This is a genomic window from Iodobacter fluviatilis (assembly GCF_900451195.1).
In the GTDB taxonomy this organism is placed as follows: domain Bacteria; phylum Pseudomonadota; class Gammaproteobacteria; order Burkholderiales; family Chitinibacteraceae; genus Iodobacter; species Iodobacter fluviatilis.
Window position 1 is genome coordinate 56,658 of record NZ_UGHR01000003.1, and the last position, 230,686, is coordinate 287,343.

Genomic DNA, 230,686 nt, shown 5'->3' on the forward strand with positions numbered 1-230,686 from the left:
GAGCAATTAGCGCAGATCAGCGCAATTAAAACGCAGGCAGACCTTATTCAGGTATTAGCGCAGCTACATAAAGAAGGCATTAATCCGCTGTTTGATTTTAATGTTAGCCAAGATGCAAAGAATTCACTGCGCTATATCATGGATTTATCTCAAGGCGGCTTAGGTTTACCCGATAGAGATTACTATTTAAAAACCGATAGCAAGCACCAAACACTACGCCGGCAATATAAGGCACATTTGGTGCAAATATTTAGTTTGTTAGGGGATAGCCCGCAGGCTGCTGAAAAAAATGCCATTCGTGTGCTTCGCTTAGAAACAGGTCTTGCCCGTGCATCAATGACAAAAGTTGAGCAGCGTAACCCTGAAGCCACTTACCATTTGCTTAATTTAAATGGCCTGCAAAAAATAAGCCCGCACTTTGCATGGCAAGCTTATTTTGAAGCAATGGGTGTTAGCAAGCCCTCTGATATAAATGTTTCACAGCCAAAATTTTTTAGCCATATCAGTAAGGCAATGGGCTCAATACCATTAGATGATTTAAAAACCTATTTGCGCTGGCACTTAGCGCATGCTCAGGCCAAATACCTTTCTTCTGATTTTGTAAACGCCGATTTTTCTTTTTACAGCCAAGCACTGACGGGTACAAAAGCATTGAGGCCTCGTTGGAAACGAGTATTAAAAAGCTTAGATCAGAATCTGGGCGAAGCACTGGGCGAGCTCTATGTTGCAGAATACTTTAGCCCTGCAGCCAAAACCGAAGCGCTGGAAATGGTGGCAAACATTAAGCTGGCCATGGCAGAGCGAATTAAAAATTCAGAATGGATGAGTGCAGTAACTAAAGAGCAGGCATTAAAAAAACTGGATAAGGTTGTGGTCAAAATTGGCTACCCGGATATCTGGCGCGATTACAGCAGCCTGCAAATTACCAAAGAATCGTACGCGGCTAATATCCGCCGCGGCCATGAGTTTGAATTTAAACGGCAGCTGGCTAAACTGGGCAAAGAAATTGACAGAAATGAATGGGGAATGACACCCTCTACAGTGAATGCCTATTACAACCCAAGCATGAATGAAATGGTTTTCCCTGCGGGTATATTGCAAGCACCGCTATTTCACGTTAATGCCGATACCGCCAGCAATTATGGCAATACCGGCGCCACGATCGGCCATGAACTCATTCATGCTTTTGACGATGAAGGCAGCCAGTTTGATGGTGATGGCAATTTAAAAAGCTGGTGGACCAAGGAAGACAGAAAGAACTTTACCCAGCGAGTTACACGAATAGAAAAACAATTTGATGAGTTTAATCCGCTTGATAAGCTGCATATCAACGGCAAGCTCACTGCGGGTGAAAATATTGCCGATCTGGGCGGATTAACAATTGCCTTTCAGGCCTTAAAGAAATCTTTGGCCGGCAAGCCACAGGCGGAGAAAATAGATGGTCTTAGCCAGGAGCAACGCTTCTTTATTGCCAATGCACAAAGCTTCAGAAGTAATACCCGGCCAGAAGAATTACGCCTGCAAATACTCACCGACCCGCATGCACCAGAAAAATACCGTGTGATTGCGCCAATTGCCAATATGCCAGAATTTGCCGCGGCTTTTTCATGCGATAAATCAGCATTAAGAAGTGAAGATAAGCGGGTTAATATTTGGTAGATTAATTTCAGGATGGGCATAAAAGTTGCCCATCCTGAGAATACCGTTCTAAGCTTTCAAGTTCTGCGCAACAAACCCATTCAGGCTGTTTAATTCACTTTTATTTAAAGATGGCAATTGCGCAATAATATGTGCCAGTGCAGAGTGATCATTCAGGCCAAATTCTGAAGATTGAATCAACACCGTGCCCTGGCCACTGAAATCAATCTGCTTTTCTTCGCCTGATAAAGTAATGCTTGTCATTGCGCCCACCGCCGACAATACATTGGTGACATGCTCGTAATCATAGCGGTATGAAGGGCTGGGGCAATCTGCCCAGCCTAAAATGGCCTGCTCATCCACGCGGCATGGCAAATCTAAAAAGTGTACCGGGCCATTACTTGAGGCGATTAATTTACCATTGCCCATCAAGGTTAAAAAACCTGGCATGGTGGATTCCTGGCAAATAATATTTTTGCTGAAACCCAGCAAATGGCTGGCCTTAATCGTCATATTCGCGTCTTCAAGATCATAGCAGGCGATATCATTGCCATTATCTCCAAGAATCAATTGCCCCTGCCCTTTGGCAACGACAAAATGATTGATATAAAGCGGAGAATTAAATGATTGCTTAACTAAAATATCCAGCAGGCTGGAACCCAGTGCATTAAATTGCAGCTGTCCATAAAATGCAATCATTTTACCCTTACGGATAAATATTTCATCGGCCACATCCACCACAAAGGCAAAACGATTCAGATTATCGTTTTTAGGTAAATTACCGGGATTATAAATAGTCATTATCTTTCACTCGCCTGAATATAAACCGTGCCCTGCCCCATAAACTTCACTTGGTAGGATTCGCCCGAAGCCTGTCCGACAAAAGTTTTCCAATTTAAATCGGTCACAATGGCAGAAGTCAGATTTCCTTTGTGGCCAATATAGGCATTAGGATCGACAAACACCGGCTGCTCGGCGGTAACAGGCAAGGCAATCGCATTTCCATCCGATAAAATCGCCATTTCGCCCGTGCCTTGCAAGGTGGTGGTAAACAAACCCTGCCCACTCACCGCGCCGCGCACCATGCTCTGCACGCCGCCCTGATTGCCCAGAAACATGGTGCCAACGGTGAGCCGTGCATCGTAGGCAAGCAGGGTTTCGCTCTCTACATACACCATCTCATTATTGACCTGAATAATGCTGACAAATAATCCATCATGCCCGTAATAAACTTTGCCACTCCCCTTGGCCACCATCACGGCATTGCTTTCGCTGGTTACCGTGCGCATCGCCAGGTCTTGCACTCCGCCACCGGCCAGAAAAGAGCGGGCGAAATTAAGCTTGCCCTGATAAGCAATCATTGAGCCTTTTTTGGCAAAGACTTCTTCATTATTCAGGGTGATTTCAATCAGTTTTTCATTGATTTGCGTGTAAGAAGGCATGGCTTAATCCTTAAATGGCAGGCAAGTTTTAACGCTCAGCAGGCTGGATATACACCACGCCCTGGCCGGTAAACTTAAATTGATAAGATTCACCCGATGCCTCGCCCACCATCGTCCGCCAGTTCACATCAAATACAAACTCTTGAGAGATATTGCCCTTGTAGCCAATAAAGGCATCCGGATCCACAAACAAGGGGGAATTTGGCCCTACTTCCAACGTAATCAGATTGCCCCGCGAAATCACCGCGATATTGCCGCTGCCCTCTACCGTGGTGGTGAATAAGCCCTGACCCGATGCCGCCCCGCGCAGGCCAGCAAAGGAGGTGTTGGTTTTAAGGCCCATGTCGTAAGCCAAGAGGCTGCTGCTTTCAATAAACAGCTTTTCATTTGCCAGCGGAATCACAGCAATTTCGGCCGCATTATGGGCAAAAAACACTTTGCCCGTGCCGCTGGTTTGCATCAGCGACATGCCTTCGTTGCTCACCTTACGTTTGAGTGCACCAAACAAACCTTCACCGCCCAGAATAGCTTTTTCAAACTTCATCGAGCCGGTGTAGGCCACCATCGCACCAGCAATCGCCAGTACTTTTTCATTCTGCAAATCCACCTCTAGCAGGCGATCTGTGTTGATTCTGAAACTGCTCACAACGCCTCTCCTCATGATGCATGATGACTGGCAGATGGATGCCAGCGGCTATTTATCTGACATAATACTGGATAACAGTAGTGGATTTAGCAAGGGTAATGCGGGGATATAAACAGAATATATTTTGTGTTTCTTACATAAATGCCACAATATAACTAGGCTTACAGCGATCTCTCATCATTTGAGGCAAAAAAAAACCTGCCTGAGCAGGTTTCAATTCAATCAACATTAATTTAAACCGAACTCCGCTTCGTTCAGCGCCAGCTCATGGCAAATGGCAATCACCATTTTCTTTTCGCTGGCATCAAAATCACCATCGGCAATACCAATAGCACAACAAACACGAACCATTAATTTGCCTGCATCTGTATTGCTTTTAATTTTAGCGATTGTTTTAAGCGCTTCTGCCTTGCCAATTTCATAATCAAAATCAAATTTCAGCGCTACTTTATTAAAAGAGTCGATCACATCGGCCTGATCAAATACTTTTAATTCATCCGAATTATTAATATAGCCCAGCATTTTCTGCTTTTCATCTGCACTAATCTTACCGTCACTACTTGCAACTAAAGTACAGCCTGCAATCACTGCATTTAAAAAATCTTTATTTTTAAATTTAGTTACTTCATTAGCCAGCATTGTGCTGGCATCCTGACCCATCTTTTTGATCGAATCTAATAAAGCCATGGTCTGTCTCCTGCTGAGTTTAAGCAAACGATGAAGATCTAAAATAGATGATACTCATGTTTAGGTCTGCGGCAGAAGAAATAGTTCATTTATACCCAATAATGATACAAATCTGATTGGGTATAAATAATTATTCAGAAATTTAAATCAATTCAATAAAGTTGCAATGCAACAAATACATTGGCATTCTTTTATTGATTTTCTTGTTCTGCGCGTGCAGCCGCAGCACGTAATTTATCTTTTTTACTCATTCGCACGCCTTTCACTCCGCCCGTATTGGCCGCCACAGGCATGCTGATCAGCTTGGCTTCAAAGCCTGCAATCACTTCACGGCTAAGGCGGATATTTTGCCGAGTTTCGATCAGACGAAAATGCGCTTCGGTGGCAGCACTCACTAGGCTGATCGCCGTGCCACTCGCACCATTTCTACCCGTGCGGCCAATACGATGGGTGTAATCCACCGGCGAGCGCGGCAAATCGTAATTCACGACCAAGGGCAGGCCGTCGATGTCGATACCACGACCAGCCAGATCGGTCGCCACCACCACTTGCAGGCTGCCCGATTTAAATTCGGCCAGCACCTGATTACGGCGACCCTGGCTAAATTCGCCATGGAAAGGCGCGGCGTTAATGCCTTTAGCGTAAAGCGTATTAGCCAGTTGCTCGCTGCCATGCTTGCTGGACACAAACACCAGCATCCGCTGGCCTGCATTTTCTTTAATCAGATGCGCAAGTACATCAGCGCGACGCTCGGCATCCACAAAAATCGCCCGCTGCAAGATATCCGGCTGGCTTGTTTCGGTGGCTGCAATCATCACCCGCGTTGGCATATTTAATATGCCAGTCGCTAGGGCATTTACATCTTCAGGAAAAGTCGCAGAGAAAAACAGGCTTTGGCGCTTGGCAGGTAACAGTGCCAGGATGCGGTTAATTTCGGCAGCAAAACCCATGTCCAGCAGGCGATCGGCTTCGTCCAGTACTAGGGTATTAAAAAACTCAGGCCGAACAGCATTCTTGTCGATTAAATCCAGCAAGCGGCCAGGCGTTGCCACCAGCACATCGGCCCCACCACGCAGCAGCATCATTTGCGGATTAATCGCCACACCACCAAATACCGTCGCCAGCTTGATAGGCCGAGTCATTTTGCCTAAAGCCGCCAACAAGCCCTTGATCTCCTCACCCACCTGCACTGCCAGCTCACGCGTTGGCACTAAAATCAGCGCCTTGCTGCTGCCCGTTGTCATCAGATGCAGCAGAGGCAAAACATAAGCAGCCGTTTTGCCCGAGCCGGTCTGAGCCTGCGCCAGAATATCTTCTCCCCACAGCACAGCAGGAATCACCTCCGCCTGAACCGGCGTTGGGGTGATATAGGATTTTTTGCTGGCAGCAAGTAAAACGGCGGGTGACAGACCCAGAGCGGAAAAGGACATGATGGGCCTTAGATAATATTTCTGACGGGTGCGAAGTATAAGCGAGATGACGGAAGCTGTCCTTGTGGATAGGACAGGATGCAAAACTGAGCGGGCTTGTTATTTACCCAAGTCAGCTCTCGTTTGGCAGGTCGTGCTCAGCCAGCGGCTAGGCGCGGGATAAGCATAGCAGTAGCAAGCAGCGTCAGCTAAAACGATAAGATGCGATATGACTGAGGATTTAAAGGTGAAACTGCAATACTTGCTGGCAACGCTCCTAACAAGCTGGCTGCTGCCTGCCACGGCTGCAGATCTCAGCCTGTGCTATGAGGATGTCGATGTCTATCCATGGGTGTACGGCAAGAATGAAGGGCTGGATCGCTATCTGCTCCAGACTGTTGCCAACCGGCTGAAAATTGATATTGAATATCGCCCCCGGCCTTGGAAGCGCTGTCAATATGAAGTCCGCAATGGCATCAGTGATGGCATGTTTTCAGCCTCCTACACGGTGGAGCGGCAACAATACGCAGTTTATCCGACGCTACCCAACGGAGAGCCCGACCCCAGCTACCGCATGGCCAAGGATGACTACCGCATCTATCGCCGCATTGGCTCCGCCATGGACGGGCAGAATATGCACATGAGCCATATCAAGATGATTGGTATCCAAGCGGGCTATAGCATTTATTCTGAGCTTCTCGCAGCAGGTTATGGCCTAGAAGACAGCTCGAAAAATGTCAGTGATCTGATGCGTAAACTGGATGCGGGTATTGTCGATGTCGTCATTACGTTGCAAGGCCCGGCCCAGCATACTCTGCAAACTTTGCCTCAGCTGGCCAGCCGCATCGAGATGCTGCCGATTCCGTACAAAATTAACAACTTGTATCTGCCCCTCAGTAAAGGCTACTGCCAAAAGCAAGCAGAACGCTGCCAAGCACTCTGGCAGGAAATCCGCAATGTCCGAGAAACTGCGCAATACCAGAGCATGTTAAAAGCACACGGCTTTTGATCCTATCAAATTTATAGCGCTCACATTCACGCCTCAGTGCCATCTTGGGGCATAAAAAACGCCGCCCCCTTAGGGTGGCGGCGTAACACATTGCAATCAAACGATCCTCAGTCTTTACATCAAACCGTAATTTCTTCCACCCGATGACAAGCCACCAAGCGGCCTTCTACCGGGCGCAGTTGGGGGACTTCTTTGCGGCAGTGGTCGGTAGCAAAAGGGCAGCGGGTGTTGAAGGCGCAGCCTGTTGGCGGCTTGAGCGGGGATGGCAGCTCGCCGATTAACTTTACTTTGGCACCACGATCTTCGGCACGGATGGCGGGCGTGGCCGACATCAGGGCACGGGTATAGGGGTGCAGCGGGCGATCAAACAGAACGTCTTTGCTGCCGTGCTCTACCGCGCGGCCAAAGTACATCACCATCACATCGTCGGCGACGTGCTCAACCACTGACAAATTGTGGCTGATAAAGATGTAGGCAATGCCCAGCTCGTCTTGCAGATCCATAAACAGATTCAAAATCTGCGCCTGAATCGATACATCCAATGCCGAAGTCGGCTCGTCGGCTACCACCACGCTTGGGTTAAGCATCATGGCTCGCGCCACGGCGATACGCTGGCGCTGGCCGCCGGAAAACATATGCGGGTAGCGATGATAATGCTCAGGGCGCAAGCCAACGCGCGTCATCATGGCGCGTACTTTTTCTTCCCGCTCAGCGGCGTTTAAAGAGGTATTTAACAGCAGCGGCTCGGCCAGCATGGTGCCAATTTGCTTGCGCGGATTGAGCGATGCATAGGGGTTTTGAAACACCATCTGCACTTTAGGGCGCAGCGCCTTCAGATCTGCTGCGCTTGCCCCCACCGTATTGATACCAGCAATTTGCAGCTGGCCGCTGGTCAGCTCTTCAATCAGCGTCAGCTGGCGGGCTAAGGTTGATTTACCACAGCCCGATTCGCCCACAACGGCCAGTGTTTTCTTGGCTTCCAGGCTAAAGCTCACGCCATTTAAGGCTTTTACCATGGCAACAGGCTTCATAAAGCCGCGTGAAACGGGGTAATGGCGAGTGATCTCACTCGCGACTAGGATAGGATTCTTACTCATGCTTGGGGTCTCCCAGCCGTATCAAGCGGCGTAATGCAACGCACGCTGCTCGTGTCTCTTGTCATCAGTGCTGGACGATGGGTTTTACAGGACTCTTGTACATAGGGGCAGCGTGGCGACAGCAGACACCCCACTGGCCTGTCGTATTGCCCAGGCACCACGCCAGGTAAAGTGGCCAGACGGTGTGCACCCTTGCTGTGTTCAGGAATAGAGCTGAGCAAAGCTTGGGTATAAGGGTGACGCGGGGTATCAAAAATAGCCGGCACGGGGCTGGTTTCGGCCACCTGCCCTGCATACATCACCACCACACGCTGCGCTACTTCGGCAATCACGGCCAGATCATGGGTAATCAGGATCAGCGCCATATCGTGTTGTTTTTGCAAGCTAACCAGCAGCTCCATAATCTGCGCCTGCACGGTAACATCCAGCGCGGTAGTTGGCTCGTCGGCGATCAGTAAGCGTGGCTTGCAGGCAATCGCCATGGCAATCATCACGCGCTGGCTCATGCCGCCGGATAATTGATGCGGATAGGCATCGAAGCGTGATTTGGCGTCAGGAATTTCAACCATTTCCAGCAGCGCAATGGCCCGCGCTTTTGCTGCAGCACCACGCAGGCCTTCATGCTCGCGCAGTGTTTCCATCAGCTGATAGCCCACGGTATAAGCGGGGTTCAGGCTGGAGAGTGCGTCCTGAAAAATCATGGCGATATCTTTGCCGATAATCTTACGCTTCTCACTATCTTTCATATTCAGCAGGTCTTTGCCTTCAAAAGACAATTCATCTGCAGTAACGCGGCCCGGGGCATCGATCAAACCCATCAGTGCCAGCATGGTCACGCTTTTACCCGAGCCCGATTCGCCCACAATCCCGACGATCTCGCCACGGTTAATCGAGAAATCAACGCTTTCTACCGCCCGAAATGGCTTATCAACCGAGCCAAACGCTACGGAGAGGTTTTTTATATCTAATAAACTCATCGTTTTCTCTTTATTAGAATCATTACACAAGCTAGCTGCCTGCAATCCCAAGTAAACCCAAATCTTGAATCACGGAGAACACAGCGTTTCACGGAGAAAACCAAGGAACTTGTGTTTTCGGTTTTTCCCCGTGTACTCCGCGTCAAAAGCTTATGGTTTTTTAAGCCAGCTTTTTCAGTTTTGGATCCAACGCGTCGCGCAGGCCGTCGCCCATCAGGTTGAGTGCCAGTACGGTGATCAGAATCGTGACCCCCGGCATAGTCACTACCCACCAAGCGCGCTCGATATAGTCACGGGCGGAAGCCAGCATAGTGCCCCATTCAGGCAGCGGCGGCTGAGCGCCAAGGCCCAAGAAGCCCAATGCGGCCGCGTCCAAAATCGCAGCAGAAAAGCCCATCGTCGCTTGTACGATCAGCGGAGCCATGCAATTGGGCAGTACGGTGTTAAACATCAAACGCAGCTGGCCCGCACCCGATAATCTAGAGGCAATCACATAGTCTTTTGATAGCTCGCCCATGGCCGATGCCCGCGCAAGGCGCACATAGGAAGGCAAGCTCACCACCGCAATGGCCAAAATCGTATTCAGTAAGCCCGGCCCAAGTACGGCCACAATCGCCACCGCCAGCAGCAGGGAAGGCAGCGCCATCATCACATCCATCGCCCGCATAATCGAGGTGCCGATAAAGTTGGGATAAAAAGCAGCGATCATGCCCAGCACAATGCCCGGCAACAGCGACATCAGTACTGAGATCAGACCAATCATCAAACTCAGACGAGCGCCGTGTAAGAGCCGACTCAGGATATCCCGGCCTACTTCATCGGTGCCCAGCAGAAACTGCATGGAGCCACCGGTTTGCCAGGAAGGGGGTGCCAGAAAAAACTCGCGGAATTGCTCGGTTGGCGAATGCGGAGCCAGCCATGGAGCAAGCAGAGCAGCAAGCACCAGAAGCAAAAAGAAAATAAATGAAACCAGAGCCCCACGATTGCTACTAAAACTTTGCCAAAATTCTTTAAGGGGGGATGGATAGCTGTAAAGCGGCTCAGCAGCGGCCAGAGTTGTAGCGTTTGTCATACTTACCTCGCGTGGCGAATACGTGGATTGATAACGCCGTACAGCACATCAACCAGCAGGTTCACAATAATAATCAGTGTGGCAATCAATAAAATACCGCCCTGCACCACCGGATAATCACGACGCGAAATCGAATCGATCAACCATTTACCAATGCCAGGCCAGGAGAAAATACTCTCCGTGAGCACTGCACCGGCCAGCATCGTGCCCACTTGCAAACCAATCACCGTCACCACGGTCATCAGGGCATTACGCAGTGCATGCACCAGTACGATGCGGGTTTTAGACAGGCCCTTGGCACGCGCAGTGCGGATATATTCCTCACGCAGCACTTCCAGCATGGATGAACGAGTCATCCGTGCAATCACCGCCATCGGGATGGTGCCCAGCACAATGGTCGGTAAGATCAGATGCATAAAGGCGGATTTAAACGCGCCTGCCTCGCCCGAGATCAACGTATCAATCAGCATCAGCCCTGTAACACGGGTGATGTCATATTCCAGATCGATACGACCAGAAACCGGTGTCCAGCCCAGCTGCACTGAGAACAGCATAATCAACTGCAAACCCAGCCAGAACACCGGCATGGAATAACCTGTTAACGCAGCCCCCATCACGGTGTGATCAATCCAGCTGCCACGGCGGATCGCGGCAATCATGCCGATAATCAAGCCAAACACCGAAGCCAGCAGCATGGCACAGATCGATAACTCCAATGTGGCTGGAAACAGCGCCCAAAAGTCTTTAATCACCGGCTCATGCGAGACCAGCGACTGCCCCAGATCGCCTTGTAATACTTTCAGCAGATAATTCCAGTACTGCATATAAAGCGGCTGATCCAAACCTAGGCGAACGAGTGCCTGGCGATAAAATTCAGGGTCTAAACGGCGCTCACCCACCATCACCAAAACCGGATCGCCCGGAATCATATGGATCAGGGCGAACGCTAAAACAGTGATGCCTAAGAAAGTAGGAATCGTGACGCTTAAGCGGCGCAAAATAAAACTAAACATGGATATTTCCCCATACGGCTACTGCCGTTTGCATATCAACACCGCACAGAGCAAAAACACGCCCTGCAAATGCAATTTTCATAAGTTCACTACAAAACGCTTACGCAAAAACGGCCGCCCGAATCGCAGCGGCCGCTCTTCTCAGACCAGAAAAATTACTTCAGGCTCACACCCGCAAAAGAGTTCAGACCAAACGGGCTGATCTTATAGCCCAGAACTTCTTTACGCATCGGCTGATAAACCGTTGAGTGAGCAATGGTGGTCCATGGCAATTGACGTTTAAAGATATCTTGCGCTTTTTCGTACAGCTTGGTGCGCTCGCCCTGGTTATTTAATGAACGTGCTTTTACAACCAAGCCATCAAACTCTTTATCGCACCACTTAGCGTAGTTATTCCCTTCTACAGAGCCGCAAGCCAGATTCACGCCCAGCCAGTTATCAGGATCACCATTGTCGCCTGTCCAACCCACCAGCATGGCGTCGTGCTCACCTGCTTTACCACGCTTCAGGTATTCGCCCCACTCGTAAGTGGTGATCTTGCCCTTGATGCCGATTTTTTCCCAATCAGACTGAATCATTTCAGCCATGAGTTTGGCATTCGGGTTGTACGGACGTTGTACTGGCATCGCCCACAGGGTGATCTCCGTACCTTCGGCAATGCCGGCTTTTTTCAGCAAGGCTTTGGCTTTAACCGGATCATAAGCCGCATCTTTCAGCTTTTTATTGTAAGACCACTGGGTAGGTGGCATTGGGTTGGTCGCCGCTTGGCCCGCACCTTGGTAAACCGCTTCGATAATGGCTTTTTTGTTAATCGCCATATCAAGTGCTTGGCGAACTTCCAGCTTATCTAACGGCTTATGTTGTACGTTGTAAGCTAGGTAGCCCAAATTGAAACCTGCCTGTGATGGCACGGTCAGCTCGGCATTTGCACTCATGGCTTTCAAATCGGCCGGACGTGGGTAAACCATCACATGGCATTCACCCTTTTGCAATTTTTGGTAGCGCACAGATGCATCTGGCGTAATGGCAAAAATCAGCTTGCCCAGTTTTACATCGCCTTTCTTCCAATATTGCTCATTGGCATCAAAGCGGATATTGCTGTCTTTTTGATAGCTTTTGAAAATAAACGGGCCCGTACCAATTGGCATGGTATTCAATTGCGAAGTCTTGCCGCTCTTTAACAGGCTGTCGGCGTATTCAGCGGAATAGATTGAAGCAAATGACATGGCGATATTTTGCAGAAAGGCTGCATCAACCGTTTTAAGCTTTAAGCGAATGGTATACGCATCCACTTTTTCAATACCCACGATATTGGTATCAAGACCCATATCGGCAACGTATGGGAAATCAGATGGCGCGGCCTTATTAAATGGCAGGTTTTTATCTGTCATACGCTGAAATGTGAATGCCACATCATCGGCATTAAAATCACGCGTTGGCTTAAAGAAAGGAGTGGTGTGGAATTTAACGCCTTTACGCAGATTAAAGGTGTAAGTCAGGCCATCAGGTGACACTTCCCACTTTTCAGCAAGGCCTGGCTCAATCTGAGTAGAGCCTTGTTTGAATTGAACCAAACGATTGAAAACAGTTTCGGCAGAAGCATCGAAATCAGTACCAGAGGTATAGCGTACCGGATCAAAACCGGCGGGGCTGCCTTCAGAGCAGAAAATCAGAGTTTTGCCTGCGGCCATCGCCGTACCAGCATTCAGTGCACACGCCGTAGCGAGAATATATCCGAGCTGTTTTAATCGCATTAGTGATTCCCCACCTTACTAAGTTAATAGAGAAAACTCATACAGAGTCTAAAAGTGCTGCCCATCAGTAAACATCACGTTAGGGTCAAGTCCTACTAGAGATATCCCCAACACATTACTGCTCGTATTTTTTAATCAGGCGCACATTTCAGCCACATTCCTCTGCTGAGCCTTAGCAAAAAAATGATATAAATCATACATCAAAGCAATTAAATATCACCTCCACCCCAAGCACCGCGTTTCACTTGTGGCTTAAGCTCAAACTAAATAATTATTTAGCATAAAACACTTAAATATTTGTAAGCCGCGCATTTACCGCAAAGTTTGTCAGTTTGGCCGAAAGAATAAATAAGCATATTTTCTTAAAATAAGAAGGAAAATAAGTGCTTCATACTGAGTAAGCGCAATATTTACTTACGAATTCATACAAAATACTAAAAATTTTAATTTCATATTTACAACATAATCGTAATTATTCTGCTAAATCCTCAAAAAAAAAGCGACCCCAGCCGGGATCGCCTCTTTAACCTGAGCCGTTAACTTAAACGGTATAAATGCGTTTACGACGCAAAGCCAAAGCTAAAACCCCCAGCCCCATCAGTGCATAGGTTTCTGGCTCCGGCACAGGAGTAATCGTAGCTAAGTGGGTGTTCGCTTTAAAATCCAGCGCAGCCCCGGGAATAAAATCAGCTTGGGCAACAATGCCATATGGATCATTGCCTAGGATGCCAGCGTAGTTTTTATCCAGCACAGCAAAAGTAAAACTGGTACCAGAGCCAAATTCATCCCGGCTATCCGTCAACTCCACGTCAAACTGCAGCTGTTTGCCAAAAATCAGCCCCTGAGTAAACTGGTTTAGCGAGCGGTTATCAAACTTGAGCGATGTATTTAAATCGCCCTGCACATTAAAAGTATTCTCTGCATCAATCAGCCCTAAGCTGCTGCCACGATACTGGCTCAATAATGCACTCACCCATGGAGAATCGCTCAAGCCATTTAATCCAAACGCAATATAACCATCTTGCCCGTCAATACTGCTGGTATCTAGGCTCACGTGATAGGCAGCGGCCGAAGCTAGGCTGCTGCAAGCGAGGAAAAGCCCGGCCAGTGCCAGTTTAAGAGTGTTTTTCATTATTTGAAGTCCTTAGTCGCCAGAATCTGTGCGTTAAAACGAATCGCCACGCGTGCGGGATTATTGAATTTAAGTGGCAAGACCAGTGCCGTACCTGGGGTGATATTGGCCGTGATTACGCCATCTTCAGCACCATTTAGGCTCACACCAAGAGGCAGGTCTTTGATTTGCACCCGAACAGGGCCGCTCACCACGCTTTGCGCGGCCAGAGTCAGGCTGCCATTAAAGGTTTTGCTGGCAGCGCTATAAACCAAACCCGATTTTTGCTGGGTAAAGCGCTCGCTCACATCAAACCATGGCTGTGGCAGCTTGATTCTTGCGACTTCCGGCTCATGATCAGATGCCTGATCTGCAAACTCAGAATTCACATGCACCACGTCATATTCTGTGCGGGCGGCCAGAGCCGGGGAGGCAAAAATATGATCTAGGACTTGGCTGTTACCTTCGAACACATAGGTGTAGCGCTCGTTTTCTGCCAGCGTTTCTACCAGATCGACCAGGCCCACCGCTTTTAAACGCGCCACGCTGGTAGAGAACTGGTAATCATTGATATCACCCAGCACCACAACGTTGGCATTGCGATCCAGCGCATTAATGCTGCTGACAAAATCGGCCACGATTTGCGCCTGCTTGTTGCGCTGAACTTCTGAAGTGCGGTTTGCAGGCTGGAAACGGCCGCTTAATGGCTGATCACCGCCTTTAGAATTAAAGTGGTTAGCAATCACAAACAGCTTCTGGCCATTAAAGGAAAACTCACCAGCCAGCGGTTTACGGCTGGCATTAAAAGCCGGATCAAGGGGCAGAATGCGGCCCGGGCTGGCTGTCAGGCATGCTTGCTCCGGGCAGGCCACCACATCAACGGCCTTGGTGGATGTGCCACCAGCGCGGTCTATAAAGCTGACTCGGGCGGGATTAAATAAGAACACCTGACGAATATTGCCGCCTGGCTCGCCACCATCCTGGCCATCGACCGGATTAATCTGGCGATACTGATAAGCTGGGCCGCCCGCGCTTTGAATTGCGGCGATCAGCTTTGCCAGTGTCTGGGCAGGATCAACCGTGCCATCACTCGTCGCGCCGTTATTGTCCTGGATTTCCATCAGGCCAAGAATATCGGGCGATTGCAGGTTTTGCACAATCTGTGCCGCAAGACGGGCAAACTTGGCATCCCCCTCTTTGGCATCCAGGTTTTCTACATTGAACGATGCAATGGCCAGCTCGTCGGCTGCCTGTTTGCGCGTCACTTCGGGCTGCAGATTACTGCTTACCACTGCCGACAAATCGCTCAGTACAAGATTGAAATTAGCAAAATTGTAATCAACAACGCCCACAGCCTTGGTGAACAAATCGCCCACATTCACTACCGGCGGCTTCACTGAGCCCGTCACCAGCATAATGCGCTCAGGGTTGAAATCGGTTTCTGTCACCACCACACCACCACGTGGCGAACGCGGGCCAGCATCACGGCCATAATTGGGCACGACAAAAGCTTCGCCGTATTGATTAGTCGGTCCTGTTACCACCGCACCATCAATCTGTACGCGCATCCCTTCTAGGCTTTCATAAAAATCAATACCATTGGCCAAATCCAGCTGAGCAGCCAGCTCTACATCGCTGACATTGCCCTGCCACATGCGCTGATTAGGCACATTTGCGGCCAGAAGCACCGGCTCAGGTAAGGCATTGCCCGAAGACACTTTACTCACACCACCTGCGGCCACTTTGATTTGCGTAGTTGTCAGATTATTCGTGCCGCCTGTGCCGCCCGGACGGAACTCACTGACCACACCCGAAACCAATACCGCATCACCCACTACAACACTGGGCGCGCTGCCAACAAATACAAAGATCCCTTCAGACGTCAAAGGATCATTATCTGGCTGGGTATCTTGAAGATAAAAACCATTACTACGCACAAGAGTGACCACGCCTGGCACACTGTTTACCTGGCGGTTTTCCATTGCCGAACGATGAGCACGGCCTTGAATATCATGGATACGCTGTGCGCTTGGTGTTGGTGTTGGCGTTGGCGTTGGCGTTGGCGTTGGCGAAACACCCCCACAAGTCTTAATTAGCGTTGCCGTATTGCGTGGCGCAGGCGTTGTAACAATAAAGTCAGCGCTATTATCATTACTATCAGTACAACCTTCATTTTTACGCAATGCTGCCGTTGTGTTGCTCAAAACGGCGGTCGGGCTGGTCTCTGCATTATTTGCCCCGCCAAAACCCACAAAATCGACCACATCTGCAAAGCTGCTGCATGCGGTTCCGCACCCTAATGCCGTATTATTTTTAACCAGCGCCACTTTGCCCGTTGAGCCACTCATGGCGAGCGTTCCGATCGCATCAGGCGTTGGTAAGCTTACGCTCCCCCCCGTGCCTGCGGCTTGCTGGATCAAATAGTACTGCCCTGCAAGCAAAACGCCATTGATGGGCGTTTTCTGCCATGTGCCACCCGAGGCAGAAGTGTATTGCACACTCCATCCAGACAAATCTGCGGGCTGATCCCCTGCATTAAAAAGCTCAATAAAATCATTTTTTAAAGTGGCACCATTATTTCCGCCACCGCCGTACACCTGGCTAATAACCACCGCAGAATGAGCGGGAGCAGCCATGCCCCAGGCCATCAGGCACAGCGCCATCAATTTTTTCAGCTTGCAGCTCTCTTTAAGCTTATTGTTCATTGCAACCCCTGCTTATAAATATGGTTTAGCCGGTGTTTCCGGCGTGGGATTAGACCATATAGATAAACAGTGAATGCATAGTGTCAGTTAAGTGACAGATTTAATACAGTAGATAATGCTAATGCTCGAAAGAAAAACTGCGAATCCTATTCATTTACCCCGCTAAGCATTTCCTACATGCAAAGCAAAAAAAAGCGCAAGCCATAGCCTGCGCTGATCCGAACAGGCGCTGTTTCTTAATAACGCCTTCTCCATTACCGCCCCGGCATTAAACGGCGGCGGGCATCGCAAAACCAAATGCAGCTTCAAAACGAGCGGCCAGCTCTTCACGGCTGATGGCATGATTTTGCCCGCCCTTAGTGGCGATCTTAATGGTGCCTAATAAAGAAGCAAGCCGCCCCGTAGCGGGCCAATCCCAGCCCTGGCTGATTCCATACAACAGCCCTGCGCGATAAGCATCACCACAACCTGTTGGATCTAAGACCTCTTTGGCGGCAACAGCAGGAATATCATGGCACACCCCATCGGCATAGATTCTGGAGCCATCCCCTCCAAGCGTAACAATCAAAACGGTCACCGCCTTTTGCAGTGCCTCAAGGCTTAAGCCCGTGGTATTGAGCACCATTTCTAGCTCGTAATCATTCAGCGTCAGAAAGTCTGCCAGTGAAATCATGCGCAATAGCTCATCCCTGCCAAACATCGGCAGCCCTTGGCCTGGGTCAAAGATAAAGGGGATGCCCGCCTCTGCCAATTGTTCACAATGCTCCTGCATGCCCTGCTTACCATCAGGCGAGATAATGGCCAGGCTGACCGGCACTTGCGCATCGCTCACCCGGTTTAAATGTGAAAAACTCATGGCACCCGGATGAAATGCATTGATCTGGTTATCATCTAAATCCGTGGTTAAAAAGCACTGGCCGGTAAAGGTGTTTTCAACTTCACGAATATTGCTGCGGCGAATGCCAAGCGTATCGAGACGCTCTGCATAGAGAGCAAAATCGCAGCCAGCGGTGGCCATAATCTGCGGATCTCCCCCCAGCATTTTCAGGCTATAGGCGATATTACCCGCACACCCGCCAAATTCACGGCGCATTTCCGGCACCATAAAGGATACCGAAAGCATATGAATTTTTTCAGGCAGGATATGATTTTTAAAACGATCGGGAAAAACCATGATGGTGTCGTAAGCCATAGAACCGCAGATCAATACAGACATCGTTTCATACCTCGCCCAGGGTTAAGCTGGCAATTATAGATTGAAGAAAGTCATTAAAAAGTCCATGCATTATGAATACAACATATTTATATAAAATAAATAATAGATTCGTTGGACAGGAAATATCCGCCGGATAAAAACAACACAGAAACAAGCCTTGCAACAGGCTTATATTCCGCAGCAAAAATTATGACGACCACCTACACCCTTACAGCAAAAGAAGTAAGGCATTTTCGTACATAAATAAACTATATTTGTTCACACTGTAAAAATGGGCCAAAGTTTCACAATATCAGTGTTGGTCAGCCATCCCGACCCTTATTTGGAGAAATAGCGATGAGAAAGAAACTGATTACCAGTGCAATGATAATCGCTGGTGTATTAAGCACTTCGCCCGTTTTTGCTGCAGAAAAAGTAAAACTGGAATTTTGGACCATGAATATGGCACCCAAATTCAACCGCTATTTTACGGACCTCACCACACAATTTAATCAAAAAAACCCCACTTTAGAAGCCGTGTGGGTTGATATGAACTGGGATCAAATCCAGCCCAAACTGATCGCTGCCATTGCCGCGGGCAACCCGCCTGCATTAGTTAATTTTAATGTGCCATGGGTACATGATTTTGCACGTCAGGGTAATATCCTTGCGTTGGATGAATATTTAGGCGCAGATAAAAATCTTTATCAGACCAATGCCCTGAAAGATGTCACATATAAAGGGAAAATCTACGCGTTCCCTTGGTATAACTCTGTTTCTGTCATTGCATATAATAAAGACCTATTTAATAAAGCAGGCATTAAAGCCCCTCCAAAAAGCTTTGATGAATTGCTGGCTCAGGCAAAAACAATTAGTGAGAAAACAAAAACACCTGCTTTTGCACCCAAATTATCCGCAGAAAGTGGTGGCAGTTTTATTAACTGGTTTTACTATGCGGGCCTGCCCGTGATTGAAAATGGCCAGGCTGTTTTTAACTCGCCAAAACACATTGCTTTATTACAGAAGTTTGCTGATTTATATAAAGCAGGCGCAATGCCTAAAGATGTATTCAAAATGGAATTCGAACAAGAAATTGCTTCGTATAATACGCAAAGAATTGCCATGATGACGACAGCCCCACAGGCTTTGAAACGCACCCAAACCGATAGCAAGGCCATCTACGCCAAAACGGATATCGCCGCCTTCCCGATTGCCGAAGGCAAAATGGCTTTTGGTGGCTGGATGATGGATTACGTGATTCCAACAGGGGCGAAATCGCCAGCCGATGCCGCTAAACTAGGTAAGTTTGTAACCAGCGATGCAGCACAACTGGCTTTCTCTAAAGAAACAGGCACAACGTTCCCTTCTACCAAGCTTGCGGCAACGGATGGCTACTTTATGTCGGGAGCAAAAAGCAATGATCCCGTGGAAAAATCACGCGCTATTGCAGCGCTCTCCATCGGCAACGCAAAAACGCTGACACTGGAGCCCGGCATTTTGCCAGATGAAACCACCATGCAGCGTACATTGCAAAATGAAATACAAGCCGCTATTACTGGCCGCAAATCAGCCAAGGCCGCGCTGGATGCTACAGTCAAAAACTGGAATGAGCGTTTAAAAAAATAAGCATTTAAGCACGATGGGGCTTACGCCCGGCTAATGCTTCTAAAATCGCCAGTTCGTCGTCGCTATGATTACGAAATGGCGATTTTTTTATACCACCGCTGGCATCCAGCAGATGTGCCTGATGGTGGCTGGCCTTTACCCGAAAACGTTTCTTGTGCTGGTGCATCGGGCTTAAATCGACTTCGCCATAGCAGAGGCAAAAGTAGGTGCTCTGCTCGCTGGCCTCAGCATAAAGCCCCGTACCGCGTATCCCCGCCGTTACCGTTGGAGTAATAATCTGCTTATGCCCTTTAGAAAACACCGCCAGTAAAGCGCCGCTCAGCAAGCGTAATCCACTTAGCACCGCCCCTTTTTGCTCCAGCTGCAAGGTAGTATTAGCGCGCAGCAAATACACATCGCCCTCTGCCCTCACCACCAGCTTTGAATCTGCACCGGTACGTAAATGATCCCCTGCGGCAATCGGGTCGCCCACTTTTAATGGCTGATCATTACGCCAAGCCTGCCCCTCAAGCAGCTTCACTTCACCTGAGGACCCCGCCGCCCACGCAGGCATAGCCACCGTGGCAAGTAAGCCGCTCACCAACATTAAAAACTGCCTGCGCTGTAAACAGATATGCTTCATTCGCTTACCCCTTGAGTATGGCTTTAACCATAGTCAACCAGACTGAATGTGATAATGAGTTTTCTTGCGTACAATAAAAAAGCCGCAGCTTTCTCCTGATTTAGGAAAAAGACTGCGGCCTGATGCATCACGGCTTAGCGCCGTAAACCATGGCTTAATTCAATACAGTGATCCGCTCTGCGTTAGGCACAGCAAGCAAAGGGTTTTTCTTCAGATAGTTTTCCAAGGCATCCACATCTTGTGGGCCGCCCAGCACGTTTTTACCATTTACAAACTCTAGATAACCATCACCGCCCGTAGCCATAAAGTTGTTTACAGTCACGCGGTAGCTGGCTTTAGGATCGATAGCCACGCCATTGAGCTTAATACTGGCAATATCCACCTTGCTGCCATCAGGCTTGCTCTTATCCCATGTGTAGCTGAAGCCTGCAGAAACTTGCATGATTTTGACCGCTGCACCATTCCATTGCTGCTCTAGCACTTTATCAATTTGCTCGCCCGTCAGCGTCATCGTGACCAGCGTATTACCAAAAGGCTGCACGGTAAACAGCTGACCATAAGTCACCTTGCCAGCTGCATCAGGTGTTAACTCGGCACGCACACCACCTGGGTTCATAAAGGAGATTTGCGATGCGCCAGTGCTCTTATCGGCCGTTGCATTAAGCTGGGCATCAGCAATCACCCGGCCCAGTGGCATCTCACCTGCTTTGGTCGCCGTTTTAGTCAGCGCGCCTGCGATGGTTCCGGCAACACGGTCTTTAAGCGGGGAAACCAGCTTCTGGAATTTCTCGATCAGAGAGGTTTGGGTTGCGTCTTTTGGCACATCACGCGTTACAGCCAGATTATTGGCGCTCATCTTGGTGACATTGCGGGTTTTTGAATCAATCGTCAGATCAATATCTGTCACCATGCCGCCGTATTGGTAGGCGCTGGTCACCAGCTTATCGTTGATTTTGCAATTGTAGGGCTGATGGGTGTGACCAGAAATCACCACATCAATGGCCTTATCCAGCTTGTTCACGATATCGACAATCGGGCCGGAAATGCCATTACATTCATTGTATTTTTTATCAGCTGTTATACCGCCTTCATGCAGCAAGACCACGATAGTTTCAACGCCCTGCTTTTGCAGCTCAGGCACCAGTTTATTGGCGGTTTCTACTTCATCTTTAAAATCTAAACCCGCGATACCAGACGGCGTAACAATGCCCGGCGTGCCTTTTAAAGTCATGCCAATAAAGCCGACTTTTACGCCGTTAAATTCTTTGATTAAGTAAGCAGGGAAGAGTGTCTTGCCAGTTTTGCTATCTTGCACATTAGCAGCCAAAAACTTAAATTTAGCCCCGTCAAACTTACCACCCGCGCAGCTGGTGCTGGTATCTGAATGGCAGCCACCATTTTGCATGCGCAGTAATTCTGCGCTGCCATCGTCAAACTCGTGATTACCTACCGCATTAAATTCCAGACCCAGCGCATTCATCGATTCAATGGTTGGCTCGTCGTGGTAAAGCGCCGAAATCATCGGGCTGGCGCCGATCAGATCACCGGCAGAAACCACCACATTATTTGGATTTTTAGCTTTAAGATTTTTAACCCAGGTCGCCAGATATTCAGCACCACCCACCGCTGTTTTGATGGTTTTGCTAGGGTCTTTAGGATCGGGAGAAGTGAGGGTAATGCCCTCTGCCGCTTCGATATTGCCATGAAAATCATTAATAGCAATCAGCTTAACGTCAACCGGAGCAGCGACGGCTTCAGGAGCCGCCACATCTGAGTCATTACATGCAGTAAGCGCCAGCGCAATGCTGGCCGCAAGCAGGCCATTACGTAAATTCATGGGGATACCCTCGGGCAAGAAGCAAAAAGTCAGTAAGGCTAAAGCTATTTAATGACAAAGCCATAACAGATATATGACCAAGTAATGACATCAACAGCCTTACTCTACTCTTTCCCCAAGGGTTTTACTGCGCAGGCACCAACAGCGCCATTTGCGCCTCGGTTAAATAACACCACTGCCCTTCAGCTAAATCCATTTCAGCCAGCTTTAAACCGCCAATTTCGGAGCGGCGCAAACTGGCGCAATGATTACCTGCGGCGGCCAGCATGCGTTTTACCTGATGATATTTGCCCTGCTCCAGCACGATTTCCAGCTCGTTTTCACCCAGCTTTTTGCAATGCACAGCAGCAAGCGGCGCAGGCTCGTCGTTCAGCTGCACACCTGCCATTAAGAGTGTAATCAGCTCTTCTGTTACAGGCTCGGCGGTAATCGCCACATACACCTTAGGCACATGGCGCTTGGGGGACGATTGCGCGTGGATAAACGAGCCGTCATCCGACATCAGTAAGAGGCCGGTGGTGTCGTGATCCAAACGCCCAACTGGCTGCACTTCGCGCCAGTTAAATTGCTCAGGCAAAAGGGTAAGCACACCGGGGTGGTGGCTGGGTTTGCGTGAACATTCAAAATTGGCCGGTTTATTCAGCGCAATATACACATGCTCACGATAGGGCCAGCTTTCACCAAAGATAGTCAGCTCAAGGCCCGTAGTTTCAAAAGCGAGCTTAAAGTTGCTCACGATTTCGCCGTTTACGGCGACTTCACCGTCGGCAATCATCTCGCGACAACCCTTGCGCGTACCAAAGCCCTGCGATTGCAGGATGCGATCTAATGTTAATTTGCTCATGGGCGAATTTTACCGGATACACAGCGCCCAAGCGATAGCAGCAAATTAAAGGCAATAAAAAACCGCGCTTAAGCCCAAGGCCAAGCGCGGTTTTTTGTGGATAAAACTTACTTCACAAAACCTGAAGCCATTGCGGTACCTGCCGCTGTTTTACCTAAAATAGTATGCCCCGCAATAGTAGGGTGCACACCATCTGCAAACAGATAATTCGTATCTGCATTAGCTGCTACCAAGGTTTTTCCGGTACAAGTCAGAGCAGATACTTTTGTTGGATCATTTGTTGGTGGCAGAGCGCTCAGTGATGGCGTGGTGTCGTTATTACACGCCATATTGCTGGTATTCACCAAACCAAAACTCACTGGGCTGGCAATCGCTTTAGCCACAAGGCCTGCGGTATCTACAATCACCACCTGTTTCGCCGCCACTTCAGCGGCTAAGCCAGCAGCAACTGCTTTGTTATATTCAACTGAAAGCGTTGTTGCTAAGTCTTTTAAAGCTGTTGGTGCAAACTGTGGGGTAACGCCTAAATCTGGCATATTGGCATAGACCACTTTGCTAGCACCCATGGCAACCAAGGTTTTCACTTGCGTAACCATCGACGTTGCATTTTTGCCAATCGCAGCTTGAATCGCAGATGGTGTTGCGCTGCTTGGTGCGGCTGCAACCCCCGCTAAAAAGGCAAAGAAGTCATTGGGGCCACCTTGAATCAGCACCAATTGGCTGGCATTAAAACTAGTGCGTGCCGCTTTATACTTGGCAATTTGGCCTTTGATCGACAGCGCCGTTGCCGATTGGTAAGTCATACCGGGGGCGACCGTTACCAGACCATTGCTAATCGTTTGGCCTTTCGCATTTACCGTGAGCTCAGTGTCAATTCTTGAGCCACCTTCTGCATAAGCGTTGCCGCCCAGATCATAAATTTTGCCCATGGTGCTAGGTGTACCCACCGGAGCGCCAGTGACAGGATTGAGTCCGCTAAAGTTGACCAAGCGATTAGGAGTTAAATTTAAGCCATATTCAGCAGCAAAAAACTCAGTCCATACAGCCCCCGTCGGAGCGGTCGCTGGCTTAGTGGTAAAGCGCAAACCAACAGGAATATCGTTTGTCAGATCTGCATCTGCCGTAGTCGGGTTATACGTGCCGATATCGCTCAAGCTATCGCCAAAAGAAATCACTTCTTTAATATTGCGGGTGTCCGCTGGGGTACTTGCATCTCCGCCACCGCCACACGCAGCGAGCAAGGAGGTCAGTAGCAGAACAGCAAAGGGGCGGCTTGCCCGTGGCAGTGAAGAATTCATGTAAATCTCCCGTCTTGTTTTGATTAGCACAAGCCAAAGCCCGATGCTTTTTGTAGTAAACCCACTTGATGCTACGAATCAAACATGTGTTTGACAAGCCAAACTAGCCTAGGACTATCCCTAAGTCAGACCAAGTCTGCTTAAATTACTGCATAACTAGGGGCAATTGTAAGAAAACAGCAATATCATTGTGCATCAGCACAATATTCACAGAATGGTCTCCGGCTGCCACTTGATGCTGAATAAAAAGACTTATTTTTCTCCTTGATCATTTACTGACCCGGCTTAAAAACTTGCGTATCCTGACAAAAATCTACAAAAAGATTCAGCTCTCCTCTGTCCCTGCTAGGCAGTATTGATGTTTTTAAACGACAAACAAGCAAAACTCGTCTACTCAAAGTAGCCGCAGATTAAATAAATACAATTTTTATACTGATTTAAATCGATATACGCCCACCAGCCTAAGTAAACGCCAATGATTGAATTGCTCGCCTTATTTATTGTTTCTTTAATCGCCAATACGCTTTCTGCGCTGGCAGGCGGTGGCGCGGGGCTGCTGCAACTGCCTATTCTCTTGTTTTTAGGCCTAGCATTTCCTGTGGCACTGGCAACGCATAAAGTAGCCAGTGTGGCGCTGGGGCTAGGGGCCACTTTCAAACATTTAAAAGCAGGCACACTAAACTGGCGTTTTTCTGCCTTAGTACTAGCCAGCGGCTTACCAGGCGTACTGATTGGCACCCTCTTGGTCTTGCATATTCCTGAACAATTAACGCTATTCATCTTGGCGATTCTGACCAGTGGCTTAGGCCTGTACTCACTGTTTTCCCCAGCTCTTGGCCAGCAGCAGCAAAGCCGCCATCGCAGCGGCTCAAAACTATGGCTGGGCGTGGCCGGTTTATTTTTTATTGGCGTGCTGAATGGCTCTTTTACTTCGGGCACGGGCCTGTTTGTCACGCTGTGGCTAGTGCACTGGTTTGGCATGGATTACAAACAAGCCGTGGCTTACACCATGGTATTGGTGGGACTATTCTGGAATAGCGCCGGAGCCATTTCGCTGGCCCTGCAAGCTGGCGTTTACTGGCCGTGGATTCCAGTCTTACTGCTGGCCTCTGCCCTAGGCGGCTATCTGGGGGCACATTGGGGTTTAAAGCAGGGTAATCAGATGATTAAACGCTGCTTTGAAAGTGTCACTATTCTGACAGGAATATCACTACTGATTAAAGCTGTGCATTAAGATACGGGCATTGCAGAACCGCCCGACTCACTTTAAAGAATTGGCCATGCTTCCCACAGCGTTTATTCCCGAATACAAACATCTGCCAGCCAGCGCAAACAGTCTTTGCCTGGCTTTTATCGGCGATCAGCTTCTGGTTTTTTCCGATGGCCGCTTGCCAGAGCATTACGATTTACCAGCGCATGATTGCGCAGAAATTTCAGTACAAATTGGTAGTGTGGCGAGCCAGTCATGTGTGCTGATGGCCTGGCATAAAGACACACCCTATGCAGCGGATCTGCAAGCCATTGGCCTGCGAGCGGCTTGGGGTTTAATTGAAGACAGCCATTATTGGATTGCAGCAAGGGCACAGCAATTACTGACCTTTGACCGGCAGCATCGCTTTTGTGGCTGCTGCGGCACAGCAACCACTAGGATGAATAAAGAAACCGCCAGAGAGTGTCCGGCCTGCCTGCACCGTGCTTATCCCAGAGTTTCACCTGCAATTATGGTGCTGATTAAGAAAGACCGGCAGCTGCTGCTAGCCCGCTCGCCCCATTTTCGCCCTGGCGTTTACAGCGCACTTGCCGGCTTTGTAGAGGCAGGTGAAAGCTGCGAAGAGGCTGTTTTTCGCGAAATTTATGAAGAGGTAGGGGTAAAAGTCTCCAACCTGAGCTGGTTTGGCAGCCAAAGTCATCCTTTTCCGCACTCTTTGATGCTGGCTTTTATTGCTGATTATGTTTCGGGAGAGATCACACCGCAGGAAGGAGAGATCGAAGATGCGCAGTGGTTTGGCCTTGAAAACCTGCCCGAGCTGCCTGGGAAATCCAGCATCGCCTATCACCTGATCCAGGCGGGTTTAGCAAAAATAGCCCAAAAATAACAAACCAAGCTCAGGCAAACTCACAACTTAAACCACAGGATAAAGTGTTTAAAGGCGGAAAGCTGTTTCCAAAAGCACAAATAGCCAGAAGGGCAATCTCAGAATGCATAGTAACGCAAGCAGCTCCTCATTTCGCCTTGGCGTTATTCTGGCCATTTTTGCCGCTACGGGCTTTTCGTGCAAAGCCATTTTTGCCAAATTGGCTTACCGCCACGGCACAGACGCCATTACCTTAGTCTGCTTACGCATGTTATTTGTGCTGCTGATTTTAGCCAGCTACAGCCTGTGGCGCAGCAAAGCACGCTTGGCAGGGCGCGATTATTTGGCGCTGATTGGCTTAGGGCTTTTAGGCTATTACCTATCCAGCGTGCTCGACTTTATTGGCCTGACTACAGTCAGCGCCAGCTTAGAGCGGCTGATCCTCAGTCTCTATCCCACACTCACGGTGCTGTTTTCGGTGCTACTTACCGGCACGGTGATGACAAGGCGGATGAAACAAGCGCTGCCACTCACCTATCTCGGCATCGCGCTTGTGATTGCACCTGGCTTAGCTGAGGCCAATGCAGATTGGGTGGGCATCGGTTTCATTATGGCCAGCACCACCTGCTATGCCTTATATATGAGCCTAAGCCCAACGATGATTTCCCGAGTAGGAGCAATGCGCTTTACCGAGCTGGGGCTTACCGTTTCGAGCATTGCCGTGCTCTGCCATTTTTTAATCACTCATCCCATCAATGCCCTCGTTCAACCCCTACCGGTTTACGGCCTTGCTGCCGCAATGGCCGTTTTTGCAACCGTACTGCCGATTTATGCCACAGCCGCCGCCATGAGCCGTATCGGTGCCAGCCGCACTGCCATCATCGGCAGCCTTGGCCCCATGCTGTCTATTTTAATGAGCATAAGTATTCTGGATGAACGCTTGACGGCCATTCAATGGCTAGGCGCAGCCCTTGTAATGCTGGGGGTGTGGGTTGTAAGCAAAAAATCTTAAACGCAAACAAGCAAGGGAACGCCTGCTATGCCTGAAACGATTTACTATCATTTTAGCGACTTAGAAAACATTGACCCTGCCCCATTTATTAAAGAACAAGTGCTGCTTAAACAATTTAACAACAGCACGCCAGATGAGCGCCGCGAGCTGATCCCGGCACTCTTTGCAAAGGCAAAAGACGTCAATATTTATCCACCACTGTATTTATCACGCGGCTGGGAAGTTGAACTTGGCCCTAAAGTAATGATCAATCTGGGAGTTAGTCTCTTAGGTGGCGCCCCCATTACGATAGGGGAGCACAGTTTAATTGGTCCTCATGTTCAGATTATCACTGTTAACCACCCCGTCGATCCCACCGAACGCCAAAGGTATGCCTTTACTGCAAAACCTGTCCACATTGGCGCTAATGTCTGGATAGGCGCAGGGGCTATTATTTGCCCCGGAGTCAGTATTGGTGATCACAGCGTGGTGGGAGCAGGAGCGGTAGTTACACATGATGTGCCGCGCTGCACTTTAGTAGCAGGGAACCCTGCACGTGAAATCCGCAAGCTGGAAGAGCCCGACCTCAGTACACTTTATTTGGATAGCCCATGAAACTCTGGAATGCGCTCCGCGCTGTTTTTACCCGTGAACCCGCTGCGCCTGCCTGTGATCCAGCCCTGCTGACAGCATTAGCAGACAGCGCCAATCCGCGCATTAAACTAGCCAGCCGTTATCTGGCTCGCCTGCAAAATGCCTATGCCATTGCCCACTCATGGAGCGGGCGCATCGTGATGCAGTTGCCCGCGCCGGTAGAGCTGTCAAGCCGAAGCTGGAGCCAGGAAGCCCATACCCATGCGGCCTTTGGCACTGCCGAAAGCGTGCAAGAAACCATCAGCTATTCCGAAGAAGTCAGAAACTGGTTTGCACAAAATCCGCTAGCCGATCACGCTTATGCTGTTTTGATTATGCAAAGCCAGTTACAGCAACGCTATGGCATGGAAATCTGCGGCGACAACATCAGGCAGGATGTGGCCCAGCAAGTGCTGGTTTGCCGTGGCCAGCAAATCAGCCAGGTGGCGGGCAGCATTGCAGAATTGCAAGAAAAACTCATCAGTCGCCTGCTCAGGCTGCTGGCTAGCAACGCAGCCTGGCATATCGAAGCCAGAGAGCAATTTAAGCGCCAGCTGGAAACCGAGCTGAATGAAGTCCGCATGAGCTGGCGTTATTGCAAACCCACCGAGCCGCGCTATGCCGGACTCACACAAGAAGTAGAAAAACTCTCTGCAGAATTTAGCGCCTGCCGCAGCGCACTGGAGCCAGATGCCCTGCTCGCCCTGCTGGAAACCTCGCTAACCGATGCCAACAGCCATCTTAAACTGGAAATCCAATCCTTAAAGCTCGATAAAATGGGCGTACAAAGCCAGGCTGAAGATGCCGCAGAAATCACACTCTGCCATGTATTGGCAGAGCGCGGCCAATGGCTGGACCGCTGCATCCTGCCGGTTAAAATCTTACGCAGCGATGTGATCCAGCCCAAAGACTTCAGCCAGCGGCTGGATGAGGTGCTGTTTTAAGCGGCAGCCGCTGCAGCAAAAAATGCGGCAGACACAGAGCCCAATCTGGACACAGAGCACAGAGAGCCAAACAACAGATCTTGCACTTTGCAGCTCAATGCGTTGCCTGCTGATTGTGTGCAAACCAATCAGAGAGAAAATCGATCAGCACCCGCAGCTTGGCCGGCTGGGGCAGGCGCTGCGGATAGACTAGATATAACGATTGCGCAGGCAGGCTGTATTCGGGCAAAAGCGCCTGCAACTGCCCGCTGGCTAAGTCTCCGGCAATTAAGTAATAAGGCAAACAAACGGCCCCAGCGCCATCTAAGGCCAGATTTCTAAGCAAACCATAATCGCTGATTCTGAGCTCTGCCCTAATATCCACCGCGTGTAATTCATTGCCACGATTAAAAACCCAGTGACAAGGATCACGAAAGTGAGAGTTGGTAAGACAGGGCCAAGCCAGCAAATCGCTGGGTGAGGCCAGCTCTGGCGAGCGGGCAATACAAGCCGGGGATGCAACAAGGCAAAGCTGCGCCGATACCAAGGGCTTAGACACCAGCCGCTCGTGCCCCAAATAGCCGGATCGCACCGCCAAATCATAGCCATCGGCTTCTAAATCCCGCGGCTCGCGGCTGACATCCAGCTCGACTTCCAGCATTGGATATCGCTCACGCAGCGCTATTAATATCTGCGACATAAACACCCCACCAAAACTAGTCGGCACAGTGATACGCAATAAGCCTGCCACCTCTTCACGCAAAGCCTGCACAGCCTGCTGAGCGGCCGAAACCTGCGCCTGCCACGATTGGCAATGTGCCAAATAAACCTTCCCCGCCTCGGTGAGATTGAGTTTGCGTGTAGTGCGAAAAAATAGCGCGACTTTCAGCAGATTTTCCAGTTGCGATACCTGCTTGCTGGCATAGGATTTAGAACAGCCCAAGATTTCTGCCGCCCGTGTAAAGCTCCCTTGCTCTGCCACACAGGCAAAAGTATTGGCCCAAATCACTTGCTGATTGATTGTTTCCATCATGGCAACACTCGTTTGATTATTGAGCTAATTATCTTCGACAAAAGATTGTTTATGCTAGTGGCTGTACACAATCAAAGCTAATCAAAGGCATAGGGCCTGTTTAGCAAACCCAACTTCAGAGAAAGAAAACAATGAAAATCCTCGTTATCGGTGCCAATGGCACAATCGGCAAAGCTGTTGTTGCAGAACTAGTAGCACGCCATGAAATCATCACCGCCGGTAGAAGCAGCGGCGAATACAGAGTCGATCTAAAAGACGCAGCCAGCATCACCGCGCTGTTTAAAGAAGTAGGCAAAGTGGACGCGGTGATCTCTGCGGCAGGGAATGTACACTTCGCTCCGCTAGCCGAATTTAGCGCCGACCATTACGCCATTGGGATCAACGATAAACTGATGGGGCAGGTGAATCTGGCGCTGGCCGCGCAAAACGCATTAAATGACGGTGGCTCGATCACCTTAACCAGCGGCATTTTAAGCAGCGATCCGATTCGCTTTGGCAGCAGCGCCAGCATGGTCAACGCCGCCATCGATGGCTTTGTCAGAGCCGCTGCCATCGAATTACCACGCGGCCTACGCATCAACAGCATCAGCCCAACCGTATTACAAGAAGCCCTTGAAAGCTACGGCCCCTACTTCCGAGGCTTTGACGCCGTACCCGCCGCCAAAGTAGCGCTGGCCTACAGCAAAAGCGTAGAAGGCGCACAGACCGGGCAGGTTTATACAGTGAATAACTAACACCACGAATGTCCCGCAGAACACGGAGTTGCACAGAGAAAAAATGGGTTTGAAATAAGTTGTTTTGTAGGTTTTTAGTCTTTTAAAAACCCAGTAGTCTGCATTCATGCAGCAGCTCCTAGCACGGGGCTTCAATCCCCCTTGAAACACGCCGGAGCGAGGAACAAGCGGGGTGGGGTTTCGGCCAGGGGCAGCGAGGCATGAGCGAGTCCCGCCCGCCGCCGCCTCGATTGTCCGCAGAGAAGGGGCCTTCGTGTTTCGTGGGGCGGCCTTCTTTCGCTTCCTTTCTTGGCCGTTCAAGAAAGGAAGGCCCCCGCGGTGGCTACCGCTCCTAAATCAACGTGCCGAAGGCACTAAAAAGGTCTTTTTGATTTTGGTGAGCGCACATGGTGCTTCACCCGCCCTTCAAAAGATGAAACTCACACCTCTTCCACACTATATCGCTCGCCGCCCTGAATCTCAGAAGCCACCAGCCTTGCAATCGCCGCCGCCACATCTGCAGGCTGGCGCAATAGGCCCTGCTCTTTGCGGGCAATAAAGCGGCCAACATCGGGGAATTCTTCTGTTGTACGCGAGCGGATTTCGGCTTGCATGGCGGTATCCATTACGCCTGGGTCAAAATTAATACAGACCACAGGGTGAGCCGCCGTGCTTTGCTCCACCGCCAGCGCTCGAATAAAGTGCTCCAAGCCTGCTTTGCTGGCGCAATATAAAGACCAGCTGCCATAACCGCGAATTGCTGCGCCGGATGAAACCTGCAGCACGGTTTTACGTGCGGGCAGATCGCCAAAATGGCGGATAAACGCAGCAATAATGCGGATCGCCGCATTGAAATTCACACTCAGATTGGTGGCAATGGCCTCATCACTGAGCGTGGCAACCGGGGCCAGCGGGCTGAGCATGCCGGCATTATTAATCAGCAGCACTTCTTTCCATTCTTGGCTGGCCAGCTGGGAAAAATGCCTGTCAACCAGACTTGCCGCATTGCCTGCCGCCAGATCAACACTGATATGCCCTGCAAGCTGCCCACTGCGCGAAAACTCACACACCTGCCAGCCTTGAGCCTGGTACAGCTTGACCAGCGCCGCGCCCAAACCCGCAGATCCGCCGGTGATACAGAGTAATTTCATGTTTTTCCTTAGGTCTGTTGAAAATAATGCGGCCTCTCCCTTTATGCAGTAGGGCTGAAGCCTGCATATTTATTCAATATTGCTGATGGGTTTATCCCACAAGTCTGGGCGAGATGATTGAAATAATTCCTCACTCCCCCCTCTGCATTCAAGCGGGCCAATTTCCTGCCCTGCCTGAACAAGCAGCGGTGCTTTTACACTGGCTGCCGTATAGATTCCTTTAGCGGCTTGTCTGGCTTCAATCACCGTTTCACCTGCTTTTAGCAGCGTAACCCAGCCGGTTCTTTCATCCACAGCAGCAACCTCTGGCTGGCTACTGTAATAGCGGATCATCCCTTTGCTATTACTGGCAGGCGCTGGGATATAAAACGGTTCATCATCCAGGGTTTTGTTGGTCATCGTCAGCGCAGCCAGATCTGGCATAGGCAAAACGGCCTGTTGCTGAGGGCTGAACACAACATCATCTGCATTTAAAGCACCAAGCTGGGGCCGTGATAGCGAGCCCAGTTGCTCAGGGCTCATGTCGATCAAGCGCTGGGGAGGCAGAGCGCCCAGTTGTTGCGGGCTCAATACCGGCAGTAATTTTAATACGGCCAGCTGAGCTGCCGTTATGGCCGCAATCGCCCCGGGGGGTAATGAGCGCAATTGCTCAGCATTAAACAGCGCCAGCTCTGCCACGGGCATACGGGCAAACTGTGCTGGCAATACACTCTGCAGGCCTAAAAGCGTAGGGAAATTCATACGCTTTACCGAAACCAGCTTTGCATCTCCCCCCAGCTCTGCGGCGGCTTTGCTCACTTCCACCTCAATTTGCAGTATCGCGCCATCACTTTGCTGCACATCCAGAATATAGCTGCCTGCCTGCTGAAAACGTGTCAGCATCGCCCTGATTGTGCCTGCCTCAAGCACAAATAACTCCGCCCCACGCTCGCGAATTACGGCTTTATCTGCGCTCTGCAGTGCAATAATCGCCTTTACAGGCTGCAACAGTAAAATAGTCTGGCGGTTGCTGATATCAATACTCACCCCGCCTGCATCCGCATTTTTTTCAGGCACAACGCCGCTCAAGCCACTATAAACCAGTGCCGATTTAGGGGATGGCCGTTGAATAGCCTCGCTTAATACAGGAGTATAGGATTTGGGAGTAGGCAGATACTGCGCACAACTCCGGCTTTTCGTACCGCCCCCATACAAGGGAAGCGCATAACGCAGCACAACATTGCCTTGGGCAAAGTCCTGCTCCAGAGAGCGGGTAGCCGTCAGACTCCATTCATCCTTGGCAATCCCTAGGTTATACAGACGGCTGGATTCACTGCCGTTATAGCCCCCGCTAAGGCGCATGCAGTTGGCAAAATATTGGCTGTATTGCACTAAAGATTGCCGCTCATTTTCCCCCCACTGAGCCCCTGCTACATCCTGGGTACGCTGATAGCCCAGTCCAAAATCAAGCTTGGAAAAATAACTGGGTGCAAGGCTGATATTGTAAACAGCCCCCTGACGCCGGGTACTGGACATACGCGGATCAAAATACAGCTCGCTGCTGCTCTCCTGCGCGAGACCTTTGTTTTTAAGGCTTGGATCGGCGGCATAGACCGTGACACCCAGCTCTGATAAAACACGGCCCCTTTCCCAGCTCTTTTTTAGGTTCAACAGATAATTATTCTGCCGCATCTCCAGCTCATCACTGCCATATGTAAACTGAAACTGCTTCTGTGCCTGCTGCTGCCCTGCAGAAAGCCTTAAACACAAATGATCAGGGGTACTGAAAACACCCGTAAGCAGCGCCTCCTGAAAACCCTCACTCACCGCCAGATTAGCGCCCAAAGCAAAATAATCGCTCAACGCAAAGCCCGCATCCAGATTCAAAGCCGTTTGATTTGATTCCGAATAGGCAATGCTTGCAGTAAGACGCTCTGTTGCCGTCTTAAACCCTAGGCTTGCCCCATCGGCTTCCCAATTAATTTTACCCAAGCCGCTACCCTGAGCGTCGGGTAAATCAGGCAAATTTGCGGCGTGCAAAGCCGTGCAGCTCAGAAAACTAAGGAGATATATTTTTTGATACGATAGAAACGAAGTCACAGGCTTCCAGAATCAGTCTGCAGAAAGGCAAGCAAGAAATCTAATGAAAGCCACCCTCATTGTCTTGGTAAAAATACGCTCATCTCCGATGAAGCTGGCCCCTCTTTAAGAAAAAGCCCCCATGCAAGGTAATGCCGTTCACTTAAGGTATTGGTTTTGCTTCCCCCTTTTTCAAAGGGGGGAAATTAAGCAAAATCGCTTAAGTAAACGGTTTTACCCATGCAAGGGGGCTTTAGCCGCTGGACCTCAGCCTAAAACACCGCCAGCATTTTTTCCACAGCGCTGACATCCACTTGATGATCGCTTTGCAAATGCTTTACCACTCTGGCTGGATTGCCCGTTACCACGCAAAAAGGTGGTACATCTTCACTGACAACTGCCTGAGTACCAATCACTGCGCCCTCGCCGATTGTTACGCCTTTCAGAATGGTTGCACCGGCGCCAATCCAAACGCCGTTACCAATCCGCACCGGAGCCGAGCGGATTCTTGCCGCCTCGCCAGCCTGCCCACGTCCAAGCAAGGGATGACCACTGCTATCCATAATGGTAACCATAGGGCCAAAAATAACATCATTGCCAATCTCTACGCGCTGATAAGCCAAAATTGCAGCGCCCTGCAATACCACCCGGTCACCAATTTTTATTTGCCCAACCGGGCCGTCATTAATTTGCACCGTGCTAAGTTTAACCGGCAAATTATGAAATGCAGGAATATGGCCAGATTCGATATAACACTGACTGCCAATCGTAATACTGCCCGCAAACAGAGCCTCATCTATTTCCCGCTCTGCCAAATCTGCATCCAGCAGCTCTTTATCAATCACCCTTGTATACGCTAAACGAGGCGTGCCTGAAAAATGCGTATTTGAACCAATATTAACCTGATACCTGATGAGTTTTTCCGGCACATTCTCGGCTGGGCTGCCAGCTAATTCAGGCGCAATAAGATATATATTCTGATATTCGCAAGGCATTTTATGCCCCCTCTGTTTCAAGCAATTCGGCGCGTTTAGTTTTTTTAATCGCATAATCGCGATGAATTTTAATGACTTTATTTAATGAATATTTTTCATCATTTAAGTCTTTGCCATAAAAGCTGGTTGACCATAGCTGATACTTCTGATGAATGCGTAAAGCGGCGATTTCCGATTGCTCTTTTTGATCATCCACTTCTTTCTTATGTGGCCAATGGAATGATACGGCTTCGCGCTCCATTGAAAACTGATTGTTATTCAAATGTAAACGCACGCCTAAATCAACATCTTCCCCGCCCCAGCTATTAAATGATTCATCAAATAAGCCTGCTTTCAAAAGCTGCCCGCGCTCGGCTGATGCATGGCAAGTCCAGAAGATATCAAAGGGTGCAGGCCAGTTGCTGATGTTGTCACCCAGCTCATCGTATTGCTGCTGGCGAATATCATGCGCGCCCAGCAAGGCCAGCCGATTAATGGTGGCATCAGGCGTTTGATAATCAATCTGCGCTGACATTTCTTCCAGCAGGCTGTTATCCACTTCAAAGCCATAAACATAGCCAATAATCACCACCGGAAACTCAGACTGGCTGTGCACTTGAGCGTGCACTTCCAGTGTTTTGCTGCCCAGCAGCACACCAGTATCAATAAAAACAATATATTGGCCTTCGGCAATGGCGGTCCCAATATTGCGCGCCTTGCCCGCCCGGAAGCCTTTGTCTTCTTGCCAGAAATATTTGATATTCAGCTGCTCAGCAAACGCACTGACCACCTCTTCGCTATTATCCGAGCCGCCATCATCCACCACGATCACCTCAAATAATTGCTTGTCCAGCGTTTGCAAAACCAGAGACTCAAGGGTGTAGCGTAATAAATCGGCCCGATTATAAGTGGGAATTACAACACTGATCTGTAGCTTAGACATGCTCTTTCCTTTGACTTCAAGTTGATCAAAAACCCAGCTTGAATACACTTTGAATAATCAAGCCGTGAGACTTCGTATGACTGTTGAGCAAAGCAGATGGCCGCAAAGCAACTACATCAGCGGCTCATGATGTAAAATTTAATTTCAAACATCAACAATTAAATGACAATTTAAAGTAAGTATCTTATGTTTATTTACTTTATATTGCTTTCAATCAGCTGTAAATAGTATGCCAATGTAGTTTTGTAACAGATTTTTTTGTAGTATCGCGTATTTTTACTACAATGGAATATTACGAGGGAATAAATCCAAGGCGAAGCCCACCTCTTGCTTACAAAAAGGGATCCGCCCTGAGTGGGATAAAGTAATCAGAATAGAAAAGGAGTGGCAGCCTGAGCAGGCAGCATAAGAACGCAAGATTTACAGAATGAAGCCAGGGCGAACACCCCGGCGCAAAGCACAGCTTAAAACCTATGAATCTAAAACCTGAGCCAGAAGCTTAGTCAAAAAGTTCTTCATGGCAAGCACGCGCTGGCTTGCTTTTAAATCACGGTGATAAACCAGCCAAAGCTCTCGCGACGGCACCACCGACGGGGCATCCAGTTTAACCAGTGTTTCGTCAATATCGCCCACATATTCCGGCAGCAGGGTAATGCCCAGTCCGCATCTGACCGCCACATACTGAGTATGCAGCGTATTGCCTTTAATCAGCGGGGCACGGTTTTGGGTAATCTGCTTTAACCATTTCACCATTGGCAAATAGGCCCAGCAATCGCTTAATTCAATAATAGGCAATGCCTGCCACGGGTCTTGATTTGGCCCCAAATCTGCCAATAAAGACTTTAAACAATAGGGCGCAAAATGCACATAACCCACAAAATGCGTGATGTAATCTTGGTTATTATCGACCACAATTGAGTCGCCATAACGCAAGGCCACATCCGCCTCCCGCCTGGCCAAATTAGCCGGTAATGCACCCACTAACAGCTCTACCTGCATTTTTGGATAAAGCGTCAGAAACTCCGGCATATGCGGCATGATTAAATAACTGGCTAATGATTCAGCCGCAGCCAGCCTGATTAAGCCGCTGACCTGATCAATGGATTGCAATTGATCGCTATTTCTTTCCACGGTGAACATAGCATTTTCAACCTCGGTCACCCTTGCCAGAATGCTCACCCCCTGATCGGTAAGCAGATAACCAATTTGCTGCCGCAAAAACAGCTTAACCCCTAGGCGGTTTTCCAAAGCTGAAATATGCCGGGACACTGTTGATGCGCTGCTACCCAGCTTAAGCGCTGCCGCACTGAGGCCACCTTCACGCGCCACCGCCAGAAAATACTTTAAGTCATTCCAATCCAAATCAGTATTTTTCATTTTTAGAAAACTGTTTTCCATTCAGGGCTAAATACATCTCAAGGATCAGCAACAATAATGACGGCAATTTCAAGCCAAAGCAGTACACACCATGCCACATTTGCTGACGTATCTACAACTCACACTGACTGTCTTCTTCTGGGGAGCAGTATTTCATATCGGCAAATATACAGTGCAATTTTTATCCCCCATGGTGGTTGGCAGCTGGCGGTTTATCATTGCTGGCTTAATGCTTTTTGCGTTTGTTTCTTTGCGTGAGAAATGGGATATTCAAGCGTTACGCAATAATATTCGCCCATTATTATTTATGTCTGTGATTGGCATTATGGGCGTCAATTTTTCTTTATTTTATGGATTACAGCTAACCTCGGCCATTAATGCCGGTTTAATTATGGCGCTCAGCCCTATTCTTACCGCGCTGCTCACGGCTTTTTTTCAAAAAGAATCACTGAACAGCCAGCAAATACTGGCCATGGGATTAAGTTTTTTTGGCGTAGCCATTGTTGTTAGCGGCGGCTCTATGCAAACCATCCGCGATTTACATTTTGCCCTCGGCGATGCTCTGGTTCTTATTGCCAGCTTTAGCTGGGCTTTATATTCAGTGATTCCAAAACGCTTTGTCCGTGGCGTATCCCCCCTGCACACCACCACCGTCACCATTATGATGGGGGCCGCCTTTATGACAGCCGTTTCAGCCAGCATCAGCAGCGATTTTTACACGATTCCCGCATGGAATGTTTTGCTGGCTATTGCAGCCATGGCCTTCTTTTGTACAGCACTGGCCTTTGTGTGGTGGAATGAGGGCCTGCGCAAGATTGGCCCGGCACAGGGGGCCATCTTTATGAATCTGGCACCAATATTTGCAACATTAATTGCCATTGCGCTTGGCCAGTCGCCCAGCCTGCCGCAATTTATTGGCATGATCCTGATCATCAGCGGCGTGGTTTATAACTCGCGTAAACCCGGCACGCCCAAATTATTCAGCCGGCCAGCGTATCAGCGCTCATCGATTCCTTCAGCTTTGCCTGCAAACGTGGCACCGCAAACTGAATAAATGCTTCGTATTTTTTAGGCATGGGCTGCCGGTAAGGAAATACCAGAAAATACGGCTTAGGGGTAGCTAGCCAATCCGGCAATACCGCTTGCATTAAGCCCTGACGCAAATAGGGTGCCGCAATAATATTATCCAAGAGGCCCACGCCGTAGCCCGCCTCCACCGCACTGGCAATTGCCCCAAAGGTATTGCACACCAGTGTAGGCCGCAGCTCTACCCTGACTACTTCGCCGTTTTTCTCAAGCTGCCAGCCCATCTGCTCGTGCAGGCTTTCATGGCAAAACACTTGATGCTGCTGCAGATCACAAGGATGCTGCAATTTGGCCGCCTTAGCCAAATACAGCGGCGATGCATAAAGGCGTTTTTGAGTAAAACCTAGGGGCCGCGCTACCATGCTGTCATCCAGCACCGTGCGTGAATGCAGGCAAAAATCGATTCCCTCACCAGCCATATCCTGCAGCTTATTTTGCGCAGTCATATGGACCTGCACCCCAGGATATTGAATAGCAAACTCGGCCAGAACCGGTGCCAGTACATACTGCCCTATGCCACTTGGGCTGCTGATCAGCAATGGCCCAGCCAGCTGATCCTGCATACTGCTGACTTCTGCTTTCAAGCCCTCCATCAGTACCCGCAATTGCGCAGCCCGCATGGCCAGCGTTTGCCCCACCTCGGTCAGTGTCACCCTTCTGGTGGTCCGTAAAACCAGCACGGCACCTAAATCAGCTTCCAGCCGCTTAATATTTTGGCTTACATAGCTTTTAGCACAGCCCAATTCATCCGCCGCTGCAGTAAAGCTTCTCAGCCTGGCAAGCGCATCAAACACCAGGAGCGCATCGGACGAAGGCATTGTTTTCATAGAGGAACAGTTTGTCCAGTTATCATGGGTTTATCCAGATAATGAATCAAAATACACTCCAATTACAAATTTAAAAAGCAAATTGGAGATACCATGAAAGCACTAATCAGCAAAATGCTAGTTAAGCCAATGGCATTCTGTGATACCCGCCATCACGGGCATGGGTTCCATGCAAAAGCAGAAACAGATGAAGGCCTTGAGCACCGCCTGCGCAAAGCAGCGATGATTGCAGCCGCCAGAATGGAAGAATGGCGATGTCGATGCAGAGAGCGGGTTTAATCCCGCCAGTACAAATTAATTTATGGGGATGAAAACAATGAATATAAAAAGGGCAAGCCTGGAAGACTTAAGCGATATCTGCATTCTGGCCGATGAAATTGCCACACAACACAATCTGCAGCAGCCAGAAATATTTGCCCCGGCATCAGGCATAATTCGTGACAGAGATTTATGGGCATCCTGTATTACGGCAGAAAACGGGGTGATGTTTATCGCCAGATCTTCCGGCCAAATCGCTGGATTTGTAAGCGCTCAAATCACTGACACCTCAGCGATTACGCTTTTACAGCCCCGGATTATTTGCAGAATTGGAACTATTCTTGTCTCTCAGGCACAGCAAAGACGAGGCTTGGGTAAAGAGCTGATTAATACTGTAGAAAAATGGGCAGCAAGCAAAAAAGCCTGTGAAATACGCTTAGAAGTCTTTAAATTTAATCAGCAGGCCATTGATTTTTATGAAGCTCAGCATTTTCTGCCGCAATCTCAAATCATGACAAAGAAATTGAATCATGAATAAACAAATGCATCGGTGTAAGTGTTTGCCAGCAGCATCGCCAGCCAACACTTACCTCAATCTGCGCCAAGGGCTTTGGCCACGAACTTATTGAACCAACGGTGTTTTCGCGGCTAAAACCACGCCAACAAAAAAACGCCTTCTTTTACCCTCTTTATTAACAGAGCCGGATTAACGTTTTTTTCGCCTTAGCCATCGATTACGCCGTAAAAAACCGCTCACCCATTTCATCCAAGCCCAGCTCGGCCAGCACGGCAGCAAGGCGTTCGGCGGGTTTGCGGCGTGGCAAGTTTTTATACTGGGCGATAATTAATTCGTTTTTCATCGAATGCTCCCAGCCTACCAATTCCGTTACCGTCACTTGGTAACCGTGCGCTTCCAATTGCAGGCAACGCAATACATTGGTGATTTGGCTGCCAAATTCACGGGTATGAATCGGATGACGCCATATTTCTGCCAGCGGGTTCTTCAGTGATTTAGCCTTGTTTTTACGCAGCACGGTTGCCACTTCGGCCTGGCAGCAGGGCACCAGCACCATAAACTTGGCTTTCTTTTTAAGCGCAAAAGCAATGGCATCGTCGGTGGCGGTATTACAGGCGTGTAGTGCCGTAACTACATCAATGGTATCAGGCAAGAGGTCAGAATCTGTTGATTCTGCCACCGATAAATTCAGAAAAGACATGCCGGGGAAGTTAAGACGCTGAGCTAATTCTTGCGATTTTTTAACCAGCTCATCGCGGGTTTCAATGCCATAGATATGACCGGAGCTCGGCTTATCTTTAAAGAATAAATCGTAAAGAATAAAGCCCAGATAAGACTTACCCGCGCCGTGGTCAACCAAGGTGACTTCAGGGTGATCCGCCTGCACTTCTTTTAAGAGTGGCTCAATAAACTGGTAAAGATGATAAACCTGCTTGAGCTTGCGGCGGCTATCTTGATTGAGCTTGCCGTCGCGGGTCAGGATATGCAGCTCTTTGAGCAGTTCGACCGACTGGCCGGGCTTGATTTCGTGATGTTCTGTCATGGTGCGTCCAATGGCTGAGCTTGCAGCAAGGCGCAATTCTACCCCTTCTGAGCACTTGCGGCACTTTGTAAACTTGCCACGGCTTATCCGGATATGCAGCCCATTAAATCAGGCATAAACCCACTTAAATCAAAAACAGCGGCCTTCTCGTATTTGAGCCGATCAAGTCATCCTCCTGCATCCATCCTGAAAGCTGCCGCTCAGTCAATATGAATACCTGAACGCAACAAAGCATGCTAAAAATAATCAGCCTTACGTAAGAAAAAAGAAAAACAAAAACACAAAACTTTCATTATCTTTTATAAAAACGAAAGTAAACTTGTTGCAGCTATGAACAACTGCATTTCATTTACGCAAAGCAGATAGCAAATAAGCCAATCAACCCCAAGGAATAAAGATGAAATCACTGACATTCATTCGACCACTGGCACTTTCACTGATGCTGGCTTCTGCACTGGCTTCTGCATCTGATGATCATGGCGGCACAGTCAAGCCTGAGCCCTATGCCGTTGGTAAAACTATGACTAAAGCGGTGCAAGCCAGTATTACGCCAAGCGCCGCTCTGGATATTTTAAAAGCAGGTAATCTGCGGTTTGCCAGCAATAAATCGATTAAACGCAATTATAAAAAACAAGTGACGCAAACAGGCCTAGGCCAGTATCCGTTTGCCAGTGTAGTTTCCTGTATTGATTCACGCTCAGCGCCAGAATTAGTGTTCGATCAAGGCATCGGCGATTTGTTCACCGCCCGGGTAGCCGGTAATACCGTAAATGAAGATATTCTTGGCAGCCTGGAATACGCAGCCAAAGTAGCCGGCTCACGCGTAATTGTCGTACTGGGCCACAGCCAGTGCGGTGCAATTAAAGGCGCTTGCGATGATGTGAAATTGGGCAATCTGACGGGCTTAATCGATAAATTAAAACCTGCTGTTGAGGCCACAAAAACCGATGGCGAGCGTAACTCTAAAAACCATGAATTTGTACAAAAAGTGGCCGATGAAAATGTGCATCTCACCGTGCAAAAAATTCGTGATATGAGCCCAATCCTGAAAGAGATGGAAGATGAAGGCAAAATCAAAATTGTTGGTGCGATGTATGACGTAGGCACCGGCAAGGTAAGCTGGTAAGCGATAGCAATAGATATCTTATTGATTTAAAAGATACGGGGAGCGATTACTCCCCGTATTTTACTTTCCGCGCTCTTCTGCACAGAAAATCAGCCCCCCGAGTATTTAAGCTTATTTCCCTGCCGTTCAGAGGCAGCATTTACATATCCTCATGAAAAACAAGCATTTTTTTGATGCAGCGGGGCTAAATCTGCGACAATGCGCGATTAGTATTGCTCATCAAAGCCATGAATCCCGCTCCTACTGCTATTTCTACCCTGCCTGCAGGTGTTTTCCCCCGCAAACCCGCCCCCTTCCTGCCTATGAGCCGTGCCGAGATGGACGTATTGGGCTGGGACGAGTGCGACATTATTCTGGTCACAGGGGATGCCTATATCGATCACCCCAGCTTTGGCATGGCCCTGATTGGCCGCCTTTTAGAAGCGCAGGGGCTGCGGGTCGGGATTATTTGTCAGCCAGACTGGTTATCTGCGGACGAATTTAAAACGCTGGGTAAACCAAGGCTCTTTTTTGGCGTGACCGCGGGCAATATGGATTCGATGATTAACCGCTACACCGCAGATAAAAAGCCACGTTCCGACGATGCCTATACCGCTGGCGGCATGGGTGGTAAGCGGCCTGATCGCGCCGTTACGGTTTACTCCCAGCGCTGCCGTGAGGCTTATCCCGGCGTACAGATTATGATTGGCGGGATTGAAGCGAGCTTGCGCCGCATTGCTCAGTATGATTACTGGAGTGATAAAGTTCGCCAGTCGGCGCTGATTTACTCCAAGGCCGATATTCTTTTATTTGGGAATGCCGAACGCGCCTTGGTTGAAGTCGCCCAGCGCGCAGCTGCGGGCGAAAAACTTAAAGATATGAAGGATATTCGCGGCACGGCGTTTATGAGCCCACAGGGCTGGCTGCCTGAAGGCTGGGCAGAGCTGGATTCCACCACGGTAGATACCCCAGGCCGCATCGATAAACATATCGACCCTTATGAAATGCTGCCGGAAAAGTCTGAAAAAGACATCACCCCGGCCAGCGACACCAAGGCGATTCGCCTGATCAGCAAGGCCGAGCGCATTGCCGCTAAGCAGGCCGACCGCCAGCACACGGTGATCCGCATTCCGGCTTATGAAGCGGTGGCTTTTGACCCTGTGCTCTATGCCCACGCCAGCCGCACCCTGCATTTAGAATCTAACCCCGGCAATGCCCGGGCGATGGTGCAGCAGCATGGCTCGCGTGATGTGTGGATTAACCCGCCACCGATTCCGCTGAGCACGCCGGAGATGGATTATATTTTTGGCCAGCATTACGCCCGTAATCCGCATCCAAGCTATGGCAAAGCGCATATTCCGGCTTGGGAAATGATCCGCTTCTCGATCAACATTATGCGTGGCTGTTTTGGCGGCTGTACTTTCTGCTCAATTACCGAGCACGAAGGCCGGATTATCCAGAGCCGCTCGGAAGAATCTATCCTGCAAGAAATCGTCGATATCCGCGATAAAACCAAGGGCTTTACTGGGCAAATTTCTGACTTGGGTGGCCCAACTGCCAATATGTATCGCCTATCGTGTAAAGATCCAAAAATCGAATCGTCCTGTAGGCGCTTAAGCTGTGTTTACCCCGGCATTTGCGAAAACCTGAATACCGATCATGCGCCGCTGATTCAGCTGTACAAAAAAGCCCGCAAAATTGATGGCGTTAAGCGCATTACCATTGGCTCTGGCGTGCGTTACGATATCGCGGTGGAGTCCCCTGAGTATGTCAAAGAGCTAGCCACCCACCATGTATCGGGCTATTTAAAAATCGCGCCGGAGCATACTGAAGAAGGGCCTTTATCTAAGATGATGAAGCCCGGCATCGGCACGTTTGAGCGCTTTCGCGAGATGTTTGATTATTACTCTGAGCAAGCAGGCAAAAAGCAGAGCCTGATTCCCTACTTTATTGCGGCCCACCCCGGCACCAGCGATGAAGATATGCTTAACCTTGCGCTATGGCTGAAGAAAAACGACTTCCAGCCTGATCAGGTACAGGCCTTTACGCCTACACCGATGGCGATGGCGACCACCATGTGGCACACCCGCCGTAATCCTTTAAGAAAGCTGGCAAGAAGCTCGGAAAAGGTAGATGTCATCAGAGACGGCCACCGCCGCAAGGTTCACAAAGCCTTCTTGCGCTATCACGATTCAGATAACTGGCCTATCCTGCGCGAAGCCTTAATCGCCATGGGTCGTGCAGATCTGATTGGTAACACACCAAGACATCTGATCCCTGCACAGCAACCCGGCGAGAAGTTTGTGCACGAAAAAAACAACGTCGTGGTTCGCCGCACTGATAAACCTAAGGGCAAAAAAACCTTCGGCAGAAGCCGTGATGCGGCGGCTCAGGGCACTAAAAAACGGTAAAGAACCCCCTGTATACAGAGCATAAAAGCCGCCCATGGAGAAAACCCAATCAGACGCTTTAGTTTGAAAGGTTTTTTCTCTGTGAGCTTTGTGTCTGCAGAAATTTATGCCTGAGAGCAAAATATGAACTTAGAAAGCCGTATTACCGAGCTGGAAATCAAGCTGGCGCTGCAAGATGAGCTATTAGAAGAATTAAACCGCATCGTAGCCACTCAGCAGCAGCAGATGGATCAGGTTGTGAATGAATTACGCTGGCTGCAACAGCAAGAACCCAGCGGCCCGGCGCAAAAATCCTTATTTGATGAAGTACCACCGCATTATTAATTTCAGCCAATAAAAAAAGGACCTATGCAGCAGAGTCAGTGCTTCATAGGTCCTTTTTTATGCTTCAAACTTTTAAGCAGGCTTTAAGTAATGCACCAACAGCTCGCCAAACAGCACACTAAAACCATCCCAGAAAATCTGAATCCCGATGCACATCAAAATAAATGCAGACAGGCGCAGAAAAATAATCGACCCCGTGCTGCCCAATAGCTTAAGCAGACGCTCTGCATGGCGGTAGCACAGATACAAAGAATAAGAAGTAATCGCCACAGCGGTCAGACTGGCTAAAGGCATTGAAAACTTCTGCAGGCCCGGGCCGTTAAACCCAGCTCCCAAAGCAATCGCTACAGTAATCGACCCTGGTCCTACCGTAATTGGAAAGGTCAGCGGGTAAAATGCCCGCTCGCGTAATTCTTCATTACTTGGGCGGGTAGCCCCTACCTGCAGCATACCTGCAGACTTATGGCTGTCATCGCCCGAGCTCATCAATTGCCAGCCCGCCGTCGCCACCAGCAAGCCACCACCAATACGCACAATAGGCAGCGATACACCAAAAAACTCCAGCACATAGCTACCAATAAACATACTGATCAGCAGCAAAATAAAACTATAAATCCCCACTCGCCGCGCCAGAATCGTCCGCTCCTGCGAGTTGTAATCTGCCGTCATGGTTAAGAATATCGGAGCATGGCCCGGCGGATTTAAAATGGGCATTAAAGCGCCAAAAACCAACAGCATATTGCCAAAAAATACGGTTAAGGTTTGCAGCATCTGGATTAAAACCTTGCAATAAACAGCAATGAAAATGACATTTTAAACGAAGCAAAATATAAAAAATGCCAAAGTATTATGGTTACTTTACCAATTCAAACTGAATCACATAAAAATGATCCTGCCCCGGATAAATTTCTTTAATAAGCTGCTTTAATTCTGGCAAGCCCATATTCTCCTGTGCGGCATGCAAGGGGGTTAAATCCGCCCAATCGGTCTGCGTTACCGACAAAACCTGCACACGGCAAAACCATAGCCCTTCTTCCAGAGTGCTGACTTCCAGAATATCACCTGCCTGCACATTCGCTTCGCTGGAATCACGAATAGTGATGGTTTTGCGCTCTGCAAGAATATCGTCAACAAAACGCTTAAAAAAAGTAATCTTCTGCATACCATTCTTCCCTGGAAATATGAACTACACGCTATAAGCAAGACTAAAAACACACGGCCAAGCCGTCATATAAAGAAAAAAACATCAAACTACTTTTTGATCAAAGGCTTATAAACAGCCGCCTTTGCAATGCCATGTAGATAATCACACAAAAGTGTAGTTGTACCACTTAAATTTACACTATAAAATTCGTAGTAATACTACATACATAAGAGATACGCCATGATCAGCCTGTTAGCCAGCCTTTATCACTTTTTCTTTTCTGCATCGCACAATATTGCCATTAACACCCGTGTAAACCGCATCGCCACAATTGATGGCTCAGAAAAAATTGACGGGCTGGTCATGAAAGTTGAGGGTGGCCGTGCTCGTGTATGCTGGAACAAGGGCGAAAAAACCCAAGAAGACTTAAGAAACCTGGTCACCATTGTCGACTGATCAAAGCAGTACAACAATGAACAAATCAAAAAAGGCTGACCGGGATCAGCCTTTTTTTATGAAACTGCTTTAACCCGCCTCGCCATCCAGATTGCCAGCAAGCCAAATACACAGCTTAAATAGCCTACCCAATCAAAATTAATAATTCTGCCACTGCTGCTTTGCGTCATAATCGTGCCCGCCAAAAGTGCAGCCACACCCGAGGCAAAGTTTTGCGTTGCGGAATTAAACGCCATTAAACGCCCGCGCATTTGCGGCGCTGTGGCCCCTGTAACCATTGCCGTGGCAGGAATAAACCGGCCGCTTACAAAAACAAAAAAAAGTGTAGAAAACAAAAGCTGCCATGCCAGCGCTAAAGCAAATGTTTGTGTAACCAGAATCAGCGGTACAAAACTTGCAATAACCAAATAGCCAAGAATGCGTGTGGGCGAATAGCGATCAATCAGCCCGCCTATAAACGGCCTTGAAAATAAAGTGGCCACGCCGCCCAATAAATACATATAAACCAGCTCATGTGTCGTTAAGCCGGAATTACTCACCATAGTGGATGCGATATAGGGAATCACACAAAAACCCGATAAAGTCAGCATGGCGGTTACGCCGCAAGCCCACCAGTGATTCATATCCGCAAACAACTCCTTATATCCGGCCAGCAAACCCTGGGGCGCCTTTGTTAAATGGCCTTTAACGGAGGGCAATAAGTACCAGACACCAATCCAGACCAGAACACACATCGCCGACAGCGCCACAAAAGGCATCCGCCAGTTAGAGTGAGCCGCAATAAATAAGCCCAGCGGCACACCCGCCACGGCGGATAAAGAAAAGCCCAACATCACCCAGCTCATTGCCCAGCCCCGGCGCTCAGGCGGAATTAAATCTCCCACAATGGCAAAAATAATCGAGCCAATCACTCCGCCAAAAATACCTGCAAGGCCACGGGCCGCTAATAAGCTATAAAAACCCGTCGCTGCCGAGCATGCCATCGTTGCCAGCACCAGCCCTGCATAACACACCAGTAAAGCCTGCCGCCGGTCAAAGCGATCCGCTAAAGATGCCGCCAATAATGAGGCCACGCCCGCTGCCAGCGAATACGCTGAAACTAAAAACCCAAACCGTGCCGTATCAATATGCATCTCGCGCATTAAATCAGGCGCAAGCGGCATCAGAATCATAAAATCTGCAATAGAGGTAAACATCACCAGCATTAAGACCAGAAGCATGGCCTGAGTACGGCGTTCCGGATTAAGCGATTTCAGCATGCAAAGCTTCCTAAAAATAAATAAATACTTTGAAGGCAAGCTGCCCCCTCAAGAAAAACCAAGACTCAGCCGATAAGTGATAAACAACTTTTGAGCACCTAGCCATGAACCCGCTCTCTCTGCTGAATAATCGCACAATCCAGAATCCTTATGCGTCTTCTGCAGAAAGCAGCGTCCCCCGCACGCAGGCCATTAAACCTGAAACCACAGTGCAAAAAAGCAGCGATGCGCTGGCAAGCCGTGCCGAAGATTTAGGCAAAGCCACCACCGATTTAGCACAAAATTTAATGCAAGGTTTTGCTCAACAACTCTTTGGCGACGCCGCCAAGGGCATGACTTTTCAGTTTGATCAGGCCAAGCTAAGCAGCTCATCCAACTTTGCAGCTGCAGCTCAGCAAAGCGCCAGCGGTACAGCTGCAGGCTTCAGGCTTGAAGACGCCAGCCACTTTAATGGTAAGGGTAAGCTATTTACCGCCGATGGCCGCCAGTTTGATTTTGAGATTGACGTTCGTTATCAATCCATTATTGAAGGGGCCAGCGCCAGCAGCATCCAGCCTGCCGCCGAAACTAAACCCACAAATACCCCCGCAGGCAATCTGAACACACAATTTGCAGACACCGCAGAAAACCTATTGAAACGCTTAAGCAGCAAGCCTGAGCGCCAGCCATTTCAATTGCTCAAACAGGGAGAAGATGGCAAATCACTGCTAAAGCTGCTGGGCGATATGAGCTTGCAACTGCTCAACCTGCCTGGCGGGCCACGTTATCTGGATTTAAGCCAAGACGGTACCAAGCCAAGCTTTCAAGAACAGGCTTAATACACAACTATTGCAAAAACTGATCCCAGCCTGGCTTACTGCCAAAACGCTCAGCCAAAAAATCCAGCAGGCTGCGTAAAATATTGGGCATATGCCGTCTTGAGGTGTACAACCCATAAATTCCCAGCTCATCTGACTGATAATCCGGCAGTAAATGAACCAGCTCGCCCGATTCTATATAAGGTGCCGCACTGAAAGTGGGTTGGTGCGCAATGCCCGCCCCAGCCAAAGCCGCTTGTAAAATTACATTTGCGTCATTCGCGCTAATCGCCCCGGCCACATTCACCATATAAGGCTCGCCATTTTTAGTAAAGCGCCAGCCATTCCTGCCAAAAAAAGCATGGCTCAGGCATTGATGCTGCAATAAGTCTTCCGGGTGCAGGGGCGTGCCGTGTTTTGCCAGATAGGCCGGTGTGGCACACACAACAGACCTACAAATGCTTAATTTTCTGGCGATCAGATTAGGATCAACGTCGTTGGTAATCCGAATCGCTAAATCAATCCGCTCCTCGACCAGATTAATGCTTCTATCGCCCACAATCAGCTCGACCTGGGTATCCGGGTACTGCGCAACAAAAGCAGCTGCAGCAGCCGCTAAATGCGATTGAGCAAAGGAATTGCTGCTCGCCACACGAATCAAACCATGCGGTGCCGCATTCAGATTATGCGTGATTCCCTGCACATCATCGGCCAGCTCCAGCATTTTCCTGCATCGTGGCAAAGCATCCTGCCCTGCACTACTCAGGCCGATGCTGCGGGTGGACCGGTGCAATAATCTCACCCCCAGCCACGCTTCCAGCTCGGCCAAATAGCGGGAAACCATGGCCCGCGACATATCCAGCTTATCTGCCGCAGCAGTTAAGCTGCCCTGATCCACAACCTCAATAAACACCCGCATTGCGGTCAGCCTGTCCATCATCTTGGTAACAGCATGCGCTGCTCCTTTTGCAGATTGATCATCTGCTCGAATTATGCAACAAACTAACGCCTGATTTGGGGTTTTTCTGTGCGCGGTATACAACTAATCTAGCGTCCATTGCAAAACCAAACACATTCAAGGAAACAAATCATGCTTAAACCCGCTGCTGTTTTATCCACACTTGCTCTGTCTTTTGGCCTGATCGCCGCTGCTCAAGCCGCTGAAGCGCCTTTAAAGCTTGAAGTTTATGCAAACCCGGATCCAAGCACCTTTGGCGTGGCCTCTACCCTGGTAACTGGTAAGACCGAAGCCATCCTGATTGATGCACAATTTACCCTTGCTGATGCCCACCGTGTTGTTGCCAATATTCTGGCCAGCGGCAAGAAACTGACCACTGTTTATATCAGCCACGGTGACCCTGATTATTACTTCGGCCTTGAAGTGATTACCCAGGCTTTCCCTGGCGTAAAAATTGTAGCCAGCGCACCTACAGTGGCTCATATCAAGCAAACGCTGCCAAAGAAAATGGCTTACTGGGGCCCAATCTTAGGGACAAACGCGCCTAAGCACCCGGTTGTTCCTGCGCTGTTATCAGGCAACACACTGACAATAGATGGCGAGAAATTAGAAGTGGTTGGCCTTGATGGCGATAACGCAGAGCACAGCTTTGTATGGATTCCATCGATCAAAACCATCGCTGGTGGCGTATCTGTATTTGGTAACTTCCATTTGTGGACTGCAGACGATGCTTCTGTATCCAAGCGTGCACAATGGCTGAAAGTGATCGATAAAATGGAAAGCCTGAAGCCTGAAGTGGTTGTTCCTGGCCACTTTAAAGCCGGTACAACGTTCACTGTTGAGCATCTGCAATACAACCGTGAATACCTGAAAGCCTACGATATTGAGCTGGCAAAAGCCAAAGACTCTGCAGCACTGATTGCGGCCATGAAAAAACGCTATCCGGATGCTGGCCTTGGCATGGCGCTAGAAATTGGCGCAAAGGTCAACAAAGGCGAAATGAAGTGGTAAGCACACCCCTGCTGTAAAGCAAAAAGCCCGGAAATCTTCCGGGCTTTTTACTTTAATGATGCGCCAAAGGGCTCACTTCCCTAGGCTTTGCCGCAATCACAGCAGAATGCACGGCATCATCCTGCAGGCCATGCCAGAACACATGTGCAGCGACCGCATGGCTGTGATCATTAATTTGCTGCCATGCACGCACCGCATCACTGGCAAGCTCAAACATCACAATAGAATGGTGCTCTTCCAGCGCCTGCGCCACCGTAATCATGCCTGCATCACTTAAATAATCGATCAAAGCCCCCCGTGATTTGGTCGTTCGCTCATCCGTTGTATCGTAAGTCAGAAACAAAACTGCATCGCTTAACTGTGCAGATGCAATACGAATAAAATCAACCCGGGACAAAATACTCACCTTCCCACGCGGACTCTCGATCTTCATGATAAAACTCCTTCGCCTTAAGCATGGCCTTACTGTGTTCTAGCAGATAAAAATCTGCACACTGGCAAAGAAAGTGCATACTACTGCTAGCTTAAATGAGATAACGCAGTGCAACAAAGCGGAGTATTGTTTATGCGTAAGCAAACTATTTACTGGGGAAAGCCATGGCGCGTACAGCATTAATTATTAGTGGGGGTGCACCCAACTCCACCTTGATTGCAGGGGCTTTAGAAGCCTTTCACGAACTTGGGGTAAAAGTGGATGTTATCTCTACAGCGGGGGCTGGGGCACTGCTTGGCCTGATGTATATTGCTCCGAAGAACGGTGATGTTGTAAGCACGCTGCGCGGGCTGAAAGAAATGGGCGTGGCAGACTTTATCTATCGTGCTTTCCCGGTGAACTTTAAAGTTTTTCATAAGCCAGGCCCCTTGGCCGAGGCCTACCGCCAGACGCTGGCGGCCAATCCATTACTGCAAATGATGCAACAATGGCCAGCCAGTAATCCTTGGGCGCAAACATTAAAAGACGGGGCTGCTCTTGCCTTAGCCAGCGCCAGCCCCAGTGATTTAAGCAGCGATTCACTGGGCCTCTGTGCTCATGTACCCTTTGCTGAGCAAATAATTGATTTTGAAGCGCTGCAGGATAGTGACGCCCATTTCTGGCTTAATGCCTATAACCTGAGCCAGCATCAAATGGAAAACTGGCCACGCAGGCAAATTGATTTAAAGCATTTACAAGCCGCATTGTCTTTTCCCTATCTTTATCCGCCAACCGAAATCAATGGGGATTTTTATATCGAAGGCGCAGCAATTGACTGCCTTAATTTTAAAGACTTGCGTAAAAACCACCCAGAATTAAAAGAAATTATTGTTTTTGATTTGCTGGGCGCAGAAAAATTACTACGCAAACCCAAAGATTTATATGATGCATGGGTAATGTCTATCATTACCCCTCTGGTAGAAATTGCCCGGGACGATATTAAATTATTTGAAGCGTTGCATAGCGACGGCATTACCCTGCACAAAGTGCCATTAATTGATGCTATTGCAGAGAAAGATCTGCCGGATGTATTTGACTGGTCCAGAAGCAATATGGACAGGCTCTATCAGACAGGATATCAGGCAGCAAAAAATTACGCTGCTGCTAAACTGGCACACTTAATAAACTAATATTTATTGGAAGTATTTAAATTAATAACCGTTCTTTTATTTAAATTAAGTTGCTTTACCTTAGGGAAAAGCAACTGATCGAAAAGGCGGCGTTGCAAGCCACTTGCCAACGCCGCCTGTAATGCTTTTTCAATCTGATTTCTGAGCTGCGGATAGCGCGGGGAAACATAAAAAACAAAATCGCGCTCGTAACTTAATAGCAAATCAGGCTCGATCTCTAAATCAGGATGTGCAGCCAAATCATCCAGAATCTCTATCGCACCACGTGGAAAATAATCAACATCCCGGTTGCCCGCTGCCAAAAGCTTAAACAAGACTTGCCAGTCACCAATTTGTTCATAAACAGGCAATTGGTTTTCTTTCCAGACCATCACATCAAACCAGCCCTGAGCCAGGCCCGCACGTTTATTAATGGCCTGTAAATCTGCCAGTGTTTTCACCCTAGAATAGGCTGCAGATTGTCCTTTTTTAATCAGCAATAAACGCTGGCCAATCAGGCCAAAGCTTAAAGGAATATCAACGCGTAAGAAACGCTTATCCCGCTCTGCCGTTTGTAAAAACCAGTGTACGGATAAATCACCACTCTCTAATACCTTATTAACACGCGCCACGGGCATTTCCGGCTCTGCAATAATATTTACTCTATACCCTTCAGCCAGTAATGATTCCTGTAATAAACGATGATAATACTGCTGTTGTTGATCGCGCCGGTTCATTAAATGAAGGTCAATCACTTCAGCATGTGCAAAATTCATAAAAAATAAACAGATGCCTAGCTTATACATAATCTTAGCCTTTAGCTGCCCTTGATTAATAATAGATGAATATTAAATAAAGCCAATACTCCTTTTGGCCGGCCATTAATAAAATAAAAAGAAAGAAAAGTCCAATCAAGCCTAATGTGCTAGTTCTGCATCAAAGGTGCCATGCTAATGAACTACTTAATACGATTCATGCGCTCGCTAAGCTACCCTGCCCGATTCGCCGTAATGGGCCTTGTAATAGCAATTGGCATTTGTTTTCTGGGCTACTCACTTTATAAAGTGACCGAAACCAACCACCTTTTCTCTGCACGCGAGCAGCAAGGCATGGCCTATATTCAGCCATGGCTAAGTTTGCAAACCAGCCTGCAAACGCTGCGAGCAGCCAAAGCAGCAGGGCAGCCAGGCAATGACAATGCCTGGGTCGGTGAGTTTGAAAAAACACTGGGCAGTGCGGAGCAAAGCCAGTTAGCCCAAGATTTAAGTTTTGATAAGCAAAGAAGCGCTTTACGCCAAGGATTGGAAGAATTTCGCAAGCAAAATGCCACAGATCCCAAAGACGCGGAGCAAAGCTATGCCACGATATCCAGCCTGATTACCCAGCATATATCTGACGCTTGCGATCAATCCAACCTCACCCTCGATCCAGATATTGACACCTATTATCTGATGGATACCGTTTGCTTTCGTTTACCTGCCTATCAGGATCTACTGGGTGAACATATGGCGCGAGGTGCCATTTCACTTAAAACAACAAATGCCGGTCAGGCCACCCGCCTCATCGAACTAAGGCCGCTTGCCCAGCAAAACCTTAGCTTGATTACCGGAAATTTAATTCGTGTTGGCAATTACAACGCAGAAATGAATAAGCATTTTGATGATCATTTAAATATCATGGGCGGCCAATACAACAAATTGCAAAGCCAGCTTAGCCCGCAGGCATTAGAAAATCTAAACGCTGAAACTTTGCCGGCTCTGTTACAGCAACACTCGCAAGGCAGCAATGCTCAGGCAGAGCTGAATAAAGACCTGCAAGCGGCGCTCAATAAACTTTTACAAATACGGGTTGATGGCCTGACCAGCCAGCGCAACAATTATGTGGGCGCGGCGATTGCCGCACTGATACTCACCATTTTGCTAGGCTGGGCATTTTATCGGGCACTCAGTATGCAGCTTGGCAGCGATCCCAATACGGTTGTCGCCCTGGTCAAGCTGATTGCTGCGGGTAATCTGGCCGTGCCGATTCCACCATCTGATCAGGGAAGCCTGCTGCAAGCCATTGATAGTATGCAAAAAGATTTACGCAGCATGGTGGCCGAAACACAAATCGCCACGACATTATTGGGTGATATCGCCATTGAATACGCCAAAACAGTAGCCAGTATTGCCGATATGGCGGTACGACAAAGTGAAACAACTCAAATGGTTTCCAGTGCGGTGGAACAGTTATCCACCAGCATCGCGGAGAGTGCATCTTATGCCACTAATGCACTGGAGCTTGGGACAAAGTCTGAAGCTCAGGCGATTCAAAGCGTGGCAGAAGTTGACTCGGCATTTGGCCAGATGCAGCAAATTGCCGATAGCATTAACACCGTATCCAGCAGCATTAATCATCTGAGTACCGAATCCACGCGTATATCATCATTAGTCGGCGTGATCCGTGAAATTGCCGATCAAACCAATTTGCTGGCGCTAAACGCTGCTATTGAAGCCGCAAGGGCCGGAGAGCAAGGGCGGGGCTTTGCCGTTGTTGCAGATGAAGTACGCAAGCTGGCCGAAAGAACTTCCAGTTCTTCTGCTGAAATCGTTGGCGTTCTCAGTAAGGTTCAGCATGCTACACAGGATGCCGTCAGCAGCATGAACCACAGCGTGGCCGAGGTAGAACGAAACAGCAATATGTCGCAAAAAATCAGCGCGTCAGTAAACACCATGCGCGAGCAAATGAGTGGTGTGGTTGGGCAATTACGCTCAATCAGCGATACCCTAGTAGAGCAGCGTACCGCCAGCGAGCATGTGGCGATGCACGTTGAGGCGATTGCGAGGGAAGCAGATGGCAGCCGCGCCTACACCGAAAAAGGCCTGCATGCCTCTGAAGAGCTGCAACATGTAGCATCTCGTTTGCAAGAGAGCGTCAGCAAATTAAAGATTTAAGCGGGCAAAGGAGTTGCTTTGTATTGACCACCGCTTTTGCAAAGCGCGGATCGCTCTGATAAAAACTCAGGCACTTTTACGCTGAAATACCCATACCCCGGCTTTTAACTCAGGCGGCAGTACCAGCTTGCTGAGTGCGGCGTCTTCCTGCCAGGCAAACGCCGTTTGTGCTTCATAATCGGCCCAATTACCGGTAATAAAGCGTGAATGGCTGCCCAGTACGATATAAGTTTCTACGCTGCGGGTACGAAAAATCTGTTTTTCAAAACGATTTCCCGAAGGCGGCCACGAGCAAATCACCACCTGTGGGTTAAATCGGGCCATCGCGGCGGCGGCATCCATGCGTTGTACAGACTCGGGATATTGCAGCACTTTTCCCCAGCTAAAATCGTCACTGGCGGTAATATCCACGCCTGCATCGCTTAAAAACCGGCTGAGTGTGCCATCTCCTGCGGCAATTTCAAGGCAACTACGCTGGCCGATGATCCGGGCTAAGCCTGCAATCAGCTCGCGGCTATAAAAACAATAAATCCCACGTTTTTCTACCAGCGGCATCAAAAGCCGCTTTTGCCATAACAGCGGCCAGATGCACTTAAATGCCCGCATCGATACCGGTTTTCTGACTAAATCGTGCTTGAATAATAATTTTTGCGCCAGAAAACCATTAAAGAAATTAAACCTTACCTTGCCCTGATACACACCCGTAGCCGCAGAAAAAGCATATTGGCGCAGGGCGAGCTCCGTCATTCGCTGGCGAATTTGAGCACGGACAAAATCTGCAAAAGCACGGCCATTTCGCTCGCCCGATAAAAACCTCGCATCAGGTTTTATTCTCTGTGAAGAACGTTCCACCAACTGCTTAAGCTCCGCCGGATTACGCCGCGCAAACACCGCCGCCAGCTCATCACGCACCAGCAGCCAATCCTGTGGGCAAGCCTCGCTTAATGCGCTTAAACCCGGCCCACTCTGCAGCCACTGCCACTGTTGCTCAGGGGTTTTATCATTCAAAGCAATGCTCCTGAGAAAACCCAAATCTTAAACCACACAGAACACAGTGACACGAAGTTGCACGGAGAAAACCTTGTTTATCATTTTCTGCTTAGCCCTTCGTATTCTCCCTTTTCAGCAAAGTTAAAGCTTGGGTTTTGCTTGAGACTCATTTCTACAGGTGATGAACAAGCATAAAAAAATGCAAACCAGCGAACTAGTTTGCACGAAGAGAGAGTCTTGCAAGCCAGCCTGCTAGCAGGCTGGCGTAATCTTACTTACCGCCAAGCGTTTCCAATACTTCCCACTTACCACCTTTTACTTTGTAGACCGTCAGGCTGCCGTCTTGCAAATCGCCTTTATCGTCAAAGCTGATATTGCTTGATGTCACTCCACTGTGCTTGATTTTAGCCAGCACAGGCAGGTATTTAGCTGGGCTTGCTGAGCCAGCGGCTTGCATTGCGGCCAGCATCAGGCGGGTAGAGTCATAGCCGTACGGAGTGTAAATTTCCAGCTCGCCGTATTTGGCTTTATAACGAGCGGCAAAGTCTTTGCCACCAGGCATTAGATCAAGAGGCTGACCTGCCAGCGCAGCAATCGTGCCTTCAGCATCCGGGCCAGCTAATTTCAAGAAGGTATCTGAGCGAGTCATTTCACCCGAAACAATGGGTGCTGCAATGGCTAAACGTTTCTTTTGGCGTGCCATCGGGCCGGATTGTGCATCGGTGCCACCATAGAAAATCACGTCTGGCTTAGCGCCCTTGATGGAGGTCAGAATCGAAGTGAAATCGGTTTCTTTATCGCTGGTAAATTCGCGTTTAACGATTTCAGCGCCTGCGGCTTTGGCCGCTTTTTCAAACTCATCAGCGAGGCCCTGGCCGTAAGCAGAGCGATCATCAATGATGGCAATCTTTTTAGCGGCTAGTTTTTCTACCGTATATTTACCGATTACCGAGCCAAGCTGTGAATCAGAAGTCAGCGAGCGGTATGTGGTTTTAAAACCTTGAGCGGTATAAGCGGGCGCTGTGGCCATGGCAATTTGCGGCAGGCCAGCATCGGAGTAAATCTTGGAAGCCGGAATTGCACAACCAGAATTAAAGTGGCCGATAATCCCTGCAACCTTGGCATCTACAAATTTCTCGGCAACCTGAGTGGCTGTTTTTGGATCGGCCATGTCATCTTCGGCCACCAGTTCAAACTTAACCGGCTTACCATCCAGAGTTGGTTTTGTTTCGTTTACATCGTCAATAGCCAGCTGCACACCGTTTTGATAGCCCTTGCCGTAATGTGCTTGTGGCCCTGTAAGCGGTGCAGCAAAACCAATTTTAACGACCGAAGAATCACCAGCAGCAGCTACAGCAGGCGCTGGGGCAGATGCAGCGGTGTTGCTTTCTGGCTTTTGGCCACAAGCTGTCAGCGCTAAAGCAAGAGCCGCAGATAATGCTGCCGATTTCTGAACGAATTGCATATACAAAACTCCCCTCGAATGTGTTTATGCAATGTGATCGTGTTCATTTTTTACAGCAATCGGGGGTTTCCTGAACAGGGTTTTGCTTGGTCCATGCAAAAGATGCCAGCAAAAAGCAAGTTAAGCGGCAACGCCGCTTAAAATGCAAGCTACAGCGACTATATGCGGTAAAAACACCCCATAAGCCGCCTGCTTCTTTATTTTTGTAACTGCTTCAACTGCTCAATACTTGGGGCAAAAAATGCAGCACCCGTCACTGCACGAGTAAAATTGAGCATATGGTCAACTCTGCCATCTGATGTAGGGGCCACCATTCTGGTCAGCATCTTTTCAAACACAACAGGTGTTTTACAGTAAGAAATAAAATACAGCCCTTTATCGCCACCCGGCGAGCCATAGGGCATTGAATGCCTGAGCATCGCCAGCTCTTCGCCGTCTTCTTCAATAATCACTCGGCTGATATGGGCTGTATGCGGCCTGTCTTCATCCGGTAATTCTTCATTCGTGTCTTTAGTGCGCCCAATCACCGCTTCCTGCTGGCGCACCGGAAGCTTTTTCCATTGCTCCATTCGGTGCACATAGCGCTGCAAATGAATATAACTGCCGCCCGCCCAATCACCATCAGCCAACAAAGCCACTTCTGCCCGCTCGTCACCAACCGGGTTTTCAGTGCCATCCACAAAGCCGGTTAAATCACGGGCATCCCGGTAACGAAAACCATGCACGGTTTCGATCACATCAAGCCATTCCGACATTTCAGCACTCAGCTGATCAGCAAACTCGTGCAGCAAATCGTAGCGCTCACCGCGCAAATGAAGCAGTACATCAACCTCGCTGGCAGGAGCGGGGTGAATGGCTCCTGATATGGAAGGAAAATCACGCAGCAAAGCCGGTTTGCTGCTGTAAAGCTCCGGCCAGACATGAGGGCCAAAAGCAATTACTCCGCTGGCTTGCGGGTCTTCACCCTGTAAATGAATAATCCGGTCTGAAACACTGGCCAGAAGCGCTTTTAAGCGCGCATCAGCACGCCTACCCAAACGCCGCCGGAATAAAGTAAACAACGCGTGCCCATTGGCAGGAGGAAGAATTCCACTTTGTGGAGTCATGCTTTAATCCTTAAGCAAAAATCTCAGACATCAGGCGGCGCATTCCGCCTTAAAAACACTCAATCTTGTTAAAACCCAGCCATGCAAGCCATCACCGTATGCAGTTTTCTTTACCTTGAGCAAAGCCCCATATTTCGGGTAGCCACTGCTGAAAATCTGCAAAACCATGATCGCCCCCTTTGATGATCGTTTGACGACAAGCAGAGTAATAGTTCACTCCGGCTTGATAATCCAGCACCTCATCACCCGTCTGAGTAAGCAGCCAGTATCGCTTGGGCTGGCTTGGCTGACGCTCAAACTCTTTGAGCTGATCCGCAAAACGAATATCAATGATATGTATTTCACCTGTTTGATAATTACGCTGCGGGCCTAAATACTCATTAATTCTTTCATAAGGCCTTACCGCAGGATTAATCAATACCGCCCTGCACGCAAAGGTTTCTGCTGCCCATGTCGCAAAAAAACCACCCAAAGAGCTGCCAACCACACAAACATCTTCGTTTGCTAAATGAAAAAACAAACCCTGAAGCAACACCCCCGCTGCATTGGGATCCATAGGCAGCTGAGGGCAATGAAAATAATCCTGCAAGCCCTGCTCACTCATCCATGTGGCCATTTCCTGCGCTTTTTGGGATAGGGGGCTGGATAAAAATCCATGCAGATAAATAATATGCGGGCGGTATGACATTATTTTAAGGCCGTAATAAGGTAGAGCCTTGCGTTTTACGCAGCGCTAAATCCTGATGAGCCTGTGCGGCATCTGCTAATGCGTAGCTCTGGCCAACTTCCGGCTTCAGTAAGCCACGACGCACGGCATGGAAATAATCTGCTGCTGTATTCACCAGCTCGGCTCTTGTTGAGGTGTAATGTCCCAGTGTAGGACGTGTAAAAAAAAGCGAACCTTTTTGAGCCAGAATAGCGGGCTCAAAAGCAGGTACAGGCCCGGATGCATTACCAAAACTCACCAGCATGCCGCGTACGGCCAGGCAATCCAGTGATCCTGCAAACGTATCTGCCCCTACTCCGTCATACACCACAGAAACGCCCTTGCCACCTGTTATTTCACGCACCTGCTCAGAAAAGTGCTCGTAACCAATAATATGATCGCAATAGGTGCGTGCAATCTTTGCTTTTTCTTCAGAACCCACCGTACCGATCACAGTCGCGCCCAGCTCCCGCGCCCACTGGCAGGCCAGCTGCCCCACACCACCGGCAGCAGCATGAAATAAAATAGTTTGCCCTACATGCACAGGAAAAGTTTTCTTAAGCAAATATTGTGCGGTCATTCCCCGCAGCAGGGTTCCTGCCGCAATATCATCACTTACCCCAGCCGGAACATGAACCAGTTTATCTGCCGGCATAAGCCGGTGCACGGCGTAAGCCCCAAGCGCGCCGCCTGCATAAGCGACCCTGTCACCAGGCTTAAATTCAGTCACACCCGCACCAATCGCCTCGACCACACCACACGCTTCCACGCCTAAACCAGAAGGCAGGCTGAGCGGATATAAGCCCGAACGATGATAGGTATCAATGAAATTAACGCCAATTGCAGTTTGTTTCAGCAAGACCTCCCCTGCCTGAGGCGCTGCTACTGAGGAAGTTTCAAGCTGCATAACGCTGCTATCACCATGCTGATGGATACGAATCACCTGAGTTTGCATCACTTTTCCTTTGAAGAGAGAAAGCTGACAAAATAATCCAGCTAAAAACAAACAAGCAAAAGACAAACCATAGCGCGAGTGCAAGCTTACCGCACCGGAATTAATTGAAATTACGATGGCCGAATGCAAATTAATAAGCTGACCTACTGCAAAAACCTTAAAAAGTGTAAAAAGCCCATCATCACGTAAAAGCCCTTCCAAGCAGGCCAAAAACCTGGCCTTACCATGGTAAAATTGCCAGCTTTGTATTAAGCCCAGATTGGACACGCTCATGACCCGCCACCAGAGTCTTCATTCAGAACTACATAACCAGCTCAAACAGCGCATTCTGATTTTAGACGGCGGCATGGGTACGATGATTCAGGCTTACGATTTGCAAGAAGCCGATTATCGTGGGGTACGCTTTGCTGACTGGGCTTGCGATGTAAAAGGCAATAACGATTTGCTGGTGCTAAGCCAGCCACAAATTATTCAAGAAATCCATCAGGCTTACCTAGATGCGGGCGCGGATATTATCGAGACCAATAGCTTTAACGGCACCTCGATTGCCATGGCCGATTACGAGATGGAAAGCCTGGTTTGGGAGCTCAACTTTGCCGCTGCCAAGCTGGTCAAAGACCTGTGCGTGGCACAAACCGCCAAAACCCCCAATAAGCCGCGCTACTGTGCAGGTGTTTTAGGCCCAACCAACCGCACCTGCTCGATTAGCCCCGATGTGAACGATCCGGGCTATCGCAATGTCACCTTTGATGCGCTAGTTGAAAGCTATTTAGAAGCAATTGATGGCCTAGTGAAAGGCGGCGCAGATATCCTGCTGGTGGAAACGATTTTCGACACTCTGAATGCCAAAGCCGCGGTGTTCGCGATTAAACAGTATTTCCGCAAAAATAATATCGCCAAACAAGATCAATTACCGGTGATGGTTTCCGGCACCATTACCGACCAATCTGGCCGCACCTTAACCGGCCAGACCACCGAAGCGTTTTACAACAGCCTGCGCCACTCAGACGCCATCAGCTACGGGCTGAACTGTGCGCTGGGGCCAGATTTGCTGCGCCAGTATGTTGAAGAAATGAGCCGGATTTCTGAAAGCTTTGTTTCAGTCCATGCCAATGCGGGCTTACCGAATGCTTTTGGTGGCTACGACTTAGACCCGGCCATGATGGCCGAATCGATTAAAGAATGGGCCGAATCTGGCCTGATCAATATCGTCGGCGGCTGTTGCGGGACCACGCCAGCACACATCGCTGCCATGTATCAGGCGGTAAAAGATCTGCCACCGCGCGCCCTGCCAGAGATCGAAGCCAAATGCCGCCTCTCTGGCCTTGAGCCATTCAATATTGGCGACAACGATTTATTTGTAAACGTGGGTGAGCGCACCAACGTCACCGGCTCCAAAGCCTTTGCCCGCTTAATTTTAAACGGTGATTATCCACAGGCTCTGGTGGTGGCGCGTCAGCAGGTAGAAAACGGCGCACAAGTCATCGACATTAATATGGACGAGGGCATGCTGGACGCCAATAAGGCCATGGTCACCTTCCTGAACCTGATCGCTGCCGAGCCAGATATCTCGCGCGTGCCGATTATGATCGACTCATCCAAATGGGATGTGATCGAAGCGGGACTGAAATGCGTGCAGGGCAAGTGCATTGTTAACTCAATCTCGATGAAAGAAGGCGTTGAAGCCTTTAAACATCACGCCCGCTTAGTCAAAGACTACGGTGCAGCCGTGATCGTCATGGCCTTTGATGAAGTGGGTCAGGCCGATACCTACGCCCGTAAAGTGGAAATCTGCGAAAAAAGCTACCGCATTCTGGTCGATGAAGTGGGCATGGATCCGGCCGATATTATTTTCGACCCCAATATCTTTGCTGTAGCCACGGGTATTGAAGAGCACGCCCGCTATGGGCTGGACTTTATCGAAGCCACCGGCTGGATTCACCAGAATCTGCCGCATGCTAAGGTCAGCGGCGGCGTTTCCAATGTGTCCTTCTCCTTCCGTGGCAATAATAAGGTGCGCGAAGCCATCCACGCTGTCTTCCTCTATCACGCCATTAAGAAAGGCATGACCATGGGGATTGTGAACGCGGGTGCGCTGGAAGTTTACGAAGAAGTACCACGCGAATTACGCGATTTAATCGAAGATGTGGTGTTGATGTTGCCCGCTGGAAGCAGCGCCGGTGCACCACTCACCGAGGGCAATCTGGATGTGACAGAACGCCTGATCGAAATTGCCGAGCGCTTTAAAGGCGACGCAAATCAAGCCAAAGGCGAGGATTTAAGCTGGCGCAATGGCACGCTGCAAGACCGGATTACCCATGCGCTGGTACGCGGCAATACCACTTATATTCTAGAAGACACCGAGGAAGCACGCCTCGCGGTGGAGCGCCCAATTCATGTGATTGAAGGCGTACTCATGAACGGTATGAATCATGTGGGCGATCTATTTGGATCGGGCCAGATGTTTCTGCCGCAGGTGGTGAAATCCGCCCGCGTGATGAAAGCCGCCGTGGCGCACTTAGAGCCCTTTATTGAGGCAGAAAAAATCGCTATGGGCCTGCAGGATGCGCCAGCCAAAGGCAATATTGTGATGGCCACGGTGAAAGGCGATGTACACGATATCGGCAAGAATATTGTAGGCGTGGTTTTGCGCTGCAATAACTACAAGGTCACCGACCTTGGCGTAATGGTGCCTGCGCAAAAAATCCTCGATACCGCCAAAGAAATCGGCGCAGATATGATAGGCCTGTCTGGCCTGATTACCCCAAGCCTGGAAGAAATGAGCCATGTGGCCAAAGAAATGCAGCGCCAGGGCTTTGATATTCCGCTGCTAATTGGCGGCGCCACCACATCTAAAGTGCACACCGCCGTTAAAATTGAGCCGGGCTACGCCAATGGCCCTGTGGTGTACGTGCCGGACGCCAGCCGCGCCGTGGGGGTGTGCTCCAATTTATTAAGCGACGAGCTCAAGCCCGAGTTTATGCAAAAGCTGCGCGCCGAATACCAGAATATCCGCACCATTCATGAAAACAAAGGCAAGAGCAAGCTGCTGCCGATAGCCGCCGCCCGCGCCAATAAATTTGAAATAGACTGGACCAGCTACACCCCGCCCAAGCCTAAGCAGCTGGGCGTGATGCGCTTTGAAAAAGTGCCGCTGGCCGACATCGCCCCCTATATCGACTGGAGCCCTTTCTTTAACGCTTGGGAGCTGGCGGGTAAATACCCGCGCATTCTGACTGACGAAGTGGTTGGCGAAGCGGCAACGGCTCTGTTTGCCGATGCCCAGCTACTGCTGGCCAAAATGATAGAAGGCGAATGGGTGCAAGCCAATGGCGTGATTGGCCTCTTCCCGGCGAGCAGCGTGGAAGATGATATTGAAATTTATCACCCGGACAGCGGCGAAAAGCTAATGACTTGGCACAATTTGCGCCAGCAAAATGCCAAAGCTGCAGGCAAGCCTAACTGGTGCTTAGCTGACTTTATCGCCCCCAAAGACAGCGGCGTTAGCGACTATATCGGCGCATTTGCCGTCACCGGCGGGCTAAATATCGATGCCCATGTAGAGCGCTTCGAGAAGGCCGACGACGATTACAACGCCATTATGGTCAAAGCCCTTGCCGATCGTTTTGCCGAAGGCTTTGCCGAATATATGCACGAGAAAATCCGCAAAGAGCTATGGGGCTATGTGCCGGATGAAAACCTGCATGTGGATGACTTAACCGACGAAAAATACCAAGGCATCCGCCCCGCCCCCGGCTACCCCGCCTGCCCTGATCACACGCCTAAAACCGGCTTATTTAATCTGATCGACCCCGCCAGCATCGGTATGAGCCTCACCGAGGGCTACGCCATGCTGCCAACCGCAGCCGTCAGCGGCTTCTACTTCAGCCACCCACAAGCCCAATACTTTGCTGTGGGTAAAATCGAGAAGGATCAGGTAGAAAGCTATGCAGCGCGGCGCGGAGTAACGATTGAGCAAGCCGAGCGCGATTTAGCACCTAATTTGGGATATAACGCCTGATTTCCTAGGGTGGGCCTTGGTCTATGCTGGTGGGCGTAACCCGCCAGCAATCAATGGCAATCCCATTTCCTCCTTATGGCAAAAATCAAGCTTGCTTACCCTATGAGATACGCTTTACCTTAGCTACTCGCTACTTCATCCACCGCCCGGATTCCCCATGCCCAATTCCCATCGTTTTTCAGATTCCGAAATCGCCAGCCTGACCCGGCTGATGAGCCAGCGGCGGGATATTCGTCAGTTTAAAACTGGGCCATTGCCAGAGGGGCTGATGCCGCGCTTAATTGAGGCGGCACAAATGGCCCCTTCGGTGGGCTTTATGCAGCCCTGGCGCTTTCTGCATATCACCGACGATGCATTACGTGTGCAGGTGCATGCGCTGGTAGATGCCGAGCGCGAGCGCACCTCGGCAGCGCTGCCCAGCCGCCAGCAAGAATTTATGAAGCTCAAAGTAGATGGCTTAGCAGAATGCGCCGAAGTATTGGTGGTGGCTTTAATGGATGGGCGCGAGAAACACATTTTTGGCCGCCGCACCCTGCCCGAAATGGATTTGGCTTCTGCATCCTGCGCCATCCAAAATATGTGGCTGTTAGCACGGGCCGAAGGGATTGGAATGGGCTGGGTATCGATCTTTGAACCGGAAGATCTTGCGCGGCTGTTAAAGATGCCGGAAGGCGCAAAGCCGATTGCCATTCTTTGCTTGGGGCAAGTTGAAGCCTTCCCAGAAAAACCCACGTTGGAGCGCCTAGGCTGGGGCTGCCGCTTGGAGCAGGAGCAAATCTTTTTTGAAAATAGCTGGCCGGAAGGCGATCACAGCACGCCGATCACTTATTGAGCACGGCTGTCTCAAGCCGCTCTCAACTTTCCAAATCGATGATTACCCTGCTGGATCCCCGAAAAAACATTCGGGGATGACGCTAGGTCAATTGCTAAGTACAGACGTAAAAAAAGCCGCTTACGCGGCTTAATTTGCTCTTGGCAGGGGAAGAAGGATTCGAACCTTCGCATGTCGGAATCAAAATCCGATGCCTTAACCAACTTGGCGACTCCCCTGAAGAGATCGGCATACTACATGAAGAATTTTGTTTTGGGAAGCTTTTAACAAAAATTTGTAAGCCACCCGGTAAAAACCGGTCTTTCAGCCACCTCTGCGGGCCCGTTTATAGTGCACTGCGGGCCCAATCCATGGTCATTAAAGCGGGATATTATCCAGAAAGCCACAGTAAGGCTTTCTACTTACTTTCTTGTTTTCATTGCAATACTTTCCCTATACCATTGGCATTAATAATCTTGATGGGACTAAGTCTTGGTGCAGCATGGATGAAACAGAAGATCTGGAAGTATTCTTTGAGGTTTTTTCCAAAGTCTACGCAAAGCTGGATGTAGATGGCGTAACGGATATGTTTTGCCTGCCGTTTTTTTCCTTAATCAATGGGGAAAAAACCGACTGGCCCAAGCTAGAAGAGCTCTATCACACTACATGCATATTATTCGACTGGTATAAAAATCAGGGCTTTCACAACGCACGCTACACCATCGTCAGCATGCTGAAAATTACGCCCACGCTGGCCACTGCCAGGCTGCGCTGGCGGGTACTGCTCACCGATGGCAGCCCTTGGGAATATTGCACCAGCTATCAGCTCAAGCGAATTGACGGTGAGTGGAAAATGGCAGGCGTGATTCAGTTTGAAGAAAAAACCTCCAACACCCCACCGCCGCCCTTGGTTGCCGCAGAAAATGCACTGCATTTTTTGGCCGATCTGTCTGAAAGCGAAGCGCATCAGCTCAAGAATGTGTATTTCGACTTAGAGCAATAAAAAAGGATTTTGCTGAAGATCAGAGCTTGGCTGGTAAAATCGTCATTTGCCCGCCTGATCTGATCATGTCTGAAACCCCTATTCCCTCGCCATGCATTGGCCAGTGCAAACTGGACGACGCTCAAACCTGCACGGGTTGCCGCCGTACATTGGACGAGATTCGCCTCTGGTCTGCAGCAACAGATGCAGAAAAAACCATCATCTGGCAACGCTTGCTTGCCCTGCCTTTAATTGTAAAAAACAAGCAATGTCAGCGCTGCGGCTCAGAATTCGGCTGTGGTAGCGGCGGGCAGAATGGGGGATGCTGGTGCATGGATTTCCCGCCGGTGTTATCGCCATCCGGCTCATCGGGTGATTGCTTTTGCCCTGAATGCCTTGCTCAAGTCATCAGGGAGAGCGGCCTGAGCTAAGAGGCCAATCCTTCACCAGTAATTCCTGAGCTGTATAGCTGCGGCGGCTGACTAAGGCCGCCAAAGCCTCTGTACCCACATCCAAATCATAAAGATGCCAAAGGGTGTTTTCACCATCGCAATGAATCATTGCCCGCATGCACTGCTTGTCCCCCTGCGGCAGCACCACTTGCGACATGGGTAAATGCAAACCCCGCCCAAATGCCTTGAGCACCGCTTCTTTGCGCACCCACAGCTTTAAGGCCTGTGCAGCGCTTAAGGACTGAGTCATTTTCCGCAGCTCTGCAGGGCTTTGGAAATCGCTAAACCAATCCGGATCAGTGTCATTATTTTGCAGCTCGATATCTATTCCCAAAGGCCCTTGGGGCTGCAAGGCAATCAGCGCAATCCCCCCGCTGTGGCTTAATGAAAATGCCGGGCCATGATGCAAAAATGGCTTACACCATGAATTATGCTGATAGCAGATATCGGCCGGTAAACAGTCCAGCTCACTGGCCAGAACAGCGCGTAAAGCAATATGTGCAGCCGCATAACGGTTCGCATCAAGCGCTCTGCGCAGGCTCTGCCAGCGCTGATACTCCTGCTGATCCAGCGCAGCCAGCCCTAGCTCGCTCAGCCAGCCCGCATCATCCAGATAGACACGCCAGATCTTCAGCACATATTTTTCCGGTTAAATACCCAGCGTCGCCCCGCCATCCACACACAAATTATGCATGGTGATATGGCGGGCACCGGGCGAGAGTAAAAAGAGCACCGATGCGGCAATATCCTCCGCATCCGCAATCCGCCCCAGCGGAATACCCGTGCGATAGCCAGGCAAAGAGCCCGCTATCACTTTTTGCACATCGCTTTCATCCTGCCAAAGCTGGCGCTGCATGGCCGTATCAGTAGAGCCGGGGGAGACAATATTACAACGTATGCCGTATTCAGCCAGCTCCAGCCCTAGGCACTTGGTAAAATGCCCCACCGCTGCTTTAGATGCGGCATAGGCCGCCATTTGCAGCCGTGGCACTTCAGCCGCATTTGATCCTACCGTAACAATCGCGCCGCTGCGGCGCGGGATCATACATTGCGCGACGGCTCTGGATAAATAGAAAGGGCCATGCGTATTCACCGCAAAGGTGTTTTCCCAATCTTCATCACTCATCGTGCTGATGGCCGACATATGCAATATGCCTGCGGCATTCACCAGCACAGCAACAGGCCCCAGCTCAGCTTCAATCTGCCCAACCACCTCGCTAATCCGGCTGCTGCTGCGCATATCCACAGAATAAGCATGCACCGCCAGGCCTTCAAGTCGATATTGCAAAGCCACTGCCTGTAAGCGCTCAGCCTGAATATCCAGTGCTGCAACGATCGCACCCTGGCGGCTTAAAGCCTGCACAACGGCCGCACCAATCCCCTGAGCGGCTCCGGTCACGATGGCGACTTTTCCACGATAAAGCTGATCTTGCATAAGAGGGCTTTCCTTGTTGTTTTTTGATGGCACAAGACACATTTCAGGCCATCTGAATCAATATTTTAATACGAATAATTATTATTCGTATTAAAATAATTAACAAGGCTGTAAGCGCCAGCTCCATTTACAGGCTCTTTCCCCTGCCGCCAGCAAAAACCACACAAGTGAGTCATTCTGTGAATACAAAACACGGCCTTCTGGCCTTTATGCTTATTGGCGCGGCCCTGCTTGCAGGCTGCGATTCCGGCTCAAAAACAACCGCAGCCGAAACGCAGACCAGCGGCTGGCCACGCACTTTCGACACGCCTCAGGGCAAGCTCACTATCAAGGCCCCGCCTCAGCGGATTGTATCCACCAGTGTGACGCTTACCGGCACGCTACTCACCATTAATGCCCCTGTAGTTGGTAGCGGCACTGGCGCGGTGAACACCGTAACCTCAGATGAGCAGGGGTTTTTCCGCCAATGGGCGCATATTGCAAAAGAGCGCAAAGTAGAGCCGCTTTACCATGGCGAGCCCAATGCCGAAACGATTGCTGCAGCCAATCCTGATCTGATTATTGTGTCTGCAACCGGCGGCGATTCTGCCCGTAAAATTTATGATCAGCTCAGCCAGATTGCCCCAACCGTGATCATTCATTATGACGATAAAGACTGGCAAGCCATTGCCACCCAGCTGGGGGCCATTACCGGGCACGAGCAAGATGCAGCAGCCGCAATCAAAGACTTCAGCAGCAAGCTCAGTGCCACAAAACAAAAAATCCATCTCCCGCCCCAGCCCGTAAACGCTATGGTTTACTACGAAGATAACTCTGGCGCCAATGTCTGGACTGCAAACTCCGCACAAGGGCGGCTATTGCTGGACCTAGGCTTTACGCTTGCGACTATTCCGGATGCAGCCAAAGGCGATACCAGCATGGGCATACGCAAGGACTTCACCCAGCTGACAGGTGAAAAATTCTCTGCAGGGCTGCAGGGCAAAACCATGCTGCTGTTTACCGCAGATGATTCAACCGTAGCCAAAGTCAAAAATAATAAGTTTCTGCAACAAAATCTGGCCATATCCGGCAATCGCGTTTATGCCGTAGGCCTAGATACTTTTCGCATGGATTACTACAGCGCCAGCAATATGCTGAAGCGGGTTGAGCAGCACTTTAAGTAAACAGCAGCCTGGCTGACGTATTCAGGCAGCCAGGCAAACATTGCTTTAATGAGCCGCCTCAGATACCGCATCTAGCAGTGGTGGCTCAGCCTCTGGCGGGGGATTCTGCAAGCGCCGCAATCCACTAAACCCAAGCCCCAGCATGGCCCCGGCCAGCGCAACGCCACCCGCAAAAGAGCACACCGCCAGCAGTGGCGCAAATGCACGGGCCAAAGCCCCCAGCCCCAAAGCCCCTGCTGAATCCCCCACCACATCCTGAGCACTCCACAGGCTGTTTATCCGCCCCAGCAAATGATCCGGCGTGTGCTGCTGCACTAAGGTGAACTGCAATAAAGAGCTGATCGAGCCCAGATAACCAAAAACAACAAGCGCCACCAGGCCCGATGGCAGGTGAGTCATCAGGCCAAACACAATAATCGCCAGCGCAGCAGCAATCACCGCAGTAATCAGTAACAAGCCAGGCCGCTGTACCCGCGCCACCCAGCCACTGGTAAATGCACCCGTCATCGCGCCCAGCGGCACCGCCGAATACATCAGGCCCACTTCAAAAGCACCACCGCCATACACAGCCAGAGCCAGCACCGGAAACATCACCCGCACCGAGCTTAATAATGTTTGCAAAGTGCCCATCACTACCACAGCCCCAACCACAGGGCTTTGCTGCAAAAAGCGCACACCATCGGCCAAAGCACGCAAGGGATGCTGAGGCTGGCCCGCAGCCGCTTTCATGGAAGGCAAACGCAGCAAAGGAATTAATGTGCACAAAGTGCCAAGCCCTGCCAGCAGGTAGTTCCAGCTCACCCCTGCCGAAGCAATCACCACACCAGCAAGGGCCGGGGACAAAATCGCCCCCAAACGAACGGTCAGCATGCTTAATGCGCCTGCCGCCGGTAGATTTTCACGCCCAACCAGCGCCGGAATACTCGCCATCAGGGCCGTGATTCCCAGTGCCCCAAAAAACCCATCCCAAACCGCAACCAGATAGAGTGCCAGCAGCGAGGGAGCTGAAATAAAGCTGTTCAAAGCCAGCACTAAAAAGCCAATACCGCACAGACTGCGGGCCATCAGGATCAGCTTGCGCCTGTCGTAGCGATCGGCCAGCACACCGCCACACATCAGCCCTACAAACATCCCTACACCATCTAATGCCACCGCCATCCCTACATGCAATGCCGAGCCGGTCAGCGCATGGATTTGCACCGGCACTGCCACGGTAAGCATGCCTAGTGACAGCACAGAAATTAAACGCGCTATAAAAACAGACCGAAAGTTTGAATTATTTTTAAGCAGACTGAAATCAACAAAAATGGACGATCCGGGTTTACTCATAAGAAATCCAAAAAAGAGAAAGAATCGGGAGCACCGCAAGGCGAAATCTGTCACCAGCTTGACGGCTATGGTATCATCAAGCATCAAAATGAATATGATTAACATTCTCATTTAATGCTTAATTCTGCTACGCCCGCGCCTCTTCCCCTGCTAAAAACCCGCTCCCGATATGCCTTAGCGTTTATCTTGCTCTGCATTTTTGTGGTGCTTAGCCTGACCATGGGGGCCAAACCCATCCCGCTGGCTGTGGTTTACGACAGCTTTTTTGGCACAGCCCAACATCCAGACAGCATTATTGTGCTGGAGAGCAGGCTGCCCAGAACGCTGCTTGGCCTGTTTGCCGGAGCCGCACTGGGCCTCGCCGGTGCGCTGATCCAGGCACTGACGCGTAATCCACTGGCAGATCCCGGCTTGCTTGGGGTGAACGCCGGGGCCAGCTTTGCAGTGGTGCTTGCCGTCGCGCTATTTAATATCCAGCAGCCTGCCTCCTTTGTTGGCTTTGCCTGCGCGGGCGCATTAATTACTACACTTCTGGTGTATTTCATTGGTGTCTGGGGTGTCGGCCGGCTAGACCCCAGCCGCTTTATTCTGGCTGGCGTGGCGATTGGCGCGGTCATGCACGGTATTTCTTCGGGGCTGGTACTGTTTAACCCCATGGCCTTTGATCGTATCCGCTACTGGAATGCAGGTACTCTGGATGTACGCAATCTGAATCTGGTACTGATGATCTTACCTGCCATGATCACTGGCAGCGTATTAGCACTCTTATTAGCAAGGCCTCTGAATGCGCTCAGCATGGGCGCAGAATTATCTATAACACTGGGTACCCGGCCCTGGATCACGCAGGCCTTCAGTATTTTGGCCATTACCCTGCTCACAGGTGCCACCACGGCCATTGCAGGGCCAATTGGTTTTGTCGGCTTGATGATCCCGCAGGTGGCGCGCTGGTTGGTTGGCCCTGATCAGCGGCGGATCTTGCCACTGACTATTTTACTTGCCCCCATTTTGCTGCTCGGTGCCGATATGGTGGGCCGACTGCTGGTGCCCGGCGAGCTGCGAGTATCAATTGTTACCGCCTTTGTGGGGGCTCCAATGCTGATCTGGCTGGCCCGCAAGCAGGTGCGCACATGATGGCGCGCCGCACTATCCTCATTGGCAGGCCGGATGGAGCCATCAGCCTCCGCCTCAATTTTGCCGGGCTGCGCCTTGCCTTGATCCTTGCGCTGGCCTGCCTGCTGCTGGGAGTGATGGCCTTAAAGCTGGGTGCATTATCGTTTTCAAACGCAGAAGTCTTTGCCGCACTCAAAGGTGAAGGCAGCAGCCGTGCCATGATTGTGATCAACCAATGGCGACTGCCACGCGTATTTATGGCGCTGGTGATTGGCGCAGCATTAGGCATGAGCGGGGCCATCTTTCAATCGCTGGTACGCAACCCGCTGGGCAGCCCCGATGTCATTGGATTTGGCACAGGCGCACATACCGGTGCGCTGATTACCATTATTGTTTTAAACGGCGGCTATCTGCAGATTGCTACCGGTGCCATTATTGGCGGGCTGCTAACGGCGCTCCTCGTATATTTACTGGCATGGCGGCAAGGCATACACGGCTTCAGACTGATTATTACTGGGATTGCCGTCAGCGCCATGCTGGCGGCCTTTAATACCTGGCTCAGCATTACTGGCAGCCTAGAAGCGGCCATGAGTGTGGCGCTGTGGGCAGCCGGATCGCTCAATGGCATGTCATGGGCCAAAGGCCTGCCTGCTGCTGCGTTTTGCCTCTGCTGTATGCTGCTGGCCCTGCTGCTTGGCCGCAGGATGCAGCTATTAGAAATGGGCGACGATAGCGCCAGTGCATTAGGCATCCCTGCCGAGCGCACCCGACTACAGCTAATGGCGCTCGGCGTGGCCCTGATTGCCGCAGCCACCGCCGCCACCGGGCCCATTGCCTTTATTGCCCTTGTTGCACCGCAGATTGTGAAACGGATAAGCAACACGGCAACGCTGTATCTTTCGGCCTTAATGGGCGCGCTGCTGCTGCTCTTGGCGGATATCACCGCGCAACATTTATTCTTCCCCCAACAATTTCCGGTAGGCGTTATCACGGTGAGTATTGGCGGGGTTTATCTGATTTGGCTCTTACTCTGTGAAGCAAAACGCATATGACCGCAATGCTAACCCAAACCGCCCCCGCCGCCAGCCGCTTAAAGGGTGAAAATCTGCAGCTGGGCTACGGGCAGCGCATCATTTGCGAGCAGCTTGATCTACAGATCAGCGATGGCGCTTTTACCGTCATTATCGGCCCCAATGGCTGTGGCAAATCAACGCTGCTGCGTAGCCTAGCAAGGCTAATCAAACCCTCCACAGGGCAAATCAGCCTCGATGGCAAAGATATCCACTGCTACCCAGCTAAATTTGTCGCCACACAACTTGGCCTGCTGCCGCAATCTTCCACCGCGCCCGAAGGCATTTGTGTGGCCGATCTCGTTGCCCGTGGCCGCTACCCGCATCAAAGCCTGCTGCGTCAATGGAGCCGCAGCGACGAAGACGCCGTAGCCAGCGCCATGCAAGCCACAGGCATCACTGAGCTTGCCGGGCAAAATGTAGACGCGCTCTCTGGCGGGCAAAGGCAACGCGTTTGGGTGGCGATGGCACTAGCCCAGCAAACCTCCATTTTGCTGCTGGATGAGCCCACCACCTATCTGGATATTGCCCACCAGATTGAGCTGCTGGAGCTGTTTCGCACCCTGAATGAGCAAGGCCGCACCCTAGTGGCGGTATTACACGATCTGAACCACGCCTGCCGCTACGCCAGCCAGTTGATCGTGATGAAAGAAGGGCAAATTGTCGCCACAGGCACGCCCCGCCAGATCATGACACCCGAGCTGGTAGAAAACGTCTTTGGGCTGCCCTGCCTGATTATCGACGACCCGGTCAGCCACACCCCAATGATTATCCCGCGTGGCAGGCCACATTTACGCTGATTAAACCGAGACAAAAAAACACCCCGCCTTCGTGATCAGCGGGGTGTTTTTTTTCAGCTCAGAGTTTTAGTCAGAATCTGATCCAGCAAAGGACCGAGCACCGTCAGGGATTCCGGTGAAACGATATCCTCGTGGGCGCAGTCCAGATAGTGGACTTCCAGCTCTTCCACATAGGCCGCCCAGCGGGCCTGAATATCCCAGTCTGCGGGCAGGGTGCGGCTGGCTACAAACAGCTGTGCTTTACCATCAAAACGAGGGGAGCGTGCACTGGATAAGAGCCGCACGGCATCCGCGTAGTTGGCCACAATCTGCTCAAACATTTCGGTTTTTTCACGCAGCATAAATTCATCTGCACCCTCTTCTGCCGCCAGCATAAATTGCTCGCGCTCCCTGTCCAGCTCGGTATTGGCTTCCTCTTCCGAAGGCGCGGTCCAATCCTGCTCTTCGGGAGGATACATATCAAACAGCCCCAGAAAAGCAACTTGCTCACCCATAGCTTGCAGCCTTGCCGCCAGCCCATGCGCCACCGCGCCGCCAAAAGAGTAGCCCAGTAAGTAATAGGGGCCTTGCGGCTGTAGGCGCAGTAAATTAGCCAGATGCCGCTCGCACACTTCATCCATATTGGCGCAAGTGGCAATCACGCCGTCCGGCCTTGGCGACTGCAAGCCAATTAAAGGCCACTGACCAGAGAGCTGGCGGGCAAAGCCGCTGTATTGCCATGCAAAGCCGGAAGCAGGATGGATAAAGAAAAGCGGCTTAGAGAGGCCAGCCCGCAAATAAAGCACTTCGCCAAAACCTGCATTATTAGGGTCATTCGCCTGCTGCTCATCGCTCAGCAGCGCGGCCAGCTTTTGCACGCTGGACGCCACCATAATTTGCCCAACAGACACCGGCCGCTTCAATTCACTGCGCAAAACGGCCGCTAAACGCATCGCCAGCAAGGAGTGCCCGCCCAGCATAAAGAAGTCATCTTCAGCAGAAAGTACAGATTGCCCAAGGATTTGCGCAAAGACATTTGCAATCTGGCTCTCCAGACCCGCACGGGGCGCACGGCGGGCAGAATGAGCTCTTAAAACAGGCTCGGGCAAAGCTTTGCGATCAAGCTTGCCATTCGCGCTTAATGGAAATTCGCTCAGATAAACCAGCGCCACCGGCACCATATAAGCGGGAAGCACTTGCGCCAGCGCCGCAAGCACGGCCTGGGAATCGGGTGGTGACTGGCTGTCTTCTGCAATGGCATAGGCCAGCAGCTGACGGGCATCCGCACCTGTTGTTGCCGCCTGCACTCCCAGTAAACGCGCGTGCACCACAGCACGGGCAATGCCCGGTTGCTGCAAGAGCGCCGCCTCGATTTCGCCCAGCTCGATGCGCTGACCACGAATTTTCAGCTGATCATCGCTGCGGCCAAGATATTCAACATCGCCCGTAGGCAAGTAGCGCACCACATCTCCTGTGCGATACATCCGCTCGCCCGCTGCAAATGGATCGGCCACAAAGCGCCCTGCTGTCAGGCCCGGCCGCCCCAGATATCCGTCTGCCAGCTGCACACCCGTCAGATACAAATCACCTGCCACACCCAGCGGCACTTCACGCAAATAGGCATCCAGCACGCGCAGCCGGGTATTCCATACGGGACGACCAATCGGCACGCTGCCTGCGCACTCAGTACCCGCATCTTTATCCTGCGCAGGCTTGTATGTCACATCCACGGCGGCCTCGGTCGGCCCGTAAAGATTATGCAGGGGCGCGGCAATCAGTGCCGCATAACGCTCAGCCAGCTCGCGAGGCAGTGCTTCTCCGCTGCAAAATACGCGCCTCAGGCTGGCGCAATCTGGCGATAAGGGATTGGGCTGGGCAATAAAAGCCGCCAGCATTGAAGGCACAAAATGCAGCGTTGTAATCTGCTGCTCAGCAATCAGCGCCAGTAATTCTTCCGGGTCTTTATGCGCTTCAGGCGGCGCCATAAAGAGTTTGGCGCCATACATTAAGGGCCAGAAGAACTCCCACACTGAAACATCAAAGCTGCACGGCGTTTTTTGCAGCACCACATCGTCGGCCTGCAGGGCGTATTCATGCTGCATCCAGACTAGGCGATTCACAATGGCGCGGTGCGAAACCAGCACCCCCTTGGGACGGCCTGTCGATCCCGATGTATATAAAAGATAGGCCGCATGATCTGGCGTCAGCGCCACCGCAGCATGCTGCGGCGCTTGCCCTGGCAGGCGGTCTGCCAGCAGCAGCGGCCCCATTCCCGCAAAACGGGCAGCCTGTGTGCTGTCGCTGATGATTAGACGTGGCTTAGCGTCTGCCACCATATAGCTCAGCCGCTCATCTGGGTAGCCCACATCCAGCGGCAGATAAGCAGCGCCCACTTCCAGCACCGCCATTAAAGCAAGGCTGAGATGAGCCGAACGAGGCAGAGCCACTGCCACAATATCGCCCACACCCACGCCTGCGGCTTGCAAATGCCCGGCAAGCTGCGCCACCTCCAACCGCATTTGCCGGTAGCTGAGTGATTTTTTCACATCCTGTAAAGCCACGGCATCTGGCGTGCGTTCTGCCTGCGCCTGCAGTAAATCGCACAGGGTATGCGCGGGCAGCTGGATATCCGTTGCATTCAGGGATTGAATCAAGGCCTGCTCGGCCTGAATCTGCGGTTTGAAAGCAGCCCATGGCAGATCAGCATCTTCCGCCAGATGATTCAGCAGCATTAAAATCCGCTCTGCCCACCGAGCCACATCCTGCACCACATCCCGGTATTCGATGAAGAGGCGTAATTGCTGGCCTGGCAGCACCAGAACGGTTAAAGGATAATGGGTATAGCCGCGGTTTCGCAGCGCTCCTACCCGCAAACCGTGGTAATCCCGCGCCAGCAATTCATCTTGCTCGGGGTAGTTTTCTACCACCAGCAGGGTATCGAATAAGGTGGGCGCTCCCGCCAAGCGCTGAATTTCACCCAAGCCCAAGCCATCGTGCTCCAGCAGCTGAATCTGCTGAGCCTGCACGGCAGCTAATTGGGCGAGCAAAGGCTGATGCGGATTTAGCCGCACGCGCACGGGCAGGGTATTACTAAATAAACCAATATGCTCTTCCACACCGGGGCTAAAACGCCCTGATACAGGCGAGCCAAACACCACATCATTACGCCCGCTCATGATTGAAAGCAGTGCGGCCCACATTCCCTGCATCATGGAATTAAGCGTTAAACCCTGCTGACGTGCCTTTGCAGTTAAGGCTTGCTCCAGCCCATCTGGCACCACCAGCTCCAGGGTATTCACCTTGCCAAGCGATGGATTATCGCCAAATAACAGGGTTGGTTTCACCCCAGCCAGTACTTCTGTCCAGATGGCCCGTGTTGCCGCCAGCGGACGAGCTGCCAGCTGCTTGACCACCGTTGCATAATCCACACGGGTGGCGGCTAAAGTGCCATCCCCGTAGGCACGTAGCAGATCACCCAGCAGAATCGGCGTAGACCAACCATCCACCACCAGATGATGAGCCGTTAAGCAAAGCGTGTGCTGATGATGGCCTTGGCGGATTAACAGCGCGTTAAGCAAAATATCTGCGCCACCAATCACAAAATCACGATTTAATTCCTGCTGCTCTGATCGTGCCAGCTCAGCCTGCTGCTCCGCCTGGCTTAAGTGGCTGATATCCTGCTGCACCCAAGGCCAGCGGCGCCCGCGGCCACTCACCAGTGGCAAGAGCTGCACGTTGCCTGATTCATCATCAAACATCGCAGCCAGCTGCGGATGGCGCTCAAGCACCGCTTCCAGCGCATCGCGCAGTCTTTCGGTATCCAGCGGGCCAAGCAACTCAATACGGGTAATCGAGTTGTATTTGCTGCCTGCATCGCCCAGCCGGGCATGAAACAGCAAGCCTTCCTGCAAAGGCAAAGCGGGTAAAACCGCCGCCAGTGGCCCGTAGCGCTGGCTTAATGCGTGCAGCGCCGAATCGCTTACCGGCGTTTCCACCCCCACCAGCGTATCCAGCGCCAGCAAAGGCCGGGCCTGAGCAAAGTGCTTCAAGCCTGCCACATAGGCGGTAAACCGCTGATGCAGGGCGGCTATTTCAGCCTCGCTGAACAGCGCCGTCGCCCATGTCCAGTTCAGGGCCAGTTGCGGGCCGCTGCTGCTTTCTTCTACAAATAAATTAACTTCCAAACCATAGAGCAAAGGCATGCTTGGATCAGTATTCACTGCAAACGCATCGGCAAAACATCCTGCCGTGCTTTGCGGGGCCCAAAATTCGGCCGCGCCCGTAAAACGCCCCAGATAATTAAATAAGAACTGTGGCCGGTTAGCGGCTTCCAGCCTTGCAAGGACAGGGCCGCTTTCATCATCCAGATAACGCAAAATGCCGTAGCCTAGGCCTTTATCTGCAATCGCACGGGTGCTGCGCTTGATGGCCTTTACTGCCTCTGCTGCCGCGTGGCTTCCTGCTGCTACACCCGCCAGATCTAGGTGTTTCAGCTCAATCGCCAGCGGATACTCGCTGGTCAGCCAGCCTATGGTGCGGCTTAAATCTGCTTGGCCATCATCAAGCTGACGGCCATGAGATTCAAGCGAAACGCTGACGCGCGGGCTGGCAAAGACCTCGCTATACGCTAAGGACACCGCAAGCAGCATCAGCTCTTCAATCTGCGCCTGATAAGCAGCGGGCAAATCAGATAAAAGCGCTGCGCTTAAACCGGCATCCAGCAAAGTACGGCACTGGCTTGCTGAGCCATAGGTATCCCGGCCAGGATTTAACACCCGACCGACAGAAGGCCCGGCCAGCGCAGCCTGCCACAGTGCCAGCTCCGCACGGCGGGCAGGGATTTGCGCCGCCAGCCGCTGTGCCCAATCCTGCACCGTGCACGATTCGCGCAGCAGCAGCGCCGCCGTATGATTCAGCGCGGCCTCACTGGCCTCTTGCAAATCGGCCAGCAGAATTCGCCATGACACGCCATCAATCAGCAGATGGTGCAGTACCAGCATCAGATAGCTTTCGGCTTCCCCGACAAAATGCACCGCCTGCATCATTTTTCCGGCGGAAGGTTTTAAGCTGGCGCAGGCCGCTGCAAACTGGGCATCCATCACGGCAGAGAAATCATCCTGCGGCAGTAATTGCTGCTGCTCTGGCTGCGCTGTATCCCAAGTGGCCGTGAGCAGCAAACCCTGATCATCCGCCCTGGCGCGTAAAACCGGGTGGCTGCGTTGCAGTGCGTGCAGTGCGGTGTGCAAATGAGCGGGCTGAATTTCCTTTGGAATACGCAAGAGCACGCCCTGAGCAAAGCATCTGTCCAGCCCGTAATGCTCAGCAAACCAGCTCACTATTGGCAAGCGCCCCAGCCGCCCTGTTGCCTCGCTGCCTGCTGTGGGTGCGCTGTTCAGCCGCTCTAAAATAGTGGCCATTCTGGCAGGCGTGCGTTGGGAAAACACATCGCGCGGCCTGAGTAAAAAGCCTGCGCGTCTTAGCTCTGAGCCCAACGCCATCGCCGAAATACTATCCCCGCCCAAATGAAAGAAATCATCATCCGGCCCAAGGATTTCCAGCCCCAGCACCTTAGCTACGCCATTGCAGAGTAAGCGCTCGGCCTCGTTGGCAGGCGGGCGGCTCTGGCTTTGCTGAGTGGGTTTGGGCAGCGCCTGCTTATCGATCTTGCCATTCACATTCAAGGGCCAAGCAGGCAGGATCATCAACGCCGCCGGAATCATATAATCGGGCAGCTGCCCGGCCAGCCTAGCCAGTAAATCAAGGTTTAAGCCCGGCGCATCGTGCTCTGCCGTGCAGTAGGCAATCAGGCGGTGGCTGGCCCCAAGCGGCTCAGCAATCACCACGGCACCCTTCACCCCTGGCAGCTTAAGCAGGGCGTGTTCTACTTCTCCCAGCTCAATCCGAAAGCCACGGACCTTGATCTGAAAATCGGCCCGGCCGATAAACTCCAGCAGCCCGTCGCTACGCCAGCGGACTAAATCCCCCGTGCGGTACATCCGCCCTTCTGCAAAAGGATTTGCCACAAAGCGGCTGGCGGTTTGGCCGGGTCGGCGCAAATAGCCCAGCGCCATGCCTTCACCTGCCAGATATAAATCACCCACCACGCCCTGTGCCACTTTTTGCAAGGCATGGTTAAGCACATAGGCCCGGGTATTCGCCACAGGCCGACCGATGACCGGCTGCTCTGCCTGCGACACGCAAGCACCTAAGGCATCGATAGTGTATTCAGTGGGGCCATAAAAATTATAAACATGCAGGCGGGGGTGCTGGCGCAGATCACTCCACAGCGCCGGAGACACCGCCTCGCCACCAATCAGAATCAGATCAGGCACATGGCTGGCCGCGGCCAGACCGCAGGCGAGCAGCTGCTGTAATACAGGTGGCGGCACATCCAGCATATCGATTTGCTGCGCCTGAATAAATTCGAGCAAGGCCTGAGCATCGCGCCGCAATTCTTCATCGCAAAGATGTAACTCATGCCCCAAAAGTAAAAAGAACAGCGGCTCCCACGAAGCATCAAAAGAGAACGAGGTGCTATGCGCCGCACGCACTCTGCGCCCGCCAAGCCGCTGCATCATGTCCGCAATAAAGCTGTGCTGATGAGAGATCAGCAAATTAAGCAGGCTGCCGTGGCTCACCATCACGCCCTTGGGCTTGCCGGTCGATCCAGAGGTATAAATAATGTAGGCAGGATCTGCCTTATTTAATGGCGCAGCCCTATCGTTATCGCTGACCGGCTGGGCAGATAAAATAGACAATTGCGCCATGCATTCCGGCGAATCAAGATACAAAGCTGGGGTCTGCAAAGGCAGATCGCAATCGCTTAAAGCCAGCAGCAACGCGGGCTGCGCATCATCGCACAGCATCACCAGACGATCTTTGGGGTAATCCAGATCAAGCGGCAAATAAGCCGCGCCTGCAGATAACACCGCCAGCACAGACACCACCGAATCCACACTGCGTGGCAAAGCAATGGCCACAATATCGCCCCGGCCTATACCCTGCTGCATCAGCAAGCGGGCAAGGCGGGCTACTTTAGCGCTCAGCGCGCTGAAATCCAGCGTTTCCGCCCCAAAAACCAGCGCCTTATGCCCGGCAGATTGCAAGGCCTGCTGCTGAAACAGCTCAATAACAGTGTTGATTTCTGGCAGCACAACCAGAGGCCCGGCGGACCATGTATCCAGCCTTGCTGTTTCGGCAGGGGCCAATAAGGCCAGCGTATCAATCGGCGCATGCGGGCTGGCCATCAGGGCATTTAAAAATGCGCTTAAACGTTCACAATGTAATGCCAGCTCTTCAGGCTGATAGCGATCGGGATTAGCTGTCAGGCTCAGCACCAGCTGCTGTTCTTCCAGCGCAATACCGAATTCCAGATCATCAACCGGGCCTGCAGCCAGAATATGCGTCGTGGCTTGCAAGCTGCCCAATTGCAGGCTTTGCTCGTAAATCTTCAAATTAAGACCTGGCCCGTACAAGGGGCGGCGGCTGGCTCCCATATCCCTCTGCACCTGCTCCGCATCATACCGCTGGTGCCTGCGTACCCGCTGCAGCTCCAAAGCTAGGCGTTTGGCCAGCTCACACAGGCTTAGCCCCGTATCCACTCTCAGTTGCAAGGGCAAAACATTCACCACAGGCCCCATGGCATTTAGCGCGGCAGACCCCATGCGGCGCATAAATGGCATGCCCAATACCGGCCTTGCCGAGCCGGTCATCTTGGATAAATAAGCAAAAATGCCCGCCATCAGTAATTCTGGCTCACTCACATCAGCCGGTAAGCCTGAGCTTCTTTGCAGCTGAAAGCTTTGCTTTAAGGCATTTACATTGGCAAAAGACTGGCCGCCATGATGGGCATTCAGAGAAACCGGCTGAGCTAAATCAGCGCTGTAGTCCTGCCAGAACTGGCGGTCACGCTGGTAAAGCGCAGACTTTTGATAGGCCTGATATTCATCCACCACGCGGGCAAAAGAGATAAAGGGCGTGGCGCTGACCGCATGGCCTTGTTGCAAATCGGTATAAATTGCAGCAATCCGCCGTGTCAGCGCGCTAAAGCTATAGCCGTCAACGCACACATGGTGATAGCGCTGATACCAGAACCAGCGCTCATTGCCCGCCTTAAAAATAATATGCCGGTACAGCGCCTGCCCCGAATCAGCCGCCTGAGCCTGATCAAGATCGGCACGCATCAGCGCTAGCGCCGCAGCGCTCGCATCGTTTTGATCACTTAAATCTAAGAATTCGGCATCAGGCAGGCAATCTGCGTCCACAGCCAGCGGCAAATATTGCACGGGGCCGGAATCACCCTCCCCAAAACGCGCATGCAGCGTATCTGCTTCACTCAGCCCTAGGCTGACAGCACGTTGCAAGCAGGCCACGTCCAGTGCGCCTTGCAGCTCTGCATAATGCGCAACGGTATAGCCATTTTTTACCGGCGATATCTGATCGGCCAGCCAAATGCCCAGTTGTGATCCAACAATGGGCAATTCCAGCCCGCTCTCTGCTGGGGAGTTCTGCGTAACAGTACTTAACAAGATGCCTATTTCCTTTAATAAGTAGACCCGCTGCGGGCAGACTAAAAATTAATGCACAGACTGGGTGATGCGAATATCCAGCCAGTTCAGCTCAATATATTCAAGGCAGCGGGCATGGCTTTCCGGCCCAAATACCTTATTCCAAGCTGTAGGCACCGCAGCAAAACTGGGCCACAGGCTGTATTGGCCCAAGACGTTTTTCAACACCAAAAAATCCTGGCTTTCATCATCAAAAGGATTAACCTGCTCATTACTCATGCTTTGAATCTCCGCTTAAAACCGGTTTTAAAATGGGCTGACTTCAGCAGGGTATTGATTTGCTAATAGCTCGCTCAGCCCGTCGAGCAGGCCACCCCGCCAGCACAGCCAGTCGTGACCGCCTTCAAACAGGCGGTAACTCACCTGATGGCCTGCCTGTACTAAGGCATCGCGCATGGTTTCATTCACATCAATCATCACGTCTTCACGGCTGCCTGCTTCCTGAAATACCTTTAATGCGCGCGCAGCCGGTGCCAGGCCTGGCAACTCTTCAGCAAGCCGCCCCCTGCTCCCCGGCTTACGAATTGCCGGCTGATTCAGCGGCATTTTTAAAATATCGTGGTAAGGCCACCAGAAAGAGCCAGACTGGCTGAGCACGCAGCCAAAACGCTCCGGCCAGTGCAAGGCAGCGTACATGGCCGACAACCCGCCATAGCTTTGCCCGGCAATCACGGTGCGCTCCGGCTGATCACTGCAAGGCGCAATTTGCTGAATCAGCGGCAAAAGCTCGCTTTGCACGGCTTGCCAAAACTGAGGATTACAAGGCAGCTCAAGACTGCGCTGCCCGCCATCAATTGCATCGATCAGCACATAAACGGCAGCAGGCAGCTGCCCGTCTGCAGTGGCACGGTCAATCGCCGGATATACAGGCATACGTTCAGCCCAGTGCTGGCCATCCAGTAGCAGCACAAGGGCGCGATCGCCATCTGGCTCTCCTGTCTGGTAAACCCAGACCCTGCGCTGATTTGCCAGCATGGCGCTATGCCAATCCAGCAGCTTAAGAGCGGCCAAATCACCCTTATCTTGACCGTCTGCACACCGCCAGGCGGTCTGTGGCGGCGCTTTTGGCAAATGCAGCGCCGACATTGCAGAACGCCATGCGCCAGCGCGGGGAGATTGCAAATTCAAAGGATCTGCCTCTGCAGCCTCAGCGATTGAGCGCCACCAGCTGCGCTGATCGCTGGCCTGCTCAGCAGCCGCCAGCGCTGAAAAATCCGGCAGCCGGGATGCCGCCACGGGCATCAGGCAATAGCTGCCCCGCCAGTCTGCTGGCAGCTGCACCTGCCAGTACCAGATATCGCTGCCTGCCATTCTGACCAGCGATTGCGGGTCTGCACGGTGGTGATCAGTAACCGAATTAACGTCGATATAAACCCGCGCCAGCTCTGAACAAGATTCATCGCCTGCCGGATCGCGCCATAGAAACGTCACCCAAACCCTGTGATCTGCGCACTCCTCAATAAGCGGTGTGCCCTGCTCTGCAATCTTTAACCACCAGCTTTCACTGCCAGCATCAATTGCTTTCAATAAATCTGTGGCTTTGCTTGCTTCTGAATTTAGCTTGCACAACATGCTGCGACTCATCCTTTTTGCTGCTCTTGTCATAAAGGGATTATTGCACATTGTAATGAGAAGTATTATCATTTCATAGCTGCAATTTATTACATATCGCTTAAAAATCACACTATTTAGAAAACAACTGCTGATTTATTGCAATAAAAATGCAAGCAATTGAAATGAATAAGAAAGGTATTTGAATGGATATGCAATGAACTGCCTCGCTCCAACATGACCCGCAAGACCTGAAGCCCAAGGCATTTCGCCAGCAAGCGCTCACATCAATCTCTGACGGAAACAAGAATGAAACACCCAACCCGGCATTACACATTACTGTTAGCAATCAAACTGGCACTTGCGGGCTTAGGCGGGGCAAGCGCCGTGGCCTATGCGGATACATCAGCAGCAGAGCAGGTTTATCAGCTGCCGGCCGGCTCTTTATCCGCTCAGCTGAAACAGTTTTCTCAGCAATCTGGCATCAAGCTCAATATCGATGAAAGCTTAGTTAAGGGCTGGACAAGGCCTGCACTCAATGGCCGTTATTCCGGCCAGCAGGGGCTGAATGCCATTCTGGCCGATACCGGCTTACAAGCTATTGCCAGTGGTGCGGGCTATCAGCTGATTGCCAACACAGCCTATCTGGCCCCCGTTACCGTAACGGGCGAGAAAATAAACCGCTCCATGCAGGAAACCACCACCGCCATCACTGTATTAAATGGCGCTGATCTGGATAAGGGCCATGTCACTTCGATTTATGAAATAGGCAATCGCGCGCCCAACGTCAACATCAATGGCGCAGGCGGCGTAAACATTCGTGGCGTGGAAGGTACTGGCCCGGCAACAGGCGTATTCAGCTTTATCTCTGGCGCACGCCCGCGTGTCAGCACCAGTGTGGATGGCGCGCCGGAAACCTGGTCTGGCCAGCAATATGTTGATTTCGGCATGTGGGATGTAGAGCAGGTCGAGATTTTGCGCGGGCCCCAATCCACCACCCAAGGCCGCAACACCATAGGTGGCGCGGTGGTAGTGAACACCAAAAATCCGACTTCCAGTTGGGAAGGCGCGGTGCGTGCCGGGTATGAAAACGAGGCTGGCAGAACACTGGGCGCAGCCATGATTTCCGGCCCGATTGTGCAGGATGAACTGGCTTTCCGCTTGGCCGCCGAAGGCATCAAAGGCAAGGGTTTTGTGGAATACCCTGGTGATTGGCCTTGGGACCCCTCAGATTTCAAGCGCCAGAATGTCCGCGCCAAATTGCTTTGGACACCCAGCAATATGCCTGATTTCTCGGCCAAGCTCACCGTATCCCAGCGCGATCAGGAAGGCGAATACTTAAACCGGATTAACAGCGCTAATTATTCTGACCGCACCTATTCCAAGCTGAACTCCAGAGTGAATACCCGCACTCAGGATTCATCCAAAACCACGGCAAACATAGACCTTGAGTACAAAATATCTGAGGGCTTAAACAGCCATCTGCTTTATAGCCGTGGCAAATACCATGCCTCTTTCAAAGAAAGCGGCGCTGACCGCTTCCAGCTACAAATGGATGAAAACAGCAACACGCTGGAATCGCGACTGATTTACGATCCGCAAGGCGGCAGAGTCAGTGCGCTGGCCGGGTTTTACTACTACGACCGCCATCAAGATTTAAACGCCAGCCCTTATAACAGCGGCTTCTTTGGCACAGATAAGGTAGACACCCTTGCCGTATTTGGCGAATCCACCATCAGCTTAAACAGCAGTTTTGATCTGAATCTGGGCGGGCGTATCGAGCGTGAAAGCCAAAAACGTAATGTTTTAGGATGGCCAGGCACCAATAATGAAGCGCTGATCAAAACCGATATCTCCGAAACCATGTTTTTGCCTAAAGTCGGCATCATTTACAAAGCGACCCCAGAAACATCGTTCGGCCTAACCTATCGCGAAGGCTATACCCCGGGCGCAGGCAGCATTAACTATGACGACAACAAGTTTTATGAATATGGTAAAGAAAAAGTCAGCACGATTGAGCTGAGCAGCCGCTCCAGCTTCCTAGATAAGCGCCTAGCCTTAAATACCAATCTGTTTTACAACCGCTATAAGGACTATCAGGCTTTACTGAATAATTACTTTACCAATATTCCTAAAGCAGAAAGCTATGGCATTGAAATCAGCGCCGACGCCAGCGTCAATTCCTCGCTTCAGCTCTTTGCATCTTTAGGCTTACTCAGTACCAAAATCACCGAAAGCAATATTCGCAGCGCTTCCGTTGAAGGAAACCGCTTAGGCTACGCAGCACCGGTGTCTGCCAGCTTTGGCTTTAAGCAAAAGTTTGATATGGGCTTCTTCCTAAATGGCGATATCAGCCATACAGGAGAATACTATTCAGACTTAAGCAATACAGAGCAGCTAAAAGCAGGTGATTACACGCTGGCTAATTTGCAAGTGGGCTACGACAAAGGCAATTACGCAGTACGTGCCTATGTTAAAAACCTCTTCAATAGCGATGTGATTTACCGCAAAGGCAGCCGCAATCACGAAGCAGACGCAGGCGCACCGCGCACGCTAGGCGTCACGGTAGATTACCGCTTCTGATAAAAAAACGTCCACCTGCAGAGGTGGACGTTTTTTTATCAGTACTGTTTATTAAGACTTCGCCAACAAGGCCCACCATGCAGCCAACGTGGCCTGCTCGGCCAATTGGGTAAAGCTTAGCTCTACACCCGCCCTTCTCCAGCTCTCTTGCAAGCTCATAACCCGAATCGAATCCAAGCCCCAATCGATCAGATTGTCATCTTCGTGCAAATCAGAAGCGGGAATTTGCAAGCTGCTGGCGATGATTTTCCGCAGCTCATCCAGCGAGGCAGGCAGGCTGCCGCCTTGTAATTGCTGGATTAAAGCCGTGGTGGAAGTGGTGTAGCCGCAGCGCTGCGCCACGTAATCCAACGCCATTTGATGCTCTTTGGCAGAGAAATCAGCCAGCGCATCGCCCACAAAAAAGGCCTGAATATCATTCATAAAGGCATCGCAAGCGGTCATCATGCAGCCGATATGCGCGTAAACGCCGCAAATAATCAGCTGATCACGCCCTTGGCTGCGCATGCTTTCTAGTAAATTTGAGCGCTGAAACGCGCTATAGCGCCATTTGGGCAGCACAGTATCCTGCGGCTGCGGGGTAAGCTCCTGAACGATGCCTTTACGTGCTGGCTGAGCCACAAGACCCGCTCCCCACATATCCTGCAATAGCCCGCGCTCTGCTAAGGTCTGATCTGGCATTTGCGCGGTATACACCACGGGAATACCTAGCTTGGCCGCCAAATCCAAAATACGCCTTGTATTACCAATTAATTCAGGAATAGGCGCGGCAGATTTATCGTAAAAATCAACAAAGTAATCCTGCATATCGTGGATCAGCAGCACAGCGCGTTTTGCATCTGGCTGCCAGCTCACACGGTTAGCAGGAAACTCGGTGGGCATGGGATAAGTACTGATTTTGGGGATGGCCATGTGGATTCTTTTCAGTGTTTAAAGGTCAGTAATGATGCGCAGGGCGGGTGAAATACACGTATTTTTCAGCATCACTCGCGGGTTTCACTCCATGCGCGCAAAGGAAATTATTTTTTATTAGCAAACAGCGAAAAAACCTAATCACCACGCTCTTTGCATAGGGCTTTAAAGCCCCCTTGAAACACGCCGAAGCGAGGAACAAGCGGGACGGGGGATCGCTTGGGAGGAGGATCCAGCCAATCCCGCCCGCCGCCGACTCGATTGGACCGCAACAGGGGCTTTCGTGTTTTGTTGTTGTCGCTTGGCTTCGTTTCTTGGCGAAGCAAGAAAGGAAGGCCCCGCGGTGGCTACCGCTCCAAAATCAACGTGCCGAAGGCGCTAGAAAGGTCTTTTTGACTTTGGTTAGCACATATGGGGTTTCACACGCCCTACGACAGCATAAGCAAGCGCTGCTCTATCATTTGCCGCAGGATTTTTTTGCTGACTTTGCCCACGCCAGTTTTGGGAAAGGCGTCGGTAAACTCGATCCGGTCGGGGATTTTATAAGCGGCGATGCCTAGTTTTCGCAGATAGGCATTCAGCTCCACCGCCCTCAGGCTGGCATCGCGGCGGATCACAAAGGCGCAGCTTTTTTCACCCAGAAAAGCATCCGGCATGGCCACAATCGCCACATCAGCCACGCCCTGATGGGCCAGCAGCAGATGCTCTATTTCTTCGGCAGAGATTTTTTCGCCGCCACGGTTAATCTGATCTTTGGCCCGGCCTTCCACCACCAAATAGCCCTCAGCAGTTTGCCTGACCAAATCACCTGTGCGGTAAAAACCATCGGCAGTGAAGCTGCGGGCATTGTGTTCGGCAGCGCGGTAATAGCCATGAATGGTGTAAGGGCCACGCGTCAGCAAATGCCCCACTTCACCTATGGGCAAGGGCTGATCTTCATCATCCACCACGCGGATTTCATCGTCTGGCGAAATCGGCCTGCCTTGGGTATGCAAAACCAGCGCATCGCTATCGTCATAGCGCGTGTAATTAACAAGACCCTCGGCCATGCCAAAGACCTGCTGCAAGATGCAGCCCAGCTCACGCACTAGGCGGGCCGCCATTTCGCTGTTAAAACGAGCGCCCCCCACCTGCACCACTTTCAGGCTGGATAAATCCGGCTGCAAGCTTGCTGCCGCATCCAGCCATACCGGCACCAAGGGCGGAACCAGAGCAGTGATCGACACACGCTCTGCGGCAATCAGAGGGAAAACATGATCGGGGCTGGAATTACTGCTCAGCACCACCGTGCCACCCGCGTAGAAAACACCAAGGGAGCCTGGCGAGCTGAGCGCAAAATTATGCCCAACGGGCAATACGCAAAGGTAAACGCTCTCCGGGCTAAGCTGGCAGATTTCTGCGCTGCCCCGCAGGCTGTAAATATAATCATCGTGGGTACGCGGAATCAGCTTTGGTGTTCCCGTGCTGCCGCCTGACAGCTGAAAAAACGCGACATCTGAAGCCTCAGGCGGTGCGGGCAGCGGGCCAGCTGGCAAATCATGCAAGGCCGTAAATGGCCCTGCATCGCCCAGCACCAATACATGCTGCAAACTTGGCGACACGGCTTTTACTTCGCTGGCCAGATTGCGATAATCAAAGCCACCATGCTGATCGGCGATGATATAAGCCACCGCTTCGGCATGCTGGCAGAAATAGCTGATTTCTAATTTGCGATGTGCTGGCAGGGCAAAAATCGGCAAAGCGCCAATCCTAAACAGGGCAAAAATCACCGCAAAAAACTCGGCACAATTAGGCAGTTGCACCACCACCCGATCTTGTGGCCCTAGGCCAAGCGCGCTAAACCCCTTGGCTAAGCGATCCGCCTCTGCAGCCAGATCACGGTAGCTCCAGCGAGTTTGCCCGCTCACTAGCGCAAGCCGCTCGCCGTATTGCTCTGCCCGCTCCTCTAGCAAGGCGCTGAAGGTTTGGCCTCGCCAATAGCCCTTGCGGCGATAGTCACCGGCCAAAGCTTCTGGCCATGGTGTGCAATGCGCTAAAAAATCACTCATCACACCGCTCCTGCATGAACAAGTCCCAATGCTTCGAACCATGGCGAGCCATACGCTAAAAAATTACTCATCACACGGCTCCTGCATGAACAAGTCCCATGGCGTTCAGCATGGTGCGAAACTTTGCCGACGTTTCTGCCAGCTCGCTTTGTGGTGAGGAATCGGCAACGATACCGGCGCCAGCAAAGAGGCGCAGCGATTTACCCGCAACTTCAGCGCAGCGTATCGTTACAATCCACTCACCATCGCCATTGGCATCGCACCAGCCCAGCATGCCGGTATAAAAGCCACGATCAAACGGCTCGATCTGTGCAATTAAATCGCGGGCATTCTGATTGGGGTGGCCGCACACAGCGGGCGTAGGATGCAGGGCTGAAGCCAGCATCAGCGATGTGGTTTCTTCATCAATCAGCTCGCCGCTGATTTCTGTGGATAAGTGCCACATGGTTTCGGTATGCATTAAAACTGGCCGCTCCGGCACAATCAGCGTGCGGCAAAATGGCCGCAAACCGTCTGCAACGGCGTTCACCACGACCGCATGCTCGTGTAAATCTTTTGCCGACTGAAGCAGCGCTTCGCCACGCTCGCGATCAATTTTAGGATCGGGGCTGCGGGCGGCCGAGCCTGCCAGCGGGTTAGAAAACACTTGGCTGCCTTTTTTACGCAGCAAAAGCTCGGGGCTGGCCCCGATCAAAATACGCGGCTGGACTTCTGCCTGGTCGGAAAGATTAACGGCAAAGGTATAGCCATGGGCATTACGCTGAGCCAGCGTTACCAGTAATTTGGGGATATCCACCGCTTGCTCTGCAGCCAGATCCAATGCGCGCGCCAGCACCACTTTATCTAAATCTTTATTCTGTAAATGCTGCACAGCCAGCGCTACGCCATCGGCATAAGCTTGCGGCTCTGGCAGGGGAGTGATGGAGCAAGGAACTGCCTGCGGCTTAGGCTGGGCAAGGCTTTGCGGTAAAGGGCCTGCCCGCAGTACGCTGCGGGGGATGCTCAGGCAGGCCGATTTTCTACCATCAAAAGGGATCGCCCCCACCACCACCGGATCAAGATGCCCTGTGGCTTTGGCCTGCTTCAGTGCAAGGGCTACAGCCTGATTAAGTGCATCTAAACTATTGGCCGCGGGAACCGTGGCATAGTGGCCCTGAGCCAGCAACGTTTGCCTGGAGCTAGCAAAAAACATCGCTGAATCTGTTTGATAACCTGACAGCAAATATTGAGCCTGTGTACGCAATTCGCCACGGAATAGATCATTCATCAGATGAGTTCCTCTTTATAAAAGTGGAATAGGCAAAGTTAAATAAGGCCAGCCGCAGCCGCCCTGAATGGCAGGCACTGACGCCAGCTGATCCCCATCCGCCAAAATCACCCGGCCCGCAGCTGCAAGCACGGAAAAGCAAGCTTGAACAAGGCCAGTGCCAGGTTCACAGCTCACTTTTGATAAATATCACTCTTAAACGATAATGAGAATGGGTATCGTTAACAAAGTATGCCATGCTCAATCAAAATTGCACAAGATTAATGTAAGGGCACAATCAGTAAACAAGAGAAAAAGTGAGGGATTGAGAGAGGTAACAGACAAAAAAAAAGCTGGCTCCAAATTGGAGCCAGCTTTTTTAAAAGACGATCAATCAGCCTAAGAGCAGCGCATCGTCGTCGATTTTTTCGCCACGGTTTTTTTCAAACATAGCCAGCAAATCGCCCACCTCCATGGTGTGGCGCTTATCTCCTGCCACATCCAGCACCACCTGCCCCTGATGCAGCATGACGGTGCGATGGCCGTGATCCAGCGCCTGGCGCATGGAGTGCGTTACCATCAGCGCGGTTAAGTTGTTTTCTTTGACGATACGATCGGTGAGCTGCAAAACAAAAGCCGCAGTTTTAGGATCCAGCGCCGCGGTATGCTCATCCAGCAGCAGCAAACGCGATGGCTGCAAAGAAGCCATCAACAGGCTGACCGCCTGTCTTTGCCCGCCGGAAAGTAAATCCATCCTGTCGCCCAAGCGGTTTTCCAGGCCCAGCTCTAAGGTGGCCAGCTTGTCGCGGAAAATCGCCCGCTGCTCGTTTTTAACCGCCCGGCCAAAGCCGCGCTTTTTACCACGCTGCCAGGCGAGCGCCATGTTTTCTTCGATGCTCAGCCCTTCGCAGGTACCTGCCATCGGGTCTTGAAACACCCGCGCCACCATGCCAGCGCGCTGCCATGCAGACAGCCGGGTCACATCCTGCCCATCAATATGAATGCTGCCGCTGTCCATTTGTAGATCGCCGGAAATCGCATTCAGAAAAGTCGATTTACCCGCGCCATTGCTGCCGATTACGGTAATAAATTGGCCAGATTCGATGGTGAGCGATAAACCCTTTAAAACCAGATTTTCAATCGGTGTGCCGGGGTTAAAGGTCTTGTATAAATCACGGACTTCCATCATGACCGTTTCCCCTTTTTACGAAAAAACTTGGCTTTTACTTTTGGCAACACTAGGGCAAAGCCAACCAGCACGGCAGTAATTAAGTTTAAATCCTGCGCTTTCAGGCCAATAAAATCAGCATTTAGCGCCAGAGCAATCAGCAGGCGGTAAAGCAAAGCGCCCAGCACGGTAGCTAGGGTAATCACCCACAAATTACGCGATGGTAAAAGTGTTTCGCCAATAATCACCGCAGCAAGGCCCACCACAATCGTGCCCACCCCCATCGACACATCCGCCCCGCCCTGAGTTTGCACATAGAGCGCACCGGCAAAGGCAATCAGCGCGTTAGAGAGCGCCATACCAATCAGAATCATCCGGTCGGTCGCAATACCCTGCGCCCGCGCCATACGGGGATTGGCCCCGGTGGCCCGCATCGCCAGCCCTGCTTGCGACGCAAAAAAGAAATCCATGCCCAGCTTAGCCAGCACAATAATCACCGCCAGCACCGCAGGTTGCACCAGCCAGCCACTTTCCAGCTGCTCGCCAATAAAAGGGCTAAACACGGAAGGTGCACCTATCAGCGGCAGATTAGGCGCGCCCATAATGCGTAAATTGACCGAATAAAGGCCAATCATCACCAAAATACTGGCTAAGAGCTGCAAGATATTCAGGCGCACATTCAGCCAAGCAGTCAGCCAGCCCGAAGCTGCCCCGGCCAGCACGGCCATGGCACAGGCAAACCAAGGATCGTGTCCACCAGAAATTAAAGTGGCCGCTACCGCGCCACCAAGGGGAAAGCTGCCATCGGCAGTTAAATCAGGGAAATTAAGCAGGCGAAAAGAAATCAGCACCCCAAGCGCCACCAGCGCAAAGATCAAACCAATTTCCAATGCACCCATCAGGGCAATGGGAGTCATAAGTATTCCAGGGGGCAACAATCAAATCTGAAAACCCAAACCTTAAACCACAGAGGAAAGGAGAACTCGGAGGAGCACGGAGACAAACCCAACAAGATTTTCTCTGTAAAACTCTGTGTTATCTGTGGTTCAAGATTTGGGTTTTGACGCAGTTTTTTACTTCACCACTTCTTTAGCTTCTTTTAGCAGCGCTGCAGACAGCGTGACGCCTTGTTTTTTAGCGGCAGCGGCATTGACCATCAGCTCTTGCTTAGCGCCCACTTCAGGTGCGATATCGCCTGCATTTTCGCCTTTCAGAATACGCACGACCATCTTGCCAGTCTGGCGGCCTAGGTCGTAATAGCTCATGCCCATGGCTGCAATTGCGCCGCGTTTCACTAGGCTGGCATCACCCGAGATCAAAGGAATCTGCGCTTGTTGTGCTACACCCACTAATGATTCGTAGCTGGACACCACGTTATTGTCAGTATTGGTGTAAATCGCATCCACCTTACCCACTAAGCTTTTAGCTGCAGTAGAGATATCCACCGTACGCGCTGCCGGTGCTTCTACCAGCGTCATGCCGCGTTTAGCCAATTCAGTTTTTAATTCTTTAGCCACAATGGTGGAATTCACTTCACCCGGGCTATACACCATGCCGATACGTTTGGCCGTGGGTTTTACTTTAAGGATTAAATCAATTTGGGGAGATAACTGCAGCATATCGGATACGCCGGTTACATTATCGTTGCCTGTTTTCCAGCTTTTCACCAGCTTAGCCGCCACCGGGTCGGTGACCGCCGTAAACACCACCGGAATAGTGCGTGTTGCAGCCACCACGGCCTGTGCGCTTGGTGTGGCAATAGCCACGATCACATCAGGCTGATCGCCCACAAACTTGCGTGCAATTTGCGCGGCAGTGGCGGTATTGCCCTGTGCACTTTGAAATTGATATTTAATTTGCTTGCCTGGCTCAAAACCTGCTGCTTTTAATTCGTCTTCCACCCCTTTACGCGCAGCATCGAGCGCAGGGTGATCAACAATCGCAGTGACAGCCACCGACTTCATATCGCTTGCGCCCGCTGTAAACGACAAACTGACCAGTGCGGCCAAAAGAGCAGGTTTAAATAATTTAAGCATCTGACAAATCCTTATTTCAAAGTGATTTTGAAGCTTTGAGGGAAAGAAAATCGCGACTTTTTAATGGAATAGATAAGCTGATTCGCTTACTTTAAACAATCGTTTTATTTTTTCAATTAAATGACAAGCAAATAGCCAAGACCCGGCTTTAGCCTGCAAATCATCCTGAATAAAATACCGGCAGGATAAAGGCAATAAAGGGTCGTTGCGTCAAAGATAATAGAGGGAAGTCTGCACAAGATACAAAACGGGGATATCCCTAATAGAGGGTGTTCTCTCTGATATAAATTCATATACACGGAGGCAAAATAAGCTGTGGATAACTTTGTGGGTAAGATATCAATTCACCCCTGATTAAGGGGATTTAAATCAATAAAACTGGTTTATTAAGCAGATGTAAAACAGGGTAAGACCCAAGCCAGATAACACTTGACGGGCAATAAGCAGAAGAGAAACAGTATTAAAAAAAACCGACCATATGCACAGCCAAGCCTGTGTGTAAAGCCCTGATACACGCATTGATATGCCGCAAAAAAACAGCACTTAATGTGCCTGCAGCAGTACAAGATTTAATCATTTATAAAGAATTATCAAGCTCAGCAGAAAGTCGCCTATCAGCCTAGTTCACAAAAATGACATTTTCCATCCCTATTTATACGGAATAAGCTTGTAAGCTGAGGAACGGTAAAACGCCTTTCCTGCCACTGTTTCCTGCCTGATTCAGTGGATTTTAAAAAAACAAAGGCAGAAAACCTGATGATTTTCTGCCTTTATTTTCAGTGTATTAGCCAGGTCCTGCTGCAGGCTAACGGTGGATAACTATTCATCCTTACACCGCGCTAAGAATTAAAGCACGTAGCGCGCCAAATCTTCATCAGCGGCAATACCGCCTAATTTGCTGCTCACAAAATCTGCATCCACCACAATCTTGCCGCTTTTTGCATCAAAGGAGATTTCCTCCAGCAAGCGCTCCATCACGGTGTATAAACGACGCGCGCCGATATTCTCAGTACTTTCATTCACCTGCCAGGCAATTTCGGCCATGCGCTTCACGCCCGCATCGGTGAAATCCAGCTCTACGCCTTCTGTGGCAAGCAAGGCTTGATATTGCTTCACAAGGCAGGCATCGGTGCCGGTAAGAATGCTGGCAAAATCGCCCACTGTCAGCGAATTAAGCTCAACCCGAATCGGGAAACGCCCCTGCAGCTCGGGAATCAAATCGGATGGCTTAGCTAAGTGGAATGCGCCGCTGGCAATAAACAGAATATGGTCGGTTTTTACCATGCCGTATTTAGTGGTGACCGTGGTGCCCTCTACCAGCGGCAGTAAATCACGCTGCACACCCTGACGGCTGACTTCACCGCTGCCCGCCTCGGCGCGGCTGGTGACCTTGTCTATCTCATCAATAAACACAATGCCATTTTGCTCAACCGCTTGCAGCGCTTCGGTTTTAGCGTCCTCTTCATTCACCAGCTTGCCCGCTTCTTCCTCGGTTAATAGCTTCATCGCCTCGGCCACTTTCAGCTTTTGCGATTTCTTTTTATCTGAGAACGCGCCTTTAAACATTTGTTGAATCTGGCTGGAGAAGTCTTCCATTCCCGGCGGGCTCATCACTTCCATCGTTGGCACGGCTGCGGCCACTTCGATTTCAATTTCTTTATCATCAAACTTGCCTTCACGCAGCATTTTGCGGAATTTCTGACGGGTATCCGATTCATCGTTGCCACCTGGCGGCAGCAGCACATCTAAAACACGGTCTTCAGCAGCATCGGCAGCCCGATGGCGATTGCGGCTAATGGCTTTATCCCGCACCTGCTTAACGGCAACCTCAACCAGATCACGAATAATACTGTCTACATCTTTACCGACATAACCCACTTCGGTGAATTTAGTGGCTTCTACCTTAATAAAGGGTGCATCAGATAATTTGGCGAGGCGACGGGCAATTTCAGTTTTACCCACACCAGTTGGCCCAATCATCAAAATATTTTTAGGTGTAATTTCACTGCGCAGGGGTTCTGCCACCTGCTGCCTGCGCCAACGATTACGCAGCGCAATCGCTACTGATTTTTTGGCGGCAGCCTGGCCAACAATATGCTTATCCAGCTCGTGAACGATTTCCTGCGGAGTCATTTGGCTCATGATTCATCCTTAACAAAATATATAAAGCAGATGGCGGCGCACAGAATAAATTTAAAGCCTGATCAATAGATATTTCATCTTTTCACGGCTTTATTACGTACTAAGATTAAATACATGGAAGTTTTACAAAATGATGCTCACTCACACAGATAAGTTCTACACTGACTATATACGGACCTTACGTAGAGAGAAATATGAGTAATAGCGCTGATGAAGATTGGCTGGATGAAGACAGCAGCGATGAATCAAACGGCCATCAGCATGATTGCTGGACCATTCTGGTGGTTGATGATGAACCCGATATTCATCATGTCACAAGACTGGCACTCGCTAATATCGAGTTTTTAGGCAAACGCTTAGAAATTTTATCCTGCTACTCAGGGGCGGAAAGCTTGGCTCTGCTCAGCTCCCGCCACGATATCGCCTTGGTATTACTTGATGTGGTGATGGAACAGGAAGATTCCGGCTTGCAAGTGGCCCACGCCATTCGTGAAACGCTGGGCAATCATCAGATTCGTATTATTTTGCGCACCGGTCAGCCCGGCGTTGCACCAGAGCGCCGGGTGATTGAAAGCTACGATATTAATGATTACAAAGCCAAAACCGAGCTGACCCGCGATAAGCTTTACACCGCCATTCTGGGTACTTTGCGCTCGTATAAAGACATTATGCTGCTTGAGCATCAACGCCAGATGCTCGCCGCCAACCGCCGTGGCTTAATTAAAGTCATTGAAGCTTCAGCAAGCATTTTTAAACAACAATCTATTCAGCAATTTGCTCAGGGTGTGCTGGAGCAACTGCAATCCCTGCTCTTTTTTGAACAAGAAGCGCTTTATATCATTGTGCAGGGTGGTATAGCGGCGCTATCACAAGATGGGGCCATTCAAGTCATGTATGCCACCGGTGGCTATGAGCCGCTTTGCGGCAGGCCATTAGAGCTGAATGAGCGGCTGCGCTTTGATGAATCCATCAAAAAAGCCATGCAGGAGGAAAAGAGCATTTACGCTGCAGATCACTTTGTGGGGTTTTTCCATACCGAGCGTGGCCCAGTCAATTTGCTGATCATCGACGGGCCAGTGGCTTTATCCAACCCGGATAAAGAGCTGATTGAGCTGTTTTGCCGCAATGTCAGCATCGCATTTGAAAACCTGATGATGAATAAAGAAATTCAATCGCTGCGCGATGCCGAATAAAACGCTGAAAAAATACGCTGATTTAAAGGTGATTTTCGCAAGGGTATAGCGCAGATCCTGCTCAAATAACGAAGCGGAATGAATCAGGCATCCTTAGGCTGCTTGCCTCGCATCACCGGTACAGGCCAGCGAGCTGAGCATATTTAAACCCTCCTTGGGAATAACAACAGCCATCTCCCCGGCTTTTGCAGCTAAGCCGCATAGAGCACCCACGTAAATCTGCCTGATTTTCAGCGTGTCTCTTCTTCAAAGCCCCAATTTACTGTTTTCAACGGTAGAATCATCCATTCCCTCTCACCAACCCGTAGCATGCTATGTCGAAAGATTACCTGGAAAGTATTATCAAAGCCCGTGTCTACGACGTGGCCATTGAATCTCCGCTTGAATTTGCACCCAATCTATCGCGCCGCATTGGCAATAAAGTGCTGTTTAAGCGCGAAGATATGCAGCCTGTGTTCTCGTTTAAAATTCGCGGTGCTTACAACAAAATGTCGAAGCTGAGCCATGCTGAGCTGGAGCGTGGCGTAGTTGCAGCATCAGCAGGCAATCACGCGCAAGGCGTGGCGATGGCCGCCCAGCATTTAAAATGCCGTGCCACCATTGTGATGCCAACCACCGCTCCGCGCATCAAGGTCGACGCCGTTACCCGCCGTGGCGCAGAAGCGGTCTTGGTGGGAGACTCTTACTCCGATTGCTATCAGCATGCACTTAATTTATCCGAGCAAACCGGCGCGACCTTGATTCATCCCTTTGATGATCCCGATGTGATTGCTGGGCAAGGCACCGTGGCAATGGAGATTTTGCGCCAGTACCCCGATCATATCGACGCGATTTTTATTCCGGTAGGTGGTGGTGGCCTTTTGGCAGGGATGGCGGCGTATATCAAACGCCTGCGCCCAGAAATTAAAATCATTGGCGTAGAACCCACCGACGCCAACGCCATGTACTTAAGCATGAAGCTGGGCGAACGCATTACCCTGCCGCAAGTGGGTATTTTTGCTGACGGCGTAGCGGTGAAACAGGTCGGTGAAGAAACCTTCCGCCTCTGCCGTGATTTTGTAGATGATGTGATTCTGGTCGATACCGACGCCATGTGCGCGGCGATTAAAGACGTATTCGAAGACAATCGCTCGATTCTAGAGCCAGCCGGCGCGCTGGCCATTGCTGGCCTAAAAGCGTGGGCGGCGCGTGAGGGCAAGCAAGACGCCACCCTGATCGCTGTGGCATCGGGCGCAAATATGAATTTCGACCGCCTGCGTTATATTGCCGAGCAAGCCGAAATGGGCGAGCAGCGCGAAGCGATTGTGGCCGTCACGATTCCGGAGCAACGCGGCTCTTTCCGCGCTTTCTGTAAGCTGATCGGCGCACGCAATATCACCGAATTTAACTACCGCTATTCCACTGCCAGCGAAGCGCATGTATTTGTCGGCTTATCGATTCAAAATCGCAGCGAAGTAGTCGATCTGATTAGCGACTTAGCTGCGGCCAAAATCGCTGCGGTCGATCTCACCGATAATGAGCTGGCTAAGCTGCATATTCGTCATTTGGTCGGCGGCAAAGCGCCTAATGTATGTAACGAACGCCTGATGCGTTTCGAGTTCCCGGAGCGCCCCGGCGCCCTGCTTAACTTCCTCGATGGCATGAATGGCGAGTGGAATATCAGCCTCTTCCACTACCGCAACCACGGTGCAGATTACGGCCGCATTCTGGTCGGCATTCAAGTGCCAGAGCAAGACAACGATGCATTTAAAGCCTTTGTGGATAAACTGGGCTATATGCATTGGGATGAAAGCGATAATCCTGCTTATGCACTATTTTTGAGTGCTTAAAAAAAACGGCCATCAATGATGGCCGTTTTTTTATACCTTAATCGCGGATTGCAGCCCGCGATCGGCAACAATTAAATCAAATTACGCGCAGCTTCAATCACGATATCTACTGCAGTGTGTTCTGCCAGCTTCATGGCTTCAGCATCCGGGATTTCCTGCTGGGTGCGGTTTACGATCACACCCGCTACCATCCCTGCACGCCAGCCTTGGGTGGCGCACATGGTCAGCAGAGTGGCGGATTCCATTTCGTAATTCATAACGCCCATCGCCTGCCATTCTTTCATCGAGCCTTGCATACTGCCCACTACACGGCCGCTGCATGTATCGTAACGCTCTTGGCCCGGGTAGAAAGTATCTGATGAAGCAGTCACACCGATATGCAGCGGTTTACCCGCTTTTTTAGCCGCATTCACAAGCGCAGTAGTACAGTCAAAATCAGCCACCGCAGGGAAGCTCATCGGTGCGAAGTGCAAGCTGGCACCGTCCAGACGAACCGAACCTGTTGTCACCAGCACATCGCCCACATTGATATGTGATTGAATCGCACCGGTTGTACCCACGCGCAGGAAGGTATTGATCCCCAGCTGGGCCAGCTCTTCAACCGCAATCGAAGTAGAAGGGCCGCCGATACCGGTGGAGCAAATCACAACCGGCTTGCCATCCAGCTCAGCAAGGTAGGTGGTGAATTCACGATGGCTGGCCAGCAATTTGGCATTGCCCATTTTTTCAGCAATACGCTGCACACGGGCAGGATCACCCGGCACAATCGCAAGAGTGGCACCGGCTAAATCGCTTTTAGCGAGACCTAAATGGAAAACTTCAGATTTAGACATGAGAGTCCTTCAATATAAAAAAAACGAACCCAAACCTTGAACCACGGAGAACACAGAGGACCACGGAGAAAACCAATCATTTCCTCGTATCACCTCGCCTTCTCAGAAATTCCACGTTTCATAGTTTGAGTTTAAATTTGAGATCTAATCTTAGGGCGGTTGAAACTCACCGCTGTTTCATCACAAAATTTAGCGGGTTTCACCCACCCTAAGGTTCTGCATCAGATTGGATGCTTAAAGCGCGGGTGTGTCGTTTGGGTCGAGATAGAAAGCGCCCGGCAGCAAATCGCCTGCGGTGGTGATTTCCATATCTTCCTTCATATTGCCCAAGATCACCGGCAGCGCAGGCGTGCCGATTTCTATCATCACCTGACGGCAGGCACCACAAGGTGCGATCGGGCCTGGGGTATCACCCACAACGGCAATGGCAGAGAAATCACCCGGCTTATAGCCATTGGCAACCGCGCTAAACAACACCGTGCGCTCTGCACAGTTGCACAGGCCATAAGACGCGTTTTCTACATTGCAGCCATGAAACACACGGCCGTCTTTAGTAATCAGCGCCGCGCCAACCAAAAAACGCGAATACGGTGCGTAGGCCGAAGTACGGGCGATACGGGCCTGATCGAGTAATTCTTTTGCGTCGAGTTCTTCACGTGTCATGACTTACTCCAGAAAAGCTTTCCCAACAGGGAAAGAAGAAAGATTGAACCAGTTAGCCAAGCTCTGGCCAACGTCTGCGAAAGATTCGCGAATACCAATGCTGCCTGCCGGAACGCACTTGCCATAAACCAAGACCGGCACATGCTCACGAGTGTGCTCAGTGCCCGGCCAGGTTGGATCACAGCCGTGATCGGCGGAGATAATCAGAATGTCGTCATCTTTAAGCAGAGCCAGCATTTCTGGCAGGCGCTTATCGAATAATTCCAAGCCACGGGCGTAGCCCGCTACATCACGGCGATGGCCAAATTTCTCGTCAAAATCAACAAAATTGGTCATCACAATACTGTTGTCCGGTGCTTCTTCCGTGGCTTTTAGCGTGGCATCCCACAGCGCGGTTAAGCCACTGGCTTTAATGCCCTTGGTAATGCCGCAATGCGCGTAAATGTCCGCGATTTTGCCAATAGAAACCACCGTGCCACCTGCATCGGTCAGCTTTTCCAGCACTGTTTTAGCTGGGGGCGCAACAGCGTAATCATGCCGATTGCCGGTACGGGCGTAAGTGGCAGCGGTTTCGCCATTAAACGGGCGGGCAATCACGCGGCAAATATTGTAGGGCAGCATTTCTTCATGGGCGATCTGGCACAGCTCATAAAGCTTTTCCAGACCAAAACTTTCTTCATGTGCGGCAATCTGAAATACCGAATCGGCCGAGGTATAAAAAATCGGCTTGCCGGTAGCGCGATGCTCATCACCCAGCTTGGCAATAATATCAGTGCCAGAAGCATGGCAATTGCCCAGATAACCCGGCAGGCCAGCACGTTTAACCAGCGTTTCCAGCAGCTCTGGCGGAAAGGTATCGGTTTTTTTAGTGAAATAGCCCCAGTCAAACAAGACCGGCACACCGGCTAATTCCCAGTGGCCTGATGGCGTGTCTTTACCGGACGAAATCTCAAAAGCTGCACCATAGGCGGCAGTGGGTTTGATCGTAGCGGATAAACCTGCAGGCACTTTGCCACTGGCCAAGCCACATGCTAAACCCATGCCCAGTTGTTCTAAATTCGGGATTTTAAGCGGGCCGCTGCGATCAATATCGGCCTCGCCATTAAAGCAGCGCTCTGCAATATGGCCGAGGGTATTGGAGCCTACATCACCAAACTTATCTGCATCGGGTGCAGCGCCTACACCGAGTGAATCCATAATCAGGAAGATGGCACGCATGGGATACTCCTTAAGCCTGTGAAGCTTTTAAATCAATAAATAATCGGATTGCTGGCAACGGCAACTAAGCCGTATGTAAACGCAGCCTGTATTTCTTGCACCGCCAGCTCTGCCGCCTGTGCGTTTTGTGCATGCACAACCGCCAATGGCTCGCCTGCCCTTACTTCTTGGCCTAAGCCAGCAATTTGAGTAATACCTACCGCGTAATCGAGTGCATCACCCGGCTTACGACGGCCACCACCTAGGCTGACTACGGCCATGCCCAACGCACGGGTATCTATAGCCACAATAAAACCATTTTGCGCCGCTGGCACCGCAATTTGTAGCGCGGCCTGTGGCAGATATTGCTCTGGCTTTTCAATAAAATCAGCCGGCCCGCCAAGGCTGGCGATCATACGGCCAAATATTTCCGCTGCACGGCCACTATTCAAGGCGGCCATGAGTTTGCTTTCTGCCTCGGCCACATTGGCGGCCAATTTACCCAGCACCAGCATTTCGCTGCACAGCGCCATCGTCACCTGATGTAAGCGCGTTGGGCGATGTTTGCCGCTTAAGTAATCCAGCGCGCAACGCACTTCAATGGCATTGCCCGCACATGGGGCAAGTGGCTCGTTCATATCAGTAAGCAGCGCTGCGGTGGGCAGGCCTGCACCATTACCAACCTCAACAATGCTGGTCGCCAGCTCACGCGATGCGGCCAGATTGGGCATAAATGCGCCACTGCCTACTTTGACATCCATCACCAGCGCATCTAGCCCTGCCGATAATTTTTTCGACAAAATCGAGCCGGTAATCATCGCAACCGATTCCACCGTGGCGGTCACATCGCGAATCGCATAGAGACGTTTATCCGCAGGGGCTAAATCACCGGTCTGGCCGATAATGGCCACGCCCACTTCACGCACCGTTTTGCGAAATAGCTCGGTACTTGGCTCAGTGTTGTAGCCAGGAATCGCATCAAATTTATCCAGCGTGCCGCCGGTGTGCCCTAGGCCACGCCCTGAAATCATCGGCACAAAGCCACCACAAGCCGCGATCATGGGCCCCAGCAGCAGGGAAACCAAATCACCCACGCCGCCAGTTGAATGTTTATCCAGCACCGGGCCGGATAAATCCAAGCTGCGCCAGTCCAAAACCTGGCCCGAATCACGCATAGCCAAAGTCAGCGCCACACGCTCATCCAGCTCCATACCTTTAAAGTAAACTGCCATCGCAAGGGCTGCGATCTGCCCTTCAGAAATACTCTGATCGCTGATCCCACGCACAAAAAAACGAATCTCATCACCACTTAAAACTTCGCCATTGCGCTTTTTACGGATGATTTCCTGGGGCAAAAACATAGCAACCTCTTTGAAACAACTCACATTCTATAGGGCGGGAAAAACCCGCCACATTCAATCAGGCAATCAATACGCCGATTTAGCCGTTGCACCTGCATCGTGACCCAAGGTGGTCAGCAGGCTGCCCATCAGGCTAGATGCGCCAAAGCGGAATGTGGCCGCTTGCGCCCAATCTGGCCCCATGATGCGATCGGCAATGGCCAAGTATTCCAGCGCATCTTGCGCAGTACGCACGCCGCCAGCAGCCTTAAAGCCAACTGCTTTGCCGCTGTCTTTAATCGCCTGAATCATGATTTCAGCCGCTTCCTGCGTGGCATTAACCGGCACTTTACCGGTCGATGTTTTAATAAAGTGCGCACCTGCTGCAATCGAGATTTCGCTGGCTTTACGAATCAGTTCAGGCGTTTTTAGCTCGCCGCTTTCGATAATCACTTTCAGAATTTTGTCGCCAACCGCAGCACGGCTTTGCGCGACCACATCAAAACCAACTTGCTCATCCCCTGCCATCAATGCGCGCCATGGGAATACCACGTCCACTTCATCCGCACCATTAGCGATGGCGGCGGCAGTTTCAGCAGCAGCTTCAGCCGGTGTAGGCTCGCCCTTAGGGAAGTTGGTTACGGTAGCAACCGGAATATTTAAACCATGAGCCGCCAGTGCTGCTTTGGCAGTGGGTACAAATTGCGCGTAAACACAAAGTGCTGCAGGATTGCCCACTGGGGTTTTAGCCGATGCGGCCAGCGCTTCAATCGAAGCCACGGTATCGCTGTCGTTCAGCGCAGTTAAATCCATTAAATGCAAACCACGCAGGGCTGCGGCACAGAGTTGATTTTGAGTTGTCATGATTTTTCCTTTAACAATTATTTGAGCGGTTCGCCTCAAAGATGAAGCTTGATCTGAGCATGTTGGGTTACGCTTGTTTATTGGCAAATACGGCCGACAAACAAGCTAACCCAACCTACCCAACTAGCCACTAGGCTCTGTTGACTTGTATTTCACAAGGGAAAAAATCAACAGAGCCTGCTTTAAAACTTAAGCCATGCTGATAAACAAACCAGCAATCGTTGCGCTCATCAGATTAGACAGCGTTGCAGCAGCCACCACGCGCAAGCCATAGCGGCTTACTTCAGAACGGCGCTCTGGCGCTACCGAGCCAAAACCACCAGCCAGAATGGCAATCGACGAGAAGTTGGCAAAGCCACACAAAGCAAAAGACAGAATCGCCAGTGTTTTAGCATCCAGTACTTGCAAGCCTGCAGCCGAAACAGCAGCAGCATCTTTAAGGTATGGAGCCAAGCCCACAAAGGCCACAAACTCATTCAGAATCATTTTCTGGCCAAGGAAGTTACCTGCCAGCGCCGCATGTTCCCAAGGCACACCAATTAAGTAAGCCAATGGCGAGAACACATAACCCAGAATCAATTCAAGATTGTATTCAGGATGGCCAAACAAGCCGCCCACACCCGCAACCAAACCATTGACCAGTGCAATCAGGCCAATAAACGCCAGCAACATTGCACCTACGTTCAGCGCAATCTTCAGGCCCACCGATGCACCTGCAGCACCTGCTTCGATCAGATTAGCCGGACGCTCGTCATCAAAAGTCAGGTCTTTAATTTCTACCGTGCTCTCTTCGGTGCTTGGGCAAATGATTTTGGCAAATAACAAACCACCCGGAATCGCCATAAATGAAGCGGCAATCAGGTATTCCATACGCACGCCAAGGCCTGCATAACCCGCCAATACCGAGCCAGCAATGGCCGCCATACCGCTGGACATCACCGCAAACAGCTCTGGGCCGCTCATGGTTTTCATAAATGGCTTAACCACCGCAGGCATTTCGCTTTGACCCAAGAAAATGGTCGTCACAGCAGAGAACGATTCCAGCTTGCTTACGCCCAACAGCTTTTGGAAGATGGTACCCAGAATGGTCACAATCCAGCGCATTACACCAAGGTAGTAAAGCACGGAAATAAACGATGTCATAAAAATAATCATCGGTAACACACGGAATGCAAACACAAATCCGCCGTTGCCAAATACCTCAAACATTTTTTTATCGACTAAGCCGCCGAATAAAAACGAGATACCATGATTACCGTATTCCAATACATGATTCACTGCATTAGCCACATTCAGTAAAATATCTTTACCCAATGGAATAAACAGCACAATTGCGCCAATAGAAATTTGGGTTAATAGTGCAGCAATAATGATGCGTGGTTTAATTGCTTTTCGGTTCATTGAGATTGCAAAAGCAATCATTAACAGAACAGCGATACCGATTAGGCTGCGTCCAACTTCAAACATCTTCGTCTCCTGAAATTTCACATACCGCTTTAATATTTGCGTGCGCTGCGGCTTGTTTTTTACGGGTTTTCACTCAGCCTGCAATATAGGCTTGGTAATATTTGAATAAATAAGGTGTTTCACTTATACGCCGGCCACATAAAAACGTAATGAATGTTTAGCAAATCCACACATGTAAGCGAAATACCCTGACTTCAAAAAAAGCGGCACATATTAATGCTTTTCAAGCAAAAAAAACTAAAATTACCTGCCAATCATCAGAAATTATCCATTTTATTTGTTTTATATTTTCGAATGATGTAAGCAACTGCATTTACTGTTTTATTTGAGAGAAATCAAAAAAGGCGCAAGCTGTAAAGCTTGCGCCTTTTTCTGGCGATTAATGACCACACACTTTTAATCAAATAAAATGGCAATAGGCCATTAATACTCAATACAGAAAAATAATATTTTTATTCATCAGCGATTATTCTTAACCCATTCAAGCCAGGGCTTAAATAAGGATGGGCAACGCGCCGCCACCACCGATCTTTGCCAGATATGATCCTGCCAATAATTATCATGATGAATACTGGCAATTTGCCCGCCAGACTCCAGCAAGATCAATACCCCTGCCGCGTAATCCCATAGCTTTTGCGAGCCATGCAGCATTAAATCGGTGCGCCCAGCCGCCAGCCAGCACCAGTCTATGGTGGAAGAGCCATAATTGCGCAGGCTGCTGAATGGAGCCACACTGACCACCCGCGCAGGCAAACGCCCGCCTAAATACTTAGGCTCCACGGCGGCTACGGCTTCACATAAAGATTTGGGTACTTCCTGACGCAGCGGTAAAGTGCGCCCGTTCATCCACGCCCCATAACCTGCCGCCGCCGAAAAGCACTCATCCAAGGCGGGCACATAAACCACCCCCAGCACAGGCCTCCCTTGGCGAAATAAGGCAATCGACACCGAAAAATGCGGCAAGCCATGCACAAAATTAGTTGTGCCATCAATCGGATCAACAATCCACAGGCCATCTTCATGATCTGCCCACAGCGCTTTTTGCTCGGCCACGCTCATTTCTTCGCCCAGCACTGGGCAATTTACAATCTTAGGGAGCTCACGCTGCAATGCAGCTTGCGATGCCATATCCGCCTCGGTAAAGAGGCTGCCATCGTGTTTACGGCTGGACGCCACCTGCTGAAAGCGCGGCATAATTTCATCAGCCGCTACACGGCGGGCCAAAGCAACTAAATCGGATAAACGCTCAAAATCGCTCACAGCTTTCTCCCATGTTTACCTCCCATTGTAAGACAGTAAGATGACTTTGTTGCATGTGCACATGAAAAACGTTGGGGAATATGTGTAGGGAGAGTGAAACCCCATACACGCCAAGCAAATTGCTTTTTTTTTAGCAAACAGCGAAAAAGCACAATAACCACGCTCTCTGCGTAGGGCTTTTTAAAGACCCCTTGAAACACGCCGGAGCGAGGAACGAGCCAATCCCGCCTGCCGCCGACTCGATTGTCCGCAGCGCAGGGGCCTTCGTGTTTCGTGGGGCGGCCTTCTTTGCTTACTTTCTTGGCCGTTCAAGAAAGTGAGGCCCCCGCGGTGGCCACCGCTCCAAAATCAACGTGTCGAAGGCACTAAAAGGGCTTTTTTTGTTTTGGTTGGCGCTTATGGGGTGAAACCCGCGTATTTATTCGACATGGCTCGCGGGTTTCACCCGCCCTACAAAAGATCCCACCCAAAAAAAACCGCTCCCCATCAGAGGAGCGGTTTTCGTGGGTTTTGTAGCTAAACACCGCTAATTAATAAGCCCACTTCCAGTTTTTAACTTCTGGCATATCGTCGCCGTGTTCTGCGATGTATTGGCTGTGTTCTACCAATTTGTCCGACAGCTTCTGACGAACATGTGCGCCGATCTTTTGCAGAGCAGGTACACGATCAATCACATCAATTGCCAGGTTAAAGCGATCCAGCTTGTTCACTACAACCATATCAAACGGTGTAGAAGTTGAGCCTTCCTCGATATAACCACGCGCATGGATGTTGCTGTGACCATTGCGACGGTAAGTCAGGCGGTGAATCAGCCATGGGTAGCCGTGGAAAGCAAACATCACTGGCTTATCCGCAGTAAAGATGGAATCAAATTCGCGGTCAGACAAGCCATGTGAGTGCTCTTCTTCTGGCTGCAAGGTCATCAGATCGCAAACGTTTACAAAGCGGATTTTCAGATCAGGGAAGTGCTGGCGCAGCAAATCAGTTGCAGCCAATGCTTCCATGGTCGGTACTTCACCCGCGCAAGCCATGACTACATCAGGCTCGCCACCTTGATCATTCGACGCCCAGTCCCAAATCCCCAGACCCTTGGTGCAATGAGTAATCGCTTGATCCATAGTCAGGTATTGCAACGCTGGCTGCTTACCGGCTACCACTACGTTGACATAGTGACGGCTGCGTAACACATGATCAGTTACGCTGAGCAGGGTGTTGGCATCTGCTGGCAGGTAAACACGGATCACTTCAGCGCGTTTATTGATCACATGATCAAGGAAACCTGGATCTTGATGTGAGAAGCCGTTGTGATCCTGACGCCATACATGCGATGTCAACAGGTAGTTCAACGATGGCAAAGGTTTGCGCCAGTTGATAGTACGTGTTGTTTTCAGCCATTTTGCGTGCTGATTAAACATCGAATCAATCACATGGATAAACGCTTCGTAGCAGCTGAAGAAGCCATGACGACCCGTTAAGTTGTACGCTTCCAGCCAGCCTTGGCATGTATGCTCGGACAAGATTTCCATTACACGGCCATCTTGCGCCAGGTAATCATTGGTTTTATCTGCTTCTAGGTAATCAGCAAACCATGTTTTACCCGACACATCGAACACATCGTTCCAGCGGTTGGATGCAGTTTCATCCGGCCCGAAGATACGGAAGTTCTTTTGCTCTTCGTTCTCGTCCATCACATCGCGCAGGAATTTACCCATCACGCGAGTGGCTTCGGCGTTTACAGTACCAGGCTTATCGAATGTAACCGCATATTTGCGGAAATCCGGCATGCGCAGGTCTTTAGATTCCTGGCCATGCACCACTGGATTAGAACCCATGCGCAATGCGCCTTCTGGTGCTAATTCAGCCAGCTCTGCCTTAAACGAACCATCGGTATTGAATAGCTCGGTCGGACGATAGCTTTTCATCCAGTTTTCTAAGTTATGGACGTTTTCTTCATCGATATCAGAGAACGGCACTTGATGGCTGCGCCAGTAATCTTCAACTTTCTTGCCTTTAATTTCCTTAGGACCAGTCCAGCCCTTAGGAGTACGCATCACAATCATTGGGTAGCGTGGACGGGTAATTGGCTGGCCGGCATCCATTTCTGCCTGTGCCTTAGCACGAATCGCATCCAGCTCGGCCATACACAGATCCATGGTCGCAGCCATGATTTGGTGGATCTCAGTAAATGACTCGTCTTGTTCATTGAATGTTTCGGTTTTCAGCTCAACAAAGTGTGGCTTATAACCAAAACCTTCAAACATCTTGGTGATTTCTTCGTGGCTGATACGTGACAGCAAGGTTGGATTAGCAATCTTGTAGCCATTCAGATGCAAGATAGGCAGTACAAAACCGTCATTCACCGGGTGCAGGTATTTATTGGAGTGCCAAGATGCAGCCAGCGGGCCAGTTTCAGCCTCACCATCACCCACAACAGCGATAACAGTTTGGTTTGGATTATCAAATGCCGCACCAAAAGCGTGTGAAAGCGAATAACCCAACTCGCCGCCTTCATGCATCGAGCCCGGAGTTTCCGGTGCTACGTGCGAAGGAATACCGCGTGGGAAGGAGAATTGCTTAAACAGACGTTGCATACCGGCGGTAGTGCGGTCGATATGTGGATAAAATTCTTCGTAGCTGCCTTCCAGATAAGTATTGGCCACCAAACCCGGGCCGCCATGGCCAGGACCAGTGATATAAATCATTGGGCTTTTGCGTTGTTTAATTACGCGATTAGCATGAACATAAATAAAATTCAGACCAGGTGTTGTACCCCAGTGGCCCAACAGACGAGGCTTAATGTGAGCAAACTTCAGTGGCTCGGTCAGAAGCGGATTATCTAACAAATAAATTTGACCAACTGAGAGGTAGTTAGCCGCACGCCAGTAAGCGTGCATTTTGTTGATTTGTGCAGGAGATAGCTGTTGAGTCACGGAACACCTCGTTGAGAGTTGCTAATCAGTAAATCGTTAAGAATTTCATCTGTTGAAACTACTGTACATGATTGCTATTTAAGGCTGTATGACAAAAATCAAATCTGTCAGAAGTCGAACACAATAAGTTTTTCACCTTATACAAGACCATCTTCAGGCTGTTTTGTTCCGGGAATGATCCTGAGCAGCAAATAATACCAAATTACTAGTTATTATCATCCATCATCCTGAGTACAAAACAGGATTAATTCATAGGCTAAAAAATAACGCTTTATTTTATAACAAATATTATTCTTAGCAAGTTTTCCTGCAAAGCAATGGTTTTACAAAAACACTTGCATATATTTATTAAATATATATATTTAAATTAATATTAATTGCATATTTATATGCATATCTCAGATATATTATTCTGCATATTCCCGTGCAGAGGCACAAAACAGCATTATTTTTCTTCCGTCAATCAGTGCTAAACCCTTGTCATTTGAAATATTTAGCTGCCCTGCACACACGGAACGGTACTTTATACATCCGAGTAATGATTACTTCCTAGTTTCACAAGAAAACCCACTGGCCTGATACGACTCTACCAGCTCCATACCTTACTTGCTCTTTGTTTATTGCTCCGGTAACTTGCCGATATAACGTAAGGCTAAAGTAATAGAGTTTGGGCCCCCTGCTGCACACAGCTCTTTATAAGCTGAGCAAGCCTGAGCTCACAGCTCATATATATAAGAAACTTTTAGCACGATCGTGCTTGCCCCTTCTTACTATCTTCCACTGGAGCAACAGATGAGTTTACCCATGGCAAAAGAGCAGGATAAAGTTCGCCTGATCTTACAAAAACAAAATGTACCGCCCAGCTTTAAAATAAACATGAAATTATTTGCTGATGTAAGTGGCTCATTTAAAGATGAATTTACAAAAAAGCTTCCTGCCGGCGGCTATATTGTTGATCCATTTTTTACGGCAGCGCTTGCAATTGCAGGGGTGATCGACCCTGACCGCAATATTCAAATTATTGGCTTTTCAGATCGTGCTTTAGATACCGGCGATTATTCAGTTGATACCGAAACAGAAGTCCGTACCGACTTTTTAAACAGAGCCAAACCCATTTTATGGGGCTCAACCGACTATGCCAAAGCACTGGAAGCATTGCTAAAAAGCAAGGCAATGGAGCAAACACTGGGCGGCATGCTTAAAGGTCTGTTTGGTTTTGGTAAAAAAACCCCGGCAGAAAAGAAAGAAGCATTCTTAGTATTATTTGTTTCAGATGGCGAAGATATGGGCTCGGCCCCAAACTTTATTTCTCAATTAAAAGAGCTCGCCAAAATTGGTACTTTTGTCGTATTGATTGGTGCAAACTCTGATAAAAAGGTAAAGTTTAATTTGATGCAAAAAGCGGCGAATGAAGTTGAAGGATGTACATTCCACCGCTTAACTGAATTAGCAAATCTCTCTACTGATCAGCTTTACGACCGTATTTTTGATACAGAATTCAAACGCTGGTTTGAGCAATTACCGGCAGAATATAAAAGCTGAACCAGATACTTATATGTTGCAAAATAGCTGATTAAAATTCAATAAAACCCAGTAAGGATAGAAGATGCTCCCTATGACAAAAGGCGGTAGCTTACCGCTCACTAAAAACAATGCTCCACTACAAGAAGTACGCCTTGAGCTGTCTTGGTCGCCGCCCAAAAACACCAGCAAAAGCAACTACGATTTAGATGCCAGCTGCTTCCCCCTCAACAGCACTGGTGGCGGCCCCTTGGGGAAAATCACCGAAGTTGATCATATTTGCTACTGGGGCCAGCAAAAAACCCCTTCCATGGAACACCTAGCAGGAGACGATCGTACCGGGGATGGCGATGGCCCTGATGAAGTGATTCTGATTCACTTTAATGCCCTGCCCAGCAATTGCGATTTGATCGCCATTGTTGGCACCATAGATAAAGCCATAGAACGCGGGCAAAGCTTTGCCGAAGTGGCCGATGCAAAAATGCAAATCTTCAATAATAAAAGCAATGAATTACTGGCCGAAGCGAAACTGGCTTCGCTGGATGCAGGATCTACCGGCTGCTTATTTACCAGCATTCGTAAAAAAGATCAGGTTTGGACCGTCGAAAACGTCAGCCAAGGCTATCCGGGTAAAGAATTGCCAGATTTCTTCCAACTATTTGGCTATCAAGGCTGATTATGTCTGGGTATCGCGATTTATTTGGTGCTCCTGCAGCCCCAATGCGCGATCTGTTTGGGGAGCCAAAAGCGCCTCAAACAGCCCCTGCAAGCGAAAATCTGGCGGATCTGTTTGCTGGCCAAACACCCCCTGCCAAGCCTGATGAAATCAAGGCTGACAAAGCACTCTCCACCGCACCCAAAACAATTGCCAGCACCGAAGGCGTCAATCTGCGCTATGCAGAATTAATTAAGGCCAGCGAGCAGCTGATGCACCGTGTCATCGACCTTACTCAGTCGGTGAAGAGCCGTGAAAATCTGTTAAACACCCTCTTTACTGAAGCAAAGCGTCAGGCTGATGATCTGCAGGCAGCCATCAGCCCCAAACGCAGCCTATTGTTTGGCAAAAAGGCCCCAGATAAGGCACACGCACATGCATTAATCGATCAATTACAATTATTTATGCGGCAGGAATTAAAACCGGATTTATTTTTACAGAATGATATTGATGAATTACTGCGCCAGACTGATTACTTGGATCGTTTGGCTGATGTTTTAAAAAAAGATGCTCTGCTTGTATTGGCTGCGGAAGATCAGCTGCTCAGCCGCATCCTGACCCAAGCCCATATTTTGTCCCTGCAAGCCGCATCCACACGGCAGCTCACAGCCCAACTGGATGAACAGCTGCTTGATATTGAAAATTGGCGGGGCCACTTTCTGTCTCTGCTGGTGGTTGATATTCAGCAAAAACTCTGAGGATTACCATGTCGCAATACAAAGACTTGTTTGGCACCCCAACACCGGGCCCTAGCCCGCTGCCCGTCGATCTGAATCAGCCCGTTAATGCACCTTTAAGCGTCATTCAACCTGTCCAGATAGCCACTCCGGCCGCAGATCCAGCTTTACTTGCACAAATACGCCAACTGGGCAGTGAGCAACTCGAGGAAATCGGCAACCGGCAAACACAGCAGTTGGTCCAGTTATCCGATCAGCTGCTGGCTAAAACACGAGCCAGCGATACCGGCGACTTTGGCCGGGGTATGAATGATGTGCTCAAACTGATGACCACCGTGCACTACGATCAGCTTGGCGAGCCCAGCGGCCTGAACGGGCTGGTTAACCGACTGAAGCGCACACTGAACGTCGCCAAAGTAGATGTTGTGCAGGCTTTTGACAGCGCAAAGGGGCAAATCGACAAAATTTGCAACGATATGCGAACTCGCCTGCGCGTCATGGAAACGGATAACCAGTGGCTGAGCAACGCTTATGAAGCCAATCTGGCCGATATGCGCGCACTGGAGCAAATCCTGCCCGCCATCAACATTGTACTGGCCGAAGAGCAGCAAAAGCTGGATGCACTTGATCCCAATGACCCTATGCTGATCGCAGGGCAAAGACAAAGGGTGGATCGCCTGACACGCAGGGCAGAAACCATCGAGCTGCAAATTCATCAGGCAAAATTGCGTGCATTTCAAATTAAGGGACTGGAAGACGCAAACCGCGGGATTACCGATGATTTTCGCTCTTTGCTAGAAAACGCGATTCCGGCATGGGGTACCGATATCAGTATGGGCTTACTCAGCCTGCGCCAAAAAGCCAATTTAGAAATCAGTAACCGCGTTAAAGACCAAATTCAGTCGTCCATGAAACGCGCAGCGGATCAAATCCACGACAATGTAATTGGTGCAGAAACCGCTTTGCAAAGGCAGGCCGTGGATATTAGTACACTGCAGCACGTGCAGGATAAAACAATTGATATGATCAGGCAGAAAATACAATTAGCAGAACAGCGCGGCCAGCAAAGGGCCAAAACCACGCAAGAAATTGCTCGGATGGATGCGGAGCTTAAACAAACATTAAAGCAATAAAGCCGAAAACAGGCTGAGAATGACAAGGAAATAAAAGACCCCGCTGCAAAACAGCGGGGTCTTTTATTTAAAACGAATGACTAAAAAATACTAAAGTCATTAACACAAATAATGGTAATAAAATGGCGCAAGACCAGGCCATATAACCAAAGAAACTTGGCATTTTAATACCACGGTCTTCAGCAACGGCTTTCACCATAAAATTAGGCGCATTACCGATATAGCTCAGTGCCCCCATAAATACCGAGCCTGCAGAAATAGCCAGCAGCGTGGATGCCATTGGCCCCATCATTTGCACAGCATCGCCATGAGCCAGATTAAAGAACACCAGATAAGTCGGGGCATTATCCAGAAAGGCGGATAACAAACCCGTCATCCAAAAATACATATAATCAACTGGGCCACCGCTGGCATTGCTCACGGTATTAACCAGAGGCGCTAAATGCCCTGCCTCGCCTGCACGCAAGATGGCAATGGCCGGGGCCATAACAATAAAGATACCAGCAAATAACTTTGCCACTTCTAAAATAGGGCCCCAGTTAAAATCATTGCCTGCCCGTACGGGCTTAGGTGTAAATTTCAAAGAAACCAGTGCCAATGCCAGCAAAATAAGATCCCGCATTAAATCCTGAATCGCCAGCTCTGTGCCTGCAATATGCCAGCTAATACCAGGTTTCCACACTCCTGACATCACGACAGCAGCCACGACGGCGGCAATCAGAAAGAAATTGAATTTTCCATGGATTTTAATCGGCTTATCTTTGGTTTTATCAATATCCAATACGCCTTCTTTTTTGAAATAATAACTATCAATAAAATAAAACGCAGTGAGCAATACAGCCGCAGCAAAAGCGACTAAAGGCAACATATGGCTGAAGGTCCAGAAAAAATCCACACCTTTTAAAAAACCAAGAAATAAAGGCGGATCACCCAGAGGGGTTAAACCACCACCGATATTAGCCACCAGGAAAATAAAAAACACCACCACATGCACATTATGCTTGCGGTTGTCATTCGCCTTAATCAAAGGGCGAATCAGCAGCATGGCAGCGCCTGTTGTTCCCATAATCGAAGCCAGTACCGTGCCTAATGCCAGAAGACCTGTATTAAGCTTTGGCGAGCCATGCAGATTTCCCCAAACCAGTATCCCGCCCGAAATGGTATACAAGGCAAACAAAATCAAAATAAAAGGGATATATTCCTCAATCATTGCGTGTGCAATCACTCCCAGCGAAGCAGGCACACCAAAGACCATGGTAAACGGCAGTAAAAAACATGCAGCCCAGAAAGCAGCAACTTTACCAAAATGGCAATGCCAGAAATGAGGTGCAAACAAAGGAAATAGCGCAATTGAAAGCAATATACCTACAAAAGGCAAGGCCCAGGCCAAGCTTAATGTGGCGCCATCAAAATCTGCGGCTAAAGCAAATCCTGGTATTAAGCTTAAGGCTAATAAAAATAAGTGTTTTTTCATTTTTGGATAAATTCGATTTTGTAACCATCCGGATCTTCAACAAAAGCAATGATGGTGCTGCCATGTTTCATAGGGCCTGGCTCACGCACAACCTTGCCGCCCTTTGCACGCACATCATTACAGCGCATATAAATATCATCTGTTTCAATCGCAATATGCCCGTAAGCATTGCCCAGATCATATTTTTCGGTATCCCAATTATGGGTAAGCTCCAGCACTGTGCCGCTGGCTTCATCTTCATAACCCAAGAACGCCAGCGTAAAACGGCCTTCTGTGAAGTCTGTGCGGCGCAATAAACGCATACCCAGCACTTCGATATAAAACTGAATAGATAGTTCAAGATTGCCCACACGGAGCATGGTATGCAGCAAGCGCATGACGATTATCCAATTCAAGAAAACTTAAGTTTACCGTGTTTCTATAAACTTGCCGCAATAACACTTTTGCATAAATTCACGATTTTTTTACCTGTATAAAACAGCACAGGGGAAAGGAAATCAAAAAAACAGATACAATATCTGTACAAGGGCACAATAAAAAATATTTATTAAAATCATAGAGTAAACAACAAATCATGCTGATTACGGCCGCAAAATTCCTCACAAGGCTTGACACAAAATCTCAATCCATTACAATGCGTCCTCTCTGAAGTGAGAGCGGGTCGTTAGCTCAGTTGGTAGAGCAGCGGACTTTTAATCCGTTTGTCGCAGGTTCGAATCCCGCACGACCCACCACTCTTCTCACTCAATGTGTGTTCAGGGCTGTTAGCTCAGCTGGTAGAGCAGCGGACTCTTAATCCGTAGGTCGACAGTTCGAATCTGTCACAGCCCACCATAATTAGATGTGATATCTAGCCCAATCCAAAAGATTGGGCTTTTTGTTGCCTGCTTCCTGCACATACTCCTGTACCTCCATCAATCAGCGCTTGAGCACTGACCCCCTCTGCCCCGGATTCTTGACACCACCGCTTACACCAGCCAAACAGCTTATATAGCACACGCCCCTGATCAAAAAGCATACCTTTATAATATGTCTGTCCATTTTGCAGCCGCCGTAACGGACTTATACATTTAAACAAAGACTTGGTTGCGCTAGGGGAGAAACATCCCTAGCCCGTCCTCAAAGGTTAATCGCTGATTTTATTCCGGAACAATAACGCCTATGTATTCGATTCGGATTCGACTCATTGTGTTATTTATCGTGATGACCACATCCATCCTGGCTGCATTTGGCATTTATGCTCAGGGTTTGCTCTCCCGTGAGCTGGAGTTGCGTTTTGAGCAATTGCAAAAAGAAACAGTAACCCGGCTCACCATTAGCTTGCCCCGGCCGCTATGGGATCTAAGCCCTGCATCCGCGCAAAGAATACTGAGCGCTGAAATACTCCCCGAAGAAGTGCGTGGTATTTTAGTCGTGGATTCTGATGGTGAGCGATTTGCTTCTGTACAAAAAAACTCAAACAAGCAAATTACAAACCAATGGACAGTCATTCAGGGAATTCATGTCACCCTGCCACTTTACCGTGATACAGACGCCTCAAATAGCACGAGCAAAAGCACACGCTTGGGAGAAGTAAGGGTTTATTTTTCTAGGGAGTACATTGACGCGGCCCTGAGCGCCAATATCTGGCGAAGAACACTGGAAATCTTAGTCATAGACTCTATCCTGCTGCTTGCCTTTACTTTTAGCTTAAGAATGGTGTTTACCCCTCTGGCTCAGTTGCGCGATGCCCTCTTCGCTTTATCACGCCATGATAGCGATGAAGCAGAAGAGCTGGCTGAGACACAACTCAGCGAATTTAGTGAAGTCATTCAAGGCTTCAACCAGACTCAGCGCAAACTCAAGCGCATTATGGGCCGCCGCCGTCAAGCAGAAGAAGCCAACAAACAAGCCTATACCGATTTGCAAGCGGCTCAGGCATCTTTGCTTCAATCAGAAAAAATGGCTTGTCTGGGCAGCTTAGTCGCCGGGGTAGCCCATGAAATCAATACACCTGTTGGAATTGTACTGACCAGCGCCTCTGTACTCAGCGATGCAACGTCGCAACTCAAAAATGCGATGAGTGATGGTGCAATTCGAAAATCTTCGGTCATGCTTTATATCGAAACAGCAGAACAAACATCCCAACTGATTATGAGCAACGCGGAACGGGCTGCCACACTAATCCAAAGCTTTAAACAGGTGGCAGTCGATCAGACCAGCGAGCTGCGGCGGGAATATAAATTAAAAGAGTATATCGATGAAGTCATTTCAAGCCTGCACCCTGCCCTCAAACAAAATGATGCACAGGTCACGGTAAACTGCCCGGCTGAGATTGTTTTAGAGGGCTATCCAGGGGCGATGGCACAGGTCATTACCAACCTCACAATGAATGCGCTAGCCCATGCCTTTACCCCGGAAAAACAGGGGCAAATTGTAATCAGCGCTGAGCAAAACGGGGAACTTGTGAATATGAGTTTCAAAGACAATGGCAAAGGAATTTCGCAAGAGCATATCAGTAAAATATTTGATCCATTTTTTACAACTAAACGTGGCCAAGGCGGTACCGGGCTGGGGTTGAATATTGTATTCAATATCATCAATAAGCAATTTGGCGGCTCAATTACGGTGCAAAGCCCTCCAAGCGAAGGCACTCGTTTTATACTGCAGTTTCCATCAGTCAGCCCACAAACAACGCCCGACCAGCCTTAAAAAATAGATCAGCAAAATTATTTTTTATAAACAGTTTGACAATTGAAATTTATACGCTATAATCCGCATCTCTTTAGAGCGGGTCGTTAGCTCAGTTGGTAGAGCAGCGGACTTTTAATCCGTTTGTCGCAGGTTCGAATCCCGCACGACCCACCAAGTATATTAAGCATTTAGCCCAATCTTCGGATTGGGCTTTTTGTTTTTCAGCCGCCAGAACCGCTTTCAGCCTGATTTATGGGTTGCCTTATTTATTCTGCACAAATCTACTCCGGTTCACATCACACACAACCATAACCCATTCGCCTATTTTTAATGGTGAGCGGCCTTTGCACGTCTATAACGATTTATCCCATATGCGGAGCATCGTTATGCGCTTCTTTTACGCCCTTCTCTTTATAAACTCTGCAACCTTTGCTGCCGGGCCCGTGCCCCAGCTAGGACAATGGGAAATCACCAGTGAAATGCTACCTGAACAAAAAGCAATGATGAGCCAGATGAAGCCGGAAATGCTGAAACAAATGCAGCAGCCCAATATGCGCTTTGATCCTAAAGCTGGAAACATAATCATGTCGTCCTGCTTATCCAAAGACAAAGAAGCCAGCTGGCAGCTGATGGTGCACAAGCAGCAGAAAAATTGCGACATGCCCAAAATCAGCAATAGCGGCAATACGGTCATCATGGATATGCAATGCCATCAGCCACAGCCTTCAGCCATGCACAGCGTCATTCAATTCAGCCCGGCCAGAGACAGCTATCAGTTCGAACATCAGATCAAAGCTCAGGATAAAACAATGACAGTAAAAGGCAGCGCTAGGCGGCTAGGGGATTGCAAATAAGACGTGCAAAAGAAACGTGGGCAGAGCTGCCCACGTTAAGGAGTATTTAGCCTTGAATACGGAAGGTCCGCAGGAATGGGGTATTGGTTTGTGGCCCGAACCAGCGATTAAAAATCAACTCTGCTTCGCCGCTTTTTTCGGTTTCTAATAATGTTTCATTAACCAGATTAAGCAGGCGTTTCTCATTCAGTTTCACCGCTACAGAAAGAATCTCTGTGGCATTTGAAAAACTCGACAATTCATAATGTGATTTCGCAGTCATAGAGTTCAAAGCACCCGCCAAAGTGGGTTCGTCATCCATCACCACGTCTACAGCGCCCTGCTCTAATGATTTAACGGCATCAGAAACATCCGCATAAGCCACAACATTGGCTTTGGGATAGAGCTTTCTGGACAAATCTTCGCCTGTAGTCCCCTTGGAAACAGCAATTCGCGCCCTAGACAAAGATTCTGAAGTGGGATATCTGCCCTTTTTACTCAAGGCTTTTTGCGAGGCAACAAAATAACCAATACTGCAGGCCACTTCACGCTCACGCTCAGGCGTTTTGGTAAATGCGGCAACAATCACATCTACTTTGCCGGATTTTACACTGGGTATCCGCTCAGCTGGATCTACATCCTGCACCAGCAGTTTAACACCTAGCTTTTTTGCAATAGCCGCTGCAAAATCCACGTCATAACCTGAAACAGTTTGATTTTTATTTCTTTGCCCGAATGGCGGAACATCTGCAGACACGCCCGCAATCAACGTACCACGCGCTTTAATTTTATCCAGTAGATCAGCATGCGCCAACACACTGATCATGCTCAGTAAACCCGCCAAAAGTAATCGTTGCATACAAAGCTCCAGGCAATAAACAGCACATCATTGCCGTATCAGATTAGAGATAACTAATCTTAAAGCCCTTTCACAACGACAGTCATACTGTGGTAATCACCAACTGTGGAACACCCTTAACTGTGCTTACATTCAAAAGCAGCACAATAAGCAGTTTCACTTACTTTTGACGGGCATTTGTTACAAAATTACAACAATAATATTACAAGTAAAACTTACAAAAGAATGCGTGGTGTTGTTAAATTAACCACGAATTTTAAAAGTACGTGGAAATGGTGTTGCCGTTTGCGGGCCAAACCACTGATTAAAGATTCGCTCTGCCTCACCGGTGTTTTCCATTTCGATCAGCGTTTCATTAATCAGATTCATCAAACGCTTTTCACCTAATTTAGCGGCGATGGCATAAATCTCGGTGGCGTTTGCATAGCTGGACAATTCAAACTGAGTCTTATTGGACATCTTGCTTAAAGAGCGTGCCAGTGAAGGCTCGTCATCCACCACGGCATCAATTTTTCCATCTTCTAAAAAACGCACCGCTTCAGGAATATCATCAAAAGCAATAACCGTTGCCTTTGGATACTGCTTGCGTACCAAATCTGAGCCTGTTGTTCCACGAGCTACGCCAATATTGGCTTTTGCTAGGGATTCTGGTGAAGGAAACTTACCCTTCTTTGATAAAACTTTTTGTGCAGCAACAAAATAGCCATTACTGCAGTTAACTTCGCGCTCACGCTCGGCTGTTTTGGTAAACGTAGCAACCAAGATATCAATCTTGCCCGTCTTGACCGCAGAAATACGCTCATTTGGATCTAAATCCTGCACTACAAGCTTTACACCTAATTTCTTAGCAATCGCACCCGCAAAATCCACATCGTAGCCAGAAACAGTCTGGTTTTTATTTCTTTGGCCAAATGGCGGTATATCGGCACGAACACCGGCCACCATAGATCCACGGGCTTTAATCGTATCTAACAAGTCAGCGTGAGACGCTAGGCTGCTTAATGCAAACAACGAAGCAAGCAAAAATTTATTCATTTTTATAAACCCTAAAGTTGTCACTGTCATTTACAAGCCGGTCAGGTTTGTACCGATACATAAGCTTTTACTAATCTTATGCGTTTAAGATAATTTAACAATAGGGGATAAATCGCAGGTGCAGCTACCTGAAAACAGTGCTAACGCTTTTTTTTGCAGCAGATGAGCAAAGACAGGCCGGCTTTTATGGATAAAAACGCCTTCGATCAGGCCACTGCTAAAAACTGCTTACTCAAAATAAAACAGCCCCGCTGCGTTTACTTAAAAACGAGCGGGGCCATTAACCCAACCAAATAACATTTAACAGCTTAGCTTCTCAAAGCAGCAGTCACGCCAACTTAAGACTTAATAAAGCTCCTGATCTGGCCTAACAACTCCTCTTCCTGATAAGGCTTTCCAAGGAAGGCATTCACGCCCAGCTCAAATGCGTAGTTCTTATGTTTATCAGCAGTTCGCGAAGTAATCATGATGATAGGAATCTGCCGCGTGCTTTCATTGGCCCGTACATTCCGGGTGAGCTCAAACCCATCCATGCGCGGCATTTCAATATCAACCAGCATTACATCAGGAATGACATCAGAAAGCTGTTGCAAAGCATCCACACCATCTTTAGCGGTGAGGACCTGGAAGCCTTCACGCGCCAATAAACGGCCCGTGATTTTGCGCACCGTCAGTGAATCATCCACCACCATCACCAGAGGTGTCGTTTTCAGCTCTTCAGGAACCAGTTGTACCGCCGCACTGCGTGTTTCACCGCGAGCCAGAAGGGTGAGAGGGTTCATAATCATCACCACATCACCATTCCCCAGCACGGTAGCACCGGTTACACCCGGAATACGGGCCAGCTGTGGTCCAATGGTTTTCACCACGACTTCCTGATTGCGCACCAGCTCATCCACATGCAGCGCCATACGCCCGGTACCACTGCGCAGCAACATAATGGTGTTGTAGCGCTTTTGCTCAGGCACCGAAACTGCATCGCCTAAAAGCCTTGGCAGGTATGCAAAAGGATAGCGGTGATCCATCCATTCCTGGAAACGGTTCTCGTAAATTCGCTCTAAAACACTGAGCTTAATTTCCTGAACCTGCTCGATCATTCCGGAGGGAATAGCAAATTGCTCTCCACCCGCTTTAACCAGTACAACCTGGGTCACGGCAAGGGTCAGAGGCAGATAAATGGTAAAGGTTGTACCCACACCAGCCTGGCTTGATACATCAATCCGCCCACCCAAATCACCCAGCTTATTCTTCACCACATCCATGCCGATGCCACGGCCGGAAAGTGCAGTCAGCGAGCTGGCAGTACTGATGCCCGGCTCGAAAATCAGCCCGGTCACCATCTGATCACTGGCCTGCGGGCCAATTAAACCTTTTTCTACCCCTTTGGCCCGTAAGGACTCCAGATCAAGCCCTTTACCATCATCTTTTAGCACCAGAACCAGCTCATTGCCTTCCTGGCGAACTTCAACCTGTACTTCACCAAACTCTGACTTGCCCAGTGCAATTCGCTGCTCGGTGCTTTCCAGACCATGGTCGATCGCATTGCGCAACATATGCTCAAACGGCGACATCATCTGATCCAGTACGCCACGGTCTACTTCCACACGACCACCGCGCAGCTCCAGATTGACCTTTTTACCGACTTCCTTACCTGTCTGACGGGTAAGGCGGTAAAGCCGGTCTGACAAGCTGCTGAACGGCACCATGCGCACACGCATCAGGCTTTGTTGCAACTCTTTGGTCATCCGCGCCTGCTGCATTAATGCACCAGTTGAATCATCATGGTTTTTCAGCAAGTTTTGCTGAATCGTTGCAACGTCGTTAACGCTCTCGGCAATAAAACGGGTCACTTCCTGCAAACGTGTAAACCGATCGAACTCAAGCGGATCAAAGTTGGCCTCATGACCATCCTGAATCTTCGCCTGCATTTGTGATTCAGCCTGAATTTCGAGCTCTCTGAGCTGGCTGCGCAAACGATTCACGTTTTCTGTTAAATCAAGCAGAGAGGTTTTCATGGTGATCATTTCGGCTTCAATACGCGATCTGGCGATCGATACCTCACCGGCCTGATTAACCAGCTGATCCATCAGCTCGGATTTAACCCGAATCGTGGTCCCGCTTTCCACTTCAACAGCCACTGGAACAACGGCCTGCACAACCGGAGCAGGCTGCTTCACACCTTTTAATTCATCGGCCAGAGATTGAATCAAGTCAAAATCGGCATCCAGCGCATCAAGAAGCGCAGCAGAATAGTGATTTCCTGCCGCCAGTAAACGGCTTTCCATCTGGTGAGCAACCTCACCCATACGCATGGCACCCGCCATCCGCGCACTGCCCTTGAAGGTGTGTAACAGCCGCTTCAGGGCGCCTGATTCTTTCTGCACTTCATCCGGCTGACGTAAACCACGCAGGGAGCTGCTGATTTGTTGCATCAGCTCATCCGCTTCTTCGATGAACACAGGCAATAGCTGCTCATCAATATCGTCGGCCTGCAGGCTGTCCAGCTCGGACTTACGCTGCACATCGTGCTTATCCATAAGCTGTTCAAACGGAGTCAGCGACTCCATATCCAGCAAGCTGACCCCTTCTGCATCATCGTCCTGCTGATCCAGCAAGCTGCTCAGCGGAGACAGCGGCTCAGCTGCAGGTTCTGGCATAGCAAGGACAGAAGGCTCAGGCAGTTCGAGCGCTTCTGGCTGATAAGGCAGCACATCACTGAGGCCGGTATCCGCATCCTCATGCAGCGCTTCTGCAATATCTGCCTCATGCTGATCATCGGATAAATGATCAAACGAGCTAAGCGCTTCAATGGATTCTTCGTCTTTAAAGATATCTGCAGCAGGCTCTACTGCAAATTCCTCAGTCAGTGCTTCGCTTGAAAGTTCATCATGGGACTCATGCAGGGCAAGCGGCTCATCAAGCTCAGACAACACTTCAGCAACAGCGGTTTTCGGCTCGTCATGCAGAACATCAGGCTCCGCAATATCCAGATCAAGCGTCGTTTCAAGCCCTGCCAAGTCTGCTGGCTCATCCAAGCTTAACTCAAGCTCGTGCTCTGCCTGCACAACCGGCGGCTCGATAAGCTCAAGCTCAACAAGCTGGGCTTCGGGTGTTTCATCCAGAGAAATTTCGTAGGTTTCGGCTTGCAGATTTTGTAAAGCAAGGATTTCTGCCTCTGCAAAGCCCGGCGCTTCAAGTGCAAAGATCGATTCCAGCATGCTGGCAATACGAGTAACCGCCTGATCAAGAGCAGGCTCCTGCCCGATCACCACTTCACCCAGCTGCTGCACGGCATGTTCAATGCTGTAGGCTAATTCGCCTAAGCTGCGGAAACCTGCTGTTGACGCAATACCGCCCAGAGTATGCGCAGCCAGTAAATAACTGGAAGGATGGCTGCTCTTGCCACCTTGCAGGGTAAGCAGATATTGAGCTGCTTCCTTGCAGAACAATGAAAATAAGGATGCCGATACGGTGACCGTACCGATCGTTACTTCATCACTTGCACTAGGCTCACCTTCCAGCGATACGCTGATGTTTTCGTCGGGTACGCTGGCTGCGGCATCCAGCTGTGCTCTCAGCCGCTCTGCTGAAGCAATTAAATCGCTGCCTTCTACCTGAGCAACACCCTCGCTGCTGAGCTGCTGCACCCAGCCAGAGAAAGCAGTATGGGCCTGAGCAAGCAGTTGCAATAACTCCAGTGAAGCCGTTTTTTCAATTTGCATTAACTTGCTTAAAAGCTGCTCCATCGCCCATGCAACTTGGGCAAGATGGTTGAGTCCCACCATGCGCCCACTGCCTTTAAGGGTATGGAAGCTACGTCTTAATACGGTTAATGCGTCTCTGTCGTGCGGAGTTTGCTGGCAAACCAATACCTGCTCAGCAATGCTGGCCAGTACTTCTGTTGCTTCTTCCAGGAATACCTCGAGCAACTCAGCATCAACGGCTTCATCCGTTACAGGCAGAGGCCGGGATGGGTCAGCCATGACCTGCTGTACAGGCTCAGCATGGACAACAGCATCAAGCTGCGGCTCCACCTCGAGTATTTCTAACTCGTTTTCCTGTTCATCAGCCTGCTTTGCACCGGTCAGCTTATCGATCATGCTCAGCAAAGAGGCGGGCTCATCCCTGTTTTGTGCAATGCTATCGATATAAAAACCAAGGCAAGATAAGCCTTCAGCCAGTAACTCAAGCTCTTCCTGAGCGGGTAACAACAGCTCGCTTTGAGTGAATTGCTCAATTCTCTGCTGACAAGCTTGTAACAGAGCCACGGCTTGCTGTTTCTCAAGCATCAGCAGCGCACCCATAATCTGGCGCAAACTCGGATCAATCTTGCCTAATTCGCTGCCGTTATCAGGCTGACGGAACCACGCATCAAGGATATCTTCAACAGTTTGTAAATTACTGCGCATTTCATGCGCCAGCTGAGCTTGCAACAAACGCTCTTGTGCCTGCCGGGTAATTTCATCCAGGTGAGGGACTTCATTTTTCAGGGAGGGGTTCAGCAGCCGCTGACACATGGCCTCAACCTGAACAGGAAAATCTTCTGCAATCAGGGGATAAATGGTGAGGCAGTTATCGATCAAAAGCAGTGCGGTCGCAACTTCCAGCGCATTTGCATCGCTGGGGGCCTGCTGATTTAAGCGTTGTACCGATGCAGAAATCGCTGGCCATAACTGATCCAGCCCCGGAATCGCCAAGGGCTCGGCACGCTGGGCGAGCGGCTCAAAACCTGCAATAAATGCACTTAAGCGCTCAAACTGGCCGGAGCAAACACGGCCCCAGCTTTCTTTACATGTATCCAGCTCGTCACGCAGAGTGCGAGCAAGTGAATGGCGAAACTCAGATGCAGGCGAAAGCAAATCGCTGTCTGCGCCTGGCAGAAGGCTTTCTAAAGCAAAAGACTTACGCAGCGCTAATGCCAGCGAGCTGCTGGTTTCCAGCATCAACAATGCGTACAGAATATCGCGGTATAAGCGCTCAGCAACCTTGCCGGAGCCATCGCTCAAACGGCGCAATTGCATATTTAAACGCAGTACCAGTTGTTTCAGATCGACATCTGGCTCAGTCTGCCCTTGCTGATGGCTCAAGCCGTCCAGTAAACCGGCAGCTGCCCACCAGAAGTGGCGGGAAATCGCCAAAGACTGAGTGGCCGCAATCTCGGCCAGATTTTTAGCCATCACACCAGCCGCCGCTTTGTCATGCGCGATCCAGCTCAGCAGTACGGCTTCAAAACGCAGACGACGCGCACGCACAAATGGCCCGATTTCATGAGCAGCCAATGTACGGGCAGGTAAACCTTTAGGCAGGGATAATTCGGCAAGCTGAGGGAAAAACAACTCCGAGCCGCTGTCTGAGGCCTGGCGCAAAGCCGCCATTTTTTTGAAGCTGGCCAGCAATCGAAGCGGCTGATTGGGCGCGCCTACAGCAATTTGCTCAAGATAGCGGCGGGCCTCAACAATGGCCCGCTGAATAATAGCCAGCGTATCGGCGCTGATCTCATCTGCAGCCAGCGTTTGTTCAATTTCTTCACAGAAACGAGCAAGGCCGGTGAGCTCAACCATTTGCACAGCGCCATAGGCCTGATGCAAAAAGGTTCGGGCATGTTTCAGCAATGCGCTGTCTTTGGTCTCGCCAAACTGAGCCAAAGCTTGCGACGCTTTTTGTAAAGTTTGCTCGATTTCGCTCTTAACCCAGACCAGAGAGCCCAGATCGAATTCGGTATGCGCGCTCATTTAAAGCCTATTTTCAAGTAACACTTCAACGTAATTCAAAGGTATGCAGGAATGATCAGGGCTTTCCCCTGCACCATCCCGCAATACCATGACCTAAAACCATTCCGATTAAAGCTTAAAGCCTGAAGCGGAGTCTTTCAGCTCTTGCGCCAGAGAGGTCAGCTGCCCCACCGCGATCGCAGATTGTTTTGTACCTGCAGTCGTTTGCTCAGTAATGGCCAAAATATCACGCATGGATAAGTTAACCTTACTTGCCAGCTGGGTCTGATCTTCCGTTTCATGCGCAATCGATTCAATCAAACGCGCCAGATCACGGGAAACCTGACCAATCTCGGTCAGAGCCTGACCCGCCGCATCAGATAGCTTCGCCCCTTCAACCACACCCTGAGTGGAAACCTCCATCGCCGCTACCGCATCATGGGTATCGGTCTGAATCGTTTTCACAATCGCACTAATCTGCTTGGTCGCCTCGCCTGAACGTTCCGCCAGACGCTGCACTTCTTCAGCAACAATCGAGAACCCACGGCCCGCATCACCCGCAGCAGCAGCCTGAATCGCCGCATTCAAAGCCAAGACGTTGGTCTGTTCGGTAATGTCTGAAATCAATTCAACGATTTCACTAATTTCTTGTGAGCTTTCACCCAGACGTTTAATCCGTTTCGCTGTTTCCTGAATCTGCTCGCGAATATCGCCCATACCCTTAATCTGATTCTGTACCGCCTCAGCGCCCTTTTCAGCAGCCATCAGGGATGACTGCGCCACGTTCGCTGATTCGGCGGCATTGCTCGATACACCACGAATCGATGTCACCATCTGCTCAACCGTTTGGTTGGTGCCTTCAATCTCAACAGACTGACGCTCCGCAGCGGCCAGCAATTCATCAGAAATACCCTGAGCTTCCTGCGTGGCCGAAGTAACCTGCCCTGTTGCACGGTTAATCTTGGTAATCAGGGAACGCAACTCTTCAATCGTGTAGTTAATCGAGTCCGCAATCGCCCCGGTCAGATCCTCTGTAACCGATGCACGAACGGTCAGATCCCCGTCCGCTAAGTCAGCCATTTCATTCAGCAGGCGCAAAATCGCCTCCTGGTTCTTTTTATTCTCGGCTTCCAGTACCAAACGACGGCGTACCGATTCCTGGTTAAACACTGAAACCAATTGGTACAGAGCAAACAATGCAACAACAACGAAAATAAACTCTAAGAAACCAGTAACAAAGCTGCCTGTTTTGTTTTCATAGGCATCAGCAAGATCGCCGGTGTCTTTTAGTAGTTTTTCTGAATCAGTAACAATGCTTTGGCTGGCCAGTCGCGAACTAACCAAGGGCTGCATGTTTTTAGAGAAGGAGGTAATAACCACTTCAAAATCGCGGAAGCGTTTATCAATTTCTTTTAATTTTTCAATCAGAGCCGGATTGCTGACCGCGCGAATTTGTAAATCCGGGTTTTGGCCATCCAAAAACGCAGTAATGATTTCATCAAATAAAACAGAGTCTTTACCCAATAAAGAAACCACTTCAGGGTTGATCAGATCATCACCAAAAACCGTATTAGAGTTTTTGGCCATACGCTGAGACAGCATGGATAAGTGCTGAGCGTATTCCAGATCGCGTGCTGAGCCGCCATTTGCACCCAGCATTTTGGCAAATTCCTGAGTGTTTTCCAGCAAAATCGCATCATTTCGGTTAATCGTTAAAACAGACTGACCAATTGTAACCAGCGCTTTTTCCTGCTTGAGAATCGTATCAACAGTAGGGCGCGCCGCATTGCTGCTAAAAGACTTTTTCCAGATGGCATTAACCGAATTAATCAGCTGAGTCGGGTTATGCGCCAATAAGCTGGCCAACAATCCACCACCCGACAACTGCTTTAAGTTATCGTCAAAGCGGATGTATGCATCTTTTAAAATGGGGAATGCTTCTGCCTTACCCTGTACGGCCTGAGTGGATGCCCGGGCAATACGCTGCGAAAGCATCTGCATTTCAGTAGAAACCGCACGACGCTCCGCGTTATAAGACGAAGCTTGGAAAGCCAAAAACGCCGTGATAATAAACAATCCGGCAGACAGCAACATCACCGCCAGTAAAATAGCCATTTGCTGACGAATAGGCAGCAGGCCAATCAGTGGCAGTGGTTTTTTTAACTGTGATTCATCGGCTTCTGGCAGGCTCAGCTTGCCCATAATCCATGTTGTTTTAATCGGCTCATAAGTCGTATTCGCCGAAACAGGGGCTGCCTGTTTTCTTCCGGAAAAAAGGCGCTTAACGCCATCCAGATTCAGTGCCATTGTGTATTACTCCCGATCCTGTATCTATTTTTTATGGCTGCTGCTCATCAGCAGACCATTAAAACAACTACACCCTCACCACAACGCCCGGGCAAACCAACAAAAGACTCAATCAAACCGCTTAAAATGAGATTTCTGCCTGATCCTGCCAAACGCTTTTATGCGGGGATGCTACGTTTTTCAACGGCCAGCTATATTTGACCTGTTTGTAAAAAAGCAGGCTGTGCAACTAAAGCCTGAATATCTAAACATCGCCACGAAACACCTGCCGCATCGCGATAAGCATCCCCTGTCCAAGCAGATGAACGCGTGAGCAAATAATCAGGCGTTAAATCGGCCAAATGCTTTAAACCAAGCATACGATCAACTAAAACAGCGCAATGCAATATATGCCGGGAATGTATTAACAATAATCGTGCAGCAGGCGTGGACGATAAACTACCCGCCCCCATAAATGCCGCCAAATCACTGACACTCACCAGATTTCCACGCAAATTGGCGACACCCTTGAACCAAGGCTGCACCAGAGGAACAGTCGCAATTGCAGGTAAAGGCATTACTTCAGCGACATCGGATAAATCGACCAGCCAATTTTCACCACCGATCCTTACGCCCAAACGAGCATCCACTTGAGCTGTAGAGGTAACGCTTTTTAATCGCGCCATTACCCCTTCTTGATAGTCACGCAGGCTAATCCGTTTGGCCATGGTTTTTCCGCTGAAAGAAGCTTCAATTTATTTACACACAAAATCGCTGGCGCATCAGGCTAAAACCCAAACTTTATATGACAATGACCTAGCGCCATTGCATATAAAAATATCGGTTTTTACGAGTGAAATTCCATTCGCACCTTACATGCTTTTCGCGGGCATATTGATTTTTTAAAATCAGCCCGCGATCTTAATTTATGCACAACACACTATTTTTACAAAGCCGCAATTTTGGAAAGTAATTCCTGCGGGTCAATAGGCTTTACTACGTATTCCACAGCACCTTGGCGACGTCCCCAAACCATATCTGTTTCTTGGTTCTTAGAAGTGCACATAATAATTGGAATATGCTTAGTCAACTCATCACGGCTAATTGTGCGTGTGGCTTGAAAGCCATTCATGCCGGGCATGACAACATCCATCAAAATCAAATCGGGCATCAATTCTTTCACTTTTGCCACGGCTTCTTCGCCCGATTCAGCAGTCATGACCTGAAAACTATTTTTAGTGAGCAACTCACCCAAAAAATGGCGTTCAGTTGGTGAATCATCGACGATCAATATTTTTTTAATACTCATTGCTATCCTACCCATAGTCAAACGCTGCGAATATGTGCAGCAACAGCCAACAACAGGCTGTCTTTAGTAAAAGGCTTAGTTAAATACTCATCAGACCCTACCATTCGTCCTCTGGCACGATCAAACAAACCATCTTTAGAAGACAACATAATAACGGGGGTTGTTTTATAACGTGGATTCTTTTTAATCAGCGAGCAAGTTTGGTAACCATCCAGCCTTGGCATCATCACATCAACAAAGATCACGTCAGGCAAACGATCACTGATTTTAGCTAAAGCATCAAAACCATCTTCTGCAAGAATGACTTCGCACCCCGCTTGCCCCAAAAAAATCTCCGCACTTCTACGAATGGTATTACTGTCATCAATCACCATAACTTTTACTCCGGCGAGCGTTGACATTACATTTCCCCTTTTCAAAAGCCAGTATGTTTTCAGTATGGTTTTATCAGGAGCTGGCAGAAATCATCATGATATGGCGCAGTATATGCGCTCAATTTTATCTGCAAGCGTTCTTAATCATAAAATAATAAGTTAATACTAAGTCAAGATGCAGAGATACATAAAAAAAGAAACCCCGGTCTGAGCAGGCATCGACCGGGGCCATACAGGCTTTGGCACGTTGCCAAAGCACCCGCTCAGGGAGGAAAAAGCGGGAGGTGCAGGGGCGCACCTAGAATCAAGATAGAACTATGTCATAAAACTGCAAGCCCCTTTACTCCCCGTCTATCGGCTCTGAATGCTCCGAACTGGCCTCTGCCTGCGACGCTTGGTAATTCATGGCATCAAACCAGCCACCAACTACCTTTTCTGCAATATCTGTTCCTAACTTTTTAGAGCTGGAGAACAGCTGAACGGTAATCATCGATTCGTCAGCAAACTCAGCCTCTACCTTACGCAAAATCGCAGTTTGTTCCTGACGATTTAACTTATCGCATTTAGTCAGAATACAATGGATAGGTTTGCCTGTAGGACGGAACCAATCCAGCATCTGACGATCAAGCTCGGTCAGTGGACGACGTGAATCCATAATCAGCACTAAGCCAATCAGATTGCTCCGGCGCACCAAATACTGGCTTAATAATCTTTCCCAGTGTTGCCTAACTGACACAGGTACTTCAGCATAACCGTAACCTGGTAAATCGACTAGTCGGTTATTAGCATTACCAAATTGAAAATAATTGATGTGTTGAGTACGGCCCGGTGTTTTAGAAACAAAGGCAAGCCGCGTATGATTGGCCAGTGTATTAATAGCACTGGACTTGCCGGCATTAGAGCGTCCGGCGAATGCAACTTCCATACCGTCAGCCGGAAGAGCCTTCAGGTCGTTAACGGTTGTCAGGAATTGCAAGCCTTGGAAAAGCGACATTGGGTAACCACTGTGGTTTGTGAACGGGTCTTGTTATAGAATACCAGCAATTGAATAATCTTCGGCCGGTTCAACTTATTGCAAAATTACTGCGATGCTCGCACCAGGCGCTAAAAACAACAAAAATCCTCATTTACTTTAGTAAATTCCAGTTTTTTTGTCCCGCCTGCCAGAGGCCTGCCCCGTTTAATTTTTCAACAAGCTGACATACCCGGCTACTTGCACTTTTGAGGACAAATGCTTATGCGCCGTGCGCCTGTTGCAGCAATCATTGCCACACTATTGATGGTGGCCCCAACCGCGTTTGCCGCTGACGGCACGAAAGCAGATCCGGCAAAAGGTAAACTGTTGGTCGAGCAAGTCTGTGCAGCCTGTCATGGCATTGATGGCAATAGCGCAGCTTCTGCCAATCCCAGCCTTGCAGGCCAACATCCTGAATATATTGTAAAACAATTGAACGAGTTCAAGGCTGCTAAGCGAAAAAATCCCGTGATGATGGGTATGGCAGCGCCTTTATCGCCAGCTGATATGAAAAACGTGGCAGAGTATTTCTCTGCCCAGCAAGCAAAAGATCGCGGCGCTTCTGATAAAGCCCTGATTGAAGCAGGTAAAAAAATCTACCGTGGTGGCATTATGGCTAAGGGCGTACCTGCCTGTATGGCCTGTCATGGCCCGTCTGGCGCAGGGATTCCCGGCCAATACCCACGCATGGGTGGCCAACATTCGGCATACACGCTGGCACAGCTGACTACTTTCCGCAGCGGCGAGCGTAACAACAATACGGTCATGACCGATGTTGCGGCCAGATTGTCAGATGCTGAAATCAAAGCCGTGGCTGAATACATCCAGGCTTTACATTAATCAGACCGTAGAATGCACAGGTTTTTTATCATGAAAAACCTGTGTTTCTATGCCTTATCGGAACTTTATCCGGTATCAGGGCTCTTTAGCTGACTAAACACCAGCTTATTTAGCAGATCCCTAAAACAAGGGGCCTTTAGCCCCTTTTTGAATTCTATGACACCCAAAACTTCATTCCCAAAAGCATTGTACGAATTATTTTCGTCAATGCGTTTTGCCGTAAGCCTGCTGACTATCCTCGCTATCTCTTCGATTATTGGCACGGTTTTAAAACAAAATGAGCCTTACGCCAATTATAAAATTGAGTTTGGTGAGTTCTGGTTTCAAGTATTTCACCCGCTTGGCCTGTTTGATGTCTACCACAGCGCTTGGTTTTTGCTGATACTAAGCTTTCTTGTGCTTTCAACCAGCCTGTGTATTTGGCGGCAAATGCCCGGAATTTGGAAAGATATTCGGGGTTATCGTGAAAACGCCAGCAATAATTCATTGCGTTTGATGTCGCACAATATCGAATTAAACAGTGAATTACCCACCGAAGATGTCATCGACACACTGGCCAACCGGGGCTACCGCAGCCGCATTCGTGAAGAGAATGGCCAAGTCTTGATTGCAGCCAAAAAAGGCAGCTTTCAGCGCTTAGGCTATGTATTTGCCCATTCGGCGATTGTGGTGATCTGTATTGGTGGCTTGCTTGACGGAAATGTGCCGCTCAAATTAACCGAGCTGTTTGGCTTTAAAACACCAGAAACGCGTGATTTGCCGCAGAGCAAAGTCCCCCTGCAAAGTCGCTTGCCCGAAGATAATTTATCTTTCCGCGGTAATGTCACCCTGCCCGAAGGATCCGTTGGCGATGTGATTTTCTTAAATGCAGGCCAAGGCTATTTTGTTCAGGATCTGCCCTTTGCAGTACGCCTGAATAAATTTTATATCGAGCATTATTCAACCGGGCAGCCCAAACTCTTTGCCAGTGATATTGATTTGCTGGACAAAAAAACCGGAACCGTGCTTAAAAGAGCAAAAGTAGAAGTCAATAAACCTCTAATTTACAAAGGGGTAGCCGTTTATCAAGCCAGCTTTGGCGATGGTGGCTCCCTGCTGAAAATGCAGCGCTGGAATTTAAACAATCACAGCGCACAAGCATTTGAAGTTCGCTCACAATCCAGCCAGAGCATGCAAATCAATGGCCAGGCCTTTCAATTAGAAATGGGTGATTTCCGCCCGTTCAATATTGAAAACATGGGTAAAGTAGCCAATAACGCGATGGCAGTCAGTAAATTTGCCCAAGCCATGGCCTCGGCACAAGCAGTGCAAAGCGAGCACAACCTCAAAAATATTGGTCCGTCGATACAATTTAAATTACGCGATAAAAACGGCCAAGCCACTGAATACCTGAATTACTTTGCTCCATTTTTTGAAAAGGGCGCTGGCTATGCCGTTACAGGCATGCGCACCGAAGTAGCAGCGCCATTCCAATTTATTCGTATCCCTCTGGATAAAGACCTAGAACCGAACACCTTTATGCGTTTGCGGGCCAGCCTGCTCGATAAATCGCTTTACCCGGAAATTGCCCGCCGAACTGCAGCAAAAGCCTTCCAAAGCGGCGGAATTACCAAAGAAGGCGAAGCGCAATTTAAAGACGTCACTATCGGGGTACTTACGCGTTTTAGTGAAGGAGGTTTCCCTGCCATCGAAAGTTTCCTCGATCAGAAAGTGCCCAAAGAGCAGCGCCAGACTGTAGCCCAAACCTATATCAAGATCCTGCAAGGTACGGTCATTGATGCAATGGATGTAGCACAAGGAAAAGCGGGCCTGCCTGTACTGCCAATTGATGAAACACAATACCGCTTCCTGATGGATAGCTTGGTTGCAGTCAGCAGCCTGTATGAGTATGGCCCGCCTGTCTGGCTGCAAGCCAGCAGCTTTGATGAAGTCAAAGCCAGTGGATTTCAAATTACCCGTGCACCCGGCCAAAATATTGTGTATTTAGGTTCTTTATTTTTGGTGATCGGTATTTTCTGTATGTTTTATATTCGGGAAAACCGGGTTTGGGTACGTCTTTCCGCTGGCAAAACCCTGATTGCCATGAGTAGTAACCGCAAGAATTCTGATCTGGATCGTGAATTTACCGAGCTCACCACTGATTTGGCTGCAAAAGGAAAAACACCATGAGTATCTCCAAGCGCCGCTTATCACCATTCGACATGGTGTTTACCGGCCTGATTATCGCTGCAGGCCTGTTTGCCTATAAGCGCTATGCATCATTTATGGATTATTACGAAGAAGGCATCTTATTAGCCGCTGTTGCAGCCATTGTGTGGTTTGGCCGCTTCTGGCCCGCCATGCGGGTTTTTCTTCCTGTCAGTGCACTTTTTTCACTTGCAAGCATTGGCTTGTATCAAGGCACGCTTGCTAATGGACAAAACGTCTTTTGGTTAAAGTATATTTTGTCCAGCCAATCGGCCGTCATGTGGATGTGCGTGCTTTATTTGCTGGCAACCTTAATGTACTGGCTGGGAATGTTGCGCCGTTCCAACACCGCACTCGGCATCGCAAGCAGCTTAACCTGGGCCGCTGCATCGGCGGCTCTGATCTCAAAATTAGTGCGTTGGTATGAAAGCTATCTGATTGGTGCCGACGTTGGCCATATTCCTGTTTCAAATTTATACGAAGTTTTTATTCTGTTTTGCCTGATTACGACACTGATGTATCTGTACTACGAGCAAAAATTTAAAGCACAAGGAATGGCCAAAACCATGGGTGCCTTCGTGCTGCCCATTATTCTGGCTGCAGTCGGTTTTATTCTTTGGTACAGCGTTGATCGCCAAGCGCATGAAATTCAACCGCTAATCCCCGCATTGCAATCTTGGTGGATGAAAATACACGTCCCTGCCAACTTTGTAGGCTACGGTGCCTTTGCCCTTTCAGCAGGGCTGGGGGCCGCCCAGCTTTTGGTTTCAAAAGGCATTTTATCCAGCCGCCTGCCAAGCTACGAAACACTTGGCGAGGTCATGTATAAAGCCATTTCGATTGGTTTTCTATTCTTCACAATTGCCACCATTTTAGGCGCAATGTGGGCCGCTGAAGCATGGGGTGGTTACTGGAGCTGGGATCCAAAAGAAACCTGGGCGCTGATTGTATGGCTGAACTATGCCTCATGGCTGCATATGCGCTTAGTAAAAGGCTGGCGTGGCAATGTGCTGGCATGGTGGGCGCTGATTGGCCTGCTGGTCACCAGCTTTGCGTTTATTGGCGTAAATATGTTTTTATCCGGCTTGCATTCCTATGGCGGCCTTTAAGCAGCATTTTATTCCTAGTTATATCGTATAAAAAATCGCCCCTCATTCAGGGGCGATTTTTTTATGTATTTTTCTAATAGGTCTAAGCATGTAGTTTTATAAGATTTAAACAAATATAAACATATCCATCATTAATTTTTTATATTATTCATGTTGGCTTATAGGTCAGAGTACGTTAACCTATTTACACACAATCCTCTCTGGTCATAAAAATGGATCAGCCGCGTTTCACTAAGACCGCAAAAGGTAGTAAAGAAATTGAAGAACGCAGCGGCTTGCTTTCTTCCGTTGCCCGTCGCATTTTAATTATGGTCGACGGAAAAAGAACCCGCAGCGATCTGTTACAGGCATTTAGCTTAGCCGAATTAGAAGAAGGTCTATCAAGGCTTGAGCTGCTTAAAATGATAGAAGAAAGCCACGGCCCGGCAAATAGCCACGAAGGGGTGAGTATCAATCAAAGGGCGCTCGCTCAAATCCGCCAGATGATGTATATGAGCAATCAGCAATATCTGGCTGGCCAGTTAGATCGCTTTTTAGATAAAGACTTTGCACTTATTCACGACCGGGCTGGTTTAGAGCCGGTATTAGAACACTGGCATCGCCTGTTATGCGATGCAGGCCATGAAGTCACCGCTTATGCCTATCTCCGGCAAATTAAAACCACGCTGGGGTGGAGCAAAAAATAAGCAGCAGCTTAGACATTTTATTAATAATATTCAACAACTTACACTACAAATGGCGCATACGGCTTTGCGTTTCTAATTGCAAAATATGCTGCTTGTGCTTTGCGCTGATTTTAAATTTTTCTGTATCTTCATTTTGAATCAGCGCATTAAAAGCAGGCAAAGCCAATTCATAATTTTGCCGTGACAAATGCCATTGAATTAAAGCCGTATTACAACGATTTTGTAGTGTTTTTATACCGCCTGATTTTGCCAGACTTAAGGCCTGCAGCAATATTGTACCGGCATTATTTTCACCCAATGCCAGCAATACTTCTGCCAGTGCCGTTAAAGCATGGGCTTTACCCCATAAATTATCATTTTGATCACTCAGAGTAAAAGCAGTTTCAAGCTCTATTTTAGCCTGAGCCCATTGTTTTTGTTCCGCATGTACAACACCCAGATAATAAATTATTTCAGCCGACCAAATAGGGTTCACAACCGATTGCTGTAATAGTTTTTCTGCTTCAGCCAGACATTGCAAAGCATATGAAAAACGTTTTAAGCGGCAAGTATCGCTGGCCACATTCAGCAATACCTCACACTTTAAATGATCACTGCCTAATTTACGCGCCAGCTCCAGTGCCAGTTCATTAAATCCCAATGCAGCCTGATCGTCACCAAAGCCAATATAAACCTGGCTAATGCCCATATAGATACGGGCACATAGTTTTCTATTTTTTAATTTACGCGCAATGATGAGCGCATCAGACCAATAATCAAGCGCAATCAGCGGTTCATTGCTTAATAAATGCGAAAACCCCAGCAGGATCAGGGTTTCAGTTTGCTCCTTCAGACACCCCGCTGCTTTAAAACTAAGCATGCCCGCTGAAAATGCCTGCTGCGCCTTAAGATGCTCACTTAAATGCTGCCACGAGTGCCCCAAAATCACCTGAGCCATCGCCAGAAGCCGGGGCTCATCAAAAGTATTCTGCAGTAGCTGCCCGGCCTCTGCCGGCGAAGGAGGCGAGCCACAATATGATTCCCTGGCCAGGATTTCCAATTGGGTGGCAAACTGTAGTTTTGCGCTCATCGGGTTTCTTCATCCCAAAACAATTGCCCCAGCCCCTGTCGCTGCCCCAGAAAAAAAGCCAGATCAGCCCGAAGTTGTAAAATTTCGGCGGTATCCCCTACCTGAAAAAATGCCCCGCCCATGCTGATACTCAGGGACTCAGGCAAATGGGCATATTCCAATAAAGCAATATCCTGCTGCACTCGTGCAGAAAATTGCTCAATCTCTGCCTTTTCTAAAGCCAAAAATACCAATGCAAACGTGCCTGATCCACTGCAGACCAAAACAGCCTTAGCGGGTAAATGGCGCTGTAAAATGCGTGCCAGTTGATGATAAGCAATGCTGGCCAGCTCACTGCCAAACACCTCACGGATACTGGCAAACTGATCAATCCCAATGCTAAGCATACAAAGCGCCACATCTTCACGAGCCTGATCCAGCAAGCCCGGCCAGCATATTTCCAGATAGCGAGCATTATGCAGGCCGGTCAGCTCATCACGGAAAGTGACGTTTTCCAGCTCCTGTACCTGCTGATGCTGTGCCACGTTTTTCTCACGCAATAATTCAATTTCAATTTCACTGGTCATGTGCCGCAGCTTGTATTCCACCGCAGCCAAACGCCTGGGGCGTGTTTTTTTTTGTACCTTGGAAGCAATCTGCAAGGCTTGCATAAAATGAGCCGCTGATTCAGAGAACTGCCCCAGCTCCTGATAGGCACGAGCCAGCTCTGCGTATATTTCACGCTGGGCATTAGGAAGTAAGTGCATGTATTTTTGAACAATACTCACGCCATCGTGATACTCAGAGCGCACCTTCGCCCGGCCTTGCAACTTAAGCAGTGACAAACCACAGCTGGCCATCGCCACCGGGTCATCCTGATACAGTACGAGCGCCTTTTCAATCAGGCTGAGCGCTGGCAGCCATTGCTCCTGCACGATGCAGAGCTGGCTTAAGCGCTCCAACAAATAAGGGCATTGGTATAGCTGAGGGTTGGCCACAACCTGCTGCATCATGGCGCGGGCCATCTCTTGCTGATTTAATTCCCACAGATCGGCAGCCAAACCCAGCCTTGCCGCACAAATCAAGTAGACATCATCCCCTGCCAGTTGCAAGCCATATTGGTTGAGCGCTAACGCCCGCTCCGCCTGGCCCGTTTCACGGAATAAATGCGCCAACTCGATCCAATAAATGCTTTCATTTCCGCTGGTCTCAAGCGATTCCTCTATACCCTCCAAAAAGCTGGAGACTGCCAGAGCATGCTCACCCTGCCGGTAGAAGCTGCGCCCTTTAAGCAGGCGCTCTTGCTGGTGACTCATAGTAATCTTCACATCCGGGCAGGCAGTACAAAGGAGCTGTACGTCATAAAAAACAGAGCAATCAGCCCAGCACAACCAAACACCACATCAAGGCTAAATTCAGCAGGCAGACCAATTGCGCCGCACTACCTAAATCTTTGGCACGCTTAGCCAGCTCATGACGCTCTAGGGAGGTGTGATCTACCGCGGCCTCAATGGCCGAATTAAGCAGCTCAACAATCATACTGGCCAGATGACTGCCTATCAGTAATGCCCTGCCCCAATGAGGCAGCCCTGGAATTAAAAACGCACAGGGAATACCAAGCAGCGCCAGCAAAGTAACCTGACGAAATGCGGCTTCATTCAGCCAGCCTGCTTTTAGACCATCGATGGAATAACCCAGAGCATTAAAAATGCGGGCGACTCCTGTTTTACCTTTAAATGGGCTTTCCAACACATTAAACTCCATCAGCGCCTGCAGGCACTGCAGCAAAAATTTCTCGGTATGCAATATATTGCATCAGCATCATTACCGGTAAGACTACTAAAAACCCCAGTAATAATGTAAATACGGATAGAAAACACAAGGCAATCGTAAGCAACCCGCTCACTAAAAACGCCTGCCAGTTGCGGGCAATGCCTGCAAATGAAAGCTTCATCGCCTCGATGGCAGAATAACCATCAAATAGTATTAAAGCGGGAGCAAACCATACTGCACACATCACCGGCGTCATTAAAATAAGGCTCAGCGAGGCATGTAAATACAGCGATTTCATTTGCTCTGGCGTAGGTAAGCTTCCGGCTGGAATATCAACAAGACTGGCCTGGCTGCCAAATAAGCCAAGCACAACCGTGACCAGCATCGCAGCAAGCACATTAATAAAACCCACCCAAAGCAGGGGTTTTATTTCACCGTGAAACGCAGCAAATAAATCCAGAGGACCGACTCTGTTACCTGCATAGCACCGCTTAGCTGCCAGATATATTCCGCCAGACAATACCGGGGATACCAGGGTATAGGCCAAAGCGCCTACTACAGGTAGCACGTTCGCCAGCAAAGCTAAAACAAAAAATTGCAGGGAAATGACAATCCATATTCCCGGCTGACGGCGAAACAACTTAAATCCGTCTACATACCAATGCCAGCCACGATTCGCAACAAGGCGACGCGGCTCGGGCAAGAGATCAATTACGCTATCGTTTTCCATGATTTTCCCACTGCTGCTCCGGCAAGGCTTGAAGGATACGTGAACCCTTAACTTACTCAAAGGTAAACATATCAGCCGGTTGAACCTGAGGCTTCCTTACTAAATAAAACCATACCCGCATGATGAAATGATTTACTTTCTTAGTCATGATTCAGCCAGCTGACTATTGTGCGGGTTTTGAATAAAAATATAATTTCAGTGAAATAACGCTGCGGAATAGTGTTGCGATTTATCACAGACAAAAAAAAGCCACATGATCTGCACCATGTGGCTTTGATTAAAACTAAAAATTACGCAGCAACGCACTTCAAAGCGTGGCGGGCAATCATCAGCTCTTCATTCGTTGGAATGATATAAACCGGAACACGGCTGCTTGGCAATGAAATACAACGCGCTTCACCTGAGCGTTTTGCATTTGCAACTTCATCAATTTCCACGCCTAACCAGCGCAATTCATTACATACAGTGGCGCGGGCAATATCGTCGTTTTCACCAATACCTGCAGTAAACACGAGCGCATCAAAACCTTGCATCGCAGCCGCTAAAGAAGCCGCTTCGCGCACAACACGGTGAGCAAAGTAATCAACAGCAAACTTAGCATGCGGATCTTTACTTGCATGCAGATCACGCATATCGCTGGAAATACCCGACATACCCAACAGACCAGATTGCTTGTAGATCAGCTCTTCAATTTGTGAGGCATCCATTTTCAGATGGCTCATAAAGTGCAGAATTAACGCAGGATCGATCGTCCCGCAACGGGTACCCATAGGCAGGCCTTCTAAAGCGGTAAAGCCCATGGTTGTTGCCTGGCAGTGGCCATTGATCAATCCGGCCATCGAGGAGCCATTACCCAGATGGGCCACAACTGTGCGGCCTGCCGCAGCTTTCGCATCAATACCTGGCAATACGCTGGCAATATACTCATAAGAAAGGCCATGGAAGCCGTAACGGCGGATACCATGTTTTTCGCTGAACTCGTATGGCAAAGCATATTGCTGCTCGATTTCTGGCTGAGTGCGGTGGAAAGCGGTATCAAAACAAGCTACTTGCGGCACTGTTGGCAAAAGCTGAGCCAGCACGCGCATTGGCATAATATTGTGCGGAGCATGCAATGGAGCCAGAGCAATGGTTTCGTCCAGGCCCTTTAATACTTCTTCAGTAATGCGCACGGGCTGGCAAAAGCTCAGGCCACCATGCACAACACGATGGCCCACTGCGGCAATCGTACGGCCTTCAATACGGCTATTAAGCCAAGCCAGCATATGACGCAATGCAGAGTCATGGTTCTTAGGCATATCTGCCGGCATAGATTCAGAGACCAGCTTATTGTCATCCGCGTCTTTTGCTACAAACTTCGGATCAACATAAATACCGTCTGCCAGACCTTTAAAGAGCAGAACAGGATCAGCCGCGCCGGTTTCAAACAGGGAAAACTTGATGCTGGACGATCCGGCATTAATAACTAAAACCAACTCACTCATAAACTGCTCCTTAATATTACGCTGGCGGTGATAAGACTCATCTCATCACATACAGGTTGATTGTTCTGATTGCACTTTAAAATCATCATGAGCAGACGCAAATCGCATAGGCCAGACTTAAACGGCCAGGATACGGACTTTGCTTACACACAACGACTGATGGCTGCGTTAATATCCATAAACTTGGGACTTTCCCTGCTGAATCGGGCCCAATGTTAGGAACTGCGATGCTGCACTGCAATGGAATAATTACTGCTGCATATTCTAAGCAGTAGTAAAAACAGCAGTATTGGCCAAAATCAAGCAAAATCATTGAAAAATAGGTGCATATTCACCATGAGTACATTCACTACGCACCTGATCTGTGTTCCCGAGCTGGATGAAACAGCCAGCGTCAGCGCCGTACATATCTTACCAGGCCATCATGTACACAGTAATACACCACTTCTGACCCTCATTTGTGGTGATAGTGAGATTGAGATCTGCGCTCCGGAAGCCGGTTTGGTTTCGCATATCATGGTAGAAATTAAAGAATCCGTGCAATGCGGTGATCTTTTATTACAAATGGAGATTGAAGAAGAGCCTGTGCAGTTATTTGGAGCAGAGGCCACTTTTGCCAGCGCCTGTCAGCTGGACTGGCCTGCAGCACAAACAGCTACGCTCAATGTCAGCCTTAGCGCTGCTCGCCTTGCGGCTAAGCTGGGCGTAGACCTAAGCACGATTACAGCCCAAGGCGAATGTATTGAAGAAGCGGATATAGAAGCTCATGTCCGCGCCGTTATGCTGCAATGGCAACAAAGCCGCCCGTACTAAAGTTATTTCTTTTGTAATTGATCCATGATCGCTGCTGGGTCTTGGCTCAGGGCCAAAACAGCACGTACTTTATTAAAAGCGGCGGTCGCCTCTGTGGGATGCTTGCCATAAGACACCACACTGGCGTGTTTCCAGCCCGCAGACAACAAAGCATTACGCTTAAAAGTTGTACCTTCAACGCCCCCTCCGCCTAATTGCATCAAAGCCTGCTCAATGAGCACGTGCGGCAAGGGGGTGCGGGAGATGATATTAAAATGATCTGGAATAACTTCATCAAATTGCATAGCCTGACTCCGGTATCAATAAATGATGCATCTTCAGTAAACGACCTGTATCTTCCGCGCCCAGCCAAAAAGAAACTGCTGAAGTGAAACTGCATCAGATAAATGATCCGGTGCATCAGGGTATTTTCAATACTAGTAAAGAGCAGAGCCAAATCCAGTAATTCCTTACCGCAGGTAAGTTAGAACGGCAATAAAGGCTGTTTCAGATTCAGAAAAAACAAACGCCCCGATAAACGGGGCGTTGAATATTGATAAGCTAGAAACTTAAATATGAACCTTGGCAATCGCGCGGCGATCCAGCACGGCCCTGGACAAATCTGCCAGCATCGTTTCTGTCTGATCCCAGCTGATACAACCATCCGTAATTGACTGGCCATAAGTCAGAGGCTTGCCTTCAACATGATCCTGACGGCCACCAATAATATGACTTTCAACCATCACACCGAAAATGCCGTTATTGCCACGGGCAAGCTGAGCACAGACATCGGCAGATACATCGACTTGGCGGCGATAGTCTTTACTGCTATTGGCATGGCTAAAATCAACCATAACTTTTTTAGGCAACCCGGCAGCAGCCAGATCAGCCAGTGCAGCACGCACATGATTGGTGTCGTAATTGGGCTCTTTACCGCCACGCAAAATAATATGGCAATCAGGATTGCCGCCAGTCGCCACAATCGCAGAATGGCCCATTTTAGTTACAGACAAAAAGTGGTGTGACTGGCTGGATGCACGAATCGCATCCAGTGCAATTTTTAAATTACCATCTGTGCCGTTTTTAAAGCCTACCGGGCAAGATAATCCGGAAGCCAGCTCACGGTGTACCTGCGATTCAGTCGTACGCGCACCAATCGCGCCCCAGCTCATTAAATCAGCCATATATTGCGGCGTGATCATATCGAGGAATTCGCCGGCAGTTGGCATACCGTCGTTGTTTAAATCAACCAATAGTTTGCGTGCAATACGCAGGCCATCGTTGATATTAAAACTGCCGTTCAGGTAAGGATCATTGATCAGGCCTTTCCAGCCTACCGTTGTGCGGGGTTTTTCAAAATAAACCCGCATCACGATTTCTAAATCATTTTTGTGAAGCTCGCGCAGCACTTTAAGCTTAGCGCCGTATTCGTGGGCAGCCTCGGTATCATGAATCGAGCACGGGCCAATCACCACCAGCAGGCGATCATCGCTGCCTTGCAAAATGCGCTGAATGGCTTGCCGGGTTTCAAAAACAGTAACGGAGGCAACTTCACTGACAGGGAATTTCTCCATCACCGCAACAGGGGGGAGTAGCTCTTTAATTTCTCGGATACGGACATCATCTGTTTGATATTGCATATTCTTCCCTAGAGCGGCTGCCTAGCACGGCGACAAGCACATCATAAAAGAAAGAGATTATCGTCTAACGACAGTCGGCGCAAATACCTTTAACCGTGATTTCAACCATGCGGGCCACGAACTGTGCAGGCAAGCTTACAGGCAGATCACTGCTTACGTTTTCTAAACAAAAAAAACGGCCGCAATTTTCACACTGAAAATGCGCATGGTGGTGTGGGGCAGGTGCAACAGAAAAGCGCCATACCCGATCATCACCGGATAATTTATGCGCCAAATGCTGCTCGGTTAACCAGTCTAAAACCCGGTACACCGTAACGCGGTCGATAGCGGGCTGCAACGCCGCCAACACATCCAGATGTGACAGCGGGCGTTGAGCATCCAAGAGCGCAGCGAGCACCCTAACCCGTGCAGGTGTAGTACGGGCACGGGTTTGGGCGACTAAATCACGTGCTTTCGCAATCGTCTCGGAAGCATTACTCATCAAAACAGCACAACATTAATCTGCGTACTGTTTTTTCATACGTTCACGGCGCTCTTGCGCTTCCAAAGACATAGAAGCCGTCGGACGTGCAACTAAGCGTGGCAGACCAATTGGCTCGCCTGTGTCTTCGCAATAGCCATAATTGCCATCATCAAGCTTACGCAAAGTAGACTCGATTTTAAGCAACAACTTACGCTCACGATCACGCGTGCGTAGCTCTAATGCATACTCTTCTTCCAAAGTAGCACGGTCAGCCGGATCAGGCGTGGCTTCCTGCTCTTGCAAATGCTGGCTGGTTTGATTGGCGTTTGCCAACAGCTCTGCTTTCATTTGCAGAAGCTTAGCCCGGAAAAACTCGAGGTGATCCGGGTTCATGTAATCATCTTCTGAACCGTTCCAGCTAATGATTTCTTGTTCCGTGAGTTTGGCCATGGTCGTTCTCCCTTTCTGCAAATGGGGGCGGGGCAAAATCGCTCTGCAGCTTTATTTCATCTTACTGAAACAAAAACCAGACAGAACATAAACTTACGAGCATACACCCCACCAAATGGGGAGGCAGCATAATCAAGTCCCCGCCGCAATGCAATAACTCGTTTCGCCATACAGACGGTATGGCATTAATGCGACAGTACCCAACGTACAATAATCTTTAAATCTTTCTCTTCAATTTGCTGTGCGGGCATAGGGATTTTTCCCCATTTTCCGCCGGGTAAACCACTGCGTACTTCTTTCATCAGCATAGCTTCTGCATCTTTTTGCCCGCGATATTTTGCTGCAACTTCCTTATATGCGGGCCCAACAATTTTAGTATCAATCGCATGACAGCCCAAGCAGTTGTATTTTGCCGCAACCTTGGCCCCATCTTCAGCAAAAGCCAGTGGAGTACAGATCAAAAACAGCGGTAGTAAATACTTAATCATACTTATTTCCTTACAGATAGTTGAAGCGTACGCGTATTTTAGCAGCAAGCAGACAGCATGCGCCGTGCTACACTCCCGCGATTAAAAATCTTAGGTAATACAGGTTGGCAAATGGATAGAGCGCAACGTTTTATGGCTCTGGGCGTGGCCTTTTCGGTACTCGCACATGCTATTCCTATTTTTGGCATGAAGTTTGTAATGCCCGATCCTAAAACACTGTTTTCGGCACAGCCACTGGAAGTGGTGCTTGTAAACCAGCGCACATTGCAAGATGCGCACAAAGCGGATGCACTGGCTCAGGCCAGCTTAAATGGCGGGGGCAATACGGATGTGCTGAATCAGCACGTCAAATCACCGCTGCCTGCCAGCGATAATCCTCAGTCTAGAGAAGTAGAACGTGCTAAAGCTCAGCAAAAGAAGCTTGAGGCCGATGCAGAGAAACTCATGCTACAGCTCAAGGCGGACACCCGTGTCGCTCAGGACCTAGGTAAAAGCACGCATAGCGAAAATACGGGCCTCGATAATGAGCAATTAAAACAACAGGCCCGTGAAATCGCCGGTTTAGCGGCACAGATCAGCAAGCAGACCAGCGAATACCAAAGCCGCCCGCGCATGACTTTCATCGGTGCCCGTGCTAGAGAGTATCGTTTTGCCCGCTATGTTGAAGACTGGCGGATGAAGATGGAGCGAGTTGGTGCGCTAACTTACCCGCTTGATTCGCATGGTCAGAAACTATATGGCCGCTTATTAGTATCCGTAGAAATCGACGCGAACGGCAATGTACGCAGGGCCGAAATTACCAAATCATCAGGCAATAAAGAGCTTGATGCTGCGGCTTTACGCATTGTCAAAATGGCAGCGCCTTTTGGTAAGTTTCCCGATGATATTCGTAAAGACACCGATGTGATCAGCATTAGCCGAACATGGACATTTGCCAAAGGCGATGCCGTTTTAGGCCGGGATTAATTTTGCCTTAGCAGGGTTTTATCAAGGCTCACATGCGTTTCAGGTTAATTAAATGCGTATTTTAGGAATTGACCCGGGCTCCAGAATAACGGGGTTCGGGGTCATCGATACAGACGGGCAAAACCGGAGTTATATCGCATCGGGCTGCATTCGCACGCCCGGCGGCGAGCTCGCTGCACGCATTAAATCGATTTTGCGCGGCATTGCTGAAGTAGTGGATACCTATAAGCCCGACGTGGCGGCAGTGGAAATTGTCTTTGTAAACGTCAACCCGCAATCAACGCTGATGCTGGGGCAAGCACGGGGAGCTGTCATGTCGGCGCTGGTTTTAGCCAATCTGCCGATAGGGGAATACACCGCGCTGCAAGTAAAACAGGCGGTGGTTGGTAATGGCCATGCAGACAAAGATCAGGTCAGCCAGATGGTGCAGCGAATGCTGCGCCTCAATGGGGCCCCACAATCAGATGCCGCCGATGCACTCGCAGTAGCGCTCACCCATGCTCAGCACGATAGCGGTGCGATGAAGCAGCTTGCCAGTCTGGGCTTAACCATTAAACGCGGGCGCTTAGCATAAAGATGGGTAGGGGCGCGGCAAGCAGCGTCCCTACTAGATCTTAATGCGACAAGAAGGCAATTCCGCATTAAAACGGGTAAGAAACTCAGGCTCTTCTTTTAAGAAGCGGTGGCCAAAATAAACGCCTAAAGGTTTATCTTCCTGCAGCTCCGAGCGGATTTTGTACTCGGCATGCTCTGCATGAATCGCCTCATTCATCGCCAGATCGCTGGCCAATACTGCAGCAACTCTGCCTGCAAGCAGCATTTTGAGCAGCTGATCATGCGCAGGAGGTGTGGCATAAATCCGATAACCAGATGCTTTTAGCCAGGTCAGCATATTCGAGCCAAAATAAGCACCCACGGTAGCCGATAAGCGAAACTCTTCGCTTAATGGCTTAGCCGAGCTTTCCGTACGGAAATACCAGCGCCATTGTTGGGGAGCAATTGCTTGCGAAAGCGTAGCAAAGCGATCCCGCTCACTGTTTTGCGAGGCAGAGAAAAAACCATCCGCCTCGCCCAGCTCAACTAAATTCTGTGCACGCTTCCATGGCAGAAATTTAATCTCTACCGGACGCTGCAATTTATTCATCACACATCGCACAGTTTCCAGTGCAAGCCCGCTCTGACGCCCGTCAGCCTGCTGATTGCTGTACGGCGGCTGTTGCTGCGTCAATAAACGTACAGGCATGGCCTGTGCCTGCAGCATGCAGAACAAACAAAAAATACCTAACTTCAAGTTCGTCAAGCCAATCTCGGGCATTTATACTCCCCGCTTTCCTTTAGAGATGCACGCCATGATCGGACGCCTTACCGGAACCCTGATCGAAAAACAGCCCCCGCAGATTGTGATTGAAACCAATGGCGTGGGCTACGAAGTTGATGTTCCTATGAGCACGTTTTATGTTCTGCCCCACACAGGGCAGCCATCCAGCCTGTTTATTCACATGGTGGTGCGTGAAGATGCCCAGCTTTTATATGGATTTGCCACCAAGCCGGAGCGTGACACATTCCGCGCCTTAATCAAGGTGAGCGGCATTGGTGCAAAAATTGCGCTCGCCATTTTATCGGGAATGAACGCCGATGAGCTTGCGCAAGCCATCGCAGCAGAAGATCTGGTTCGCTTGTCAAAAGTACCGGGCATTGGTAAAAAAACGGCAGAAAGACTGGTTTTAGAACTGCGCGGCAAGCTCAACAACCTGCCTATTATGACTTCTGTCAGCAATAATAGCGCACTGTTTCAAACGCCTGCATCAAATAAAGACGATGTGCTACATGCATTAATTGCCCTGGGATACAGCGAACGCGAAGCCAGCGGCGCGGTCAAAGAGCTCGCCAGCGATGTTGATGTTTCAGACGGCATCCGGCGCGCCCTTAAACAACTGGTTAAAATCTAAATGCGAATCCTGGCCATTACAGCCCTTACTGGCACCATCCTGTTCATTTTTCTGGCCTCAGCCTTAAACACACCCCAGCTGAATGCACTGGATGATGCCATCGGTAATGTCTTTTATAATGGCCCAGGATTTTTAATAGCCGCTTGTAAAGCTTTAGCTTGGTTTGGCGGGGCATTTGGCTCCCTGCTGCTGGCATCGGTGATTGGTGCAGGTTTATGGTTTAAATTGGCTGATCGCCATAATGCAATTGGCCTGCCATTAGCCATTTTCAGCGGCTGGCTGCTGAATGCCGCGCTTAAGTTCAGTATTTTACGCCCTCGCCCCAGCTTGGAATTTTTAGCCTCGGCCCATGGCCCTTCTTTTCCCAGCGGACATGCCATGAGTGCATGGATTATGTCTTTTGTGTTGGCCCTGATTGCCTCACAATATCAGCCACAACGCCGCACACTCTGGTTTGGCCTCGCCTTTTGTGCTGCCATTTTAGGTGGAATAGCCAGACTGGTGCTCGGCGTGCATCATTTCTCCGATATCATTGCAGGCTTTAGTGTTGCGAGCGTCGTGGTACTTACCTATTGCTACGCAACAAGCCGTACTCCCCCCTTGGATCGCCTACAGCCATGATCGAAACCGATGCGCTTTCTGCTGCTCCTGCTGATCGCCTGATCAGCAGTACAAAATTATCTAATCAGGAAGAAAAACTAGAGCACGCTCTGCGGCCCAAATTACTCGACGAATACGTTGGGCAGGCCAAAGCACGTGAGCAATTAGAGATTTTTATTGAAGCCGCTAAAAAGCGCGGAGAAGCGCTCGATCACGTCTTACTATTTGGCCCACCGGGCCTTGGCAAAACCACGCTGGCACATATTATTTCCCGCGAGCTGGGCGTAAATCTTCGCCAGACCTCCGGCCCGGTGCTGGAGCGGGCAGGCGATTTGGCGGCAATTCTGACCAATTTAGAGCCGCATGATGTGCTGTTTATCGACGAAATCCACCGGCTCAGCCCCGTGGTCGAAGAAATTCTTTACCCGGCACTGGAAGATTTTCAGCTCGATTTAATGATCGGAGAAGGCCCTGCGGCCAGATCGGTAAAGCTTGATCTGCCGCCTTTTACACTGGTTGGCGCCACTACCCGCGCCGGGATGCTGACCAACCCCCTGCGCGATCGCTTTGGCATTGTGGCAAGGCTGGAATTTTATTCGGCAGAAGAGCTCACCCGCATCACCACACGTTCGGCACAATTACTCAATGTGAATATCGCACCTGACGGCGCATTCGAAATTGCGCGAAGATCACGGGGCACGCCGCGAATTGCCAACCGTTTGCTGCGCCGAGTACGTGATTACGCCGAAGTACGCGCAGATGGCCATGTCACCCGCGAAGTGGCCGATGCTGCGCTTTCGATGCTGGATGTGGATCACGCAGGGCTGGATGTCATGGACCGGAAGCTTTTATCTGCCATTCTGGAGAAATTTGCCGGTGGCCCGGTAGGGTTGGATAACGTCGCGGCAGCCATTGGCGAATCATCTGACACCATTGACGATGTGATTGAACCCTTTTTGATTCAGCAAGGCTTTTTACAAAGAACACCGCGCGGCAGGATTGCTACACTGGCAGCGTATGAGCACTTTGGGCTAAGCCCGAAAAAACAAGATTGATACTCGGTATATTATTTCAGCGGAATAAGCCGCCCTACCATTAACACGCGAATAAAGGATTACCCAAAGTGGACGTTGCTGCAGCAAACCAAGATCTGTCGATTATCACTTTAGTCCTGCACGCCAGCCCCGTTGTACAAGCCGTGATGGGCATCTTACTCATCATGTCGTTTATGTCCTGGTGGTATATTTTCAGCAAGCATTTCTCCATTTCCCATGCCAGAAAGCAAACCGAAGAGTTTGAAAACCGCTTCTGGAATGGCGCAGATCTCGCCACACTCTACGATCAGGTGCGCCGTGGCCAAACTCTGGGCATGGAAAAAATCTTTCAAGCGGGTTTTGGCGAGTTCTTAAAACTGCGCCAGCGCGCGGGTGAGCGCGGCAGCATGGAATTATCTGACGTCATGGAAGGCAGCCGCCGCGCCATGCGAGCCGCCTGCCAGCGCGAACTGGATGAACTGGATGCCCACACCGCATTTCTGGCCACCGTTGGCTCTATCAGCCCCTATATCGGCTTGTTTGGCACGGTGTGGGGCATTATGAATGCCTTTACCGGCCTCGCCAATGTGGGCCAGGCCACCTTAGCCACCGTGGCTCCTGGGATTGCCGAAGCGCTGGTTGCCACCGCCATTGGCCTGTTTGCCGCTATTCCGGCAGTAGTTGCATATAACCGCTTTGCTAATGAAGTGGATAAGCTCGCCAACCGCTTTGATACCTTTATCGAAGAATTTTCCAATATCTTGCAACGCCAGGTGAAATAATGGCCCGCCGCGCACGCAGGATTAAAAATGAAATTAACGTCGTGCCCTATATCGACGTGATGCTGGTTTTGCTGGTGATTTTTATGGTGGCCACACCAATGATGCAGCAGGGCGTGGTGAATCTGCCTACGGTGGGTAAATCCGACCAGGAAGTCAATGCAGCACCGCTGCGCGTAGAAATTGACGCTGCTGGCGCGATTAAGCTGCACGATAAGGAAGAGACCAGCAATCTGGCCGACCTGAAAGCCCTCGTCGCCAGTGTGCAGGCCAAACAAGCCATCACGCCCAATCGCCCAGTGGTGATTGCAGCAGATAAATCCATACGCTACGAGCAGGTAATGAATGCGATGGATGCTTTAAAACAGGCCAATATTGCCCGGGTTGGCCTGCTCGTTCAGCCGAAGTGATATGAGCAGCCTAATTCTTAACCGTCATGAACGCCCCACTCTGGCCTTTGCACTGGCCGCTGCCGTCCACCTATTGCTGGTGGCAGGCTTATTGCTGTCGATGAATTGGCAAACAAAAAAGCCAGAACCTGTTGTGGTTGAGCTATGGGGGGGGCCACCTCCTGCATCCCAAGAGCAAGCCCCTACACCAGAACCGCCCAAACCCAAGATTCAGCCACAAAAAATCGAGCCTAAGCCTGAGCCTTTACCCGAAAAGCCCGCAGAGATTGCCACGGCCAAAGTAAAACCAGCACCTAGCCCACGACCAACCCCAATTCCTACCCCCACACCGATGCCAAAGCCTAAGGCGACGCCGGTGCCAACGGCCGTACCTACTGCTCCGCCAATACCACACAAACCTACGGCAGCCCCCATAGCCAAGCCGACACCTGCCCCCAAGGCCCCAGCCAAGCCCAAAGTATCGGCATTTGATGCGGCATTATCTGAAGGCAGCGCCTTAGAACCCAATAAACCCGGCTCAAAAACGGGCGGCAAAGGCAACAACCCCAATTCAACCGTCAATACGGGTCCAGACTCGGGCAGTGGTAATAGCGCAGTGGCCAAGAAAGGGCTAGCCGACTATCGCAGCAGGGTTTCGCAACTGATACGCTCTAAATTGGTCTACCCCAATCCTAAGGGCAATCCATCGGCAGAGTTCAGAATCAATGTACTGCCCAATGGCGAAATTCAAGAAGTCACGCTCTTGAAATCCAGCGGCGAAACAATGTACGACGAGGCCGCCAAGCGTGCCATTCTGGCCTTGCAACGTATGCCGCCTCTGCCTGATGGGCAGGCATTTAGTGGTGATATGCGCAATTTTAAAATATTGTTCCGTTTGAATGATTAGGCCCCTGTCTCCATGCGGGCAGGGCAAGCCGCCTTTGACTAAGTTAGCTGTTAACCGAATGGAAGAACCATTCATGGAGAACTCCAATAATGCTTTGGCGTAAATTTTTTAAATTACTGACCGCAAGCGTGCTTCTGAGCGGTGTGGCTCATGCAGATATGACCATTGATGTGGTTGGTGTAGGCGCATCGCAATACCCTATCGCCATCGCCCCTTTTCAAAATGAAAACCAGCAAAAACAAGCGCTCACCCCCGTTATTAGCGATGATTTAACGCGCAGCGGCTTATTTAAGGTGATCGGGGCGGGGGATCTGTCGCCTGTGCCCTTTGCTCCAGAGCAGGTTAATTACACAAGCGCTCTGGCTAAAGGCGCACAGACCATGGCCATTGGCCGGGTTACTCCCGATGCAGGCGGCTTTAATGTGCAATTCTGGCTGATTGATCTGGCCAGCAAAAAAACCTTAATCACCTGGGAGCGCAAAGCGACAGCAGGCCAGATGCGCCGGGTAGCGCATCAAATTGCCGATTTGATTTACCAGCAGATTACCGGCCAGCCTGGCGCGTTTAATTCACGGATTGCCTATGTGCTCAAACAAGGCGCACGCTTTGAATTACAAGTGTCCGATGCTGATGGCTTTGGCTCACAAGCCATTCTGGTCTCCAAACAGCCCGTGATGTCGCCAAAATGGTCGCCAGATGGTGGCAAATTGGCCTATGTTTCTTTTGAAGATCAAAAACCCGTAGTCTATGTGCACGAGCTAGCTTCAGGGCGCCGTTGGAAAGCCGCCGGATTTAAGGGCAGTAATTACGCCCCCGCATGGTCACCCAATGGGCGTGAGCTGGCAGTGGTACTGACCCAAAGTGGCAGCTCGCAAATTTACCTCGTCAATACCGATGGCAGTGACTTACGGCAGCTGAGCCGTGGTGGCGAAATCAATACCGAGCCTGCATTTTCACCCGATGGACGCTTTATTTATTTCACCTCTGATCGTGGCGGCAGCCCGCAAATTTACCGCATGAACAGCAATGGCAGTAACACAGAGCGGGTAACGTTTCAGGGGGGCTACAATAGCTCAGCCAAGCTCAGCCCGGATGGCAAAAATATGACCTTTATTACCCGTGATGGCGGCTACCGTGCGGCAATTATGGATTTAAGCAGCCGTCAGGTGCTCACCCTCACCGACTCTGGATCTGATGATTCGCCCAGCTTTTCGCCAAACGGGCAAATGATTCTGTACGAAACCAAAGCAGGCGGCCGTGGCGTTCTTGCTGCAGTTTCAAGTGATGGAAGAGTAAAACAGCGCCTGAGAGCGCAAGCAGGAGACGTAAGACAACCCGCATGGGGCCCTGTACTTCGGTAAAGATACCATTTGCGGAACCTTTGCTAAGCTGAATGTCATATAGCCCGAACGCTTAGCTTTATCTCTTTAAGATGTAACTAAGGAAGAAACACAATGAAAAAAGTAGCGCTTAGTTTAATCATGACAGCCCTGCTGGCTGCTTGCGCCAGCACTCCAGTACCTACAACTACACCTACTGATAACACTGGCTCAAACAACACCAGTACCACTCAGCCAAGCACCAATCCTGCGACCGTTGACCTGACTCAAGGCACAGCCAAATCCTTTACCGAGCTGACAGATCCAAACAATATTCTGTCCAGCCGTCGTGTGTATTTTGACTTTGATTCCTTTATTGTGCGCCCGGATTTCCATGAGCTGGTTCAAGCGCATGCCAAATATCTGAACACCCATAAAGACGCAAAAATCATCCTGCAGGGCCACACAGATGAGCGCGGCACTGCAGAATACAATTTAGCCTTGGGCCAAAAACGGGCTGATTCTGTACGTAAAATGCTGAATGTGCTGGGTGTACCCGATAGCCAGATCGAAACCGTAAGCTTTGGCGAAGAACGCCCGCTTGAAGCAGGTGACAGCGATGCAGTGCGCGAACGTAATCGTCGTGCCGAAATTGTTTACAATGGTGAAACTGCGCAGTAATCAGCTTGCTGAAGACTAAAAAAAGACCTAGTCTTTGCCACGGACGAGCGATAGCTCGTCCGCGCGTTTTCAACTTCAAATCAGATCAATCTATGAAACGAATTGCTACTCTGCTCTTGCTCGCATTTTCTATGCAGGCTCACGCTGGTCTTTTTGATGACAATGAAGCGCGCCAGCAATTAAATGATCTGCGAAATGCTCAAACTCAGGCACAAAAAAAGACCGATGATCGACTGATACAATTAGAGGCAGGCAATAGCCGCTCTATCGAATTAGTCGGTCAGCTTGAAAAACTGCGCCAAGAAATCGCCACCCTGCGCGGGCAAAATGAAGTTCTGCAATTTAATCTGGACGAAGCCGCCAAACGCCAGAAAGATCTTTACACCGATCTGGATGCTCGAATGCGCTCCATGGAGCTGGCAAAAGTAGAAAGCAAAGCCGCAGCAGTAGTGTCAGAGCAGCAGCAATTAGACGATATCGTGCAGCTAAGCCGCAGCAATAAGCATAAAGAGGCCATTTTAGGGTTTCAGAAATTTATTACCGAGAACAGTAGCAGCGCCTTAGTTCCTACTGCATGGTATTGGATGGGCATCAGTCAAACCGCTTTAAAAGGGTTTAAAGGGGCGCAAAATTCGTTTCAACAAGTACTGGCCAGTAACGATGAAACCCGCGCACCGGATGCGTTATTTGGCTTAGCCATCGTGGCTAATGCCCAGGGCGATAAAAAATCATCGCGCAAATATCTATTGCAGCTGATTGAAAAGTATCCACAGGCAGAAAAAGCCGCAGCAGCCAAGAAAGCATTACTTGCAACCGATTAAGTGTAATTTAAACAACGCTAAAAGCACTAAAACTGCGTAAAATTGCTCAGCTTAGCTGAAACATTGCAACGCCCACATTTTTACCCGGCGTCACCGATCAGGTTGGCGCCGTTTTTATTTCCACCGGACTGTTTTCCGGTTTGCCATGCAGCAATTGCCGCTGGCTTAGGAGCTACTCTTGAAAGACGCATTACGTATTACCGAAATCTTCTGCTCATTGCAGGGTGAAACCACCCGTATGGGCCTGCCTACCGTATTTGTCCGCCTTACCGGCTGTCCGCTGCGCTGTGGCTACTGCGACAGCGCTTACGCTTTTACTGGCGGCGAAACCCAATCTTTTCAAACCATCCTCGATAAAATCGCCTCATTTAACACCCACCATATTTGCGTAACTGGCGGCGAGCCACTGGCGCAAAAAGGCGTGCACGAGCTAATGCGCCTGCTTTGCGATGCAGGCTATTCACTCAGCCTAGAAACCAGCGGCGCTTTATCGATTGCCGAAGTCGATCCGCGCGTTTCACGCATTCTGGATATCAAAACGCCCGGCTCAGGTGAATTATCCAAAATGCACTGGGAAAACCTTGATTACTTGAGCAATACGGACGAAATCAAGTTTGTATTGTGCGATCGTAACGATTACGAATGGGCGCGTAATTTAATTCGCGAGCGTCGTTTAGAAACGCTTGCCCCTGTGCTGATGTCGCCCGTCTGGGAAACACTCCCTCCCGCCAATCTCGCTGCTTGGGTGCTGGAAGATCATTTACCAGTGCGTATGCAAGTGCAATTACACAAAATACTCTGGGGTGAACGTCCCGGCGTTTAACAGGCAAACTCATGTATTGGAAACGTTGGCTGGTACGCATTAAACACTTACCAGAACGCAGCCGTGCCACACTGGCTCTCTGGTTTGGGGCCGCTATGGTGGGCCTTGTTGCCGTTGTTCTGGCCAAAGCTGCGGACGGCGCATTGGCGATTTTCCAAAGCATGAGTACACGCTGGGCATGGTGGCCTTTTTTTGCGCTGCCCTGCGGTGGCATGGCGATACGCTGGCTGATGCAAAAAATGGGTAAGGGCTCGGAAGGCAGCGGTATTCCACAAGCCATGGCCGCGCTGCAAGTTACCGATCAGCCTGCACTGATCAAACAATTGCTTAGTTTACGCATCGCCTGTGCCAAGTTTATCGGTGTAGTTGCGGGGCTGGGATGTGGCTTTGTGCTGGGGCGTGAAGGGCCAACAGTACAAATTGGCGCAAGTTTAATGTATGCCTGCCGGCGCTTTATTCCATTATCCGATGCCGTATTTCGCCGCCAGCTGATTCTGGCTGGCGGGGCAGCAGGGATTGCCGCCGCATTTAATACGCCACTGGCTGGGATTGTGTTTGCATTTGAAGAACTAGCGCGTTCAGTAGAGGAAAAAACCTCGGGTAAATTACTAGGTGCAGTGATTTTAGCCGGTGTAGTTTCTTTGGCGATTCAGGGTGATTACACCTATTTTGGCCGGATTCACGTGCCCGGTTTTAACTACAGCATTTTGTGGCCGATGTTTATTGTGGCGGTGACTGCGGGTTTAGTCGGTGGATTTTTCTCCTGGCTTTGCGTGCATCAGGATCGCTGGTTGCCAGTTAAAGTGAAAATGTGGCGCGCAGCACAGCCCTATTTATTTATCGCCGCATGTGGCTTTTTAATTGCCTGCATGGGGCTGGCCGCTCCTATTTTTGGCAGCGGAGCAGAAATCACCAGCGAAGTGGTCACAGGTCACGGCACCATGGCATGGTACTTCTTGCCAATGAAGTTTTTAGGGCTGCTGGCTACCTTTCTGACCGGCTTACCCGGCGGTATTTTTGCCCCATCGCTCTCTATGGGCGCAGGCGTCAGCAGCTGGTTTCTGCCGTGGTTTGATAGCAGTATTCATATCAAGCTGATTGCCATTGGAATGGCGGCCATGCTGGCGGCAGTAACGCGGGCACCACTGACCTCGGCTATTATTTTGATAGAAATGACAGATGGTCACACGATGGTGATTTCAATTCTGGCCGCTGCGATGATTTCATCCACCGTAGCACGCCTCTTTGGCACCAATCTTTATCATGATTTGGCGGAAAAAGCCTTGCAACGCTTGGCTTACCCCCAACTTTTAAAGTGATCCTATGCGCTACTTTTTAGCTGTATTTGCATTGATGGCCACCTTTGCTCAGGCAGAAACAACGGGCCCAGACGGAATGACCACTGCTCAGTTAGGTGAGTTTTTAAAATCACTGCAAACGGCCGTCGCCAAAGATGATGCCTCCAGCGTAGCCAAACTAGCCCGCTTTCCCCTGCGAGTGAATCTGCCGAAGAAAAAAACACTGCAAGCCCAGCAATTTATTGCTCAGTACTCAAAAGTAATCACACCCAAAGTAAAAGCAGCCGTGCTGGCACAAACAGCTGAATCGCTGTTTCGCAATAGCAATGGCGCGATGATAGGCAATGGTGAAATCTGGTTTTCCGGTCTGTGCCTGAATAAAGAATGCACAAAGCAGACCACCAAAATGATTGCCATCAATCCATAAACATTATTTAAATTGAAAATATCATGACCAAAAAACCTGCAGTGATCTTATTATCTGGTGGCCTAGATTCTGCTACCTGCCTTGCCATTGCCAAAGCAGAAGGCTTTGCTCCCTATTGTCTGTCTTTTGACTACGGCCAGAAGCACAACGCCGAGCTGAAAGCGGCCGCCCGAGTGGCAGAAGCCTTGGGAGCCGTTGAACACCGTATTCTGAAAATTGATTTAGCTGGCTTTGGCGGCTCTGCACTTACCGACGCCACTATTGATGTACCAACTGACGGTGGCAAGCCCGGCGAGATCCCTGTGACCTATGTGCCCGCACGCAACACGGTGCTGCTCTCTTACGCACTGGCATGGTCTGAAGTGCTCAAAGCCGATGATATTTTTATTGGCGTAAATGCTGTGGATTACTCAGGCTATCCAGACTGCCGCCCAGAATACATTGCGTCATTCCAAGCCATGGCAAGGCTGGCGACTAAGGTGGGCGTAGAAGGCTCAAACCTCACCATCCACACCCCATTGCTAAAACTCACCAAAGCAGAAATCGCCCAAAAAGGGACCGAGCTTGGCGTGGATTACGCGCTCACCGTCACCTGCTACAAAGCCGATGAAGATGGCCAAGCCTGCGGCGAATGCGAAGCCTGCCGCTTGCGCAGCGCTGGTTTTGCCCAGGCTGGGCTGGCAGATCCAACCCGATATCAAGGTGAATGAATCCCAATTCACGCTAGCCAAGGTCAAAAAGACCTTTTCAGTGCCTTCGGCACGTTGATTTAGGTGCGGGCGTCCCGCTGGACCTTCCTTTCTTGCGCGGCTTTCAAATCGATTCTTCCGAAGTGCTGATGGCAAAAATAGAGGTCAAACACCCCGTCGTTCAGACTATCTGCACGCAGTGCAATAGGTAAACGATGTAAGGCACTAGACACTTTAAATTTATGATTTTGTAATTTTACTTCGCCGCCCCAACCCACAGTAATGACTTGATCGTTGGGGCCGTATTCAATTTCAGGCAAAGCAGAAGGCATGGCAATTAAGCTCGGTTTATAGCGGGTAATCGGTGTGGCTAGCCCTAAGGCTTCATGCGGGCGCTGCTCGTTATAGACCGTGCGCCAGTCGTTAAATGCATGCTGAACATGGGCTAAATCGCGAAATGCCCGGCCATTTAATACTTCTGCTTTTAGCGTGCGATGAAAGCGTTCTTCTTTGCCATTAGTTTGCGGATGCCCTGGGCGGCTATGGCTAACATGGATACCCAAGCGGATCAGCCAGATAGATAACTGGCTGATGCCATGGCGGGCATCACTGGGGCTTCCCCATGGAGAACCGTTGTCAGCGTTGATACGAGCAGGCAAGCCATAGCGAAGAAATACATCCGTTAAGTGAGTCTGGACAATGGCTGCCGTGGTTTGACCACAAGCAGTTAAGGTGAGATTAAAGCGAGAATGGTCGTCCAATAAAGTGAGGGGAAAGCACATTTGCTGAGCCGTATTGAAGTTCCCTTTGAAGTCGATCTGCCATAAAGCATTCGGCTGATCATGCTCAAAACGTAGCCAGTGTTGGGCTTGCTCACTCGCCTTGGCGCAAATTAAGCCATGGCGGTGCAGAATATTGGTGATGGTGCTTGGCGCAGGAACATCCACATGGCCCAGCTCCAACAGCCTTCGATGGAGTTTGCGCCCTCCCCAAACAGGGTGCTTCTGGCGCAGGTCTACAACGAGGGCTTCAATCTCTGCGGTGGTCAGTGTTGGCGATGATTTGGGGCGGCGAGATCGATCTTGAAAACCTTCTTGGGGGTTATTCAGATAGCGCTGCCGCCACTTGTAACCTGTTTTAGTTGAGATGCCGAAACGCTGGCAAAGCGCTTTAAAATTACAGTTATCTTGCAGTGTAAGGAGTACAAATTCTGAGCGAATAGACATGATATTCACGGGCATCCAAGGCATGGTAAGTAGGCATCCCAAGCGGTTAAAAACACCGCCAAAGTGTTACCTATGTCCTCGTACAAGTGTTACCCATGTCTATGGTCTATACACGCGGCCAAGAAACGAAGCCAAAGAAGGCCGCCCCTAAAACACGAAATCCCCTCGCTGCGGACAATCGAGGTGGCGTCAATTCAACTCGCTTCGCTCAAACACGAATTGACGACTACCCCACCCCCCTTGTTCCTCGTTCGGCGTGTTTTCAGGGGCAGATAAAAGCCCTATGCTAAGAGCGTGGTCATTACAATTTTTCCTTGCTTACTAAGGCAAAAAAATAATTCCCCTAAGCAATCACTTCCCCGCCAACCACCTAGCTGCATCCAATGCAAAATAAGTCAAAATTCCATCTGCACCGGCGCGTTTAAAGCCCATTAAGCTTTCTAGCACCACCGCTTCTTCATTCAGCCAGCCGTTTTGCACAGCGGCTTTGATCATGGCGTATTCGCCTGATACTTGGTAAACAAAAGTCGGCGCTGCAAATTCATCTTTCACTCGGCGTACTACATCCAGATAAGGCATGCCCGGCTTCACCATCACCATATCGGCGCCTTCTGCCAGATCGAGTGCCACTTCGTGCAAGGCTTCGTTCAAATTGGCAGGGTCCATCTGGTAAGTCTTTTTATCGGCTTTGCCCAGATTAGCTGCCGAGCCTACGGCATCGCGGAAGGGGCCGTAAAATGCCGACGCGTATTTGGCCGAATAAGCCATGATGCGGGTGTTGATAAAATCATCCGCATCCAGAGCCTTGCGAATCGCGCCAATCCGCCCATCCATCATGTCTGATGGCGCAATAATATCGACGCCCGCCTCGGCATGGCAAAGCGCTTGTTTCACCAGCGCAGCCACGGTTTCTTCGTTAAGCACATAACCATCACCATTGATAATGCCGTCTTGGCCGTGAATGGTGTAAGGATCAAGCGCACCATCGGTAATTAGGCCCAGCTCTGGGAAACGCGCTTTTAACTCACGTACTACACGTGGTACTAAGCCATTTGGATTCCAAGCTTCAGCCGCATCCAGCGTTTTTAAGTCCTGCTCAATCACAGGGAATATCGCTAAAGCAGGTACGCCCAGCTTAACGGCCTGCTCGGCGGTATAAAACAGCTGGTCCAGACTCTGGCGATTGACCCCGGGCATAGAGGCAATCGCCTGTGTACGATTTTCACCATCTAAAACAAATACCGGCAAAATCAAATTATCCGCAGTTAAATGATTTTCACGCATCATTCTGCGCGAAAAATCATCGTGGCGCATACGGCGTAAACGAGTAGTGGGGAACGAGCGATTGCTATGCATAAGGCGCTACCAAACAAGTAAGTGCACTTATTTTAACGAAGTTTGGGGGGAGATGATTGAGCAATGCTGACAAAACTTGAAAAAATTTGGGGTGGCACACCTGATGCCACCCCATCTGTACAACTGAGCCACTAGCCATGGGCAAGCAGTGGCGGGTTAAGCTAGGATAAAGCATTGGCTAACCCGCCCTGCAACTCAATAACGCGCTAAAGCTAAGCCGCTGCTTTCGATCTCAGGGGTTTTCTTTGTAATCAAATCAGCCAGCACACGGCCAGAGCCGCAGGCCATGGTCCAGCCCAATGTGCCGTGGCCGGTATTCAGCCATAAATTAGGATAAGACGTGCCACCCACCAGCGGCGTGCCATCCGGTGTCATCGGGCGTAAACCAGTCCATGGCGTACCTTGGCTGGTATCCCCGGCATCTGGGAACAGATCATTGGTCACCATGGCGAGGGTCGCAACGCGGCCCATATCCAGATGCTTATCGTAACCCGCAACCTCTGCCATGCCACCTACACGCAGGCGGGAATCAAAACGAGTCAGTGCAATTTTGTAGCTCTCATCCAGCACGGTAGAGCGCGGTGCGGCATCCGCATTTTTCAAAGGAATCGTCAGCGAATAGCCCTTCACCGGATAAACCGGTAAATCCAGCCCCAAGGGAGCGGCCAGCGCGCGCGATGTGCAGCCAGCAGCCAGCACCACATGATCAGCATTGAGGATTTCACCGCCCTTCAGCTGTACCTGGCGGATTTGCTGATTTGCAGCAATCAGGCGCTCAACCGTCACGCCATAGCGGAACACCACACCAGCCGCTTCACAACGCGCTGCCAACTTATCGGTAAACATTTTGCAATCACCCGTTTCATCATTAGGCAATTGCAAGGCACCAACCAATTTACCCGGCACACGCGCTAAGGCAGGCTCTGCATCGACAAGGCCCTGCGCATCCAGTAAATGATTAGGCACGCCGATGGCGCTTAAAATATCCGAATCACGTTGCGCGGCTTCAAGCTGCTTAGCCGTGCGAAATACCTGCAATGTGCCCAAGCTGCGTTGCTCGTATTGCAGATCCAGCTCTTCGCGCAAATCACGCAAACAGTCCCGGCTGTATTCGGCCAGTGGCACCATGCGGCCTTTATTACGCTCATAAGCAGCCGTTGTGCAATTAGCCAGCATTCTTGCCATCCATGACAGCTGAAACAAGCTGCCATCGGGGCGAATTTTAAGCGGGGAATGAGGCTGAGTCAGCCATTTAACTGCTTTCCACGGAATGCCAGGCGCGGCCCATGGTGCTGCATAGCCAGGCGATACCTGGCCCGCATTGGCAAAGCTCGTTTCGGTTGCAGGCCCGTCTAGTTGTTCCAGTACGGTGACTTCGCATCCCGCTGCGCGCAGGTAGTGCGCAGTTGCTACGCCGACAACGCCAGCTCCGATTACAATCACTTGCATATTATTTAATCCTTAACCCTTTAGGGTATGTACTGTTTGCAGCATATCGCCGGGGAACAGGTTCAGCGATAGGTGATTCCCCTTGCATAAGTATATTTGGGTATTTATTCCTTAATCAAATAAATAAAGGAATGATCAACCCAACTTTTTGCTATATGAGCAATAAAATTGTTCAATGTATAAAATGAATGGCATAAGTTTTATTATCACGGCCCATAGAATGAAGGCTATGCATTTCATAATAAAGACAGCCCCCGCCCTTCACAGCAAAACACTTGATCAACACAAGAACATACCGTACGATTGGTTTGTTTTTATGCCAGAGTGCTGCAATGCCAATCACTAAACAACAACTTATCGATCAAGCCACGGCCTTATTCAGAATGAAAGGCTACGCGGCGACCAGTATCGGGGAAATAGTGCAGGCTTGCGGCATTACCAAGGGCAGCCTTTATCATCACTTTGCCAGCAAAGAAGCGCTGGGGCTGGCTGCGCTGGAGCAATTGGAAGCCTATTTTGACGAGCATATTTTCTCTCAAATACGCGACTCTCAGCCTGCTGCTGGCCTAGCAGCGTTTAATCTGGCGATAGAAGAGTTTTTTTGGCAGCACCCCGATGGCTGCCTGCTAGCCAGCTTAAGTTTGGAAACAAGCGCGGCAAACGAGCCCTTCCAACAGGCCATTTCACAATTTTTTAATAAATGGCAAGGCTGCTACTATCAGGCATTTATTGGCGCTCATCCTGCCGACAAAGCCAAAATACTCAGTATTGATGCCCTCGCCATCGTCCAGGGCTGCATTCTGATGTACCGGATTAATGGCAATATCGAGCCCTTACAGCGCCAGCTACAAGCATTACTCCGACTCTGCGATTAAAAATTCACCCAACACAGACTGATCATTTTTATACAAAAACATACCAATCGTTCGGTATGAAACAAAGGAAAACTTCATGGATACTCACACTTTAAAGCATGCCCTACTCGCGGGAACAGGCGGGTTTATTGCGATTTTACTGCTGGCAGGCGTCAGCGAATTTGGAACGGCAGCGCTGATTATGGCGCCATTTGGTGCAAGCTGTGTTTTGCTGTTTGCTCTGCCCGAAGCGGCCCTATCGCAGCCACGTAATGTAATCGGTGGGCATTTATTAACCGCAACGGTAGGGCTGGCTTTTTATTCACTGGCCCCGAATACAGCGGTATTTGCATCATTGGCGGTAGGACTTGCCATCAGCCTGATGGTGCTAACTAAAACGACTCATCCACCAGCCGGTGCAAACCCGCTGCTGTTTTTTCTGGCAGCCAAGCCGCTGGGGGCCTGGTTTTTGCTCACCCCTGTGGCAAGCGGAGCTATTTTGCTGGTGCTGCTTGCCACCCTTTACCACCGTGCCACAGGTAAATTCAGCTATCCGGTAAAGCGTTAAGCGGCAATCACCATATCGATATGCGGAATATTGTCTTCTAAATATTCCTGCCCCACCGGCACAAAACCAAAATGACCGTAAAAACCCTGCAAATGGGATTGCGCTCCAATACGATGGCCTTGGCCCGGATAAATCTGGCTTGAATAACGCAAACCTTCTGCCACCAGCTTTGATCCGGTTCCACCGCGGCGAGCATCCGGGTGAGTAATGACCCTCCCAATCGAGGGCTCTGCATATTTAAGACCGGGCGGCACCAGACGCAGGCTAGCAAACACCTGGCCGTTTTGATCAAAACCTAATAAATGCTGCGAAACCGCATCGTATTGGTCCATATCCGGATAAACACAGTTTTGCTCAACAATAAAAACGTCCTGGCGTAACTTTAAATGGGCATACAAAGTCAGCGCATCAAAATCCGCCAAAGCAAACCAACGCCATTGCAATTCCATAATCAGTATCCTAAGAAAAAGGCTGCCAAAGCAGCCTTTCTGATGAAGTGGCGTGACGGCACAGAAGTGCTAAAAACAAACCGGCGATCCACAAAAAACACACAAAGCAGAAAACCCGATTATTTGTCTTGGTTTTCTCCGTGTAACTCTGTGCGCTCTGTGGTTCAAGATTTGGGTTTTGTCTGCACACCTGCTTTATTTGGAAATGACTTTATTTTTAGCAGCCCAGCTTTTCACGCCATTTGGCAATTTGCACCAGCACCTGAAACGGCGCAGTGCCGCCTACATGGTTACGGGCATTCAGAGAGCCTTCCAGCGTCAGTACTTCAAAAATATCGTCTTCGATCAGCGGAGAGAAGCTCTGCAATTCAACCAATTGCAAATCGCCCAGATCTTTATGCTTTTGCTCGGCATAGCGCACGGCTAAAGCAACGGCCTCGTGTGCATCACGGAACGGAATGCCACGCTTCACCAGATAATCGGCCAGATCAGTTGCAGTAGAAAAGCCCTGTTTTACTGCACGCACCATGGCATCTGGTTTTACCGTAATGCCACGCATCATGTCGGCATAAATACGTAGGGTATCAGTCAGGGTGTCCACCGTATCAAATAATGGCTCTTTATCTTCCTGATTATCTTTATTGTAAGCCAATGGCTGGCCTTTCATTAAGGTAAGCAGGGAAATCAGGCTGCCATTTACACGGCCGGTTTTACCACGCACCAGCTCAGGCACATCCGGGTTTTTCTTTTGCGGCATGATGGAGCTGCCGGTACAAAAGCGATCGGCAATATCAATAAAGCCGTAACGCGGGCTCATCCACAGAATCAGCTCTTCGGATAAACGCGACAAATGCGTCATTACCAATGCTGCGGCGGCAGTAAATTCAATTGCAAAATCACGGTCTGAAACCGCATCAAGCGAGTTCTGACAGACTTCATCAAAGCCCAGCAATTTTGCGGTGTATTCCCTGTCAATCGGATACGTTGTACCGGCCAGAGCGGCAGATCCCAGTGGTAAGCGATTCACACGTTTACGTGCATCAATCAAACGCTCTGCATCGCGGCCCAGCATTTCTACATAAGCCATCATATGGTGGCCAAAGGTCACAGGCTGAGCCACTTGCAAATGAGTAAAGCCTGGCATCACGGTAGAGGCGTTTTTTTCTGCCAGATCAATCAAAGAAACCTGCAGCTCGTGCACAAGGCCAACCAGCAAATCAATTGCGCCGCGCAGATACAAGCGGATATCGGTGGCAACCTGATCATTACGGCTGCGGCCGGTATGCAGGCGCTTACCGGCATCGCCAATCATTTGCGTTAGGCGACGCTCGATATTCATATGCACGTCTTCTAAATCGAGGCTCCATTCAAACGTGCCTTCACGGATTTCGTTCAGGATATCGGCCATGCCGCCCTGAATAGATTTCAGGTCTTCAACGGACAACACACCTACTTTATTCAGCATGGTGGCGTGAGCCAGGGAGCCCTGGATATCTACTTCGGCCATGCGTTTATCAAAATCTACCGAGGCGGTATAACGTTTGACGAGTTCTGTAACCGGCTCGTTAAAACGGCCAGACCACATCTTTTTGCTCTGATCTTGCATGTTTTTTTCCTGATCGAATCTTGATTTAAGGCAAATTATATCTGCCCGCATCAACAATACGTAAAATTTCCGTTGAATAAATATGCCACGGCAATTTGTCTGAAAGAGCTTCCTGTTGCTATTCTGACAAAGAAAAGAACCTATACTGCAGGCAAAGTAGATTATTGCTTATACAGCGATAAGAATACGCTGTAAAAACGCAGAATACCTTATAAAAACCAAGAACGTTGCCTGCTCCAAAAGAGCAAAGGCCCGTATAATCCGCTGCAGAAATAATAATGAAAGCCGATTCATGCAAAAGACATAATCCGTTTCATTTAGTTATGACAAAAAACGAATGCCCGATAATTTAAACAATATTGCAGACATATCGATCGTTTCTTATTCATCTTTGAAACGTATCCTCTGCAGCAAGAATTGTGAAGCAGTCAGGCAGCCCAAGACATAAAAGCAATACCCGCTTTATGCTTCTGCCCTGCCCTGCCCCAACTTAAACCGTTATTGAATACAGCAGCGCCATAGAGAGTATGCAATGTCCAGAGACATGAAAAGAACACCTCGCAGCAGTACCAGCAACTCCTCAAAAAGTGGTGGCGGAGGCTCTCTGCTGACTGGATTGCTCATTGGTTTATTTGGCGGTGTCGCTGTCGCCGTTGCTGTTGCGGTATTTTTAAACCGCAGTGGAAATCCTTTTGCAGGCAAAGTAAGCACCACACCTGCTGATGCCATTTCTTCAGCACCTGTTGGCCAGCCGCCACAAACACCGGAAGTCTTATCTCCTGGCGGCAAGAATGATGTGATTATTGTCACACCCACACCCACTGCCTCCGCCGTAAAGAATGAAAATGGTGAGCGCTTTGATTTTTATAAAATGCTGCCGGAACTTGCAGACAAAAAACCTGCCGAAGCAGCTAAACCTGCCGAGCCTAAAAAGCCTGAAGCCAGCCCGCCGGTAAAAGTAGAAGTACCCAAAGGGGCATATTTACAAATTGGCTCATTCCAAAATGAACAAGATGCAGATAATCTTAAAGCCAAACTCGCCTTACTTGGCATAGAGGCCAGAATTCAAACCAGCGATATTCCTGGTAAAGGAATCTGGCATCGCGTTCGGCTTGGCCCGTTTAATTCCAGCAATGAGCTGGATAATGCCCGCTCACAACTAAAAGCGAATGGCGTAGATAGCGCCGTTGTTAAATAACAAGGTAGGACTTGCGTATGTTAAATACTTGGCTCAAACGATTACTGATTGGCACCACACTCCTGGCAGCAAGCCTTGCCCACGCCGACATCCGTGAAGGCGTTGAATATAAAAAAATGACGAAGCCACAAGCGGTTGCCGTTGCTGGCAAAAGCGAAGTAATCGAGTTCTTCTGGTATGGCTGCCCACACTGCTTTACCGTGGCCCCTTATGTAGAAGACTGGGCAAGTAAACTACCTGCCAATGTTAATTTCCGCCGCGTGCACGTTGCATGGCCAGGCCGCAGTGATATGGAAGGCCACGCTAAAATCTTTATCGCCTTGCAGGCAATGGGTCTGGAAGGCAAGCAACAGCTGGCCGTCATGACCGCCGTACAAAAAGAGCGTATTGAATTACGCAAAGAAGATGTGTTGTTTGACTGGATCAAAAAACAAGGCATCGATGTAGAAAAATTCAAAGCTCAGTACAACTCATTCAGCAGCAGCGCCAATATGAACAAGCTGGCGCAAATGACGCGTGATTATCAAGTAGATGGCGTTCCAATGTTTGTAGTGAATGGCAAATACGTAACCAGCCCGGCGATGGTTGGCAAAGAAGATGGCACCATCACCCAAGTTGTTAATGAGCTTCTGGCCAAAGACAAACCTGCAGCGGCTAAAAAGAAATAAGCCAGCCCCCTGCAATAGAAAATGCCCCGGATATATTCGGGGCATTTTTTACGCCCTTAATCCTGGCACAACAAGGCATACTCAAGTGCTTAATTGTTAATACTGAGCCATTCCCCCTACAGGAGCGTTAAACATGCAATGGATCGATCTGCGTAGTGACACCGTTACCCAGCCCACACCAGCCATGCGCACAGCCATGATGAATGCAGCCGTTGGCGATGATGTATATGGGGATGACAGCAGTGTAAATGAGCTTGAACGTCTTGCTGCCGAAACACTGGGCTTTGAAGCGGCCCTGTTTGTTCCCACAGGTACCTTTGGCAATCAACTTGCGCTCTTTACCCATTGCGAGCGTGGTGATGAAGTGATCCTAGGCGAAGACACCCATATTGTCTGGCACGAAGTAGGCGGAGCGGCTGTGATTGCAGGCGTCAATCTGCGCCCTGTCCCCACAAATAACGGCGTGCTGGATGCCGAGCAGGTTCGCCGCCGCATCCGCCCGGAAGGCGATATCCACCTGCCGCGCACACGCTTAGTCTGCATGGAAAACGCACATTCCAGTGGCCGTGTTGTGCCATTAGCCGCCATGCAGGAAGTATGGGAAACCGCAAAATCTGCAGGACTGAAAGTTCACCTTGATGGTGCACGGGTCTTTAATGCAGCCACCCACCTCGGGGTCGATGTAAAGCAAATCACCCAATACGCTGACAGCGTGATGTGTTGCTTATCCAAAGGCCTGGCGGCCCCAATCGGCTCTATTCTTGCTGGTGATACCGCTTTTATCGCCACCGCACGTAAAAAACGCAAGCTACTGGGCGGCGGATGGCGGCAAGCCGGCGTACTCGCAGCCCCTGCCATGCTGGCGCTGACAGAAATGACCCAGCGCTTGGATGACGATCATAAAAACGCACAATACCTAGCCGAACAACTGGCTGGACTGCCTGATGTGTGTGTTTGCACCGACCAGCTGCAAATCAATATGGTGTTTTTTAAAATCAGCAAAGAGATCGACGAAGCCAGACTGCTTGCCTGCCTGAACGAGCACGGCATTAAATCAAACGGCACCGAAGATGGCCAATGGCGTTTTGTTTGCCACTGGCAGATCGGCAAAGAAGAGATTGATAAAGTCATTGCAGCAATGAAAACAGCGCTGGCTGCGGCTTAAGGCTTCATCTTAAGGAGTGGCACGCCACTCCTTAATTTGATGACCTTAACGATTACCTTAACTTATCCACAACCGCCAGCAGCGGCAGCAAAACGCTTGCGCCAAATTGGCGCGAACGCTCGCCGTTCCAGCCTACTTCTGGCAGGGGGCGTTTAGCGGTGTCTTTAAATGGCATCTCGATGGTGTAAGCCAGGCAATCAAATGCATCACCTACCCAGTTGGTGCCGATGGTCAGTGTTTCCGGGCCAAACTTGCCTTTTTCATAGCCAAATTCAGTTTGAAAATCCGGGCTTGTTGCCAGCCATGCCGCTTTAAAAGCCTCCTGCAGGCTGGCTTGGTGAGCCGAGAATGTAGCATTGTCATCACAGCCGGCGACAAAATTATGCGGGATCGACTCGTCGCCGTGCACATCAAGGAAGGCATCGATGCCGGTTTCCAGCATCATTTGACGCACCAGGAATACCTCCGGGCTGCGCTCCATGCTAGGTGTTGCCCATTCACGGTTCAGATTGGCACCCGCCGCATTGGTGCGTAAATTACCGCGCACGCTGCCATCCGGATTCATATTCGGCACGATATAGAACACGGCTTTTTCCAGCAGCACACGGGCCACGGCGTTTTCCGGGTCAAGCAATGTTTCCAGCAGGCCTTCCACAAACCATTCGGCCATGGTTTCGCCCGGATGCTGACGCGCGGTAATCCAGATTTTTTTCTTGCCAGGCATTTCCACGCCAACACGCAGCAAATCCATATCACGGCCATCTAGTGTGCTGCCCAAATGCACCAACTCGCACAGCGGGCTTGCTTCAACGGCCTCGCCAATCAAGCGCATATGGCGCTCCCACGAGTAAGGCTCGAAATAAGCGTAGAAAACCGATTCGCGCTCTGGACGATGGTGGATACGCAGTGTTTGGCCATCATAATCACTGGCTACACGGAACCAGTTTTCGGTGTCGTAGCTAGCCACAGCGTTGTAATCAGGCCAGCCATCTGGGTAAGCGCTGCTGGCTGCATTATCAAAGTGGATCACACAGTCCTGATCTTTAGCGCCAAGCAAACGAAAGTGGAACCACTGGCTGAACGGCGAAGCGTTATCGCTGCGGATCTTTAAATGGATATTTTGGGCATCAGCAAGGCTGACCACTTCAATAGCGCCAGAATCAAACTGGCTGGAGATTTTTAGCATGGTGCAATCCTGAATTAGAAAATATTGAAGCTAAAAAAACCCAAATCTTGAAACACAGAGTTAAGGAGAACGCAGAGAGGCAAGGAGAAAAGCAAACTTGAATGACGATGATTCAACTTTCTAATTTGGAATTAAATAGATTGGTTTTCTCTGTGAAACTCTGTGTCCTCTGTAGTTCAAGATTTGGGTTTATAACAATTGATTAACTGCCCTTACTTCAAACGGATAGACCAAGCCTAGCTCGGCTCTAGCCGCATCGAGTATGGCAATCATGGCCCTAGAATGAGCATAAGGCATCAGCGGGCTTTCGCTTTGGCCCGTAGTCAATAAATGGCAAAAATGGGCCGTTTCGTATTGTAGGCCAGATCCCACAGACGGTTTTTCCAACCTGACTTTGCGGCCATCCTTATAAAAAATGGTCGCAGCAGTCGGGTTCCACCATTTTTCATCCAATACCACATGCCCATCCGGGCCTGCCAGCATGGCCTCGCCCGATCCGGCCAAATCCAGACCACAGTAAAGCTGGCTGATGCCACCACTGTGCTGGCTGTTGATGCTGGCAAAAGTATCCACACCGCCATTAAGCCGCCCCAAAGCCTGCACATTTTGCACGCCGCCCAGCCAATCCACCGCTAGAAACGCACCATAAATGCCGATATCCAAGAGGCCTCCACCCGCCATTTCCGGCTTGAGCACGGCATGATCTGCGGCCACATTCGGGCTAGCAAAGCCGCAGCGAACAAAAGCAATGGGGCCGATCGGATCTGTGGATAAGTGCTCACGCAGCGCCTGATACAGTGGATAAAACCCCGGTTTCATCGCTTCCATAAACAACTGGCCAGTCTGTGTTGCCACATCCAGCACGCGTTCAAGCTCGGCAAGGCTGGTGGCCGCAGGCTTTTCACACAGCACCGCTTTACCCGCTTTCATTGCTGCAATGCTGTACTGGGCATGGCTGGTATGGGGAGTGGCGATATACACCGCATCAATATCGCTGGCGAGCAAATCATCCACGCTCTGGTGCACTACACCGCCATACTGCTCAGCAAAAGCGCTAGCCTTAGCCTGATTGCGATTCCACACCGCAGCAAGCTGCGCCTCGTCGGCAATATAAGCCAAACCCTGAGCAAAGCGATTGGCAATATGGCCCGTGCCGATCATCCCAAAACGAATAGTCATTGAGCGCCTTTTTATTTAGTAACAGGTGTTGCGCAGTTCTTATCTTTTTAGTGCCTTCGGCACGCTGATTTTGGTGCGGGCGTCCCGCTGGACCTTCCTTTCTTGTGTGGCCAAGAAAGGAAGCGAAGCCACAACACCAATCACACGAAGGCCCCTCTTCTGCGGACAATCGAGTCGGCGGCTGCGGGACTCGCTTCGCTCAAACATCCTCGCCGAAACCCCGACCCGCTTGTTCCTCACTCCGGCGTGTTTCAAGGGGAGATTTAAGCCCCGTGCAACTAACTGCGATACAAATTCTAATTAGACAAGTTTTTAAATACTTAAAACCTACGAAACAACTTAATTGGAGTCATGTTTTTCTCCGTGAAACTCCGTGTTTCAAGATCTGGATTTGCTTAAATCACGATTAAACTTTATTAAACCGCACCAAGGCCAAGCTGCCGAGTAGATTAGGCAGGAACTCCACTTTTTCACCCTGATTTAATACCAACTGATGATCTATTTTTAAGCCTGATTTATTCAATAATTTAGCAAAATCATGCACGGTACAAAAATGGATATTGGGCGTGTTATACCATTCAAACGGAATTGTTTCCGATACCGGCATTCTGCCCATCAGGATTTGCCAGCGGTTTTCCCAGAAGCCAAAATTAGGAAAGGTGACGATGCCGGTTTTACCCACCCTGACCATTTCCTGCAAAATGCCTTCAATATTGTGCATGGCCTGAATCGTGAGCGAAAGCACCACATAATCAAAGGAATGGTCTTCAAAAGTAGATAAGCCACTTTCCATATCGCTTTGAATCACATTTACACCATTGGCCACGCAGCCCACCACGCCATTGACATCAATTTCCACGCCATAACCACTGACTTGTTTTTGTGCAGCCAGCCAGGCCAGCAATTCACCGTCGCCACAGCCTAAATCCAATACTCTGGATTGCGGGGGAATCCAGTCAGCAATATATTGCAAATCGGGGCGTAAATTCTTTACTTGGCTCATTGGGCAATCTCCTTCGCAATCCGCTGCATATAGTTGCGCATAATGGCGTGATAAGGCGGATCTTCCATTAAGAAGGCGTCATGGCCATGTTCTGATTCGATCTCGGCATAAGAAACCTGACGCTTGGCTGCAAGCAGCGCTTTAACAATTTCTTTTGACCGGGCAGGAGAAAAACGCCAGTCGGTGGTAAATGAAACCACCAAGAATTGCGCCTTGGCTTCACTTAAAGCGGCGACTAAATCATTATTGTAATGACGGGCCGGATCAAAATAATCCAGCGCCTTGGTCATTAATAAATAAGTATTGGCATCAAATACTTCGGCAAATTTATCGCCCTGATAACGCAGATAGGATTCGATTTCGAATTCCACTTCAAAGCCGTATTTATATTCACCCGAGCGCAATAGACGGCCAAATTTCTCGCCCATTCCATCGTCGCTTAGATAAGTAATATGCCCCAGCATGCGGGCTAATCGTAGGCCACGGCGTGGCAGGGTATTGTGCTGATAATAATCGCCACCGTGAAAATCAGGGTCGGTCAAAATCGCCTGGCGGGCCACATCATTAAAGGCAATATTTTGCGCGGTTAATTTAGGCGCTGAAGCAATCACGAGACAATGGCGCACCCGCTCCGGATGAGTAATAGACCAGCGTAATGCCTGCATGCCACCCAAGCTACCGCCAATCACCGCTGCAAACTGCACAATCCCTAAGCGATCGGCCAGGCGTTTTTGCGTTTCTACCCAATCTCTCACCAAGACCAACGGGAAAGTCGAACCATAGGGCTGGCCTGTAGCCGGATTAATCGAAGAAGGGCCGGTTGAACCATGACAGCCACCCAGATTATTAAGCCCGATCACAAAGAATTTATCGGTATCAATGGGCTTGCCCGGGCCAATCATGCTATCCCACCAGCCCGGATTTTTATCATCGACGCTATAGCGGCCCGCTACGTGGTGATTACCCGACAAAGCATGGCAAACCAGAATGGCATTCGATGCATCGGCATTTAGCGTGCCATAGGTTTCATAAACCAACTCGTAATACGGCAGGATAGTGCCGGAAGATAAAGTAATTGGCTCGTCAAAAACCGCTTTTTGAGCGGTGACTAAACCAACGCTGCGAGGTAGCTGCATTTTTTTCCCAAGTCTAAAAAGCTCAAACGACAAACCAAACCATAAATCTTCGATATGGAGCTCACGGAGAAAAAAACCGAGTAAAAAATAACACCCCTAAAGATTTTCTCTGTGAAACTCCGTGTTCTCTGTGTGCTCCGTGGTTTAAGATTTGGGTTTTAAGCCCTTATTTATTTAATTGCTGTAATTGCGCCCGCTCTGCATCCGACCATTTATCTTCCAGAGCAATCAGCTGCTCTCTGTCTGCAAAAGGCGGATAACCTGCTTTCATGGTCAAACGAATATAGTGGTGGATAAATACATCCAAGCAAACATGCATGGCGCGCATATCGCCTACTTCCTGTTCACGCTTTTTTGTACGCAGATATAAATCGAAATCGGCGGCCTGAATACGCTCATCCCACTCGCCAATTTTAGCCAGAGCACTGCGGGCAATCATCACCGTATTACCCACAAAACCTTCTTTAATCTGCTGCTTAAATCGTGTTTGCCGATCAAGGCAAAAACCTTCCCAATTGCGATACATCAGCTTATGCATCCAGCTGAGTGTGGTGCGATTAAAACCAAATAAGCCGAGGATGTTTTTAATTTTTTGCCAGCGGTGCTTCAGCTTTTTAGTCGCTAGGGCATTTTCAATTTGCTCAATTCCACAAACCGTCGCCACCTCTAAGCCATTCGCCGTCATCGATTCAATCAGCTTCAGGTCCCATTGGGGGGATACGATAATGTCATTATTCAGAAAAGCAAGCCAGTCATATTTTGCAATAGCAATACCCTGATTCTGGCTATGCGGATAAGCGTAATTCGCATGATTGCGAATCACCGTTACACCCACCGAATCAAAAAACTCTGCGCTGCCATCGTTTGAGCCATTATCAATAATAATCAGCTCAAAGGGGTGATGGGTATAACGTTGCAGGTTTTCCCAAAAGAGTTGATTCACTGCTAATTGATTATGGATGGCCGTAATAATGCTGATCATAAAGAAACCTTACGCTGAAAACTGGATCCCGCCAATAAGGCGCAAGCCAATAAAACATAAGCCAGGCCCGTAATATTATCGGTAAAAAAGGAATTGGCTAAAGTCGATATCCCATAAGAGCACACCAACAACAAACCCAGCCAGCGCTCCGCCGAAACGGTATTGAAAGCCTGTTTAACGGTAGCAAGTAAAACTAAGATCAAAGAAAGCATCCCCACCATACCCAGCTCTACACCCAGCCATAAATAATCATTATGCGGATTTGCAAAAGAGCGGCGTACTTCGGAATCCCCGGCATTTTTTAAATAATTCTGTTTATAGCTGCCAGTACCGTGCCCTAAAACCGGAGCCTCTTTAATTAAGTCTTTAGCTACTTTATGAAAAAATAATCGTAAACCTACCGAGGTATCAATATCCCCTTTTTCATAGTTTTGCACATCACTTTGCACCGTATTCATGCCTGAGCGCAATGAGCTAGAGCCAAAATAAAGTACGGGGGCCATGACTGCAGCAGCAATCAGCGCAATAAAAAAACCGCGCCTGCCCTGCCATAACACCACTAATAAACCCAATAATAAAAGCAGCAATACTTGCGCCGTGCGCCCTTTCACCATAAAAAACACATCAAAAATACACAGGGCTATCGTGATTGCCGCAGGCCAGCGCCATTGCTTGGGCAAACGCCCCGCCATCCAATAAGCGGCAATACCGCAAGCCAGAAAACTCACAAAGGTACTGTGATAGGTATGTGTTCTAAACACAGAATAATCGCCGATTGCACCCTGAATAATAGGCGTGCCACTGAGGCCACTACCAATTGAAAGCACAAGGGTAATCGCCGCTCCTAAGCCAAATCCGGCTAATAAATACTGACGGACAGGGGCTAAGGTGCATACGGCAAAAAACAAAGGCGCTAATAAATATGCCCGCATTTTAAGCAACATGCCGAGCGCATCATTGATTGATGCATCGGTCCAGAATACGCCCAATACAAACAGCGAATACATCAAAAGACAGGCCTGAATCAAAGGCTGGCGCAATGCATTGCCAATATGCTGGCGAATTTCTGGCGTAAAAATAGCGAATAAAACTAATACCCCCGCGCTGATATTTTGCATAGCTGTAGAAACAGGAATGGCAAAACCTGCCAAAAAAGCAAACCACAGCAACGGCTGCCGAGTGATATTTAAATTCATGCCGCCACCAGTCGATAATGTTTTTTAGTTAAATCGCGGCCCAGTAGTTTTTCTACTTTCATTTGCCAGCGATGACGTTTTTCGCGTTTGGATAAGCGATATTGCGGATCAGCTGTAAAGACTAATTCGGCATAATCCTGAAACCATGGCTGCACAATAGCCGGATGCTTACCATGAAAGGGCTGCAAAATACTGGCATCAATTTGGTTGTAAACGTGCGCCTTGGGTGTGTGGTTCCAATAGCGGGAAACCTGACGAATTTTTTCATTCATTTTTTCGCTGGACCGCACATGACCATAATGATAAATCGGACAGCCCACTAAAGCGGCATTCGGATAACGGCCTCGTTTATTTTGATGCATCACCACCCAAAATAAGCCATCGGGTGCCCAGCTGCGAATCGTATTGCGAATAATCCTTGGCGCGCGGCGATACCATGCAGGGCTTTTTGCTACTAAATCCGGGCAGCCATAAAAATGGTGATAATCAAATACCAGCGCTTCAACCTCTGGATTGGCTAAATGCTTTTCCATTGCGGCGCGTATCTTAACCGCGTCTTCTTCGTGAATAACTTCATCGCCTTCCAGATAAAACGCCCAATCACCGCTGCAATTAAACTGAGCAATCATTTTTTGCTGAGCGTAGACATAGCCACGGTCTTTCATATCTTCATTCCAGGTGGTTTCAATCACCCGAATCCGTGCATCGCCAATAGAGCGAACACGCTCCAAAGTATCGTCATCGCTTTTACCCACCGCCACGACCACTTCATCGCAAACGCTAAGTAAGCTTTTTAAACTTTCAATATAGGGATAGCCAAGCAGAGTGCCATTGCGCAGGAAGGTAAAGCCGCTAACTTTCATAGGGGATCCATAAATTGTGAGGATCTATTAAACACAATGACATAAGTAATTACGCAAAAGTTTCCGGCAAGAAGTGCCTCTAACACCCGTATGTGAAATACGGCAAGCACAGCGGAGAAATTTTACCTAAGTACTAAATTGTTAATAGAGCCTTGCGGGCAACAAGCCAATCGGGAGATTATAGCAGCCTCAATACAGCCTTATACGCCTGCAAATCATGTTAAAAATAAGTGGTCTGATTATTACGTTTAATGAAGCGCACAATATCGTTGAATGCCTGCGCTCCATGAAACAGGTTTGCGATGATATTGTGGTGGTTGATTCTTGCAGTAGTGATAACACCGCGGAATTAGCGAGACAAGAAGGTGCAACGGTGATTTCACAGCCCTTCCTGGGCGATGGTCCGCAGCGCAGCGTGGGTCTGCCACATTGCCGCCACGATTGGGTACTGAATTTAGACGCCGATGAGCGTTTAGAAGACGATTTGGTCGCCTATTTAAAAAACACCGATTTAAGCCAGCAAAATGTCAGCGCCATTGAAACACGCCGCCGCAATTATATCGGCAATCAAACCACCCGCTTTGCCGGGCAATATCCGGATTATGTGCGGCGCATTTTTAATAAAACACAGGTGGATTTTTCACCTGTCGCTGCGCACACCAAAATTCAAAGCAATTCTTTAAAACAAATACCCGCGCATATTACCCATTATTCTTATAAAGATTATCCGGATATCTTTAAACGAGCCTGCCTCTACGGCACATGGCAGGCACAAACTATTGCCAAAACCAATAAAAAAGTCGGCCCATTCACGCCCGGATTTCATTGCCTTTTTTCGTTTTTAAAACATTATGTGATTAAACTGGGCTTTCTGGCAGGACACGATGGATTAGCGATCTCGCTAGGCAAAGCCGTCGCGTCTTACATCAAATATGCCCATGCGATTGAATTACGCCGAAATAAAAACTAACAACTAACACCCCAAATCTTGAACCACGGAGGACACAGAGAACACGGAGAATTACCTTCTGTTTTTTTGGTTTTCTCCGTAAACCTCAGTGAACCTCCGTACCCTCCTACACTCCGTGGTTCAAGATTTGGATTTGGAATTCACATTATCGCGGCCAAGATAGCCGCTTCTATCGCAGCCCAATCGGGCACGGTTTCACCGCTCACTATCACTTCAAAGCGCGAGTCACGTCGATAAGCCGTGGTGGTTGCGCCCGGCATGCCGTCTACCCAATCGAAGCGATACCAGTCGCGCTCGGTATGGAATACGCCTTTGGCGCGGGACAGGCCCGTTAGACCTAAGCTTTGCGGGCTGGATAGCGCATCAAATAAATCAGCAAGTTTGGCGCTGAAAAAGAGGGTTTCTGGGGCGAAAATCCAGCCACAGCTGTGCGAACCTAAGGCGGAATGGGATTTCTTAATCGGCCAGACTAGCTCTTCTTCCACGGCTGCCACTGGTTTAACGCGTTTACGCAGATTATTACTATGCAAGTTAGGCGTGCTGGCGGTTGGCCAGGGCTCCGGATGCAGCTCTAAATCCAGTAAAGCAGCATCAAACACGCCCTGCACTGCTTCTACAATGGCAAGCTTAGGCGGAAACATCGCTTGTGCCATTTTCCACGCTGCACCCATTTGATCGACATCGGCCAGATCGGCCTTGCTCAGCACAATTACATCGGCCAATTGCAGCTGATCACGCCATGTTTCATGGCTGGTATAGCGGCTGTCTTGTAAGTGCCGCGCATCTAGTAGAGTCAATACTGCACGGACATCCAAGGCAGCAGCTAAAAATGGATCGCGCAGTAAATCAATAATCCCCGCCGGATGGCCCAGACCTGATGGTTCGATCAGCAGGCGATCAGGGCGTTTACCTTTGAGTAATTTCGTCAGCGTCACACGCAGCATGGGGCTGGTGGTACAGCAGATGCAGCCGCCAGGCACCTCAGCAACCTGCAAACCATCTGCCGCCACTGACAGGCTGGCACCATCGATGCCCACTTCTCCAAACTCATTCACCACCACCGCCCAATATTCATCCTGTGGCTTAGCAGCCAGCAGCTTCATCATGGCGGTGGTCTTGCCCACCCCTAAAAAACCACTGATTAAATTGACCGGAGTGCGATTCATAGGTTGTTATTTATCCTAAAACAGGAAATATTAAAGTGCTTTAAACATCAAATCCAAATCTTGAACCACGGAGGAAAAAGAGAACACGAAGGGCCACGAAGAAAAACATTACAAGGTTTTCTCTGTGACCTCTGCGCTCTCTGTGGTTCAAGATATAGTTCTACGTTTACAGACTATTCTGGCTTAGGTTTGTTTGGCCGCTGTACACCCGCATGCAATTGCTGCATCGCCCCGCCCATATCACCCGCCAGCATTTTAGGCAGTACATGATGGGCTTTGATAAACACATCCATAATGCCTTCGAATTCTTCTTTACGCGGTGGTTTGAGCACAAAGTTTGCCACTTCGGCCTTATTACCCGGATGGCCAATGCCCACACGTAAACGCCAGAAATCAGGCGTGCCCAAATGGGCTTGAATATCTTTTAAGCCATTATGCCCGCCATTACCGCCGCCCTGCTTCAGCTTGATCTGCCCTGCAGGGATATCCAGCTCGTCGTGTACCACTAGGATTTCTGCGGGCAATATTTTATAAAACTGCGCCAAAGCCACCACAGATAAGCCACTGCGGTTCATAAAAGTTTGCGGCTCTAGCAGCCATACATCGCTGCCATGCAGACGGGCTTTTGCAGCTAAGCCATGGAATTTATTATCGTGGCGCAAAGAGGCACTCGAGTCTTTGGCTAATTCATCCACCCACCAAAAGCCCGCATTATGACGGGTTTGCGCGTAGTCGCTGCCGGGATTACCCAGCCCTACGATCAGTTTAATTTGCGGCATAGTCTTTCTTAAAAACGGGCGAAAAGGGTTATATGATACCCTGGGGCCTGCGGTCCTTTGATTTACAATTTGCACAGAACAACAATCAGATTCAGAGCTGTCTGCGATGATTAAGTCAGCTGGGCTGTTTATGCACCCATTTTTCTGAGCGCGGCCCTTGCTGCAGTATTGGGTTCATGGCGAATAAGGCGCAAGCTGCCATCAGGGGCCAGATAAATTTTCCCCCAGGCAATACGATCTGATTCTATTTCAATACTCCAGCCACCAGACCATGCCCAGCCTGCGCTGGCAGGAATCAATTTAAACCGCCCAATCCAGCGGCCAGGTGTTGCCGCTGTCACGTCCCTCTCTGCGGGCACATCCAGACTGGCTTGCCAGGCAATTGTCCCTGCGTGATTCCTTAATACTAATTGCTGGGTATTTTCAGATGAATACTGGCTCAGCGTATAAGCGACCCAAGCCCCAGGCAAGCCCAGCTCCGCCTGTGCGACAAACATACCTTGCGGGGCTTTACGGTTTGCAGACACTTGGACATCCGTAAAATATGGCGCGTAATCCAAACCATCCTGCCGGACATGAAACGGCGAAATACCCAGCCTAGGAACCAGCCAATAAACCAGCAGAGAAATTGCCAGTAATAGGGCCGCGCCATTCACTTTTGCCTTATGCCGCGGTGGTATGACCGGTAAGCTGGCCAGCCAAGCTAGGGGGCTCCAGACAAATGACTGAAGATGATGCTGACTGGAATATAACTCTTCATCTCTCATTGCTTTCCCCATTTATTGCCGACAAAAAAGAATAGCAGATAGCAAGAAATGAAAAACGAAAAAAAACCCGCCGCAGCGGGTTTTTTTGAGCTTTAAAACTTAAACAGCTTTTGCGCCGTTCAGGTTTACGATGCCCAAGTCTTTACCAGAAGCCAACGATACCAGTTCGATACCATCTGCAAGCTTGATGTCTGACAAGTGAACGGATGTCTTCAATGCAGACAATTCGCTCAGATCAACAGTAACGAATTCTGGCAGCTTGGAAGCTACGCAACGAATCATTACTTCATTCAGCACAGTGCTGATCGAACCACCTTGCATTTTAACGCCCAGGCATGTGTCACCGTTGATGAAGTGCAATGGCACTTTCAATTCAACAACAGTAGCGTCATTTACGCGTTGCAAGTCAACGTGCAGAACCAGTTGTTTGAATGGGTGATATTGAACAGCGCGAACCAGAACTTGCTCGGAAGCAGCGCCTTCGATGTTCAGCTTGATCAGGGCAGTGTGGAACGCTTCTTTTTGCAGAGCGTAATACATGCTGTTGTGGTCAAGAGATACGGCTACAGGGGCTACATCGCCACCGTAAACGATTGCTGGCAAACGACCGTCACGACGCTGGCGGCGGCTCGCACCCGTACCTTGCGCGTCACGTGCTACTGCATTGATTTCAAAAGTCATGATAAAACTCCATAAGCACTTTGCTGACCCTTAGGGCCAAGCTTGGTGCATTTAAATAAGTGCTGTCCGCGACCAGACAGCACAGCAAGCGGACCGAGGTCCAAAATTTAATCTACAAACAAGGACGAAACAGATTCGTCGTTGTTGATACGGCGCATCGTTTCAGCCAAAAGGCCGGCAATCGATACCACACGTACACGACCACTATCTTGTGCAGCCTGGCTTACCGGGATAGTGTCAGTCACAACCACTTCATCCAGGTCAGATTGCATAATGCGCTCTACGGCAGCACCCGAGAATACAGCGTGGGTTGCGTAAGCCAATACGCGTTTCGCACCGTGTTGTTTCAGCGCTTGCGCAGCTTTGCACAGGGTATTAGCGGTATCGATCATGTCATCGATAATCACACAGGTACGGTCTTTAACATCACCGATAATATGCATAACTTCGGCAACGCCAGCCTTAGGACGGCGTTTGTCGATAATCGCCATATCCACACCCAATTGCTTAGCCATGGCGCGGGCACGTAATACGCCGCCTACATCTGGGCTAACAACCATCAGGTTTTCATAGCGCTTTTCTCGGATATCCGACAGCAATACAGGTGTCGAGTAGATGTTATCTACGGGGATATCGAAGAAGCCTTGAATTTGATCTGCATGTACATCCACGGTCAGTACACGGTCTACCCCGGCCACGGTCAGCATATTTGCAACCACTTTGGCAGAAATAGGCACACGTGCAGAGCGTGGGCGACGATCCTGACGGGAATACCCGAGATAGGGAATCGCTGCAGTAATGCGGCCAGCCGATGCGCGTTTCAGCGAATCAACCATCAGCATGACTTCCATCAGATTATCGTTGGTAGGTACACAGGTGGACTGAAGAACAAATACATCGCGACCGCGAACGTTCTCGAGAAGCTCAACGGTCACTTCGCCGTCAGAGAATCGACCAACCGTAGCACGGCCGATCGAGATGTCCAGGTGGTTAACTACACTGTCAGCAAGCTTGGGGTTAGCATTGCCGGTAAACACCATGAGGCTATCGTAAGCCATTTCCGTATTCCAGAATGACGAAAAGCGTGTAATTTTAAAATTACACGCTTCTCTGAGAATGATTGGCAGGGGAAGAAGGATTCGAACCTTCGCATGTCGGAATCAAAATCCGATGCCTTAACCAACTTGGCGACTCCCCTAATGAAACTGCCTAAAACTCGGCAAATTCATGTAATGGATGCTTACTTAATGACCTAGCAACATATCCGGTCATATTTTTAGGCAGGTCGTATATTACACGGTTTGCTTCGTTGGGTGAAGAAAAACTTGCAAAAACACAACTACCTGAACCAGTCATCCTTGCATCAGCATACTGGCTGAGCCACGTAATGTTTTCGCGTATTTCAGGATGATTCTTACAGGCCACGTATTCCAGATCATTTTGGGTGATGGCGCTGCTGAGGTGCGGAACTTTAATCGGCGGCGTATTTCTTGTCAAGTCAGGATCAGAAAAAATTTGTGGTGTCGACACATGAACTTGCGGATGCAAAACCACAAAATCAACGTCGGGCGTAGCCACAGGCGTCATGATTTCGCCAATTCCTTCTACGAATGCTGATTCGCCAAAAATAAAAAACGGCACATCCGCACCAAGGCTTAAACCCAGCTCCATCAGCCTGCTGCGCGGTAAATTTAATTGCCATAAGCGATTAAGCGCCAGCATTACGGTAGCAGCATCCGAGCTGCCTCCGCCTACCCCTCCACCCATAGGCAGACGCTTTTCCACGCGGATATCCACCCCTTTGCTGCAGCCGGTTTCTTTTTGCAGCAAGCGCGCAGCACGCACGGTTAAATCACTTTCTGCAGGCACGCCAGGCAAGGGATTCAGATGCTGGATTTCTCCGCCTTCATTGACGCGCAAGCTAATGGTATCGGCCAGATCAATCAGCTGAAAAACAGATTGCAGCAGGTGGTAGCCATCGCTTCGCCGCCCCACAACATGCAAAAAAAGGTTGAGCTTGGCGGGAGCAGGAAAATCCTGCCAATCGAGGGAGTTACTCATTAAGGATTCCATTGCCATTCTGTAATCACAACTTTAATTTCTAAATCACTGCGGCTCAGTGTTAATTTGTGCGGCAAACTGGGCTGCCCGCGATAATCTGTGCTTTCAATACGCCAGCCTGATTGTAAGAGCAGACGACCATTTTCAATATCACTCTGGCTAGTGACTGCAAGCTCCGGATCAGCCTCGCCACGCAACCACCAGCGCAATCCTGATACAGGCAAGGGCCAGCCTAAAGTTTCAGCAATTAACTCATCAGCAGAGTGCGCTTTAGTTTCCCGCTGATTTGCATCACGCAAGCTGGCACTGCTAGGGCTGAACCGCAGCTCTGCCGCCGTTTGCCCAAGTGGCCCGGATAGCGAAAGCTCGCTTTCTTCACCCAGCTGATGCCAGTCAAATTGCGCATAATGCCTTTCATTTGCGACTTTTAATGCCACCCTGCCACTGGCCGAATAACCAGCTCGCGGGGCCTGAGGCACAGAGCTGCAGGCGCTTAATAAAAGCAACAAAATCAGCCATAAACGCATCAGCGGATACCTAGGCGGGAAATCACCTCAAGTAGCGTTTCATTTTTTGCATCCACCAGAAGAGCCTCATCCACGATTTTTTTTGCTTCGGCTTTATCCCCAAGCTGCCACAATACTTCTGCCAAATGAGCGGCCACATCCGGCTCGGTTAATTTTGCATAAGCACGTTGCAGCAAATCTTTTGCCTCCTGCTTTTTGCCCTGCTTATAACGCAGCCAGCCCAAGCTATCCAGAATAACCGGGCTGTCTGGCTCGAGCGCAATCGCCTGCTCCAGCAGTTTTTCGGCTTCTGCCAGCTTGCTGGTACGTGTCAGCAGGGTATAGCCCAAGGCATTCATGCCCTGAGCATTGGCAGGCAACAGTGCCACATACTTGCGTAAATCGCTTTCAGCCAGGGCGTAATCGCCTTGCATATCTGCCAATAAAGCCCGGTCGTAGATTAAATCGGCCGATTGTGGATAAGTAGCAATGCCCTTACTTAAAGTATCCACACCCTTTTTAAAATCCTTTGCCTCACGCCACAGCTGAGCATCCATCTGAATATGCTCAATCCGTGCCTGCTCAGTGTCTGCCGGCAAGGCGGCGATGGCTTTACGCGCCTCTTCCATTCTGCCCAAGCGGGCATAAACCCGTGGTAAGCGTTTTTTAGCTGAAGGCGCAAACTCGCCCCCTACCTGGCTATACCAGCTCAGTGCTTCATCAAAACGGTAGCGCTCTTCAGAAATCTGGCCAAGGTAATAACGCAAGTTATCCACATTGCGTGGGTTTTGTGTAATAGCCGCGCTTAAATTCCGGTAAGCCGTATCCAAATCGCGCTGCTGCAATGCAATTAAACCCGTACCAATTAATGCGTCTAAATTTGTTGCTTGCAGATTCAGTACTTCCTGATAAACCTGATTTGCCTCTGCTAAGCGCTGAGCAGCAACCAGCTCGCGTGCCAGCGAGTTGCGCAGTACCAACGACATCGGATTATCTTTTACTGATTTTTGCAAAAATGCCACGCTGCTCGCAGGCGATTGATTTGATAAAAGCTGAGCTTTGTACTGAATTACCGCATCCCAATTGGGACGGCTGGCCAGTGCACGATCCAGCTCTGCAATTGCATCGTTAAAGCGCTCTTGGTTGGCCATCGCCACGGCACGGGCGAAATGCGCCTCTGGCAGCTGCGGATATTTTTGTGTCAGCTCATCAGTCAGAAGCCATGCAGCTTTTCTGTCGCTGGTTTTATCCCACAGCAAATGCATTTGCATAAAGAAAGCAGGCGCTTCCTCCGGTTTTGCAGCAAGTAAAGCCTCGATATGCGGGCGAGCTTCTTCTACCCGGTCGGCGCGAATTAATAAAGTCAGCAATATTTGCCGGGCTCCTACCGAGTTAGGTGCGGCAGTAATCCATTGCTGAGCGGTTTCCTGAGCAAGCCCCAGTTGCCCTGCCCCTACCGCAACTTCTGTAGCCCGGCGCGCCACACGCGGGTCATGCGTGCGATTAGCAAGGTCGTACCATGTCTGTGCAGAGAGCGCTGTGCGGCCACGCTGCAAAGAAATATCTGCGACTAAAAAACGCAGCAGTAAATCATTAGTTAAAGGTAGACGCGATAAGGATTCCGGAGCAAAACTTTCATCCCTCACAGGCTCAGCATCACCTGCAGCTTCGGCGGGCTCGCTTGCGGCAGTGCCAGACGTTGATGCAACGGGCACAGAGGCGCAGCCGCCCAAGAATAAGCCGCTGATAAGTACGCAAAGAGCATAGTGTCGGAAAGGGACGGGCATGGCACAATCCAGTAACGTCAGTAATCATTCCATATTAACTCGGATATTTCAGATAGTAATAGCTCGTCTTACGCTTACTTTATTTGAAACGCATAGTAAGCAATAAGCGAATGAATACATCGGACAATACAAACACAGCATTAAACCCTTTTAAAACAAACAACTGCATTCATTTTTATACCTTATTTTTGCATCAGAACACCACTTAGCCCGATCAGGCTTCAGCCCGCTCACAGGAAGACAAAGTGCCAGAATTACCAGAAGTTGAAACCACACGACGAGGAATTGCATCGCATATTGAGGGTGCAGAGATCAAAAGTGTGATTATTCGCCAGCCAAGGCTGCGCTGGCCCATTCCCGCCGATCTTGCACAAACGCTAGAAGGCCGAAAAATTCTTAGCCTGAGCCGACGTGCCAAATATCTTCTTTTTAGCTTTGAGCACGGCACACTGATTATCCATTTGGGCATGTCAGGTAATTTACGCGTATTAACTGAAGCTTTTCCTGCAGAAAAGCACGATCATTTTGATTTGGTTTTAAGTAATGGAAAACGGCTGCGCTACCGGGATCCGCGCCGTTTTGGCGCTTGCTTGTGGCAAGCCACAGAAAATGGCCCGCATCCGCTATTACAAAAACTAGGGCCGGAGCCATTATCAGAGCAATTTAATACCGACCATCTTCTATCAGCCAACTCTAATCGGAAAATAGCGATTAAACTTGCGATTATGGATAATCATACAGTGGTGGGCGTAGGGAATATCTATGCCTCTGAATCATTATTCAGAGCAAAAATTAATCCAAACCGGGCGGCAAATAGCTTAAATCCTCAGGAATCAGAGCAATTAGTTACCGCAATCAAAGCAACACTAGGGGATGCAATTATTGCGGGCGGAAGCACACTGCGTGATTATGTGGATAGCGATGGTAAAGCAGGTTATTTTCAGCTGAGTGCATTTGTATATGGCAGGGCAGGGATGCCGTGCCGCATTTGTAACACTGAAATTAAACAAATACGCCAGGGGCAACGCAGCACATTTTATTGCCCACATTGCCAGCATTAATAATTTAATTAAATAGAACGACTTACAAAGCCTGCATTTGTGCGGGCACCGCAAATAGAGAGATGGCAATGAGCACCGATTATCTGCATCAAAACGATTTGGCAGTAAATGACCCAAGTGGCAGCGATCGCTTAGTCGGGGATTTCCAAGCGTACAGCACTTGGCGTGCCGAACTCACGCAGGCGATCAGCCAGCTTGCACGCTGGTTAACCGAGCAAGATTTAGAAGACGCACAAAGTAATCTACGTATTTCCCAGCTGATCGAAAAACTGCGTGAAGACAAACTGAATATTGCGTTTGTGGCGGAGTTTTCCCGTGGGAAATCAGAGCTCATCAACGCCATTTTCTTTGCTCATTATGGCAAGCGCATCCTGCCCTCATCAGCAGGCCGTACTACCATGTGCCCTACTGAGCTGCTTTACGATGCATCACGTGAGCCATCAATTCAATTATTGCCTATTGAAACCCGCTCGCAGAATGTAACCACCAGCGAATACCGCCGCTACCCGGAAGAATGGAAAACCATTCCTCTGGATATCAACGATTCTGATGCCATGTTTGAATCGTTTCGCCATGTTGGCCTTACACGCCGTGCCCCGGTGGCAGAGGCAGCCAGCTATGGGCTTTATAATGCAGAAGACCCGGATCAGCTGATTGCGGTGGACGCTCAAGGCACGATCGAGATTCCATGCTGGCGCCATGCGGTGATTAATTTCCCGCATCCGCTGCTTAAGCAAGGCTTGGTCATTTTAGACACGCCGGGCCTGAATGCGATTGGTACAGAGCCTGAGCTGACGCTTAATCTGCTGCCTAATGCACACGCTATTCTGTTTATTCTGGCGGCAGATACGGGTGTAACCCGCTCGGATATTGATATCTGGCGCTCCCACATTGCCAAAGGCGGCAATCGTGGCCGCTTGGCCGTGCTTAATAAAATCGACAGCATGTGGGACGAATTAAAAACCCCAGAGCAAATCGAAGCGGAAATCGAGCACCAGATCAACACCACCGCCGAACTGCTGGGCGTGCCTGTTGGCCACGTTTATCCTATTTCGGCACAAAAAGCGCTGGTAGCCAAAGTAAATCAGGATGTCGATTTGCTCGCCCGCTCGCGCCTCACAGCCCTAGAAGAAGCGTTATCTAACGAGCTGCTTCCTTCCAAGCAAGATATCGTGCGCGACAGTACCATTACCGAAGTGGAAGACATCGTTAAAAGCATGCGCTCCATCCTTAGCGTTCGCCGCAGTGGCGTGCTTGAGCAGCTGAACGAGCTATCCACCTTGCGTGGTAAAAATCAGGATGTGGTCGGGCAAATGATGGACAAAGTCCACGCCGACAAACGCAAATTTGAACAAGGTCTGGTGCGCTTTCAAGCCCTGCGCAGCATTTTTAGCCAGCAAACCAATCAATTATTATCCCTGCTGGGCATTGATGCGCTGAAAAGCAATATTGAAGCCGTGCGCAATCAAATGGAACACAGCATGTTTTCCTTTGGTGAAGGCGGCCTGCGCGCCATCATGGATCAGTTTTTTAAAGATGTGAATGGCAACATCAGCCAGTCTGCCGTACAGGTAGCAGAAATCCAGGCCATGATGGCGGCAATGTATAAAAAGTTTAGTGAAGAACACGGCCTTGGCAATGTCACGCCTCCGCCCTTCTCTACCTTGAAATACCATAAAGAAATTTCACGGCTGGAAAAATCTTTCCGCGAACATTTCAATACCATCAGCACCCTGCTTACCACCAGCAAAGGCAAGCTCTCGCACAAATTTTTTGAAACCATTGCCAGCCGTGTGCTTTATGTTTTTGAAGTAGCCAACCGCGATGTTGAAAACTGGCTGAAAGCGGTCATGGCACCGATGGAAACACAGGTACGTGAACACCAGCTGCAATTACGCCGCCGCTTGGAAAGCATCAAGCGCATCCATAAAGCCACCGATACACTGGAAGGCCGTATTGAAGAGCTGGAAGAAATGGACAGACAGCTCGGCACCCAACTGGCCGATATGGACGGGCGTTTACGCAATATTTATGCCGCGCTCAATGCAAATATTTTTGCGGCAAAAGCTGCGTAAATACGCATAAAAAGCGCCTTCAGGCGCTCAAGCTAGGCAGGCAGGATCCATACAAGGTTTCCTGCCTTCGCGCTTTATGCCATCACCCGAACCTTTCAAGCTTCATCGTGTCTTACAGGATCTGTCTATCAACGCCGCCCTCCACAGGCGGCGTTCTCTTTTGGAAGCTGATATGTCTGATATTTTGCTGGAAATCTGTGCCGGATCGGTCACCTCATGCTTGGCTGCCCAGGAAGGTGGCGCGCATCGGGTTGAGTTTTGCGACAATCTGCTTGAAGGTGGCACCACGCCATCGTACGGGCAAATTGCCGTTGCCAGAGAGCGGCTGTGGATTGGTCTGAATGTCATTATCCGCCCGCGTGGCGGCGATTTTTTATACACAGAACTGGAATACGAAGTCATGCAGCGCGATATTATCGCCTGTAAAAAACTGGGCGTAGATGGCGTGGTTATCGGCATACTCACGGCCAATGGCCATATCGATATCCCGCGCTGCAAAGCCCTAGTCGAGCTGGCCAGCCCCATGCAAGTCACCTTCCACCGCGCTTTCGATGTGGCGCAAAACCCGCTAAAAGCGCTGGAAGACGTGATTGCCACTGGCTGTAACCGACTGCTCAGCAGTGGCCAAGCCGCTACAGCCTCAGAGGGTGCGGCCATGCTCAAAATGCTGCAAGCCGCGGCTGGCGATCGCTTAATCGTTATGCCCGGAGCAGGGGTACGCAGTAATAATATCGCCGAATTAGTCGCCGCCACCGGCTGCAAAGAATTTCACACCTCAGCCCGCCTGCCCTTTGCCAGCCAGATGCGTTATTGCAACCCCAATGTACATATGGGCATCCCCGGCCAAGATGAATATGCCCTAGTAGAAACCAATGCCGAACTGGTAAAAGAAATCATTGCCAAAGCCTCCATATAGATATAACGATTAAATCCTTCGCTAAAGCGGATTACTTCGGTAAATTCGCAGGGATATAGCGTTGCATGGGTTTTTATCACCCAACGTCTGTCTGACCCATTATTTTCAGAGCCGAGTAAAGCGCAGCGAAATATTCACCTGCGTTTTGCAGCGGCTCTTTGCCCGGATAAAGTATGACTACCCTCAGTGAAGCAAGGCTGACTCACCTTAAGCAACTCGAAGCAGAGTCCATCCATATTATTCGAGAAGTAGCCGCAGAATTTGATAACCCGGTCATGCTCTACTCCATCGGTAAAGATTCTGCCGTAATGCTGCATCTGGCCCTCAAGGCCTTTGCTCCGGGCAAAATGCCATTTCCGCTGATGCATGTGGATACCACATGGAAGTTCGGCGAAATGATTACATTTCGCGACAAAATGGCAGAAAAATGCGGCTTTGACTTGATTGTGCACATCAATGAAGAAGGTGTAAAAGCAGGCATCAACCCATTTAGCTCAGGCTCGGCCAAGCATACCGACGTGATGAAAACCGAAGGCCTGAAGCAGGCGCTAAATAAATATAAATTTGATGCCGCTTTTGGTGGCGCACGTCGCGACGAAGAAAAATCCCGTGCTAAAGAGCGCGTGTATTCATTCCGCGATAAAAACCATCGCTGGGACCCAAAAGTACAGCGCCCAGAGCTATGGAATATCTACAACTCCAAAATCGACCAGGGCGAAAGCATCCGCGTCTTCCCGCTGTCTAATTGGACAGAGCTGGATATCTGGCAATATATCTATATGGAAAACATCGATATCGTGCCGCTCTACTACGCCGACGTTCGCCCGGTAGTTGAGCGTAATGGCACGCTAATCATGGTAGATGACGACCGTATGCCGCTATTGCCGGGTGAAGTGCCTGAAATGAAATCGGTACGCTTTAGAACGCTGGGCTGTTATCCGCTCACCGGCGCTGTGGAATCCACCGCCAAAACGCTGCCAGAAATCATCCAAGAAATGCTGCTGACCACCACCAGCGAACGCCAAGGCCGCATGATCGACCACGATTCATCTGGCTCGATGGAAAAGAAAAAAATGGAAGGGTATTTCTAAGCAAACCCACATCTTGAACCACGGAGATCATTCGAGAACAGGTGCACGGAGAAAACCATGCCCCCGTCACTCGCTTCTGTTCAAACGAGACTTAGATTTAACCAACGGTACGCCTTATAAACCGAAACCTATAGCACACAAACTCTGTTTTTCTCAGTGAAACTCCGTGTTCTCCGTGTCCTCCGTGTTTCAAGATTTAGGTTTAAAGAGATAAAACATGTCACACCAATCTGATCTGATCGCCAGCGATATCGAAGCCTATTTAAAACAGCACGAAAACAAAGATCTGCTGCGTTTTATTACCTGTGGCAATGTGGACGACGGGAAATCCACCTTGATCGGCCGCCTGCTGCACGATTCAAAATTGATTTTTGAAGACCAGCTGGCCGCCATCCAAAAAGACAGCAAAAAATTTAACACCACCGATCAGGAAATCGACCTCGCCCTGCTGGTTGATGGCCTGCAAGCCGAGCGTGAGCAAGGCATTACCATTGACGTGGCCTACCGCTACTTCAGCACCGATAAGCGTAAATTTATCATCGCCGATTGCCCCGGCCACGAACAATACACCCGCAATATGGCTACCGGCGCGTCCACTTGTGATCTGGCCGTTATCCTAATCGACGCGCGTTATGGTGTGCAAACCCAAACCCGCCGCCACAGCTATATTGTTAGCCTGCTCGGCATTAAGCATGTGATTATCGCCATCAATAAAATGGATTTGGTCGGCTTTAGCGAAGAGCGCTTTAATGAAATTCGCGCACAATACCTAGAGCTGGCTAAATCCCTGAACATCGCAGACATTCAGTTTGTGCCCATCTCGGCCCTGCGCGGCGACAATGTGGTCACCGCTAGCGAAAGCGCCACATGGTATAGCGGCCTGACCTTTATGCAGCACCTAGAAGCCGTGCAAATCAACCGCGATAGCCGCTTAGAATCCTTCCGCCTGCCGGTGCAATACGTCAACCGCCCTAACCTCGATTTCCGTGGCTTTTGCGGCACCATCGCCGCTGGCCGCGTCTTCCCTGGCGACGAAATCATCGCCCTGCCTTCTGGCAAAACCGCCAAGGTGAAAGCCATTGTGACCTATGAGGGCGAGCTGGAAACCGCCTTTGCAGGCCAAGCCATCACCCTGACCTTAGATCGGGAAATCGACATCAGCCGTGGCGATATGATCGTCAAAACCAGCGAAGCCGCCCCACAAATCGGCCAGTCACTGGATGCACATATCGTCTGGATGAACGAAGCACCGCTCACCATCGGCAAAGAATACGGCTTTAAACTCGCCGGTAAAAACGTCTTCGGCCGCGTGGCGCAAATTACCCACCGCGTAGACGTGAACAGCATGGAGCATGTGACCGCCAGCGAGCTAAAGCTCAACGAAATCGGCCACTGCCGCATCATCCTCAACGCCCCAGTCGTCTTCGACGCCTACAAAGACTGCAAAGGCACCGGCAGCTTTATCATCATCGACCGCCTAAGCAACGCCACCGCGGGCGCCGGCATGATAGAACAAGCCGTGGCCCACACCGCAGCGGACGACCAAGACGAGCTAGCCAAATGGCGCGCTTTTGAAGCAGATTTAAACACACTGGTGCGCAAACACTTCCCAGAATGGGGTGCAAGGGATGTGAGGGAGATTTTTAAGGGCTGATGATTTATTTTGTAAGGTCAATAAGAGTAATAGCGCAATTGCACTGAGTGATTAATCAGCAGCGTCAAACACACAATCCCGCATTCATTACAGATACGGGATTGTGTGTTATCACTTTTCTCATTCAGCACAACGTGCCACAACTTATTAAACCATTACACCTGTTTGCACGTTTTAGGCGCTAAATCCTCAAAGCCCGCCAAAATGCCTGTCGTCGCACAAGTCCACTCACCACCAACAGCACGCGTCCATGTAATCTTTGCCAAAGAAATTCTTCCTGGCGCATTGGTCATTAAGCATGAAACAAATACAATACCTGTATTCGCAACTTCTACAGTAATTGCGCAATTATTGGTATTAGCTGCTAAGCCAATAGCTGCTGCATTTGTAATGATCTCACCGTTATTCAACTTTACTTCTACTACTGTTTTTCCCGGTGTAACTTCAGCCAAGCCCGCAGCCATCTTTGCTTTCGCTTGGTAATTCGCATATGAGGGAATCGCTATTGCAGACAAAATTCCGATAATTGCCACAGTAATCATCAATTCAATCAGAGAAAAACCTTTTTGCATGTTTTTCATATTGCACTCCAACAACTATCTAAGAAAAATAAGTGAGAATTTCAGCGCTCACAAATAGTCAGTATCCTATTTTTTCATTAAAAATGAAAAGCCTAGCCCTAAGAATCCTTAGCGCCTTACAAAAGCATATGGCTTACATATTAATTTAATGGCCTATTTTTTAATAGTTATGCTGCAATACTATTTTTATCTTTTCTAGCCGCGGATCATTTTGAAGAGGAACAAAACTTTCTCTAAATGAAGCAATAAACTGTGGATATTGATCCAATATATTCTTCACAATTGCCGCACCTTCATCTGACCTATTTTTATAACTAATAAAAATAGCGTGCCTGAATATCATTTCTGCATGAGGGCGGAATTTCAAAATTTTGCTACTTAAATAAAGCTTATAGTCCAAGTTTCTATCGTCTAGGCTAAGCATTGCTAAAGTATAAAAATCAGCCATATCCTCAACAAGTAAATTCCCCCCGAGCGATACACTTTCTTTCACTAAAGCTTCGGAATATGCTCCGCTTTCATACCGATTATTCAAATCAATCAATTTTACAACCGAATATAATCCATAAATACTTGCAACAAGAATAAATGCTGGAAATATATATTTAACACCTGACCTTGCTGTTGATGTGTAACTATACAAGTCCAGCTTTACAGTAGACGCCAAAATAGTAAATAAGATAAAGAAAGAAGCATACCAAAGCGGGTATTCAAGCTGGCTATGAATAAACATGGTAGACAGTGCAATTAGTACAAAGGCGGCATGGATATCCAGTTTGTTTTTTATAATTCCATATACTACAGCTATTGTGCCAAACAACAAGCTGATTCCGCCTAATATGCCTGTTTCTGCCAGCAGTTGTAAAAAGATATTATGGCAATGTGCAAATAACTGATAAACAATTTCCCCGCCTTTATAAGGAAACTGCGCGCCTAATTGATAACTAGCCGCGGCATATGTGCCCACCCCAGTACCAAACCAAGGGTTTGCTAGGAAGGTATGCCAGGCTTTTTGCCACTCAGGCCAGCGCGTATCATTAACACCAGCGCCCAAGCGCTTTAATCCACTTCCCTCGGTTAATAAAGGGAAGTATTCAACCATTATTTGATTCAAATATGGGCTAAGTATCTGAAAGAAGATACAAGAGGCCAAAAACCATAAGAAAGCTTTACTAAATTTTTTAGTATCATCGCCTTTGAAATGCAATAGGGCGACAACGGTAAATCCCATCGCAATATATAACAAGGCTGTTCTGGACATAGACAAAGAAATGGCCAAGCCAAGAGCAATAATTGTACCAACAAACGTTATTTTTTTTATTTCTGCCTGGGTATATAAATAGCAGCTTGCTGCACCACTCATAAACAAGTAGTCTGCAAATTGATTACGCTGAAACATGAAACCGTTTGGTGTTCTATCTACATTAATATGTGGCACCCAAAAAGGCAACCCATTAACCCACTGAGAGTAAATAACAAAAAAACCTGACATTTTAGAAATACAAAAAATAAAATTAACAAACCCTCCCAAAAAAAGACCTTTTGCAATTAAATATACAACTTCATTTTTGTCATTTAAATTATATATGTAGTGAGCTATAAAAAACCCTATGAATAAATATAGCACATATATAATTAAAATTGAGTCATAAGATGGGGAATTGACAATTTTACTTAAAAACGCGGAGAATATTAGCCCCAAAAAGGCAATCTGTACAGGGCCAATAAAGCTACGATTATTTTTTTCTTCATTACTGAATGACAACATAAGTGCAACCAAAATAAGCGCACTTGTTTCGGCTATCCAAGCTCCATATGGCCGATAGGGATATAAATATACAAATGGCAGTAAAGCAACTAAAAACAATATAATTCTATTATATTTTTTCATTTTTTCTTTTCAAAAAAAACGCACAAAATTCATTTGTGCGTTTTTTATTAAGCTAACCTCTAACGAATTTAAGGCTAAATATTATGCGTCACAACCTTTTGATTTTGCTGCAGCATCAGCATCTGAAGAGCAAGACCATTGGCCATCTGAAGTACGAGTTTGAGTAATTTTCTTGCCTGATACAGCTTTAGGGCCACCATTGATTGTGCAAACAATAGTACCAGCTTCCGATGAAGATGAAAAACCATTCAAGAGATTCGAAGTACAATTGGCTGTAGCTTGCTTAATACCAATATCTTCTTTCGTAGGAACTGTTCCGTCAGCAATACGAGCATCAACACCAGTCTTTGGTGACGCTGTCTCAGCTAAAGCAGCAGCAAATTTAGATTTTGCTGTGTAATTTTGGTACGAAGGAATCGCTACAGCAGCCAAGATACCGATGATCGCAACAACGATCATCAATTCGATCAGGGTAAAACCTTTTTGCATGTTTTTCATATTTATCGCTCCCATATAATGTTCCAGAAGGAAACCCTGCGTTTCACTTAACCAAAACATTCACGGGGGAGTACTAAGCAATAGTCATGCCAGCTTATAAAACAAGTGAACTCAAAGTATTTCCCGACAAGTGCACTAATTATCGGGTACAGGCAGCAGTAAGGCCTAATGTACATGCTTTAATGTAGTCGTCTCTGGCTAGCTCTGGCTTTGCCTGAAGCTCAAAAACACGAGCGCGACCCAGATAGGGTCTGAAGTAATCTGGCTTTAATAAAATGGACCGATTAAAGTCTTCCAGCGCCTTTTGATAATCCTGCATTTCAAGATAAACAGCTCCTCTGTCATTGTAAACAAAGCTGTACTGCGGCCATATTTCTAAAGCCTTATTGAAATCATTAAGCGCAGAAATATATTGTCTCTCTTTAAAAAAAGCCAAGCCTCTATTGTGATAAACACGCTCTACACCAGGCCTGTTTTCTTTTCCATCCAGTAATCTGGCTGCATCGTCCCATAATAATAATGGATGAGAAAAACTAACCAACCTTTGTAAAGTTAATGGCAACATCAGCACGGCTATAGCACTTAGCAATATAATTGATTTTTTAGCATTCAATTTTTGTAAAAAAAACGGCAAAGCGCAAGATACAAAAACAAGCCAAATATAGCTGCGATAAATAACGAATGATTCCTGAATGCGTATCGTTGAAAACTCTGTAAAAAACATTATCCATGGGCAAAGGAAAGAAAAGCCTAACAACCCCGGTAAACCTCTTTTTTTCAATAAGTACATAAATGGAAATGGAAATAAAACATAGAATATGGCAGCAGGCAACTGAGGAAATAATATAAATTTGGTTGCAAAAACTTCATAAATATCTATTGACATCCACCGCGAAGAAGGTAAAAACCAGATCATTAAATATTTAAAAAATAAACCTGCCTGTGTAAATACTGAAAGTGGATAGGCTAGTTTTACGTTAAAATCAGGATCAATTAATGCCAACCGGGAAAACATAGCCGGAGCACCTAATTCATATGCTGAGCCGTACAGATCTATTTCATTTTTTTTAGCATAGAATACATAAGCCGCAATAAAAGTGCACATTAAAAAATATGGCCAGCTAAACTTCAAAATATTCTTAACGTCTTTTCTTACTAAAATTGCTGACATAAATGCTATGCTCGGCAACATAATGGCATTTTCTTTGCAAAGCACAGACAAGCCATACAACAATGCTGAAACGTATAAAAATAATTTATTTTCAAAAATAATGCTTTTAATAAACAAAAGCAACATGGCTAACGCAAAAAAAGTAGCCATCAGCATACTTCTTTGTGATAAATAAGCTACAGAATATGCAGCAGCTGGGTGCAGGGAAAAAATTAAACTTGCAAAAAACGCGGTATTTTCTAAAGATAAACCTTTGACTTCACTCTTTATTACTTCTTTAAAAAGATATTTTAATAAAATGTACAGAAGGACACCATTACAGGCATGAATAATTGAGTTTCCTAAATGAAGCCATATGACATCATTTCCAAAAGCAACGCGGGTCCATTCAAATGTTGCATAAGGCAGCCATCGTAAAGAAAAATCAAAATATTTATTTAAAAACTGATCATGAACAACGCCATTAAAAAAATAATTATCGTCAAACATAATAGGGTTATTAAAAAACATGAAGTACAAAACAAATGGAATTAGCACTATAAGAAATACATGTATAAAAAAAACATACTTCGTATTGTAATATCTCAATGCCATCCCCTTTATTTTATAAAAAAACCCAGACTTGCCTTATTGCAAGCCTGGGTTTTAGATAAATATTAACGGCAGTATTTAACACTAAGACAAGTACCAGACTGAGCCCAGGTAATTGCTGAGCCTGCGGAATTTAATGTAGGACTTAAAATAGAAGTATATCCACCCGCAGCAGTAGTTCCGGTAAAATTTATAACACCATTCGCTACTGTACCACCAGCAGCGAGACCTGTTGTAGCAGCAGGTGCAGCCGGAATACCCTGTGTACCCGAGTTACACCCTGTAAATGTGCCTAAATCAGCATGGCACAATGCGACAGCTTGCTTATATGAATCAGAAATGCTGAGTACTTCTGAGAATTTAGCTTTTTTAGTGTAATCTTGATAAGACGGAATAGCCACCGCAGCTAAAATACCGATAATTGCCACAACAATCATTAATTCAATCAAAGTAAAACCTTGTTGAATATTCCTCATTTCATACTCCAAATATTTATATTAATAATTAAGCATTTTTAATAATAATTAAATATTTTAAAAAAATGAGCCAGTTATTATCAAACCAGCTCATCTATAAATACCTTATTAGCGGCAGTATTTTACAGACAGACAAGTGCCTGTTTGTGCCCAAGTAATTGCAGATCCTGCTGCATTTAAAGTAGGAGATAAAACAGATGTATATCCACCTGCAGCAGTAGTACCTGTAAATGTAATAACCCCTGCTGAAATGGTGCCGCCAGCAGCAAGCCCCGTTGTAGCCGCAGGCGCAGCCGGAATACCCTGAGTACCCGCATCACACCCCGTAAAAGTGCCTAAATCTGCATGGCACAGTGCTACCGCTTGCTTGTACGAATCAGAAATACTCAGCACTTCAGAGAATTTCGCTTTCTTGGTGTAGTCCTGATAAGAGGGGATCGCCACTGCTGCCAGGATACCGATAATGGCTACAACAATCATCAATTCGATCAGGGTAAAACCCTTTTGCATGTTTTTCATTTCTTGCTCCTAACCTTTGATTTAAAAGCTTTTTTCCCTGAGCACTTGCATGCAAAATATGTTCTTTGCTTGAGTATGACAATGCAATATAGGTGCCTGACGGTGTAGGTTTTAGGGGTAAGCTGATTAACGGTGGGATTAGTCGGCAGACCAACGGTGAGTGCCTTATACTTTGTTGTGTACTGCCTGTTAGGCAGCTGCCGTTGTAGCTCAGTTGGCAGAGCAACTGATTCGTAATCAGTAGGTCGGGTGTTCGATTCACCTCAACGGCACCATCTGATTTAAATAAAAAAAGCCCCACCTAGGGCAAATGCCGTTCACTTAAGCCGTTTTGCTTGAGTTCCCCCCTTTGAAAAAGGGAGGCTAGGGGGGATTTGCAGTTGACGCTGAGCTTAAATAAGCAAAAAACCAAAGGAAAATCCCCCTCAATCCCCCTTTTACAAAGGGGGAAGCAAAACCAATACCTTAAGTGAACGGCATTACCAACTGGGGCTTTTTTTATTGCTGGGGCCAACTGCAATGTGACGAAAATGGTCAGGTAGAGACCAAATTTGACATCAGGCAGATCATTTATTCCAAATGTCATATTGTAAGCACATTGTGAATAGGCTTAAAGCCAGCCAACTTTCAGGCAAAAATTAAAGTCTTTTATGCTGAAACCGCAAGCAAACCCAAGCCATGGCGGGCGAGCAGGGTGGCTGTGTCGTGCAGGGGCAAGCCCATTACGCCGCTGAAGCTGCCTTGCAAATCAGAGATAAACAACCCCGCCGTGCCTTGTATGCCGTAACTGCCCGCCTTATCCATAGGCTCACCACTTGCAATATAGGCGGCGATTTGGGCAGGGCTAAGCGGCATAAAGGTAACTGAGCTGACTGACAACAGCACTTCTGTGCCGGTGTTAGTGCGTAAACCTAGGCTGGTCAGCACTTCGTGGCTGCGGCCGGAGAGCTGCGCCAGCATGGCCGCAGCGTCGCTGGCATCCAGCGGCTTACCCAAAATTTGCCCATCCAGCACCACGGTGGTGTCAGCGGCTAAAACGGGCAGGGGATTTTTTCCCTGTGCCAGCATGGCTTGCCAGCCTGCTTCTGCCTTGGCTTTAGCCAGACGAAGTACATAATCCCTGGCGCTTTCGTTTTCCAAAGGCGTTTCGTCGACAGGGGCCGAGATGCGCTCGAATTGAACGCCAATTTGCGCCAGCAGCTCTTGGCGGCGCGGGCTGCCAGAGGCAAGATAGAGTTGGGTTGTTGGCATGGTTTTTTATATTAGGTTTTAGAATAAAGGGATGGCCGGGTGATGGGTATCGCCAAAAACCGGCGCCACCCATCCAGCAAGACCAAGCATTACTCGCGATGATAAGGGTGGTTATTGATGATCGATACGGCCCGATAAAGCTGCTCGGCGAGGATGACTCTGACCATGCCATGGGGCAGGGTCATGGCGGAGAGTTGTAATAGCTGGTCGGCACGTTTTTTTACGCTTGGGTCAAGGCCATCGGTGCCGCCAATAATAAATACCGTTTCGCGGCCATCAATTTGCCAGGTTTTCATTTTCTCGGCCAGCTGCATGGTCGTCCAGTTGGCTCCATGTTCATCCAACGCCAGAACGCGGGCATCTTGCGGAATAGCAGCCAGAATGCGCTCGGCTTCGTCCGCCATTACTTGCTGTGCCGTTTTGCCACTGCCACGTTTATCGGGCTTCAGCTCAAGCAATTGCAGCGGAAAATCGCGGGGCATTCGTTTAGAAAACTCTTTATATCCAGAGTCGATCCAATCCGGCATCTTGTGCCCAACAGCTATTAAAGTCAGTTTCATACGGCTTCAGACAAAGGGGTGAAGCTTAGCGGTTTAAGCGATACGGGGGTAGGGCCCTGCAAAAATTGCTTCAGATCTGCATAGGTCATCGCCTTGGCATAGAGCCATCCTTGGCCCCATTCCACACCCATTTCTTTAAGCGTATCAGCCTGCCCACTGGTTTCAATTCCTTCTGCCACCACGCTCAAGCCCAATGCTTTCGCCATTTGTACAATATGCGATGCCACATGATGCGTTGCCGCACCACTACCCAGTGCTTGTACAAAGCTTTTATCGATTTTCAAGATATCTACCGGTAAGTTATGTAAATAACTAAGGCTGGAATACCCCGTGCCAAAATCATCAATCAAGATCATATGGCCCGCTTCCCGCAATCGGGTAATCACTGCAATCTCGTTCTGGCCCATAACCAGGCTGCGCTCGGTGATCTCCAGCTTGATACGTTTCGGGGCTAACTGATGCTTTTTGCAAAGGGCCGCTAGGTTTTCTACAAACAATGGCGAAGCTAAATCTTCCCCTGATAAATTCACAGCGACAGCAATATCCATATTTGCAAGCTGCGCTAAATCAGAGGCCACCTTTTCCAGTACAAATTGTGTCAGCAGGCTAATCTGCCCGTTTTCTTCTGCATAGCCAATAAACAGATCAGGACTGATTTTGGAGCCATTTTGTCTTTTCCAGCGTAATAACGCCTCGGCAGAACTCACTTCTCCGGAAGCCAGAGCCACAATCGGCTGATAATGCACTTCAAACTCGCCCAATTGCAGGCCTTCGATGATTTCCAGCCCCATGGTAAAGCTGCGGCGGGTCAGCCAGACAATAATGCCGATAAGCAGGGTGCAAAGCACAATGCCTAAAGGCAGCAGGTCTTTAAAGTAAGTGAGCCATGCACGTTGTAGCTCCGCAGGGGGTAAATAGGCTGTAATTTTATAATTAGGGTTACTTTTGCTCAGTCTGGATTGCTGCAACCATGCTTGATCTGTTTTAACTCTTACCCCTTTGGTACTGGCCAATACCCGCTGATGCAGCACAGCCTCGATATATAGCGCCCGTTTCTGTGCGGGCAAAATATCAACTAAATAGAGTGGATTAATCATTGCATAATGAGGACCCGTACCATACAAAAGAGAGGGTTTAGGCAAACGCCCTTTAAACTCAAACCAAAGTGAGCGCCCCATAGTGGTTTTCTGGTCCCACGCAGGCAGCGGATAAACCCGGCGGCTGGAAGCAGAACATTGCACGATATTGTCGGGAGCATATAAAACACTCCGCACAAACAGCTCGTCAAAAGCAATTTCACTTAAACGCTGTTGATGGGCTTCACTACAATCATTTAGCGCTGAATGATCCAGCTCATCCAGAAAAAGACCGCTTAAAGTGAACACACGATCACTACGCATCATCGCCTGCTCGGCCACATCTTGCAGATATGCCTGTAAATTTTCCTTGGCCTGCTCTCTGGCCAGCCAGGCAGCAAATAAAGTGACCGCCACGCAGGTAAGGATCGAGATTAAAATGGCTTGCCATAATAGTTTCTTTTTGCGCATCTGATTATGCTTACGTCCTATATTTAGCAAGATGTCTCTCATCGTAATCTCTTTACCTTAGCCAAGCATGCCCCTATATACAAATCACACTCTTATTGCTTATGAGCACCCCGATTTTCTGGTTGCCATCAAACCCGCAGGCCTGTCTTTTCACCAAGAAGATGGAGAAGCGGGCTTTGTAGAGGTTTTACGCCATGAGCTAGGTGGAATGCCACTTTGGCCAGTGCACAGGCTGGATAAACTAACCTCGGGTTTACTGCTTTTTGCCAAAAATGCAGAAGTAGCCCGCTACTTTGGAGATGCATTTGCTGAGCACCGGATTAATAAATATTACCTAGCCCTTTCAGATAAAAAACCATCTAAAAAACAGGGCTGGATCAAGGGGGCAATGGAAAAGGGCAGGGGAGGATCATGGCGCTTATGCCGGGAGGGCGAGCTAAAAGCAACCACACAATTTTTTAGCTTTGGAGATAAGGCAACAGCTAAGCGGCTATTTGTACTAAGGCCGCTTAGTGGGCGCACCCATCAGTTGCGCGTGGCACTTAAAAGCTTGGGCAGCCCTATTTTGGGTGATGAGCGCTATGGCGGAACGCCTGCGGATCGCGGCTATTTACATGCTTGGGCTTTAGATTTTGATTATCGAGGGGAGCAACAGCGCATCTTGCTAGCCCCGGAAACAGGTTTTGCCTTTCAAGACCTGAAAGAACAACTAGCTAACATTCCTGCGCCTTGGGATTTAGCTTGGCCTAAATAATGATCGGCAGGGAAGGGGAAAGCATTGCAACCATAAGATGTATTCCAGCCCCTTTACCTGCCTTCACTCTCCAGTTTTTTAAGCTCTTTAATCACATGCTGCTGCCTACGGCTAACAGCCAGACGCTCAGGTAAATCGCGCAAAATCACCTGCCAGTGCGCTTCGCTCCCCCCGACTGCTGATTTTTCAAAGCCAGACATCATGTCGCGTGCTACTAGGCAGTTACGATGTATACGCACAAAGTGATTACCAAATTCTTCTTCTAAACGGGTCAGAGAATCTTCCAGCAAATACTCACGATCGCGCGTGCGTAAAGTAATGTATTTTTGCTCGGCCTTTAAATAATACGCATCCGAAACAGGGATTAAGTGCACCCGGCCACGCTCTGTTACGCTGAAATGTGTGCGGGCATGGCTGGCTGGCTCTGCTTGAGATCTGGCAGTGCGCATGTCCTGCACCCGTTTTAAAGCAGAAATCAGCCGCTCTTTACGAATAGGCTTTAAAAGATAATCCACAGCACGTACCTCAAAAGCGGCCACGCCGTATTCTTCAAAAGCCGTAGCAAAAATCACCACTGGCGGATGTGAAAAATGGCTGAGCTCCCGAGCCAGCTCAATGCCGCTCATTTGCGGCATCTGGATATCCACAATCACCGCATCGGCATCAGCTTCGGCTAAAGCAGCAAGGGCGGCCATACCGCTGGTAGCGGTACCAACCACATCGTGCGGGCACTCGTCAGCAACGTCGGCCAGCACATCTTGCAGCCTGCGCAAGGCGGGTATTTCATCATCAACAAGAAAAAGGCGCAGTGGCGTTCCCATGGGGAATCTCCCGGTAAGGCAAGACGATATGTACTTGATAATAGTCGTTATTCGCGTAAGTGCTTAAATTGGCTTCAGCATCAAAGTGGAGCAACAGCCGCTGGCGAATATTTTGCAGTGCCATTCCATTGCCCTTATGCTGGCTCACCGTCCCTGCTGGCGGCAGAGAATTTTTAATACCCAGATGAATATGTTTATCTTTTACTGCAATGCTGATCTGTACCGGGCCAGGATCTAAAATGGGCTCTACCCCGTAATAAATCGCATTTTCTAGCAGGGGCTGTAATAAAAGCGGGGGCAGGGCGCCCATCACGGATGATGGTGCGATATCCCACTCCACTTTTAGCCTGTCTCCCAAACGCACGGCCTCAATATTCAGATAACGGCGCGCTACTTCCAGCTCACATTCCACCGTAGAAAGCTGCTGCTTATCGACCATGACCACCCTGAACAGATCTGCCAGATCTTCCAGTACCTGCTCCGCACGCCTTGGCTCGCTGCGAATTAAGGACAGCACCGCATTCAGACTATTAAAAAAGAAATGCGGCCTGATTCTTGCCTGCAAAGCCGCCAATCTTGCTTCTGTTAGCCTGGGTGACAATGATTTCCAGCGTAAACGCAGATAAAGCATCACAGACACTACCAACATCATGGTAAACAGAAGCGCAGGAAGCAAGGCCGTTGCAGGCTGTAATACAGAGAACAAAACTTTTCTCTGGCCAAAAACCAGCAGCATAGCCAGTGCGCTCACAGCCAAAGTGCCCGTCCTGTAAGAGAAACAATTCAGCCAGGGCATAACAACAGACAGCACAAATAAAGTGCCCAGCAGCGGTGGCTCTACCCACATTGCCGCCTCACCCAGCCTGAGCGGCCATTCCTCCCATGCAGAAAGTCCCAGCAATACGTAAGCCAACATGCCAAGGTGGATCAGCAGCAAAATACGTAACATCACTCCAAAATTACGGAAGTCTGGTAGTGGAACCTGCTCTTCAATCGATTTTTCAAGCAGCATACGATGCATCCATTTGCGTACCTACAATGCCATGATTAAAACATGTACCGTCCTGATGAAAATCCAAGTGGCTAACGGCTGATCGATTAGTGTAATTGCGCGTAAACATACTCAAACCCAAACATCCCACGACTCATCGTCGTATTGTTACCTACACTATAAGGAATCCACTTCGAGCCTGCTGAATGTCTCTTGCCATTGTTCATAGCCGCGCCATGATAGGAATAGAAGCAAGCGCCGTGCTGGTAGAAATCCATCTGGCCAACGGTTTACCGGCTTTTAATCTGGTAGGGCTGCCCGATTTAGAAGTCAAAGAAAGCAGGGAGCGTGTGCGGGCTGCTTTGGCGGTATGTGGTTTTGAATTTCCAAACCGTCGCATCACCGTAAACCTTGCGCCTGCCGACTTACCCAAATCATCGGGTCTGTTTGACTTACCCATTGCCGTAGGAATTCTGGCAGCCAGTGGCCAGCTTCCTTTAGAGCAGCTGAATGATTTTGAGTTCGCCGGCGAATTAGGGCTATCGGGTGAATTACGCTCTATTCGTGGTGCACTAGGTATGGCCTGGGCCGCCCAAGCCGTGGGCAGGACGCTGATTCTTCCCGCAGACAGCGCCGCTGAAGCCGCCTTACTCAGCAGTGCCAGCGTGCTGTCTGCCAATCATCTGATGCAAGTTTGCAGGCATTTACTCGGCAGTGATCCACTTCCCATTGCCACCCCGGTCGCGATTGGAGCCCCGCCAGCCATGCTCGATTTAAGCGAGGTAAAAGGGCAGCAACAGGCCAAGCGCGCCTTAGAAATTGCTGCTGCGGGCAGACACAGCCTGCTGCTTATTGGCCCTCCTGGCACGGGTAAATCCATGCTGGCACAGCGCTTACCCGGCTTACTGCCAGAAATGAGCGAGCTGGAAGCGCTGGAAGCCGCCAGAATTCAATCATTAGGTAAAGAGCGGCTGGACGCCAGCCGCTTTGGGATCAGAGCTTACAGATCCCCTCATCACACAGCATCCGCAGTGGCCTTAGTGGGCGGAGGCAGTGTGCCACAGCCTGGTGAAATCTCTTTGGCGCATCACGGAGTGTTGTTTTTAGACGAATTACCAGAGTTTGACAGAAAGGTTTTGGAAGTCTTGCGTGAGCCATTAGAAAGCCAGAAAATCCACATTGCCCGAGCGGCACACTCCACCGAATTTCCGGCTGATTTTCAACTAATTGCCGCTATGAATCCCTGCCCCTGTGGCTACTTGGGCCATCCTAAAAAAGCCTGCCGCTGCACACCAGACCAAATTGCCCGCTACCTGCCCATCATCAAAATTAAGCTCACATGTCATCACAGTTAGACTCTAACTTTGATGATTCGATTCATTTGTAGTCTTGTTTCCACATGCCCACCCATACGTATAGCAACAAACCAGTGATGTTTGATGCGTTAGGTTCTAACCCCATAAATAATTAATTTAAGAAATTCATCGCTTAAAAAATATTTAATTAGTATGGGCTGCCGATTTTAATATCGGATAGTGGCAAAGGCAGTTCCTGCAAATAATTGTGTAAAATCGAAAAATCATAAGGGCGAATACGTGCAGCATTTACTTGTGAGGTCAGCCAGCCAACCAATGTTGCTGACGTTTCATTGAAACGAATGAGGACTGAATTAATTTGCTTTGCTCCCCGGTACAGGGGTACCCCAGGAGCACGATTAATTTCTTCAAATATTTTGCCAGTTGGCTTTGAAGGGTCAAATTTATGGCGAAGAAAAAACAAATTCAGCAGACGTAATAACGCTATATTAAACGGGTCAATTGGCAGGGAAGGTACACCGCCACCGCCACCATCTCCTCCACCTTTACCAATTTGCGATCCAATATCCATTTCCCATGTTTCAAGTGGGGGGAGCGAGCATTTAAGTAAAGCTAGCAACTCATTTCCAACGGCATGTCCTGTGAAAAATGTAAAAATTGGCGCTGAAGTACCCTTTTTTTGCGCAGTAAATTGATACGCTCGATGGGTACACGGTGGATGATATAGACCATAAACAGGCCGGCCAGGCACGCATTGAAATCTTCTAATCGGTGTGATTTTATAGATTTTCACCATTACCTCACGATTTCCCTTCATTTTTATAAAATCTTCGGGCATATCCATATCCATTCCTCCTTATCGAAATAGATGCAACAATAAATAAACCTTTCAAAAACCATTAATTATCTCTGCAAAACACGGAGAGGTGCGCCGACGATTTTTATACCTCTGGTTGTGTATTACTTATCAACGCTCATCCAGACTCAAAGAGCAATTTAATTGAATTACTTAAGCTATATCGGCCACCCTAAAAATCATGCTAATGCGATATACCTAATTCCTCGGTACCGCCTCAGGCCACTTAGAAGTACCGGTCTACCTAGAGCTAATTATCTACGGAACGCGTATCTTGGCGACTATTGGACATTGGGAGGTTACGGTAGAGACTACAGTTACCTGTCTCCCCTCTTTTTTACGCTGTTTGAACCTGAACAAATCATTTCCTATGTCCATAATTTCGCAATGATGCGTTATCCGGTCCAGCAGTACTGTTGCCACCTTGACTTCCCCGAATCCCGTCACCCATTCCCGAAAGGACTGGTTGGTTGTGAGGACTTTAGGTTGTCATATACCATGTGCAGCGGCACACCACCGAAGAAGGCAAAGGCGCGATCATGCGCATAGAAGACCATCTCTTGGGTTTCCCGTGGATAGGCCACCACAAAGCATTGCCGGCTATAGGTTAAGCGGAAATGGGCCACTTTAATGGTCTGAAATACGCCATTGATTTCGGCTTGCTCATAGCACCAGTCAAACTAACAAACCTCGCCTAGCGCAAAGACCAGCGGGACAAAGGTCTGCTTATTACAGAGTGTTACTTTGTTGGATTTCCACGGTTTCACGAAACGCTGAGTGCTTTCATTAGCCTCGGTATCACCCTCAATTTGCAACGTTATGCGGTTCTGCGCTGAGCTTTGGACAGGAATGAGCCACTCTGTTTCCAGCCATTGCTCTAGGAGAATTTGAAATCCGGCCCAGTTTGGACTGAGGCTGTCGAGCAAGCAGATAGGAAGATGCCCCGGTCGTTTTAAGGTGCTTGCACACCGTAGGACGGAAGAATTTAAGATCAAGGGCAATGAAACAAATGCTCTCGTGACCGATGAGATGGCAACGCCGAATTTCGGTAATGGAGTCCATGGATAACACCCTAGGTTTCTCCGGCAAAATACCGGACGGTTACACAACCGGTGTGGAAACTATTGGATGTTGTTTACCCCGGACACTTGGAAATCTTTGCACGCTGATTCACACTGATATGGGCTCTTTGAATAATGTCCACATGCATTTGGACTTCGATATACATCTTTTTAAGACAATTATTTTCGTCCCCCAGTTTTTTAATCCGGGTCATCATTGAGACGCCCATACCCCCAAACTTAGCACGCCACTTGTAAAAAGAGGCAGAGCTCATGCCGTTCTCGTGGTACAGGTCAGCAACGGTCAAATCTGCTTCGACCTTCTTTAGAATCAACATAATCTGGCATTATCAATTGCCCACGGCTTTCATGTAGAACGCCTCAAAGACCAAGAGAAAATCCTACTTAAAAATGAACTGGTTTTGTGGGAGGATTACCTGTATGTAACTCGATAAGCCCCATTTGTAAAAGCGACTTAGCTATTAAAACACGAGATTCTATATCTAATGAGCCAGGTAGGTTCGCGAGAGATATGGGGGTCTGTGTCTTAAGTAAAGCCTCTACTTCTGGTTTGGCAGAAGCAGGTAGGTTGAGAGAAGGTGCTGATAGCGGTGTTTGATTTCCCACTGTACCAGTTGCATAAACCTGAATACGAGTCGCAGAGTCAACTACTTCTGTATTACGCCATGGTACTGCACTGATAATGCTTGATTTGTCAACAACTGGTGGCGTTAGTATTGAGGCTAGAGAGTCGTCTTTGTGATAAGGACGGGTAGAAGCTATCACTCGTCGGACATGTGAAATAGCAGCTAAGGGGCTACGGTCGTCAAAAGCTTTAATATTGAATGTATTTAAACCCGCGATTAGTTCTTGAACAGTACTTGGGTCTTCTGTGTTAATTTTTTTTCGTAATTCAGGTAACTGGATGGCTAATTCGTGAAGGCGGTGTTTCAATATGTCGTAGACCGTAAGATGTTCAATCCCGATGCTGATATGCATGGAATGGTCTTCATTACAAGCTGCTTTATGGCCTACGCCGCCACTCACAAAAAGCACATCACCTGGGCTCATCATAATATCAACGGAGTGTGCTTTGGCTTCCTGCTCAGTCATCAATCTAGACATTCCGCTGATCGGTGACTCTACTATTTTCTCAAAAATGCTCCAGCATTTTCTGCCGCTTAGTTGAATTACAAGAACATCAGTGGAATCCAAATGGGGAGGATATCCGGCATTCCCTTTAGGTGTAATAAATATCTTTGCGGAGGTTTTTGCACATAAACCACGTTCTAGCCCTAGGCAAAAGAGTGAAACATTGGGGTGAATCGTCTCCATTTGCTCAATCTTTGCCGTTGCTCCATCGCGCAAAGCTGACACCAAAAAATGTTTCTGGCTTGGCACCGCTCCCCGTACTGGTACATCAAGTGGTTTTCCGTTGAGATTCAGTTTAACTAACGTATCGAGCATCCCTTCATGCATGCTCAGAAAACTATCTAGCCATACTAAGTTCAACGTAAAGTGAAGTTGTGAGGACATGGCTCGAAACTCAAATTTGTTATCACTAATTGGTTTGCGGAGCCAATCCACGAAATAGTCAGCTGAGTTATCAAAGCGTACGTCCTGCATGTAAATACTCCTTGCCTAGTTAGGGGATATAGAGTCAATTTTTATTAACTCTATGAAATATATATATTTTTATTTATTCTCAAATTATGTTGATGATATATTTTGGGCCATATATTGATTCCACAGTATCAGCCCCGGTTCGATGGTGAATAGGGATATATGATACCCATTCGTCCTAGTGCATTCATAAGGACATGTGTGCTGTCAGGGTTGATCATCTTATCTATATCTTCCAGTGTGAAGCCGTGCGACTGTTGTATAACGGTTTCTAGAATTGGTTGAATGTTGACCGGTAAGCTGGCTGATGCTGGTAAAAAGGTCCAACTATGAGCGGTAGCTGCAGCCGGGACGTGGGTGGCGTACTCAATTTTTAATGCCTCTTCGTCTGAAGCCATGCGGAACATTGCTCCTGGAGCGAGGCAAAATGATTGAGTCCTCTTTGTATTGCGATCAAGCGGCTTCCACGGTATGCGAATGTAGGTCGATTGGCTCCAAAGACGATACGTGTGGTTCTGATACAGCATAGATTCTGCTGTCATGCCGGAATACTCTGCGATGGCATGAGAACGTAAAGCTTCTACATTATCGAGAGTCAGTTCGTGGTGGGCATCACCGAGTTGCCCTATCGCGAGTAGTTTTCCTGTCATCCACGATGCAGTTGCTTTTACTGGGAGGATCGGGTCAAGATCAATGGCAAGATGTACTGATATATCATCAGTAGTGAATGCTTCATGAAGTGTTCCGCCTGGGATAAAAATTCCATCGCCTGGATTCATTACAATTTCGAGATGTTTGGGACCGACAGTTGATGGATCCACTTGATAGCCGCCAAAGTGAAAGCGTACCTTGGCAAGGTTGTCATAGCAGCGCCAATTTTTTGAGCCTACCATTTGTACTACAAAGGCGTTGTCATAATCATAGTGGATCGGGGTTGCTGCCATACCCTCTGCGCTACAGAAAGCATCAATACGGACGTTACAACAGAGTGCCCCTGACAGCATTGCTGCTAGCTCGCCAATATAGGGAATTTCTCGCTGTAACTGGCAAATGTTTAGCATGACCTTGTTGCTACGGCAGGCTTCTATGATACTGGTCCATGTTTCATCTAGGATAAGCTGATGGGACTCCACTCTCTTACCATTCTGGTAGCCACGTGATATATCCAGATTTGCTCTGTTCCGCTTGAAAACATCAAGAATGTCGGCTAGAAGCTGGTCTGTATCAGGAAAGAAATCTAATTGCAAATTCTCAAGAGGTAGGCCAACGAGAGTGCTGGTGTGTAGATGTGCTTTCACAGTAGAAAGCCAAGAGGTTTTCCATCCTTTTTCACCGGTAAATAGCTTCATGAGTGTTGTTCCCATCGACGTTTAATTTAGTGTTCAACCAAAGAACTATCAACTACTTCAATAAGTCCCATGTTTGAAAATTTTCGTGCAAGTACAACCTTCGAAGCTAGGTCCAACTCGCCATGTAACTCTCTGACTGTGACGGGGACTGTGGACGTAAGTAGCTGGCGAACTTCAGATTCTGCTATGGCTGGGAGCTCTATGTGTGGTGGGGCTGTTAGTAAAGGGCGCCCAGGTCGAATGGTTGATGAGGCTCGAATCCAAAGCTTATCGCCATGAACTTCAATGTATGATGGCTTATGTGGTACACAGCGAACCAGACTATCTGGGCACAACTGGTAAGCTTTCGCGTAATTGGCAAGCCCATACTTTTGTGCATCAATTCGGTTTGCACTATATGCGATTTTGAAGTTGGAAATTAACGTATCCACATCAATTTCGGATACCGCGTTTGCCAAAACATCACGTGCAAGCGTTATGCGGTTTTTAAAATCTGGGGCGGTGGGATAAACAGGTTGTCGCAGTTCAACGTACTGTTCTAGTAGCTCCTGTAGAGCATATTGCAAAAGCTCTACAGGGCGATGAGTGCCAACTCCTACTGTCATATGTAAAGAATGTGAGTCAGTGCACATTGCTTCGTGTGGGAAGCCTGCGGGGATATAGAGCAAATCACCGGGCTCTATAACCGTTTCAATGAGCGGATCTGGCATCGGAACTCCAGCCAGAGGTCGGTTCATTGTTTTTGTGGGAAAAGACGTATGCTCAGGGTATATTTTCCAGTGTTTACGTCCGGAAAGCTGCGTTATAAAGGATGAAACAGGGTCAAAGTGGATACCAAATCCTTGTTGTTTGGGAGGGGTTAAAAATGTCATTGCGTAGGTGTCTCCCCCAAACTCGGCTTCATAAGCACGGCATATTTTGGCCATTAGAGGGTGTCGAAACTCGAAATCTTCTACCTTGATCGTTGCTCCGAGTTGAAATTGCTTATCAATGAACGTTTTTTGGGTCTCAGCAAAGAAGAGTGGATTAGCATGAATTACTTGGTCTTCGCTGCCAATCAGTACACGAGTAAATGCGTGAATATTGCCTTCGTTTGCGTTTAGAAGGTCATCAATACTTTCCATATTAACGTGTTCATATAAGCGATTGGCTCCCTTGATAAGCAGTGGTTGCTTGTCGAGAAATTCAGCTTTGAAACGCTCAATTGATATTTCACCAAAAACGAACTCTTGCAGTAACATTTGTTTTATCTCCCCTGACTTTTTAAGCTTTTGAATGTTGGAACTTGAGCATGCCTAGCGCTTGCATGGCGATAAATAAGGCGTAGAGCAGAAAAGCCGTTGCAGCTGCGGTAGCGAATAAACCTGCAGCGCCTGCTTTATCAAGTACGATTGCTCCTAGCATTGGGGCAAGTAGAATCATGATGTTTTGTGCTGATTGAAGAGCCCCGGAAGCAGCACCAATTGAATGCCCATGGTGTGTAGACATGTGAATGTTTAATGCAATTGCATATCTTGCACTAACAGTACCAATGAAGAAAAAAACGACAGGTAAAATATAGGCTTTGTGGTTTATTTCTGACCATAGTAGTAAAGCAATAACAGCAAAACCCAACGCTTGTAACAGGGCCGGTGTCAATGTTTCAGAGGGGCGGCCACTTAATGATGAGCTAATCCCTGTAGCTGATTTTTTGGCTAGCCATATTCCAGAGAGAATATTTCCAGCGCCAGAACAACTGATCAAAATTCCTAGTAAGGATTTGTCGAATCCTGAGCGCTCCAATGCAACGGGCACAAGATTGTTGACCATAAAAACAAAAAAAGCATAAGAGCCCGCAATCCACAAGAATGGCATCATCGTTGTGATGCTAGTTTCTTTTGTGGTTGAGTGCCTCTGCTCGTCTTGGCGGGAAACAGATTGAGTGCGTACCATTGAGAACGCGGCAAACGATGCACTTGAGAACACAGCAGACATGATTAAGGCGAATGCTTCGCTTGAGAGTGAACTTGATATGGTACCTAGCGCAGGCGCTATGATCTTGGCTGCGCTGTTGAGTATATTTAGAACGGAGTAAAATTTCGGCAGTGCTGTTTGATTTAACGACCGAATTGCCATTACATTGATTGCAGGTGGTGCTACGCTGGCAAATATCGATCTCAAACTGATAAGTATCAGAAATGCACCGAAGTTTTGTAGCAACAATACGCCAGCGGTGCAGAGCACACGAAAGATGATGGAGAGCAGCAGTATTTGCTTAGGGTCTCTCTGATCGCAAATGCGGCCGATGACCGGGGCTAATAGTATGCCGGGTAAAAGCATTGCCGCACTTACTACTGCCATTTCTATAGAGCTTACATGGTACTGGTAGGCAGATAAGGTCAAGATCGCGATGAAGTCGATCCATGTACCAAATGCAGAAAATCCATCGCCAATGAGCAATAACTTGCTTGTTGAATTTTGCCCTACTGTCTTCATCGAACATCCTAGAAAGGTCCAAAAAAAACAGGGAGCAAAAGCTCCCTGCAAGTCCGCTAATGCGGGCTTAGAATAGCTTGTGCTGCGGGCCAACAACGGCTTGAGCTGGGCTGAATTGGATATCGTCTTCGCTTAATTGCATAATAAATTTCCTTTGTTTTAATTAGTTGCATTATGGGCTGCATGCGCAGCCTTGGCCGCGGCAACTGAGCGCGACCAGCCATCACTACGCCCGGAAGGCATAGAATCTGGACCCGGTTATCAGTATTGCCACTTTACTTACTAAACCCATGGCAATACTTATTAAAGTGCTTACTAACAAACAATTAAAATTCTTTGCTTTTTGTCAGTATTTGTCATTTTTTCCAGTGTAAATATTTACTTGATAGCTGTCAAAAAAATTTTAACTATAGTAAATAATCAGTTGTATTTTTAAACTACTATGTTACTGGTTGTAAATTTTTGAAAATTCATTTCGTTATTTGCCGTGAGGCGCGCCCGCCTTCCACACACACAAAATCAGCATATTTTTAAGTAGAATTTTCTCGTTGTCTTTGGGGAGTTCTACATGAATACAGCACGCTATTCTGACAGCCAGATTATTGCGATTTTCAAGCAAGCGGAAGCCGGCTCGACCATTCCTGATCTGTGCCGCAAGTAAGGCATGAGTTCCGCCTTTTTCTACAAATAGTGAGCTAAATTTGCCGACTAGGACGTTTCCATCATGACGCGGATGAAAGTGCTGCAGGACGAAAATAAGCGCCTTTAAAAGATGTATATCGAAGCCCCAATGCAGGCGGATATTATCAAGGAGGCCATGTCAAAAAAGTGATGAAACCATATCAGTATCGCGAGATGGCTCAATGGGCAGTTGAAACTAAGGCAGTTTCTATTCGTTCGGCTTGCGCCAGCTTTTCAATGAGTACAACGTGCAATCGCTATATTCGTAAGTTAGATGCAGAAAACGCTCAAATCGCTGATTCATTGGTCCAACTCACGGAAACCTGATTATGCCTCTTGCTCAGTTAATCACCCTCGTGGACTAAGCTTAACAATGAGCATGGCGTACATGCATGCGGGGAATAAGAGCGCACAAATCAAACGCCGAATAAATCGGCGCTGCATTTTTGCCAAATAGCGACCTGCATATTTACTGTATTTGAATGCATGGTAAGTGCCGGATTGCTCCGTTTTTAAGCCCTCCCCAGCATCACATTCAGCCACTTTAATGCACCAATATCCGTTCCTGCCTTACCTTTGGGGGCTTGAACTCGGTGCTAAAATCCCTATTTCCCCACCACTTCGGAACAAAAGCGCTTTCTGCCCAAGACTTGAGCGCTTCGAATGAAAAGCCGCACCGGATCAAAACGCAGTCGATGAGAATTCCTACTTTCAAACTGGTTTGGTGCGAACAATGACTGCAATCCCATATACGAGTTTTGCCGTGCACAAAGAGTAAGAGACCTAATCAGGAATAAAATAGCAAAAAACTAATAAAATAAATAGCTTCATACCTTAAAACTATCCAATATTTATTTTTTAAAAATCCAATACCAACGCACTTGACAAAAGCATCATTTTAGATATACTATATACTGGGTATTATTGCGCTAAATAATAATTTATATTAGACTATTTCCATCAGGAGGTAGCCTAAATGATTTTTGGATTCACGTTGACTTGCCTACGGCTCCAAAAAGGGATGCGCCAGAAGGCGGTCGCCCATGGCATAGGTATGGATCCCAGCCAACTTTCCCGCATCGAAACTGGCCGAAAAAAACCACCAAACTCCGACAGCCTCATCAAACAACTTGCAACTCAACTTGAATTGAGTAGCGAGGAAACGGTCTTGCTCTACAACTGTGCTCTTGCCGACAGTCAGCTGGGCGATTTCGCAGTTGGCGCCACCTTCGAGCAAGTCTCGCTAGCTATCCTCTTCGCAAACAAGCTCAAGCAACTCACTACCGCACAAATTACTGCCATTACCGCGATCATTGCAATAGACGCAAAATCTAGCAATAACCGAACATCTTTGCTTGCACAGCATTCTAGTTTGGAGAGCACACCATGACTTAGCTCAATCAGCAAACCTAGCCCCGAAGGGCTAGGCGCCAAAGCAACTACAGATACTGCTTCTCGAAAACTCAGTATCCGTAGCTTTCCTTCTGGCGTCAATCCAACCTCATCAAAACTGCTATCGATTTCAAGAGTCGAGGTTGCTCCTTTTCGTCAATAAATTGACAAAAAGCTGCAATCAATTCGTCTATCGAATGCAAAGAGGAGCAAGAAAATTTACCCAAAAGGAATACTCCAATGGAAACAGTGAATTCACCTGAAATGGGTACCCCAGCATGGCTAGCCGTTGTATTTAAAACACCGCCCGTCAGGGCCAATAAGGGTCAGTCAAAGCATACGCAATATCACCAGAAAATCGTCCCAGCAATGAATCGTATGATGGGGGCGCAAGGTCGCACAGAAGCATGTGCGCTTTTAGCGCTTGAATACAGCCAAAAACTCGGCTTAATTAGGCAATTCAAAGAACAACCATTTAAAACGTTAGAAGCCGAATTTGGCTCCGAAATATATCCAGATTTTCTTGCTGTACGTCCATCTGGCCAAATCTTAGTAATCGAAATAAAAACAGAACGTTTCTTAACGCATTCAAAGCAACAAACGCTTGAGCACAATCGAGAAAGGTTTGAAGCGTTTAGGATGGAGTATTTAGTCTGGACAGATAAAAAGCCACTCAACCACCCAGTGCGTCACCACCTCATTAACATGAATCGGTTTGCAGGGGAGGATATTCCACAAGAGTTGATCCAACGCTTGGAGAGCCACGTAACGAAACACAAGGCACTGAATCTTACAGCCCTCTTTGAAGCCGGTTTTACATTAGATGTAATTTACTCAGCAGCCTGGGCTGGGAAGGTTTTTTTTCCAATAGTAGAAGCGTTTAGTGCGAATACAAAAATCACCCCTTGGCGACAAGACCACCTAGAAGAGCTTTTTTTCGGCAGTGAGAATTCATCTACTGGCTGGTGGAAATCGTAATCATGAATACCCCTATCAGAGATGATTCTTTTGCATTTGAAATTGGACAGGTATTTCGACATGGCGCATGTTTTGCGCAAATTGTTGAAATTTATGACCAATCATATTTGCTTGAAAACTTGCGCACGAGGGACACAAGACCTTTCACGCTATTAGCACTCCTTCAAGAATACAGAGAGGGGCAACTCATTCCATGTTCGCTAGAAGAAGCGAAAAAAGCGCTCTCTGAAGGGCTCAATCCAGATGAGTTATCTAAGGAACTTAATGTGCCAGTAAACGCATTAAGTGACGCAACCAGAGAAAATGGACTTAAAAAAATATTTTATATCGAAAAATTACGTGAATTAGGCTATTCAAGCTTAAGGCCAACATTTTTGCTTGAGCTAGATTATGCAAAATTAGTTACAGAGGCTAAAGATTTAACGCCTATAAAATTATCAACCTTATACAGTTGCTCCCTAAAAATAGAAAAGTTAGGTGATAAACGAGCAGCATTCCCTAAATTTAGGGACAGAGGAGGAATAGGAGGCCACCGATGGTCGAATGAGGCAGAGCAACAATTTAAAGAGCTGATCCAAGACTATTATAAAAACAAACAAAAAAGAATAAAAGCCAAAGATTTTGAAAGTGAGCTTCAAATAAAACTACGCACAGTAGACCCTAATAACTTCTTAAATCATATGCCTAGTCGCTCATCAATTGAGCGAAGAATAAAGGACTCATTTGGTGCATTTGAAATTACACTACGAAATAAAGGACAAGCGGCGGCAAATAAACAATTTAGGACGCATTACCCTCGCGATAAAGCGATAATGCCTCTGGAAGTTGTTGAATTTGATGATAAAGATAGTGGTTGCTTTCTCTTTGATCCCATAACGCTTTTACCTTATGGACGCGCATTTATCACGACGGGCATAGATCAGTTTACGAAAGTCCCCTTGGGATTTTCAATTAGTGATTCACATCGGAATGTTTTGAGTGCCAAACAAGCATTTTTAGAAGCCATGCTTCCGTATAAATACAATGATACACGATTTAATGAAATAAAAAATAAGCCTCAATACTTCGGTCTATTTGGTGTGGCTATTTTTGATAATGCTATGTACAACCATGCAAAAGAACTCGAAAGCTTCATGATTCAGGCATCCGGTAAAACAATATTCGCTTGGTCAAAACCACGCACCCCAACAGAAAAATCCGTTGTTGAAGATTTTAACGGACAAATGACAGTAGACTTTCTCTGTACATTACCCGGCTTCCGTGGCGAAAAAAAAACAAAGGATAGATTAACTGAAGGACTTGAATCCGCCGCACTAACCACTCAAGAATTTGAAATTGCCTTTCTTAAATGGACTTACGACGTTTATTGCAATAACGTCAGAGAAGGGGGAATGACTCCTCACCAAAAATGGCAAATCGGAATGAGAAATATCACCCCTCGACTACCAAAGCAGGCTGATACAGCCTTGCTTGCGGCAACTCTAATGGAGCAAAAGAAACTTCGTCCAGATGGAATACAATTAAGAAAAAACCTAACTTATCAAAATCAAAAACTTATTTTATTGCAAAAAAAACATGGTGATAATTTCCAAATTGTATATAGATACAATCCTAATTGCCTTGATAAAATATACGTGCTCGATCCAGAAAATCAGAAATACTTTGAAGTACCTTCAACCACACCTCAGTACACAGAAAACCTGACTTTATATCAGCATGGCTTAATTACTAAATTAAATATTGAACGTGGAAAACAAAACCCATCTCAAAATGAACTGCTAGATGGGAGGGCTAGCTTAGCAAAAATTGTAGAGCAACTTCGTTACTCAAAAAAAAGGGCAGAACGCGCCAGAGGAAAAAAATTAGGATCTGTTGGAGATTTTCAAGAAAAAAATATTTCCACGCCTCCAAAAGAAAAAATTGAAATTGTAAGTCACCTTGAAGCAACTATTTCTGTGATTGATGAAATTAACATTGAAACCATAGAAGATGATTGGGCCTTTAAATTTTAATATATGAAAAACAATCAACTTTAAATCACAAATTTATTCAGGTAATCCCAATGCAACAAGAATCTACATCTGACCTACTTAGCCCAAAGCCAAAACAAATGTGGCTAGGTAAGCCTTTGGCACTACGTTTACAGTACATGAACGACTCAATGTTTGTGCCGCACCCCCAGCTCGCCCGCACTGTAACCGCAATTAGCAACAAGATGAACTATTGTAAGCAAGCCAAAAAAGGCCGCGCCATATTTGTTGAAGCCCCCTCTGGTTGTGGTAAAACAACATTAACTCGGATTTTCAAGGCTCAGATGCCGACAGAAATACTTGATGAGAAAACAATAGTACCTATTGTGTATTTTTCAGTCCCAAAGGTAATCACCCGCAAAGGCATGGACAAATCTCTACTAAAAGCACTAGGTGACCCAAAAGAAGCAGCAGGTACTCATTTTGACTTAGATGAGCGTGCAATAAACCTTTTAAAGCAAACAGAAACTAAAATAATATTTATTGATAATATCCAAGATATCCCTTCAAAACGACGTGAAGGTGGAATTATTGAAATCGGCAATTGGATTCGTGACCTTATTGATGATAGTGCTGCACTAGTAGTTTTACTTGGGACTCAAGACGCCAATGCAATATTAGTTCCTAATATTCAGCTACGACGTCGCTGCCCAGGAAAATTGATGATGCATTATTTTGACATAAACACTGAATCTAGCGCTTTGGAATTCAAGAATTTCCTACGACTAATTGATAACTTTCTTCCTATCAATGGTATCTCAGGATTAAGCCTAAAAGAAATTTCAATTCCATTAGCTTATGCGAGTGGGGGAATTCAGGATTATATATTTCAAATTTTAAGCTGCGCGGTCAAATATGCAGTGACTCAAAAACGTGAGCAACTTGAAATAACCGATCTAGCAAAAGGATTTGATGAAACATTTCAGGAGTATGGCAAAGAAATTAATCCATTTCTAGGACAGGTAAGCAGACTACTTAACCAAAAAGGTGAGCCCTTGTATGGCGTTCTGAATGCAACACAGAACACTGAAAAATAAAAAAGATATTCAAAACAATGAAACCCGTTCAAATTGCTCGTTTATTAATTCGACCACGCTGCTCTAAAACTGAGAGTAGAGGGTATTTTCTACTTCGACTAGCTAAAGAAAATAACTTATCCAATATCAACAAATTAGCAATCATCATCAATCAACCTAAAAGTCAACTTGGGATTTTTACAGATGATGCATTAGCACAATACCTAAGAGGAATCAGTATTACGGCATTATCACCACCACTTTGTAATAGCGAGCGTGCGCAGTTGGTCCGAGATAAAGTTTGGCTTAGAGCTAGAATATGCCCGATGTGCATTAAAGAAAAAAATCCATCACCAATCTACTTTGACTTTTATCTCACTTTGCGTTGTGAGCGTCATCAACTTCTCCTGCATAACCACTGCATTAAATGTGGGCAAGTTCTCACTTACTCACGAAATCATCTTTCGCATTGCAACTGTGGACAAGCATTAGCAAACCTCGATATTATTCATTTAGATACGGCTGTAGATTTATTTGAAACCATTTTCGCTCCATGGAGAAATACAAAAAAATGGTATCTAAACGAATCAATTATTCATCAAGAGCGATTGGTTGCTTTGGCTCTATTTGCTTTATTAAGTTTGATGTCTAGAAAACATTCCACTAGAAAAAGACCTCAACCATGGCTATGGCAAGGCGAGTGGGAAACTGTAAAATATATAATAAAAAGAGGACCAATCAGCCTTGCTGAAGATTTAATATCTACCAACATTAACAATAAAGAAATTGGAGTTTTTCGTAAAACTCTAAAAAACAGTAAAATTCCTTTTTTTGTCAGCCTATCTGACGAGCTTTACAAGAAAAAAAAAGAACGAGACGCTATAAAATATATCAATGTTATTGATCATATTCAGGAGCCAATGGTTTCCTTAGGTAAAATTCGCAATATTGCAAGGCTAGACGCTGAAGCAACAACAAAACTATTCTATTCTGATTATTTTAAAATCAAGTCAATAACCGTTGAATGTAAAAGAACAAATTACTGGATTAGCCGGCAAGAGGCTGAAAAATTAGAACAATGGTTTGAATCAACGCTAACCCATTACGAAGTGGCAGAAATTGTTGGGTGCTCTTCAAGTAGCGTGCTTGGCTTGGTCCGAATTGGAAAGTTAAATGCAACTTACCTTCCTACAAAACCACGATCACCCCGCTTTCATCGCTCGGATGTAGATTCTTTTATTCACGCATTTAGTTCAAAAGTTACGGAGGATCTAGAAGTTAATGAGCAAGTAATTCCGCTTGCGACCTTGCCACCTGCAGGACCAAACTGCAAATGGTGGAATGAAGCTTGGTTTGCATTAATGCGTGAGATATTGGCAGACACAATTATGGTTTACCGCATATCGGCAGGGCATGGCTGGGGTCATTATGGAATAATACGAAGCGATATTATTCGCGTATCCGAGCAAGCTCGGGGATGGCGAAATGTTCTTGCTTAGACCACACCCGCTGCCTTTTGAATCTTTATCTTCTTGGAGACAAAGGGCAGGTTTTGCGAATGGTTTCTGGCGATACCCGCAGCCCCATGGCCCAAAATCTCAAGCAGACCCAGACCGCCTACCAAAGGTTGATGAGCAGCTATGGCTCAGCCAAAACTTCCAAATAGAGCTAAATCGAATTGGGCATCTAACCCTTGACTCAGAACTAGCGCTTTTACAAAACCATCAAGGCTACTCTACCCAACTTCACTGGCAAACAATCCTTGGGGCAAAAGACCGGCAGCACTCCAGCGGCCCTGTATTCTGCCCAGAATGCCTTAAATCTGACCCCATCCCTTACTTTAGACTTCACTGGCGTTTTGCTTTTTTAACTGAATGTCCAGAACACAACATTGAACTCTTAGAGTCTTGCCCCAAATGTGCTAGCCACATTTGGCCCGCTACGGTTAAAAACCTCTCACAAAGCCGACCCTGGTCAATTATTACCTCATGTCCCCAATGTGGATTTGACCTGAGAAATAGCCGCGCATTACCTTACAACGCACATACACTTGCTACAACATTTTGGAGTTTGATAACAACTGAAGCACTTCCCCAATCCGTTTCACAGATACACACACGAGCAGATTTTTTTGAAGGTTTATGGGTGCTATGTCAATTTTTACTGCGTAAACCAGCTAATTCAGTATGGGATTTTATACCCATTCAACTACACAATAAATTGCCATTTTATCTAGAAAAAAAAACACTCATTGAAGAAATGAACATCAATCATAGGAGGGAAGTTATTCAAAGTGCCTACTGGCTTATGGAAGAGTGGCCGGAAAGATTTCTTTTTATAGCCAAGCGTGTGGGCCTCACCAGTAGCATGTTTTCTCCAACGGCGAATTATAGCCCTAGCTGGCTTACAAGCTTGTTGGACAGTAAATTGACACGAAGCAAAAAAATTATCTGCATTAATGATGTTAATGGCGCCATATTTCAGATTGCGCAAAGCGGAAAACTAGTCTCAAAAAAGGCAGTCAGGAACCTCTTAGGAATCAAGGAAAGCAGGATTGTTGATACCCTAATATCGAGAAGAAACCGTGCAACGCTTGCTGAGCTCAAGTTACTGCTCGGTAAATTTGAATATCAAATGGCCATTTGCCCAAACTCTCGAGACCAAAAGGCCTCCCTCACTAGAGACTACTTAATTTTATTACTCAGCGTACTAAAACGAATACCTATTGAAGGAATTTGCAGCCAATCTGAAGAGGATATTTTGGAAACTCTATCTACCGCTGCCCAACTAGGATGTGACGCTACGGGATTTGAGACGTTACTCAAAGAGCAAGCAAATAACTTGAATGACGAATATAAAAAGGCAATCCGACCTAAATTTCTAGTCGAAGAAAAACTAGTTTCTCACTGGTTTATTGGGCGAGAAGGCAAACATTTTGCTGGACATACCCTTCGAGCAAGAATCGCAAAAATGATGCAACAAGATTTTCCTCATGACCTTTGGAAATCATGCGATTCGTTCATATACACCCTGGGACCTGCGCCAGTTAGTCGACGTCAACTTCAACGAAATAAAATTCAGGCATCGTCCCAATAACGCACACCAACCTGCAAATTCATCATGGGATGATTTACCCCATAAATTAATAAAATCTATAATCAACGTGCTGCTCGAAAGGGATTTTCTGTAGCTAAACCGTATGCCTCCGGCGTGACCTGATGTGCGGTTATTGAATAGATGGAGCAATATCAAATTAAGATCAAATTTTCTTCATTTGGTGTCAATTTTGAGCTTATAGCAATAAATTGATTGTTGATCTCACATACGCCATGTACTTTTATTCCCGGCGCAGGAGAATTAATGTATATGTCCTCTCCAATTTTACCAAGCTTATATATATCGCCTTGCTGAAATATATAGTCACTTGATTGGATTTCTTGCACTTTCCCATTTATGGGATCTACAAACTGGATAGGTGCTTGGCTCATTGATGTGATGCCAAGTGGAATTGTTATTTTTGCAGGAGCATCTTCACCTAAGCTCATGGCGAACCGTTGCGTTGCCTCAAGTTTAAAACAATGGTGAATTATAGAATTGCCCTCATTGTCTCTGACGTAGCTTGGCTGATAGGTCATTATGCAATCAATTTTGCTGGTTGGATCGTTAATTATTTGAATTGCCCGATTTTGGATCCTCGTATAATCCGCATGAACGTTTACTCGTATAAAAATTATCCGTAGTGCGTTGATTTCTTGCTTAGTGTGTGATATCAGATTTTTGGCTGCTAGTGCAACTTTATTTGCATAACGTTTTTTCTCTGATTCTGGGCTAGGGCAATAAATAAGAACCATATCAGAGGTGTGGATCGGAGAGACCTCATAATTAATTGGAAGTCTTGTTATTAGCATGTCCAACCCATCTCTAGCAGTGATGCGAAGCTGAGGGAATATTTTTTTTACTTCCTTAATACTTTTTATTATTAATTCAAAATCGCTCTCTTTAATTGGCTCTTTGCTGATAACTGTTAAGCCTAGATTTTTATGAAAAAAGCGAAGTCTTTCCTTCCACTTTGCACGAATTCGTTTACATCCTGCTTGGAATTTTTTTTGCTCATCAGAAACATCTACATTCTTTATGGATATAAACTGAGTGAAGCTGTTCTTCATTGTAATGGAGAAGTCATAGCCGGGGTTTTTCCTTGCTGCGGGAGTTATTTTTGAATAAGGAAGAGATAGCATTCCAAAGTAAATTATTTCTGAGAAAAGCCCCTTTGTCTTGTCAGGGCTCCTCTTTATTTCTCTAACAGTTTTTTTTAGCCATGACTCATCCTCTTCTTTTATTTTTAAAATACATTTTCCTATAATAAATAACTCGACTGTGGACAGCCTGTCTTTTCTATTCCAAAGCATGGATAAAAGATTTTTTTCTGATTGATTATTTAGGTAATCAGTGCCGAATAAATTTTCAATCTCTTGGAGGGCTTGTTCCGCTTCGCCTTGGCTGCCAAGATTATCCAAAACGCGTCCTTGTATCATCGCAAAGCCTTTTTAATTTTTATCGATGTTGAAAACTTAGTTAATCCCGAAAATGTGGGGGAGTATAGCAACTTGGCAATAAAATATTTCTACGATCTCTTGCGACTATCCCCGTATTTTAACTCGGGATACGCATGCATACTGTGGTGAGAGGCTAAACCAATCAACGCCATGCAGGAAATTACCGCTCCTAATCATGACCTGAAGTTATCCGCATCACAGGAAAACGTCCGCAAAGGCCGAATAGCTTTGGCATTTTCCTAAAAAGATAAAGACCGCAACCTGATAGTTAGCGGCCTTTCATTTTTCACTCGTCGGCATCGACACATAGGCCGAAGCAGCCACAACGTCTACGGTTGTAGGGACGATTCACCTCATGAGTTTCCTTATATCAAATTTTTTGTACATGGCATGTGCCATAAACGTGATATTACGATAAGCTTACTGCAGTTTTTCGCTAAAAACATGGAAAAGATATGGCATCTGCTAGGCAAGATTTTGAGCGTTTTGTACGATGGCTCTATCAGCCAGAGAAACAGCTCCCTGCGGATGTCCGTCGCATCGCCACTCTGGCTTTGGCGAACTTCAATGAGTTGGCGGGGACTTCGCGGCAAAGAAGTCAGCGATCTAACTATCTTGTTGGCCTGCTTCGTCGAGATCTTGCACATACTGCTGACGTGGCACCAACCGCGGTTGCTGGGGCTGATGCCGGCCCATGGCAATGGGCAAGACTTCGTCATTTGACATTAGGCCCTTTTCGAGGTTTTCGGGCACCAGAGCCGTTCGATCTCACCAAGCAGATCATCCTTTTCTATGGTCCCAACGGCAGCGGAAAGACCAGCCTGTGTGAAGGGCTGGAATACGCACTCTTGGGTGATGTTGAAGAAGCAGGAAACAAACGCATTGCAGCCCAAACTTATCTCGCCAATGTTCGCGATAGAAGGTTTGATGCACCGATATTGAAAGCAACGGATCAGCAAGGACGGGAGGTCGACGTCGTTGCTAACCCCGACACTTATCGCTTCTGTTTTGTAGAAAAAAACCGAATCGATGCGTTTTCAAGAATCGCCGCTCGTCCCAATGCTCAGCGCGCTGAACTAATTGCCACTCTCTTCGGCATGGATCAGTTCAATGAGTTCGTGAACCATTTCAATGAGAACATTGACGGGCAACTAATCCTTCTCAGCGAACAGCAGAGCACCTTGGCGGCGCGCCGGAATGCGTTGACCGCGGATCTTACCACTGTCGAAGGGGAAGCCGCGGCTCTGCAGACACTGGCGGATGAGGAAGCTGCGCTGGCGAGGGAGTTCGCAGCCGACATCACATATGAAGCACTCAAGAGTCTAATCGGTACCACCGAAGCCCCTGGGCGCCTCCAGAAACTCGATGCGATTCTGGAGGCGGTGCCTCCAAATGTGCTCGGCGTGACACGCCAAGGCCTTTTGGATGCTTTTGAGAATGCACATCAATGTGGAGAGGAGCTTGACTCCATCGTTGCTGCGCTGCGATCCAAAAGTGACCAAGTTTCTTTCAAGGCGCTTTATGACTCGATTCTCGCATTACAGAAAGTTGTCGGAGATCGTTGCCCTGCATGCGACACCCCGCTGAACGGCCAGGGTCATGTTGCTATAGATCCTTACAAGAAAGCGACTGAAGGGTTGAGGCTGCTTGAAGAGCTTAGTGTTCTTCAAGATCACCAGCAGACCACACAGACTAGACTTGGGCAAGTATCTCGCGAATTGCGCCAGATGCTTGGTCCCGTTGCTGCGTTTATCACCGCGCAACAGGAGGATGGTACATCAACCGGCCAGTGGGTGTTACAGCTTCCCGGAGAGTCTGTAGGACGTTGGTGGTCAGATATCTTTCCCCAAGCGCTTGCCATTCAAGATGGACCTCCGGCCCTGAGCGACGTTCTGGCTGTGGTAGATCGCATGGCTGCAGAAGACGATATGTCACGGCGGACCCAGCAGGATCGACAACAACACGTGGCAGAGCGTCGGCGACTTAATGAATTTCAACTCAAAGTTCAGGCGCAAGACTTCAAGCGGCAGAGCCTGAAAGATAACGTCGAGGCAGCTAATAGCCGGATACAGGCATTCGACGAAACAAATGCAGTGCTGATTGCGCAAGCGGATCAGGAGAGGCTAGACATCGCACGGGACATCCCATTTAAGGTTGCCTATGACCGATTCCTCGAAGAGTTGAGGGCCTATAGAGCTCAGCTACCCGGCCAATTAATGGCTGGACTCAACGACGCAGCCAAGGATCTATATAACGCATTCAATCGGAACGATAGGGATGAGGACAAACTATCAGCTCTACATCTCCCTTTGAGTGGAGACGGAAAGATTGAGATTAGTTTTTGTGGAAATCCAGACGATCGTGTCGATGCACTCCATGTCCTTAGCGAAGGACATGTACGCTGTCTCGGATTGGCAATTCTTATGGCCAAAGCAAAGAGTATCGAGTGCCCAGTCATCGTCTTTGATGACGCCATTAATGCGATAGATCACGACCATCGAGGGGGCATCCGAGAGGCCATCTTTGAAAGTGACATGTTCGCTCAAACCCAGTTAATCGTCACATGTCATAGCAATGAATTCATCAAGGATATTCAGCAACATCTCCCAGCACAACGACGCAATGGATGCCAAGTCTACTTACTCCGACATCACGACGGCAATTATCAACCTAAGGTGACCGGCAATATTGCTAGTGCAAACTACATCGCCAAGGCGAGAGCCGCAAGGGAAGCGCTAAATGATAGAGATGCTTTGGCTGCCTCTCGCCAAGCCTTGGAAATGCTGTCTGAAAAGACATGGCGTTGGCTAGGAAGTCACGATCAGGGCGTTTTGAATCTTATGCTCGCCGGGGTTGGAGCCGAGCCCGCGTTGAGGAATCTTTGTGAAGCTCTGGTCAAGAAGCTGCGAGATGCTCAAACCTTTAATCACGCCAACAAGGTTCCCCTTCTTGCTGCTTATGGCTGCGTTCTAGGTATCCCAGTCAATAACCTTGTGTGGACCTACCTCAATAAAGGCACACATGAGGAGGCGGAGCGTGATGATTTTGATGGTGAGCTTGTTGAATCGGTTGTCCAAACTCTAGAGGAGCTTGACCGCCTCGATTTAAGGCCTGGGCGGTAGCGATTTGATCTTGCATCTCACTTGTCGTGGCAAACTGATTTAGGCCATCGGCAAAGAGATTTTGACTGTCCGTTAAGGCCTAATAGCACTGGCACAAATCAAAAATATAGAAGGCCGCAACCAGACGGCTAGCGGCCTTTCAATTTTCTAGCCCAAGCATCAACACCTCGGCCTTTGCGGACAGTCTAAACCTCAGTATTGATGCCGAAATTATTGAACCAAGACTGCTATCAGAAGTCCGTGGTTACGCCGCATCGAATTGAGATGCAAGAGACAGTGACAAATCGACATACTCCAGCACTTCATCAATAGGCAGAGAAACCTCAACGAAGTGAACAACTTTGTTGCGGAGGCTGCGCAGTTTATTAAAACTTTCTAGCTGCTGCTCGGAAAGAGTTCCCGTTTTTTCAAGATAGTTTCGCATGATAGCTGGGCCCATCCTTCGAAGTGAACCATCTGCAATGTCCGCTCTTGAAACTAAACGCTGTGCAGCATGTTCAACCTGAAGCCAGGATTCCAGAACTGCGGCCCGAGGAGCGGTTTCAGAAAGACGGTAGAGTTGCTCACGAAGTGACGATGGCTCTCCAGCACTTTCTGCCGATTTTTGTGTATCACCAGCAGGCAGTTTTTCGCTAATATCCCTTACCCCCTCACCAAATTCAGCCTCAAAATCTTTGTACTTGAGTTTCCGTAGAATTGGAAAAAGCTCTTGAACGTTATCTTTCAAGTTCAAAAATATAACAATAACGACGAATGGCCAAGCAACCGTTTCTGCTATTTTCGAGATAAACGTAAGCCAATCCATTTGTAGTAAGTCCTAACTTAAAATTTACACTTGCGCAGATGTAAATCTGGTTTTTCATATTATTGCCGCCTACGGCTACATACCTTTGTTTTCAAGCTTGTTGCAGTACTCATGCCTTGAGAACACATAACCAAACAATATAGTTTTTATATTTGCGAGAGGTTCAGTGCTCGTTTTGTTCAAGTAAACATTTGATGAATTATTTTTCAGATAGCACTTTGGGATACAGCTTCCCACTTTGATTGTGAAAATCAGGCCGTGCAGAAAGAAACTCCACTAAGCAATAAAATATTGGTTTTACACCGGCTGACCGATAAACCGCCCTATGTTACCATCCAACCAGCACTTTCATGAAGCTTTTGTCTTTTCCAGCCAAGAGGAATACTGTTGATAGAAATATTAACTAGTTTCACACTCTAGGCTGACATTGATAGTCATGCTTTCGATGGTTGGGGTTACGCTGCAATAACTATATGCCGGTTTTTCACTTGAGAGATGCAACGACATACTGCGCTCATTCCTCGTGAAGCAACAAAAACTGTCAATATAATTTCTAGATGGCAAATTATAATTGTAATGGAATAGGTAGATGACGATCAGCGTACTGCAAGATTTTTTGAATCTTCGACTTTTGGATATTGGAGCAGAAGACTCTCGCTTGGAAAAACTGAGCGAGGCTTGCAACGAGCTGTCGCAGCAGTATATGGTGGAGCCTAATGCCGCTATGACTCCACTGCTCACAGCATGGGATCCCACCGCTGGGCCGGAACCGGCACTCATCGCGATTGGCGAGCTATTGCAGAAGTATTGGCCTACTTTCCGTGGCGCATTCCAAGATGAACCACTCACTTTGTATCGCGCCATTGTTCTTGAGGCCGTCATGCAAGCAATGGATAGACAAGGTGTCTTGGCAGTTGCCGTTGATCTTGTGGGAGCGAACGTCCTGCCCTACCTCAATGTGGGTAAGGAAGAGCGAATCTTGTCAAAGATTTTGGAGCGAGCTCGAGACATCAAATCAGAACGTCTCACGCAGCTCTGGCGGATACAAACTGCATCTGAACCTATTTCACCTTTAAAGATTTCATCTACCCCAGCCCTGAAAAATTTGGATCCGAACGTATGGTTCTCACAGGTTGCCGCCGCGGCGGGACCCAACACGGACAAAGCGGGAGTTACGCTGGAAACCCCAAATCCGTACTGGCCTAGCCAACCGACCAATTGGTCGTATGAGTTCGCCAACAGAATGGCACCACTTCTGGCCGATGTCCACGATAAGGCGGTCAATGCAGCCTTGAAGGCAAGCACGCAAGTGTTTAAAGGGCTGGGCGAGTCCATAGCAACCAAATTGAATGATTTCTTCCGCTCTGAGCAATTACGTAAAAACCAGCTGAACATATCGAACAACCTACTATGGTGGCGACAGTCTCTGTACTCAGAGACTGCTGCCATGCCTTACCGCAAACTCGATAGCCTACTTGTGCCGCTCCACATGGCTATCGACATGGCTAATCTATTGCCAGAGGTCTATCCACCAGCAGTTGAATCGCTTCTATTTGAGGCAGTACTCGCCGCTATTGGTTCTCGTGGTGAAGAGGAAATCTCAATGGGCGAGCTCATGGATGCACATAAGCGGTCTATAACCATTGAGGGAATTGCAAGGGTTAAGGGACTGAGGATCACGCTAGGGAATCGAAGCCTATTTATTCAGTCGATTGCGAATTTTTGTATACACGCAAAATTAGATATTCCTCAGTTGGATTTTGATTCAAAGACATCAATGACACTCGGAGACTGGGCAATTTGGTTTTTGCGAGAGATCAAGGCATTGGACGCGTTGTTTTTACCGGACGAAATTGAGCAGTTAGAGGAGCAAGCGTGACAGGCTGTTGTTCACATACTTCTTGCATCGCTCCTAACGAAGTTGGTTGCATTATCGGGGAGTCCTCGCCACATCAATGCAAGCATTGGCAGCAGAAACCCGATATGTCAATGTCTGACATAACAGAGGCAATGGTGGATGGGGCACGGCTTCCTTGGACTGGCAATGCCATGGGGGCGCTGGACATTGGATTCTTAGCGGGGAAGGCACGAACGCGTCTTGTCGGCATATTTGGAGCTGCCGACAGTGGTAAGACGTCGCTGTTAGGCGCTTGGTTTCTCCTTCTTGCTCGTGACGTCAGTCCTGAGGCAGTATCGTTCGCTGGTTCTCTGACGTTGGAAGGATGGGAAAACATTGCAGGTAGCTTACGTTGGAATGCAACACATGGACCCGCCTTCCCGCCTCACACCTCAAGTGGAGCTGGCCGAAATCCAGGCTTACTGCACTTGAGTCTACAAGTGTGCGATGCCAGGCGTGACATCCTTTTTGCGGATGCGCCAGGCGAATGGTTCAGTCGATGGGCCGTACGTCGCGATGCTGAGGATGCCGCTGGAGCTCTTTGGCTTTCAGATACCTCAGATGTGCTTATTCTTGTGGTTGATTCAGAAGCACTCAGCGGAGCCAGCCGCGGTGTAGTAAGGAAAAATCTTTTTTCTCTGTTGCGAAGAGTTGGCGCAGAACGGCGCGGCAGGCCGATTGCACTCGTCTGGACCAAGAGTGATGTAAATGTTGATGAGCAGATGCGTCTGTCAGTAACTCAAGCTGCAGACCTGTCCCTTGGTCGTTACTCCACCTTTAACGTTAGTATGCATCCTGCTAAGGGTCAGAGGCCTCACAACAGAGGTCAGGGACTTATTGAGCTCTTCGAGTGGGCCCTGACTGTAGCAGAGTCCACCTTTGACAAGCAGGTAGAGTCTGATCCTGAACGCGAACTACTGCGTTTGGTCGGGGGCGTCAATGTTTGATATAACTCTGCAGATTGCCGTTTTCGGTGAATCCAACGTTGGCAAGAGCCACTATGGTGCCCAGCTCATAGGACGGTTGAACGCCGAAACAGGTACCATGCGCATGCGTGGTGCTGCCCCAGATATTTCAGCTTTCGATGACGTGGCTCAATCGCTCAGCGGTGGAGTTCCTGGCGCGCATACAGCTGCAGGCACCTATACAGAGACCCTATTGCCGATCCTAACCGAAGGCAATATTGCAATTGACTTATATTGGCCAGACTATGCCGGCGAACAGGTCAGCCAGCTCCTTGAAGAGCGACGCATCCCCGCATCTTGGCAACAGCGCGTCGAGACCGCAGATGGATGGATTTTGATGATTAGGGCTAAGAGCGCACCCCTAATAGAAGATATTTTTTCTAGGCCGCTTGGCGACCTCCGGTCATCCCGACCTGATATGGGTGTTGTCGATCGCTCCCCACAAGTTCGGCTTGTGGAGTTGCTACAAATGCTTCTGTACACAACTCACAAGCGCACTGGTATGGACAAACCGGCTCTGGTGGTTCTTCTGACGTGTTGGGATGAGCTTCAAGTACAAAAAGGCACGACCCCAGAGCAGGTGTTGAACCAAAAACTGCCTCTACTTGCTGCATTTATTCGCAATAATTGGATCGAGCCCCGCAGGCTTGTACTTGGTCTGTCCGCGACCGAAGTCACGCTTTCCAAGGACTCTCCAAATCAGGACTTCATCAATAAGGGCGCTGAGCATATGGGATGGGTAGTCAGTACAGACGGGACACTCTCGAAAGACCTTACTTCCCCAGTTTCGTTGCTTGCAAAGGCAATTCAGAGTTGATGCGTATTTATAAGGCATGGTATGGGCCCAAAGGAGGGCACGCGTTCCTGTTCTCAACGGAGCCCAGTTTACAGCTTGTCTTTCGCCAAGCGGCTTGGATTACAGATCTTCCTGGAACTGTTCCGACGGGCTTGCAATGGCAGCCCTATTTTCGCACTGCTATTCATGACGATTACTTCGTAATAATTCACACTCGGAGCAGCCGCGACACAACTCGCGCAGGCATGGTTGATTCAGTTGCCGCTTTTATCCCACTAACTGACTTATCTCTTGTCCCAGATCTTCGCGAGCTGGCCAACAACCTCCGCGAATCTCATGATAGTGACGACCGTAAGCCTTTTGTGCCAATTACTCAAACGGCGACGGCTCCAGCTAATGTTCATTCCCCGCTCTTGCTTACGATGGCGAATTCGCTCATCTCAACGAAGCAACGCCCGGTCATACACATCGGCCAGGAGGGGTTCGACGACATCATGCTCAATCTTCTTCAAGTCGTACCCAAGCAGCTACGCCGTGAGATTATCTTTAGCTTGAGTTTTTCACCGGAGGACACCGGAGCATCTTTTGCAATTGCAGTCCCCAATGAGCTGGCCTCTCGGTATCCGCAAGGGCAAATACTTTCCATTTTAAGCGAGCCACCCAGTACAGCCGTAGCCGCTCTGCTGAACATGCCGGATTGCAGCTCGTTGCTGAACTTTGGTGAGATGGCTGATTTCGACATACCGTCAGCGAGTTCCCTTATCCTCTTGGAGCAGGCCTTTCAATTGTGGAGGGGAGCTATCACTGTTAGCGACGAAATTACACTTGTGCGTTTGCTAGCGGCGAAGTCAGGGGATACAGAACAAGCAAGTGATGTCCGCAAGAGGGCTCTGGACAGACTTACTTCCATGTCTGGGCAGTGGACTCCGGCCGACGTGCTTTCGATGCGCAATTTACAACTGGAGCGTTTCGACTCCCATGAGTTCACCGTAGCAGTGGAAACATGGGTAAGAAACTGTGCGGCCAACATAGCAAAAACCGAAGACGATTGTCGCCTATTCGGGCATGCTGTCCGTAGCGCAGCACAACAAAACTGGTGGAATACCCAAGTGCATGCTGGGTATATGTCTGCAATCAATGCCAACAGCTCCGGCATCGCAGCTCTTGCATGGGAGACTATCAAGAAGGAGCCTGAATCCATTGATGCAGCCTTGGCGTTCTTTAATATTCAAAACCAACTCAAAGCATTGGTGAGCTCCGTTCCTGTAGCTCTGCCATCGCTCATAGCTGATGCTATTGCACAAAAAAGCGCAAACATTGGAGCATGGCAGCTCTGCGGGGTCGCATTGGCTGCAGCACATACACCGTCAAAAGCCCTAGCTGCTGTTTTGGCGCTAGCTCCTTACAATGGCGCTCGACGTGTTGCTATTGAGTCTTCGTTGTCGAGGGCTTCGTCAAATGAATGCATCGTTATTGCTGTGCGTGAGGACATTGAAGAAGTCACGACTCTTGTAGCTAATATCGTCATTGCTAATCCAGAACGTCTGCGCGATCTCGATTGGACTTCGCTAGTTTGGTTCGACATTTTGGATCAAGTAATTGCTGGAGGTGGGATTCTGGCCATTGAGGAAGCAGATAGATTGCTAGGACTGCAGACTATTATCCAACGAGGTGAAGGATCGGTCCGTGTCTGGGGGCCACTAGTTAGAGCAAGACTTGCGGATCTATCTCATGTAATGAACAGGTCAGATGCTTGGAAACTTATTC

The 230,686-nt window shown here is 48.8% G+C and carries 199 protein-coding genes, 6 tRNA genes and 2 pseudogenes (2 of these 207 only partly in view); 86 read left to right on the top strand and 121 right to left on the bottom strand.

What is annotated here, in order from left to right; genetic code table 11:
• A protein-coding gene (locus DYD62_RS15630) for a M13 family metallopeptidase (RefSeq protein WP_115228377.1) crosses the window boundary here: on the top strand, nt 1-1,659 show its 3' portion. The gene continues 357 nt to the left of window position 1, outside the view; the window shows 1,659 of its 2,016 coding nt (coding positions 358-2,016); its start codon lies beyond the left edge, outside the window; it ends in the stop codon at nt 1,657-1,659.
• Between the two features lie 48 nt (nt 1,660-1,707).
• Here the strand turns inward: DYD62_RS15630 and DYD62_RS15635 are convergent, their stop codons facing one another.
• The 5 genes from DYD62_RS15635 to DYD62_RS15655 all read right to left on the bottom strand — a co-directional run bounded on the left by DYD62_RS15635 (nt 1,708) and on the right by DYD62_RS15655 (nt 5,843).
• Complete coding sequence (locus tag DYD62_RS15635; RefSeq protein ID WP_115228378.1) at nt 1,708-2,439, bottom strand: AIM24 family protein; 732 nt, start codon at nt 2,437-2,439, stop codon at nt 1,708-1,710.
• Nucleotides 2,439-3,080, bottom strand: coding sequence for an AIM24 family protein (locus DYD62_RS15640; RefSeq protein ID WP_115228379.1), 642 nt, complete (start codon nt 3,078-3,080; stop codon nt 2,439-2,441). Before DYD62_RS15640 ends, DYD62_RS15635 begins: the two co-directional genes overlap by 1 nt.
• A gap of 28 nt (nt 3,081-3,108) precedes the next feature.
• Nucleotides 3,109-3,726, bottom strand: coding sequence for an AIM24 family protein (locus tag DYD62_RS15645; protein WP_115228380.1), 618 nt, complete (start codon nt 3,724-3,726; stop codon nt 3,109-3,111).
• Between the two features lie 228 nt (nt 3,727-3,954).
• On the bottom strand, nt 3,955-4,413 hold the full coding sequence (locus DYD62_RS15650; RefSeq protein ID WP_115228381.1) for a tellurite resistance TerB family protein: 459 nt from the start codon (nt 4,411-4,413) through the stop codon (nt 3,955-3,957).
• Nucleotides 4,414-4,604: 191 nt separating this feature from the next.
• Nucleotides 4,605-5,843: a DEAD/DEAH box helicase gene (locus DYD62_RS15655; RefSeq protein WP_115228382.1), complete on the bottom strand. Its 1,239-nt coding sequence runs from the start codon at nt 5,841-5,843 to the stop codon at nt 4,605-4,607.
• Between the two features lie 208 nt (nt 5,844-6,051).
• Between DYD62_RS15655 and DYD62_RS15660 the strand changes: the two genes are divergently transcribed.
• A complete protein-coding gene (locus DYD62_RS15660) occupies nt 6,052-6,831 on the top strand; it encodes a substrate-binding periplasmic protein (RefSeq protein WP_115228383.1) in 780 nt (259 codons plus the stop codon).
• Nucleotides 6,832-6,950: 119 nt separating this feature from the next.
• Here DYD62_RS15660 and DYD62_RS15665 read toward each other — a convergent pair whose 3' ends face one another.
• From DYD62_RS15665 to DYD62_RS15700, 8 genes are all read right to left on the bottom strand, one after another.
• Nucleotides 6,951-7,928 carry a peptide ABC transporter ATP-binding protein gene (locus DYD62_RS15665; protein WP_115228384.1) on the bottom strand — a complete coding sequence of 326 codons (978 nt, stop codon included), beginning with the start codon at nt 7,926-7,928 and terminating at the stop codon, nt 6,951-6,953.
• On the bottom strand, nt 7,925-8,905 hold the full coding sequence (locus tag DYD62_RS15670) for an oligopeptide/dipeptide ABC transporter ATP-binding protein (protein WP_115228385.1): 981 nt from the start codon (nt 8,903-8,905) through the stop codon (nt 7,925-7,927). The genes DYD62_RS15665 and DYD62_RS15670 overlap by 4 nt, the downstream gene beginning before the upstream one ends.
• Nucleotides 8,906-9,065: 160 nt before the next feature.
• The gene (locus DYD62_RS15675; RefSeq protein ID WP_115228386.1) at nt 9,066-9,977 is read right to left on the bottom strand and encodes an ABC transporter permease subunit; all 912 of its coding nucleotides are present in this window, start codon (nt 9,975-9,977) and stop codon (nt 9,066-9,068) included.
• A gap of 2 nt (nt 9,978-9,979) precedes the next feature.
• Entirely contained in the window at nt 9,980-10,990 is a 1,011-nt protein-coding gene (locus tag DYD62_RS15680) for an ABC transporter permease subunit (protein ID WP_115228387.1), read from the bottom strand.
• A 155-nt stretch (nt 10,991-11,145) separates the two neighbouring features.
• On the bottom strand, nt 11,146-12,744 hold the full coding sequence (locus tag DYD62_RS15685; protein WP_115228388.1) for an ABC transporter substrate-binding protein: 1,599 nt from the start codon (nt 12,742-12,744) through the stop codon (nt 11,146-11,148).
• Between the two features lie 541 nt (nt 12,745-13,285).
• The gene (locus tag DYD62_RS15690) at nt 13,286-13,876 is read right to left on the bottom strand and encodes an NF038129 family PEP-CTERM protein (RefSeq protein ID WP_115228389.1); all 591 of its coding nucleotides are present in this window, start codon (nt 13,874-13,876) and stop codon (nt 13,286-13,288) included.
• Nucleotides 13,876-16,560 carry a DUF8508 domain-containing protein gene (locus DYD62_RS15695; protein WP_115228390.1) on the bottom strand — a complete coding sequence of 895 codons (2,685 nt, stop codon included), beginning with the start codon at nt 16,558-16,560 and terminating at the stop codon, nt 13,876-13,878. The genes DYD62_RS15690 and DYD62_RS15695 overlap by 1 nt, the downstream gene beginning before the upstream one ends.
• 268 nt (nt 16,561-16,828) lie before the next feature.
• Nucleotides 16,829-17,776: a carbohydrate kinase family protein gene (locus DYD62_RS15700; RefSeq protein WP_115228391.1), complete on the bottom strand. Its 948-nt coding sequence runs from the start codon at nt 17,774-17,776 to the stop codon at nt 16,829-16,831.
• A gap of 336 nt (nt 17,777-18,112) precedes the next feature.
• On the opposite strand from DYD62_RS15700, the gene DYD62_RS15705 reads away from it, so the two are divergent.
• Complete coding sequence (locus tag DYD62_RS15705; protein WP_233702955.1) at nt 18,113-19,381, top strand: ABC transporter substrate-binding protein; 1,269 nt, start codon at nt 18,113-18,115, stop codon at nt 19,379-19,381.
• A 4-nt stretch (nt 19,382-19,385) separates the two neighbouring features.
• Here the strand turns inward: DYD62_RS15705 and DYD62_RS15710 are convergent, their stop codons facing one another.
• The 4 genes from DYD62_RS15710 to DYD62_RS15725 form a co-directional block, all read right to left on the bottom strand.
• Nucleotides 19,386-20,003 (bottom strand): FecR family protein, encoded by a 618-nt coding sequence (locus DYD62_RS15710; RefSeq protein WP_115228392.1) that lies wholly within the window; start codon nt 20,001-20,003, stop codon nt 19,386-19,388.
• A gap of 154 nt (nt 20,004-20,157) precedes the next feature.
• A complete protein-coding gene (locus DYD62_RS15715) occupies nt 20,158-21,840 on the bottom strand; it encodes a bifunctional metallophosphatase/5'-nucleotidase (RefSeq protein WP_115228393.1) in 1,683 nt (560 codons plus the stop codon).
• A 124-nt stretch (nt 21,841-21,964) separates the two neighbouring features.
• Nucleotides 21,965-22,684 (bottom strand): pseudouridine synthase, encoded by a 720-nt coding sequence (locus tag DYD62_RS15720; RefSeq protein WP_115228394.1) that lies wholly within the window; start codon nt 22,682-22,684, stop codon nt 21,965-21,967.
• A gap of 107 nt (nt 22,685-22,791) precedes the next feature.
• On the bottom strand, nt 22,792-23,982 hold the full coding sequence (locus DYD62_RS15725; protein ID WP_115228395.1) for an SGNH/GDSL hydrolase family protein: 1,191 nt from the start codon (nt 23,980-23,982) through the stop codon (nt 22,792-22,794).
• Between the two features lie 475 nt (nt 23,983-24,457).
• Between DYD62_RS15725 and DYD62_RS15730 the strand changes: the two genes are divergently transcribed.
• The 5 genes from DYD62_RS15730 (at nt 24,458) to DYD62_RS15750 (ending at nt 28,625) form a co-directional block, all read left to right on the top strand.
• Nucleotides 24,458-25,216, top strand: coding sequence for a sulfite exporter TauE/SafE family protein (locus DYD62_RS15730; protein ID WP_115228396.1), 759 nt, complete (start codon nt 24,458-24,460; stop codon nt 25,214-25,216).
• A gap of 46 nt (nt 25,217-25,262) precedes the next feature.
• A complete protein-coding gene (nudC, locus tag DYD62_RS15735) occupies nt 25,263-26,078 on the top strand; it encodes an NAD(+) diphosphatase (protein WP_115228397.1) in 816 nt (271 codons plus the stop codon).
• 103 nt (nt 26,079-26,181) lie between these two features.
• On the top strand, nt 26,182-27,069 hold the full coding sequence (locus tag DYD62_RS15740; protein WP_115228398.1) for a DMT family transporter: 888 nt from the start codon (nt 26,182-26,184) through the stop codon (nt 27,067-27,069).
• A 27-nt stretch (nt 27,070-27,096) separates the two neighbouring features.
• Nucleotides 27,097-27,663: a sugar O-acetyltransferase gene (locus tag DYD62_RS15745; protein ID WP_115228399.1), complete on the top strand. Its 567-nt coding sequence runs from the start codon at nt 27,097-27,099 to the stop codon at nt 27,661-27,663.
• Nucleotides 27,660-28,625 carry a hypothetical protein gene (locus DYD62_RS15750; protein ID WP_115228400.1) on the top strand — a complete coding sequence of 322 codons (966 nt, stop codon included), beginning with the start codon at nt 27,660-27,662 and terminating at the stop codon, nt 28,623-28,625. Before DYD62_RS15745 ends, DYD62_RS15750 begins: the two co-directional genes overlap by 4 nt.
• A gap of 94 nt (nt 28,626-28,719) precedes the next feature.
• On the opposite strand, the gene DYD62_RS15755 is transcribed toward DYD62_RS15750, so the two are convergent.
• Nucleotides 28,720-29,637: a LysR family transcriptional regulator gene (locus DYD62_RS15755; RefSeq protein WP_115228401.1), complete on the bottom strand. Its 918-nt coding sequence runs from the start codon at nt 29,635-29,637 to the stop codon at nt 28,720-28,722.
• A 131-nt stretch (nt 29,638-29,768) separates the two neighbouring features.
• On the opposite strand from DYD62_RS15755, the gene DYD62_RS15760 reads away from it, so the two are divergent.
• On the top strand, nt 29,769-30,371 hold the full coding sequence (locus DYD62_RS15760) for a short chain dehydrogenase (protein WP_115228402.1): 603 nt from the start codon (nt 29,769-29,771) through the stop codon (nt 30,369-30,371).
• Between the two features lie 419 nt (nt 30,372-30,790).
• Here DYD62_RS15760 and DYD62_RS15765 read toward each other — a convergent pair whose 3' ends face one another.
• From DYD62_RS15765 to DYD62_RS15785, 5 genes are all read right to left on the bottom strand, one after another.
• Nucleotides 30,791-31,501 (bottom strand): SDR family NAD(P)-dependent oxidoreductase, encoded by a 711-nt coding sequence (locus tag DYD62_RS15765; RefSeq protein ID WP_115228403.1) that lies wholly within the window; start codon nt 31,499-31,501, stop codon nt 30,791-30,793.
• A gap of 69 nt (nt 31,502-31,570) precedes the next feature.
• The gene (locus DYD62_RS15770; protein WP_115228404.1) at nt 31,571-33,520 is read right to left on the bottom strand and encodes an Ig-like domain-containing protein; all 1,950 of its coding nucleotides are present in this window, start codon (nt 33,518-33,520) and stop codon (nt 31,571-31,573) included.
• A 311-nt stretch (nt 33,521-33,831) separates the two neighbouring features.
• On the bottom strand, nt 33,832-34,554 hold the full coding sequence (locus DYD62_RS24315; protein WP_276527793.1) for an acyltransferase: 723 nt from the start codon (nt 34,552-34,554) through the stop codon (nt 33,832-33,834).
• Nucleotide 34,555: 1 nt separating this feature from the next.
• Nucleotides 34,556-35,476 (bottom strand): glycosyltransferase, encoded by a 921-nt coding sequence (locus DYD62_RS15780; RefSeq protein ID WP_115228406.1) that lies wholly within the window; start codon nt 35,474-35,476, stop codon nt 34,556-34,558.
• A 471-nt stretch (nt 35,477-35,947) separates the two neighbouring features.
• Complete coding sequence (locus DYD62_RS15785) at nt 35,948-36,853, bottom strand: LysR family transcriptional regulator (protein WP_165928697.1); 906 nt, start codon at nt 36,851-36,853, stop codon at nt 35,948-35,950.
• Nucleotides 36,854-36,944: 91 nt separating this feature from the next.
• Between DYD62_RS15785 and DYD62_RS15790 the strand changes: the two genes are divergently transcribed.
• Complete coding sequence (locus DYD62_RS15790) at nt 36,945-37,907, top strand: DMT family transporter (protein WP_115228407.1); 963 nt, start codon at nt 36,945-36,947, stop codon at nt 37,905-37,907.
• Here the strand turns inward: DYD62_RS15790 and DYD62_RS15795 are convergent.
• The gene (locus DYD62_RS15795; protein ID WP_115228408.1) at nt 37,834-38,766 is read right to left on the bottom strand and encodes a LysR family transcriptional regulator; all 933 of its coding nucleotides are present in this window, start codon (nt 38,764-38,766) and stop codon (nt 37,834-37,836) included. The genes DYD62_RS15790 and DYD62_RS15795 overlap by 74 nt on opposite strands.
• A 93-nt stretch (nt 38,767-38,859) precedes the next feature.
• On the opposite strand from DYD62_RS15795, the gene DYD62_RS15800 reads away from it, so the two are divergent.
• A complete protein-coding gene (locus DYD62_RS15800) occupies nt 38,860-39,045 on the top strand; it encodes a hypothetical protein (protein ID WP_115228409.1) in 186 nt (61 codons plus the stop codon).
• A 37-nt stretch (nt 39,046-39,082) separates the two neighbouring features.
• The gene (locus DYD62_RS15805) at nt 39,083-39,562 is read left to right on the top strand and encodes a GNAT family N-acetyltransferase (protein ID WP_165928698.1); all 480 of its coding nucleotides are present in this window, start codon (nt 39,083-39,085) and stop codon (nt 39,560-39,562) included.
• 196 nt (nt 39,563-39,758) lie between these two features.
• Here DYD62_RS15805 and DYD62_RS15810 read toward each other — a convergent pair whose 3' ends face one another.
• Nucleotides 39,759-40,583, bottom strand: a complete 825-nt coding sequence (locus DYD62_RS15810) for a class I SAM-dependent methyltransferase (protein WP_115228902.1) — start codon at nt 40,581-40,583, stop codon at nt 39,759-39,761.
• A gap of 397 nt (nt 40,584-40,980) precedes the next feature.
• Between DYD62_RS15810 and DYD62_RS15815 the strand changes: the two genes are divergently transcribed.
• The 3 genes from DYD62_RS15815 to DYD62_RS15825 all read left to right on the top strand — a co-directional run bounded on the left by DYD62_RS15815 (nt 40,981) and on the right by DYD62_RS15825 (nt 44,423).
• Nucleotides 40,981-41,709: a carbonic anhydrase family protein gene (locus DYD62_RS15815; protein ID WP_207916603.1), complete on the top strand. Its 729-nt coding sequence runs from the start codon at nt 40,981-40,983 to the stop codon at nt 41,707-41,709.
• A gap of 227 nt (nt 41,710-41,936) precedes the next feature.
• On the top strand, nt 41,937-44,099 hold the full coding sequence (locus tag DYD62_RS15820) for a YgiQ family radical SAM protein (protein ID WP_115228904.1): 2,163 nt from the start codon (nt 41,937-41,939) through the stop codon (nt 44,097-44,099).
• A 123-nt stretch (nt 44,100-44,222) separates the two neighbouring features.
• The gene (locus tag DYD62_RS15825; RefSeq protein WP_099398954.1) at nt 44,223-44,423 is read left to right on the top strand and encodes a SlyX family protein; all 201 of its coding nucleotides are present in this window, start codon (nt 44,223-44,225) and stop codon (nt 44,421-44,423) included.
• 72 nt (nt 44,424-44,495) lie between these two features.
• Here the strand turns inward: DYD62_RS15825 and DYD62_RS15830 are convergent, their stop codons facing one another.
• Both DYD62_RS15830 and yqfB read right to left on the bottom strand, forming a co-directional pair.
• Nucleotides 44,496-45,194, bottom strand: coding sequence for a MarC family protein (locus DYD62_RS15830; RefSeq protein ID WP_233702956.1), 699 nt, complete (start codon nt 45,192-45,194; stop codon nt 44,496-44,498).
• An 82-nt stretch (nt 45,195-45,276) separates the two neighbouring features.
• Entirely contained in the window at nt 45,277-45,585 is a 309-nt protein-coding gene (gene yqfB / locus DYD62_RS15835; RefSeq protein WP_115228411.1) for a N(4)-acetylcytidine aminohydrolase, read from the bottom strand.
• 222 nt (nt 45,586-45,807) lie between these two features.
• Between yqfB and DYD62_RS15840 the strand changes: the two genes are divergently transcribed.
• A complete protein-coding gene (locus DYD62_RS15840) occupies nt 45,808-46,023 on the top strand; it encodes a hypothetical protein (protein WP_115228412.1) in 216 nt (71 codons plus the stop codon).
• 56 nt (nt 46,024-46,079) lie between these two features.
• On the opposite strand, the gene DYD62_RS15845 is transcribed toward DYD62_RS15840, so the two are convergent.
• Nucleotides 46,080-47,282, bottom strand: coding sequence for an MFS transporter (locus tag DYD62_RS15845; protein WP_115228413.1), 1,203 nt, complete (start codon nt 47,280-47,282; stop codon nt 46,080-46,082).
• A gap of 104 nt (nt 47,283-47,386) precedes the next feature.
• Between DYD62_RS15845 and DYD62_RS15850 the strand changes: the two genes are divergently transcribed.
• Complete coding sequence (locus DYD62_RS15850) at nt 47,387-48,100, top strand: hypothetical protein (RefSeq protein ID WP_115228414.1); 714 nt, start codon at nt 47,387-47,389, stop codon at nt 48,098-48,100.
• Nucleotides 48,101-48,107: 7 nt separating this feature from the next.
• Here the strand turns inward: DYD62_RS15850 and DYD62_RS15855 are convergent, their stop codons facing one another.
• Nucleotides 48,108-49,019 (bottom strand): LysR family transcriptional regulator, encoded by a 912-nt coding sequence (locus DYD62_RS15855; protein ID WP_276527794.1) that lies wholly within the window; start codon nt 49,017-49,019, stop codon nt 48,108-48,110.
• Nucleotides 49,020-49,169: 150 nt separating this feature from the next.
• On the opposite strand from DYD62_RS15855, the gene DYD62_RS15860 reads away from it, so the two are divergent.
• Entirely contained in the window at nt 49,170-50,048 is an 879-nt protein-coding gene (locus DYD62_RS15860; protein ID WP_115228415.1) for an MBL fold metallo-hydrolase, read from the top strand.
• A gap of 52 nt (nt 50,049-50,100) precedes the next feature.
• Here the strand turns inward: DYD62_RS15860 and DYD62_RS15865 are convergent, their stop codons facing one another.
• Nucleotides 50,101-50,481 (bottom strand): hypothetical protein, encoded by a 381-nt coding sequence (locus DYD62_RS15865; RefSeq protein WP_115228416.1) that lies wholly within the window; start codon nt 50,479-50,481, stop codon nt 50,101-50,103.
• A 164-nt stretch (nt 50,482-50,645) separates the two neighbouring features.
• Between DYD62_RS15865 and DYD62_RS15870 the strand changes: the two genes are divergently transcribed.
• Nucleotides 50,646-51,650 (top strand): patatin-like phospholipase family protein, encoded by a 1,005-nt coding sequence (locus DYD62_RS15870; protein ID WP_115228417.1) that lies wholly within the window; start codon nt 50,646-50,648, stop codon nt 51,648-51,650.
• Here the strand turns inward: DYD62_RS15870 and DYD62_RS15875 are convergent.
• Nucleotides 51,647-52,405 (bottom strand): transporter substrate-binding domain-containing protein, encoded by a 759-nt coding sequence (locus DYD62_RS15875; protein ID WP_132038677.1) that lies wholly within the window; start codon nt 52,403-52,405, stop codon nt 51,647-51,649. The two genes, DYD62_RS15870 and DYD62_RS15875, sit on opposite strands and share 4 nt — an antisense overlap.
• Nucleotides 52,406-52,582: 177 nt before the next feature.
• Between DYD62_RS15875 and DYD62_RS24320 the strand changes: the two genes are divergently transcribed.
• Complete coding sequence (locus DYD62_RS24320; RefSeq protein ID WP_165928699.1) at nt 52,583-54,562, top strand: methyl-accepting chemotaxis protein; 1,980 nt, start codon at nt 52,583-52,585, stop codon at nt 54,560-54,562.
• Between the two features lie 66 nt (nt 54,563-54,628).
• Here the strand turns inward: DYD62_RS24320 and DYD62_RS15885 are convergent, their stop codons facing one another.
• From DYD62_RS15885 to DYD62_RS15905, 5 genes are all read right to left on the bottom strand, one after another.
• Complete coding sequence (locus DYD62_RS15885; protein WP_115228420.1) at nt 54,629-55,570, bottom strand: class I SAM-dependent methyltransferase; 942 nt, start codon at nt 55,568-55,570, stop codon at nt 54,629-54,631.
• A gap of 253 nt (nt 55,571-55,823) precedes the next feature.
• The gene (locus DYD62_RS15890; protein WP_115228421.1) at nt 55,824-57,017 is read right to left on the bottom strand and encodes a branched-chain amino acid ABC transporter substrate-binding protein; all 1,194 of its coding nucleotides are present in this window, start codon (nt 57,015-57,017) and stop codon (nt 55,824-55,826) included.
• 197 nt (nt 57,018-57,214) lie between these two features.
• Nucleotides 57,215-58,123: a Dyp-type peroxidase gene (locus tag DYD62_RS15895; RefSeq protein ID WP_115228422.1), complete on the bottom strand. Its 909-nt coding sequence runs from the start codon at nt 58,121-58,123 to the stop codon at nt 57,215-57,217.
• A gap of 91 nt (nt 58,124-58,214) precedes the next feature.
• Complete coding sequence (locus DYD62_RS15900) at nt 58,215-58,811, bottom strand: YqiA/YcfP family alpha/beta fold hydrolase (protein ID WP_115228423.1); 597 nt, start codon at nt 58,809-58,811, stop codon at nt 58,215-58,217.
• Between the two features lie 4 nt (nt 58,812-58,815).
• On the bottom strand, nt 58,816-60,057 hold the full coding sequence (locus DYD62_RS15905; protein ID WP_308418352.1) for a quinone oxidoreductase family protein: 1,242 nt from the start codon (nt 60,055-60,057) through the stop codon (nt 58,816-58,818).
• Between DYD62_RS15905 and metH the strand changes: the two genes are divergently transcribed.
• Complete coding sequence (gene metH, locus DYD62_RS15910) at nt 60,056-63,805, top strand: methionine synthase (protein WP_115228424.1); 3,750 nt, start codon at nt 60,056-60,058, stop codon at nt 63,803-63,805. The genes DYD62_RS15905 and metH overlap by 2 nt on opposite strands.
• 157 nt (nt 63,806-63,962) lie before the next feature.
• Nucleotides 63,963-64,637 carry a 5,6-dimethylbenzimidazole synthase gene (bluB, locus tag DYD62_RS15915; protein WP_115228425.1) on the top strand — a complete coding sequence of 225 codons (675 nt, stop codon included), beginning with the start codon at nt 63,963-63,965 and terminating at the stop codon, nt 64,635-64,637.
• Nucleotides 64,638-64,778: 141 nt separating this feature from the next.
• On the opposite strand, the gene DYD62_RS15920 is transcribed toward bluB, so the two are convergent.
• A tRNA-Gln gene (locus DYD62_RS15920) sits at nt 64,779-64,855 on the bottom strand.
• 263 nt (nt 64,856-65,118) lie between these two features.
• On the opposite strand from DYD62_RS15920, the gene DYD62_RS15925 reads away from it, so the two are divergent.
• On the top strand, nt 65,119-65,619 hold the full coding sequence (locus DYD62_RS15925; protein WP_115228426.1) for a DUF6841 family protein: 501 nt from the start codon (nt 65,119-65,121) through the stop codon (nt 65,617-65,619).
• A gap of 65 nt (nt 65,620-65,684) precedes the next feature.
• Nucleotides 65,685-66,029, top strand: a complete 345-nt coding sequence (locus tag DYD62_RS15930; RefSeq protein WP_172476518.1) for a DUF1289 domain-containing protein — start codon at nt 65,685-65,687, stop codon at nt 66,027-66,029.
• Here DYD62_RS15930 and DYD62_RS15935 read toward each other — a convergent pair.
• Both DYD62_RS15935 and DYD62_RS15940 read right to left on the bottom strand, forming a co-directional pair.
• Nucleotides 66,007-66,687, bottom strand: coding sequence for a 4'-phosphopantetheinyl transferase family protein (locus DYD62_RS15935; RefSeq protein WP_115228427.1), 681 nt, complete (start codon nt 66,685-66,687; stop codon nt 66,007-66,009). The genes DYD62_RS15930 and DYD62_RS15935 overlap by 23 nt on opposite strands.
• Nucleotides 66,688-66,699: 12 nt before the next feature.
• Nucleotides 66,700-67,485, bottom strand: coding sequence for a 2,3-dihydro-2,3-dihydroxybenzoate dehydrogenase (locus tag DYD62_RS15940; RefSeq protein WP_115228428.1), 786 nt, complete (start codon nt 67,483-67,485; stop codon nt 66,700-66,702).
• A 179-nt stretch (nt 67,486-67,664) separates the two neighbouring features.
• Between DYD62_RS15940 and fepB the strand changes: the two genes are divergently transcribed.
• Nucleotides 67,665-68,648, top strand: coding sequence for a Fe2+-enterobactin ABC transporter substrate-binding protein (fepB, locus tag DYD62_RS15945; RefSeq protein WP_233702957.1), 984 nt, complete (start codon nt 67,665-67,667; stop codon nt 68,646-68,648).
• A 45-nt stretch (nt 68,649-68,693) separates the two neighbouring features.
• Here fepB and entS read toward each other — a convergent pair whose 3' ends face one another.
• Nucleotides 68,694-69,977 (bottom strand): enterobactin transporter EntS, encoded by a 1,284-nt coding sequence (gene entS / locus DYD62_RS15950; RefSeq protein ID WP_115228909.1) that lies wholly within the window; start codon nt 69,975-69,977, stop codon nt 68,694-68,696.
• 114 nt (nt 69,978-70,091) lie between these two features.
• Here entS and fepD point away from each other — a divergent pair, with 114 nt between their 5' ends.
• Genes fepD through DYD62_RS15965 form a run of 3 tightly spaced genes read left to right on the top strand, consistent with a single transcriptional unit; the run spans nt 70,092 to nt 72,957 of the window.
• Entirely contained in the window at nt 70,092-71,108 is a 1,017-nt protein-coding gene (fepD, locus tag DYD62_RS15955) for a Fe(3+)-siderophore ABC transporter permease (RefSeq protein WP_115228429.1), read from the top strand.
• Nucleotides 71,105-72,139, top strand: a complete 1,035-nt coding sequence (gene fepG / locus DYD62_RS15960) for an iron-enterobactin ABC transporter permease (protein WP_233702958.1) — start codon at nt 71,105-71,107, stop codon at nt 72,137-72,139. Before fepD ends, fepG begins: the two co-directional genes overlap by 4 nt.
• Complete coding sequence (locus DYD62_RS15965; protein ID WP_115228430.1) at nt 72,136-72,957, top strand: ABC transporter ATP-binding protein; 822 nt, start codon at nt 72,136-72,138, stop codon at nt 72,955-72,957. The genes fepG and DYD62_RS15965 overlap by 4 nt, the downstream gene beginning before the upstream one ends.
• A gap of 53 nt (nt 72,958-73,010) precedes the next feature.
• Here the strand turns inward: DYD62_RS15965 and DYD62_RS15970 are convergent, their stop codons facing one another.
• The 3 genes from DYD62_RS15970 to fes are packed head-to-tail and all read right to left on the bottom strand — an operon-like array spanning nt 73,011 to nt 83,075.
• The gene (locus DYD62_RS15970; RefSeq protein WP_115228431.1) at nt 73,011-81,464 is read right to left on the bottom strand and encodes a non-ribosomal peptide synthetase; all 8,454 of its coding nucleotides are present in this window, start codon (nt 81,462-81,464) and stop codon (nt 73,011-73,013) included.
• Between the two features lie 48 nt (nt 81,465-81,512).
• Nucleotides 81,513-81,722 carry an MbtH family protein gene (locus DYD62_RS15975; RefSeq protein ID WP_115228432.1) on the bottom strand — a complete coding sequence of 70 codons (210 nt, stop codon included), beginning with the start codon at nt 81,720-81,722 and terminating at the stop codon, nt 81,513-81,515.
• A gap of 27 nt (nt 81,723-81,749) precedes the next feature.
• Nucleotides 81,750-83,075 carry an enterochelin esterase gene (fes, locus tag DYD62_RS15980; RefSeq protein ID WP_115228433.1) on the bottom strand — a complete coding sequence of 442 codons (1,326 nt, stop codon included), beginning with the start codon at nt 83,073-83,075 and terminating at the stop codon, nt 81,750-81,752.
• 288 nt (nt 83,076-83,363) lie between these two features.
• On the opposite strand from fes, the gene DYD62_RS15985 reads away from it, so the two are divergent.
• A complete protein-coding gene (locus tag DYD62_RS15985; RefSeq protein ID WP_115228434.1) occupies nt 83,364-85,637 on the top strand; it encodes a TonB-dependent receptor in 2,274 nt (757 codons plus the stop codon).
• Between the two features lie 51 nt (nt 85,638-85,688).
• On the opposite strand, the gene DYD62_RS15990 is transcribed toward DYD62_RS15985, so the two are convergent.
• From DYD62_RS15990 to hslU, 7 genes are all read right to left on the bottom strand, one after another.
• Nucleotides 85,689-86,549 (bottom strand): isochorismatase family protein, encoded by an 861-nt coding sequence (locus tag DYD62_RS15990; RefSeq protein WP_115228435.1) that lies wholly within the window; start codon nt 86,547-86,549, stop codon nt 85,689-85,691.
• 428 nt (nt 86,550-86,977) lie between these two features.
• A complete protein-coding gene (locus tag DYD62_RS15995) occupies nt 86,978-88,597 on the bottom strand; it encodes a (2,3-dihydroxybenzoyl)adenylate synthase (protein WP_115228436.1) in 1,620 nt (539 codons plus the stop codon).
• Nucleotides 88,598-88,667: 70 nt separating this feature from the next.
• On the bottom strand, nt 88,668-89,864 hold the full coding sequence (dhbC, locus tag DYD62_RS16000) for an isochorismate synthase DhbC (protein ID WP_115228437.1): 1,197 nt from the start codon (nt 89,862-89,864) through the stop codon (nt 88,668-88,670).
• A gap of 373 nt (nt 89,865-90,237) precedes the next feature.
• Entirely contained in the window at nt 90,238-91,032 is a 795-nt protein-coding gene (locus DYD62_RS16005; protein WP_099396562.1) for an ABC transporter ATP-binding protein, read from the bottom strand.
• On the bottom strand, nt 91,029-91,928 hold the full coding sequence (locus tag DYD62_RS16010; protein WP_115228438.1) for an ABC transporter permease: 900 nt from the start codon (nt 91,926-91,928) through the stop codon (nt 91,029-91,031). The genes DYD62_RS16005 and DYD62_RS16010 overlap by 4 nt, the downstream gene beginning before the upstream one ends.
• A gap of 156 nt (nt 91,929-92,084) precedes the next feature.
• On the bottom strand, nt 92,085-93,047 hold the full coding sequence (locus DYD62_RS16015; protein ID WP_115228439.1) for an ABC transporter substrate-binding protein: 963 nt from the start codon (nt 93,045-93,047) through the stop codon (nt 92,085-92,087).
• A gap of 846 nt (nt 93,048-93,893) precedes the next feature.
• Nucleotides 93,894-95,189, bottom strand: coding sequence for an ATP-dependent protease ATPase subunit HslU (gene hslU / locus DYD62_RS16020; protein ID WP_172476519.1), 1,296 nt, complete (start codon nt 95,187-95,189; stop codon nt 93,894-93,896).
• Nucleotides 95,190-95,383: 194 nt separating this feature from the next.
• On the opposite strand from hslU, the gene DYD62_RS16025 reads away from it, so the two are divergent.
• Entirely contained in the window at nt 95,384-96,382 is a 999-nt protein-coding gene (locus DYD62_RS16025) for a DUF3369 domain-containing protein (protein ID WP_115228440.1), read from the top strand.
• Nucleotides 96,383-96,696: 314 nt separating this feature from the next.
• The gene (ilvA, locus tag DYD62_RS16030) at nt 96,697-98,211 is read left to right on the top strand and encodes a threonine ammonia-lyase, biosynthetic (RefSeq protein WP_115228441.1); all 1,515 of its coding nucleotides are present in this window, start codon (nt 96,697-96,699) and stop codon (nt 98,209-98,211) included.
• Nucleotides 98,212-98,282: 71 nt separating this feature from the next.
• Here ilvA and udp read toward each other — a convergent pair whose 3' ends face one another.
• From udp to DYD62_RS16070, 8 genes are all read right to left on the bottom strand, one after another.
• Nucleotides 98,283-99,044, bottom strand: coding sequence for a uridine phosphorylase (udp, locus tag DYD62_RS16035; RefSeq protein WP_115228442.1), 762 nt, complete (start codon nt 99,042-99,044; stop codon nt 98,283-98,285).
• A 234-nt stretch (nt 99,045-99,278) separates the two neighbouring features.
• Entirely contained in the window at nt 99,279-99,707 is a 429-nt protein-coding gene (locus DYD62_RS16040) for a cytidine deaminase (protein ID WP_115228443.1), read from the bottom strand.
• 3 nt (nt 99,708-99,710) lie between these two features.
• On the bottom strand, nt 99,711-100,925 hold the full coding sequence (locus tag DYD62_RS16045) for a phosphopentomutase (RefSeq protein WP_099396570.1): 1,215 nt from the start codon (nt 100,923-100,925) through the stop codon (nt 99,711-99,713).
• 32 nt (nt 100,926-100,957) lie between these two features.
• On the bottom strand, nt 100,958-102,265 hold the full coding sequence (gene deoA / locus DYD62_RS16050) for a thymidine phosphorylase (RefSeq protein WP_115228444.1): 1,308 nt from the start codon (nt 102,263-102,265) through the stop codon (nt 100,958-100,960).
• A gap of 66 nt (nt 102,266-102,331) precedes the next feature.
• Complete coding sequence (gene deoC / locus DYD62_RS16055; RefSeq protein WP_115228445.1) at nt 102,332-103,108, bottom strand: deoxyribose-phosphate aldolase; 777 nt, start codon at nt 103,106-103,108, stop codon at nt 102,332-102,334.
• A gap of 189 nt (nt 103,109-103,297) precedes the next feature.
• Nucleotides 103,298-104,575 carry a NupC/NupG family nucleoside CNT transporter gene (locus tag DYD62_RS16060; RefSeq protein ID WP_115228446.1) on the bottom strand — a complete coding sequence of 426 codons (1,278 nt, stop codon included), beginning with the start codon at nt 104,573-104,575 and terminating at the stop codon, nt 103,298-103,300.
• Nucleotides 104,576-105,034: 459 nt separating this feature from the next.
• Nucleotides 105,035-105,835, bottom strand: a complete 801-nt coding sequence (locus DYD62_RS16065) for an inositol monophosphatase family protein (RefSeq protein WP_115228447.1) — start codon at nt 105,833-105,835, stop codon at nt 105,035-105,037.
• A gap of 530 nt (nt 105,836-106,365) precedes the next feature.
• Entirely contained in the window at nt 106,366-108,765 is a 2,400-nt protein-coding gene (locus DYD62_RS16070) for a phosphoketolase family protein (RefSeq protein ID WP_233702959.1), read from the bottom strand.
• A 792-nt stretch (nt 108,766-109,557) separates the two neighbouring features.
• Between DYD62_RS16070 and DYD62_RS16075 the strand changes: the two genes are divergently transcribed.
• The 4 genes from DYD62_RS16075 to DYD62_RS16090 all read left to right on the top strand — a co-directional run bounded on the left by DYD62_RS16075 (nt 109,558) and on the right by DYD62_RS16090 (nt 112,811).
• Nucleotides 109,558-110,307 carry a VWA domain-containing protein gene (locus tag DYD62_RS16075; protein WP_115228449.1) on the top strand — a complete coding sequence of 250 codons (750 nt, stop codon included), beginning with the start codon at nt 109,558-109,560 and terminating at the stop codon, nt 110,305-110,307.
• 64 nt (nt 110,308-110,371) lie between these two features.
• Nucleotides 110,372-110,962 (top strand): TerD family protein, encoded by a 591-nt coding sequence (locus DYD62_RS16080; RefSeq protein ID WP_115228450.1) that lies wholly within the window; start codon nt 110,372-110,374, stop codon nt 110,960-110,962.
• Between the two features lie 2 nt (nt 110,963-110,964).
• Nucleotides 110,965-111,699 (top strand): hypothetical protein, encoded by a 735-nt coding sequence (locus DYD62_RS16085; protein ID WP_115228451.1) that lies wholly within the window; start codon nt 110,965-110,967, stop codon nt 111,697-111,699.
• Between the two features lie 8 nt (nt 111,700-111,707).
• Nucleotides 111,708-112,811, top strand: coding sequence for a toxic anion resistance protein (locus DYD62_RS16090; RefSeq protein WP_115228452.1), 1,104 nt, complete (start codon nt 111,708-111,710; stop codon nt 112,809-112,811).
• 67 nt (nt 112,812-112,878) lie between these two features.
• Here the strand turns inward: DYD62_RS16090 and DYD62_RS16095 are convergent, their stop codons facing one another.
• Together DYD62_RS16095 and gloA are read right to left on the bottom strand one after the other, a co-directional pair.
• Nucleotides 112,879-114,285, bottom strand: coding sequence for a sodium:proton antiporter (locus tag DYD62_RS16095; RefSeq protein ID WP_115228453.1), 1,407 nt, complete (start codon nt 114,283-114,285; stop codon nt 112,879-112,881).
• Nucleotides 114,282-114,662, bottom strand: coding sequence for a lactoylglutathione lyase (gene gloA, locus DYD62_RS16100; protein ID WP_099396583.1), 381 nt, complete (start codon nt 114,660-114,662; stop codon nt 114,282-114,284). The genes DYD62_RS16095 and gloA overlap by 4 nt, the downstream gene beginning before the upstream one ends.
• A gap of 281 nt (nt 114,663-114,943) precedes the next feature.
• On the opposite strand from gloA, the gene DYD62_RS16105 reads away from it, so the two are divergent.
• From DYD62_RS16105 to DYD62_RS16125, 5 genes are all read left to right on the top strand, one after another.
• A tRNA-Lys gene (locus DYD62_RS16105) sits at nt 114,944-115,019 on the top strand.
• A 24-nt stretch (nt 115,020-115,043) separates the two neighbouring features.
• Nucleotides 115,044-115,119, top strand: a tRNA-Lys gene (locus DYD62_RS16110).
• Nucleotides 115,120-115,446: 327 nt separating this feature from the next.
• On the top strand, nt 115,447-116,976 hold the full coding sequence (locus tag DYD62_RS16115; RefSeq protein WP_115228454.1) for a sensor histidine kinase: 1,530 nt from the start codon (nt 115,447-115,449) through the stop codon (nt 116,974-116,976).
• An 80-nt stretch (nt 116,977-117,056) separates the two neighbouring features.
• A tRNA-Lys gene (locus DYD62_RS16120) sits at nt 117,057-117,132 on the top strand.
• A gap of 212 nt (nt 117,133-117,344) precedes the next feature.
• Nucleotides 117,345-117,812 (top strand): DUF3617 domain-containing protein, encoded by a 468-nt coding sequence (locus tag DYD62_RS16125; protein WP_172476520.1) that lies wholly within the window; start codon nt 117,345-117,347, stop codon nt 117,810-117,812.
• A 46-nt stretch (nt 117,813-117,858) separates the two neighbouring features.
• On the opposite strand, the gene DYD62_RS16130 is transcribed toward DYD62_RS16125, so the two are convergent.
• From DYD62_RS16130 to yihA, 8 genes are all read right to left on the bottom strand, one after another.
• Entirely contained in the window at nt 117,859-118,650 is a 792-nt protein-coding gene (locus tag DYD62_RS16130; protein WP_115228456.1) for a transporter substrate-binding domain-containing protein, read from the bottom strand.
• A 243-nt stretch (nt 118,651-118,893) separates the two neighbouring features.
• On the bottom strand, nt 118,894-119,685 hold the full coding sequence (locus DYD62_RS16135; protein ID WP_165928701.1) for a transporter substrate-binding domain-containing protein: 792 nt from the start codon (nt 119,683-119,685) through the stop codon (nt 118,894-118,896).
• Between the two features lie 338 nt (nt 119,686-120,023).
• Nucleotides 120,024-125,417: an Hpt domain-containing protein gene (locus tag DYD62_RS16140; protein ID WP_115228458.1), complete on the bottom strand. Its 5,394-nt coding sequence runs from the start codon at nt 125,415-125,417 to the stop codon at nt 120,024-120,026.
• Between the two features lie 108 nt (nt 125,418-125,525).
• A complete protein-coding gene (locus DYD62_RS16145; protein WP_115228459.1) occupies nt 125,526-127,703 on the bottom strand; it encodes a methyl-accepting chemotaxis protein in 2,178 nt (725 codons plus the stop codon).
• A gap of 191 nt (nt 127,704-127,894) precedes the next feature.
• Nucleotides 127,895-128,410: a chemotaxis protein CheW gene (locus tag DYD62_RS16150; RefSeq protein WP_115228460.1), complete on the bottom strand. Its 516-nt coding sequence runs from the start codon at nt 128,408-128,410 to the stop codon at nt 127,895-127,897.
• 218 nt (nt 128,411-128,628) lie between these two features.
• On the bottom strand, nt 128,629-128,991 hold the full coding sequence (locus DYD62_RS16160) for a response regulator (protein ID WP_099396592.1): 363 nt from the start codon (nt 128,989-128,991) through the stop codon (nt 128,629-128,631).
• Between the two features lie 17 nt (nt 128,992-129,008).
• Complete coding sequence (locus tag DYD62_RS16165) at nt 129,009-129,392, bottom strand: response regulator (protein WP_099396593.1); 384 nt, start codon at nt 129,390-129,392, stop codon at nt 129,009-129,011.
• A gap of 313 nt (nt 129,393-129,705) precedes the next feature.
• Entirely contained in the window at nt 129,706-130,359 is a 654-nt protein-coding gene (yihA, locus tag DYD62_RS16170) for a ribosome biogenesis GTP-binding protein YihA/YsxC (protein WP_115228462.1), read from the bottom strand.
• A gap of 237 nt (nt 130,360-130,596) precedes the next feature.
• On the opposite strand from yihA, the gene DYD62_RS16175 reads away from it, so the two are divergent.
• The 4 genes from DYD62_RS16175 to DYD62_RS16190 all read left to right on the top strand — a co-directional run bounded on the left by DYD62_RS16175 (nt 130,597) and on the right by DYD62_RS16190 (nt 135,202).
• Nucleotides 130,597-131,220, top strand: a complete 624-nt coding sequence (locus DYD62_RS16175) for a c-type cytochrome (RefSeq protein WP_308418353.1) — start codon at nt 130,597-130,599, stop codon at nt 131,218-131,220.
• 207 nt (nt 131,221-131,427) lie between these two features.
• Nucleotides 131,428-133,389, top strand: a complete 1,962-nt coding sequence (locus DYD62_RS16180; protein ID WP_233702960.1) for a cytochrome c biogenesis protein ResB — start codon at nt 131,428-131,430, stop codon at nt 133,387-133,389.
• On the top strand, nt 133,386-134,516 hold the full coding sequence (gene ccsB, locus DYD62_RS16185; protein ID WP_115228465.1) for a c-type cytochrome biogenesis protein CcsB: 1,131 nt from the start codon (nt 133,386-133,388) through the stop codon (nt 134,514-134,516). Before DYD62_RS16180 ends, ccsB begins: the two co-directional genes overlap by 4 nt.
• Nucleotides 134,517-134,728: 212 nt before the next feature.
• On the top strand, nt 134,729-135,202 hold the full coding sequence (locus DYD62_RS16190; protein WP_115228466.1) for a hypothetical protein: 474 nt from the start codon (nt 134,729-134,731) through the stop codon (nt 135,200-135,202).
• Nucleotides 135,203-135,245: 43 nt separating this feature from the next.
• On the opposite strand, the gene DYD62_RS16195 is transcribed toward DYD62_RS16190, so the two are convergent.
• The 5 genes from DYD62_RS16195 to DYD62_RS16215 all read right to left on the bottom strand — a co-directional run bounded on the left by DYD62_RS16195 (nt 135,246) and on the right by DYD62_RS16215 (nt 140,237).
• On the bottom strand, nt 135,246-136,271 hold the full coding sequence (locus DYD62_RS16195; RefSeq protein WP_115228467.1) for a tetratricopeptide repeat protein: 1,026 nt from the start codon (nt 136,269-136,271) through the stop codon (nt 135,246-135,248).
• The gene (locus DYD62_RS16200) at nt 136,268-137,566 is read right to left on the bottom strand and encodes a tetratricopeptide repeat-containing diguanylate cyclase (RefSeq protein ID WP_115228468.1); all 1,299 of its coding nucleotides are present in this window, start codon (nt 137,564-137,566) and stop codon (nt 136,268-136,270) included. The genes DYD62_RS16195 and DYD62_RS16200 overlap by 4 nt, the downstream gene beginning before the upstream one ends.
• 61 nt (nt 137,567-137,627) lie before the next feature.
• Nucleotides 137,628-138,014 carry a diacylglycerol kinase gene (locus DYD62_RS16205; protein WP_099396601.1) on the bottom strand — a complete coding sequence of 129 codons (387 nt, stop codon included), beginning with the start codon at nt 138,012-138,014 and terminating at the stop codon, nt 137,628-137,630.
• Nucleotides 138,004-138,753: a BPSS1780 family membrane protein gene (locus DYD62_RS16210; RefSeq protein WP_115228469.1), complete on the bottom strand. Its 750-nt coding sequence runs from the start codon at nt 138,751-138,753 to the stop codon at nt 138,004-138,006. The genes DYD62_RS16205 and DYD62_RS16210 overlap by 11 nt, the downstream gene beginning before the upstream one ends.
• 290 nt (nt 138,754-139,043) lie before the next feature.
• Nucleotides 139,044-140,237, bottom strand: coding sequence for an acetate/propionate family kinase (locus DYD62_RS16215; RefSeq protein ID WP_115228470.1), 1,194 nt, complete (start codon nt 140,235-140,237; stop codon nt 139,044-139,046).
• 336 nt (nt 140,238-140,573) lie between these two features.
• On the opposite strand from DYD62_RS16215, the gene DYD62_RS16220 reads away from it, so the two are divergent.
• The gene (locus DYD62_RS16220) at nt 140,574-141,050 is read left to right on the top strand and encodes a biotin/lipoyl-containing protein (protein ID WP_115228471.1); all 477 of its coding nucleotides are present in this window, start codon (nt 140,574-140,576) and stop codon (nt 141,048-141,050) included.
• Nucleotides 141,051-141,052: 2 nt separating this feature from the next.
• On the opposite strand, the gene DYD62_RS16225 is transcribed toward DYD62_RS16220, so the two are convergent.
• From DYD62_RS16225 to DYD62_RS16245, 5 genes are all read right to left on the bottom strand, one after another.
• A complete protein-coding gene (locus DYD62_RS16225) occupies nt 141,053-141,334 on the bottom strand; it encodes a hypothetical protein (RefSeq protein ID WP_115228472.1) in 282 nt (93 codons plus the stop codon).
• Nucleotides 141,335-141,598: 264 nt separating this feature from the next.
• Nucleotides 141,599-142,669 (bottom strand): 3-deoxy-7-phosphoheptulonate synthase AroG, encoded by a 1,071-nt coding sequence (gene aroG, locus DYD62_RS16230; protein WP_115228473.1) that lies wholly within the window; start codon nt 142,667-142,669, stop codon nt 141,599-141,601.
• A 64-nt stretch (nt 142,670-142,733) separates the two neighbouring features.
• Nucleotides 142,734-143,150, bottom strand: coding sequence for a Fur family transcriptional regulator (locus tag DYD62_RS16235; RefSeq protein WP_099396608.1), 417 nt, complete (start codon nt 143,148-143,150; stop codon nt 142,734-142,736).
• Nucleotides 143,151-143,165: 15 nt separating this feature from the next.
• Nucleotides 143,166-143,582, bottom strand: a complete 417-nt coding sequence (gene dksA / locus DYD62_RS16240) for an RNA polymerase-binding protein DksA (RefSeq protein WP_099396609.1) — start codon at nt 143,580-143,582, stop codon at nt 143,166-143,168.
• Nucleotides 143,583-143,767: 185 nt separating this feature from the next.
• Complete coding sequence (locus DYD62_RS16245; protein ID WP_115228474.1) at nt 143,768-144,070, bottom strand: c-type cytochrome; 303 nt, start codon at nt 144,068-144,070, stop codon at nt 143,768-143,770.
• Nucleotides 144,071-144,181: 111 nt separating this feature from the next.
• On the opposite strand from DYD62_RS16245, the gene DYD62_RS16250 reads away from it, so the two are divergent.
• Nucleotides 144,182-145,036 carry a cell envelope integrity TolA family protein gene (locus DYD62_RS16250; protein ID WP_165928702.1) on the top strand — a complete coding sequence of 285 codons (855 nt, stop codon included), beginning with the start codon at nt 144,182-144,184 and terminating at the stop codon, nt 145,034-145,036.
• Between the two features lie 52 nt (nt 145,037-145,088).
• Nucleotides 145,089-145,610: a crossover junction endodeoxyribonuclease RuvC gene (ruvC, locus tag DYD62_RS16255; RefSeq protein WP_115228476.1), complete on the top strand. Its 522-nt coding sequence runs from the start codon at nt 145,089-145,091 to the stop codon at nt 145,608-145,610.
• 33 nt (nt 145,611-145,643) lie between these two features.
• On the opposite strand, the gene DYD62_RS16260 is transcribed toward ruvC, so the two are convergent.
• A complete protein-coding gene (locus DYD62_RS16260; protein ID WP_165928703.1) occupies nt 145,644-146,279 on the bottom strand; it encodes a substrate-binding periplasmic protein in 636 nt (211 codons plus the stop codon).
• Between the two features lie 106 nt (nt 146,280-146,385).
• Here DYD62_RS16260 and ruvA point away from each other — a divergent pair, with 106 nt between their 5' ends.
• The 13 genes from ruvA (at nt 146,386) to queC (ending at nt 156,773) form a co-directional block, all read left to right on the top strand.
• Complete coding sequence (ruvA, locus tag DYD62_RS16265) at nt 146,386-146,985, top strand: Holliday junction branch migration protein RuvA (protein WP_115228478.1); 600 nt, start codon at nt 146,386-146,388, stop codon at nt 146,983-146,985.
• The gene (locus DYD62_RS16270; protein ID WP_115228479.1) at nt 146,986-147,606 is read left to right on the top strand and encodes a phosphatase PAP2 family protein; all 621 of its coding nucleotides are present in this window, start codon (nt 146,986-146,988) and stop codon (nt 147,604-147,606) included.
• Nucleotides 147,603-148,640 (top strand): Holliday junction branch migration DNA helicase RuvB, encoded by a 1,038-nt coding sequence (gene ruvB / locus DYD62_RS16275; RefSeq protein WP_115228480.1) that lies wholly within the window; start codon nt 147,603-147,605, stop codon nt 148,638-148,640. Before DYD62_RS16270 ends, ruvB begins: the two co-directional genes overlap by 4 nt.
• Before the next feature lie 68 nt (nt 148,641-148,708).
• Complete coding sequence (tolQ, locus tag DYD62_RS16280; protein WP_267896133.1) at nt 148,709-149,401, top strand: protein TolQ; 693 nt, start codon at nt 148,709-148,711, stop codon at nt 149,399-149,401.
• Nucleotides 149,401-149,808, top strand: a complete 408-nt coding sequence (tolR, locus tag DYD62_RS16285; protein ID WP_115228481.1) for a protein TolR — start codon at nt 149,401-149,403, stop codon at nt 149,806-149,808. The genes tolQ and tolR overlap by 1 nt, the downstream gene beginning before the upstream one ends.
• A gap of 1 nt (nt 149,809) precedes the next feature.
• Nucleotides 149,810-150,694, top strand: coding sequence for a TonB family protein (locus DYD62_RS16290; RefSeq protein ID WP_115228482.1), 885 nt, complete (start codon nt 149,810-149,812; stop codon nt 150,692-150,694).
• 89 nt (nt 150,695-150,783) lie between these two features.
• Nucleotides 150,784-152,055 carry a Tol-Pal system beta propeller repeat protein TolB gene (gene tolB / locus DYD62_RS16295; protein ID WP_115228483.1) on the top strand — a complete coding sequence of 424 codons (1,272 nt, stop codon included), beginning with the start codon at nt 150,784-150,786 and terminating at the stop codon, nt 152,053-152,055.
• A 93-nt stretch (nt 152,056-152,148) separates the two neighbouring features.
• A complete protein-coding gene (pal, locus tag DYD62_RS16300) occupies nt 152,149-152,694 on the top strand; it encodes a peptidoglycan-associated lipoprotein Pal (RefSeq protein ID WP_115228484.1) in 546 nt (181 codons plus the stop codon).
• A gap of 92 nt (nt 152,695-152,786) precedes the next feature.
• On the top strand, nt 152,787-153,515 hold the full coding sequence (locus DYD62_RS16305; protein ID WP_115228485.1) for a YbgF trimerization domain-containing protein: 729 nt from the start codon (nt 152,787-152,789) through the stop codon (nt 153,513-153,515).
• A gap of 178 nt (nt 153,516-153,693) precedes the next feature.
• Complete coding sequence (gene queE, locus DYD62_RS16310) at nt 153,694-154,338, top strand: 7-carboxy-7-deazaguanine synthase QueE (RefSeq protein ID WP_115228486.1); 645 nt, start codon at nt 153,694-153,696, stop codon at nt 154,336-154,338.
• An 11-nt stretch (nt 154,339-154,349) separates the two neighbouring features.
• Complete coding sequence (locus tag DYD62_RS16315; protein WP_115228487.1) at nt 154,350-155,657, top strand: chloride channel protein; 1,308 nt, start codon at nt 154,350-154,352, stop codon at nt 155,655-155,657.
• 4 nt (nt 155,658-155,661) lie between these two features.
• Nucleotides 155,662-156,063, top strand: a complete 402-nt coding sequence (locus DYD62_RS16320) for a hypothetical protein (protein ID WP_115228488.1) — start codon at nt 155,662-155,664, stop codon at nt 156,061-156,063.
• A gap of 23 nt (nt 156,064-156,086) precedes the next feature.
• Nucleotides 156,087-156,773 (top strand): 7-cyano-7-deazaguanine synthase QueC, encoded by a 687-nt coding sequence (gene queC, locus DYD62_RS16325; protein WP_115228489.1) that lies wholly within the window; start codon nt 156,087-156,089, stop codon nt 156,771-156,773.
• A gap of 59 nt (nt 156,774-156,832) precedes the next feature.
• On the opposite strand, the gene DYD62_RS16330 is transcribed toward queC, so the two are convergent.
• The 3 genes from DYD62_RS16330 to DYD62_RS16340 all read right to left on the bottom strand — a co-directional run bounded on the left by DYD62_RS16330 (nt 156,833) and on the right by DYD62_RS16340 (nt 160,783).
• A complete protein-coding gene (locus DYD62_RS16330) occupies nt 156,833-158,002 on the bottom strand; it encodes an IS481 family transposase (RefSeq protein WP_115228490.1) in 1,170 nt (389 codons plus the stop codon).
• A gap of 327 nt (nt 158,003-158,329) precedes the next feature.
• Nucleotides 158,330-159,334, bottom strand: a complete 1,005-nt coding sequence (gene hemB, locus DYD62_RS16335; protein WP_115228491.1) for a porphobilinogen synthase — start codon at nt 159,332-159,334, stop codon at nt 158,330-158,332.
• Between the two features lie 195 nt (nt 159,335-159,529).
• Nucleotides 159,530-160,783 carry a D-amino acid dehydrogenase gene (locus tag DYD62_RS16340; RefSeq protein WP_115228492.1) on the bottom strand — a complete coding sequence of 418 codons (1,254 nt, stop codon included), beginning with the start codon at nt 160,781-160,783 and terminating at the stop codon, nt 159,530-159,532.
• Between the two features lie 332 nt (nt 160,784-161,115).
• Between DYD62_RS16340 and DYD62_RS16345 the strand changes: the two genes are divergently transcribed.
• Both DYD62_RS16345 and DYD62_RS16350 read left to right on the top strand, forming a co-directional pair.
• Nucleotides 161,116-161,658: a TetR/AcrR family transcriptional regulator gene (locus tag DYD62_RS16345; RefSeq protein ID WP_115228493.1), complete on the top strand. Its 543-nt coding sequence runs from the start codon at nt 161,116-161,118 to the stop codon at nt 161,656-161,658.
• Nucleotides 161,659-161,734: 76 nt separating this feature from the next.
• The gene (locus DYD62_RS16350; protein WP_115228494.1) at nt 161,735-162,205 is read left to right on the top strand and encodes an HPP family protein; all 471 of its coding nucleotides are present in this window, start codon (nt 161,735-161,737) and stop codon (nt 162,203-162,205) included.
• Here the strand turns inward: DYD62_RS16350 and DYD62_RS16355 are convergent.
• The gene (locus DYD62_RS16355; RefSeq protein ID WP_115228495.1) at nt 162,202-162,654 is read right to left on the bottom strand and encodes a GNAT family N-acetyltransferase; all 453 of its coding nucleotides are present in this window, start codon (nt 162,652-162,654) and stop codon (nt 162,202-162,204) included. The two genes, DYD62_RS16350 and DYD62_RS16355, sit on opposite strands and share 4 nt — an antisense overlap.
• Nucleotides 162,655-162,871: 217 nt before the next feature.
• Nucleotides 162,872-164,260 carry an argininosuccinate lyase gene (gene argH, locus DYD62_RS16360; protein WP_099396630.1) on the bottom strand — a complete coding sequence of 463 codons (1,389 nt, stop codon included), beginning with the start codon at nt 164,258-164,260 and terminating at the stop codon, nt 162,872-162,874.
• A 544-nt stretch (nt 164,261-164,804) separates the two neighbouring features.
• Here argH and DYD62_RS16365 point away from each other — a divergent pair.
• From DYD62_RS16365 to ltaE, 3 genes are all read left to right on the top strand, one after another.
• On the top strand, nt 164,805-165,458 hold the full coding sequence (locus DYD62_RS16365) for an SPOR domain-containing protein (RefSeq protein ID WP_233702961.1): 654 nt from the start codon (nt 164,805-164,807) through the stop codon (nt 165,456-165,458).
• A gap of 17 nt (nt 165,459-165,475) precedes the next feature.
• Nucleotides 165,476-166,126 carry a thiol:disulfide interchange protein DsbA/DsbL gene (locus DYD62_RS16370; RefSeq protein ID WP_115228497.1) on the top strand — a complete coding sequence of 217 codons (651 nt, stop codon included), beginning with the start codon at nt 165,476-165,478 and terminating at the stop codon, nt 166,124-166,126.
• 133 nt (nt 166,127-166,259) lie between these two features.
• On the top strand, nt 166,260-167,291 hold the full coding sequence (gene ltaE / locus DYD62_RS16375; protein WP_115228498.1) for a low-specificity L-threonine aldolase: 1,032 nt from the start codon (nt 166,260-166,262) through the stop codon (nt 167,289-167,291).
• 52 nt (nt 167,292-167,343) lie between these two features.
• Here ltaE and DYD62_RS16380 read toward each other — a convergent pair whose 3' ends face one another.
• The 7 genes from DYD62_RS16380 to DYD62_RS16410 all read right to left on the bottom strand — a co-directional run bounded on the left by DYD62_RS16380 (nt 167,344) and on the right by DYD62_RS16410 (nt 174,836).
• Nucleotides 167,344-168,477, bottom strand: a complete 1,134-nt coding sequence (locus tag DYD62_RS16380; protein ID WP_115228499.1) for a M14 family metallopeptidase — start codon at nt 168,475-168,477, stop codon at nt 167,344-167,346.
• 189 nt (nt 168,478-168,666) lie between these two features.
• Complete coding sequence (locus DYD62_RS16385) at nt 168,667-169,656, bottom strand: Gfo/Idh/MocA family protein (RefSeq protein WP_115228500.1); 990 nt, start codon at nt 169,654-169,656, stop codon at nt 168,667-168,669.
• Nucleotides 169,657-170,062: 406 nt separating this feature from the next.
• Entirely contained in the window at nt 170,063-170,659 is a 597-nt protein-coding gene (metW, locus tag DYD62_RS16390) for a methionine biosynthesis protein MetW (protein ID WP_115228501.1), read from the bottom strand.
• The gene (gene metX / locus DYD62_RS16395; RefSeq protein WP_115228502.1) at nt 170,656-171,795 is read right to left on the bottom strand and encodes a homoserine O-succinyltransferase MetX; all 1,140 of its coding nucleotides are present in this window, start codon (nt 171,793-171,795) and stop codon (nt 170,656-170,658) included. The genes metW and metX overlap by 4 nt, the downstream gene beginning before the upstream one ends.
• A gap of 166 nt (nt 171,796-171,961) precedes the next feature.
• Nucleotides 171,962-172,777, bottom strand: coding sequence for a glycosyltransferase family 2 protein (locus DYD62_RS16400; RefSeq protein ID WP_115228503.1), 816 nt, complete (start codon nt 172,775-172,777; stop codon nt 171,962-171,964).
• On the bottom strand, nt 172,774-173,973 hold the full coding sequence (locus DYD62_RS16405) for an O-antigen ligase family protein (RefSeq protein ID WP_115228504.1): 1,200 nt from the start codon (nt 173,971-173,973) through the stop codon (nt 172,774-172,776). Before DYD62_RS16405 ends, DYD62_RS16400 begins: the two co-directional genes overlap by 4 nt.
• Nucleotides 173,970-174,836 (bottom strand): glycosyltransferase family protein, encoded by an 867-nt coding sequence (locus DYD62_RS16410; RefSeq protein WP_115228505.1) that lies wholly within the window; start codon nt 174,834-174,836, stop codon nt 173,970-173,972. Before DYD62_RS16410 ends, DYD62_RS16405 begins: the two co-directional genes overlap by 4 nt.
• Nucleotides 174,837-175,053: 217 nt before the next feature.
• Here DYD62_RS16410 and DYD62_RS16415 point away from each other — a divergent pair, with 217 nt between their 5' ends.
• Entirely contained in the window at nt 175,054-175,806 is a 753-nt protein-coding gene (locus DYD62_RS16415; RefSeq protein WP_115228506.1) for a glycosyltransferase family 2 protein, read from the top strand.
• A 140-nt stretch (nt 175,807-175,946) separates the two neighbouring features.
• On the opposite strand, the gene DYD62_RS16420 is transcribed toward DYD62_RS16415, so the two are convergent.
• From DYD62_RS16420 to DYD62_RS16460, 9 genes are all read right to left on the bottom strand, one after another.
• The gene (locus tag DYD62_RS16420; RefSeq protein ID WP_115228507.1) at nt 175,947-176,972 is read right to left on the bottom strand and encodes a CobW family GTP-binding protein; all 1,026 of its coding nucleotides are present in this window, start codon (nt 176,970-176,972) and stop codon (nt 175,947-175,949) included.
• A 173-nt stretch (nt 176,973-177,145) separates the two neighbouring features.
• Complete coding sequence (pth, locus tag DYD62_RS16425) at nt 177,146-177,751, bottom strand: aminoacyl-tRNA hydrolase (RefSeq protein ID WP_115228508.1); 606 nt, start codon at nt 177,749-177,751, stop codon at nt 177,146-177,148.
• A 128-nt stretch (nt 177,752-177,879) separates the two neighbouring features.
• Entirely contained in the window at nt 177,880-178,518 is a 639-nt protein-coding gene (locus DYD62_RS16430) for a hypothetical protein (RefSeq protein WP_115228509.1), read from the bottom strand.
• 99 nt (nt 178,519-178,617) lie between these two features.
• On the bottom strand, nt 178,618-179,199 hold the full coding sequence (locus DYD62_RS16435) for a 50S ribosomal protein L25/general stress protein Ctc (protein WP_115228510.1): 582 nt from the start codon (nt 179,197-179,199) through the stop codon (nt 178,618-178,620).
• 107 nt (nt 179,200-179,306) lie between these two features.
• Complete coding sequence (locus DYD62_RS16440) at nt 179,307-180,257, bottom strand: ribose-phosphate pyrophosphokinase (RefSeq protein ID WP_099396806.1); 951 nt, start codon at nt 180,255-180,257, stop codon at nt 179,307-179,309.
• Between the two features lie 63 nt (nt 180,258-180,320).
• A tRNA-Gln gene (locus tag DYD62_RS16445) sits at nt 180,321-180,397 on the bottom strand.
• Nucleotides 180,398-180,408: 11 nt separating this feature from the next.
• Nucleotides 180,409-181,260 (bottom strand): 4-(cytidine 5'-diphospho)-2-C-methyl-D-erythritol kinase, encoded by an 852-nt coding sequence (ispE, locus tag DYD62_RS16450; RefSeq protein WP_115228511.1) that lies wholly within the window; start codon nt 181,258-181,260, stop codon nt 180,409-180,411.
• Nucleotides 181,260-181,787, bottom strand: coding sequence for a lipoprotein insertase outer membrane protein LolB (gene lolB, locus DYD62_RS16455; RefSeq protein WP_115228512.1), 528 nt, complete (start codon nt 181,785-181,787; stop codon nt 181,260-181,262). Before lolB ends, ispE begins: the two co-directional genes overlap by 1 nt.
• Complete coding sequence (locus DYD62_RS16460) at nt 181,787-183,553, bottom strand: tetratricopeptide repeat protein (RefSeq protein ID WP_115228513.1); 1,767 nt, start codon at nt 183,551-183,553, stop codon at nt 181,787-181,789. Before DYD62_RS16460 ends, lolB begins: the two co-directional genes overlap by 1 nt.
• A gap of 245 nt (nt 183,554-183,798) precedes the next feature.
• Between DYD62_RS16460 and mutM the strand changes: the two genes are divergently transcribed.
• The 5 genes from mutM to cysN all read left to right on the top strand — a co-directional run bounded on the left by mutM (nt 183,799) and on the right by cysN (nt 190,350).
• A complete protein-coding gene (gene mutM, locus DYD62_RS16465) occupies nt 183,799-184,614 on the top strand; it encodes a bifunctional DNA-formamidopyrimidine glycosylase/DNA-(apurinic or apyrimidinic site) lyase (RefSeq protein WP_115228514.1) in 816 nt (271 codons plus the stop codon).
• A 68-nt stretch (nt 184,615-184,682) separates the two neighbouring features.
• Nucleotides 184,683-186,689: a dynamin family protein gene (locus tag DYD62_RS16470; protein WP_115228515.1), complete on the top strand. Its 2,007-nt coding sequence runs from the start codon at nt 184,683-184,685 to the stop codon at nt 186,687-186,689.
• 172 nt (nt 186,690-186,861) lie between these two features.
• Nucleotides 186,862-187,605: a copper homeostasis protein CutC gene (locus tag DYD62_RS16475; protein WP_115228516.1), complete on the top strand. Its 744-nt coding sequence runs from the start codon at nt 186,862-186,864 to the stop codon at nt 187,603-187,605.
• A gap of 173 nt (nt 187,606-187,778) precedes the next feature.
• Nucleotides 187,779-188,696 (top strand): sulfate adenylyltransferase subunit CysD, encoded by a 918-nt coding sequence (gene cysD, locus DYD62_RS16480; protein ID WP_115228517.1) that lies wholly within the window; start codon nt 187,779-187,781, stop codon nt 188,694-188,696.
• Between the two features lie 217 nt (nt 188,697-188,913).
• A complete protein-coding gene (gene cysN / locus DYD62_RS16485) occupies nt 188,914-190,350 on the top strand; it encodes a sulfate adenylyltransferase subunit CysN (RefSeq protein ID WP_115228518.1) in 1,437 nt (478 codons plus the stop codon).
• Nucleotides 190,351-190,505: 155 nt separating this feature from the next.
• On the opposite strand, the gene DYD62_RS16490 is transcribed toward cysN, so the two are convergent.
• The 6 genes from DYD62_RS16490 to DYD62_RS16515 form a co-directional block, all read right to left on the bottom strand.
• Entirely contained in the window at nt 190,506-190,931 is a 426-nt protein-coding gene (locus DYD62_RS16490; RefSeq protein WP_115228519.1) for a pilin, read from the bottom strand.
• Between the two features lie 160 nt (nt 190,932-191,091).
• Entirely contained in the window at nt 191,092-192,822 is a 1,731-nt protein-coding gene (locus DYD62_RS16495) for a PglL family O-oligosaccharyltransferase (protein ID WP_115228520.1), read from the bottom strand.
• An 81-nt stretch (nt 192,823-192,903) separates the two neighbouring features.
• Nucleotides 192,904-193,320, bottom strand: a complete 417-nt coding sequence (locus DYD62_RS16500; RefSeq protein WP_115228913.1) for a pilin — start codon at nt 193,318-193,320, stop codon at nt 192,904-192,906.
• A 139-nt stretch (nt 193,321-193,459) separates the two neighbouring features.
• Nucleotides 193,460-194,980, bottom strand: coding sequence for a tetratricopeptide repeat protein (locus tag DYD62_RS16505; RefSeq protein ID WP_165928788.1), 1,521 nt, complete (start codon nt 194,978-194,980; stop codon nt 193,460-193,462).
• A 167-nt stretch (nt 194,981-195,147) separates the two neighbouring features.
• Nucleotides 195,148-195,558 (bottom strand): pilin, encoded by a 411-nt coding sequence (locus DYD62_RS16510; RefSeq protein ID WP_115228522.1) that lies wholly within the window; start codon nt 195,556-195,558, stop codon nt 195,148-195,150.
• 108 nt (nt 195,559-195,666) lie between these two features.
• Nucleotides 195,667-196,077, bottom strand: coding sequence for a pilin (locus DYD62_RS16515; protein WP_115228523.1), 411 nt, complete (start codon nt 196,075-196,077; stop codon nt 195,667-195,669).
• 199 nt (nt 196,078-196,276) lie between these two features.
• Between DYD62_RS16515 and DYD62_RS16520 the strand changes: the two genes are divergently transcribed.
• Nucleotides 196,277-196,352: transfer RNA gene (locus DYD62_RS16520), tRNA-Thr, on the top strand.
• A 373-nt stretch (nt 196,353-196,725) separates the two neighbouring features.
• Here the strand turns inward: DYD62_RS16520 and DYD62_RS16530 are convergent.
• From DYD62_RS16530 to DYD62_RS16540, 3 genes are all read right to left on the bottom strand, one after another.
• The gene (locus DYD62_RS16530) at nt 196,726-197,328 is read right to left on the bottom strand and encodes a Maf family protein (RefSeq protein ID WP_115228525.1); all 603 of its coding nucleotides are present in this window, start codon (nt 197,326-197,328) and stop codon (nt 196,726-196,728) included.
• 89 nt (nt 197,329-197,417) lie between these two features.
• Nucleotides 197,418-197,888 (bottom strand): 23S rRNA (pseudouridine(1915)-N(3))-methyltransferase RlmH, encoded by a 471-nt coding sequence (rlmH, locus tag DYD62_RS16535; protein WP_115228526.1) that lies wholly within the window; start codon nt 197,886-197,888, stop codon nt 197,418-197,420.
• Nucleotides 197,885-199,435, bottom strand: coding sequence for an EAL domain-containing protein (locus tag DYD62_RS16540; protein ID WP_165928787.1), 1,551 nt, complete (start codon nt 199,433-199,435; stop codon nt 197,885-197,887). Before DYD62_RS16540 ends, rlmH begins: the two co-directional genes overlap by 4 nt.
• Nucleotides 199,436-199,502: 67 nt before the next feature.
• On the opposite strand from DYD62_RS16540, the gene DYD62_RS16545 reads away from it, so the two are divergent.
• Nucleotides 199,503-200,189 carry a TIGR01621 family pseudouridine synthase gene (locus tag DYD62_RS16545; protein ID WP_115228528.1) on the top strand — a complete coding sequence of 229 codons (687 nt, stop codon included), beginning with the start codon at nt 199,503-199,505 and terminating at the stop codon, nt 200,187-200,189.
• 53 nt (nt 200,190-200,242) lie between these two features.
• Here the strand turns inward: DYD62_RS16545 and DYD62_RS16550 are convergent, their stop codons facing one another.
• Both DYD62_RS16550 and DYD62_RS16555 read right to left on the bottom strand, forming a co-directional pair.
• Entirely contained in the window at nt 200,243-201,010 is a 768-nt protein-coding gene (locus DYD62_RS16550) for a LytR/AlgR family response regulator transcription factor (RefSeq protein ID WP_046353753.1), read from the bottom strand.
• Complete coding sequence (locus DYD62_RS16555) at nt 200,979-202,022, bottom strand: sensor histidine kinase (protein WP_165928786.1); 1,044 nt, start codon at nt 202,020-202,022, stop codon at nt 200,979-200,981. The genes DYD62_RS16550 and DYD62_RS16555 overlap by 32 nt, the downstream gene beginning before the upstream one ends.
• A 185-nt stretch (nt 202,023-202,207) precedes the next feature.
• On the opposite strand from DYD62_RS16555, the pseudogene DYD62_RS16560 reads away from it, so the two are divergent.
• Nucleotides 202,208-203,314 (top strand): annotated as a pseudogene (locus DYD62_RS16560) (YifB family Mg chelatase-like AAA ATPase); the annotation flags it as partial.
• Between the two features lie 190 nt (nt 203,315-203,504).
• Here the strand turns inward: DYD62_RS16560 and DYD62_RS16565 are convergent.
• The 8 genes and pseudogenes from DYD62_RS16565 to DYD62_RS16605 form a co-directional block, all read right to left on the bottom strand.
• Nucleotides 203,505-204,161, bottom strand: a complete 657-nt coding sequence (locus tag DYD62_RS16565; RefSeq protein WP_115228531.1) for a hypothetical protein — start codon at nt 204,159-204,161, stop codon at nt 203,505-203,507.
• Nucleotides 204,162-204,431: 270 nt separating this feature from the next.
• Nucleotides 204,432-204,641, bottom strand: a pseudogene (locus tag DYD62_RS16570) (ATP-binding protein); the annotation flags it as partial.
• Nucleotides 204,617-204,799, bottom strand: a complete 183-nt coding sequence (locus DYD62_RS24450; RefSeq protein WP_165928785.1) for a DDE-type integrase/transposase/recombinase — start codon at nt 204,797-204,799, stop codon at nt 204,617-204,619. The pseudogene DYD62_RS16570 and the gene DYD62_RS24450, both read right to left, overlap by 25 nt.
• A gap of 509 nt (nt 204,800-205,308) precedes the next feature.
• A complete protein-coding gene (locus DYD62_RS24455) occupies nt 205,309-205,572 on the bottom strand; it encodes a transposase (protein ID WP_115228535.1) in 264 nt (87 codons plus the stop codon).
• A gap of 67 nt (nt 205,573-205,639) precedes the next feature.
• Nucleotides 205,640-206,860: a JmjC domain-containing protein gene (locus DYD62_RS16590; protein ID WP_115228536.1), complete on the bottom strand. Its 1,221-nt coding sequence runs from the start codon at nt 206,858-206,860 to the stop codon at nt 205,640-205,642.
• 128 nt (nt 206,861-206,988) lie between these two features.
• Nucleotides 206,989-208,206 (bottom strand): JmjC domain-containing protein, encoded by a 1,218-nt coding sequence (locus tag DYD62_RS16595; RefSeq protein ID WP_165928784.1) that lies wholly within the window; start codon nt 208,204-208,206, stop codon nt 206,989-206,991.
• Between the two features lie 26 nt (nt 208,207-208,232).
• Complete coding sequence (locus tag DYD62_RS16600; RefSeq protein WP_115228538.1) at nt 208,233-209,447, bottom strand: JmjC domain-containing protein; 1,215 nt, start codon at nt 209,445-209,447, stop codon at nt 208,233-208,235.
• 22 nt (nt 209,448-209,469) lie between these two features.
• On the bottom strand, nt 209,470-210,681 hold the full coding sequence (locus DYD62_RS16605; RefSeq protein ID WP_115228539.1) for an MFS transporter: 1,212 nt from the start codon (nt 210,679-210,681) through the stop codon (nt 209,470-209,472).
• Between the two features lie 568 nt (nt 210,682-211,249).
• Between DYD62_RS16605 and DYD62_RS24460 the strand changes: the two genes are divergently transcribed.
• From DYD62_RS24460 to DYD62_RS16640, 7 genes are all read left to right on the top strand, one after another.
• Entirely contained in the window at nt 211,250-211,342 is a 93-nt protein-coding gene (locus tag DYD62_RS24460; RefSeq protein WP_339360925.1) for a transposase, read from the top strand.
• Nucleotides 211,343-212,338: 996 nt separating this feature from the next.
• Nucleotides 212,339-212,752: a helix-turn-helix domain-containing protein gene (locus tag DYD62_RS16615; RefSeq protein WP_115228540.1), complete on the top strand. Its 414-nt coding sequence runs from the start codon at nt 212,339-212,341 to the stop codon at nt 212,750-212,752.
• 242 nt (nt 212,753-212,994) lie between these two features.
• Complete coding sequence (locus DYD62_RS16620; protein ID WP_115228541.1) at nt 212,995-213,732, top strand: hypothetical protein; 738 nt, start codon at nt 212,995-212,997, stop codon at nt 213,730-213,732.
• A gap of 2 nt (nt 213,733-213,734) precedes the next feature.
• Complete coding sequence (locus DYD62_RS16625; RefSeq protein WP_115228542.1) at nt 213,735-215,744, top strand: TnsB C-terminal domain-containing protein; 2,010 nt, start codon at nt 213,735-213,737, stop codon at nt 215,742-215,744.
• A 50-nt stretch (nt 215,745-215,794) separates the two neighbouring features.
• Nucleotides 215,795-216,799, top strand: a complete 1,005-nt coding sequence (locus DYD62_RS16630; RefSeq protein ID WP_115228543.1) for a TniB family NTP-binding protein — start codon at nt 215,795-215,797, stop codon at nt 216,797-216,799.
• 17 nt (nt 216,800-216,816) lie between these two features.
• Nucleotides 216,817-218,277, top strand: coding sequence for a hypothetical protein (locus DYD62_RS16635; protein WP_115228544.1), 1,461 nt, complete (start codon nt 216,817-216,819; stop codon nt 218,275-218,277).
• Entirely contained in the window at nt 218,264-219,874 is a 1,611-nt protein-coding gene (locus DYD62_RS16640; RefSeq protein WP_115228545.1) for a TniQ family protein, read from the top strand. Before DYD62_RS16635 ends, DYD62_RS16640 begins: the two co-directional genes overlap by 14 nt.
• A gap of 152 nt (nt 219,875-220,026) precedes the next feature.
• Here the strand turns inward: DYD62_RS16640 and DYD62_RS16645 are convergent, their stop codons facing one another.
• Entirely contained in the window at nt 220,027-221,313 is a 1,287-nt protein-coding gene (locus DYD62_RS16645) for a hypothetical protein (protein WP_115228546.1), read from the bottom strand.
• A gap of 476 nt (nt 221,314-221,789) precedes the next feature.
• Here DYD62_RS16645 and DYD62_RS16650 point away from each other — a divergent pair, with 476 nt between their 5' ends.
• The gene (locus DYD62_RS16650; RefSeq protein ID WP_115228547.1) at nt 221,790-224,456 is read left to right on the top strand and encodes an AAA family ATPase; all 2,667 of its coding nucleotides are present in this window, start codon (nt 221,790-221,792) and stop codon (nt 224,454-224,456) included.
• A gap of 244 nt (nt 224,457-224,700) precedes the next feature.
• On the opposite strand, the gene DYD62_RS16655 is transcribed toward DYD62_RS16650, so the two are convergent.
• Nucleotides 224,701-225,261 carry a hypothetical protein gene (locus tag DYD62_RS16655; protein ID WP_115228548.1) on the bottom strand — a complete coding sequence of 187 codons (561 nt, stop codon included), beginning with the start codon at nt 225,259-225,261 and terminating at the stop codon, nt 224,701-224,703.
• A 589-nt stretch (nt 225,262-225,850) separates the two neighbouring features.
• Between DYD62_RS16655 and DYD62_RS16660 the strand changes: the two genes are divergently transcribed.
• The 4 genes from DYD62_RS16660 to DYD62_RS16675 all read left to right on the top strand — a co-directional run.
• Complete coding sequence (locus DYD62_RS16660) at nt 225,851-227,140, top strand: GTPase-associated system all-helical protein GASH (RefSeq protein WP_115228549.1); 1,290 nt, start codon at nt 225,851-225,853, stop codon at nt 227,138-227,140.
• A gap of 170 nt (nt 227,141-227,310) precedes the next feature.
• Entirely contained in the window at nt 227,311-228,105 is a 795-nt protein-coding gene (locus tag DYD62_RS23475; RefSeq protein WP_233702975.1) for a TRAFAC clade GTPase domain-containing protein, read from the top strand.
• Nucleotides 228,098-228,940 (top strand): TRAFAC clade GTPase domain-containing protein, encoded by an 843-nt coding sequence (locus DYD62_RS16670; protein WP_115228551.1) that lies wholly within the window; start codon nt 228,098-228,100, stop codon nt 228,938-228,940. Before DYD62_RS23475 ends, DYD62_RS16670 begins: the two co-directional genes overlap by 8 nt.
• Nucleotides 228,940-230,686, top strand: the 5' portion of a protein-coding gene (locus DYD62_RS16675) for a GAP1-N1 domain-containing protein (protein ID WP_115228552.1). It continues 725 nt past the right edge of the window; the window shows 1,747 of its 2,472 coding nt (coding positions 1-1,747); its start codon is at nt 228,940-228,942; its stop codon lies beyond the right edge, outside the window. The genes DYD62_RS16670 and DYD62_RS16675 overlap by 1 nt, the downstream gene beginning before the upstream one ends.

What these genes read in the sequence shown, in the direction of transcription:
- DYD62_RS15635 (WP_115228378.1), bottom strand. Translation starts at nt 2,439, where the DNA reads ATGACTATTTATAATCCCGGTAATTTACCTAAAAACGATAATCTGAAT.
- DYD62_RS15640 (WP_115228379.1), bottom strand. Translation starts at nt 3,080, where the DNA reads ATGCCTTCTTACACGCAAATCAATGAAAAACTGATTGAAATCACCCTG.
- DYD62_RS15650 (WP_115228381.1), bottom strand. Translation starts at nt 4,413, where the DNA reads ATGGCTTTATTAGATTCGATCAAAAAGATGGGTCAGGATGCCAGCACA.
- DYD62_RS15655 (WP_115228382.1), bottom strand. Translation starts at nt 5,843, where the DNA reads ATGTCCTTTTCCGCTCTGGGTCTGTCACCCGCCGTTTTACTTGCTGCC.
- DYD62_RS15660 (WP_115228383.1), top strand. Translation starts at nt 6,052, where the DNA reads ATGACTGAGGATTTAAAGGTGAAACTGCAATACTTGCTGGCAACGCTC.
- DYD62_RS15665 (WP_115228384.1), bottom strand. Translation starts at nt 7,928, where the DNA reads ATGAGTAAGAATCCTATCCTAGTCGCGAGTGAGATCACTCGCCATTAC.
- DYD62_RS15670 (WP_115228385.1), bottom strand. Translation starts at nt 8,905, where the DNA reads ATGAGTTTATTAGATATAAAAAACCTCTCCGTAGCGTTTGGCTCGGTT.
- DYD62_RS15675 (WP_115228386.1), bottom strand. Translation starts at nt 9,977, where the DNA reads ATGACAAACGCTACAACTCTGGCCGCTGCTGAGCCGCTTTACAGCTAT.
- DYD62_RS15680 (WP_115228387.1), bottom strand. Translation starts at nt 10,990, where the DNA reads ATGTTTAGTTTTATTTTGCGCCGCTTAAGCGTCACGATTCCTACTTTC.
- DYD62_RS15685 (WP_115228388.1), bottom strand. Translation starts at nt 12,744, where the DNA reads ATGCGATTAAAACAGCTCGGATATATTCTCGCTACGGCGTGTGCACTG.
- DYD62_RS15690 (WP_115228389.1), bottom strand. Translation starts at nt 13,876, where the DNA reads ATGAAAAACACTCTTAAACTGGCACTGGCCGGGCTTTTCCTCGCTTGC.
- DYD62_RS15695 (WP_115228390.1), bottom strand. Translation starts at nt 16,560, where the DNA reads ATGAACAATAAGCTTAAAGAGAGCTGCAAGCTGAAAAAATTGATGGCG.
- DYD62_RS15700 (WP_115228391.1), bottom strand. Translation starts at nt 17,776, where the DNA reads ATGTCTGTATTGATCTGCGGTTCTATGGCTTACGACACCATCATGGTT.
- DYD62_RS15705 (WP_233702955.1), top strand. Translation starts at nt 18,113, where the DNA reads ATGAGAAAGAAACTGATTACCAGTGCAATGATAATCGCTGGTGTATTA.
- DYD62_RS15710 (WP_115228392.1), bottom strand. Translation starts at nt 20,003, where the DNA reads ATGAAGCATATCTGTTTACAGCGCAGGCAGTTTTTAATGTTGGTGAGC.
- DYD62_RS15715 (WP_115228393.1), bottom strand. Translation starts at nt 21,840, where the DNA reads ATGAATTTACGTAATGGCCTGCTTGCGGCCAGCATTGCGCTGGCGCTT.
- DYD62_RS15720 (WP_115228394.1), bottom strand. Translation starts at nt 22,684, where the DNA reads ATGAGCAAATTAACATTAGATCGCATCCTGCAATCGCAGGGCTTTGGT.
- DYD62_RS15725 (WP_115228395.1), bottom strand. Translation starts at nt 23,982, where the DNA reads ATGAATTCTTCACTGCCACGGGCAAGCCGCCCCTTTGCTGTTCTGCTA.
- DYD62_RS15730 (WP_115228396.1), top strand. Translation starts at nt 24,458, where the DNA reads ATGATTGAATTGCTCGCCTTATTTATTGTTTCTTTAATCGCCAATACG.
- nudC (WP_115228397.1), top strand. Translation starts at nt 25,263, where the DNA reads ATGCTTCCCACAGCGTTTATTCCCGAATACAAACATCTGCCAGCCAGC.
- DYD62_RS15740 (WP_115228398.1), top strand. Translation starts at nt 26,182, where the DNA reads ATGCATAGTAACGCAAGCAGCTCCTCATTTCGCCTTGGCGTTATTCTG.
- DYD62_RS15745 (WP_115228399.1), top strand. Translation starts at nt 27,097, where the DNA reads ATGCCTGAAACGATTTACTATCATTTTAGCGACTTAGAAAACATTGAC.
- DYD62_RS15750 (WP_115228400.1), top strand. Translation starts at nt 27,660, where the DNA reads ATGAAACTCTGGAATGCGCTCCGCGCTGTTTTTACCCGTGAACCCGCT.
- DYD62_RS15755 (WP_115228401.1), bottom strand. Translation starts at nt 29,637, where the DNA reads ATGATGGAAACAATCAATCAGCAAGTGATTTGGGCCAATACTTTTGCC.
- DYD62_RS15760 (WP_115228402.1), top strand. Translation starts at nt 29,769, where the DNA reads ATGAAAATCCTCGTTATCGGTGCCAATGGCACAATCGGCAAAGCTGTT.
- DYD62_RS15765 (WP_115228403.1), bottom strand. Translation starts at nt 31,501, where the DNA reads ATGAAATTACTCTGTATCACCGGCGGATCTGCGGGTTTGGGCGCGGCG.
- DYD62_RS24315 (WP_276527793.1), bottom strand. Translation starts at nt 34,554, where the DNA reads ATGCCTTGCGAATATCAGAATATATATCTTATTGCGCCTGAATTAGCT.
- DYD62_RS15780 (WP_115228406.1), bottom strand. Translation starts at nt 35,476, where the DNA reads ATGTCTAAGCTACAGATCAGTGTTGTAATTCCCACTTATAATCGGGCC.
- DYD62_RS15785 (WP_165928697.1), bottom strand. Translation starts at nt 36,853, where the DNA reads ATGAAAAATACTGATTTGGATTGGAATGACTTAAAGTATTTTCTGGCG.
- DYD62_RS15790 (WP_115228407.1), top strand. Translation starts at nt 36,945, where the DNA reads ATGCCACATTTGCTGACGTATCTACAACTCACACTGACTGTCTTCTTC.
- DYD62_RS15795 (WP_115228408.1), bottom strand. Translation starts at nt 38,766, where the DNA reads ATGAAAACAATGCCTTCGTCCGATGCGCTCCTGGTGTTTGATGCGCTT.
- DYD62_RS15800 (WP_115228409.1), top strand. Translation starts at nt 38,860, where the DNA reads ATGAAAGCACTAATCAGCAAAATGCTAGTTAAGCCAATGGCATTCTGT.
- DYD62_RS15805 (WP_165928698.1), top strand. Translation starts at nt 39,083, where the DNA reads ATGAATATAAAAAGGGCAAGCCTGGAAGACTTAAGCGATATCTGCATT.
- DYD62_RS15810 (WP_115228902.1), bottom strand. Translation starts at nt 40,583, where the DNA reads ATGACAGAACATCACGAAATCAAGCCCGGCCAGTCGGTCGAACTGCTC.
- DYD62_RS15815 (WP_207916603.1), top strand. Translation starts at nt 40,981, where the DNA reads ATGAAATCACTGACATTCATTCGACCACTGGCACTTTCACTGATGCTG.
- DYD62_RS15820 (WP_115228904.1), top strand. Translation starts at nt 41,937, where the DNA reads ATGAATCCCGCTCCTACTGCTATTTCTACCCTGCCTGCAGGTGTTTTC.
- DYD62_RS15825 (WP_099398954.1), top strand. Translation starts at nt 44,223, where the DNA reads ATGAACTTAGAAAGCCGTATTACCGAGCTGGAAATCAAGCTGGCGCTG.
- DYD62_RS15830 (WP_233702956.1), bottom strand. Translation starts at nt 45,194, where the DNA reads ATGCTGCAAACCTTAACCGTATTTTTTGGCAATATGCTGTTGGTTTTT.
- yqfB (WP_115228411.1), bottom strand. Translation starts at nt 45,585, where the DNA reads ATGCAGAAGATTACTTTTTTTAAGCGTTTTGTTGACGATATTCTTGCA.
- DYD62_RS15840 (WP_115228412.1), top strand. Translation starts at nt 45,808, where the DNA reads ATGATCAGCCTGTTAGCCAGCCTTTATCACTTTTTCTTTTCTGCATCG.
- DYD62_RS15845 (WP_115228413.1), bottom strand. Translation starts at nt 47,282, where the DNA reads ATGCTGAAATCGCTTAATCCGGAACGCCGTACTCAGGCCATGCTTCTG.
- DYD62_RS15850 (WP_115228414.1), top strand. Translation starts at nt 47,387, where the DNA reads ATGAACCCGCTCTCTCTGCTGAATAATCGCACAATCCAGAATCCTTAT.
- DYD62_RS15855 (WP_276527794.1), bottom strand. Translation starts at nt 49,019, where the DNA reads ATGATGGACAGGCTGACCGCAATGCGGGTGTTTATTGAGGTTGTGGAT.
- DYD62_RS15860 (WP_115228415.1), top strand. Translation starts at nt 49,170, where the DNA reads ATGCTTAAACCCGCTGCTGTTTTATCCACACTTGCTCTGTCTTTTGGC.
- DYD62_RS15865 (WP_115228416.1), bottom strand. Translation starts at nt 50,481, where the DNA reads ATGAAGATCGAGAGTCCGCGTGGGAAGGTGAGTATTTTGTCCCGGGTT.
- DYD62_RS15870 (WP_115228417.1), top strand. Translation starts at nt 50,646, where the DNA reads ATGGCGCGTACAGCATTAATTATTAGTGGGGGTGCACCCAACTCCACC.
- DYD62_RS15875 (WP_132038677.1), bottom strand. Translation starts at nt 52,405, where the DNA reads ATGAATTTTGCACATGCTGAAGTGATTGACCTTCATTTAATGAACCGG.
- DYD62_RS24320 (WP_165928699.1), top strand. Translation starts at nt 52,583, where the DNA reads ATGAACTACTTAATACGATTCATGCGCTCGCTAAGCTACCCTGCCCGA.
- DYD62_RS15890 (WP_115228421.1), bottom strand. Translation starts at nt 57,017, where the DNA reads ATGCAATTCGTTCAGAAATCGGCAGCATTATCTGCGGCTCTTGCTTTA.
- DYD62_RS15895 (WP_115228422.1), bottom strand. Translation starts at nt 58,123, where the DNA reads ATGACTCCACAAAGTGGAATTCTTCCTCCTGCCAATGGGCACGCGTTG.
- DYD62_RS15900 (WP_115228423.1), bottom strand. Translation starts at nt 58,811, where the DNA reads ATGTCATACCGCCCGCATATTATTTATCTGCATGGATTTTTATCCAGC.
- metH (WP_115228424.1), top strand. Translation starts at nt 60,056, where the DNA reads ATGACCCGCCACCAGAGTCTTCATTCAGAACTACATAACCAGCTCAAA.
- DYD62_RS15905 (WP_308418352.1), bottom strand. Translation starts at nt 60,057, where the DNA reads ATGAGCGTGTCCAATCTGGGCTTAATACAAAGCTGGCAATTTTACCAT.
- bluB (WP_115228425.1), top strand. Translation starts at nt 63,963, where the DNA reads ATGCCCAATTCCCATCGTTTTTCAGATTCCGAAATCGCCAGCCTGACC.
- DYD62_RS15925 (WP_115228426.1), top strand. Translation starts at nt 65,119, where the DNA reads ATGGATGAAACAGAAGATCTGGAAGTATTCTTTGAGGTTTTTTCCAAA.
- DYD62_RS15930 (WP_172476518.1), top strand. Translation starts at nt 65,685, where the DNA reads ATGTCTGAAACCCCTATTCCCTCGCCATGCATTGGCCAGTGCAAACTG.
- DYD62_RS15940 (WP_115228428.1), bottom strand. Translation starts at nt 67,485, where the DNA reads ATGCAAGATCAGCTTTATCGTGGAAAAGTCGCCATCGTGACCGGAGCC.
- entS (WP_115228909.1), bottom strand. Translation starts at nt 69,977, where the DNA reads ATGAGTAAACCCGGATCGTCCATTTTTGTTGATTTCAGTCTGCTTAAA.
- fepD (WP_115228429.1), top strand. Translation starts at nt 70,092, where the DNA reads ATGCTTAATTCTGCTACGCCCGCGCCTCTTCCCCTGCTAAAAACCCGC.
- fepG (WP_233702958.1), top strand. Translation starts at nt 71,105, where the DNA reads ATGATGGCGCGCCGCACTATCCTCATTGGCAGGCCGGATGGAGCCATC.
- DYD62_RS15965 (WP_115228430.1), top strand. Translation starts at nt 72,136, where the DNA reads ATGACCGCAATGCTAACCCAAACCGCCCCCGCCGCCAGCCGCTTAAAG.
- DYD62_RS15975 (WP_115228432.1), bottom strand. Translation starts at nt 81,722, where the DNA reads ATGAGTAATGAGCAGGTTAATCCTTTTGATGATGAAAGCCAGGATTTT.
- fes (WP_115228433.1), bottom strand. Translation starts at nt 83,075, where the DNA reads ATGTTGTGCAAGCTAAATTCAGAAGCAAGCAAAGCCACAGATTTATTG.
- DYD62_RS15985 (WP_115228434.1), top strand. Translation starts at nt 83,364, where the DNA reads ATGAAACACCCAACCCGGCATTACACATTACTGTTAGCAATCAAACTG.
- DYD62_RS15990 (WP_115228435.1), bottom strand. Translation starts at nt 86,549, where the DNA reads ATGGCCATCCCCAAAATCAGTACTTATCCCATGCCCACCGAGTTTCCT.
- DYD62_RS15995 (WP_115228436.1), bottom strand. Translation starts at nt 88,597, where the DNA reads ATGAGTGATTTTTTAGCGCATTGCACACCATGGCCAGAAGCTTTGGCC.
- dhbC (WP_115228437.1), bottom strand. Translation starts at nt 89,864, where the DNA reads ATGAATGATCTATTCCGTGGCGAATTGCGTACACAGGCTCAATATTTG.
- DYD62_RS16005 (WP_099396562.1), bottom strand. Translation starts at nt 91,032, where the DNA reads ATGATGGAAGTCCGTGATTTATACAAGACCTTTAACCCCGGCACACCG.
- DYD62_RS16010 (WP_115228438.1), bottom strand. Translation starts at nt 91,928, where the DNA reads ATGACTCCCATTGCCCTGATGGGTGCATTGGAAATTGGTTTGATCTTT.
- DYD62_RS16015 (WP_115228439.1), bottom strand. Translation starts at nt 93,047, where the DNA reads ATGCTTAAATTATTTAAACCTGCTCTTTTGGCCGCACTGGTCAGTTTG.
- hslU (WP_172476519.1), bottom strand. Translation starts at nt 95,189, where the DNA reads ATGAGCCAAATGACTCCGCAGGAAATCGTTCACGAGCTGGATAAGCAT.
- DYD62_RS16025 (WP_115228440.1), top strand. Translation starts at nt 95,384, where the DNA reads ATGAGTAATAGCGCTGATGAAGATTGGCTGGATGAAGACAGCAGCGAT.
- ilvA (WP_115228441.1), top strand. Translation starts at nt 96,697, where the DNA reads ATGTCGAAAGATTACCTGGAAAGTATTATCAAAGCCCGTGTCTACGAC.
- udp (WP_115228442.1), bottom strand. Translation starts at nt 99,044, where the DNA reads ATGTCTAAATCTGAAGTTTTCCATTTAGGTCTCGCTAAAAGCGATTTA.
- DYD62_RS16040 (WP_115228443.1), bottom strand. Translation starts at nt 99,707, where the DNA reads ATGACACGTGAAGAACTCGACGCAAAAGAATTACTCGATCAGGCCCGT.
- DYD62_RS16045 (WP_099396570.1), bottom strand. Translation starts at nt 100,925, where the DNA reads ATGCGTGCCATCTTCCTGATTATGGATTCACTCGGTGTAGGCGCTGCA.
- deoA (WP_115228444.1), bottom strand. Translation starts at nt 102,265, where the DNA reads ATGTTTTTGCCCCAGGAAATCATCCGTAAAAAGCGCAATGGCGAAGTT.
- deoC (WP_115228445.1), bottom strand. Translation starts at nt 103,108, where the DNA reads ATGACAACTCAAAATCAACTCTGTGCCGCAGCCCTGCGTGGTTTGCAT.
- DYD62_RS16060 (WP_115228446.1), bottom strand. Translation starts at nt 104,575, where the DNA reads ATGTTTGAAGTTGGACGCAGCCTAATCGGTATCGCTGTTCTGTTAATG.
- DYD62_RS16075 (WP_115228449.1), top strand. Translation starts at nt 109,558, where the DNA reads ATGAGTTTACCCATGGCAAAAGAGCAGGATAAAGTTCGCCTGATCTTA.
- DYD62_RS16080 (WP_115228450.1), top strand. Translation starts at nt 110,372, where the DNA reads ATGCTCCCTATGACAAAAGGCGGTAGCTTACCGCTCACTAAAAACAAT.
- DYD62_RS16085 (WP_115228451.1), top strand. Translation starts at nt 110,965, where the DNA reads ATGTCTGGGTATCGCGATTTATTTGGTGCTCCTGCAGCCCCAATGCGC.
- DYD62_RS16090 (WP_115228452.1), top strand. Translation starts at nt 111,708, where the DNA reads ATGTCGCAATACAAAGACTTGTTTGGCACCCCAACACCGGGCCCTAGC.
- DYD62_RS16095 (WP_115228453.1), bottom strand. Translation starts at nt 114,285, where the DNA reads ATGAAAAAACACTTATTTTTATTAGCCTTAAGCTTAATACCAGGATTT.
- gloA (WP_099396583.1), bottom strand. Translation starts at nt 114,662, where the DNA reads ATGCGCTTGCTGCATACCATGCTCCGTGTGGGCAATCTTGAACTATCT.
- DYD62_RS16115 (WP_115228454.1), top strand. Translation starts at nt 115,447, where the DNA reads ATGTATTCGATTCGGATTCGACTCATTGTGTTATTTATCGTGATGACC.
- DYD62_RS16125 (WP_172476520.1), top strand. Translation starts at nt 117,345, where the DNA reads ATGCGCTTCTTTTACGCCCTTCTCTTTATAAACTCTGCAACCTTTGCT.
- DYD62_RS16130 (WP_115228456.1), bottom strand. Translation starts at nt 118,650, where the DNA reads ATGCAACGATTACTTTTGGCGGGTTTACTGAGCATGATCAGTGTGTTG.
- DYD62_RS16135 (WP_165928701.1), bottom strand. Translation starts at nt 119,685, where the DNA reads ATGAATAAATTTTTGCTTGCTTCGTTGTTTGCATTAAGCAGCCTAGCG.
- DYD62_RS16140 (WP_115228458.1), bottom strand. Translation starts at nt 125,417, where the DNA reads ATGAGCGCGCATACCGAATTCGATCTGGGCTCTCTGGTCTGGGTTAAG.
- DYD62_RS16145 (WP_115228459.1), bottom strand. Translation starts at nt 127,703, where the DNA reads ATGGCACTGAATCTGGATGGCGTTAAGCGCCTTTTTTCCGGAAGAAAA.
- DYD62_RS16150 (WP_115228460.1), bottom strand. Translation starts at nt 128,410, where the DNA reads ATGGCCAAACGGATTAGCCTGCGTGACTATCAAGAAGGGGTAATGGCG.
- DYD62_RS16160 (WP_099396592.1), bottom strand. Translation starts at nt 128,991, where the DNA reads ATGAGTATTAAAAAAATATTGATCGTCGATGATTCACCAACTGAACGC.
- DYD62_RS16165 (WP_099396593.1), bottom strand. Translation starts at nt 129,392, where the DNA reads ATGTCAACGCTCGCCGGAGTAAAAGTTATGGTGATTGATGACAGTAAT.
- yihA (WP_115228462.1), bottom strand. Translation starts at nt 130,359, where the DNA reads ATGTCGCTTTTCCAAGGCTTGCAATTCCTGACAACCGTTAACGACCTG.
- DYD62_RS16175 (WP_308418353.1), top strand. Translation starts at nt 130,597, where the DNA reads ATGCTTATGCGCCGTGCGCCTGTTGCAGCAATCATTGCCACACTATTG.
- DYD62_RS16180 (WP_233702960.1), top strand. Translation starts at nt 131,428, where the DNA reads ATGCGTTTTGCCGTAAGCCTGCTGACTATCCTCGCTATCTCTTCGATT.
- ccsB (WP_115228465.1), top strand. Translation starts at nt 133,386, where the DNA reads ATGAGTATCTCCAAGCGCCGCTTATCACCATTCGACATGGTGTTTACC.
- DYD62_RS16190 (WP_115228466.1), top strand. Translation starts at nt 134,729, where the DNA reads ATGGATCAGCCGCGTTTCACTAAGACCGCAAAAGGTAGTAAAGAAATT.
- DYD62_RS16195 (WP_115228467.1), bottom strand. Translation starts at nt 136,271, where the DNA reads ATGAGCGCAAAACTACAGTTTGCCACCCAATTGGAAATCCTGGCCAGG.
- DYD62_RS16200 (WP_115228468.1), bottom strand. Translation starts at nt 137,566, where the DNA reads ATGAGTCACCAGCAAGAGCGCCTGCTTAAAGGGCGCAGCTTCTACCGG.
- DYD62_RS16205 (WP_099396601.1), bottom strand. Translation starts at nt 138,014, where the DNA reads ATGGAGTTTAATGTGTTGGAAAGCCCATTTAAAGGTAAAACAGGAGTC.
- DYD62_RS16210 (WP_115228469.1), bottom strand. Translation starts at nt 138,753, where the DNA reads ATGGAAAACGATAGCGTAATTGATCTCTTGCCCGAGCCGCGTCGCCTT.
- DYD62_RS16215 (WP_115228470.1), bottom strand. Translation starts at nt 140,237, where the DNA reads ATGAGTGAGTTGGTTTTAGTTATTAATGCCGGATCGTCCAGCATCAAG.
- DYD62_RS16220 (WP_115228471.1), top strand. Translation starts at nt 140,574, where the DNA reads ATGAGTACATTCACTACGCACCTGATCTGTGTTCCCGAGCTGGATGAA.
- DYD62_RS16225 (WP_115228472.1), bottom strand. Translation starts at nt 141,334, where the DNA reads ATGCAATTTGATGAAGTTATTCCAGATCATTTTAATATCATCTCCCGC.
- aroG (WP_115228473.1), bottom strand. Translation starts at nt 142,669, where the DNA reads ATGCAATATCAAACAGATGATGTCCGTATCCGAGAAATTAAAGAGCTA.
- DYD62_RS16235 (WP_099396608.1), bottom strand. Translation starts at nt 143,150, where the DNA reads ATGAGTAATGCTTCCGAGACGATTGCGAAAGCACGTGATTTAGTCGCC.
- dksA (WP_099396609.1), bottom strand. Translation starts at nt 143,582, where the DNA reads ATGGCCAAACTCACGGAACAAGAAATCATTAGCTGGAACGGTTCAGAA.
- DYD62_RS16245 (WP_115228474.1), bottom strand. Translation starts at nt 144,070, where the DNA reads ATGATTAAGTATTTACTACCGCTGTTTTTGATCTGTACTCCACTGGCT.
- DYD62_RS16250 (WP_165928702.1), top strand. Translation starts at nt 144,182, where the DNA reads ATGGATAGAGCGCAACGTTTTATGGCTCTGGGCGTGGCCTTTTCGGTA.
- ruvC (WP_115228476.1), top strand. Translation starts at nt 145,089, where the DNA reads ATGCGTATTTTAGGAATTGACCCGGGCTCCAGAATAACGGGGTTCGGG.
- DYD62_RS16260 (WP_165928703.1), bottom strand. Translation starts at nt 146,279, where the DNA reads ATGCCTGTACGTTTATTGACGCAGCAACAGCCGCCGTACAGCAATCAG.
- ruvA (WP_115228478.1), top strand. Translation starts at nt 146,386, where the DNA reads ATGATCGGACGCCTTACCGGAACCCTGATCGAAAAACAGCCCCCGCAG.
- DYD62_RS16270 (WP_115228479.1), top strand. Translation starts at nt 146,986, where the DNA reads ATGCGAATCCTGGCCATTACAGCCCTTACTGGCACCATCCTGTTCATT.
- ruvB (WP_115228480.1), top strand. Translation starts at nt 147,603, where the DNA reads ATGATCGAAACCGATGCGCTTTCTGCTGCTCCTGCTGATCGCCTGATC.
- tolR (WP_115228481.1), top strand. Translation starts at nt 149,401, where the DNA reads ATGGCCCGCCGCGCACGCAGGATTAAAAATGAAATTAACGTCGTGCCC.
- DYD62_RS16290 (WP_115228482.1), top strand. Translation starts at nt 149,810, where the DNA reads ATGAGCAGCCTAATTCTTAACCGTCATGAACGCCCCACTCTGGCCTTT.
- tolB (WP_115228483.1), top strand. Translation starts at nt 150,784, where the DNA reads ATGCTTTGGCGTAAATTTTTTAAATTACTGACCGCAAGCGTGCTTCTG.
- pal (WP_115228484.1), top strand. Translation starts at nt 152,149, where the DNA reads ATGAAAAAAGTAGCGCTTAGTTTAATCATGACAGCCCTGCTGGCTGCT.
- DYD62_RS16305 (WP_115228485.1), top strand. Translation starts at nt 152,787, where the DNA reads ATGAAACGAATTGCTACTCTGCTCTTGCTCGCATTTTCTATGCAGGCT.
- DYD62_RS16315 (WP_115228487.1), top strand. Translation starts at nt 154,350, where the DNA reads ATGTATTGGAAACGTTGGCTGGTACGCATTAAACACTTACCAGAACGC.
- DYD62_RS16320 (WP_115228488.1), top strand. Translation starts at nt 155,662, where the DNA reads ATGCGCTACTTTTTAGCTGTATTTGCATTGATGGCCACCTTTGCTCAG.
- queC (WP_115228489.1), top strand. Translation starts at nt 156,087, where the DNA reads ATGACCAAAAAACCTGCAGTGATCTTATTATCTGGTGGCCTAGATTCT.
- DYD62_RS16330 (WP_115228490.1), bottom strand. Translation starts at nt 158,002, where the DNA reads ATGCCTTGGATGCCCGTGAATATCATGTCTATTCGCTCAGAATTTGTA.
- hemB (WP_115228491.1), bottom strand. Translation starts at nt 159,334, where the DNA reads ATGCATAGCAATCGCTCGTTCCCCACTACTCGTTTACGCCGTATGCGC.
- DYD62_RS16340 (WP_115228492.1), bottom strand. Translation starts at nt 160,783, where the DNA reads ATGCAAGTGATTGTAATCGGAGCTGGCGTTGTCGGCGTAGCAACTGCG.
- DYD62_RS16345 (WP_115228493.1), top strand. Translation starts at nt 161,116, where the DNA reads ATGCCAATCACTAAACAACAACTTATCGATCAAGCCACGGCCTTATTC.
- DYD62_RS16350 (WP_115228494.1), top strand. Translation starts at nt 161,735, where the DNA reads ATGGATACTCACACTTTAAAGCATGCCCTACTCGCGGGAACAGGCGGG.
- DYD62_RS16355 (WP_115228495.1), bottom strand. Translation starts at nt 162,654, where the DNA reads ATGGAATTGCAATGGCGTTGGTTTGCTTTGGCGGATTTTGATGCGCTG.
- argH (WP_099396630.1), bottom strand. Translation starts at nt 164,260, where the DNA reads ATGCAAGATCAGAGCAAAAAGATGTGGTCTGGCCGTTTTAACGAGCCG.
- DYD62_RS16365 (WP_233702961.1), top strand. Translation starts at nt 164,805, where the DNA reads ATGAAAAGAACACCTCGCAGCAGTACCAGCAACTCCTCAAAAAGTGGT.
- DYD62_RS16370 (WP_115228497.1), top strand. Translation starts at nt 165,476, where the DNA reads ATGTTAAATACTTGGCTCAAACGATTACTGATTGGCACCACACTCCTG.
- ltaE (WP_115228498.1), top strand. Translation starts at nt 166,260, where the DNA reads ATGCAATGGATCGATCTGCGTAGTGACACCGTTACCCAGCCCACACCA.
- DYD62_RS16380 (WP_115228499.1), bottom strand. Translation starts at nt 168,477, where the DNA reads ATGCTAAAAATCTCCAGCCAGTTTGATTCTGGCGCTATTGAAGTGGTC.
- DYD62_RS16385 (WP_115228500.1), bottom strand. Translation starts at nt 169,656, where the DNA reads ATGACTATTCGTTTTGGGATGATCGGCACGGGCCATATTGCCAATCGC.
- metW (WP_115228501.1), bottom strand. Translation starts at nt 170,659, where the DNA reads ATGAGCCAAGTAAAGAATTTACGCCCCGATTTGCAATATATTGCTGAC.
- metX (WP_115228502.1), bottom strand. Translation starts at nt 171,795, where the DNA reads ATGCAGCTACCTCGCAGCGTTGGTTTAGTCACCGCTCAAAAAGCGGTT.
- DYD62_RS16400 (WP_115228503.1), bottom strand. Translation starts at nt 172,777, where the DNA reads ATGATCAGCATTATTACGGCCATCCATAATCAATTAGCAGTGAATCAA.
- DYD62_RS16405 (WP_115228504.1), bottom strand. Translation starts at nt 173,973, where the DNA reads ATGAATTTAAATATCACTCGGCAGCCGTTGCTGTGGTTTGCTTTTTTG.
- DYD62_RS16410 (WP_115228505.1), bottom strand. Translation starts at nt 174,836, where the DNA reads ATGAAAGTTAGCGGCTTTACCTTCCTGCGCAATGGCACTCTGCTTGGC.
- DYD62_RS16415 (WP_115228506.1), top strand. Translation starts at nt 175,054, where the DNA reads ATGTTAAAAATAAGTGGTCTGATTATTACGTTTAATGAAGCGCACAAT.
- DYD62_RS16420 (WP_115228507.1), bottom strand. Translation starts at nt 176,972, where the DNA reads ATGAATCGCACTCCGGTCAATTTAATCAGTGGTTTTTTAGGGGTGGGC.
- pth (WP_115228508.1), bottom strand. Translation starts at nt 177,751, where the DNA reads ATGCCGCAAATTAAACTGATCGTAGGGCTGGGTAATCCCGGCAGCGAC.
- DYD62_RS16430 (WP_115228509.1), bottom strand. Translation starts at nt 178,518, where the DNA reads ATGAGAGATGAAGAGTTATATTCCAGTCAGCATCATCTTCAGTCATTT.
- DYD62_RS16435 (WP_115228510.1), bottom strand. Translation starts at nt 179,199, where the DNA reads ATGACTTTTGAAATCAATGCAGTAGCACGTGACGCGCAAGGTACGGGT.
- DYD62_RS16440 (WP_099396806.1), bottom strand. Translation starts at nt 180,257, where the DNA reads ATGGCTTACGATAGCCTCATGGTGTTTACCGGCAATGCTAACCCCAAG.
- ispE (WP_115228511.1), bottom strand. Translation starts at nt 181,260, where the DNA reads ATGAGTAACTCCCTCGATTGGCAGGATTTTCCTGCTCCCGCCAAGCTC.
- lolB (WP_115228512.1), bottom strand. Translation starts at nt 181,787, where the DNA reads ATGCGTTTATGGCTGATTTTGTTGCTTTTATTAAGCGCCTGCAGCTCT.
- DYD62_RS16460 (WP_115228513.1), bottom strand. Translation starts at nt 183,553, where the DNA reads ATGCCCGTCCCTTTCCGACACTATGCTCTTTGCGTACTTATCAGCGGC.
- DYD62_RS16470 (WP_115228515.1), top strand. Translation starts at nt 184,683, where the DNA reads ATGAGCACCGATTATCTGCATCAAAACGATTTGGCAGTAAATGACCCA.
- DYD62_RS16475 (WP_115228516.1), top strand. Translation starts at nt 186,862, where the DNA reads ATGTCTGATATTTTGCTGGAAATCTGTGCCGGATCGGTCACCTCATGC.
- cysD (WP_115228517.1), top strand. Translation starts at nt 187,779, where the DNA reads ATGACTACCCTCAGTGAAGCAAGGCTGACTCACCTTAAGCAACTCGAA.
- cysN (WP_115228518.1), top strand. Translation starts at nt 188,914, where the DNA reads ATGTCACACCAATCTGATCTGATCGCCAGCGATATCGAAGCCTATTTA.
- DYD62_RS16490 (WP_115228519.1), bottom strand. Translation starts at nt 190,931, where the DNA reads ATGAAAAACATGCAAAAAGGTTTTTCTCTGATTGAATTGATGATTACT.
- DYD62_RS16495 (WP_115228520.1), bottom strand. Translation starts at nt 192,822, where the DNA reads ATGAAAAAATATAATAGAATTATATTGTTTTTAGTTGCTTTACTGCCA.
- DYD62_RS16500 (WP_115228913.1), bottom strand. Translation starts at nt 193,320, where the DNA reads ATGAAAAACATGCAAAAAGGTTTTACCCTGATCGAATTGATGATCGTT.
- DYD62_RS16505 (WP_165928788.1), bottom strand. Translation starts at nt 194,980, where the DNA reads ATGTTTGACGATAATTATTTTTTTAATGGCGTTGTTCATGATCAGTTT.
- DYD62_RS16510 (WP_115228522.1), bottom strand. Translation starts at nt 195,558, where the DNA reads ATGAGGAATATTCAACAAGGTTTTACTTTGATTGAATTAATGATTGTT.
- DYD62_RS16515 (WP_115228523.1), bottom strand. Translation starts at nt 196,077, where the DNA reads ATGAAAAACATGCAAAAGGGTTTTACCCTGATCGAATTGATGATTGTT.
- DYD62_RS16530 (WP_115228525.1), bottom strand. Translation starts at nt 197,328, where the DNA reads ATGCCAACAACCCAACTCTATCTTGCCTCTGGCAGCCCGCGCCGCCAA.
- rlmH (WP_115228526.1), bottom strand. Translation starts at nt 197,888, where the DNA reads ATGAAACTGACTTTAATAGCTGTTGGGCACAAGATGCCGGATTGGATC.
- DYD62_RS16540 (WP_165928787.1), bottom strand. Translation starts at nt 199,435, where the DNA reads ATGCGCAAAAAGAAACTATTATGGCAAGCCATTTTAATCTCGATCCTT.
- DYD62_RS16545 (WP_115228528.1), top strand. Translation starts at nt 199,503, where the DNA reads ATGCCCCTATATACAAATCACACTCTTATTGCTTATGAGCACCCCGAT.
- DYD62_RS16550 (WP_046353753.1), bottom strand. Translation starts at nt 201,010, where the DNA reads ATGGGAACGCCACTGCGCCTTTTTCTTGTTGATGATGAAATACCCGCC.
- DYD62_RS16555 (WP_165928786.1), bottom strand. Translation starts at nt 202,022, where the DNA reads ATGCTGCTTGAAAAATCGATTGAAGAGCAGGTTCCACTACCAGACTTC.
- DYD62_RS16565 (WP_115228531.1), bottom strand. Translation starts at nt 204,161, where the DNA reads ATGGATATGCCCGAAGATTTTATAAAAATGAAGGGAAATCGTGAGGTA.
- DYD62_RS24455 (WP_115228535.1), bottom strand. Translation starts at nt 205,572, where the DNA reads ATGTTGATTCTAAAGAAGGTCGAAGCAGATTTGACCGTTGCTGACCTG.
- DYD62_RS16590 (WP_115228536.1), bottom strand. Translation starts at nt 206,860, where the DNA reads ATGCAGGACGTACGCTTTGATAACTCAGCTGACTATTTCGTGGATTGG.
- DYD62_RS16595 (WP_165928784.1), bottom strand. Translation starts at nt 208,206, where the DNA reads ATGAAGCTATTTACCGGTGAAAAAGGATGGAAAACCTCTTGGCTTTCT.
- DYD62_RS16600 (WP_115228538.1), bottom strand. Translation starts at nt 209,447, where the DNA reads ATGTTACTGCAAGAGTTCGTTTTTGGTGAAATATCAATTGAGCGTTTC.
- DYD62_RS16605 (WP_115228539.1), bottom strand. Translation starts at nt 210,681, where the DNA reads ATGAAGACAGTAGGGCAAAATTCAACAAGCAAGTTATTGCTCATTGGC.
- DYD62_RS24460 (WP_339360925.1), top strand. Translation starts at nt 211,250, where the DNA reads ATGAATACAGCACGCTATTCTGACAGCCAGATTATTGCGATTTTCAAG.
- DYD62_RS16615 (WP_115228540.1), top strand. Translation starts at nt 212,339, where the DNA reads ATGATTTTTGGATTCACGTTGACTTGCCTACGGCTCCAAAAAGGGATG.
- DYD62_RS16620 (WP_115228541.1), top strand. Translation starts at nt 212,995, where the DNA reads ATGGAAACAGTGAATTCACCTGAAATGGGTACCCCAGCATGGCTAGCC.
- DYD62_RS16625 (WP_115228542.1), top strand. Translation starts at nt 213,735, where the DNA reads ATGAATACCCCTATCAGAGATGATTCTTTTGCATTTGAAATTGGACAG.
- DYD62_RS16630 (WP_115228543.1), top strand. Translation starts at nt 215,795, where the DNA reads ATGCAACAAGAATCTACATCTGACCTACTTAGCCCAAAGCCAAAACAA.
- DYD62_RS16635 (WP_115228544.1), top strand. Translation starts at nt 216,817, where the DNA reads ATGAAACCCGTTCAAATTGCTCGTTTATTAATTCGACCACGCTGCTCT.
- DYD62_RS16640 (WP_115228545.1), top strand. Translation starts at nt 218,264, where the DNA reads ATGTTCTTGCTTAGACCACACCCGCTGCCTTTTGAATCTTTATCTTCT.
- DYD62_RS16645 (WP_115228546.1), bottom strand. Translation starts at nt 221,313, where the DNA reads ATGATACAAGGACGCGTTTTGGATAATCTTGGCAGCCAAGGCGAAGCG.
- DYD62_RS16650 (WP_115228547.1), top strand. Translation starts at nt 221,790, where the DNA reads ATGGCATCTGCTAGGCAAGATTTTGAGCGTTTTGTACGATGGCTCTAT.
- DYD62_RS16655 (WP_115228548.1), bottom strand. Translation starts at nt 225,261, where the DNA reads ATGGATTGGCTTACGTTTATCTCGAAAATAGCAGAAACGGTTGCTTGG.
- DYD62_RS16660 (WP_115228549.1), top strand. Translation starts at nt 225,851, where the DNA reads ATGACGATCAGCGTACTGCAAGATTTTTTGAATCTTCGACTTTTGGAT.
- DYD62_RS23475 (WP_233702975.1), top strand. Translation starts at nt 227,311, where the DNA reads ATGGGGGCGCTGGACATTGGATTCTTAGCGGGGAAGGCACGAACGCGT.
- DYD62_RS16670 (WP_115228551.1), top strand. Translation starts at nt 228,098, where the DNA reads ATGTTTGATATAACTCTGCAGATTGCCGTTTTCGGTGAATCCAACGTT.